This window comes from Colwellia psychrerythraea, from assembly GCF_000764225.1.
Taxonomy (GTDB): Bacteria; Pseudomonadota; Gammaproteobacteria; order Enterobacterales; family Alteromonadaceae; genus Colwellia; species Colwellia psychrerythraea_D.
The window spans coordinates 57,672-288,357 of sequence record NZ_JQED01000055.1 but is presented as its reverse complement, the minus strand read 5'-3'; the positions used below and the strand labels follow the sequence as shown (position 1 = coordinate 288,357).

General features: G+C 38.0%; 189 protein-coding genes and 1 pseudogene (2 of these 190 only partly in view). 89 read left to right on the top strand and 101 right to left on the bottom strand.

Annotation, left to right across the window (positions count from 1 at the left end):
- A protein-coding gene (locus tag ND2E_RS02530; protein ID WP_033095780.1) for a family 20 glycosylhydrolase crosses the window boundary here: on the bottom strand, window positions 1–101 show its 5' portion. The gene continues 2,542 nt to the left of window position 1, outside the view; only the first 101 of its 2,643 coding nucleotides appear in the window; it begins with the start codon at window positions 99–101; the stop codon falls past the left edge of the window.
- Between the two features lie 191 nt (window positions 102–292).
- On the opposite strand from ND2E_RS02530, the gene ND2E_RS02535 reads away from it, so the two are divergent.
- The 3 genes from ND2E_RS02535 to ND2E_RS02545 all read left to right on the top strand — a co-directional run bounded on the left by ND2E_RS02535 (window position 293) and on the right by ND2E_RS02545 (window position 3,389).
- Window positions 293–1,009 carry a DUF6445 family protein gene (locus ND2E_RS02535; protein WP_033095546.1) on the top strand — a complete coding sequence of 239 codons (717 nt, stop codon included), beginning with the start codon at window positions 293–295 and terminating at the stop codon, window positions 1,007–1,009.
- 94 nt (window positions 1,010–1,103) lie between these two features.
- Window positions 1,104–1,811 (top strand): SapC family protein, encoded by a 708-nt coding sequence (locus ND2E_RS02540; RefSeq protein WP_033095545.1) that lies wholly within the window; start codon window positions 1,104–1,106, stop codon window positions 1,809–1,811.
- Between the two features lie 12 nt (window positions 1,812–1,823).
- Complete coding sequence (locus tag ND2E_RS02545) at window positions 1,824–3,389, top strand: tryptophan halogenase family protein (protein WP_033095544.1); 1,566 nt, start codon at window positions 1,824–1,826, stop codon at window positions 3,387–3,389.
- Here ND2E_RS02545 and ND2E_RS02550 read toward each other — a convergent pair.
- The 3 genes from ND2E_RS02550 to pgi form a co-directional block, all read right to left on the bottom strand.
- The gene (locus tag ND2E_RS02550) at window positions 3,375–4,898 is read right to left on the bottom strand and encodes a tryptophan halogenase family protein (protein ID WP_033095543.1); all 1,524 of its coding nucleotides are present in this window, start codon (window positions 4,896–4,898) and stop codon (window positions 3,375–3,377) included. The genes ND2E_RS02545 and ND2E_RS02550 overlap by 15 nt on opposite strands.
- Before the next feature lie 126 nt (window positions 4,899–5,024).
- The gene (locus ND2E_RS02555; protein WP_033095542.1) at window positions 5,025–7,643 is read right to left on the bottom strand and encodes a TonB-dependent receptor; all 2,619 of its coding nucleotides are present in this window, start codon (window positions 7,641–7,643) and stop codon (window positions 5,025–5,027) included.
- 545 nt (window positions 7,644–8,188) lie between these two features.
- Window positions 8,189–9,829 carry a glucose-6-phosphate isomerase gene (gene pgi, locus ND2E_RS02560; RefSeq protein WP_033095541.1) on the bottom strand — a complete coding sequence of 547 codons (1,641 nt, stop codon included), beginning with the start codon at window positions 9,827–9,829 and terminating at the stop codon, window positions 8,189–8,191.
- A 255-nt stretch (window positions 9,830–10,084) separates the two neighbouring features.
- Here pgi and ND2E_RS02565 point away from each other — a divergent pair, with 255 nt between their 5' ends.
- Window positions 10,085–11,107: a LacI family DNA-binding transcriptional regulator gene (locus ND2E_RS02565; protein ID WP_033095540.1), complete on the top strand. Its 1,023-nt coding sequence runs from the start codon at window positions 10,085–10,087 to the stop codon at window positions 11,105–11,107.
- A gap of 69 nt (window positions 11,108–11,176) precedes the next feature.
- Here the strand turns inward: ND2E_RS02565 and ND2E_RS23215 are convergent, their stop codons facing one another.
- From ND2E_RS23215 to ND2E_RS02605, 9 genes are all read right to left on the bottom strand, one after another.
- Window positions 11,177–11,332 carry a hypothetical protein gene (locus ND2E_RS23215; RefSeq protein ID WP_190277869.1) on the bottom strand — a complete coding sequence of 52 codons (156 nt, stop codon included), beginning with the start codon at window positions 11,330–11,332 and terminating at the stop codon, window positions 11,177–11,179.
- 167 nt (window positions 11,333–11,499) lie between these two features.
- Entirely contained in the window at window positions 11,500–11,850 is a 351-nt protein-coding gene (gene rraB, locus ND2E_RS02570; protein ID WP_033095539.1) for a ribonuclease E inhibitor RraB, read from the bottom strand.
- Window positions 11,851–11,886: 36 nt separating this feature from the next.
- Window positions 11,887–12,615: a 1-acylglycerol-3-phosphate O-acyltransferase gene (locus ND2E_RS02575; RefSeq protein WP_033095538.1), complete on the bottom strand. Its 729-nt coding sequence runs from the start codon at window positions 12,613–12,615 to the stop codon at window positions 11,887–11,889.
- 180 nt (window positions 12,616–12,795) lie between these two features.
- Window positions 12,796–13,566, bottom strand: coding sequence for a response regulator transcription factor (locus tag ND2E_RS02580; protein ID WP_033095537.1), 771 nt, complete (start codon window positions 13,564–13,566; stop codon window positions 12,796–12,798).
- Window positions 13,567–13,687: 121 nt separating this feature from the next.
- Complete coding sequence (locus tag ND2E_RS02585; RefSeq protein WP_033095536.1) at window positions 13,688–14,764, bottom strand: ABC transporter ATP-binding protein; 1,077 nt, start codon at window positions 14,762–14,764, stop codon at window positions 13,688–13,690.
- Window positions 14,761–16,308: an ABC transporter permease gene (locus tag ND2E_RS02590; protein WP_223303698.1), complete on the bottom strand. Its 1,548-nt coding sequence runs from the start codon at window positions 16,306–16,308 to the stop codon at window positions 14,761–14,763. The genes ND2E_RS02585 and ND2E_RS02590 overlap by 4 nt, the downstream gene beginning before the upstream one ends.
- 77 nt (window positions 16,309–16,385) lie before the next feature.
- Complete coding sequence (locus ND2E_RS02595; RefSeq protein ID WP_150113802.1) at window positions 16,386–17,396, bottom strand: extracellular solute-binding protein; 1,011 nt, start codon at window positions 17,394–17,396, stop codon at window positions 16,386–16,388.
- 95 nt (window positions 17,397–17,491) lie between these two features.
- Window positions 17,492–18,370, bottom strand: a complete 879-nt coding sequence (locus tag ND2E_RS02600; RefSeq protein ID WP_033095534.1) for a sulfite exporter TauE/SafE family protein — start codon at window positions 18,368–18,370, stop codon at window positions 17,492–17,494.
- Between the two features lie 41 nt (window positions 18,371–18,411).
- The gene (locus ND2E_RS02605) at window positions 18,412–18,927 is read right to left on the bottom strand and encodes a YcxB family protein (protein WP_033095533.1); all 516 of its coding nucleotides are present in this window, start codon (window positions 18,925–18,927) and stop codon (window positions 18,412–18,414) included.
- A 442-nt stretch (window positions 18,928–19,369) separates the two neighbouring features.
- Between ND2E_RS02605 and nagB the strand changes: the two genes are divergently transcribed.
- Window positions 19,370–20,176, top strand: a complete 807-nt coding sequence (nagB, locus tag ND2E_RS02610) for a glucosamine-6-phosphate deaminase (protein WP_033095532.1) — start codon at window positions 19,370–19,372, stop codon at window positions 20,174–20,176.
- Window positions 20,177–20,404: 228 nt separating this feature from the next.
- On the opposite strand, the gene panP is transcribed toward nagB, so the two are convergent.
- The 6 genes from panP to ND2E_RS02640 all read right to left on the bottom strand — a co-directional run bounded on the left by panP (window position 20,405) and on the right by ND2E_RS02640 (window position 25,861).
- A complete protein-coding gene (gene panP / locus ND2E_RS02615) occupies window positions 20,405–22,036 on the bottom strand; it encodes a pyridoxal-dependent aspartate 1-decarboxylase PanP (protein ID WP_033095531.1) in 1,632 nt (543 codons plus the stop codon).
- A gap of 154 nt (window positions 22,037–22,190) precedes the next feature.
- The gene (trmB, locus tag ND2E_RS02620; protein WP_052056957.1) at window positions 22,191–22,934 is read right to left on the bottom strand and encodes a tRNA (guanine(46)-N(7))-methyltransferase TrmB; all 744 of its coding nucleotides are present in this window, start codon (window positions 22,932–22,934) and stop codon (window positions 22,191–22,193) included.
- 1 nt (window position 22,935) lies between these two features.
- Window positions 22,936–23,700 carry an ABC transporter permease gene (locus tag ND2E_RS02625; protein WP_033095530.1) on the bottom strand — a complete coding sequence of 255 codons (765 nt, stop codon included), beginning with the start codon at window positions 23,698–23,700 and terminating at the stop codon, window positions 22,936–22,938.
- On the bottom strand, window positions 23,701–24,681 hold the full coding sequence (locus ND2E_RS02630) for an ABC transporter ATP-binding protein (RefSeq protein ID WP_033095529.1): 981 nt from the start codon (window positions 24,679–24,681) through the stop codon (window positions 23,701–23,703).
- A 473-nt stretch (window positions 24,682–25,154) separates the two neighbouring features.
- Window positions 25,155–25,385 (bottom strand): hypothetical protein, encoded by a 231-nt coding sequence (locus tag ND2E_RS02635; RefSeq protein ID WP_033095528.1) that lies wholly within the window; start codon window positions 25,383–25,385, stop codon window positions 25,155–25,157.
- Window positions 25,386–25,462: 77 nt separating this feature from the next.
- Complete coding sequence (locus tag ND2E_RS02640; protein WP_033095527.1) at window positions 25,463–25,861, bottom strand: hypothetical protein; 399 nt, start codon at window positions 25,859–25,861, stop codon at window positions 25,463–25,465.
- Between the two features lie 452 nt (window positions 25,862–26,313).
- Between ND2E_RS02640 and ND2E_RS02645 the strand changes: the two genes are divergently transcribed.
- Window positions 26,314–26,685 carry a hypothetical protein gene (locus ND2E_RS02645; protein ID WP_033095526.1) on the top strand — a complete coding sequence of 124 codons (372 nt, stop codon included), beginning with the start codon at window positions 26,314–26,316 and terminating at the stop codon, window positions 26,683–26,685.
- Between the two features lie 2 nt (window positions 26,686–26,687).
- Here the strand turns inward: ND2E_RS02645 and ND2E_RS02650 are convergent, their stop codons facing one another.
- Together ND2E_RS02650 and ND2E_RS02655 are read right to left on the bottom strand one after the other, a co-directional pair.
- A complete protein-coding gene (locus tag ND2E_RS02650) occupies window positions 26,688–29,390 on the bottom strand; it encodes a serine/threonine-protein kinase (protein ID WP_033095525.1) in 2,703 nt (900 codons plus the stop codon).
- Complete coding sequence (locus ND2E_RS02655; protein ID WP_033095524.1) at window positions 29,383–30,396, bottom strand: FHA domain-containing protein; 1,014 nt, start codon at window positions 30,394–30,396, stop codon at window positions 29,383–29,385. The genes ND2E_RS02650 and ND2E_RS02655 overlap by 8 nt, the downstream gene beginning before the upstream one ends.
- A gap of 513 nt (window positions 30,397–30,909) precedes the next feature.
- Here ND2E_RS02655 and ND2E_RS02660 point away from each other — a divergent pair.
- Window positions 30,910–31,782 carry a lysophospholipid acyltransferase family protein gene (locus tag ND2E_RS02660; RefSeq protein ID WP_033095523.1) on the top strand — a complete coding sequence of 291 codons (873 nt, stop codon included), beginning with the start codon at window positions 30,910–30,912 and terminating at the stop codon, window positions 31,780–31,782.
- 154 nt (window positions 31,783–31,936) lie between these two features.
- Here ND2E_RS02660 and ND2E_RS02665 read toward each other — a convergent pair whose 3' ends face one another.
- The 3 genes from ND2E_RS02665 to ND2E_RS02675 form a co-directional block, all read right to left on the bottom strand.
- Window positions 31,937–33,058, bottom strand: coding sequence for an alpha/beta hydrolase (locus tag ND2E_RS02665; protein ID WP_033095522.1), 1,122 nt, complete (start codon window positions 33,056–33,058; stop codon window positions 31,937–31,939).
- 109 nt (window positions 33,059–33,167) lie between these two features.
- A complete protein-coding gene (gene pulA, locus ND2E_RS02670; protein ID WP_033095521.1) occupies window positions 33,168–36,104 on the bottom strand; it encodes a pullulanase-type alpha-1,6-glucosidase in 2,937 nt (978 codons plus the stop codon).
- Between the two features lie 111 nt (window positions 36,105–36,215).
- A complete protein-coding gene (locus ND2E_RS02675; RefSeq protein WP_033095520.1) occupies window positions 36,216–37,190 on the bottom strand; it encodes a LysR family transcriptional regulator in 975 nt (324 codons plus the stop codon).
- Between the two features lie 225 nt (window positions 37,191–37,415).
- On the opposite strand from ND2E_RS02675, the gene ND2E_RS02680 reads away from it, so the two are divergent.
- The 4 genes from ND2E_RS02680 to ND2E_RS02695 all read left to right on the top strand — a co-directional run bounded on the left by ND2E_RS02680 (window position 37,416) and on the right by ND2E_RS02695 (window position 44,951).
- Entirely contained in the window at window positions 37,416–38,351 is a 936-nt protein-coding gene (locus tag ND2E_RS02680) for a TlpA family protein disulfide reductase (protein ID WP_033095519.1), read from the top strand.
- A gap of 571 nt (window positions 38,352–38,922) precedes the next feature.
- Window positions 38,923–41,685: a TonB-dependent receptor gene (locus tag ND2E_RS02685; protein ID WP_033095518.1), complete on the top strand. Its 2,763-nt coding sequence runs from the start codon at window positions 38,923–38,925 to the stop codon at window positions 41,683–41,685.
- A 202-nt stretch (window positions 41,686–41,887) separates the two neighbouring features.
- Window positions 41,888–43,378 carry a tryptophan halogenase family protein gene (locus ND2E_RS02690; protein ID WP_033095517.1) on the top strand — a complete coding sequence of 497 codons (1,491 nt, stop codon included), beginning with the start codon at window positions 41,888–41,890 and terminating at the stop codon, window positions 43,376–43,378.
- 49 nt (window positions 43,379–43,427) lie between these two features.
- Entirely contained in the window at window positions 43,428–44,951 is a 1,524-nt protein-coding gene (locus ND2E_RS02695) for a tryptophan halogenase family protein (RefSeq protein ID WP_052056955.1), read from the top strand.
- 148 nt (window positions 44,952–45,099) lie between these two features.
- On the opposite strand, the gene ND2E_RS02700 is transcribed toward ND2E_RS02695, so the two are convergent.
- On the bottom strand, window positions 45,100–46,077 hold the full coding sequence (locus tag ND2E_RS02700) for a zinc-dependent alcohol dehydrogenase family protein (RefSeq protein WP_033095516.1): 978 nt from the start codon (window positions 46,075–46,077) through the stop codon (window positions 45,100–45,102).
- 179 nt (window positions 46,078–46,256) lie between these two features.
- On the opposite strand from ND2E_RS02700, the gene ND2E_RS02705 reads away from it, so the two are divergent.
- The 5 genes from ND2E_RS02705 to ND2E_RS02725 all read left to right on the top strand — a co-directional run bounded on the left by ND2E_RS02705 (window position 46,257) and on the right by ND2E_RS02725 (window position 52,844).
- A complete protein-coding gene (locus ND2E_RS02705) occupies window positions 46,257–47,156 on the top strand; it encodes a LysR family transcriptional regulator (RefSeq protein WP_033095515.1) in 900 nt (299 codons plus the stop codon).
- A gap of 205 nt (window positions 47,157–47,361) precedes the next feature.
- Complete coding sequence (locus tag ND2E_RS02710) at window positions 47,362–47,826, top strand: class I SAM-dependent methyltransferase (RefSeq protein ID WP_052057013.1); 465 nt, start codon at window positions 47,362–47,364, stop codon at window positions 47,824–47,826.
- A 301-nt stretch (window positions 47,827–48,127) separates the two neighbouring features.
- Complete coding sequence (locus ND2E_RS02715) at window positions 48,128–49,555, top strand: coniferyl aldehyde dehydrogenase (RefSeq protein WP_033095513.1); 1,428 nt, start codon at window positions 48,128–48,130, stop codon at window positions 49,553–49,555.
- A 150-nt stretch (window positions 49,556–49,705) separates the two neighbouring features.
- A complete protein-coding gene (locus ND2E_RS02720) occupies window positions 49,706–50,293 on the top strand; it encodes a TetR/AcrR family transcriptional regulator (RefSeq protein WP_033095512.1) in 588 nt (195 codons plus the stop codon).
- Between the two features lie 364 nt (window positions 50,294–50,657).
- A complete protein-coding gene (locus ND2E_RS02725; RefSeq protein ID WP_081962109.1) occupies window positions 50,658–52,844 on the top strand; it encodes an MFS transporter in 2,187 nt (728 codons plus the stop codon).
- A gap of 153 nt (window positions 52,845–52,997) precedes the next feature.
- On the opposite strand, the gene ND2E_RS02730 is transcribed toward ND2E_RS02725, so the two are convergent.
- A complete protein-coding gene (locus ND2E_RS02730) occupies window positions 52,998–54,806 on the bottom strand; it encodes an alpha-amylase family glycosyl hydrolase (RefSeq protein ID WP_033095511.1) in 1,809 nt (602 codons plus the stop codon).
- Between the two features lie 72 nt (window positions 54,807–54,878).
- Entirely contained in the window at window positions 54,879–56,507 is a 1,629-nt protein-coding gene (locus ND2E_RS02735; protein WP_033095510.1) for an alpha-glucosidase family protein, read from the bottom strand.
- Window positions 56,508–56,787: 280 nt separating this feature from the next.
- On the opposite strand from ND2E_RS02735, the gene ND2E_RS02740 reads away from it, so the two are divergent.
- Together ND2E_RS02740 and ND2E_RS02745 are read left to right on the top strand one after the other, a co-directional pair.
- Window positions 56,788–59,334, top strand: a complete 2,547-nt coding sequence (locus tag ND2E_RS02740; RefSeq protein ID WP_033095509.1) for a glycoside hydrolase family 31 protein — start codon at window positions 56,788–56,790, stop codon at window positions 59,332–59,334.
- A 3-nt stretch (window positions 59,335–59,337) separates the two neighbouring features.
- Window positions 59,338–60,363, top strand: a complete 1,026-nt coding sequence (locus ND2E_RS02745) for a glucokinase (RefSeq protein ID WP_033095508.1) — start codon at window positions 59,338–59,340, stop codon at window positions 60,361–60,363.
- 210 nt (window positions 60,364–60,573) lie between these two features.
- Here ND2E_RS02745 and ND2E_RS02750 read toward each other — a convergent pair whose 3' ends face one another.
- Window positions 60,574–61,821, bottom strand: a complete 1,248-nt coding sequence (locus tag ND2E_RS02750; protein ID WP_033095507.1) for an MFS transporter — start codon at window positions 61,819–61,821, stop codon at window positions 60,574–60,576.
- Window positions 61,822–62,028: 207 nt separating this feature from the next.
- On the opposite strand from ND2E_RS02750, the gene ND2E_RS02755 reads away from it, so the two are divergent.
- Complete coding sequence (locus ND2E_RS02755; RefSeq protein ID WP_033095506.1) at window positions 62,029–64,398, top strand: glycoside hydrolase family 65 protein; 2,370 nt, start codon at window positions 62,029–62,031, stop codon at window positions 64,396–64,398.
- 28 nt (window positions 64,399–64,426) lie between these two features.
- A complete protein-coding gene (gene pgmB, locus ND2E_RS02760) occupies window positions 64,427–65,095 on the top strand; it encodes a beta-phosphoglucomutase (RefSeq protein WP_223303697.1) in 669 nt (222 codons plus the stop codon).
- On the opposite strand, the gene ND2E_RS02765 is transcribed toward pgmB, so the two are convergent.
- Complete coding sequence (locus tag ND2E_RS02765) at window positions 65,081–66,100, bottom strand: LacI family DNA-binding transcriptional regulator (protein ID WP_033095505.1); 1,020 nt, start codon at window positions 66,098–66,100, stop codon at window positions 65,081–65,083. The two genes, pgmB and ND2E_RS02765, sit on opposite strands and share 15 nt — an antisense overlap.
- Before the next feature lie 193 nt (window positions 66,101–66,293).
- Between ND2E_RS02765 and ND2E_RS02770 the strand changes: the two genes are divergently transcribed.
- The 3 genes from ND2E_RS02770 (at window position 66,294) to ND2E_RS02780 (ending at window position 71,431) form a co-directional block, all read left to right on the top strand.
- Window positions 66,294–68,567: a TonB-dependent receptor gene (locus ND2E_RS02770; RefSeq protein ID WP_033095504.1), complete on the top strand. Its 2,274-nt coding sequence runs from the start codon at window positions 66,294–66,296 to the stop codon at window positions 68,565–68,567.
- Between the two features lie 113 nt (window positions 68,568–68,680).
- On the top strand, window positions 68,681–69,700 hold the full coding sequence (locus tag ND2E_RS02775; protein WP_033095503.1) for a glucokinase: 1,020 nt from the start codon (window positions 68,681–68,683) through the stop codon (window positions 69,698–69,700).
- A gap of 237 nt (window positions 69,701–69,937) precedes the next feature.
- Window positions 69,938–71,431 carry an MFS transporter gene (locus tag ND2E_RS02780; RefSeq protein WP_052056953.1) on the top strand — a complete coding sequence of 498 codons (1,494 nt, stop codon included), beginning with the start codon at window positions 69,938–69,940 and terminating at the stop codon, window positions 71,429–71,431.
- Window positions 71,432–71,522: 91 nt separating this feature from the next.
- Here the strand turns inward: ND2E_RS02780 and ND2E_RS02785 are convergent, their stop codons facing one another.
- The 3 genes from ND2E_RS02785 to efp all read right to left on the bottom strand — a co-directional run bounded on the left by ND2E_RS02785 (window position 71,523) and on the right by efp (window position 74,083).
- A complete protein-coding gene (locus ND2E_RS02785; RefSeq protein WP_033095502.1) occupies window positions 71,523–72,545 on the bottom strand; it encodes a LacI family DNA-binding transcriptional regulator in 1,023 nt (340 codons plus the stop codon).
- A 236-nt stretch (window positions 72,546–72,781) separates the two neighbouring features.
- Window positions 72,782–73,468 carry an outer membrane beta-barrel protein gene (locus ND2E_RS02790; protein ID WP_033095501.1) on the bottom strand — a complete coding sequence of 229 codons (687 nt, stop codon included), beginning with the start codon at window positions 73,466–73,468 and terminating at the stop codon, window positions 72,782–72,784.
- Window positions 73,469–73,507: 39 nt separating this feature from the next.
- Window positions 73,508–74,083, bottom strand: a complete 576-nt coding sequence (gene efp, locus ND2E_RS02795; RefSeq protein ID WP_033095500.1) for an elongation factor P — start codon at window positions 74,081–74,083, stop codon at window positions 73,508–73,510.
- A 98-nt stretch (window positions 74,084–74,181) separates the two neighbouring features.
- Here efp and epmB point away from each other — a divergent pair, with 98 nt between their 5' ends.
- On the top strand, window positions 74,182–75,222 hold the full coding sequence (epmB, locus tag ND2E_RS02800) for an EF-P beta-lysylation protein EpmB (protein WP_223303696.1): 1,041 nt from the start codon (window positions 74,182–74,184) through the stop codon (window positions 75,220–75,222).
- Window positions 75,223–75,261: 39 nt separating this feature from the next.
- The gene (locus ND2E_RS02805; protein ID WP_033095499.1) at window positions 75,262–75,564 is read left to right on the top strand and encodes a hypothetical protein; all 303 of its coding nucleotides are present in this window, start codon (window positions 75,262–75,264) and stop codon (window positions 75,562–75,564) included.
- 30 nt (window positions 75,565–75,594) lie between these two features.
- Here the strand turns inward: ND2E_RS02805 and ND2E_RS02810 are convergent, their stop codons facing one another.
- The 3 genes from ND2E_RS02810 to ND2E_RS02820 form a co-directional block, all read right to left on the bottom strand.
- Window positions 75,595–77,259 carry a mechanosensitive ion channel family protein gene (locus ND2E_RS02810; RefSeq protein ID WP_033095498.1) on the bottom strand — a complete coding sequence of 555 codons (1,665 nt, stop codon included), beginning with the start codon at window positions 77,257–77,259 and terminating at the stop codon, window positions 75,595–75,597.
- 132 nt (window positions 77,260–77,391) lie between these two features.
- On the bottom strand, window positions 77,392–77,895 hold the full coding sequence (locus ND2E_RS02815; protein WP_033095497.1) for a DUF3016 domain-containing protein: 504 nt from the start codon (window positions 77,893–77,895) through the stop codon (window positions 77,392–77,394).
- 83 nt (window positions 77,896–77,978) lie between these two features.
- Window positions 77,979–78,545: a DUF4136 domain-containing protein gene (locus tag ND2E_RS02820; protein ID WP_033095496.1), complete on the bottom strand. Its 567-nt coding sequence runs from the start codon at window positions 78,543–78,545 to the stop codon at window positions 77,979–77,981.
- A gap of 280 nt (window positions 78,546–78,825) precedes the next feature.
- Between ND2E_RS02820 and ND2E_RS0122015 the strand changes: the two genes are divergently transcribed.
- Together ND2E_RS0122015 and ND2E_RS02825 are read left to right on the top strand one after the other, a co-directional pair.
- Window positions 78,826–80,550 (top strand): substrate-binding domain-containing protein, encoded by a 1,725-nt coding sequence (locus ND2E_RS0122015; protein ID WP_223303695.1) that lies wholly within the window; start codon window positions 78,826–78,828, stop codon window positions 80,548–80,550.
- 92 nt (window positions 80,551–80,642) lie between these two features.
- Entirely contained in the window at window positions 80,643–81,230 is a 588-nt protein-coding gene (locus tag ND2E_RS02825; protein ID WP_150113801.1) for a hypothetical protein, read from the top strand.
- Between the two features lie 58 nt (window positions 81,231–81,288).
- On the opposite strand, the gene ND2E_RS23420 is transcribed toward ND2E_RS02825, so the two are convergent.
- The 4 genes from ND2E_RS23420 to ND2E_RS02840 all read right to left on the bottom strand — a co-directional run bounded on the left by ND2E_RS23420 (window position 81,289) and on the right by ND2E_RS02840 (window position 83,808).
- Window positions 81,289–81,882, bottom strand: a complete 594-nt coding sequence (locus ND2E_RS23420) for a PEP-CTERM sorting domain-containing protein (protein ID WP_052056951.1) — start codon at window positions 81,880–81,882, stop codon at window positions 81,289–81,291.
- 277 nt (window positions 81,883–82,159) lie between these two features.
- Window positions 82,160–82,693 (bottom strand): RNA polymerase sigma factor SigX, encoded by a 534-nt coding sequence (gene sigX, locus ND2E_RS02830; RefSeq protein ID WP_033095494.1) that lies wholly within the window; start codon window positions 82,691–82,693, stop codon window positions 82,160–82,162.
- Window positions 82,694–82,708: 15 nt separating this feature from the next.
- Window positions 82,709–83,533: a mechanosensitive ion channel family protein gene (locus ND2E_RS02835; protein ID WP_033095493.1), complete on the bottom strand. Its 825-nt coding sequence runs from the start codon at window positions 83,531–83,533 to the stop codon at window positions 82,709–82,711.
- Window positions 83,533–83,808: a hypothetical protein gene (locus ND2E_RS02840; RefSeq protein ID WP_033095492.1), complete on the bottom strand. Its 276-nt coding sequence runs from the start codon at window positions 83,806–83,808 to the stop codon at window positions 83,533–83,535. The genes ND2E_RS02835 and ND2E_RS02840 overlap by 1 nt, the downstream gene beginning before the upstream one ends.
- A gap of 268 nt (window positions 83,809–84,076) precedes the next feature.
- On the opposite strand from ND2E_RS02840, the gene ND2E_RS02845 reads away from it, so the two are divergent.
- On the top strand, window positions 84,077–85,135 hold the full coding sequence (locus ND2E_RS02845; RefSeq protein WP_033095491.1) for an OmpA family protein: 1,059 nt from the start codon (window positions 84,077–84,079) through the stop codon (window positions 85,133–85,135).
- Window positions 85,136–85,445: 310 nt separating this feature from the next.
- Here ND2E_RS02845 and ND2E_RS02850 read toward each other — a convergent pair whose 3' ends face one another.
- Window positions 85,446–86,333, bottom strand: a complete 888-nt coding sequence (locus ND2E_RS02850; RefSeq protein WP_033095490.1) for a LysR family transcriptional regulator — start codon at window positions 86,331–86,333, stop codon at window positions 85,446–85,448.
- A gap of 151 nt (window positions 86,334–86,484) precedes the next feature.
- Between ND2E_RS02850 and ND2E_RS02855 the strand changes: the two genes are divergently transcribed.
- The gene (locus tag ND2E_RS02855) at window positions 86,485–86,757 is read left to right on the top strand and encodes a hypothetical protein (RefSeq protein WP_033095489.1); all 273 of its coding nucleotides are present in this window, start codon (window positions 86,485–86,487) and stop codon (window positions 86,755–86,757) included.
- A 312-nt stretch (window positions 86,758–87,069) separates the two neighbouring features.
- Window positions 87,070–94,413 (top strand): M4 family metallopeptidase, encoded by a 7,344-nt coding sequence (locus tag ND2E_RS02860; protein ID WP_033095488.1) that lies wholly within the window; start codon window positions 87,070–87,072, stop codon window positions 94,411–94,413.
- A 583-nt stretch (window positions 94,414–94,996) separates the two neighbouring features.
- Here the strand turns inward: ND2E_RS02860 and groL are convergent.
- From groL to ND2E_RS02875, 3 genes are all read right to left on the bottom strand, one after another.
- Window positions 94,997–96,643 carry a chaperonin GroEL gene (groL, locus tag ND2E_RS02865; RefSeq protein WP_033095487.1) on the bottom strand — a complete coding sequence of 549 codons (1,647 nt, stop codon included), beginning with the start codon at window positions 96,641–96,643 and terminating at the stop codon, window positions 94,997–94,999.
- Window positions 96,644–96,831: 188 nt separating this feature from the next.
- The gene (locus ND2E_RS02870; protein WP_033095486.1) at window positions 96,832–97,122 is read right to left on the bottom strand and encodes a co-chaperone GroES; all 291 of its coding nucleotides are present in this window, start codon (window positions 97,120–97,122) and stop codon (window positions 96,832–96,834) included.
- A 129-nt stretch (window positions 97,123–97,251) separates the two neighbouring features.
- Window positions 97,252–97,758 carry an FxsA family protein gene (locus ND2E_RS02875; RefSeq protein WP_033095485.1) on the bottom strand — a complete coding sequence of 169 codons (507 nt, stop codon included), beginning with the start codon at window positions 97,756–97,758 and terminating at the stop codon, window positions 97,252–97,254.
- A 132-nt stretch (window positions 97,759–97,890) separates the two neighbouring features.
- Here ND2E_RS02875 and cutA point away from each other — a divergent pair, with 132 nt between their 5' ends.
- Together cutA and ND2E_RS02885 are read left to right on the top strand one after the other, a co-directional pair.
- On the top strand, window positions 97,891–98,202 hold the full coding sequence (gene cutA / locus ND2E_RS02880; RefSeq protein WP_033095484.1) for a divalent-cation tolerance protein CutA: 312 nt from the start codon (window positions 97,891–97,893) through the stop codon (window positions 98,200–98,202).
- A gap of 5 nt (window positions 98,203–98,207) precedes the next feature.
- Entirely contained in the window at window positions 98,208–100,052 is a 1,845-nt protein-coding gene (locus ND2E_RS02885) for a protein-disulfide reductase DsbD (protein ID WP_033095483.1), read from the top strand.
- Window positions 100,053–100,146: 94 nt separating this feature from the next.
- On the opposite strand, the gene ND2E_RS02890 is transcribed toward ND2E_RS02885, so the two are convergent.
- The 3 genes from ND2E_RS02890 to ND2E_RS23210 are packed head-to-tail and all read right to left on the bottom strand — an operon-like array spanning window position 100,147 to window position 104,501.
- A complete protein-coding gene (locus ND2E_RS02890; RefSeq protein WP_052056949.1) occupies window positions 100,147–102,618 on the bottom strand; it encodes a putative bifunctional diguanylate cyclase/phosphodiesterase in 2,472 nt (823 codons plus the stop codon).
- A 10-nt stretch (window positions 102,619–102,628) separates the two neighbouring features.
- Entirely contained in the window at window positions 102,629–103,918 is a 1,290-nt protein-coding gene (locus tag ND2E_RS02895; protein ID WP_033095482.1) for a TonB-dependent receptor, read from the bottom strand.
- Window positions 103,896–104,501: a type 2 periplasmic-binding domain-containing protein gene (locus tag ND2E_RS23210; RefSeq protein ID WP_190277868.1), complete on the bottom strand. Its 606-nt coding sequence runs from the start codon at window positions 104,499–104,501 to the stop codon at window positions 103,896–103,898. The genes ND2E_RS02895 and ND2E_RS23210 overlap by 23 nt, the downstream gene beginning before the upstream one ends.
- Before the next feature lie 173 nt (window positions 104,502–104,674).
- On the opposite strand from ND2E_RS23210, the gene aroQ reads away from it, so the two are divergent.
- The 7 genes from aroQ (at window position 104,675) to ND2E_RS02925 (ending at window position 111,071) form a co-directional block, all read left to right on the top strand.
- The gene (gene aroQ, locus ND2E_RS02900; protein WP_033095481.1) at window positions 104,675–105,127 is read left to right on the top strand and encodes a type II 3-dehydroquinate dehydratase; all 453 of its coding nucleotides are present in this window, start codon (window positions 104,675–104,677) and stop codon (window positions 105,125–105,127) included.
- A gap of 103 nt (window positions 105,128–105,230) precedes the next feature.
- The gene (accB, locus tag ND2E_RS02905) at window positions 105,231–105,680 is read left to right on the top strand and encodes an acetyl-CoA carboxylase biotin carboxyl carrier protein (RefSeq protein ID WP_033095480.1); all 450 of its coding nucleotides are present in this window, start codon (window positions 105,231–105,233) and stop codon (window positions 105,678–105,680) included.
- Between the two features lie 22 nt (window positions 105,681–105,702).
- Window positions 105,703–107,049 carry an acetyl-CoA carboxylase biotin carboxylase subunit gene (gene accC / locus ND2E_RS02910; protein WP_033095479.1) on the top strand — a complete coding sequence of 449 codons (1,347 nt, stop codon included), beginning with the start codon at window positions 105,703–105,705 and terminating at the stop codon, window positions 107,047–107,049.
- Between the two features lie 111 nt (window positions 107,050–107,160).
- Window positions 107,161–107,322 (top strand): oxidoreductase-like domain-containing protein, encoded by a 162-nt coding sequence (locus ND2E_RS22830; protein ID WP_081962107.1) that lies wholly within the window; start codon window positions 107,161–107,163, stop codon window positions 107,320–107,322.
- Window positions 107,323–107,501: 179 nt separating this feature from the next.
- A complete protein-coding gene (locus tag ND2E_RS02915; protein ID WP_033095478.1) occupies window positions 107,502–107,780 on the top strand; it encodes a hypothetical protein in 279 nt (92 codons plus the stop codon).
- A 576-nt stretch (window positions 107,781–108,356) separates the two neighbouring features.
- Window positions 108,357–109,169, top strand: coding sequence for a 3-hydroxybutyrate dehydrogenase (locus ND2E_RS02920; protein ID WP_033095477.1), 813 nt, complete (start codon window positions 108,357–108,359; stop codon window positions 109,167–109,169).
- A 369-nt stretch (window positions 109,170–109,538) separates the two neighbouring features.
- Complete coding sequence (locus tag ND2E_RS02925) at window positions 109,539–111,071, top strand: phospholipase D family protein (RefSeq protein ID WP_033095476.1); 1,533 nt, start codon at window positions 109,539–109,541, stop codon at window positions 111,069–111,071.
- A gap of 79 nt (window positions 111,072–111,150) precedes the next feature.
- On the opposite strand, the gene ND2E_RS02930 is transcribed toward ND2E_RS02925, so the two are convergent.
- A complete protein-coding gene (locus ND2E_RS02930; RefSeq protein ID WP_033095475.1) occupies window positions 111,151–112,131 on the bottom strand; it encodes an alpha/beta hydrolase in 981 nt (326 codons plus the stop codon).
- The gene (locus tag ND2E_RS02935; RefSeq protein ID WP_033095474.1) at window positions 112,119–113,315 is read right to left on the bottom strand and encodes an MFS transporter; all 1,197 of its coding nucleotides are present in this window, start codon (window positions 113,313–113,315) and stop codon (window positions 112,119–112,121) included. The genes ND2E_RS02930 and ND2E_RS02935 overlap by 13 nt, the downstream gene beginning before the upstream one ends.
- 210 nt (window positions 113,316–113,525) lie before the next feature.
- Here ND2E_RS02935 and ND2E_RS02940 point away from each other — a divergent pair, with 210 nt between their 5' ends.
- Window positions 113,526–117,062, top strand: coding sequence for a PAS domain-containing hybrid sensor histidine kinase/response regulator (locus ND2E_RS02940; RefSeq protein ID WP_033095473.1), 3,537 nt, complete (start codon window positions 113,526–113,528; stop codon window positions 117,060–117,062).
- Between the two features lie 7 nt (window positions 117,063–117,069).
- Here the strand turns inward: ND2E_RS02940 and ND2E_RS02945 are convergent, their stop codons facing one another.
- From ND2E_RS02945 to ND2E_RS02960, 4 genes are all read right to left on the bottom strand, one after another.
- Window positions 117,070–117,741 (bottom strand): response regulator transcription factor, encoded by a 672-nt coding sequence (locus ND2E_RS02945; protein WP_033095472.1) that lies wholly within the window; start codon window positions 117,739–117,741, stop codon window positions 117,070–117,072.
- Window positions 117,742–117,845: 104 nt separating this feature from the next.
- On the bottom strand, window positions 117,846–120,131 hold the full coding sequence (locus tag ND2E_RS02950; protein ID WP_033095471.1) for a TonB-dependent receptor: 2,286 nt from the start codon (window positions 120,129–120,131) through the stop codon (window positions 117,846–117,848).
- Window positions 120,132–120,267: 136 nt separating this feature from the next.
- Window positions 120,268–121,221, bottom strand: coding sequence for an extracellular catalytic domain type 1 short-chain-length polyhydroxyalkanoate depolymerase (locus tag ND2E_RS02955; RefSeq protein ID WP_033095470.1), 954 nt, complete (start codon window positions 121,219–121,221; stop codon window positions 120,268–120,270).
- Between the two features lie 237 nt (window positions 121,222–121,458).
- Entirely contained in the window at window positions 121,459–122,355 is an 897-nt protein-coding gene (locus ND2E_RS02960) for a LysR family transcriptional regulator (protein WP_033095469.1), read from the bottom strand.
- Window positions 122,356–122,504: 149 nt separating this feature from the next.
- Between ND2E_RS02960 and ND2E_RS02965 the strand changes: the two genes are divergently transcribed.
- Entirely contained in the window at window positions 122,505–123,194 is a 690-nt protein-coding gene (locus tag ND2E_RS02965; protein WP_033095468.1) for a type 1 glutamine amidotransferase domain-containing protein, read from the top strand.
- Between the two features lie 110 nt (window positions 123,195–123,304).
- Window positions 123,305–124,348: an NADP-dependent oxidoreductase gene (locus ND2E_RS02970; protein ID WP_033095467.1), complete on the top strand. Its 1,044-nt coding sequence runs from the start codon at window positions 123,305–123,307 to the stop codon at window positions 124,346–124,348.
- A gap of 334 nt (window positions 124,349–124,682) precedes the next feature.
- Here the strand turns inward: ND2E_RS02970 and ND2E_RS02975 are convergent, their stop codons facing one another.
- The 10 genes and pseudogenes from ND2E_RS02975 to ND2E_RS03000 form a co-directional block, all read right to left on the bottom strand.
- Window positions 124,683–125,336 carry a hypothetical protein gene (locus ND2E_RS02975; RefSeq protein ID WP_033095466.1) on the bottom strand — a complete coding sequence of 218 codons (654 nt, stop codon included), beginning with the start codon at window positions 125,334–125,336 and terminating at the stop codon, window positions 124,683–124,685.
- 159 nt (window positions 125,337–125,495) lie between these two features.
- The gene (locus tag ND2E_RS02980) at window positions 125,496–125,858 is read right to left on the bottom strand and encodes a hypothetical protein (RefSeq protein ID WP_033095465.1); all 363 of its coding nucleotides are present in this window, start codon (window positions 125,856–125,858) and stop codon (window positions 125,496–125,498) included.
- A gap of 135 nt (window positions 125,859–125,993) precedes the next feature.
- Entirely contained in the window at window positions 125,994–126,758 is a 765-nt protein-coding gene (locus ND2E_RS02985) for a hypothetical protein (RefSeq protein WP_033095464.1), read from the bottom strand.
- Between the two features lie 322 nt (window positions 126,759–127,080).
- Complete coding sequence (gene avs2, locus ND2E_RS22275) at window positions 127,081–130,074, bottom strand: AVAST type 2 anti-phage system protein Avs2 (RefSeq protein ID WP_317628138.1); 2,994 nt, start codon at window positions 130,072–130,074, stop codon at window positions 127,081–127,083.
- 3 nt (window positions 130,075–130,077) lie between these two features.
- Entirely contained in the window at window positions 130,078–131,565 is a 1,488-nt protein-coding gene (locus ND2E_RS23415) for an ATP-binding protein (RefSeq protein ID WP_223303693.1), read from the bottom strand.
- Window positions 131,566–131,624: 59 nt separating this feature from the next.
- The gene (locus ND2E_RS23675; RefSeq protein ID WP_223303710.1) at window positions 131,625–132,404 is read right to left on the bottom strand and encodes a type I restriction endonuclease subunit R, EcoR124 family; all 780 of its coding nucleotides are present in this window, start codon (window positions 132,402–132,404) and stop codon (window positions 131,625–131,627) included.
- A 72-nt stretch (window positions 132,405–132,476) separates the two neighbouring features.
- A pseudogene (locus ND2E_RS22270) lies at window positions 132,477–134,597 on the bottom strand (type I restriction endonuclease subunit R); the annotation flags it as partial.
- Between the two features lie 38 nt (window positions 134,598–134,635).
- Window positions 134,636–135,835, bottom strand: coding sequence for a restriction endonuclease subunit S (locus tag ND2E_RS22550; RefSeq protein WP_052056946.1), 1,200 nt, complete (start codon window positions 135,833–135,835; stop codon window positions 134,636–134,638).
- Window positions 135,825–137,411 (bottom strand): type I restriction-modification system subunit M, encoded by a 1,587-nt coding sequence (locus ND2E_RS02995; protein WP_033095463.1) that lies wholly within the window; start codon window positions 137,409–137,411, stop codon window positions 135,825–135,827. The genes ND2E_RS22550 and ND2E_RS02995 overlap by 11 nt, the downstream gene beginning before the upstream one ends.
- A 37-nt stretch (window positions 137,412–137,448) precedes the next feature.
- The gene (locus tag ND2E_RS03000) at window positions 137,449–138,318 is read right to left on the bottom strand and encodes a WYL domain-containing protein (protein WP_033095462.1); all 870 of its coding nucleotides are present in this window, start codon (window positions 138,316–138,318) and stop codon (window positions 137,449–137,451) included.
- A 129-nt stretch (window positions 138,319–138,447) separates the two neighbouring features.
- On the opposite strand from ND2E_RS03000, the gene ND2E_RS23405 reads away from it, so the two are divergent.
- Complete coding sequence (locus ND2E_RS23405; protein ID WP_033095461.1) at window positions 138,448–138,702, top strand: antitoxin Xre/MbcA/ParS toxin-binding domain-containing protein; 255 nt, start codon at window positions 138,448–138,450, stop codon at window positions 138,700–138,702.
- A 13-nt stretch (window positions 138,703–138,715) separates the two neighbouring features.
- A complete protein-coding gene (locus ND2E_RS22545; protein ID WP_052056945.1) occupies window positions 138,716–139,420 on the top strand; it encodes an arsenate reductase/protein-tyrosine-phosphatase family protein in 705 nt (234 codons plus the stop codon).
- A gap of 28 nt (window positions 139,421–139,448) precedes the next feature.
- Here ND2E_RS22545 and ND2E_RS03010 read toward each other — a convergent pair whose 3' ends face one another.
- The 8 genes from ND2E_RS03010 to ND2E_RS03045 form a co-directional block, all read right to left on the bottom strand.
- Window positions 139,449–141,617: an AAA family ATPase gene (locus ND2E_RS03010; RefSeq protein ID WP_033095460.1), complete on the bottom strand. Its 2,169-nt coding sequence runs from the start codon at window positions 141,615–141,617 to the stop codon at window positions 139,449–139,451.
- Complete coding sequence (locus tag ND2E_RS03015; RefSeq protein WP_223303692.1) at window positions 141,614–142,066, bottom strand: VPA1267 family protein; 453 nt, start codon at window positions 142,064–142,066, stop codon at window positions 141,614–141,616. The genes ND2E_RS03010 and ND2E_RS03015 overlap by 4 nt, the downstream gene beginning before the upstream one ends.
- The gene (locus ND2E_RS03020) at window positions 142,066–142,503 is read right to left on the bottom strand and encodes a coiled-coil domain-containing protein (RefSeq protein ID WP_033095459.1); all 438 of its coding nucleotides are present in this window, start codon (window positions 142,501–142,503) and stop codon (window positions 142,066–142,068) included. The genes ND2E_RS03015 and ND2E_RS03020 overlap by 1 nt, the downstream gene beginning before the upstream one ends.
- A 2-nt stretch (window positions 142,504–142,505) precedes the next feature.
- Window positions 142,506–144,551, bottom strand: a complete 2,046-nt coding sequence (locus ND2E_RS03025) for an integrase (protein ID WP_033095458.1) — start codon at window positions 144,549–144,551, stop codon at window positions 142,506–142,508.
- Window positions 144,544–146,112: a site-specific integrase gene (locus ND2E_RS03030; RefSeq protein ID WP_190277867.1), complete on the bottom strand. Its 1,569-nt coding sequence runs from the start codon at window positions 146,110–146,112 to the stop codon at window positions 144,544–144,546. Before ND2E_RS03030 ends, ND2E_RS03025 begins: the two co-directional genes overlap by 8 nt.
- A complete protein-coding gene (locus tag ND2E_RS03035; protein ID WP_223303691.1) occupies window positions 146,105–147,436 on the bottom strand; it encodes a site-specific integrase in 1,332 nt (443 codons plus the stop codon). The genes ND2E_RS03030 and ND2E_RS03035 overlap by 8 nt, the downstream gene beginning before the upstream one ends.
- A gap of 341 nt (window positions 147,437–147,777) precedes the next feature.
- Window positions 147,778–148,479 carry a single-stranded DNA-binding protein gene (gene ssb, locus ND2E_RS03040; protein ID WP_033095457.1) on the bottom strand — a complete coding sequence of 234 codons (702 nt, stop codon included), beginning with the start codon at window positions 148,477–148,479 and terminating at the stop codon, window positions 147,778–147,780.
- A gap of 362 nt (window positions 148,480–148,841) precedes the next feature.
- Window positions 148,842–149,237 carry an acyl-CoA thioesterase gene (locus ND2E_RS03045; RefSeq protein ID WP_033095456.1) on the bottom strand — a complete coding sequence of 132 codons (396 nt, stop codon included), beginning with the start codon at window positions 149,235–149,237 and terminating at the stop codon, window positions 148,842–148,844.
- 426 nt (window positions 149,238–149,663) lie between these two features.
- On the opposite strand from ND2E_RS03045, the gene ND2E_RS03050 reads away from it, so the two are divergent.
- Window positions 149,664–151,442, top strand: a complete 1,779-nt coding sequence (locus ND2E_RS03050; RefSeq protein ID WP_033095455.1) for a hypothetical protein — start codon at window positions 149,664–149,666, stop codon at window positions 151,440–151,442.
- Between the two features lie 71 nt (window positions 151,443–151,513).
- Here the strand turns inward: ND2E_RS03050 and pssA are convergent, their stop codons facing one another.
- Both pssA and ND2E_RS03060 read right to left on the bottom strand, forming a co-directional pair.
- The gene (pssA, locus tag ND2E_RS03055) at window positions 151,514–152,842 is read right to left on the bottom strand and encodes a CDP-diacylglycerol--serine O-phosphatidyltransferase (RefSeq protein ID WP_033095454.1); all 1,329 of its coding nucleotides are present in this window, start codon (window positions 152,840–152,842) and stop codon (window positions 151,514–151,516) included.
- A gap of 114 nt (window positions 152,843–152,956) precedes the next feature.
- Window positions 152,957–154,999: an oxidoreductase gene (locus tag ND2E_RS03060; RefSeq protein ID WP_033095453.1), complete on the bottom strand. Its 2,043-nt coding sequence runs from the start codon at window positions 154,997–154,999 to the stop codon at window positions 152,957–152,959.
- Window positions 155,000–155,177: 178 nt separating this feature from the next.
- Between ND2E_RS03060 and ND2E_RS03065 the strand changes: the two genes are divergently transcribed.
- Entirely contained in the window at window positions 155,178–155,663 is a 486-nt protein-coding gene (locus ND2E_RS03065; protein WP_033095452.1) for a GreA/GreB family elongation factor, read from the top strand.
- A 45-nt stretch (window positions 155,664–155,708) separates the two neighbouring features.
- Here the strand turns inward: ND2E_RS03065 and ND2E_RS03070 are convergent, their stop codons facing one another.
- Entirely contained in the window at window positions 155,709–155,924 is a 216-nt protein-coding gene (locus tag ND2E_RS03070; RefSeq protein ID WP_033095451.1) for a dodecin, read from the bottom strand.
- 133 nt (window positions 155,925–156,057) lie between these two features.
- On the bottom strand, window positions 156,058–157,422 hold the full coding sequence (locus ND2E_RS03075) for an MFS transporter (RefSeq protein ID WP_033095450.1): 1,365 nt from the start codon (window positions 157,420–157,422) through the stop codon (window positions 156,058–156,060).
- Between the two features lie 392 nt (window positions 157,423–157,814).
- On the opposite strand from ND2E_RS03075, the gene uvrA reads away from it, so the two are divergent.
- Window positions 157,815–160,646: an excinuclease ABC subunit UvrA gene (uvrA, locus tag ND2E_RS03080; RefSeq protein ID WP_033095449.1), complete on the top strand. Its 2,832-nt coding sequence runs from the start codon at window positions 157,815–157,817 to the stop codon at window positions 160,644–160,646.
- Window positions 160,647–160,743: 97 nt separating this feature from the next.
- A complete protein-coding gene (locus ND2E_RS03085) occupies window positions 160,744–161,289 on the top strand; it encodes a GNAT family N-acetyltransferase (RefSeq protein WP_033095448.1) in 546 nt (181 codons plus the stop codon).
- 57 nt (window positions 161,290–161,346) lie between these two features.
- Here ND2E_RS03085 and ND2E_RS03090 read toward each other — a convergent pair whose 3' ends face one another.
- Window positions 161,347–161,565: a helix-turn-helix domain-containing protein gene (locus ND2E_RS03090; protein ID WP_033095447.1), complete on the bottom strand. Its 219-nt coding sequence runs from the start codon at window positions 161,563–161,565 to the stop codon at window positions 161,347–161,349.
- A 517-nt stretch (window positions 161,566–162,082) separates the two neighbouring features.
- On the opposite strand from ND2E_RS03090, the gene ND2E_RS03095 reads away from it, so the two are divergent.
- The gene (locus ND2E_RS03095; protein ID WP_052056943.1) at window positions 162,083–163,978 is read left to right on the top strand and encodes a propionyl-CoA synthetase; all 1,896 of its coding nucleotides are present in this window, start codon (window positions 162,083–162,085) and stop codon (window positions 163,976–163,978) included.
- Between the two features lie 135 nt (window positions 163,979–164,113).
- Here the strand turns inward: ND2E_RS03095 and ND2E_RS03100 are convergent, their stop codons facing one another.
- The gene (locus ND2E_RS03100) at window positions 164,114–164,953 is read right to left on the bottom strand and encodes a pseudouridine synthase (RefSeq protein ID WP_395858454.1); all 840 of its coding nucleotides are present in this window, start codon (window positions 164,951–164,953) and stop codon (window positions 164,114–164,116) included.
- Window positions 164,954–165,519: 566 nt separating this feature from the next.
- Between ND2E_RS03100 and ND2E_RS03105 the strand changes: the two genes are divergently transcribed.
- Window positions 165,520–166,230, top strand: coding sequence for a glycerophosphodiester phosphodiesterase (locus ND2E_RS03105; protein ID WP_033095446.1), 711 nt, complete (start codon window positions 165,520–165,522; stop codon window positions 166,228–166,230).
- A 43-nt stretch (window positions 166,231–166,273) separates the two neighbouring features.
- Here ND2E_RS03105 and ND2E_RS03110 read toward each other — a convergent pair whose 3' ends face one another.
- From ND2E_RS03110 to hutI, 4 genes are all read right to left on the bottom strand, one after another.
- Window positions 166,274–167,560, bottom strand: a complete 1,287-nt coding sequence (locus ND2E_RS03110; RefSeq protein WP_223303690.1) for a hypothetical protein — start codon at window positions 167,558–167,560, stop codon at window positions 166,274–166,276.
- A complete protein-coding gene (locus tag ND2E_RS03115; RefSeq protein ID WP_033095445.1) occupies window positions 167,557–169,905 on the bottom strand; it encodes a bifunctional diguanylate cyclase/phosphodiesterase in 2,349 nt (782 codons plus the stop codon). The genes ND2E_RS03110 and ND2E_RS03115 overlap by 4 nt, the downstream gene beginning before the upstream one ends.
- A 24-nt stretch (window positions 169,906–169,929) precedes the next feature.
- Window positions 169,930–170,640 (bottom strand): cupredoxin domain-containing protein, encoded by a 711-nt coding sequence (locus ND2E_RS03120; protein WP_052056941.1) that lies wholly within the window; start codon window positions 170,638–170,640, stop codon window positions 169,930–169,932.
- A gap of 315 nt (window positions 170,641–170,955) precedes the next feature.
- Entirely contained in the window at window positions 170,956–172,212 is a 1,257-nt protein-coding gene (gene hutI, locus ND2E_RS03125; RefSeq protein ID WP_033095444.1) for an imidazolonepropionase, read from the bottom strand.
- 198 nt (window positions 172,213–172,410) lie between these two features.
- On the opposite strand from hutI, the gene hutC reads away from it, so the two are divergent.
- Window positions 172,411–173,157, top strand: a complete 747-nt coding sequence (hutC, locus tag ND2E_RS03130) for a histidine utilization repressor (protein WP_052056939.1) — start codon at window positions 172,411–172,413, stop codon at window positions 173,155–173,157.
- Window positions 173,158–173,251: 94 nt separating this feature from the next.
- On the opposite strand, the gene ND2E_RS03135 is transcribed toward hutC, so the two are convergent.
- Entirely contained in the window at window positions 173,252–175,282 is a 2,031-nt protein-coding gene (locus tag ND2E_RS03135; RefSeq protein ID WP_033095443.1) for a urocanate hydratase, read from the bottom strand.
- 13 nt (window positions 175,283–175,295) lie between these two features.
- Complete coding sequence (hutH, locus tag ND2E_RS03140) at window positions 175,296–176,804, bottom strand: histidine ammonia-lyase (RefSeq protein WP_033095442.1); 1,509 nt, start codon at window positions 176,802–176,804, stop codon at window positions 175,296–175,298.
- A 138-nt stretch (window positions 176,805–176,942) separates the two neighbouring features.
- On the opposite strand from hutH, the gene ND2E_RS03145 reads away from it, so the two are divergent.
- A complete protein-coding gene (locus tag ND2E_RS03145) occupies window positions 176,943–177,839 on the top strand; it encodes a LysR family transcriptional regulator (RefSeq protein ID WP_033095441.1) in 897 nt (298 codons plus the stop codon).
- Between the two features lie 54 nt (window positions 177,840–177,893).
- Here the strand turns inward: ND2E_RS03145 and dusC are convergent, their stop codons facing one another.
- The 4 genes from dusC to ND2E_RS03165 all read right to left on the bottom strand — a co-directional run bounded on the left by dusC (window position 177,894) and on the right by ND2E_RS03165 (window position 181,575).
- Entirely contained in the window at window positions 177,894–178,826 is a 933-nt protein-coding gene (dusC, locus tag ND2E_RS03150; RefSeq protein WP_033095440.1) for a tRNA dihydrouridine(16) synthase DusC, read from the bottom strand.
- Window positions 178,827–179,210: 384 nt separating this feature from the next.
- Complete coding sequence (locus ND2E_RS03155) at window positions 179,211–180,116, bottom strand: SDR family oxidoreductase (protein WP_033095439.1); 906 nt, start codon at window positions 180,114–180,116, stop codon at window positions 179,211–179,213.
- A 33-nt stretch (window positions 180,117–180,149) separates the two neighbouring features.
- Window positions 180,150–180,647 (bottom strand): nuclear transport factor 2 family protein, encoded by a 498-nt coding sequence (locus ND2E_RS03160; protein ID WP_033095438.1) that lies wholly within the window; start codon window positions 180,645–180,647, stop codon window positions 180,150–180,152.
- Window positions 180,648–180,678: 31 nt separating this feature from the next.
- Window positions 180,679–181,575, bottom strand: a complete 897-nt coding sequence (locus tag ND2E_RS03165) for a bifunctional GNAT family N-acetyltransferase/hotdog fold thioesterase (protein WP_033095437.1) — start codon at window positions 181,573–181,575, stop codon at window positions 180,679–180,681.
- A 316-nt stretch (window positions 181,576–181,891) separates the two neighbouring features.
- On the opposite strand from ND2E_RS03165, the gene ND2E_RS03170 reads away from it, so the two are divergent.
- Complete coding sequence (locus ND2E_RS03170) at window positions 181,892–182,653, top strand: class I SAM-dependent methyltransferase (RefSeq protein WP_033095436.1); 762 nt, start codon at window positions 181,892–181,894, stop codon at window positions 182,651–182,653.
- A gap of 348 nt (window positions 182,654–183,001) precedes the next feature.
- Here ND2E_RS03170 and fusA read toward each other — a convergent pair whose 3' ends face one another.
- Complete coding sequence (gene fusA / locus ND2E_RS03175; protein WP_033095435.1) at window positions 183,002–185,107, bottom strand: elongation factor G; 2,106 nt, start codon at window positions 185,105–185,107, stop codon at window positions 183,002–183,004.
- A gap of 764 nt (window positions 185,108–185,871) precedes the next feature.
- Between fusA and rpsJ the strand changes: the two genes are divergently transcribed.
- From rpsJ to ND2E_RS03270, 20 genes are all read left to right on the top strand, one after another.
- Window positions 185,872–186,183, top strand: coding sequence for a 30S ribosomal protein S10 (gene rpsJ / locus ND2E_RS03180; RefSeq protein ID WP_011041723.1), 312 nt, complete (start codon window positions 185,872–185,874; stop codon window positions 186,181–186,183).
- 14 nt (window positions 186,184–186,197) lie between these two features.
- The gene (gene rplC, locus ND2E_RS03185; RefSeq protein ID WP_033095434.1) at window positions 186,198–186,836 is read left to right on the top strand and encodes a 50S ribosomal protein L3; all 639 of its coding nucleotides are present in this window, start codon (window positions 186,198–186,200) and stop codon (window positions 186,834–186,836) included.
- A gap of 16 nt (window positions 186,837–186,852) precedes the next feature.
- Window positions 186,853–187,458, top strand: coding sequence for a 50S ribosomal protein L4 (rplD, locus tag ND2E_RS03190; RefSeq protein WP_033095433.1), 606 nt, complete (start codon window positions 186,853–186,855; stop codon window positions 187,456–187,458).
- On the top strand, window positions 187,455–187,757 hold the full coding sequence (gene rplW, locus ND2E_RS03195) for a 50S ribosomal protein L23 (protein WP_011041720.1): 303 nt from the start codon (window positions 187,455–187,457) through the stop codon (window positions 187,755–187,757). The genes rplD and rplW overlap by 4 nt, the downstream gene beginning before the upstream one ends.
- 12 nt (window positions 187,758–187,769) lie before the next feature.
- On the top strand, window positions 187,770–188,594 hold the full coding sequence (gene rplB / locus ND2E_RS03200) for a 50S ribosomal protein L2 (RefSeq protein ID WP_033095432.1): 825 nt from the start codon (window positions 187,770–187,772) through the stop codon (window positions 188,592–188,594).
- A 97-nt stretch (window positions 188,595–188,691) separates the two neighbouring features.
- Window positions 188,692–188,967, top strand: a complete 276-nt coding sequence (gene rpsS, locus ND2E_RS03205) for a 30S ribosomal protein S19 (protein WP_033095431.1) — start codon at window positions 188,692–188,694, stop codon at window positions 188,965–188,967.
- A gap of 11 nt (window positions 188,968–188,978) precedes the next feature.
- Window positions 188,979–189,311, top strand: a complete 333-nt coding sequence (rplV, locus tag ND2E_RS03210; RefSeq protein ID WP_033095430.1) for a 50S ribosomal protein L22 — start codon at window positions 188,979–188,981, stop codon at window positions 189,309–189,311.
- A 12-nt stretch (window positions 189,312–189,323) separates the two neighbouring features.
- The gene (gene rpsC / locus ND2E_RS03215) at window positions 189,324–190,019 is read left to right on the top strand and encodes a 30S ribosomal protein S3 (RefSeq protein ID WP_033095429.1); all 696 of its coding nucleotides are present in this window, start codon (window positions 189,324–189,326) and stop codon (window positions 190,017–190,019) included.
- 11 nt (window positions 190,020–190,030) lie between these two features.
- Window positions 190,031–190,444, top strand: a complete 414-nt coding sequence (gene rplP, locus ND2E_RS03220) for a 50S ribosomal protein L16 (RefSeq protein WP_033095428.1) — start codon at window positions 190,031–190,033, stop codon at window positions 190,442–190,444.
- Entirely contained in the window at window positions 190,444–190,635 is a 192-nt protein-coding gene (rpmC, locus tag ND2E_RS03225; protein WP_033095427.1) for a 50S ribosomal protein L29, read from the top strand. The genes rplP and rpmC overlap by 1 nt, the downstream gene beginning before the upstream one ends.
- Window positions 190,635–190,886 carry a 30S ribosomal protein S17 gene (gene rpsQ, locus ND2E_RS03230; protein WP_011041713.1) on the top strand — a complete coding sequence of 84 codons (252 nt, stop codon included), beginning with the start codon at window positions 190,635–190,637 and terminating at the stop codon, window positions 190,884–190,886. Before rpmC ends, rpsQ begins: the two co-directional genes overlap by 1 nt.
- Before the next feature lie 239 nt (window positions 190,887–191,125).
- Entirely contained in the window at window positions 191,126–192,073 is a 948-nt protein-coding gene (gene pip / locus ND2E_RS03235) for a prolyl aminopeptidase (RefSeq protein WP_052056937.1), read from the top strand.
- 118 nt (window positions 192,074–192,191) lie between these two features.
- Window positions 192,192–192,263: a pyrroloquinoline quinone precursor peptide PqqA gene (pqqA, locus tag ND2E_RS22820; protein ID WP_011041711.1), complete on the top strand. Its 72-nt coding sequence runs from the start codon at window positions 192,192–192,194 to the stop codon at window positions 192,261–192,263.
- Window positions 192,264–192,626: 363 nt separating this feature from the next.
- Complete coding sequence (gene pqqB, locus ND2E_RS03240) at window positions 192,627–193,544, top strand: pyrroloquinoline quinone biosynthesis protein PqqB (protein ID WP_033095425.1); 918 nt, start codon at window positions 192,627–192,629, stop codon at window positions 193,542–193,544.
- A 181-nt stretch (window positions 193,545–193,725) separates the two neighbouring features.
- Entirely contained in the window at window positions 193,726–194,481 is a 756-nt protein-coding gene (gene pqqC, locus ND2E_RS03245; protein WP_033095424.1) for a pyrroloquinoline-quinone synthase PqqC, read from the top strand.
- Window positions 194,478–194,750 (top strand): pyrroloquinoline quinone biosynthesis peptide chaperone PqqD, encoded by a 273-nt coding sequence (pqqD, locus tag ND2E_RS03250; RefSeq protein WP_033095423.1) that lies wholly within the window; start codon window positions 194,478–194,480, stop codon window positions 194,748–194,750. The genes pqqC and pqqD overlap by 4 nt, the downstream gene beginning before the upstream one ends.
- On the top strand, window positions 194,743–195,879 hold the full coding sequence (gene pqqE / locus ND2E_RS03255; protein ID WP_033095422.1) for a pyrroloquinoline quinone biosynthesis protein PqqE: 1,137 nt from the start codon (window positions 194,743–194,745) through the stop codon (window positions 195,877–195,879). The genes pqqD and pqqE overlap by 8 nt, the downstream gene beginning before the upstream one ends.
- Window positions 195,876–197,636 (top strand): peptidase M16 family protein, encoded by a 1,761-nt coding sequence (locus ND2E_RS03260; RefSeq protein ID WP_033095421.1) that lies wholly within the window; start codon window positions 195,876–195,878, stop codon window positions 197,634–197,636. Before pqqE ends, ND2E_RS03260 begins: the two co-directional genes overlap by 4 nt.
- A 99-nt stretch (window positions 197,637–197,735) precedes the next feature.
- Window positions 197,736–199,052 carry an amidohydrolase gene (locus tag ND2E_RS03265; RefSeq protein WP_033095420.1) on the top strand — a complete coding sequence of 439 codons (1,317 nt, stop codon included), beginning with the start codon at window positions 197,736–197,738 and terminating at the stop codon, window positions 199,050–199,052.
- Between the two features lie 254 nt (window positions 199,053–199,306).
- The gene (locus tag ND2E_RS03270; protein ID WP_033095419.1) at window positions 199,307–200,200 is read left to right on the top strand and encodes a LysR substrate-binding domain-containing protein; all 894 of its coding nucleotides are present in this window, start codon (window positions 199,307–199,309) and stop codon (window positions 200,198–200,200) included.
- 417 nt (window positions 200,201–200,617) lie between these two features.
- Here the strand turns inward: ND2E_RS03270 and norR are convergent, their stop codons facing one another.
- Window positions 200,618–202,201: a nitric oxide reductase transcriptional regulator NorR gene (gene norR, locus ND2E_RS03280; RefSeq protein ID WP_033095417.1), complete on the bottom strand. Its 1,584-nt coding sequence runs from the start codon at window positions 202,199–202,201 to the stop codon at window positions 200,618–200,620.
- 249 nt (window positions 202,202–202,450) lie between these two features.
- On the opposite strand from norR, the gene ND2E_RS03285 reads away from it, so the two are divergent.
- The 3 genes from ND2E_RS03285 to hmpA are packed head-to-tail and all read left to right on the top strand — an operon-like array spanning window position 202,451 to window position 205,309.
- The gene (locus tag ND2E_RS03285; protein WP_033095416.1) at window positions 202,451–202,723 is read left to right on the top strand and encodes a hypothetical protein; all 273 of its coding nucleotides are present in this window, start codon (window positions 202,451–202,453) and stop codon (window positions 202,721–202,723) included.
- A gap of 1 nt (window position 202,724) precedes the next feature.
- The gene (locus ND2E_RS03290) at window positions 202,725–204,011 is read left to right on the top strand and encodes an NnrS family protein (RefSeq protein WP_033095415.1); all 1,287 of its coding nucleotides are present in this window, start codon (window positions 202,725–202,727) and stop codon (window positions 204,009–204,011) included.
- Between the two features lie 50 nt (window positions 204,012–204,061).
- On the top strand, window positions 204,062–205,309 hold the full coding sequence (gene hmpA, locus ND2E_RS03295; RefSeq protein ID WP_223303689.1) for an NO-inducible flavohemoprotein: 1,248 nt from the start codon (window positions 204,062–204,064) through the stop codon (window positions 205,307–205,309).
- Window positions 205,310–205,425: 116 nt separating this feature from the next.
- Here the strand turns inward: hmpA and ND2E_RS03300 are convergent, their stop codons facing one another.
- From ND2E_RS03300 to ND2E_RS03315, 5 genes are all read right to left on the bottom strand, one after another.
- Window positions 205,426–206,205, bottom strand: coding sequence for an HvfC/BufC N-terminal domain-containing protein (locus tag ND2E_RS03300; RefSeq protein WP_033095413.1), 780 nt, complete (start codon window positions 206,203–206,205; stop codon window positions 205,426–205,428).
- Window positions 206,202–207,095 carry an MNIO family bufferin maturase gene (gene bufB / locus ND2E_RS03305; RefSeq protein WP_052056935.1) on the bottom strand — a complete coding sequence of 298 codons (894 nt, stop codon included), beginning with the start codon at window positions 207,093–207,095 and terminating at the stop codon, window positions 206,202–206,204. The genes ND2E_RS03300 and bufB overlap by 4 nt, the downstream gene beginning before the upstream one ends.
- Window positions 207,096–207,204: 109 nt before the next feature.
- A complete protein-coding gene (locus tag ND2E_RS03310; RefSeq protein WP_033095412.1) occupies window positions 207,205–207,492 on the bottom strand; it encodes a BufA1 family periplasmic bufferin-type metallophore in 288 nt (95 codons plus the stop codon).
- Window positions 207,493–207,787: 295 nt separating this feature from the next.
- Complete coding sequence (locus tag ND2E_RS23205; RefSeq protein ID WP_190277866.1) at window positions 207,788–207,925, bottom strand: hypothetical protein; 138 nt, start codon at window positions 207,923–207,925, stop codon at window positions 207,788–207,790.
- Between the two features lie 43 nt (window positions 207,926–207,968).
- The gene (locus tag ND2E_RS03315) at window positions 207,969–209,720 is read right to left on the bottom strand and encodes an arylsulfatase (protein ID WP_033095411.1); all 1,752 of its coding nucleotides are present in this window, start codon (window positions 209,718–209,720) and stop codon (window positions 207,969–207,971) included.
- Window positions 209,721–209,975: 255 nt separating this feature from the next.
- Between ND2E_RS03315 and ND2E_RS22540 the strand changes: the two genes are divergently transcribed.
- Window positions 209,976–210,965 (top strand): helix-turn-helix domain-containing protein, encoded by a 990-nt coding sequence (locus ND2E_RS22540; RefSeq protein ID WP_052056933.1) that lies wholly within the window; start codon window positions 209,976–209,978, stop codon window positions 210,963–210,965.
- Window positions 210,966–210,970: 5 nt separating this feature from the next.
- On the opposite strand, the gene ND2E_RS03320 is transcribed toward ND2E_RS22540, so the two are convergent.
- Window positions 210,971–211,834, bottom strand: a complete 864-nt coding sequence (locus tag ND2E_RS03320) for a bile acid:sodium symporter family protein (RefSeq protein WP_033095410.1) — start codon at window positions 211,832–211,834, stop codon at window positions 210,971–210,973.
- 371 nt (window positions 211,835–212,205) lie between these two features.
- On the opposite strand from ND2E_RS03320, the gene ND2E_RS03325 reads away from it, so the two are divergent.
- On the top strand, window positions 212,206–214,521 hold the full coding sequence (locus tag ND2E_RS03325; RefSeq protein ID WP_033095409.1) for an aminotransferase class V-fold PLP-dependent enzyme: 2,316 nt from the start codon (window positions 212,206–212,208) through the stop codon (window positions 214,519–214,521).
- A gap of 109 nt (window positions 214,522–214,630) precedes the next feature.
- On the opposite strand, the gene ND2E_RS03330 is transcribed toward ND2E_RS03325, so the two are convergent.
- Window positions 214,631–216,577: an alpha/beta hydrolase family protein gene (locus ND2E_RS03330; protein ID WP_052056930.1), complete on the bottom strand. Its 1,947-nt coding sequence runs from the start codon at window positions 216,575–216,577 to the stop codon at window positions 214,631–214,633.
- Between the two features lie 667 nt (window positions 216,578–217,244).
- Between ND2E_RS03330 and ND2E_RS03335 the strand changes: the two genes are divergently transcribed.
- The 3 genes from ND2E_RS03335 (at window position 217,245) to ND2E_RS03345 (ending at window position 219,658) form a co-directional block, all read left to right on the top strand.
- Complete coding sequence (locus ND2E_RS03335) at window positions 217,245–217,457, top strand: hypothetical protein (RefSeq protein WP_033095408.1); 213 nt, start codon at window positions 217,245–217,247, stop codon at window positions 217,455–217,457.
- 423 nt (window positions 217,458–217,880) lie between these two features.
- Entirely contained in the window at window positions 217,881–218,150 is a 270-nt protein-coding gene (locus tag ND2E_RS03340) for a glutathione S-transferase N-terminal domain-containing protein (protein WP_052056928.1), read from the top strand.
- 38 nt (window positions 218,151–218,188) lie between these two features.
- Complete coding sequence (locus ND2E_RS03345) at window positions 218,189–219,658, top strand: dihydrolipoyl dehydrogenase (protein ID WP_033095407.1); 1,470 nt, start codon at window positions 218,189–218,191, stop codon at window positions 219,656–219,658.
- A gap of 101 nt (window positions 219,659–219,759) precedes the next feature.
- On the opposite strand, the gene ND2E_RS03350 is transcribed toward ND2E_RS03345, so the two are convergent.
- Both ND2E_RS03350 and ND2E_RS03355 read right to left on the bottom strand, forming a co-directional pair.
- Window positions 219,760–220,527: an SDR family NAD(P)-dependent oxidoreductase gene (locus ND2E_RS03350; protein WP_033095406.1), complete on the bottom strand. Its 768-nt coding sequence runs from the start codon at window positions 220,525–220,527 to the stop codon at window positions 219,760–219,762.
- Window positions 220,528–220,690: 163 nt separating this feature from the next.
- Window positions 220,691–221,035 carry a winged helix-turn-helix transcriptional regulator gene (locus tag ND2E_RS03355; protein ID WP_033095405.1) on the bottom strand — a complete coding sequence of 115 codons (345 nt, stop codon included), beginning with the start codon at window positions 221,033–221,035 and terminating at the stop codon, window positions 220,691–220,693.
- A 207-nt stretch (window positions 221,036–221,242) separates the two neighbouring features.
- Here ND2E_RS03355 and ND2E_RS03360 point away from each other — a divergent pair, with 207 nt between their 5' ends.
- Window positions 221,243–221,887 (top strand): cupin domain-containing protein, encoded by a 645-nt coding sequence (locus tag ND2E_RS03360; RefSeq protein WP_033095404.1) that lies wholly within the window; start codon window positions 221,243–221,245, stop codon window positions 221,885–221,887.
- Window positions 221,888–221,966: 79 nt separating this feature from the next.
- Here ND2E_RS03360 and ND2E_RS03365 read toward each other — a convergent pair whose 3' ends face one another.
- The 3 genes from ND2E_RS03365 to ND2E_RS03375 all read right to left on the bottom strand — a co-directional run bounded on the left by ND2E_RS03365 (window position 221,967) and on the right by ND2E_RS03375 (window position 225,369).
- Complete coding sequence (locus tag ND2E_RS03365) at window positions 221,967–222,968, bottom strand: GGDEF domain-containing protein (RefSeq protein WP_033095403.1); 1,002 nt, start codon at window positions 222,966–222,968, stop codon at window positions 221,967–221,969.
- 333 nt (window positions 222,969–223,301) lie between these two features.
- On the bottom strand, window positions 223,302–224,153 hold the full coding sequence (gene fghA, locus ND2E_RS03370; protein ID WP_033095402.1) for an S-formylglutathione hydrolase: 852 nt from the start codon (window positions 224,151–224,153) through the stop codon (window positions 223,302–223,304).
- A gap of 85 nt (window positions 224,154–224,238) precedes the next feature.
- Complete coding sequence (locus ND2E_RS03375) at window positions 224,239–225,369, bottom strand: S-(hydroxymethyl)glutathione dehydrogenase/class III alcohol dehydrogenase (protein ID WP_033095401.1); 1,131 nt, start codon at window positions 225,367–225,369, stop codon at window positions 224,239–224,241.
- Between the two features lie 156 nt (window positions 225,370–225,525).
- Here ND2E_RS03375 and ND2E_RS03380 point away from each other — a divergent pair, with 156 nt between their 5' ends.
- Complete coding sequence (locus ND2E_RS03380) at window positions 225,526–226,392, top strand: LysR family transcriptional regulator (protein WP_033095400.1); 867 nt, start codon at window positions 225,526–225,528, stop codon at window positions 226,390–226,392.
- 93 nt (window positions 226,393–226,485) lie between these two features.
- On the opposite strand, the gene ND2E_RS03385 is transcribed toward ND2E_RS03380, so the two are convergent.
- Window positions 226,486–227,313: an AraC family transcriptional regulator gene (locus ND2E_RS03385; RefSeq protein WP_033095399.1), complete on the bottom strand. Its 828-nt coding sequence runs from the start codon at window positions 227,311–227,313 to the stop codon at window positions 226,486–226,488.
- Window positions 227,314–227,498: 185 nt separating this feature from the next.
- Here ND2E_RS03385 and ND2E_RS03390 point away from each other — a divergent pair, with 185 nt between their 5' ends.
- The 6 genes from ND2E_RS03390 to ND2E_RS03410 all read left to right on the top strand — a co-directional run.
- Window positions 227,499–227,978: a YHS domain-containing (seleno)protein gene (locus tag ND2E_RS03390; RefSeq protein WP_033095398.1), complete on the top strand. Its 480-nt coding sequence runs from the start codon at window positions 227,499–227,501 to the stop codon at window positions 227,976–227,978.
- Window positions 227,968–228,348, top strand: coding sequence for a thioredoxin family protein (locus tag ND2E_RS22815; protein ID WP_033095397.1), 381 nt, complete (start codon window positions 227,968–227,970; stop codon window positions 228,346–228,348). The genes ND2E_RS03390 and ND2E_RS22815 overlap by 11 nt, the downstream gene beginning before the upstream one ends.
- 10 nt (window positions 228,349–228,358) lie before the next feature.
- On the top strand, window positions 228,359–228,643 hold the full coding sequence (locus ND2E_RS03395) for a BufA1 family periplasmic bufferin-type metallophore (RefSeq protein ID WP_033095396.1): 285 nt from the start codon (window positions 228,359–228,361) through the stop codon (window positions 228,641–228,643).
- A 96-nt stretch (window positions 228,644–228,739) separates the two neighbouring features.
- Complete coding sequence (locus ND2E_RS03400) at window positions 228,740–229,681, top strand: DUF692 domain-containing protein (protein ID WP_033095395.1); 942 nt, start codon at window positions 228,740–228,742, stop codon at window positions 229,679–229,681.
- Window positions 229,674–230,516, top strand: a complete 843-nt coding sequence (locus ND2E_RS03405; protein ID WP_033095394.1) for an HvfC/BufC N-terminal domain-containing protein — start codon at window positions 229,674–229,676, stop codon at window positions 230,514–230,516. The genes ND2E_RS03400 and ND2E_RS03405 overlap by 8 nt, the downstream gene beginning before the upstream one ends.
- Window positions 230,517–230,640: 124 nt before the next feature.
- Window positions 230,641–230,686 carry the 5' end (the start) of a DoxX family protein gene (locus ND2E_RS03410; protein ID WP_033095393.1) on the top strand. 407 nt of this gene lie beyond the right edge of the window, so only the first 46 of its 453 coding nucleotides appear in the window; its start codon is at window positions 230,641–230,643; its stop codon lies off the right edge, out of view.

Below are 230,686 nucleotides of genomic sequence, written 5' to 3'. Positions count from 1 at the left end.
TTAATTTTTTCTCCCGTATCAACCGCTGGTTCTGGATATTTTTCACAACCGAGTAAAGATAAACTAGCGGCAATTGTAAATGCCCACTTAATTTTATTCATCTTGCTAATGTGCATGTTAAAGGACCTTTTACAGTTTCAAATACAAACTGTGTTGCTTAATATGTTATTGATGCCCTCACTATCCATAATTTTGACAGCGCTGTCAAATCTAAGTATATTGATTTTTGAACTGTTGATTTATTCAATATAAATTACTATTACTCACATTACTTTCATCAACTATGAGTCAAATGAAAAATATAAAAGTAAATCCAGACTATAGCCTGCAAAAACTTTCCATTCCCGGGACTTCTTTGCATGTGTTGGTCATAGATGAATTTCTATTTAATACAGACGCTGTCACTCATTTTGCTCATAACATTGCTTATTTTAAGCCAATGTTTGCTGATAACACTTTATTTCCTGGTATGCGGGATAAAATGCCGATGCCTTATACCCGGTTATTAAAGCATTTTTTTGAAACGTTTATTTTGCCAGATACTAGACCTGAGTCATGCTATCAAACGAGTTTTTATAGTAGTTTATTATCATTAGTGACTTGCGAACCATCACTACTTACCGTGAATCAAAAAATGCCACATGTCGACTCTTGTCATAATGACGATTATGCTTTTGTTCATTACTTATCTTCACAAGAGCTTGGTGGGACTAGTTTTTATTGTTACAAGCCAAAAAAACTAGTGCAGTTTCAGCAAGAGCACAAATCGGTATTACCTGAGATAGTAGCCAAAGTAACCGATAGCCAGGGAGACCATGATGGTTACATTACTGAGAGCACAAGCCTTTTTGAGAAAATCCTGACTATTGACGCTAAATTTAACCGTTTAGTTATTTACCCAGCAAATGTCCTACATAGTGCAAACTTGGCTTCATCAAATAATTACTGCGGTGATTTAAATCAAGGTAGATTATCTATTTCTTCATTTGCCAGTATCAACATAATGTAATCATCAATTCCGTTATAAATATGTTTTTATTTTATTTATTAAAAAATGATCCTTATAAACGATTATAAAAGACAACTCTGGAGTATAAATTTTCATGACACCTTTAAATAATAAGCAACATGCAAACCTAAGAATACAAAAATCTAATGACGTTTCTCGTTTTAAGAACCAGCATTTGATACCAATAACTGTCCAAGACTTCATTCCACTGTCCACTGAGTTCCCTATTGTTTTCGTAAAGAATGAAGAGACTGGGCAATTTATCAGTGTCGCAGTAATGGGGATTAGATCAGGTATTAACCTTTATTGCCAAGATGTGGAATGGACTTGCGCAGTAGCTCCCATAGGCTTTCACAACGCACCACTTAGTTTAGTAAAAACGAGTGACAATAGTGATGAAGTCACCGTTTGTTTTGATGAAAAAAGTTCATTTATAAGTACCGATAGCGGTGAAGCCTTATTCGACGAACAAGGCCGACAAACTGAATTCTTAAAGAGAAAAACACAAGCATTGTTAAGTGTTGCTGAATTTACAGAGCAAACTCAAGCGATCATCCATATTCTTGCCCAAAAGAAGCTTCTCACCTCTAAACAATTAAACGTGAAGTTAGCCCGTGAAGAAGAGCCTATGTTACTTAGCGGGATCTACCTCATTGATGAGAAGGTATTAAACGCTCTATCTGCACAAGAGTTTGAGGAACTTAGATTACAAGGCTTACTACCGTTAATTTACGCGCACTTAGCCTCATTACACCAGATTACTCGCTTGGCAATCAAACAAAATGAATTCGAAGTAAAATAGAGAGAAGTTAATATGTCAGTAATCAGCTCACAACCTAAAAAAATAATAATAATTGGTGGCGGTAGCGCTGGATGGATGGCTGCGAGTCTTATTCATAAAGCATGGGCTAAAAAAGGCACCAAGATATTACTGATAGAGTCTGATGTGATAAGTAAAATAGGCGTAGGCGAAGGTTCAACACCTTCATTACGATTATTTTTCAATCACTTAGGTATAAGTGAGCAAGAATGGATGCCACAATGCAATGCTACCTATAAATGCGGCATTAGTTTTCCTGGCTGGACTAATACTGATGATCCCGCTTTTGCTGACTATCCTGCTTATATACACCCTTTTTATTCTCAGGCTGATTGGAAAACAGGCAATGCCTTTATGCATAATGCTCGTTTAAGGCGTGAAGGTGTAGATGTACCGGCTCACCCTGATAATTATTGGCTTCAATCTTATTTAGCAAAAAGCTTTAAAGCACCAATCGCTCGCCAGCAATTAAGCGATGAAATGGATTATGGCTACCACTTTGATTCTGCTTTGGTTGGTGATTTTTTAAAAAAACGCCTGCTAAATATGGGGTTAAATCATTTAACTGATACTGTTGATGGTGTTGAATTAGATGATAGTGGCCAAATATCTAGTGTGATAACTAAGCGTAATGCTGCACAAAGTGCAGATCTTTTTATTGATTGCACAGGTTTTGCGGCACGTCTAATAAGACAAGCGCTTAACGTTGACTTTGTCGATTACAGTGACTGTTTATTTAATGATAGAGCTATTGCCATACAGTCACCTATCGATTGTTCAAGGGACATTCCTTCTCAAACAACATCTACTGCCCTTTCTGCTGGTTGGGCCTGGCAGATCCCCCTCAGTAATCGCTATGGAAACGGTTATGTTTATTCTTCTAAATATATTAGTGATGAAGAGGCAGAGAAAGAACTAAGAAAGCATATAGGCCCAAGTTGTCTAGGTGAAAAAGCTAGAATGATTAAAATGCGCTTAGGTCGCTTAAGCCAACATTGGCATAAAAATGTGCTTGCTGTGGGATTATCGCAGGGCTTTATCGAGCCATTAGAAGCAACCGCATTGATGTTAATTCAACATACAGTTGAGTCTTTCATTAGTAGTTACGAAGATATGCAGCTAAGTAAGAGGGACATTTTAGCCCAACAAGACATTTATAATAGCCAGTTAAATGAAGTCTTTGAAAGTATTAAAGATTACATTGTCGCTCACTATCGCCTAAATTCGCGTACTGATAGTAAATACTGGTGTGATAATAGAGAGAATAAGAATAATTCGGCACGCTTAAAGGCGTTACTTTCTGCCTGGAGTACACCAGGTGGAGACTTCGAAGCAGAGCTGCATCGACATAATGCCGAGTTAACTTACTTCGCACCGAGTTGGTATTGTTTGTTTTCTGGTAAAGGACACTTTCCAACCTCATTAAATAAGCCAAGTGCAAATACTAAAGTTGCCCCTACCACTGAAATAATCAAGTATTGCCACCAAGTAAGCAAACAGTTTTATAACCATAATGAGCAACTTGAAAAAGTATACGGTGAACGGTTAGACATCCTGTAGACCGTACTTCTTAATTTTATTAATTAACTCCCTATGATTAGGCAGTTGAAGGTTAAGTTGAGCCGCTATAGCTTTTATACGTTCAGCCTGCTCTTTTGCTTTATCATGATCAGAGCTCGGTAAATATGCTAACTGAGTCTTATAGCGCATTCCGTAAAGTACATATAAATAATTGTCATAATCAAATACTTCAAATTTACTAAAAAAATCTTCTTTTTGGGGGCTAAATTGCTGCCATAAGTCTAAACGTGCCTTTAATGAGCCAGGAATAGTCTCTTCTTTCTGATTATCCATCCAAAATTTTGAGTCTGTGCGATCAGAAATGCAGTAATGTAATTTAATAAAATCTACAACTCTATCCCATGCATAACCCATCACATGATTAAAACGCTGCTCCAACAGAATCATTTGTTCGTTTGATTCAGGAAAACGATCGGCTAAAAAGCTTGCGGCAAAATCAGTCAACAAAATAGAAGTGGCTTCTAGCGGCTCTAAGAAACCTTGAGCTAGGCCTAATGACACACAGTTTTTATGCCAAAACTTTTCTCTGTGCCCCACTTTCATTGGTAACTTACGATAAGTAAGCCCTGATGAGTTGCCTTTTAAATAGTGATCCAACTTAGCTTTAGCTTCATCATCAGACATGTGATTATCAGAATAAACAAAACCGACACCACGACGATTAGTTAAAGCAATATCCCAAATCCAGCCAGCCTGGTGCGCTGTGGCAACGGTATAAGGTGGTATTTCATCGGTTTCTTCAGTAGGTACTTGCACAACTAATGCAGAATTAACCAGTAATTCTTTAGACTTGTCCACAAAGGGGACGTTAAGCGCCTTACCTGACAGTAAAGACTCAAAACCAGTACAATCTAGATAGAAGTCAAATTCCAGTTTACCAAGCTCTTTCGTATTTAATGCAGCTATACTGCCAGTGTTACTTAATTCAACATTAGTAACATTTGCTTTTATATGCTCAATAGCAAACTTCTCTACCGCGTTTTTACATAATAAATGTGCAAATTTAGCCGCATTTAAATGATAAGCATAGCCGAGCATACCTTCATACTCTGGTGTAGTGATTGATTTTGGCGCTTTATTATGTTCACACGCACTATGCTGAGGGGAAAGCATATCGGCATACCTGTTAGCTTGCCCATGCTTTAGCCAGTAAGGAGTTAAATCCTCAGAAAACTTATCAGGTGCATCAAATAGATGGTGAAAAAAATTATCGTTGCCATGCTTTTGCTTATCCATCCAATTTACAAATTTAATGGATTGCTTGAACGTTACATCACACTCTCGAATAAACTCCGTTTCACTAATACCAAAGCTTGATAAGGTTTTCCTGATATTTGGCACAGTGCCTTCGCCAACACCAATGGGGGCAATATCAGGAGATTCAATCAAAGTAACTGTAACTTCACCATTGCCTTTAAATTTTTTGCCTAAATGATTAGCAGCTAACCAACCTGCCGTGCCCCCACCAACAACAACAATTTTTTTCATGGATAGAACTCCTAATATTTGAGCACTTCAAGGTAATTTTTATGCTACTAACAATACAGTAATTGGCTTATAAAAAAACCCAGCATAGGCTGGGTTTTTCTCATTATACAGCTTACAAATTACCGTTTAGAAACGTACAGCTACGCCCACTTTATAGCGAGCTTCACCTTCGAAACTCCATGCTGGGTAGCCATGTCTAAGCTCAGGTTTAACTTCTGCATCACCTGATGCAACACCTACTTGAACACTATCTTCTTCAAGAATGTTCGCTGCTTCAAAGGTGACGTCTAAGTAATCTGTCGCAGACCAAGTTGTACTTAAATCTAATGTACCGTAGTCTTGATGTTGACGTTGACCATAGAAACCAGACTCACGAATCATGTACTCTGAACGCCAGTTATAAGCTAAACGCGCTGAGAAGTTGTCATTTTCATAATAACCGACTGTATTTACAGTGTGTTTAGATGAATCTGAGAAAACACCAATTTGGTCAGGGTAGTTAGATGCTGGAGAGCCTGCATCAGCATAGGTATAGTTTACAGAGTAACCAAAACCATTCTCAAAAGCGTCTTGAAGTTGTATTTCAACACCCTTAATTTTACCACCAGTGGCATTTTCTTTATCAATAATAGTCCAACAGTCATAAACACCAACACCACATGTACTGCCGCCTGCTGCAATCAGATCATTATCTTCAATACCTACTTGTTGATTAAGCTTTTGCACTGTAGTGACAAACGTATTCACTTCTTTTAAGAAGTAAGTTGCACTGAACATACCCTCTTCGCTGAAGTACCATTCCGCACCTAAGTCCGATTGAAATGCTTTGAATGGGTTTAGTGTGACGTTACCACGCTGAACACGTTCGTTTCCAGCAGTACCGTCGTTGTAACCTGGTAAACCAGAGCTAGCAAACATATCAGAATAGTTAGGGCGAGACATAACTTGTGCTGCAGACATGCGTAAAATAACATCTTCTGCTAAATCAAAAGCAACATTAATACTTGGTAATACTTCACTGTACTCAACCTTATCAGTTGATAAGCTATCAGCATACTGACCTTGTGCATCTAATGCATAGTAGTCAGATGATGCATCTGTTGTTACGTAACGAAAACCGAAGTTACCACGGAAACCTTCACCATCAAAATCAGCCATAGCATATATAGCTAAGTTTTCTTCCTCTACAGTACCGTAACCATCTTTAGCCTCAGTATAACCGTCGATAAATGAGTATGAATCAGAAATCATGGCATCAAAGTTAGGCTTAGGTAAGGTAAAACCAGCACCTGAAGTCATAGTACCAGAGTAAAATGCTGAAGCATCTTGTCCAACAATATCTGAAGAGTTAGCATTCAATGTTTGTTGTGAAACAGAGTGGTCCGCGTAACGGAAACCTGTTTTAATTGAACTAATTGCGCCTAACTCTACAGGAACTTCAACATCAATATTTACATAAGTTTCTTCGTCTGAGTTAGGTTGTTTTTTTAGTGCCCAACCAGCTGATGCAATATCTGCATTGAAATCACTCGCATCAAATGATTTGTTTGCAATATCAATAGCGATTACATCGCCTGTGGCATCATATGTTCCAGCAAAGTCAGCTGGCGTACCAATGAAAAAACCGTAGTTCGAAGTAAGGTTGGTACCACCTTCAGATTTAGTATTACCTACTCGACCAGAAACGGTAAAGTTTTCAGCTTCATATTTCCAATCAAAATCGTAAGTATCCGACGTCATTCCTGTTGAACGAGCCCATGTTTGTGCCCAACCAGGATTAGCACCAGTACCTGGACGACGGTAGAATGTACAAGTATTATCGGCATTGGTTTGCTCACAGATAGCATCTTTATCATCTGGGAACATTGTAAATAAAGAGGTATTTAAATTATCCGCTTCAAGGTCTAAGCTTGTTACTGTAACACCAAACTCTAATTCTTCAGTAGGAGCATATTGCACTGCAAGGTTTAGTGAAGTACGTTTACGCATTTGTTGGAAAGTTGAAGGAACGATATCACCCCAACCGACTAAAGACTCAATACCATTACGTTGATATTCTTTATCAGCGACAGAGCCAGCAACTAAAATACCGAAGTTTTCATCATCATTTTTCCAGCTGTATAAAGCAGATACTTCTGGGTCAACTTCTTCTGAAACTGTACCGTAATCGCCTTTAACACTTGCGAAAAGTGTGTTTGCATCAAGATCAAATGGCTTACGAGTTTTAACGATAACAGTACCACCAACGCCGCCTTCAACTATGTCAGCTTGCGATGATTTGTATACTTCAATACCACCAACTAACTCTGAAGGTAACATTGAATAGTTAAAGCTGCGGTCAATATCTTGTTGGTCATACCAACCAGTAGAAGCAACACTATGCCCATTTAATAAAGTACGTGTTAATTGTGCAGAAGCACCACGAATTGAAACTTGTGAACCTTGACCAAACTGACGGTTAACTGCAACACCAGGAATACGTGCTAATGACTCACCAACATCACCGTCTGGAAATTTACCAATATCTTCTGATGATACAGCATCCATTACAGCGTTTGAAAAACGCTTAGCATTTAAGGATGCTTTTAATGAGCCACGAATTCCGGTTACTTGAATGACTTCAACTTCGTCTTTGTTTATTTCAGAAGCGGCTTCTTCGGCAGCCATAGCTTGTGATGATACACCAGCTAGGATCAGAGCTATTGAGCTCTCTAACACGCCTTTTTTAAATGTTATAGTTGACATCGACTTTCCCTTACACACGTTTTGTTTTTTAAAATGTTTTTTATATTTACTTATAATAATGAATCTGGTTTTACGACAGCGCTGTCAATATTTAATGACAACGCTGTCATAAGACGTAATAAACCATACCGTTTATTTTTACGTTTGACCAGAATAAATTAACTCAAAACTGCATAATGATTACATATAATTACTAAGCAACTGAATAAAAAGGAATTATTTATTTGTTGTTTTTGTCATTAAATCGTAACTATCGAAATAATTATCAGTTTTCGTATAATAAAAACACGTAAAATATAGCAAGATGAATTTATATACCTTTTTTAAGAATAAAAAATCACTAAAATAATATGAATAAACTAGCTGAATATTTTATGAGAAAATTTGAACGGCAGATAAAAAAAAGCTAATACCATTAGTTATGGTATTAGCTTTGGTCTTGGAATCAACTACCGCCAATTTCTAGCTTACAGAATAAACCTTAGATAAGTCTATGTCGTCACGACTTGTATGCTGTAAATTAATGCTACCTTTTAATCGGTTGACTACTTTGCCGACTGATAAAACTTCAGTAAGCTGGACGTTGAACAATCATGCTGAGTTGAAATATTGTCAGTTTGTAACTCATTCTGTATTTCTGCAGCTAGACCTTTACCCAGTTCAACCCCCCATTGATCGAAAGAGCATATCTGTAAAATGATGCCTTGAACAAATATTTTGTGTTCATAAGCTGCAATTAAGCTACCTAAATTTCTCGGGTTGATGCACTTCAATAAAATGGTGTTTGTCGGTCTGTTGCCTTTATGCACTTTATGTGGAGCAACTTTGTCGATGTAATCAGCATTACGACCTTTTGCTTTAAGATCGGCCCGAACTTGCTCTTCATTAACACCAGCCATCAAGGCTTGTGTCTGGGCAAAAAAATTGGCCATCAAGGTTTCATGATGTCCCTTGACAGGGGTAACACTTTTAACTGAACCAATGAAATCAGCTGGCACAACATTATTACTTTGATGTAAATACTGATAAAAAGCATGTTGGCCATTGATGCCTAACTCTCCCCAAATAGAGGGTACAGTTGCATATTTAATTTCCTCGCCATCCCAGCTAACCGATTTACCATTACTCTCCATTTCAGCTTGTTGCAAATACGCAGTTAACATATGCAAAGTTTGATCATAAGGCAGGATAGCTTGTGACTGAGAGCCAAGGAAAGTGGTATTCCAAACACTAATCAATGCCAGAATAGCAGGAAGGTTATCTTTTAACGGTGCCTCGATAAAGTGCTGATCCATATCATGAGCGCCTGCAAGTAATTCTTCGAATTTATCAAAGCCGAGATCCAGCGCAATCGCTAGACCTATCGCTGACCAAAGCGAAAATCGACCACCGACCCAATCCCACATATCAAAAATGTTCTGCTCTTCTATACCAAAGCTCATAGCATTCTCTTTGTTGGCAGTAACGGCAACAAAGTGTTTTGCAACTGAGGTCTCATCAAACGAAGCGCTTGTTAACCAATTAATGGCTGTACTAGCATTGGTCATAGTTTCAGTGGTAGTAAACGTTTTACTCGAAACAATGAACAGAACTTTTTCTGGCTCTAATGGACGCAACACTTCAGCAATTTGTGCCCCATCAACATTAGAGACGTAATGAACATTTACACTGCCGTCGCTATAATGCTTTAACGCTTCGGTTACCATTTGTGGGCCAAGATTTGAGCCGCCGACCCCAATATTAACAATGTCTGTAATACGTTTACCTGAGTAACCTAACCAATGCCCCTGACGTACCTTGTTTACAAAGACTTTCATCTCTGCTAATTGATTTTTCACATGCTCAGTTACATTTTCTCCTTCAATAATGAAGGCTTCATCGCTTTGACGACGCAACGCCGTGTGTAATACTGCACGGTCCTCAGTTTTATTTATCTTTTCACCAGCAAACATTTTTGCTCGCCAATCACAAACTTGTGTCTCTTCAGCAAGTGCTAATAATGCATCGAGTGTTTCTGTATCGATTAAGTTTTTAGAATAATCGAGCAACATATTTGGCAATTCGATAGAGAACTTATTAAAACGTTCGCTGTCCTGTGCAAACAAGGTATTCATGTGCTGTGATTTTTTATCTTGGGCAAGTAGCTGAAGCTTTTTCCAGCTAGCAAGAGTTTGACGAGACGACATACTAATTCCTATAAGATGTTTTTGAGACAATTATCGACGTTATCATTACAGTTAACATGAGTATTTGTATTGTTGAACCATGATGATTTGTAATCTTTTCATACTACATTATAAAAAAATGACAGCGCTGTCAATTACTGTTACTCTAAATAATACTGTAAAGTCTTATAGATTACTACGGACTGGCTATGCAATAATTACTGTATTCTGGCAAAGTCAGTATGTTTATAAAAATAAGAACAAGGTTATCTGTAGATGAAAGCAACAATCAATGACGTAGCAAAACAAGCGGGCGTATCAATAAAAACTGTTTCTCGTGTTATCAACAAAGAAGTTTCAGTGCGTCAATTAACCCGAGAAAAAGTACAAAAGGCTGTCGAAGAGTTAAATTACCAACCTAATTTAGCCGCGCGTAATTTAGCCGGTGCAAAATCATTTTCTGTTGCCTATATTTACGATAACCCAAACGCTTATTACATCATTGATATGCAAGAAGGCATCTTGTCTGCCTGCAAACAGCAAGGCTTTGAGCTATTAATTCACCCATGCGATGCTAAAGACAAAAATATTACCGAAGAGGTAGTAAGTATGGTTAAGCATGCGCGCATTGCAGGCTTAATTTTGACTCCCCCTTTATCCGAAATGCCTGAGTTCGTTCAGTCATTGGTAGCCCTTGATGTAAAAGTCGTCCGTATCATGTCTGGTGACGTGGCTCCAGATGAACTTAGCCCCTGCGTTATGGTGAATGATAGAGATGCTGCACAAACAATTACTCAACACCTCATTGATTTAGGGCATAAAGATATTGGCTTTATTGCTGGTGATGCAAAACACATGTCAACCGTTGAGCGTTACAAAGGATACAGAAGGGCCTTAAAAGAAAGTAACATTGACTTTGATAAAGAGCTAGTTATCGAAGGAGAATACTCTTTTGATTCAGGTGTTAGTGGTGCAAAACAGTTGATGTCTGTAGAAAAAAATAAGACGCGCCCAACCGCAATTTTTTCCTGTAACGATGAGATTGCGGCTGGTGCTTTATTTGCCGCAAGACTAATGAATATATCTATTCCAGAACAATTATCCATCGTAGGGTTTGAAAATAGCCCCTTCTCTCGACAAACGTGGCCAAAACTGACTACCGCTGATCAGCCAAATAACCAAATAGCAGAAGATGCGGCAAACTTACTAATCAGTCAAGTTCGTAAGCAAAAGAATCAAACAACTATCAGCCAGTACATTCCAAAACTCATCATCAGAGACTCAACAGCAAAATGTTAGCCCATAATTTTTATGCAGAAATAATACAAGCATTATGATTTAAATAACCTAAAGAATAATGGATTCAGTTTATTTAATGTTAAACGTATCGTCTATTTTTTTCATTCTTGCTAAGTGATTCAAGTGTGCTTTTCTTGCTGCAAAAATAAAAATCGCTATAACAACTGTTATCGAGAGAGCGAGTACAGTAGGTTCTTGTGATAGTGCACGACTAAGCCATTCCATGGTTTACTTTCCTTAGTGTATTAAAATCCTGTTAAATTTACCTATCAGCTGGTTCAAATTAGTAAGCGCCAGCTAGTCAGCTGGGAGAAACTGACTAGTTATTCGGCACATATTAAGATATTTAGTACAGGTGTTCAAGCCTTAACGTAATTAACTACGCTCTAAGATTATTCTTCAAAATATGTGCCCCAGCCATCATAGTCGACACCACATTTTTTTGCCAACTCAAACATAGCTTGTGTTTCTTTTTTAATTAAATCCACATCTAGCATTTGCTCTGTCGCAATATCAAATGCAAAGACTTTATCGCCATTTTCTAATTCAGCTTCTTCAGGCTCTTCAATTTCGTGCCCTAATTTAAACGCAGCGATAGCAGCCTTTTCTAATAAATCAAAATCACTACTGGCAAAGTGATGTTCAATGGTGTGATAGACTTCGTCATTTGTTCCATCTTCAAGAAGCTCAGAAATTAGCATTTCAGTATGGCTAAACCATTGTTGTAGTTCTTCATCAATCATTTTCATTACCTATTTAAGTTTTATTACCAACGAGGGTTATTTATTATGATAAGCCGCAGCTTCAATCGATAATTGCTCAATTTTAGTGGACATTAATTCATGAACGTCATTGACTTTTGATCGCAAACTATCTCGGCTGGTATCATCAAGGTGAATTGGATCTAAGAATTCGATAATAATTTTACCATTATCCCATCGATTTAAATTAATAGTTCCTTCTTGATTACTGGCACAAATGGGCACAACCGGAACATCTGCTTGAATAGCGGTACGAAAAGCCCCTGTTTTAAAAGGCAATAAACCTCTACCTCGGCTGCGTGTACCTTCAGGAAACATCCACACAGAAAGCTTATCTTTCTTTATTTTATCTGCGGTAAGTTCAATAGTATTAATTGCTTTATTCGTGTTTTTTCGGTCAATCAAAATATTACCGGTTAACCAATACATTTGTCCAAAAATAGGAATCCACTTTAAGCTTTTTTTACCTACGCTGACAGTACCTGGCAATACAGCATTAGCATGAGTAATAAGATCATAACTATTTTGATGATTTGCCATCCACACAACTGGACCAATATCTTTAATCGATGCAGGAACTCTCAACTCGACCTCAAGTCCAATAAGTTTGGTAATTTTCCCTATAAATGTTGCTGTATGATAAACATTATTACGATGAAAAGGGCGTAATAAACAATATAAAATAGAGATAATGCAAATGATAAATAACGCCAAGGTCATTAAAATAATACGGATTACAGCTAGCAAATAATACTCCAGCATTGTTAGCTAAAAAAATAATATGGGCGAGTATACAGAAAAAACAAATAATAAGGTAAAGCTATTATTTATTTATGCTAGGAATTGGCTATGGGGATCATAATAGTCCAATACTGCGCTATTTATTTTGCTAGCAATGCAATATTGAACACTTTGTAAATGGCTAAACTAAGACGCTATATTGTTAAACATGTAGCCTTGACCCCATACTGTTTCTATCTGGTTATTCTTCATACCTGCGATAGTTAGTTTTTCCCGTAATTGTGACATTCGCACATCCAAGGTCCGTTCTACTCCATTATATACTCGTCTAAGTAAAGTACTATAGAGTTGATCTCGAGATAAGATCTTTCCTTGATGTTCGACCAGAGACTTCAGTAAGTTAAATTCAAAGGTTGTTAACTTCACTACTTCACCATTAATAAAACACTTTTGTGATTTGGGCTGTAAACACACATCTCCCATTGTTAAGCTTGCTAATTTAACTTGATTGGCCTTACTATTTTGACGACGAAATAAAGCCTCAATTCGCATCATCAATATTCGACTATCAAGGGGTTTTAATAAATAGTCGTCCACACCTAACTTAAACGCGTCAACCTGCTCTTGTTCGCTATTCTTGTTCGTAACAATAACAAGTAGACCGTCAAATAAAGCGCGAAGATCTCGTATTATTAATAATTTTGTACAGTCAGAAAAGCCGACATCTAGCACTATCATGCTTGGTCTATGATTTACCAAGTAGTTTTCAAGCTCCTGATTTAAAACCTCACCTGCGCGAATTGCTGTGGTTTGGTAAGTCGACTGATGACCGTTATCTGAAAACGCTTTACTGAGGTAATGATCATTTTCAATCAATAGTAGCTTTTGTTGTAATTGATTATCACCTTTAGTTTCAAGTGCTTGTGTATTTTCAACAAGTTCAATACTTGATGCCATGACAGACTCCTTAAAATTAAATAATTTTTTGATGATTAAACTATAAAATAAATTTTCAAAGAGACTGTAATAGCTTGTTATAAAACTGTAACACCTTGCAATAAACAAAATTATGATGAAGTTAGTCAGGCCTGCTAAAAAATAAGTACTCATGTGGCCTGATACTTAATGTGACCTTTTGCTTTAAAGAAAGCTCAATATCACTGTATACGCTCAACTTATAAAACGATAACAACTCACTTTTAGTTGGATCATTTATGCTGCTCACATAATAATGGTAACCTTGTTCAGTAACACTAATATATTCAACTTCTGCATTAGGGTAGCTATTTTCATCAATGGAAACCTTGAGTCGTAAGTGAGAGGGTTTTACTAATAAATACAGCAAATCTTCTTGCTTTAAATCGTGAGTAACTAAAGTAACTTTACCTAACAAGCTTTGCGCGCTTTTATGCTTGACTTGGCAAGGTAGCCAACTGCCAAGTTGCAAAAAGTCAGCAACTTGATAACTATTCGGTTGCTGGCAAATAATGCTCGGTGCACCTATTTGTAATAACCTTCCCTGAACCATCACGGCCATTTTGTCAGCAAAAGTGAAGACTTCATCTTTGTTATGCGTTACAAAAATGGCTGTAGTGTTAAAGCGTTTTAACAATTGTCTTATTTCTAGCATCAATTCATTTCTAAGACGGGCATCAATGTTCGAAAAAGGCTCATCAAGTAGAAGTAATTTGGGCTCTGGCGCTAATGCCCTTGCAATTGCTACACGTTGCTGCTGTCCACCAGAGAGCTGTTGAATATAACTATCACGATAATCACTTAGCTTCAGTAGGCTGAGTAAACGATCAACTTGTTCAAGTTGCTCGGCTTTACTTAATTTACTTAGTCCAAAGGCAATATTCTCTTTTACTGTTAAATGGGGGAAAAGTGCATAATCTTGGAAAATCATACCCACCTGACGCTGCTCTGCTGATAAACAGTGCTCACCATCGCTGATTAGATGGTCATCAATGAAAACTCTACCGCCATTTGGTTTAATAAAACCCGCAATAACATTAAGTAAGGTTGTTTTTCCACAACCACTTGCACCTACTAGCCCCAGAATATCTCCTTCATTCAGGCTCAAGTTCAACATTGAGATAATATTTCTCTCTTTCAGAGTGATAGAAAGTTGCTCAATAGATAACAATGCACTCATACTCTTTCCTTATTCTTATTTAGTAACACTATAGGTAACAAGCCAAACAGAACGATGAGGATTGCCCCTAAAGCACCTTGCTCGAGCATTTCATTAGAAATAAGTTGGTAGATTTGACTACTCAAGGTTTCAAAATTAAAGGGCCGTAATAATAATACTGCTGGCAACTCCTTCATTGCTTCAACAAAAACTAACAACCACGCCATCAAAATTGTCGGGGTTAAAATAGGCAAATGTACTTTAGTTATACTGCCCAACAAATTAACGCCTAATGATGCGGGTGCATAATCGAGTGATTGAGGAATTTGCGTTATACCACTAGTGATAGTGCCATTAGCTATCGCTGAAAAACGAACAACCAGAGCAAATACAATCGCAAACAGTGAGCCTGATAAAATTAGCCCTGGAGCAGAAAAACCCAACAACTCACCAGCCCTATTCAACCAGTGATCGAGAGGGCCCAAAGTTGATAACATCGCCATAGCAAGCACGGTTCCCGGCACTGCATAACCAAAACCTGAAACCTGCAGAGGGATCTTGCGGTATTTATCAGTATGTAAACGCTGATATAGACCTAATAATAATGCGATAAAAACTGCAGTAGTTGCTGCAAAAAAAGAGATTTTTAGAGAGTTCATTCCTGTCAGTATAAGAGCAGATAATTGTGTAATGTCACTGTATTGCACCGCCATAATAATCAACAGGACTATTGGCAATAAGAAGCCTGAAACGACTAATGACCAGCAAAATAGACTTGCCAATAATTGTTGCCCAACAGATAACTGAATCAGCTCTCGCTTTAAGCTAGGTCTCGCGCTTTGGTGTGTTACCCCTGATCTACTTCGTTGCTCAGCGAGCACAACAAACAATATTATTAGCACCAAAATACTAGCTAACGTATTTGCCGCAGCAAGATCACCATAACCAAGCCAAGTATCATAAATAGCTGTTGTTAAAGTATTAACAGAAAAGTATTGGACCGTAGCAAAGTCAGCTAGGGTTTCCATTAAAACAAGGCTTGCCGAAACAGCAATAGCAGGTCTTGCCAACGGTAGTGCAACACTAAAGAAACTTTGTTTTGCAGTTAATCCCAGTAATCGACTCGCGCGAAATAAGTTTTGATCTTGATGCTCTAAAGCGCCTCGCGTTAGCATATAAACATAGGGAAATAACACTAACGCCAGCATTAATGCTGCACCAGGTAAGGTACGAATATCAAAAAACCAATAATCATTTGGTGTTTGCCAATCAAACCAAGATCTCAGGATGCGCTGTACAGGGCCAGCATAGTCAAATAAGTCAGTATATAGATAGGCAACCAAATAGGCTGGCATCGATAGGGGCAAGAGTAGTAACCAGCGTAAATATTGCTTAAAAACAATATTAGTTTGCGTAATGATGGACGCACTTAACACGCCAAAAAATAATGCTAATAATACTACCCAAAACGCTAGTAATAAGGTGTTTGCAAGATAGCTTGGTAGTACTGTTTGCCATAAATGTGAAAACAGCTTCGTTGAAGCACTAACACTTCCTACTAGCATAACCAGCATTGGTAAGATCAATACTAATGCAATTACATAGCTAGATAATTTCCATCTTTTATTATTATACAGCGCTATCACAGATCAAACTGTGCTTGATCTAATAACTTTAATGCTGTTTTGCGGTGCTTAGCTATTTCTTCTAGCGCTAAATCATCCACATTATAATTCCCCCAAGAGGCAACTAGCTTAGATACAGCTACATCTTCTCGAACAGGGTATTCCATATTTGTTTTTGCATATAGTTCTTGGGCAGGTTTAGAGACTAAAAACTCCATTAATGCTTGAGCATTTTTTGCGTTAGGGGCATATTTTGCCATGGCAACACCTGAAATATTTATATGGGCGCCACGATTATTTTGGTTAGGAAAATTGATATAGACTTCATCAGCCCAAACTTTTTGCTTTTTATCATTTAACATTTTGCCAAAATAATAGCTATTACCTAATGAAATATCACAGAGTTTTTGATGAATAGCTTGTACCTGCCCACGATCACTGCCCTGTGGTTTACGTGCTAAATTCTTCTTAACTTTTTTCAACCAATTTAATGTGTAAGCTTCGCCATGTTCACTGACCATAGAGGCAACCAAAGCAACATTATAAGGGTGTTTACCACTGCGTGTACAAACACGTCCCTTATATTTTTCATCGGCTAAATCTTCATAATTGAGATCAATTCTGCCTAACCGTTTTGCTGAATAGATATTACGAACACGAGTGGTTAAGGCAAACCACGTATTGTCTTGTGCTTGATATTGCGTAGGGATTGCGTGACTCAATATTGACGAGTTTACTGGTTGCACTAAGTCTTTATCACGTAATTCAATCAACCGACTAATATCTGTGGTCAGTAAAATATCTGCCGGACTATACTTTCCTTCACGTGCTAAACGTTCAGCCATCCCCTTCTTCGCAAAGACCACATTCACTTTAACACCCGATTGTTTAGTAAATTGCTCAAACAATGGCTCAACAAGAAATGGTTGTCGATAAGAGTAAACATTAACCATTTCACTAGCGCTGCTGCTAAAGGTAATTAAACAAAATAGTGATACGCACATGGTAATAAACGCTTTTCTCAACATAAGATGTATCTCAATGAAATATGATGAGCGAATTGTACAAGGACAACAACAACTGTCAAGGCTTTTGCGAATAATTCGCATTAAGATTTAAAGGATTAAATTATACCTACACCACCACTTAGCAGTAACCAACAGGCAAAAAATAATTTCAACTTAGTTGCCGATAAATGAGCAACTAAGGTTTTAGCAAATATTCCGCCTAGCACGGCACCAGGCCCTGCAAATAATACCACTTGCCAATAAACCTCATTGCTAACCTGTGCAATAGCGGTCCAAACAGTGATTGCAGAAACGATAACGGCAGCAGCTACAGCCATACTAATATCAAAGTGACGTAACAATAGGTAAATAACTAATAACTCACCGACACCAACACTTAACCAAGCGGTAATGGCACCTCCAAACAAACCTATGAGTACCAATGCAATGTAGTCGAGATAATATAACTGACTTCGTTCACGATGGGGTTGCAATAAATACACAGTCAATATAATGAAAAAGCCCAATAACAATGAAAACCAGCTAAAACTAGTATGTAACGCTGCAGGTGAATTTATTTGATAAAAATAAGTAATGCTCAAACCGATCATCGAAGCAATAGTCGTTACGCCTATAATACGTTTAAAACCTTGCCATAAACGCAGATCTGTTTTTTCTGTTTTATAATGATGCCACCAAGTTACTCCACCCGCGGTCATACCAAAACATTGAATTGCAAAACTTGTGGAAATTGACTGCTGCTCAGTGAAGTTAAGCTGAGTAAACATGGGGATAAACACTACACCACCACCTGCTCCCGTTGAGTTTGCAAAAATGGCGCCAAGCGTGCCTAAAAAAGTAAAGAGTATGTAATCAGCTAATTCGCTCAACGTGTGGTTAGAGCTCAATAACAAACCTAACCAAAATATTAAAAACAGCATTATAAATTTTGGGTTTGATAACCGCATAAATGCTTGTTTAGTTAGTTTAGCCATAGATACTTTTACTTATTAGTTGTTCTTAATCTCGCTTTAATTTATGCGACAGTAATCTTTATTTGCCTAATAAAACTGCTAGCTTCATCTGGCAAGCAACTTTTTGATATATAACTTTTACTAGCGATATCTTTACCCATTGCTGTTTTGCCTAAGCTAAAGTAAATCAAAAAACCTAACTCTGTTTCTGTGACACGAGTGACATCAATCCACAAGATGCGATTATTTATATGAAAAGACTCAGTCAAAATACCTTGTTCATCAATAGTGAGTTTTACTTCACTATTAGAGGCTTTACTAAGCATCTGCCTAATCACCCACCAAGGTTTATGATAATAAACACTCACGGTTTCAAGGAGCCCTAGAGCAATAACAAACCAAGCTGCATAGGGATTCACAGGCGTAGCTAATAATATTATCAAACCAAACACAGTTAGCACATTAGCTTTAAAATACGTTTTTTTATCATGGGTTAACGTACTCGATTGAGTGTAACATTCGCTATAGTGGGCTTTATCCAGAATAAAGCTGGCTGTATATGAAATAGATTGAGTCATTAGAAATTTTGGCGCTAAGATGCGTTAACAAATAAAATTATCGCTAGTCTATCAGAAGACCTGCTACAACGAGTAACTAATTGTATCTGTACGTACAAACTAATGAGCTCAAAATAAACTAATACCTAAGCACATTAAATGATAATCAACGCATATTATTGAAAAATAAAAGCCCCAGCCAACAAATAGAAACCCTAAATACCCAGATAAAATATAAACGCCCCATTGTCAACTCGACACACCCGACTCTCAATACCAACTCAAATCATGTCCAGAGCGTGCTTTTATCGAATATTAAATTAAAATAGATATAATGATGACTACCATTAACAATTGACAGCGCTGTCATTAGTTATTAAAGTAATACTATATCTAACATACTATAAAGTTTATCGCTCTAAATATAAGCATTTAGTGCTATTCATTTTCCTAAGGAAAAAACATGCAAGTTATTATTTTTGATAACGCACAACAGGTTGCCGAAAATGCAGCAGAATGGGTTGCAGAGTTAATCAACAAAAAATCAAACCCTGTTTTAGGTTTGGCAACAGGAAGTACGCCAATTAGTCTATATCAGGAATTGGTTAGTAAGCATAAAGCCGGAGAACTTAGTTTTAGTGACACCACAAGTTTTAACTTAGATGAATATTTAGGTATTGATGAAAAGAATGAACAAAGTTACCGTCATTTTATGAATGAAAACTTGTTTAATCATGTTGATATTAACAAATCTAAAACCTTCTTACCTATCTGCAACCAAGGTGAGAACCCTCGAGAACAAGGTTTAGATTATGAAGATAGAATTTCGCAGGCTGGCGGGATCGATTTACAAATATTAGGTATTGGTGCCAACGGCCATATTGGCTTTAATGAACCCACATCAAGTTTAGCTTCTCGCACTCGTATTAAAACATTAACACAGCAAACACTTGATGATAATAGTCGTTTATTTTCTGCAGGTGAATTTCAACCTACATTAGCGATGACGATGGGCATTGCAACTATTTTAGATGCTAGATACGTACTACTAATGGCAACAGGAAAAAACAAAGCAAACGCTGTAAAAGATATGGTAACTGGGCCATTATCAGCAGTTTGTCCTGCATCATCGTTACAGCTGCATGAAAATGCCATCGTACTGCTTGATAAAGAAGCAGCAAGTGAGTTAGAAGATCAAGACTATTACCTATGGGCTGATAAGCAAAATGTGACGATAAACAAGCAGTTTGGCTTATACCATAACTATTAAACTATTAGCTGGGTACAAACAAACGGTTATACAACAAGCAGTATAATAAATTGACCACTTAGTAATAAAGATAATGTGATTATTAAAAGCAAAAAGCTCAAGCTAATCTATAGAATTAAGATTACTTGAGCTTTTTCTGCACTGATTTAACTGCATTAATTTATCGAAACAAAGTTAACAATTTGATTTTCGAATGAATTATCTTATTTAAACTATAAATCTAGCCTTTTATTCCGCTGCCTGAAGCAACTCAGGTAAAAAGTTTTCACTTTCCTGCGCTAACTGACATTGCTGCTGTAAAATACCTTGTAAAATTTCTTCAGTAGTTAGCGGATTGGCTAATACCACCCTAAAGACGATAATTTTCTCGCCACCATATCGACTGACTTCAATGCGAGTTCGAGAAACGAAGGAGCGTCCATCTTCACGTTGACGTTTTTGTATAAACTTGGTCAATTTGCCAAGTAATATATTTACCGACTTATTCGCTGCATTATCATTTCTAGCTAATAAAGCTTGAACTGACTTAGGTGCATAGCGATATGTTAAAAGACACAATTCAGGACGAGTGATTAACTCAAAATCATCATGCTGATTAATCAACTCAGCAAAATACTCTGCTTTTTCAATGGCCTGATTAATAAGCATTTCATAACCTGGGCGACTAATAATATGCAAGCTCGCATAAACAAGCATCGCCATTCCCGGACGTGAACCCTCTAGGGTATGGCTACCTAAATCTTTTGAGCCTTTACGTAAAATGTATTCCGCATGATGCTCAATTGCACTTACCGAAGCAGGATCTTTAAAAATAACCAAACCTGCACCCATAGGAACATACATCTGCTTATGCGCATCAATAGTCACTGAGTCGGCATGCTCTATACCTTTAAGTAATGGGCGATATTTATTCGATAATAATGTAGCTCCGCCCCAAGCGGCATCAACATGAAAGTGACACTGATTTCGCTGCGCAATTTCAGCAATCTTATCAAGCGGATCAATATTTCCGGTTTCAGTTGTTCCAGCCACACCAACGATCGCAAATACTTTAATCTTGGCTTCAGCAAGTTGCTGGCATTTATCGGCCAGCTTTTGACAATCTATTTTATTATTCTCATCCGTAGGTATCGCTATAACATTATCTTGGCCAATACCTAAAATATCCGCTGACTTTTTCAACGAATAATGACCACGTTCTGACACCAAAATAGCTAAGTCTTGATAACCATAATGCCTCATCGCACGATGTAATCCTTCTCGTGCTACCCCCTTAAAATTACCGTCAGGTTTTAATAACTTATTACGAGCAACCCACAAGGCAGTGATATTAGCGACAGTACCACCTGAGCAGAAGGCACCAAGAGAGTGCTCGGCGCTGTGCATCCAATTTTGGTAAAAAATATCATCCTGTTGATACACCAAATTATGCATCATGCCTAACACTTGACGTTCTAATGGCGTAAAGGCTTTTGATGTTTCCACTTTAACTAAATTTTGATTTAAACCCACCATCAGCTTTGATAGGGGCAAAATAAACGAGGGTAACGCGGAGGTCATATGACCAATAAAGCTAGGACTTGAAGTGTGAACTGATTGTGCGACTAGTTTATCAAGTAAATGGTGCATGTGATCTGAAACGAATTCAGGCTGCTCAGGAATTTGGGCATTAATAAAGTCTTGCTCAATATCCGTTAAGGCATTTTTACTCGCTACAATATGATTATTTAAGAACCCCACCAAGTTTTGTGACATCTCTTGCTCAAGACGCCCTAAAGTCGAATCAGGGGCTTCAGCAATGGTAAAAATTCGATGTAAAGATTCTTGCGTTGCTTCTGCAATGCGCGTAGTTGCTCTCATAGTTATTCACTTTACTTACATGTTTGGCCAACTTGTGTTGTACCTGCATGTAAATTTTATAATTATTGTCTATTTGTAACCAAGACGAAAAACAAACTTTAATAAAAAATAACGCAAAAGTCTTGTGATTTCGTCGACAAAACCACAATCTTTGCTATCTATGCAGTACTAATTGCCAACAAACTTGGCCACTGGCCTGATATTTGGCTTCGAATGGCGTTAAAGCTAACGAAGAATCTGTATTTGGCAAAGAAGTAATTTTACCTTGCAAATTAACTAATTTAGCTGCTTGCTGAAACTCTTCTAAATAAATACGCCAATTACTACGTAAAATAAGTTGTTGGCCAATGCTGGTTATTTGTGGGAAAACCGCACTCCCATGCCAACGTCGTTGCAAATGTTTAGACTTAGGCCAAGGATTTGGATATAAAATGTAATGCTTTGATACCGGCCAATTAGCTGTTTTTACTAAACGGTAAAAGTCGTTTAAATCTGCTCGAACTAACTGGTAATTTTCAGCACTAAACCCATCATCAACATCAAAACCTTCTACATTACGATTGATTCTATGATCTGACTTATCCACACCAATCACTAATGCTTGTGGATTTTGCTTTGCTAAAAGACGTGTACTTTGACCAACACCACAACAAGCATCTAATATGACTTCACCTTCAGGATTTTCGGCTAAAAAAGCACTCACTAATGTATCCATTTTCGCAAAGGCTTCCTTAGTGTGTGCTTGATAGGGCTTTTGTGAAGCGTGGGTTAAATGTCTGTGCACCACTTCATCAAGCTTTTCATGTATCCCTTCTTGGTTACTAATAATTGCTTTAGAATCGCCTAGTGATGTTTGACTACTCATAGCCTTCATTCCCTCTGTTGAATTACTTGTCATATTAGCTTCTTAAGCCTATACCCTTAGAAATAAGTACCATTGCGATAGTAAATAAAGTGACTATAAAGAAACCAATTACTGCAAAGGCGGTGACTAAGCTCACATCAGATATACCTAAAAAACCATACCTAAATGCATTAACCATATATACAATAGGGTTAATTTGAGAAACCCCCTGCCAAAATTCAGGTAATAAACTAATCGAATAAAAGACACCACCAAGATAGGTCAGCGGCGTTAAGAGAAAGGTAGGAATAATTGAAATATCATCAAAACTACCCGCAAAAATGGCATTAATTAAACCACCTAGTGCGAAGGTTGCTGATGTTAACGAAACGGTAGCGATAATCACCCAGATATTATGTAATTGAATATCGACAAAGAATAATGAAACTATGGTGACAATCAGTCCCACTAAAATACCACGGCACATACCACCGCCAACATAACCAGCAACAATAACCCAGTTAGGCACGGGTGCAACTAACATTTCCTCCACATTTCGCTGCCACTTAGCACTAAAAAATGACGAAGCCACATTAGAATATGAGTTAGTAATAACACTCATCATAATCAAGCCGGGCACTATAAACGACATATAATCAAAACCGCCCATTTCGCCAATACGAGAGCCAATTAATGATCCAAATATAACAAAATACAAACTAATAGTGATAGCTGGAGGTACTAAGGTTTGCACCCATATTCGAGTAAAACGCTGGATTTCTTTTGTTAAAATACTTTTTAACGCGATAGAGTTATTCATTTAGTTCGCTCCCACAACTGCGCTTTCTGATTTGGCTTGCGTAATATTGGACTTTTTATTGATCAAACTAACAAACAAGGCTTCTAAGCGGTTACTTTTATTGCGCATACTAATAACATCAATATTAGCTGCACTTAATTGTTCAAATACCTGATTGAGGTTTTGTGACTTATTTAAATCAACTTCTAATGTATGATCGTCGACTACTCGGTAAGCAATGGCGTGTGATTTTGCTGAAAACTCAGTTAATACGGCAAGTGATAAGTTTGGCTTTAAATCGAAAACGAAAGTCTCAACATCCAATTGTGCTAATAACTTCTTCATACTGGTATCTTCTACTATTTCACCACCATCAATAATGGCAATATTTCGACAAAGCATTTCCGCTTCTTCTAAATAATGAGTAGTAAGAATGATAGTAATACCTTGTTCATTTAACTCTCGAAGGAAATCCCACATTGAACGACGTAGTTCAATATCAACCCCAGCTGTAGGTTCATCTAAAATCAGCATTTTTGGCTCGTGCATTAAAGCACGAGCAATCATTAAGCGACGTTTCATACCACCTGAAAGTGCTCGAGCTGGTTCATCACGTTTATCCCACAACTCTAATTGTTTTAAATATTTTTCTGCCCGTTGTAACGCTACAGTTTTACTTACACCATAATAGCCAGCTTGATTAACCAAAATATTTACTAAGGGTTCAAATTGACTAAAATTGAACTCTTGAGGCACTAGTCCGATATAACTTTTTGCTTTTTCTAAGTCAGTATCGATGTCATAACCAAATATTTTAACTTGACCTGCCGTTTTATTAACCAGCGAAGTTATTACGCCAATAGAAGTAGACTTACCAGCACCATTAGGGCCAAGCAAGGCAAAAAAGTCTCCTTGTTTAACGGTTAAATCAATGCCTTTTAACGCTTGAAAACCACCTTTGTACGTTTTCGCCAGTGCGCTAATTTCTAATGCGTATGTCATGTATGCTGCCAATCAAAATAAGGATGGAGTATAAATATGGAGTCGAACAAGTATTTTTCAATAGCAAGGCTGTGATATTTATAGCTTAAGCCTAAATCATTCAAATATTATTAATCTTCTCTTTTTATTTAGTTTTATAGTTACTGCTCAATCAATGGTGACTGCAGTTAGATACTAACGGCAATGTAAGAAAGCTCGAAAAAAGCTTAAGAGAAAAATATAACGTTCTTGAATGATAAAACGATGAAGACTACAAAGGTAGTAGTTGGGTAATTGCGGTTATAGCTTTTATTTTAAAATAAGCCTTGAGGATATATTTCCAATACAATGCATTTATTTAAGCAACAGTTGATTAGTGAGAATTAATGTAAAGTAAAAACGCAGCTAGCTTTAATTCCCTACTCTTTCTTTGATTGAATAATCAATTAATAGGAAAATTAAGCTTAGCTAAAATGGAAGGATAATTATCATTCTCACTCACCTTTGCAGATTGGATTTTCTTGTTCATGTTCCAAAAAGTTCAGGTGGCATAGCATATTAATAAAATTTTTCGCCTCTGATAAGCTACCAAAACGTCCGATAGCATCCTCATCGGGATCGACAACTTCATAAGAAACTCTTATCGCGTTATCGTGTCCATCGAGTAAATCAACTTGAACCAAATTGAAGCCAGATTTACTTAGGAGAGTTTTTCTATTATTCATACGCAACTCCAGTCGCAAAACTCGGTACAAAAAGCAGTCCGTTTCCTTCAGTATGAGCAACTATTTTGAAAATGTTATTAGCTTCTAATATAAGAATTAACGCCATCGGCGTACCCAAGCGCAAAAGCTTGATGAATACTCTTTTGAACACCATCATCACGTACTGGCGCATCGCCCAAACTATCAATATCCAAACTAATAAATTGTTGTAACAAAGAACCTTGTTCGTACCCTGAGTTATAAGCACATTGACAACACTTATTTGCTCCCTTAGCATGCAACTGGTGTTCAGCTAAATCTGTAAGTAAACTTTCGTCTATTTGCTTTACATGGACTTTCTCGCATGACACCGAATTATTCCTATTCACTATCTTTAATCCACGTGTAACTGCACTTTTTTTTTGTGCTGAAATAGTATCAACCTCTAGGTTTAATTTAGGCTTTGAATCTAAGTCTAGTGATAATATTGCATGCATTTTTTACCTTCCTAACCTAAAAAGTATCAGTTTTTTCAGAGAAATCTATCGTTTTTTAGCCTCAGATAACTATCCCACAAGTTATAGCTAAAGAACATTACACGCCATTACAAAACTTCTGACATCGTAAAAATATTGAGAAAAATAATTGAATTTTTTAAGTTCGTTGAACAAAAAAATGACACTGCATTACGAAAATAATTTTTTTAAATTTTAAATTTAAATTTTTGGTAAAAAAAAACAAATAAAATAAGCAATGATTTAACAATAACTTATTAGAAGGAAAAGCAATGAAAACCAGAATCTAGCGCCAATATAAACAGAGTGTAATTCGCTGTCATGGCTTACTACACACCCAGTCTATAAATTTGTAACCAGCTTTGAAGGGAATACCACCCTTTTTTACATGAACCATATACATAGTAAAAATAACTAAATACATAGGAACTGTCATGAACAAATACATTAAAGTTTTATCTGTGGTACTAGCATTAACGAGCAGTGTTTATTTACCTAGCGCTTTTGCAGCGAGTACGAATAGCTCAACCGAAATGTTAATCACGCTTGCAGAAACTGACCCAGTGTTAGTTGACCGATTAAATGACATCGCCTTGAATGATCCAAAACTACTCAAGAAAATATTAAAATTGGCTGGTTCAGATGCGACTCAATTAGAAAGGTTAATAAATTTAGCGGAGTCCGATCCACAGACATTTGAAAAACTAGTTAACATTAAGGATGTTGAAGCTACCGAAGAGTTAACAGTAGAACAACCTATGTATTCAACATTTGGAACGATTAAAGATGGCGATATAATGCAATAAGATTAATTTTCACAACGTTCCGAGTTTTGATATTGCTCCATTAAAAGTACAAAACCTTCGTTATCACATAGTTTATCAAACCAAGGAAGGTTAAACCAAACAACGCCAACATTATTTTTTAAGGCTGCCTTAACATGATGAACAGCCGAAGAGTTTTCATTCAATAAGCTATAAACAATGGCAGAGCTATACGATACTTCACCACTCTCAGGTGCTAAGTTTTGCGCTTTGCTTAATGTTGCTATCGCCAAGTTTGCTTGATTTAATTGCCCATAAGCCTGTGCTAAGTTTGTTAAATACTTGATTTCATTTTTACCAATCAATATTGATATTACTTGTTGGTAATGAAATTTAGCTGATTTTTCATGCCCCAGTATCATTTCAATATCAGCTAAGTTTAATAAGTTAACTGGGTGATTAGGGTTTTGCTTTAAAGCTTTCTGAGCTGATTTCAGTGACTTACTGTATTGTTTATTTAAACCATAAGCCAAACTTAAATTAGTTAAATCGGTGCCATTATTCAAACTCGTAACTATTTTTTCATAGGCAGAAATAGCTAATCCAAGTTTTCCTTGCAGTAACCAAATATTAGCTTGCAAGCGCTTTGCCCTATAATTATCAGGAACAATTTTCAACATTTGTTCTAATGCCGCTTCCGCTTTAACTAAATCTCCCATTCGCCAATAACTAAATGCTAAATTATAAAATAACACAGTACTGGGTCTAAGTGAGATAGCTTCTTCAAAAGTATCTGCCGCTTTTTGATATTGTCCCTTTGAAAAAAATAAAATTGCATTAAGTTCACTTAAAACAAAATTACTAGCGCCTTTGTTTTTTGCCTCTATTATTTGTTGTTGCGCTATATCATGTTCTTTAGCTTTATATGCAACATAAAAACTATCTATGGCATGATAAACACTATAACGATATTCAGGTGGAGAGTTTTGCAGTATTAATTTAACTCGTTTCAGTTGTGATTTATCGCGGGTATCTGTATATAAATTGGAAGCAGTCTCTCTAAATAGGCCATAAGCGGCATATAAATAAGGAGAGCGCACTAACAAGGCTTCTAATTGATCCAGTGTTTCAACACTGTAATTACCAGCTCCTTTAATTTGACTATAGAGTTCAATATAGTCTCGGTAATCATTTTCATTAATAGGGCGTTGCACTAAATCTGATTGATTGATTTCAGATTCTTCGGGAAAAAGTGAGACAAATTGTGTTTGGCTAGTACTAAAGATGACATTAAATTTATCTATTGGTATTAACCAGTTTTTTTCAGATTTAACTGATAAATTATCACTGGCCTTTTCATTCACAACTAAACGTGAAAAACTTACTTTACAGCGGCTATTATCACACTCTAGTGTGGTTGAAATAATATCTGATGCACCTACCGCTTGCCTTAACTTATTCAAATCATCTGGATATTCTTTGGTAATAGCTTTTACTTCTCGTTGCGAGATCAAATACATATTTTTGGTATTTATCACCGCTTGTCGCAGTGCATCTTCCACTGCTGAAAGAACTAAATTCTGCTGCATAGGTGCCATTAACGAGCTTTCAGCAAATGTGGGCTTTAGAATAACCACTTGTTTAGTTTCTACGTCTTTCGCTTTGCCAAACCAAAAAACAGCAATAACAAAAAGGCACAATAATCCTACGCTAGCAATTTTTTTAACGCTCAGCTGAAACCAATTAGCTACTGTATTTTTGGCTACTAGTAAGTTTTGGTCACTTGGCGTGCTAGGATGGCTCTGTTGAAGTGGGACAGTATTATCAGCTTGCGTATATTCATTACTGGCTACACTTGGTAAGGGAAAGCCTCCTAAAGGTATTGTTTCTTCTTCACTTATCTGTGCTTGTAATAATGCCGTTCTAATATGCTGTAAGCGATTTTCTATAGCTTGGGCAGTTAACGTACGTTCTTCAAGTGGTTTAACTAACATTTCCATTAACAAGTCAGTTAATGCGCTAGGTGCATTAAGCATTAAGTTTTTGGCATGCTCCGGTGTATGCTCACAAATTCTTTTAGCGACATCGGTTGCAGAGCCACCATTGTTACCATAAGCAAAGGGGTGGCTACCTACCATTAATTGATAAGCAATAATTCCAAATGAAAATATATCACTGCGATAATCCACTGCTTGTAGCTTTATTTGTTCTGGTGACATAAATAGTAAACTACCGAACTGCAGAGGACTATTACTTGCGGATGGCTCACTATTTTTATTTTCATTCGTTGCTAATAAAGCAATACCAAAATCAGTAATTTTGAGTTGGCCCTGATCATTTACTAAAATATTACTGGGTTTTAAATCACAATGAATCACATCGTTTTTATGTGCTGCCGCTAACCCTGCTGAAAGTTGTTGCAATAAATCTAGCTTCTGTACCAGGGTGGTATAAGCTTCTTGTTGAAATTGAGTCAGCGTTTTACTATTGAAATACTCCATAACTAAGGAGATATGATCCCCTTCATCATGAACATTGTAAATTTGAATAATATTTGCGTGATTCACACGTGCTAATAAACGTGCTTCTTGCAGGGCATGATTAACCTCTTCATCTTTCGGCTGATAGGTTAGTTCTTTAATGGCAACTTGTCGTTGTAATTGGTTATCTTGGGCTAGGTAAACTTTACCCATACCACCTTCACCCAATAATCTTTCACGGCTGTAATGGGGTAACTTATTATCCATGTAATACCGTAAGGGAAACTTTATCTTGTCCGCGATTAACGATCAATTCATTGCCTTTATAGATACGATAAAAAACGCCCGCGAAGCGTATTTTTTTACCTTTTCGCTCAATCAATTCATCACCATCACAAGCACCATCAAACATGTCTCTAAATTGCTGTTTAGCTCGACAAACATGTGTATTAAATAAAGTAATATCACATCCCAACTCTTTCGTTAGCGTTTCTGGTAACCGCCAGCCTTGATTATCGGCATCGATACCTTGTTTTGCATCTTCATCACGATGTCTGGCCAAACTTAGGGTTAAATAATGGTGTGCTTTATTAGCTAAACAAAATTTTTCATTATCCGTTGTTACGTTCAACTCAGTATTTTCTTCATCTAAGCTTAAGTTAAAACGATACTTTATCTCATCGACTGATAATTTAGCTTTGGCCATAAGCACGGTATTTTCAGTTAAAGGGATCAGTTTTAACTGCCACTTTTGATTATTGAAAAATAATAAATCTGAATTGGCTACAGGGTAGGCACTACCGTCGGTATCAACAAGGAATTCTTTATACCACTGATCTTTACTCGGCACATAAAACAACGCAATTTCAGGATTCTGCTCAGAAGGAAGTAGGTTACCATCAGCTAATATAATAGGTAATTCTGCTACTTGTTCTCCCGGTTGAGCAATAGGTAATAACATATTTTGTGGTGGCAAAAGATCTTTGATAACAAAGCCATGGCTTTCACCCGAAGCGAAGAATATATTATCTCCCACTTTAAGTTTGTGCGGGTTATCTTTAACTAATTTTTGGTTATTGACCCAAGTGCCATTATTGCTAAGATCTCGTATTAGCCATTGGTTATTACTCCATTCAACAACTGCGTGAATACGAGAAACTTCCTGAGCATTAATAACAGTATCAACATTAGTCGGTGAGCGGCCAAAACAATGACACGCATTCAAATAACTTAATGCTTCATTTTTATTATTTAGATTTAAAATAGCAGCCATATTATTATTGATACGTTAAGTAATTACGAAGATGCAAAAATGCATAGATAATATGATTGTATATAAATACAAGAGACTCTTCCAGTAGGCATGATAAGTTATATTTTTAGAATAAATACCTAGTGTAAAGCAGTTATTTTGTATTATTCACCTAAAATACAATAGATTAGAGTAAAAGAACCAAGTTCGAGCTAACATACGGAAACAAATTAACATATTAAAACGACTTAAAGTTACATAAGAGTTTATTGATAAACAGTTAAATCGATCCGTTTAAAACACTCAAGAAGCTAAAACCAATTTATTCATCTGACAATAGATATGTTAAACCCATGTTATTATTAACAATCTACTGATTAACAACATTAAAACACCAACACATTAAAACAGCCAAGTAAATTCAAGCAAGTGATTAAAGTTTCAGTGTACAAAATTACCACCTATATCAATATTTATTACTTCTTTCCTGTTACAATTGCTGCATCTCAGCAGTAACTTTGTATTAACTTTATCATGGCTAAAAAAGAACTCACCATACGAGACAAAACCATCTTCGACGGTATTTTTACAAAATACGTACTAAAATTTATTTTCAGTCTGTGGTTTAAAATCGCAGGATGGAAGTTATGTAAAACAGCGCCAGAGGGTGCTGGTGTTGCTATTGCCGCACCTCATACTTCTAACTGGGATTTCGTTTATGCGCTAGGTGCTGCAATTTTACAAGACGTGAAAATTTACTTTTCAGTAAAAGATAGTTTATGCAGAGTCCCCTTATTAGGTCCATGGATGATGTACCTTGGTGCCATTCCTATTGATCGCTCAGCAAAAGGCGTAGGTCAAGTTGAACAGATAAAACAGTTTATCAATAGCCAAAAATTAAACAGGGTCTTTTTCTTGTTTACTCCGGAAGGAACCCGAGGCCCTGTACCGAAATGGAAGTCAGGCTTTTATCATGTTGCAGAAGGCTGCGATTTACCTATATTCTTAGCCAAAGTTGATTACTTGAGTAAAGAAGCTGGCGTTTTTCACACGTTCCAGTTAACGGATGATAGAAGTAACGACATAAAAGCAATTCAAGCTTCTTATGAAAGCATCCAAGGAAAGTTTCCATTAGATCAATATCCGGCATACAAAGGCCGTATGCCAAAAATATCGGAAGCTGAAGCCAAAATAATCAAAGCAATGTATTCATTTAAAGGCGTAGCCACCAAGCTTGAAATTACCACTAAAGCTAAAATAGGTGAGCTATCAACGACAATGCTAGATTACCTAATTGATAAAGGCTTATTAGAAAAAAATGTTGATAGCGATAAAGGTGGTGAACCTAGTTATCAATTGACTTTTGCAGGTCGTGGCTGTTTTTTACATTTATCCCCAAGTATTTAATACATCCGTTAAGATAACCTCTGCATCAGACACTAAAGGTAAGTGTTTAAGTGGCCATAGCTATCCCATTAATAGACGATAGCTATGGCTTTTTCATTTAAATAAATAAGAAAAATGACTCTGTTTGCCTTAAAGCGATTGCTACAGGCGACGATTATTCTTTAAAGAGCCATCCCACCGCACTTGGAAATCGCTTAGACCAATCGAGTTCGCAATGCCTACCTAAGTCATCTTTCACTATCTTAAGATTTTTCTCAGCTACACCACTTTCAAGTAATAACTGTTGTAAAAATTCAACTTTTTCATAATTACCATACTCAACTTTTCCCATATCAGCATAGATTTTTACCCTGCCCATTTCTTTCTGATTTTTTAATGCTGCAAAAAGTACATTATTCCCAGCCATATTTTCAACCGCTAATGAGGGTGAAAACGCCGCAATAAAACCAAACACATCAGAATGTTCCATAGCTCCGTATAATGCCATTAAACCACCAAGAGAGCTGCCTGCTAACCCCGTCGAAGTATTTTCGGCTTTTGTTCGATAGTTTTTATCAATAAATGGTTTTAACGAGTCTCTGATGAAAGTAATTGTTTTATCTCCCTCACCTATTTCTTCAACCTGTGTATCCCAGCTTTTGTAATTCCATGGATTATATTCATTCCATCTACGTGGGCCATTAGCAATACCCACCACAATAAATTCATTTAATTTCCCTGTAGAGGCTAATCTTTCCATGCTTTCATCAACGAGCCATTCATCACTATATGCCGTTGAGTCGTCAAAAATATTCTGGCCATCTAGCATATACAGCACAGGATATTTCTGCTGGTTATTTTCCTTATAAGAAGGCGGGAGATATATGCTGATATTGGTCTGTCTACCCAATTGTGGCATAGCAAAATCTTTAAGAACCTTGACATTACCGACAATCGTTTGAGTTGCCACTTTTCCTGGTTTATCGTCTTTCCATGCAGGAATTTCAATTTTAATATGATGATTAGTCGAATTTTTTTGATGTAAAAACAGGCAAAGTGCATTGCCTGATTCCCGACTTGGTATACTTTTCCAGTCACTATTCCTGACAAACCCAAAGATAATGTCCTGTTGATTATTTGGTATATCTGCAACTAATTTGCCTTCAACATATCGGAGTTGATGGGACTTATTCCCAGATAAAGCCCAATTATTAAAATTACCGACAATATGAACAGTATCCTTTCTATTATAGTCAGCTGGCGGAGTGACAATGATAGATAATTTATCATCAGTCATTACAATACTTGAGTAAGCGGATGTGTTAACTAAAATCAATAGTAATATAAAAGATAAATTAACTTTCATTGTTATATTTCACTCACAGTTCCAGATCGACGTTAATTAATTAAATTTTAACAAAAACGACACTAGATAATGGCGGCACAATGAAACCTTCCGCCGTCACTTCGCTTTGTTTAACCACCTCATCACTACCTGCTTGTTGAATCGGATGTAATTGATATCCTTGGGTATTAAGAAAATCAGAAGTAAATGTCTGTGTTTTATCACTGGTATTGAAAATGACCAGTAAACTTTGATATTTATTGTCAACCACTTGCCCTTTGGTATCATCAAGCTTCATCACTAATAAACCTGTTTGATGCCCAGTGATTTCACTGTCTCCCTGCTTTGATGATGCAATATTAAGAAAGCTCACTTTATCAATAATGCTCTGCTCTGTGGTTAATCGAAATAATGGACTACTCATGCGTATTGCTAACAAATCGATAAAAGCGTTACTGCTACGCTGAATTTGTTCAGCGTTAATTTGGTCACGCCCTTGGTGTCCAATAAGTACTTCTTTTATTAAAGGCCAGTTAGCTTGATCTTTTTCGGCCGGCGGTAACCCTACATTATAGAAGTTATTTTGCTTGGAAAAATCAACGCGGTTAAACCAGTCGCCATAATCATAACTATCGCGAAGAAATGATTTAGAGCGCATAAATTCTGAGCCCATGTGAATAAAAGGGATACCTTGAGCGAATAAAGCGAAAGACAAACTTTGCACATGCATTCTCACTCTATCTTCGGTTGAAACGTCGAATGGTAATCGGTATTGGCTATTATCCCAAAGCGTTTGATTATCATGCTTGGAAACATAGTTGATGGTGTCCGCTGGATCTAAAGCATAACCAGTAGGTTGGTCACCATAAGGAATATCTTTACCTAAGGTTACCTCATCATTGATGCTTTTTAGCGGAAAGTTTATCAAATTGCCAGCTAAGCCAATGCGCAGTTGATCCATACGTAAAGCATAATCAGCTTGCATTAATGATTGATCTGTATTTGTATTAGATTGTTTATTATTGGGGAAAGTTAATAAACCATTGCCGATGCCCTGAGAATCCCGGGTATTATTACCGCCACCACGAACGGCGTCACGTAACCTATCTGAAAAGGTGCCTATTTCACTACCACCTAGTTCTAGCTGGCTGGCTTGTATAAATTGACTATTACTCGCTACTTCACCAAAATTCCAACCTTCACCATAAAAGTAAGTATCACTATCCACTAGTCGCACAGCTTCTCTTGCAGCCAACATCGCTTCTTTTGGTTGATGTCCCATCAGGTCAAAACGAAAACCATCAATTTTGTAATCACGAGCCCAGACAACTAACGAGTCTGTCATTAATTTTGCCATCATTACACGCTCTGTCGCGGTATTATCACAACAGGTCGATTGCTCAATGTCTCCTGTTAACGGATGCAAGCGATGATAGTATGTTGGCACGATTTTATCTAATACTGAGTTTGGCTCTAAACCTGCTTGGTGAGTATGGTTATAGACCACATCCATAATAACCCTAAAGCCTAACCCATGTAGGCTTTGAATCATTTCTCTAAATTCCACTAAACGCGCAACACCTTTGGCATCAACAGCATAACTCCCCTCAGGTACAGTATAATGGAAGGGATCATAACCCCAATTGTAGTTATCGACTTCACGTAACTCGCTCACTAATTGCTGTGCTTGCTCTCCTTCAACGGTATAGCTCTGTAATAATGACTTTATTGACTGTTTTTCATCGTAAGGTTGCTGACATATGCTGATATTCTTTGTAATAGCACAAACTTTAGCCAGATTATCATTTATATCCAGATGTTTACTGCCATCTTCATCTACCGTCGCGATATCGAAGGTAGGTAATAAATGAATGTTATTTAACCCTGCCACTTGTAGCGCTTTTAAATGTTGAATACCGTCGGATTTTTTCTCACTAAAGGCTTTATATTTACCTTTAAATTTAGGGTCACTAAGGCGCTGTTCGTTTGCACTAAAATCGCGAATATGTGTTTCATAAAAAACATTATCTTCAACATTTTGCACGGTAGGTATTTGCTGAGTAAGCCATTTTTCAGGTTGAGTTATCGCATCGTTTAAATCTACAACTTGTGAGTACTTACTATTAACAGATAAACTTAAAGAGTATGGATCAGTAACAGATAGAGATTCAATTCTTTTTGATGCGGGGTGATAAACATCAACTTGATATTGATAATATGCGTAATTTGCTCGACTGTCTGCTTGGACTTGCCAAACTCCCGTATTTGTATCTTCAAGCATTTCAAGCGTGCCATTTGATAGTGCTTGTAAGTTATCATCAAAAAGTTTTACAGACACTGATTGCGCTGTGGGTGCCCATAATTTAAAACTAACAGCAGAATTAGTTTCCTCGCCTTGTTGAGTCGCTATAATGGTTGCACCTAAATCAGTTACTTCATCGGCATCATTTTCCCCCTGAGTATAAAGCGCATCAACTACGCCACCGATTTGCACATAAGCGACTTCTTGAGCTTTTTCATTTTTCTCCATAGCATCATCAACAGCTACAACCATGAGTTGTTGTTTTAACCAATGCTTAGCTTCCTCCGACGTTAATTGCACTTTAAATGCCTGAAAGCCAGCTAAATGCGGGAATTTAACAGCCAGTTTTTTAGGAAAAATAGTCGGAGATAAATCAATGGCATTAAAGCCTGCTGCTTTTCTGCTAAGTAATTGGTATTGATAATGATTAACAGATTTAGGTAATACCAATAAGTCAGTAGTTAGCCAATGCGCTGAGCTATCACTCGGTAAATTAGCTAAATCGTTGGCTGTAAACACGCCTTGCTTAATATCAACAGTCTTGACTGTTTCATCAACGCTTTGCTGCACTAACTCGGAAGATTGTGTAGTTTTATTTTCTTGGCCGCAAGCAGTCACTAGCAAAGTGGTAGAAAATGCGAGAAAAACGGCAGTACTAGGGCTTAAGGTAGAATGATTTACAAAAGGTATTTTCATAATAAACGCGTCGTTAAAATTGTAATGCTTAATAACTTACGCGTTCATAACTAAGATAAATACAAGTTTTACCGTTTTACATACGTATTCAATATTTTCACCTAGTACTAATCAAGAAACAGGATTTGATTTTGTAGGATCTCCCCCTGTATCAAGCCAAGTTTTTGTTGGCGACTCACCCATTTCGTTAAGATACTCCTTCACAAAGTCAATAAAGACCTGAGTCCGTTTGGGCAAATTTTTTCGCTTAGGATAAACAATAAACACCCCAGAATTGGGAAATTCATCAACTTTGGCCAACACCTTCATCTTATCTGCCATGACAAGAGCCTTAGCGTTAAAATGGGGCATAAGGCAAAGACCTAAACCTTCAGCACAAAGCTTTGCCATCGCTTCACCATCATCAATAATAGTCACCCGTTTCGGCTCAACATTAATATGTCGGCCCTGATAAGTGAAATTAATAGGCATGGTCTTTCCAGTCTGTTTAAAGCGGAATAATACCCATGGTAAAACAGCGAGTCCTTCATCAGAAATATCAACTTTTTGGGCTACTTCTGAATCACTACAGCCATCACGATTACTGACACAGAGCACAAACGGCATTGGTGAGAGTTTTTGTGCCACTAATCGACTATCGTTTAAGGTGCCACTTCGAATAGAGATATCAACAGCATCGCTGATCATATCGACATATTGATCATTAAAGCTGACCTCTAACTCAATATCAGGATAAGTCTTTTTAAATTGGCTCAACATTGGCAGCATATACACACGGCCATACGATACAGGTAAATTGATCTTAAGCGCACCTTTGAAACTATCATTGGCAGATTTTAATTCGTGTTCACATGATTCAAGTTGCTGGTAGAGAGAACCAACAGTCTCTGCATACTTCTGCCCAGCTGAAGTTAAACTTAATTGCCGAGTAGAACGATAAAGTAATTGTAAACCGAGTTGCTCTTCTAATCTTTTAATCGCTTTGCTGACTGTTGAGGGGTCTGTGGCATGCTTTTTAGCTGTTGCAGAAAAGCTCCCCGTTTCAATAGTCGACATAAATAAAGCAATAGCCTTGAATTTATCCATGGAGTTCTTATTAACAAATAGATTAATGAATTATATTCACCAATATAATTCATTATCCGCACTTCTGATAACAATAATTTGACGTAAACTAGCTTTAATTACAAAAGCTAGCTGTCAAAACTTATTAATAAATAAGCAAATGCCTTTAAAAAGGTAGCTTTAAACAGCTACTTGTAAATAAGTTAGTTTGACTATCTACCAAAACAAATTGCCAAGGGATCCCTTATGTTTATGCTCAGACAATTTTTAATGTCCATCACTCTCACATTACTTATCAGCGCCGCTTCTTTGGCGCACGCCAGTAATTTATCAAAACAATTATTGACTATTCCAATGACTCTAACGACAGGAGAAGTAGTCACCTTAGAACAATATCAAGGTAAAAAACCGGTATATTTAAAATTTTGGGCTACCTGGTGCAAACCATGTATCGAACAAATGCCTCACTTTGAAAAAATCAGCCAACAACATGGAGACGATTTAGCGGTCATCGCCATTAATTTAGGTATCAATGATAATTTAGCGGCAGTACACAGAGTACAAGAAGAGTTTAATCTAACAATGCCGATGGTTATAGACAGCAAGGGCGACTTAGCGCAAGCATTTAGATTGCTTGGCACTCCATATCACTTATTGTTTGATAAACACATGAACTTAGTTCACCTAGGCCACAAAGCCGATTCGGTGCTTGATAACAAAATTGCACTTATCAGTGCCACCAAGGAATTAGAATTACTGGCCGACGATGCGATTACTGAAACTGAAATGCCGCTGAATTTGGAACTGGATGACAGTAAAACACACGCTTTTTTATTTACTGCCACTTGGTGTGACTGGTATTTTAAAGACACTCGTCCTGCCGCTTCAAAGCAATGTATTGCAGCACAAAGTTCAGTCAATAATTTCACAGAACAATTTGACAAATTTGCATGGCAAGGGGTTATTTCAAGACTTTGGACTGGCCCTACTGAATTAGCAAATTACGTTAAGAAGTATCAGATTAAACACCCCATTACAATTGACGTTAGCAACAGCTTGTTTCATCAATATGAAATAAAAGAATTTCCGAGTTTAGTGATGGTAAAAGATGGTGTTGTTATATTGAAAACTTCTGACTTTTCTGACCACGACTCTTTAGCAAAACAATTATCCAAGCTTTAAACAGCATAAGTACTCGCAAAAATTAAAACGCATCTCCAATCAAACTATAGGTTTGTCAATTAACTTAACAAACCTATAGTAAACCTTCACATATCCAATCTTCAAAATAGTTCTGTGATAAAAACAGTTCTAAGATAAAAGTTACTTCTTCCGCAGACTTTTATTAACCTTGAAGCGCTCCTTCCTGCTACTGTTCCACCGCAATGAAATTATTGCTATGTATTGAGTTTGATTTATCCCTTCCATCGCTTTCTCCTCCACCCTCCAGCAAACATAATTGCTGAACGTCATGTAAGACGTAAAACATACCTTAAGCTGATGACTTGTTTATTTTTGAAACAATCATTGCATACGTATTCAATGAGTTTGAAGCACTAACCGACGCTTTGAATACGTATGCAACGACTATCCATCAGTAATTAGCCCCTTTATATTAAAGTTGTTCACAAATAATAACCAATTGATACATGTGACCGCATAACTACATACGTAAATCACAAACATATAATTATTAGGTTAAATGGAAGTTAGCTTATAAAATTAATCATGGATGGCTAGGGGAGAATATTCAATGCTACATTTTAAACCAAGCAAAATGACGTTAGCTTTACTTTCAAGTGGCTTAATGGCATTAAGCACAGCAAGTTTTGCTGCAGAAGAAGCTAACGCTGCAGACAAAAACGCAGAAGACGAAGTTGAAGTAATTCAAGTAACGGGTATTCGTGGAAGCTTACAAAGAGCACAAGCGATTAAAATGAGCTCAAACTCAATTGTTGAAGTTCTTTCTGCTGAAGATATCGGTAAATTACCTGATACTAGTGTTGCCGAATCACTAGCCCGCCTTCCTGGCGTAACAGGTGAGCGTCGTAACGGGCGAACCAGTGGTTTATCTGTACGTGGTTTCAATGAGAACTATGTTGGAACCTCTTTGAACGGTCGTGAGTTACTCGGTATGGGTGATAACCGCGGGGTTGAATTTGATTTATACCCAACGGAAATAGTCTCTAATATAGTGGTATATAAAACACCTGAAGCCGGCCTTATTTCTCAAGGTATTGGTGGTACAATCGATTTACAAACGGTAAGTCCATTAAACTCAGATGCTTCAATGACAGTGAATGCTGTCTATGAACAAAATGAAAAAGACTCAGCTAACCCAGATTATGATAACAACGGACACCGTTTATCGTTCAACTTTGTTGATCAGTTTATGGATGATACCTTAGGTCTTGCTTTAGTTGTTTCATCACAAGAAACCCCTCGCCAAGAAGAAAACTTTCGTGCTTGGGGTTATGCCGACACACCAGATGGCGACAAAGTTTTAGGTGGCCATGATTCTTTTGCTCGTTCTGCAATGATGGAACGTGATTCTGTTGCCGCTATTGTTGAATACCAGCCTAACGATCAACTTACCGTTAAGTTCGACGCTTTATATATTGATTTTGAAGAAAGTGATGTACGTCGAGGCCTTGAAGAAGGTGGCCCTGAATGGGGTGGCGCAAACTATTCTGCTACATCAATTGAAGATGGTTTAGTTACTTCGGGTTATTGGGATGGTTTCCATTCAGTTGTTCGTAATGATGCCAGAACACAAGAATCTGAGTTAACTACTTTTGGTTTAAATGTAGAATATGCTTTAGATGATAATTGGTCTACAGTATTAGACTTATCAATGGGTGATGTTGATAAATCAATCATCGATTTAGAAAGTTATTCTGGTACAGGTCGTGCTGGTGTTGATGGACGTCCCGCAGCGGCTCGTTCATGGGAAATGACTTCAACAGGTGTTATGTATAGCGCTCACCCAACACTTCCAGGTGTTGACTATACTGATGAAAGCCTTATACGCCTTGCCGGCCCTCAATCATGGGGTGCGCCAGTTATCGGTAGTGATGCACAAGATGGTTTTGTTAACCGTCCAGAATTTGAAGAAGAGCTAGACAGTGTTCGCTTTGAAGTTAATGGTGTCGTTGAGTACAGCATTATCAGTGGTATTAGCCTAGGTGTTAATTACTCTGAACGCACAAAATCTAAAATTAATGAAGGTGATTACTTAACCTCTCCAGAGTATCCAGGTGATGGTGCTATTCCTAACGTATTGGGTGTAGCTGATTTAAGCTTTGTTGGCATTGATGGTGTTCTTGCTTATGATAGCTTAGGTCTATACCAAAGTGGTTATTACACTGCAACAGAAGCTTCTTTAGTGCAAACTGACCGTTTAGGCGATACCTACACCGTTAGTGAAGATATGCTAACTTTGTACGCAAAAGTTGATTTCGAAGCTGATTTTGCTGGCATATACATGACAGGTAATTTTGGTATTCAGTACATTGACGTTGACCAGTCATCTACGGGCTTCTCTACCGTTGAAAATGCCGAAGCTTATGTTGTCGCAACTCCTGTCAGTAACGGCGCTTCTTATTCAGATGTTTTACCGACATTGAATTTGAACTTTGAAATTGCTGAAAATCAATTTATTCGTACCGGTTTATCCAAAGTGCAGAGTCGTCCTCGTATGGATGACATGCGTCCTAATGCCCGTGCGACCTTTGCCTATAATGATAATAATATTCAAAGCTCTGATCCAGAAAATGGTCCATGGACCGGTAGTGCTGGGAACCCAACATTAAAGCCGCTAGAAGCTAACCAGTTTGATATTTCTTATGAAAACTACTTTGCTGAAGATGGTTATTTTGCAGCAACATTCTTCTATAAAGATCTAACAAACTGGCACAGAGATACAAGCGCATTAACCGATTTTTCTGATGTATATATTCCTGAGATACATCAAGACTCAAATGGCGATGCACCAGCAACACTAATGGGCTTTGTTGATACCACAGAAGACGGACTAGAAGGTTTTGTCCGTGGTTACGAGTTACAAGCCAGTTTGCCATTACGCATAATGCATGACTCTTTAGAAGGTTTTGGTTTAGTCGTAAGCGGAACATTCTTGGATGGAGAACTTGATGATGGTGGTAAAGTTCCTGGTCTTTCAGAAGAAAGCTATTCATTAACAGCTTACTATGAAAGAAATGGTTTTGAATTCCGTATTGCTGGCACAAAACGTGATAATTTCTTAACTGAAACACGCGGAACTAGCCTTTCTTTAGTATCAACAGAAGATTTAGGTGCTGAAATTTGGGATGCACAAATCAGTTATGACTTCGATGAATCTGGCATAGAGTCATTAAAAGGGTTACGCGTTTCATTCCAAGCTCAGAACCTTACAGATGAAGACACTATTCAAGCTGAGTCTACTGATGCAAGACAAATTACCTCATACCAATCTTTTGGGGCTAACTACTCATTAGGTCTAAACTACAAGTTCTAGTGAAGAATTAGTTATAGTAAAACCTGTCAGTGTACTGACAGGTTTTTTTTTAAGTGACTTTTGCACTATAAAACGGTTAGGGTTTGTAAGTCTTACATTGTTGTCTCTATTAATGACTACCTTTCAAACGTCCAAGACAAAAGTATTGTAGTGCAAAATTCATTTGATTAAATCACACGTTATTTATAAGAGTGGCTCAAACATGAATAATCCAATTAAAAAAGTAGTGGTATTAGGTGGCGGTACATCAGGGTGGATTTCAGCCGCTTTACTGAAAAAAATACTGGGTTCATCAATTCAACTTGAATTGGTTGAGTCTGATGATATCGGCACTATTGGCGTTGGTGAGGCAACTATTCCCCCTATTCGCCATTTAAATAATGTGTTGGGTATTAACGAAGCTGAATTTTTACGGGAAACCAAAGCGACCATTAAACTAGGTATTAATTTTGAAGATTGGAAAAATAGGGGCCATAGCTATCTACATAGTTTTGGTGCCGCAGGGAAAAGCTTAGCTTTTTGTCATTTTCATCACTTATTAAAGCGCGCTAACCAATTAGAAGATGGTAGTCATTTGTGGCAATACGATTTAAATTATTTATGTGCTAAAGCCGGTAAATTTGCCCAAATAAAAAGTAAAGACCCCATTATTGAATTACCCTATGCTTATCATTTTGACGCTGGATTGTATGCAAAGTATCTACGCAAATTTAGTGAAAAACTGGGCGTAATTAGAACAGAAGGTTTAGTCGAACACGTTGAGCAATGCCCTACTTCTGGACATATAACGTCTCTTAAATTGAAGAATGGACAAACCGTTAACGGTGATTTATTTATCGACTGTTCAGGCTTTAGAGGGTTACTTATTCAAGAAAAACTTCGCACGGGTTATGAAGATTGGAGTCATTTACTACAATGCGATCGAGCGATTGCAGTCCCTTCAGAACGTTTAGACAAAACCTTACCTTATACCCGTTCTATTGCACATTCAGCAGGCTGGCAGTGGCGCATTCCACTGCAACACCGTAACGGTAATGGCCTAGTTTACAGTAGTAGCCATTGCAGCGATCAGCAAGCTATGGATACCTTAATGGGTAATTTAGACAGTAAAGCGATTGCTGACCCTAAAGTCATTAGGTTTCAAACAGGCCGACGTTACCAACAGTGGAACAAAAATGTCATCGCTATTGGCCTATCAAGTGGTTTTTTAGAGCCGCTTGAATCGACCAGTATTCACCTAGTGCAATCTGCTGTTGTTCGCTTAGTACACCTTTTTCCCCATCTAGGTATTAATAGCAGTTTAGTGGATGAATTCAACAAACAATCTGCTACTGAGTTTGAACAAATCAGAGACTTTTTAGTACTGCATTATCATGCCACTGAACGAACAGATAGTGATTTTTGGCAAGACATGTGTCAGATGAAAATACCGGATAGTCTCGCCCATAAAATTGAAATATTTAAACAAAGCGGGCGATTATTTAGAGAGCAAAATGATTTGTTCACCGACAGCTCATGGCTGCAAGTGATGTTAGGACAAGGCATTATACCACAAGATTACCATCCAATTGCTGACACTATGTCAGATGAAAAGCTCACTGAAATGCTGAGAAAGGTGAAAGAAATAAAACAAGCGCCAATAGATAAACTACCCAGTCATGATGAGTTTTTGACTATGTATTGTCGTCAGTAGATAGCCAAATATTTATGATAAATAATGTCCCTTATAAAGTGAGCTAAATATGATAATTTCTTCCAGCAACAATAGCAGCAAAAATCCTTCAATAAAGCTTGTCATTGTCGGTGGAGGAACCGCTGGTTGGATGGCGGCAAATTTATTTGCTAAAAAGTGGCCAAAGCAGAAGGTAGAGGTGACCTTAATACAATCTCCTGACGTGGGAATTATTGGTGTTGGGGAAGGATCAACACCGACATTGAAGCGTTTCTTTGAAATGTTAGATATTAAAGAGCATCAATGGATGCCTAGATGCAATGCCACATACAAAGTCAGTATTCGTTTTAACGGCTGGAGTCCTCAATCAGGGGTTGATAGTTATAGCCACCCTTTTCCTACTCAAGTTGATACGTTTACCTCACGTGCTTTTCAAGTTAATTGTGCAACACGCCGTTTAGGGTTAGAGGTAAATACGCAAGCAGAGGACTTTTTATTAAATGGTGAGCTTGCTAAGCAAAATAAAGGACCATTAACGCCCGATAATTTTCCCTTTAAAATGGAATATGGCTATCATTTTAATTCTCATTTACTTGGTGAGTTTTTAGCAGAACAGGCAGTCAATATGGGAGTAACGTTAAGACAAGAACATATCATTAATGTTGAGCGTCACCCTAATGGTGATATTGCTGCCGTGCAAACAAAATCAGGCGAGCGAATCGCCGGAGATTTTTTCATTGATTGCAGCGGGTTTTCTTCAGTAATGATGCAAAAAACACTTGGCGTTACATTTAATAGTTTTAAAGAAAACTTATTTAATGACTCTGCAGTAGTCATGACAACAGAGATGACAGATGTTGTACCTGTAGAAACGGTATCAACGGCGCTTTCTGCCGGTTGGTGTTGGAAAATTCCACTAGCTAACCGCTTTGGCAATGGTTATGTCTATAGTGCAGACTTTATTTCACAAAATGATGCAGAGCTTGAATTTAGACAACACTTAGGCACAGAAGAAGATAAACAAGAGTGCCGACATTTGAAAATGAAAGTGGGTCAGTTGAGCCAACATTGGTCTCATAATTGTTTAGGACTTGGCTTATCTCAAGGTTTTATCGAACCACTCGAAGCTACCGCTTTGCATTTAGTACAAATTGGTATCGAATACTTTATAAGTCAATTTGAAAAAGGTAACTTTAGTGCTCTTCATCGCGATCATTATAATCAATTTATGACCAGACGTTTTGATTGTGTCAGAGATTATATTGTTGCGCATTACAAACTTAATACCAGAGATGATAGTGAATACTGGCGTGCGAATAGAGAAAATTCAAATTTATCAGAATCACTGATTCAATTACTTAATGTTTGGTATAAAAGAGAAGATTTAGCAACCGAAATAGAACGTCAGAAATTAAGTGAGCATTTTGATAGTGTTTCTTGGCATTGCTTGCTTGCTGGATATGGCGCTTTTCCTGCGTTAGCTTTAAATCAACCAGGTACAGGCGATTTATATAAAGACAAAGGTATAAGCGCATTTCTCAAAGGCTGTAGCCTAAACTTCAATAACCATAGTGATTATTTAACAAAAGGTTAGCATTAGCACCTCATACCAATAAACGTTCTATCGGATCTATCAAAAGCTGCTAGCTAAATGCAAAATAGGTACTAGAAACAATAAGTACCTATCCATGATAGTTTAGCTCCCAAGAACCCAGTCATTGATGGTTCAATTCATGTGGAATTTAGACAGTTAAGGTTATTTTCCCTACGGCTTTCCCTGAAGAAAAACGATCGTGCGCTTTTGCAACCTGCCAAATTGAAAAGTTGCTTTCATCAATAATCGGTGTGATTTTACCTGCATCGACCAGGGTTGCAATTTCAGTCAGAATACGACCATGAGAAGCATGATTAATACCGTGGCACAATGGAATAAGCATCAAAACACTGTGAAATGACAAACTTTTCAACGCAATTTGTAGTGGGTCTGCAATGGGTAAAATAGTCGCTACATGACCATAGAATTTAGCTGCTTGGAAGGATTTTTCAATATTATCTCCAGCAACAGTATCAAATACTTTATCAAAACCAGTCCCCTCAGTATAAGCCTGCACGTAGTCGGAAACGGAGGTAGTCTTATAATCAACTAGGTTATCTGCACCCAGTGTTTTTGCGAGCACTTGATTCGCCGGTGAATAAGTTGCAGTCACACTAGCCCCCAATATTTTGGCTAATTGAATCGCAATATGACCAACGCCACCTGTGGCGCCATGAATAAGTACTTTATCACCTGATTGCACATGCATTTTATCAACAAGAGCTTCATAAGCAGTGATTGCCACTAATGGTAAAGCGGCCGCTTGTTTCATCGTCAGCGTTCTAGGTTTATGCGCCATTAATAACGCATCGACCAACATAAATTCAGCTAATGCGCCGTCAACGCCGTTAATACCACCAGCCATACCGTAAACTTCATCCCCGACGTTAAAGCTGGTAACACCTTCCCCTACTTCATGAACAATACCTGCCACATCACCGTGTAATATTTCAGGTAAATTTGTTGACCAAGGCAGCTCTACTGAACGCAACATAGTATCAATTGGGTTCACACTTGTTGCTTTCACCTCAACTACCATATGGCCAGGTTTAGCGGTGGGCTTTACTTTTTCTACCCGTTGAAACACGTCAGAGGGACCGATTTCTTTAATGATCATTGCTTTCATAAATTTCTCTCATAATTTGTTTATTTAGTTAACTACTTGTTAGCTATCTCTTGTAAGTATGGCTATTCTATCTATTGCAAATTGAGCAAACCATAATACAAAGAGCAAATCACATTTGCCTTTTTAGCAACACGAAGTTAGAGTAAAACAATAATAAACAGCTTTATGTTACAGCCACTATGAGTTCACTAAATCGGTTACTGTATTTCAATAGTGTTGTCGAAACCGGCAGTATTTCCCAAACCAGTAGAATTTTTGATGTGCAACCCTCTTCAATTTCTAGACAGCTCGCCGTATTAGAGCAAGAGCTTGGCGTACGGTTGCTAAATAAAACAACAAGGAATACTGGCTTAACTGAAGCTGGGCATAAATATTACGAATATTCACAACGTATTGTCTCAGAAATTGATGAAGCTAAAAGAGTTGTTAATGACTTGCAAGAAGTGCCCAAAGGTAAGCTGAATATCAGTATGACGGTGGGTTTTGGTGAAAGTGTGATACTGCCATTAATTTCGACATTTATTTCGTTGTATCCGAATATCGATATAGAGCTGGAGTTAACCGAACGAGTTGTTGATCTTGTCGAAGAAAATGTTGATGTAGCGATTCGTAGCGGTCGGTTACCTGACTCAAACATGATAGCAAGGCAGTTAACGTTAAATAACTTCCTCTTGTGTGCAAGTCCTCAATATTTACAAAAGCATAGCACCCCACACTCTCCTAAAGAGCTAACAAACCATCAATGCATCAGATACAATTATTCTCGATGGAAAGATTGGTTTTTAATGTCCGAGGAAAAAACAATACTCCCCCTGAACAAAGCCATTTCTGTTAATTCTGTTAATGGTCAAAAACAGCTTGTTCTTAATAATGCTGGTCTCGCATTGATTCCTCTGTGGGCGGTCAAAAAAGAATTAGAAGATGGCTCAATAGTTCAAGTGATGCCAGAGTATACCTTCAGCCCTTATGAAGAGTTGAGTGCCACTTATGCCATCTACTTAAAACGAGAGTTGATTCCTCCAAAGACGCGAGTTTTCTTAGATTTTTTAGCAGAAAATATCATAAACGTTGAGAGTTAATAGCTCTTGTTACGTGTTATTCTCTTTTATCAGCGCAAGTTTTAAAACCGCATAATAAACCTATTCTTCTTCATAACGGATTCAATCTATTGGAGAAATGTCTTTGATAATTTCTGAACTATTTTTACTAATAAGTTTCGTTTTGATAGCGTTACTTATCACCGGCTCAATTGTATATAGCACAGTAAAATTGGGCATATCTCCTATGCCGAGTTCAAATAAAGCTCATCTCGCTATGATTCAGTTAATCAACGAAACGGGCTCAGGTACTATCGTTGACTTGGGAAGTGGCTGGGGTAACTTTGTCATCAGAATCGCCAAAAAATATCCGCAAAGGCAAATAGTAGGATACGAATTATCTTTTCTTCCATGGCTAACATCAAGCTGTCTTAAAAAAATATTGAGGTTACAAAACCTAACCTTACATCGAACAAATTTTTATCACGCTGATTTGTCTATGGCTTGCGTACTAACATGCTATTTGTTTCCCAAAGCGATGGAAAAAATCAACCATAAATTGCAAGTAGAAAAATCTGACGTGCACTTCCTTATTAGTAATAATTTTGCGCTACCTTCTTGGCAACCTTATAAAACAATACAGTTGAGTGATTTTTATAAGTCGCCTATCTATTTATATAAAATTGGTCAGACAAAAACTGAAATAAAGTAGTTTAAAGGAAGCAACACCGAAGTAATTACCTATTTTACAACGCCAAATGACCTGATACCCCCTTCAAAAACGCATCAACAAGAGGTACGGAAAAATTACGCTTGGCTGCGATACCTTTTTAACCATTGAACTGTCACCCTTGTGAATAAAAAACAAACAATATATTGCAATTCTAGCAATAATGCGGTTTAATACCTAAACCGACTAACTAGTCAGTCTATATTTTATCTATTTACGTTTATAGCAATAATCAGGTCTTCACCTGCTTAAACACTACGCTATGTGATCAAGGGAGTTACCGATGAATATGTCAGAAAAAATGAATACAGAAATGCGTGATTTATCAAGCATACTTACTGGGCAGAAACAGGCATATCGCAGTGCTCCTGATCCGTCAGTTAACGAGCGCAAGGCACAGCTAACGGCGTTAAAAAGTGCCCTACTTTCTTTTCAAGATGACTTGGTCAATGCGCTAAATAAAGATTATGGGCAACGTCCCGCGCAAGATAGTTTAATAGCCGATATCATGCCTTGTATCGTCAATATTAATTACACCATTAAACGTCTTAACAAATGGATGAAACCACAACGTCGCCATGCAGGGCTATTATTAGCGCCAGCAAAAGTTGAAGTGCATTATCAACCATTAGGCGTGGTAGGTATTATGGTGCCATGGAATTTCCCTGTCATGTTATCAATTGGCCCATTAATCACGGCATTAGCTGCTGGCAATAGAGCAATGATAAAGTTGTCGGAATTTACCCCCAATACCAACCAAGTTATCAAAAAAATGTTAAACAGCATTTTTGAACAAAATACTGTTGCCTGTATTGAAGGTGAAGCCGACGTCGCAGCAGAGTTTTCTGCATTACCTTTTGATCACTTAATTTTTACTGGTTCGACGACGGTTGGACGCCATGTAATGCGAGCAGCGGCTGATAATCTTACACCAGTCACTTTAGAGTTAGGTGGAAAATCGCCGGTAATTATTGCGCCGGATATGCCAATAGACACCGCTGTTGAGCGCTTAATTTTTGGTAAGTGCTTAAATGCGGGACAAATATGTGTTGCGCCCGATTATATACTTTGCCCTAAAGAGCAAGTCGAAGAATTTATCCTCAGCTATCAAAAACAATTTCAAGCTATGTATAGCGATAAGCAACAAAACGCAGATTATGCCCATGTTATCAACTCAACACAGCATAGTAGATTACTGTCTTGGTTAGATGATGCTGTTAGCAAAGGTGCAAAGGTCGTTCCTGCTAATGGGCAAGAAATTGTGCGTGATTCTCGTGCACTTGCCACACAATTAGTCACTGAAACTACTGATGATATGCTGATCATGCAACAAGAGATATTTGGTCCTATTCTTCCAATCATTAGCTATGAAGATATTTCAGAAACTATTGATTATATTAATCAGCGATCTCGCCCTTTAGCACTCTATATTATGAGTTTTGATACCGAAACTCAGCAGCACTTATTAACTCAAACTCATTCTGGTGGTGTTTGTATTAATGAAACAATCTTTCATGTCGCAGCCGATGACGCGCCTTTTGGAGGAATTGGTGATTCTGGTATGGGGCAATATCATGGTAAGGAAGGTTTTTTAACTTTTTCAAAAGCAAAAACAGTATTGTCTCGAGGCAAGCTAAATATCGGGAAATTAGTACACCCGCCATACGGTGGGTTTATACAAAAACTAATGTTGAAGTTTTTCTTAAGATAATATCAAACGTTTAACATTCAATGATACGATAATGATGTTATTTTCCTGTGTTATATTGGCGCTATTCTATGGTGGAATAGTGCCAATACAAAATTAGTCCTCACTTCATTATTCAGCGCCTTAACCCTATAATAAAGAGTAAACGCATATATGTCTGCACCGACAAACCAGCCTAAAAATAAAAGACAGCAGCTATTAGATGCCGCCTTAGCCTTATTTGTTAATCAAGGTATTTATGCAACATCGACTGCGTCTATAGCTAAAACAGCAGGTGTTGCCACTGGCACGCTTTTTCATCATTTCCCCTCAAAAGATGCCTTAGTACTAGAACTTTATAAAAATATAAAACAAGAATTTGCCCTGCAAATAGCACCATTTAAACTCGATGCAAGTCAATTAGAACAACAAGCTAAAGTTATATGGCAACAAGCAATTGAGTGGGCCTTAGCTAACGCTGAGCAGCAACAGTTTTGCTTACTCGTTATGCAATACCAGCCGCTTTCAGCTGAAACTAAAGCTCAAATATTTGCTGATGAATTTGGTTTTTTAAAAGACATTATGCTTTTTGGACAGCAACAGCAACTTATCGCTGATTACCCTATAGAACTGATGTTAGAAAGTGCCCATGGTCAGTTCCTCACCAGTAGCCAGTTTTTCATTAACAATAGCGATCTTGCCCAAGATAATAAATATCGCGAGGCTGCATTTAATCTTTTCTGGCAGTCGCTCATTCGATAAACGTGTACCGCTTGTTATTGAACCAACGCAACTTGTGATTTATTATCATTTTTCGTTAATGGCTCAGTGCCCCTCTTTCAGCCAAACACACTATAAAATTGCAGTTATTCTGAGTTTCTTCGACTCCATTCCCATCTAATAACGACTAAAACGCAGTTAAAAACGACGACCAAGCTTGTATATCTGTATTTTCCATATTTTTACTATAATCAATAACATTCTGTTGTTATGCTGCGCAATTATCAACTACGTTTAAGTAGTATAAGTAATTTCTGCCTGCGCGATAAGTGACTCCATTTTTATGTAATGCGCTTACTTAAATTCCGTAAAGATTATCTATCAAATATAGCCAAGAGAACCGCGTGTGATTACAACCCTCAAACCTTTTGTCCTACTACTAACCAGTGGCTTTTTATTAATGCTAGGTTATGGATTAAGCAACATTTTGCTACCAGTGCGTATGCAGAGCGATGGGGTGAGCATAGATAATATGGGTTTAGTCTTATCTATGTTATCTGTGGGTTTTTTGCTAGGCGCATATTACAGCCGTATCTTATTACAACGTGCTGGTCACATAAGAATATTTGCCATGTGTGGTAGTTTAACTTCAGTGGCCATTTTACTTTCAGGCCTCTACCCTGAGCCTTTAATGCTTGCTGGTATGAGAATAGTGACCGGATTTTGTATTGCTTGCACCAACGCCACACTTGATAGCTGGTTAAGCAATAGCGCCACTGAAAAAAACAGAGGACGCATACTCTCCATAAATCAGATGATGATAATGACAGCGCTATTTTCTGGCCAGTTTTTATTAAACGTCGCGCCAATTGATGATATTACCCTGTTTGTTATTTGCGGCATTTTATTTAGTTTGTCCATAACGCCCATCGTTATTAGCAGGCAACAAGGCCCTCAAATTGAAGACAGTCAATCGATGTCTTTAATAACGGTTTTCAAACTATCTCCTTTGGGTGTGGTAAGTTGCTTTTATTGTGGGGTTCTGTATGCAGGTCTATTGAATATGTTGCCTATCTTTGCCAGTAAAAACGGCATTACAGATTTAGACTTGTCAATATTTATGGGAGCAGCTATCTCGGGTGCAATCATTCTACAGTTCCCTATAGCCTATTTATCGGATAAATTTGATCGCCGAAAAGTCATGTTATTTATGGTAGCGACGCTCATTTTATTGTGCTTATCGGTACCATTACTTATGTCAAAAGACATGTTCAAACTAACCTTATTAGTGATTGCACTAATCACTGGCTTGGTTGCTTGCCTTTACCCCATGAGCATGTCTGAAACGTTTGATAAAGTACTAAAAGAGCAAATTTTATCGGCAATGAGTTCACTATTATTGATCTATGCATTGGGTAGTATTTTAGGGCCTTACCTAGCTTCTGTTGTTATGGATTCCTTCGGTAGCAGTGCACTGTTTAGTTTTATGAATGTGGTCGCTTTAACGCTATTATTCTTTATAATTCTTCGAATGAAACTACGACAATCTTTACCCCTCGATGAGCAAGAAAGCTTTATCATGCAAACCCCCAGTGGCGTCGTATCAGAGCTGGATCCTCGTACACACTACGCAGAGGCACAATTTGAATCAACTCCAGAAGTGGAAGTTGCGATTAGCTTGGCCAATAAAAACCCATCAGCTGCCGTCAATATGGTTAAAGCACTAGTGCTAAGGGACCCTGATAATGCGTCAAATTTAGCCGCTGCATTAAGTACCATTGAAGCGATAGATATAGGTAAACTATATGCAGCTATAACGTCGGCAGCTCCACAAATGAGTATACATATAGCTGAAGCCCTAACCAATGCTTCCCCTGAGCAAGCAGATCAGTTAGTTGATTGGATCACCTCGGAATACCCGGATCAATTTACTAACATTGTGGTTGCGATTGCTAATGCAATGCCAGATAACGGTATTGATTTAATGGAGTTAGCCGCTGAAAATATGGCGGAAGAATACCCCAGCGAATTATTAGAAATGACTGAAGAGTACATGACAAGCCTATCTGATTCTTTAGAGGCAATGAGACCGGTTGATAGAGTTGCGGCGGCGTCAGAAAATACGGCAACCGAGCTCTATAATCGTTTAACAGATGTTTCTCCAGAGCAATCTGCGGAGCTCGCTCTTACCGTTTCAGAGTCTCTACCTGAATCGTCTAATGATGTTGCTGAAGCTTATGTTCAGAACTTGATTGACAGTGAAAGTGAAAATGAGACTGAAAACAACAGCGAACATGAAAATGAGCAAGTATTCTCAGAAGATGCCCTAGAAAATATTGAGTCTGCTGCAAGTAATTACATTAATCATATCGTTGAGAATATTCCTGAGCATGCTGTTGATATTGCGAGTACTTTCGTTGACTCTTTTCCTGAGGTGGCCTCAGATATGCTTGAAATATTACAAAATTCAGATGATATTGAAGATAGCGAATTAAGTATTTCTATCGATGATAAACCATTACAAAACATTGTAGAGCAGCAATTACAAGAAGCGGTGCAGACGCAATCTGATGATAATGAGCAAAACAGTTAAAGTTGGCTGGATATAAAGCTGGGGTCATATAAAGCTGGCATTTATTTCGACACCTGTCGAGTTTGAGTTATTGAACTCTCTAGATAATATATTCCTATTACTTGTACGCTAACAAATAATAGGAATAAGTAGACTTACATCACGACTACATAGCTAATTCAATTGATAAATGGCAAAACTCAGTGGCGCTATTTCACCAACCTTTCCAGATTCCATTGAACGATAAAGCAAGGTGGTTTCTTTAACGCCAGTTTTCTCTAATACCAGTTTCAAACTTTGCGCATTTTTTGCTGTATTAAAGACAACCAATAGATTTTGCGCCTTAGCTTTAGTTGTTGCTTTCAATTGACGTGTAATGGCAAAAATACCCGCTTCATTTTGGGAATATACCACGGCCTGCTCACCAAAACGTAACGCTGGATATTGCTGATATAACTGAGAGTATTTAGCAAAACTTTGATAAAAAAGGTGATTTGTATCAAAGTTATCATCGGCTGTAGTCTTACTTGTTGCCAATAAATCATCGTCATTATAGCTAGCAACGAATGAAGGCATCATATCTTGTCGTGAAGCTTGATCACCACCATCACCAACAAAGCCTTGTTCATCGCCATAGTAAATGACCGGTACACCACGACTAAAGAACATCATAGCGTGCGCCAATAAATTACGCTGAATTTGTGCTTGTTCACTATAGTTATGAGGACTTTGTTTCAGAGCATAAGCAAAGCGACCCATGTCATGATTACCGGTAAAGTTCACAAGTTGATTCGCATTAGTATTACTAATATATTTATGCTCAGTATTATAAAAATGATCTTTAGCGAAAAGTTGTGCCAATACATCAGTTCCCTGCTGTTCAACCAAGGCTTTAGTCATCACGCCTTGAAAAGCAAAATCTAATACTGAAGGGATTTTTGCCTCCGTGGTAAAGCGGCTTAATAATTCGGGTTCAAAACTATAAACTTCACCAAACATAAAAAAGTTATCAATGCCTTGTGATTTAGCATGGTGCAATAGGGCTGGAGAGAATTGCTGCCAAAACTCTATATTGACATGTTTAACAGTATCAATACGAAAACCATCAGGTTTGAACTCATCAATAATGTCCTGGTAAATAGCAATCATGCCATTCACAACACTCGATTTTTGGGTATATAAGTCATCCAGACCAGCAAAATCACCGCGCACCGAGCTCTCTCCTCGCCAAAATGAATCACCTTGGTTGTGATAAACATCGATATCATTAAGCCATGCAGGATACTTTAGGGCTTCTTCACCTGTAGGAATGAGTGGACTGTAATGCTTGCCTTGAGCGATTTGTGCCATTGAAATAAATGGACAACCATTGCCTTTTGTCACATCAACTATCCAACCCAAACCGTCTTCCCCATGACACTCTTTGGTCTTGATCACATCAGCGGTATGGTTAGTAATAATATCAAAAAATACTTTTATATTACGTTTATGAGCTTGGTTGATGAAGTTTTTCAGTTCAGCGTTACTGCCCAAATGCGGGTCGATTTCGGTAAAGTCTAATATCCAATAACCGTGATAACCCGAAGTTCCTGCTTGCATAGCACGATTACGTAATATCGGCGTTAACCAAATGGCACTGACGCCCATATTATCAAGGTACGGTAATTTTTCAGTTAAGCCAGCTAAATCACCGCCGTGATACATACCTTTATGTGTTTTATCTAAACCACCACGAGATACTGCACGCTTTTTATCCCCCTTGGCAGCGCCTAAATCATTGCTAGTATCGGCATTGTAAAAACGGTCAGGTAAAACAAAGTAAAAGACCTCATCTTGAAATTCTCGTTGCTGATAAGGTGCTAAACTTGCAGCCTTTGCCGTTAACTTTTCTGCTAACTTAACCTCAGAAGCTTGACTTAATTGAGAGGTAACACATGCCAAACCGATAGCGGCGAATACCGAACATTTCCTGATAAAATTCATAGAGATTCTCTTATTACGTTTACCGTATTGACTTACTGACATATCTAACTAAGTAACTGACTAAGCAAGCTATTAAAGCTTGCCATAAAAACAACCGAATGGTGGTAATTGTAATGTACCATCAGCAATTGTTGCGCTCACTAACTTATGACCTGATAACTCAGTGATGTTATCACTGTGCTGAGTAAGTGAAGATAAAGCCACAGTTTGCTTTTGATCACTAAAGTTAAAGCATACTAATAGCTGCTCACCTTCATATTGACGAACAAAAGTTAATAGTGGTTCAGCGGTATCAATAAAGTTAATGTCACCGTAGCGCAATGCTGGTTGCTCTTTGCGCCAACGGTTAAAGTGACGATAGCTATTTAGCACAGAATCAACCGTTTCATCTTGTACATCGACTGAGTCAGCAAAATGTTCATTAGATACCGGTAACCACGGTTTGCCTTTACTAAAGCCTGCATTGATTGCATTATGTTGCCAGGGATGCGGTGTTCTACAACCATCTCGACCTTTAAACTGCGGCCAAAAAGTGATGCCATAAGGGTCTTGAATATCTTCAAAGGCAATATCAGCTTCTGTTAAACCTAACTCTTCCCCTTGGTAACTACAAACACTGCCTCGTAATGATGAAATCATCGCGAAAAGCATTTTAGCAAAATCCTTACTATTAAAACCGCCCCATCTACTGACAACTCGCTCGACATCGTGATTTGAAATAGACCAACATGGCCAACCATCTAACACACGGGACTCAAGGTTTTGTACTACTTGCTTAATATAACTAGCGCTAAAATTATCCGTCAATAAATCAAAGCTGTACCCCATATGCAAACGATGTTCGCCTTGGGTATATTCAGCCATAGTTTTTAATGAATCTTCTGAAGATATTTCACCTAAAGCAACCGTACCTGGGTACTGATTGAGTAAACTTCTAATATCTTCCATAAAACCTAAATTTTCATCTTGGGTATTATTGAAATAATGATATTGGTACGCGTATGGGTTTTTCTCATCAAAGCCAATGCTTGTTCTTAATTCCTTAGCTTTTGCAGGGTTATCACGCAACTGGGCATCATGATAACAAAAGTTAATCGCATCAAGGCGGAAGCCATCAACGCCGCGTTTCAGCCAAAATTCAATATTGTCTAATACCGCTTGACGTACATCAGGGTTATGGAAATTTAAATCTGGCTGACTCGTTAAAAAGTTATGTAGGTAGTATTGTTGACGTCTTGGCTCCCAAGTCCAGCCTGTTCCACCAAAGATTGATAACCAATTGTTAGGTGCAGTGCCATCATCTTTGGCATCACTCCAGACATACCAATCCGCTTTGTCGTTAGTTTGGTCTTCACGTGAATCAATAAACCATTGATGTTGATCAGAGGTATGGCTAAGCACCTGATCAATCATAATTTTAATACCAAGCGCATGTGCTTTAATAACAAGTTCATCAAAGTCAGCCAGCGTACCAAAAATAGGATCTATTTCACGGTAGTCACTAATATCATAGCCAAAGTCTTTCATTGGGGACTTGAAAAAAGGAGAGATCCAAATAGCATCAACCCCTAGACTAGCAATATAATCTAACTTGCTAATGATTCCAGGTAAATCGCCAATACCATCCTGATTAGCATCATAGAAGCTACGTGGATAAATTTGATAAATTACCGCGCCACGCCACCACATTTGTTCATTCATTTGAAAACCCCAACACTGATACTTGTTCAACTGGTAATAGTTATTATCAACAGTCGTGATTCAAGCATTTAATAATTCTTTCAAATAAGAATACGCAAATAAAAAGTTAGCTGAAAGGCTTTGCATACGTATGTATAACAAATCCCTTAAATTGCATACGTATGTAATACTTATGGAATACTTATACCAGCTTGCATACGTATTCAAGATGCTGCCTGCGGTAGACTAGGGTTATTATCGTTAGCACTCTCGTATTCCCCTCAACCTTAAGGGTATTGTTTTGCGTTTATTCACATTGAAATACTTCACCATTCATTCATTAACTTGTTTAGTCATTGCCTTATTAACTTGCTTGGTTATATCTACGCCGACATTGGCAAGTTCGGGGAATTACCTCAATCATAAATTAGCGGATGATAGTGTCGTTATCACCACAGACTCAGTAACAGTCACCTTGAGTGCTTACGGTGAAAGTGCCATAGCGGTACATTACCAAAACCTTGAGGACAAGCTGCCGGCGAGTCACCTGCCCTCTTTCGCTATTAAAGAAAATGCCCATAATAGTAAGTTTGTTATAAAAGAAGATAAGGATCAGCTGACCTTAACCGTAAATAAGCTGAGCGCGGTGATCAAAAAAACGCCCTTTGCTATTAGTTATTACCAGAAAAATAAGCAGCAGGAAGACACATTACTTATCGCCGAACAACAAGGTTTCTTTCGCGATACCTTCGTTGAAGAAGCTGAAAAAATAGCCGTTCAAGGGTTTCGCTTTCACTTAAATGATACTGAAAAGCTGCTCGGCGGCGGTGAACGTGTATTGGGAATGGATAGACGCGGTCATAGTTTCCCTTTATATAACCGAGCGCATTACGGCTATACCACACAGTCAGAACAAATGAATTTCTCAATACCCGCAGTAATGTCGAGTAATAAATATATTGTGCTATTTGATAACTCAGCCAAGGGCTATATGGATTTAGCGAAAAAAGAAAAGAATACTCTTGAGTTTTCTGCCATTGCCGGTCGTATGGCTTATATTGTTTTTTCTGCTGACACTTACCCTAAGCTGCTCAACAACTATGTTGATGTTACCGGTAAACAACCGCTACCTCCACGTTGGTCTTTAGGTAACTATGCTTCACGTTTTGGCTATCGCTCAGAAGCCGAAGTACGAAATACGGTCAATAAATTTATCGATTTAGATTTCCCCCTTGATGCGTTAATTCTAGATTTATATTGGTTTGGTAAAGATATTAAAGGTCATATGGGCAATCTGGCTTGGGATAAAAATGCCTTCCCTGAGCCTGAAAAAATGATAAGTGATATTAAAGAGCAAGGCGTAAACACTATTTTGATCACTGAACCCTTTGTGCTAAGTACTTCTGGCAAGTGGCAAGATGCTGTTGAATCCCAGGCATTAGCTAAAGATGCACAAGGTAAAGCTAAGCAATTCGACTTTTACTTTGGTAATACCGGTTTAGTTGACGTCTTTAATAACAAAGGTCAGCAATGGTTTAACAATATTTACCGAAAACTTTATCAGCAAGGTGTAGCTGGTTGGTGGGGTGATTTAGGTGAGCCAGAAGTTCATCCTAGCGATACCTTACATACTCTTAGCGATGGCAGTGTCGTTAATGCTGACGCCATACATAATGTGTATGGTCATCAATGGGCAAAAATGGTTTTTGAGAATCAACTTACCATGAGCCCTGATCAGCGACCATTTATTCTAATGCGTTCAGGTTTTGCTGGTTCACAGCGTTATGGCATGATCCCGTGGACAGGTGACGTTAGTCGCTCTTGGGGTGGCTTAAAACCGCAAGTTGAGTTGAGCTTGCAAATGAGTGTATTAGGCATGGCTTATACTCACTCTGATTTAGGTGGTTTTGCCGGCGGCGAGAAGTTTGACCAAGAAATGTATATCCGTTGGTTGCAATATGGTGTTTTCCAACCTATTTACCGTCCACACGCCCAAGATAACATTGCGCCTGAAGTGGTATTTCATGACAAACGCACGCAAGATATTTTACGAGAGTACATAAAATTAAGATATAACCTGCTGCCATACAACTACACCCTAGCCTATCAAAATAGTACTACTGGCATGCCGTTAATGCGTCCGCTCTTTTTTGAGCAACAGTTTGAAGAGAGTTCTGCCCAAGCAGTTAAAGACAAGCTAGAAAATAAGGCTAACTTAACTGCATTTGATAACGCGAGCAGTTACTTGTGGGGTGATGCTTTTCTAGTAACACCTGTTGTTTCAGCTGATGTCAGCTCTGTCGCAATAGATTTACCTGTTGGCGTTTGGTTTGATTATTTTGCTAATAAGAATGAGCCAAGTAAAAAATATCAGGGCAATCAAACCATCAATTTACCAACCTCTTTAGAGAGACTGCCAGTACTAGTGCGCGCCGGTGCCTTTATTCCCATGAATGATGATATTCAATCAACACAGGATTATGACGCCAGTAAATTAACCTTACATTATTATGCAGATGATTCAGTCGCTACCGCTGACTATGAGATGTATGAAGATGATGGCAAAACTTATCAAGCGATTGAAAAAGGTTTATTTGAGTTACTACAATTTTCAGCTAATCAACAGCAGCAACAGTTGAGCATAAGCCTTATCCGCAAAGGAAAAGGTTATAGCGGCATGCCTAAAGAGCGTAACATGACTGTCGTTATTCATAATATCACGCAAGCCCCAAGCAAGATCAAATTGAACAATAAAGTAATAAAAACTGGTCTTTGGCAAGAGAAAAGCAATACCTTAACCGTCACTTTTGCTTGGCAGCATCAACCTATAACCTTAACGATACAATAAGTCATGAATACAAATTTATTTCACACCAAAGAACACGCCAATATCAATCTAATTGCCGATATTGGCGGTACCAATATTCGCTTAGCGCAAGCAACGGCAAAGTTCGGCACGAAAACTCGTGACATTGATATTCATGCTATTGAGACCTATCAGTGCAAAGAGTTTCCCAGCTTAGCGGATGTGGTTGCCCATTATATTGCTGCTAAAGAGCTCAATGGCTTGGTGATTAATGCGTGTTTTGCTATTGCCTGCCCAGTCGATAATGACTTGATTAGCATGACCAATTTACCTTGGCAGTTCTCGCAAAATGAACTTAAGCAAGCGTTAAATTTACACTCATTACGTTTTATCAATGACTACACCGCAATAGCCATGGCCATTCCGCTATTGTCCGAACAGCAAAAAGTTAAAGTAGGTGGCGGCGAAACTATTGCCGATAAACCTATTTCAGTCTGTGGCCCAGGTACAGGGTTAGGCGTTGCTAACTTAGTACCATTAACTATGTCAGGCAATGAGCAATGGCACTGTATCAGCGGTGAAGGTGGCCATATTGATTTTGCTCCGGTTAATGAAATAGAGCAACACGTGATGAACTTTATCCATGGGTTTAAAAAGCGTGTTTCATACGAGCAGTTATTATCAGGTTATGGCTTAGAGCAAATCTATCAGGCCTTATTATTTATTAATCATGGCAAAGAAATTACCACCATTGAAGATAAACTTACTGCGAAGGATATTACCACTAAAGCACTGAATGCCACTTGTGCTGTCTGTCAGCAAACCCTGACGCTCTTTTGTGATGTGCTGGGTAGCTTTGCCGGTAACCTTGCCTTAATAATGAATAGCCAAGGCGGTGTTTATATTGCGGGTGGTATAGTGCCGCGTTTTGTTGATTATTTAAAGGAGAGTGACTTTAGAGTGCGCTTTGAAACTAAAGGAAGACTATCATCTATTACAAAGCAAGCCCCTACCTATGTGATTACTGAACAGCAACCAGGATTGCTCGGCGCTGCAGCATGCTTGTTATAATAAGCTTAAATTTGATTAAGAGATAATAAAGTCAAGCCTGCCTTGTTTTTATTATTTCTTAATCTAGACCTATCAGTTTTTCCCTTATTTCCTTGCAATGAGCACAAGACATTATTCAGTACTATCCAGCAACACTTCAAAACGATTGAGTAGACCTTACAAACGAATAGCACTCATACCAATTCAAAACTTAGTATACCTTCCTCCTAATTATACTTTCACTGCATTCGTGAGTTCATTCGACTCCACATGAGACTTCAATAGCGCTAACATCAGTGCAATAACCACAATCGGTAATAAAGTAAAATAAAACGCTGTTTGCCCATCAAAAGCCGAAAAAACAACGCCTGTAATCATAGAGCCCGTCGTCCCTCCTAGTGCCGAGAATAGTACAATTAACCCTGTCATTGCGGCATGTCTTCTTTGTGGTAACGCACTTAAAATTACAGAATTTATTGCCGGGTAAATGGGCGCCATAAAAAGCCCAATAAAAGGAAATAACCAAGCCGCTAAAGGTAAATTATGCCAATCAACATTGGCATTCACCACAAGGTCTTTTGTCAACGGTAGTGTCAATAAGATTAAGATGGCCATGCCCAACAAACAAGCATTCAGTAATACATACCAATTAATACGCCTTAGTATTGCACCCGCTCCTAACCGACCGATAGCTAAACATGCAGCAAAAATACTGGTAACCTGCACACTAATATCCGTCGGTAAGTGAAGTACCTCATTATTAAATGTGGGTAACCAAGTACCAATACCTTGTTCAATAAGAACATATAAAAAAGCTGAGATGACAAATACGTATACCATGGGTATTTTTACTAGTTTTATCATAGCAACAAATTCGTCAAACGCTGTCCCTTTGTTTTCAGTTGCATCAACCTGTTCAAAAGGTGTTGATAATAACAATAAAATATTTATTGTGCATAATAATGCCAACCAATAATAGACCTCAAACCAATCAAGGGATTTGGGTTCATCTGGAGTGATAAAAAAGCCAAAGATCCAATAACCAGATAAGACTCCAACCATAAAGAATCCCTCAATAATGTTGAGAAATGAGGCATGTTCTTGACGATTATGAGTGATCAAACCCACGGTTGAATAAACAGACACTTTGACTAACGCAAAACCAATACCAACGGACAAAAATAATACTTTACTCATGGCAAAACTAGGCAGCTGCGGCATAATTAAACAAGCAATAGTCACAAGAGTCAGCCCGATCAAAATTGCTTTTCGATAGCCAAAACGAGGTAAATACGAAGCGACTAAAAAAGAAACCAAGGCAATGGGTAAGTCTTTAAAGCCTTCTAATATGCTGGCTGAAGGCTTACTAATATCAAAGTTATTAATAACTTGTAAAATCACAACACCCACACTGTTAAGCAAAATAGCAAAAACAAAATAAGTGAGTAACAAAGATAATTTAATACGCCAGTTTTTCATAACACTCCCCGAATATATACTTCATATAAACATAGTTAATAATAATTAACGAATTATTTACGCACTACAACAGTAAACACTATCGATTGCATAATGAGTAACATTGAATAATAGTAGCTTTAAAAATATTATTTTGCAAACGATTGCATAATTTTAATAACCTTGTATTATTAATAACAGAAGAGAACAATTAAATAAGGTTACCGTGTGAAAACTTTAAATAACTACCTAGCTACAGACGAAGAAAAACAGTGGATTTTATCGCAAGATCAGCTAACACACCTTTCAGAGGGTGTTATTGAAACATTATTTTCATTAGGTAATGGTACTTTAGGTACGCGAGGCACTAGTGGTTATGAAAGTGATCTCACTCAGCCAGAGTGTGAAGGTACTTATATCAATGGCTCTTATAGTAGAGAGACCATTGAATATGATGAATCGGCTTATGGTTTTGCACAATTCAATAATAAGATGATGCAAGCTTTTAACACTAAAACCATTAAAATATCGTCAGAAAATGAAATCTTCAAGCCTTATAACCTTGGTAAGAGGCATATCAACTTACACCAAGCCACTTACCATGAAGTAATTCAACTTCACACAGATTCAGGGAAAAAAATTGTACTGCATATCACTCGATTAGTCTGTCAACATCAGCAAAATACGATGATAAATCACTATCAAATAGAGGCGGTAAATTTTACGGGTAAATTACGTATAACCTCTTCGATTAAAGCAAGTGATTCGACGAATCAAAATGGCAATGACCCTAGAATAGGTAATTTATCAATACTAGATAAACTGAAGTGTGTAGAGTCACTATCAACACCAGAATATTCCTTCTTAATGCATCAACTATCTGCTCCTAAAAGCTTGATGATTGTTGCAACAAGTCACCAGTTTGAGCAGCACAGTAACTACATGAATACCAGTTCATACAGTAAAAATACATTGACTGAGCAATTTGAAGTAGCGCTGGCTGACAAAAGAGTTACCTTCACTAAATACAGCTTATATCTTTGCCCGCAAACATTAACAAGTGCTAATCCACAACAACACGCGCAAGTATGTGAGCAAGCATTAATCACGCAAGCACGTGAAGAGCTTTTATGTGTTAAAAACCTGGGTTACCAAGAAAACTTACAATTACACCAACAACTAATGAATAAGTTTTGGCAAGATAGTGATGTAACTATAGAAGGAAATGACCAGCATCAATTAGCTATTAGGCTGAATATGTTGCATTTAACCATGTCCGCAGGAAAAGATGGCCAAAGAAATATAGCTGCTAAAGGGTTAACTGGCCCAGGTTATGACGGTCATTACTTTTGGGATTCAGAGATCTACATTATCCCTTACTTCATCTACACTCAACCAAACGTAGCAAAGAGCCTGTTAAGCTATCGCTTTAATGGTTTAGCAAAAGCAAAGAGCCGGGCAACAGAAATGGGTCATCAACAAGGTGCCTTATTTCCTTGGCGTACGATTAGTGGTGAAGAATGTTCATCTTTTTTCCCTGCCGGAACAGCGCAATACCATATCAATGCAGCAATAGCCTATGCCGTGAGACAATATTTTAAAGCAAGTGATGATTGGCAATTCATTTGGGATGAGGGTGCTGAACTTGTTATTGAAACAGCACGATTATGGCCCTCATTAGGGCATTTTAACAAGAATAACGATAACCAATTTTGCATTGATACTGTTACTGGGCCAGATGAATATACCGCATTGGTCAATAACAATTATTACACTAACTCAATGGCAAAAATCCACTTATCTTTTGCAATTGAACTCATAGATAAGTTGAGGGCTAACGATGAGAGTCGATGCAAGCTGCTATTAACTAAACTAAAGCTTTCTGTTGAAGAGCTGAATGTTTGGCAAGAAATTGTAGACAAGATGTATCTTCCGCACCAAGCAGAGAAAAATATTAGCCCACAAGATGATAGTTTTTTGGATAAGAAACCTTGGGACTTTCACGGTACGCCAAAAGATAAATACCCGCTGTTATTAAACTTTCATCCACTCGTTATTTATCGTCATCAAGTATTGAAACAAGCGGATGTGATCCTTGCCAACTTTTTGCAAGATGATGAAGTCGATATCCATTTAAAGCGAAATAACTTGGCTTTTTACGAACCGATTACCACTCATGACTCAACCTTATCTGCGTGCACCCATAGCTTAGCTTACAGTGAAACAGGCAATCATCAGGCTGCCTTTGATTACTTTGATAATACCGTTTTAACGGATTTAAATAATTTACATAACAATAGCCATTATGGTGTGCATACAGCCGCTATGTCTGGTTCTTGGATGTGTATTACACAAGGTTTTGCCGGCTTACGCATCAGAGATAATTACGCAAGTTTTCAGCCTAATTTACCAAAGCAATGGCAAGGTTTACGCTTTAAATTAAAGCTATTGGGTTGCCAAGTTCAATTAACATTATCTCGTGGGCAAATAACTTACCAGCTATTGTCTGGTAAACAGTTTTCTTTAAAACATTACCAACAAGAATATTTACTCACTGAACTAGAGCCAACCTTGCAAATTGCAATTGATGAAGATTAATCGAAAAAGTAGACTGGTGGAGAACTAAATGATGACAACAGACGCAGTAATATTTGACTTAGACGGTGTGTTAACTGATACCGCTGAATTACACTTTATAGCATGGCAAGCTATCGCTAATAAACTCAACATTACCTTTGATAAAGAGGACAATGAAAAGCTTAAAGGTGTCGATCGTGAAAATTCTTTAAAATACATTTTAGCTAAGGGTAATTTAGCTGTTGGCACAGCAAAGTTTGAACAATTACTCAAAGAAAAAAATGATCAATATCTAACCCTAATCAACGAGGTTAACCCAAGTCATTTGTTTGATGGAGTACTAAGCTGCTTTGCTGCATTAAAAAAGTCTAACGTTAAAATTGGCTTAGCCTCTGCTAGTAAAAATGCGAGCTTAGTTATTAGTAAACTCGGCATTGAGCACTTATTTGATTTCATTGGGGATGCCGCCTCAGTCGCTAACAGTAAACCGGCACCTGATATTTTTCTTTCAGTAGCACATGGGCTGAACGTATTACCAAAAAACTGTATCGGAGTGGAAGATGCTGTTGCGGGTGTTCGCGCCATAAAATCAGCCAATATGTTTGCTGTAGGCATAGGTGATAATCAAATACTCACGCAAGCAGATCTAGTTTTCCCTAGCATGAGTGAGTTTGATTTTAACCAAGTCGAAACGGCATTCTTATTATCGGCGACTTGATTGCCTTTGCACGACTTCTACATCTAATAACTGCGACTTAACGGGCTGTTGGTTAATTTTATTTAAAAGGATCTTAACCAAGAGTCGACCACCCGCAGCAGTATTTTGCTTAATAGTTGATAAAGATGGCGAGCAAAACTCTGACATGGCTATATCATCAAAGCCAATAATAGCTATTTTTTGGGGCACCTCAATTTTTTGCTCAAACAGATACTTACTTGCCCCAAGCGCAATGGCATCACTCACCGCAAAAATACCATCAATACCTTGATCTTCTATTAGTAAGTGATCGCGAAGTTTTGAGTAACCATCATTAGAAGTGAAATCTGTTTTAATTTGCAGCCCATGTTCTATCGGCAGATTAGCTTCTTTTAGTGCGTCTTGATAACCTAACCAGCGCTGCTCTACTTCGTTATGATTAATATCACCAAGAAAGGCAATACGTTTGCAGCCCTGTTGAATCAAATGTTGTACCGCAAGAAAGCCACCTTTTCTATTATCGCTTCCTATAGTGGTATAGCTATTCTCATGAATTTCAGTACCCCAAACAACAAACGGTAACTTAGTACTTGCTAACGACTCAACCCGTTGGTCATGCTCGCCTTGACCAATAATAATTAATCCATCTGCACGTTTGGATTCATAGTAATAACTATACCAATCATGCGTAGCAGTTTTAGTTGTAGTAAGTAACATATCATAACCGAACTTGGTTAACTCATCGGCGATAGTGCCTAATATTTCCATTAAAAATGGATCAGAGATAACTTGTCCAGATTTACGCTCTAACATAACAACCACAGCAATCGTATTCGTCTTTTGCGTGCGCAGCTTACTCGCAGTGACATTAACTTTGAAGTTATGTTCTTTAGCCAGCCCTTGAACTAAGTCTCTAGTGGCCTGTTTAATAACAGGATTATTTCTTAGTGCTCGAGACGCCGTTGATGTAGATACATTAGCTAATTTAGCGATGTCCGCTAGTGTCATTAAATTTTTTTTATTCATGTCATTGATTATTACATAATTTACGTACGAAGTAATCTATTCAAATAGCAATAATACAATCGATTGCAAAAACAACTTGCAATCGATTGCATTAATATCTATATTAATTTCAGGGAAGAAAAAACATACAAAATATCATTATAATTAACAGCCGATATAGCATTTGCTAATATTGGCGATAGAGGAAGACAACATGCCAAATAAATTTAAATTATCATCATTAGCACTGTCTATAGCACTAAGTTGCCATGCGAGTAATAGCTGGGCTGAGGAACAACCTACTGCAAGCAGTGATGACGTTGAAAAAATAGTTGTAACAGGTACTTTCAGCGGTAAAAGTGTCGCTAAAGAAGAAGCAAGTTTTGCTGTTAGTTCATTTTCTGAAGACGACATAAAAAAATTAGCGCCTAAAAGTACTGCCGATTTATTTAAAGCTATTCCTGGTGTTTGGTCTGAAAGCTCTAGTGGTGTTGCAGGTGCTAATGTTTTCGTACGTGGTTTCCCTGGCGCTGGTGATGCACCCTTTTTAACAGTTCAGTTAGAAGGCGCACCAATCTTTCCGCCACCAACACTATCTTTCTTAGAAAACTCATCAATGTTCCGTTTAGATGAAACCGTTGAATTTATGGAAGCACTTCGCGGTGGTACTAACCCAGTAATATCTAACGGCCAACCAGGCCTTACCACCAACTTTTTATTAAAAGAAGGTTCAGAAGATACTGAAGGCTTGGTCAAATATTCGACCTCGGACTATGGTTTACAACGTGTAGATGCCGTGCTCAGTGGTGAAATAGCTGATGACTTATATTTTATGGTTGGAGGTTATATTAAAAGCTCACCAGGTGCTCGTGATGCAGGATTTAATGCCGAAGAAGGTAATCAAATTACTGTAAACATCACTAAAGAACTAGACAACGGTAAAATCAATTTCTATACCCGTCAAACGGATGATCACGGAACCTGGTATTTACCAACACCATTAGATGTTGCAGGGGTGGATAATGAATTTACTCAAATTGGTACGCTAAACCGTCAAGCCGAAATTGCCTATGGTCCGGATGGCACAACTGAGAGCATTGACTTTGGTAAAGGTCGTGGCTGGGATGGCTCGGTATCTGGCGGTAGCATTGATCTAGAGCTCACGAATGGTTGGGTATTGGTTGATCGTTTTAGTTATACTTCAGGTAATGCTGATACCTATGGCTTAGTGCCACAGGGCGGTTCAGTTAAATTATCAACTGTTGCTGACAACGGCAGCACTGCTTTTGGCGCCGTGACGGGCACTGAATACTCAGGTGATACTGATGTCCAACAAATTGGCCGTTGGGTAGTGAAAAAAGAAATTGAAGCATTCACCAATGACTTTGCCTTAACCAAAACCTTTGATAAAGGCAATGTCACCGCAGGATTTTATAACTCGACTTTTTCATCTAAAGATTGGTGGTCAATAGGTAATCAGTCTTATCATGTTGTAGCACAAGGCGGCGAAAACCTTACCGGCATAGATTGTAATGACAATGCAGACAGCTGTACTTGGAATTACGATATCAATAGTATTGGTGATGGTAGGACTACCGCACTTTACATAGCTTCATCTTATGAAATAACTGATTCAGTCACTATCGATGCAGGACTTCGCCGTGAAAATCATGAAATTGAATATACGATTGATGAAGGTTTAGACGGCATCATTAATAAAGTCGTCTCTTATGATGAGTCAAGTACGGCTTGGACTGCTGGTATCAACTGGATGTTTGCAGAAAAACAAGGCATATTTTTCCGTGCTAGTGAAGGTAGCAAAATGCCATTCTTTGATGATTTCAGAGAGAACTATAGTTCTTATCAAAATGGTGATGATTTAATTAAAGATGTTTCACAATTTGAATTAGGTTATAAACATTCAGGTGAGAACTTCGAGCTTTACGCTACCGGTTTTTTCAACGAAGTAAATTCCACTTTCGCCGTAAGTCCTGAGCAGGCAGCAGTAGCATTTACTAACGAAGCGTACGGCGTAGAAATTGATTTTAATTACTACACCGACACTGGCTTCTCCGTTAATTTAAATGCAACCTTGCAAGAAACAGAAGTCACTGCACATGATGATCCTGATGTGATTGGTAAAGAAGCCCAAAGATTACCAGGTTATCAAGTTCGTATTACCCCAAGTTATGACATAGAATTTGAAAATGGTATGTATGCAACCTTGTACGGTACACTTACCGCTGTAGATGATCGCTTCAGCGAACAATATAACCTAGAAGCACTAATACTAGAAAGTTATCAAAAGATTGATCTTGGTGTAATTTTCAATCTTAACGACGAAGTAAAAATGCAATTAGCGGTAAATAATCTGACAGATGAAGAAGGCTTAACCGAAGGTGACCCGCGCGGTGTCTCTGGTACGCTGGACAATGGTCGTTATATATTAGGTCGTTCAATAGATTTCAACATTAGTTATAGCTTCTAATCTGTAGACCAATGAATGAATAAGGCTACCTGTAGGTAGCCTTTTTTAATGAGAAAAATTAATTTTAATATCACATAAAGAGATATGTGATAGTAATCAGGCGAACTTTACTCATGAATATCGAACAAAAAAGCACTTTAGTCAGCCTAATTGCTGATATTGGCGGTACCAATATTCGCTTAGCGCAAGCAACGGCAAAGTTCGGCACGAAAACTCGTGACATTGATATTCATGCTATTGAGACCTATCAGTGCAAAGAATTTCCCAGCTTAGCAGATGTCATTGCCCACTATATTGCTGCTAAAGAGCTCAATGGCTTGGTGATTAATGCGTGTTTTGCTATTGCCTGCCCAGTCGATAATGACTTGATTAGCATGACCAATTTACCTTGGCAGTTCTCGCAAAATGAACTTAAGCAAGCGTTAAATTTACACTCATTACGTTTTATCAATGACTACACCGCAATAGCCATGGCCATTCCGCTATTGTCCGAACAGCAAAAAGTTAAAGTAGGTGGCGGCGAAACTATTGCCGATAAACCTATTTCAGTCTGTGGCCCAGGTACAGGGTTAGGCGTTGCTAACTTAGTACCATTAACTATGTCAGGCAATGAGCAATGGCACTGTATCAGCGGTGAAGGTGGCCATATTGATTTTGCTCCGGTTAATGAAATAGAGCAACACGTGATGAACTTTATCCATGGGTTTAAAAAGCGTGTTTCATACGAGCAGTTATTATCAGGTTATGGCTTAGAGCAAATCTATCAGGCCTTATTATTTATTAATCATGGCAAAGAAATTACCACCATTGAAGATAAACTTACTGCGAAGGATATTACCACTAAAGCACTGAATGCCACTTGTGCTGTCTGTCAGCAAACCCTGACGCTCTTTTGTGATGTGCTGGGTAGCTTTGCCGGTAACCTTGCCTTAATAATGAATAGCCAAGGCGGTGTTTATATTGCGGGTGGTATAGTGCCGCGTTTTGTTGATTATTTAAAGGAGAGTGACTTTAGAGTGCGCTTTGAAACTAAAGGAAGACTATCATCTATTACAAAGCAAGCCCCTACCTATGTGATTACTGAACAGCAACCAGGATTGCTTGGTGCTGCAGCTTTTGTTCTGCAAAAGTAGCGCTATAGTAACTATACAGTGCTGAATACGTATGTAACATCTAGTGGTGACTCGTTAAAATGCGTATATTAAAATTCTTGTTTTAGTTTTTTCGCTCTCTAGCGTTTAAAGGTAATTCAATACACGTTTGTTTAATGCCTTATTGGTATCGCACATTATTCTTGCTATTTTCCCACAAGAGTAATGTGCTTTTTTAAAGGCAAGTACCGCAACACCTAACAATAAGAGTGCCCCGAGATGAGTGATACGAGTAATCAAAATCAACAAAAGCAGCAGAAACCACGTTTGAGTTTTTGGCAAATTTGGAATGTAAGTTTTGGTTTTTTAGGTGTACAATTTGGCTTTGCCTTACAAAATGCCAATGCCAGTAGAATACTTTCCGATTTAGGCGCCGACTTACATTCTCTATCTCTATTTTGGTTAGTTGCCCCCATTATGGGTTTGATTATTCAACCCATTGTTGGCTCAGCTTCAGATAAAACCTGGAATCGTTTAGGCCGTCGTAATCCTTACATTTTAGCAGGCGGTTTTGCCGCCGCTGTTGGTATGTTATTAATGCCAAATTCAGCAACATTAACAAGTTTTATCACTCCACTCTTTTTTGGCGCTATGATGCTAGCGTTAATGGATGCCTCTTTTAATTTAGCTTTTCAACCATTTAGAGCGCTAGTCTCTGATATGGTACCTGCTGAGCAACGTAATATTGGTTACTCTATACAATCTTTTTTAATTAATATTGGTGCTGTTTTTGGTTCAATATTACCGTTTGTGTTAACCAACGTCATTGGCTTAGAAAATACCGCTAGCACTGGTCAAGTTGCCCCTTCTGTTATTTGGGCTTTCTATATTGGCGCAACAGTCATGCTAGGCTCTGTATTGTGGACAGTATTACGCACCAAAGAGTACCAACCCGGTACTAATGGCTTAGCTGAATTAGACGATAACAAAACTACTCAATCGCTAGGAAGTAAGTTAGCTGAATTTTTCTCTTTAGTAAAAACAATGCCTACAACCATGAAACAGCTTGCTGTAGTACAGTTCTTCTCTTGGTTCGCCCTTTTTATTATGTGGGTTTACACCATGCCAGCGATTGCTCAGCATATTTGGGGCATTGATGCAAAATGGTTTGACCCTACCTATTTAGAGACTGTAGGCACTATTCCAGAGCATATTGCTAAAGCTAAAGGTACTGCTGGTGATTGGGTAGGCATTATCTTTGCCGCTTATTCTTTATTTGCTGCCATTGCTTCAATTTTCATGGCAAAAGTAGCCAATAAAATTGGCCGCAAATTAACCTATTCACTTTCTTTACTGGCAGGTGGTATCGGTTATTTAAGTATCATGTTAGTGCATAACCCCGAGTTAACACTGGTTAATTTAGGCATCACGCAAATTTCAGTGCCGCAAGGTGCCGTATCACTATTTTTACCTATGGTAGGTGTTGGCATGGCTTGGGCTGCTATATTAGCTATGCCCTACGCTATTTTGGCAGGCTCATTACCGGTGAAACAAACTGGCGTATATATGGGGATATTTAATTTCACCATCGCAGCTCCACAGATAATCTCGGGCATTTTTGCTGGTTGGATTTTAACGGCTATATTCGATAACCAAGCTATTTACATCATCATGCTGGCCGGTATTTCTATGATGTTAGGCGCGATTGCGGTGTACTTTGTTAAAGAAGATACCGAACAAGCCATAGGTACAGAGAAAGCGATGTCGGTTTAATAGCCGTTCCAAAGAGATAACCTAGCACTTTTACAAGCGCCCTACCTAATACTGCTTTTCTCGCTAAACTGCCTGAGAAAAGCAGTATTTATTAACTACCACAAGATTTTCGAATAACTAATTCTGGCGGAATCAAGGTCGTTTTAGCTTCCTCACCACTAATCATGGCCAATAATGTACTGACTAATAGCTCACCCGCTAATTGTGTATCTTGCTTCACTGTTGTTAGTGCAGGGAAAGTAAAACTAGCAATAGCAATATCATCAAACCCTACCAAAGCAACCTGCTCAGGAATGTCGATACTGCATTCTTGTAATGCACGCATAGCGCCTATAGCTATTAGATCGCAAGCGGCACAAATACCATCAAAGGACTCACCACTTGATATCAATTGGCACGCAGCTTGGTAACCAGCTTCTTCGGTATAAAGCGCATTAAATTGCAATGCTGAATTTACAGAAATATCATGGTCAGCTAAAGATTGACAATGACCTTTATAACGTTCAAAAAATTCTGGTGCATGAGTCGAAGCACTGCCTAGAAAGGCAATGTTTTTACGCCCTTTATTAATGAGGTGCTCGGTCATTTCCTTGCCACCTTGATAGTTATCACAACCTACCGAAATAAGCGGTAAATTTTTAACTTCAGCGCCCCAACGAACAAAGTGAGTACCTTGCTCCAGCAATTTAACTAACTTTTCTTCGTAATCAACATAGTCACCATAACCCAGTAAAATTAAACCATCGGCTTTATTACTATCTTCAAAGTCAGCGTGCCAGTCATCACTTGCTTGCTGAAAAGAGACCAAAAGATCATAGCCTTTTTGCGAACATGCTCGAGTAATACTTCCTAACATTGACAAGAAAAAAGGATTTATTGCGGAATCATCATTAGTAGGGTCTTCAAATAACAGCAAAGCAATAGTATCACTTTGCTGTGAACGTAAATTACTGGCATTTTTATCCACTTTATAATTTAGCTCTTTTGCAATAGCTTGAATTTTTTCTCGTGTGGCTTCGTTCACTAACGGACTATTTCGCAACGCTCTTGAGACAGTAGATTGAGACACCCCAGCTCGGAATGCAATATCAAATGATGTGGACTTTTCTTTCACGTGACCTACTTAAAAAGTAAAATAACAAGATTAAAACTTAGTATGAATATACCTTAGCAACTGGCTTATGTATAGACAGCAGCAAGTTAAACTAAATTAGCTCAATAACAAATTTATTAAGCCCTTAAATGGCTAAGCAATCTTATTATTTACAAAGTAATAAAAAACCCAGTAAACAGTTAAGATGAATACTGGGTTCCTATTATCTACGACTAAATAATCATTGATAAAATCCGCTAAAAAATAGAGCCTATTTCCAAACTATAAGAGCCGATACTTGCATTTTCTGAATGGCTTAAATCAATCCAAGCTTGTTTGTAACTTGCACGGAAAAATAGGCTGTTATCTAGCTCATATCGAAAGCCGACCGCAACATTATATGAAAATCGCGTATCGTTATAAGTACTTTGATAACCATCACAGATGTAACCCCACCACGGATCCCACCAACAAATAGCACCTGGCGGTCCATCAGCGATATTGCTATCTAAATAACTCCAACCCGCTCCCGCTTGAAGAAATGGTGTGAACTGCGAAGCAAAGACACTATAAATCACATTAAACTGACTTTCTAATACATCCATTTTATGGTTTATTTGATAGCTGCCATCGCTTTCAGAATCAACTAAAGTTGCTTCATAACTTGGAGTCGACGACGAAAAGTCAAAATTTACTAAAATATGGGGGTTTACATTGTAACCCAAAGTAAAACCCCAGCCATAATCACTTTCCACATCGAGTTCAGAGCCATTTTGACCGTCGATAGAAGTAGATTGATTATTGAGTATTTTAAAACTAGCTTCCCACTTATCACTACGTTTAGTGTAGTTAGCATTGGCATCAGTACTTACTATACAGGCCAAAATAGCTATAACACTGCTGAAGATTACAGCCTTCGTCATTAATATTTTGCTTAAAAACATAACTATTCCCTTATTTTATGGTTTTATATGTTAACTCTCTTATTGTGCCTTTGTTGCACGCGATACATATTCACCAGAACGTGTATCAATACGAACTTTTTCACCTATTTGTACAAACAAAGGAACACGAACAACGGCGCCTGTGGCTAAAGTTGCTGGCTTACCACCAGTTCCCGCTGTATCACCTTTTAAACCTGGGTCTGTTTCAGTGATATCAATTTCAACAAAGTTTGGCGGTGTTACTGAAATAGGAGTGTTGTTCCATAAAGTAATAGTATGAATATCACCTTCAACTAACCATTTAACAGTATCAGCTACGGCTTTTTCATCAGCACCAATTTGCTCAAACGTTTCGTTATTCATAAAGTGCCAAAACTCACCATCTGCGTATAAATAAGCAAGTTCAACTTCCATTACATCAGCACCCTCAACAGTTTCACCTGATTTGAAAGTTTTTTCTAAGACCTTACCTGAAACTAATTTGCGAATTTTAACACGGTTAAAGGCTTGGCCTTTACCTGGTTTTACCAATTCATTTTCAAGAATATTACAAGGTTCGCCATCAAGCATGATTTTAAGTCCAGCTTTGAACTGGTTGGTACTGAAATTAGCCATAGTAAGAGTGCTCTTTTATTAATTACTGAGTTATTTATTTGATCTTCACCAACCTTTAACCGTTATAATAGTCAAAGTAGCTAGCAAGAGATGTTCAATTGAAATTAGAATTGCCGCAGATAATAACCCAAATTGATCATGATTTGCATCTTTGTGATGAAAAATCATGGCAAAAAGACTTACGTGAAGTAGTGACTGAGCCAGAAAAACTGTTATCACTACTAAATATCGCACCTAAAGACTATTTACAGCACTTTAAGGCTAGAAAATTATTTCCAGTTCGTGTGCCTTTATCTTTTATCAATCGAATGAAAAAAGGCGATTTTGACGATCCCTTACTTAAACAAGTGATGCCACTATCGAGCGAGTTTTTACTTTCTGATGGTTATACTGCAGATCCTCTGCACGAGCATGATACTGTTGCTGAAGGCTTATTACATAAATATACAAACCGCGTATTAATGATAGTTAAAACGGCCTGTGCGGTTAATTGTCGTTATTGCTTTCGACGACACTTTCCTTATCAAGATAACAGTCCAAATAAACAGCGTTGGCAAAGTGCCCTTAACTATATTTCAGCTCATAATGAAATTAGTGAGGTGATTTTTAGTGGCGGTGATCCTTTAATGGCTAATGACGCCCATTTAACATGGCTGATTGAGCAAATAGAGAAAATTCCGCATGTAACACGATTGCGTATTCATAGCCGTTTGCCTGTGGTAATACCCAGTAGAATCACAACAAAATTGGTCGTTCTATTAAAGCACTCACGCTTAAAAAGCACTATGGTTTTGCATATTAATCACCCGAATGAAATTAATCAAGAATTGATAGACGCACTGGAGCCACTGCGTGCTGCACGTATCCCGCTTTTTAACCAAAGTGTGCTTTTACGTGGCGTAAATGATGACGCTCAAGTACTGATAAACTTAAGCGAGGCATTATTTGATGCAGGTATTCAACCGTATTATTTACACCTTTTTGATGCTGTACAAGGTGCAGCCCACTTTGATACTCCTGAAGTAGAAGCGGTTGCTCTTGTTAAAGTTATGCTTGCGCGTTTACCTGGTTTTTTAATGCCTAAATTGGTGCGAGAAATTGCTGGACAAGCTAACAAAACACCAATCAATCTGGCATAATTGCCCAAAAGATCCACTCTCTATTAAGTAAGACTTATTATGACTAAAGCTATCGAACAACAACTCATTGAAAATATTTCAGTTATTTTAAAAAAATCATTAGCCGCTGATGCAAGCTTAGCTGATTTACGTGAAAATAAAAAAGCGAGCTTTAAAGCTATTTTCACAACGGATTCAGTATTTAATAGCTCAGCTGACACCTTTCAACCTTATGTCGAAGAAGTTGCTGATGATCTTTTGCAGTGGCAAGCAAACAAAGATCAAGGCGTATTAATTACCTTAGTAAAAAAAATTGAACAATTATTTACGGTTTTAGCTAACTTCGAGCAAAGCTATAATTAATACCATTGCTCAAGTTCTATAATCCCATAGTTACTCACCAACTCTTTCTGCAATAACTTGAACTTTACAATCATGTTCATTGAGTAATGATAAAATATTCAGATTGAGTTGGTTAATCTCATCTAAAAAGACATCAAAATCCGTTGTATTAACATAAGCAAAAACATCTAACTCTAAACCATAAATAGTATAAGCTTTGAAGTGGCTACGTAATGGTGTTGCTGCAAGTTTATCACTCCCACTGAGCATATCCCTGATAGCTACAAGTAATGCATCAATATTCTCTTTTGGTGTATCTGGCGTTAAATAAATCTTAGGTTTAAACGCCATTTTTTCACGCTCTGAAAAATTTTCTATATTCATATCAATAAACTTAGCGTTTGCGACATAAATAACACTTCGATCTATGGTACGAATACGCGTAGCACGTAAGCCAATTTCCTCTACCACGCCTAAACTATTACCAAATCGACAAAAATTACCGATCTTAATAGGGGCTGAAGTGTATAAAGTTATCGCACCTATAATATTTTCTACTGTTTTTTGCGCCGCTAACGCAATGGCCAAACCACCAATACCAAGACCGGCTAACAAAGTAGAAGCATTAAAGCCAAGGTTTTCTAACCAGTTCAATGCAGCAATACTAAAGAGTATGATCTTCAGTACTGTACCTGCAGGTCTTAGTAAATATACTGCTAAAGGTTTATCTTGAGCGATAAACTTCTCTGCCAGTATGGTTTTCATTAAATCAATAAAACGAAAAGAGACCCAACACCATGCAATGATCAGTAAAGTACCGCCCTCTGTTACCGCCCTAAGCGCAATAGTAACGTTAGCTTCATCATGAAAGTTTCTCGCAACGATAACTGCGATTAATAAGGCGAAAGGCTCTTTAATAAACCTTAAAACATCGTTTGAAACTTTGTCATAGACACGTTTTATGCCAAACGCTACCAACCAAGTAAATACTTTGGCAACAAGATAATACAAGACAAGCATTAAAATGAAATATAACCATTGCCAAAGCATGACACCAAATAAGTCTACCGCTGGTAGTTTCTTAGCGAGAAATTCACCTAAAGGGGAATATGAATAGCGTTTAAATAAACGAGGAATTTTCTCAACAGTAGCATTAGATATTTTCCATATTTTGACTTTATCTTGAGCACGAGGGACACGCTGCAATAATATATCAATGTTATTTCCTTGGTAATCAACCTTGCCAACTAACTCACGATAAGAAGGTAAGTTATCATTTTTTCGGCCTTCTTTTAGCGCGCTAATACTATTAAGGTCAACCCAAAGCGTACGGTTCAATACTACGCCTAATTGCCTTGCCAGCTCTTCTTTACCCACGGCAAGTGTCTTGTCAGAAAGGTTCCTAAAATCTAAGTAATTAGTTGCTAAGGTTAAATCCCCCGAGCGTAAAGCCGTTAAATATCCAGCAATAGCACTACGAGGTTGCCCGCGTTCAAATTCATCTTCAGGAACATTATACTCATCTGCATTATCAACTTGTTCTATGTTTTGCTGAGATTTGTCTTTGCTATCGAGCATTTTTTTAATTGAGACTTCTTCACCCGCTTTAGGAGCTTGAGCACTAAATACACTGTGACTATTAATAAGTGCAAAAAAGAGAATGGTAAAGGTAATAGCAGAACGGATAAAAAAAGTAGAGTGGTGGGCGAGCTTCATTGCGCCTTATCCTTGCGATGTCATAAAGTAACTTAGCAAGGATGATAGCGTAAATATATCAAGTTAAATACAATTTTTAGCAATAAAAAAAGCCACTAAAGTGACTTTTTATAAGGTCTTTACGATGAAATATTACTTGCTAACAATCATTTCTTTAAAAGTTTCTTGAAACCAGTCATCAAGCATTTTCTTTTCATAACCTAATGACTTATTACGATACTTCAAATTACTGCCCGACATGAAACTCATATCTTTTAACACCACTTCATCGGATTTAATCACCTTGCCATTTGCATCTAAAACTTGATATGAAAAATTCATTCGAGGTGAGTATATTTCTTTAATAATACGGGTACGGTTCACACCACCATGATGTGTATCACCTGCTAAATCAACATCTGTAACATCAATCTTTAAGGTTTGTTCTGCTGGTAATGCTGCTGCAAGTTTAGCAAAATGCTTTTCAAAATCTTTAAAAATACGTTCCCTGAACTGCTTGCGCCCGTCATTACCTGAATCGATATCACGGTAACTTTTATAATCAGTCCAAGTTACTTCACTCGTTGCCGCAAAGGCATTCGGCGCTAATAAAAAACTAGCTGTTAATAGTGTAACCATTAAAATAGATTGTTTCATATCTCGTTCCTCAAATTAATTATTCAACTTAAGTAAAACAGAAAACACCTGTTAGAACAGTGCTAATTTGATACTAACATGTGTCAATTTGTAGCGTAAAACTGCTTCATTACGCGGTTAACAACAGTTGCGGTACGGTACTCTCTATCTGTTTCACTCATCTCTTCATGAGCAAAACCTTGCACAGCTCCACGCCATACCTTTTTTCCCGTAAGCGCATCTTCAATATAAATCAAAAAACTGCCTTTTTTTAATTCATCATTACTTGGTAAACCCGGTGTAACTCCAAACTTGTCGTTGATAACGTTGTCTGATAAATCACTGGCTAAAGCAATACCAAATCCAACATGAAAAACAGAGTTACTGGCATCTTCAGTATTTTTGTAACCATGCTTTTTTAAATCAGCAATAATAGCATTGGCATAAAGTTTATATACTGCTTGAGTTTGCTCTGGCTTTAATGACGTTTCTTTTACATATTTAGGCGCTAAAGAAAACAAACTTCCTTGAGGGTAAGAAATAGGAATATCACGGACACTAGATATCGCCAATTGATTTTTATTCACTGTTTTTTCTTGCGGTACAGTCACACAAGCGCTAACAAAAAAACAGATAAATAGAATCACAGCTACATTAATATTTTTCTTCATTATTCAATCCTAGAAATATGTATGAACGTATCAATACTGACTTAATTCTATAATTAAGTATATAAATACATCCAATTAAATTCTGCGACAGAATGTAATATAAATGCACTAATTTGATCTATAAAAGTTTACCAAAATGTCGTTAAGCAGATATTAACTAAATATAATAAATCCACTTACTTTATATAAATATTTATTTAACAATGATAAAAACCGTCATTAAAATGTAACTTTTATTCATTAAGCTTGCCTGTAACATTTCCTCTATGAGATAGCTTCAATGTCGACTGTTTTTTCGGGCTCTTGGCAAACAGACAACCAACCATTGATGACGAAGCTTTATCGTTTAGCGAGTCTTGCACAAAGCGAATTTGATATAGAAATATCAATAGATAAAATGCTTCAAGAAGAAGATTATCGTCAGTTAGTTATCAGTGAGTTAACACAACTTGCCCAGCCAGATATTAATCTCATCACCTCATGGCTCAACACTACAGAGATGCTCGCTGAAAAAAATGAAGAAATTAAGACAAAAAAATACTCCCTAAGTTTGCTGCTAATTTTAAGTTTAATATTTACTGCTATGAGTACTTTATGGTACCTAAATTCAATACGACCAAATAGCATATCTATCAACTCAAAAGCACAATTCACTAAAGCAACAAGCCAGCCTCGCACAAATGATGAGTCAATAACATTAACCACTAGCAGCCAGACTAGTTCCTCAATTGCATTGCATTCCGATCAGCTACCTATCAGTGAAACCGTTTTTCGCTTACATGGCTCCAATACTATTGGAGAAAAATTAGCGCCATTATTACTAGAAGGTTTCTTGAAAAAACAAAGTATTGATAACTTTACCTGGACGCGTCATTCACCACTGGAACAAGTTTTACATTACAGTGTAGGCGAGCAACGTTATGCCATTGAGTTAAAAGCCCATGGTTCTACCACCGCATTTACCGCACTAAAAGACAAAACTGCAGATATTGGTATGTCTTCTCGTCGAATAAAAAGCAGCGAAATGGAGCAACTAGTTAACACTTCAGGTCATTTAAATAAACTAGGAAATGAGCATATTATTGGTTTAGATGGATTAGCCATCATTGTTAATCAGAATAATTCCGTTAAACGACTTTCAAGTGAAACGCTTGCTAAAATATTTTCAGGTGAAATAAATAATTGGTCTCAAATTGGCGGGGCTTCATTGCCCATCAAACTCTATGCACGAGACCAATTTTCAGGTACGTGGGATACTTTTAAAAATCTTGTACTTAAAAAAAATAACAAGACATTATCTCAACAGGCCACAAGGCTTGAATCGAGCTCAGAGTTATCATCTTTAGTCTCACAGAACGAAGCAGCTATAGGCTTTATTGGTTTGAACTATATACTGCATAATAAAGCAATCGCAATTTCTGAAAGTAAGGAGACCGGTGCTATATATCCCACTCGCTTTACCATAGGGACAGAAGATTATGCTCTTTCTAGGCGCTTATATTTTTACACTCCAACAACAGCTTCTAACCTAGTAAAAGACTTTGCTCAATATGCCTTATCAACCCAAGGTCAACAAGTCGTTGCTAATGCTGGCCTCATTTCACAGAATATAAAGTTAGAGCAGGTTTATCCTTTATCTCAAGCACCCAAAAAGTATCTACGATATGCTCGTGAAGCCAAACGCCTTTCACTTAATTTTAGGTTTGCGTATGCAACTAAAGAGCTTGATAACAAGGGGAAACGAGATTTATTACGCCTTGTTGAATTTATGGAGGGGCAACCAAATCGCAGAATTGTATTGATGGGGTTTTCTGACAGTGTTGGATCTCAACTAAAGAATAACAACTTATCGTATAAACGAGCTAAATCCGTTGAACTTGCCCTTACTTCTCGTGGGCTCCCCGTCTTTGCTGTTGAAGCTTTAGGGGAAGCTTTACCGATAGCAAATAATAACACCGAAGATGGTCGAAAACGTAATCGTCGCGTAGAAGTCTGGTTACTCTAAAGTAATTTAACTAAGTATAAGCATTACCAAAATAGAATTATTACCATTTAAGGAGAACAACAATATTTAATTTATTATCAAGTCAAACAAAATTGCTAACACTACTAAGTAATTTCTCTATTGAAGAGCTCGCAATAGTGTCTGTCAACTTCGAACTTACAGTAAAACTACTAAATCAAAGTGTTACGAAACTATTAGAAAACCGTCGACTTCATGGTGTTTTGTTGCCAAATGAAGGTGAGTCGATTAATAAAGCTGTTCACAAGTTATCTCAGAACTTAAGTTGCGAACAAGTTTTACTAGAAAAAGAGTACTTAGTGATAACCATAAATAAATTATGTTTAACTGAAGCGGTTCTCGTAAGAGATAATTTTAGTAATTGCTTAGAATTTATTACCGAAAGAAAATTACAAAAATCATCAAGTTCGCCAGTAAAACATAGTACTGCTTCTAATAGTAATGATGTAGCTATTGGAAAAGTGGCTCATATTGCAAGAAGTAATATTTCTCCTATTCGGTTAACCGAGATCAGACAAAAGTTAGCTCATGCTTTAGAGCCAGCTGAAACTAAAAAAGAGCGAGTAAAAAGTACACTTAATAAGCTTGCAGTGGCAAAAAAACCAGCGAAAAAAAGTATTCTGCCTAAAATAAAAACGGGTATTAAGACCAAACGAGCTTAATACCCTTATATTTATTAATCCGTGTTAAATGTGTTTTAGCAATGTTGGTTTTTCTTAATTATTTACTAAAGCGTCTAGCACCAAAAATAAATAGAGATAACCCCAAAATTGCTAAAGTAGAAGGCTCTGGCACGTCAACTGCGTTAATCGCAATAGTGAAATACCGCTCATCAAAGTTGGCAACACCCGCCGTCCAAATCCATTCAGCAGAGCTGTCGACACCTAATTGCATTCCCCATGGTGCAACGCCATTTGTGCCGTAAGAAGATGCTGCGCCATATGCACCCCAGCCAGAGCTGCTGACCGCCCAATCCGTTGTATTAGTAACAACATTATCAAGGCCATTAGCAAACAAATGTTCACTTCCATCTAAATTGAATGACCCCAAAAAACCTGCGGGGCCTGTAATATTACTAGCTTTCACATGTAAAAAATAATCTGTACCTGCAGTTAATGCACTTGAGAATGTATCAGTCACCGTCCAGTTGCTTAATGAAGATACGTTAACACCTTGAACAGTATTATCAGTACTGATATATACAGTATGGGAATTATCAACATTTAAACTCCCTTGAATCAAACCTGCATTTGCTGTCGAGATTAAAGTCAATAGTGATAAAACTAAAATTGATAGACTCTTTTTTAAATTCATTATTTTTACCCTTCTTTTTATTAGCAATAATTCAAACAAATAGTACATTTCATGGATATGTTATCTTAACAATGCACAAATTAAGCCTAAATAATTTAATCTAATAATTTCAAAAGGTTAATTAAAAAAATAAAAAATTTAAATAATATATGTAAACATATCTGACATAAGAAACGTCTTTAATAGTACATATTTAAGCAAAGGTCGAAAATTTTACCTATCATCTACCTTTATCTATTTGCTTTTTGAAGTGTCCCAAACAGAAAAATACAGTCATTTAGTCTTTTAGTTGTCCTTTCAAGAATTCTATCACCCTCTTATGGCGCATTTTAACCGCAGACAGTTTCATGTCACATATGTCTGCTATTTCTTGAAATTCCAACTCGGTACGATAGCGTAACAGCATAATATTTCGGTCGAAAAATGATAAATTTACCAATAACGAAGATAGCGCAGTGGCAATATCTTGGTGAAGACCTTCTTCAGCTATCATATTTTCTAAATATTCATCATTCTGCTCTAAACTATCCCAACGACGATCTCTAATTTTGTTAATACATTCGTTGTGAGCAATTTTGAATAACCACGCTTTAAAAGACACCGCCCACTTAAAGTTCTTCAAGTGAGTGAGTGCCTTGATAATGGTTTCCTGTACAACGTCTTCAGCATCAGATTGGTTATTTAGTAATTTTGCACAATACCCCTTCAATATAGGTAAGTACGGCGTAATTAATTGCTGAAATAGACGCGTATCATAAGGCAAGTTTGCTTGTACTAATGTTACAAGCTGCCTTTCATTAAGCGTAGTCAAACGTTAAAAGTCGATTTATTGTTTGGTAACTTTATTCGCCAGTAAAAAGGTATTAGGTACCGTAGTCATCGACTCACCTTCACCCATGACTTTACTCGCCACGCTACCAATTGACGCTAAAGTACCATTAATATCTTTCACTTCGATGCTATCACCGACTTGATACATCTCTCGTAGATAAACACCTGCAACAATTTCTTGTGCCATCGATTTGGTACCAATACCTAAAGAAATCGCAGCGGCTAAGCCAACACTCGCAATAATGACAGTCATAATGTTATTCAGTAAAGACACATCAATATCAAGTTGCGTTATTGATAGTGAAACCGTAATAATGATAATGATGCCTCGACATACTTCAGCAACAGAACGACCATAATCAAGACCGGTATTCTTAGCTGCTATTTTTACGCCATTGAAAACAATTTGGGCAACAAAGAAGCCAGACAAGAGCACAGCAAGTGAAGCAAGTAGTTTAGGTAAAAACAGGACTAAGGTATCTATTAACCCTGATAGCACCGTTAAACCGACAATATCTAATGCCGCTAATAAAAAGATTAAAAGGAAAAATGTTGAAACAATACTAGCAACCACTTGGCTCCCAGTAACGCTCACTTCCATTTTTTTCAATAAAGTGTCTAAACCAAGTTTATCTAAAAAAGTATTAAAGCCAATTTTAATTAAAAATTTATTTAGCAACCTTTTAATCATAGATGCAACTAACCAGCCTACTAACAAAAATATTGTAGCGACAATTAAGTCCGGCAGAAACGTTATCATTTTATGCCAAATAGCCATAACGCCAGAATAAGCTTTTTCTGTGATATTTTCAGTATCCATTAGGTGTTCCCATTAGTAGTTATACTTGCTTTAGTCTCTTTTCTTATCTTTGGTTTACGTGCCATTTGCTTAAATATGGGCTTTAAAATTTTCATAAAAATACTCATAAAAACAACCCACAGAGAAGCCATGCCAAGTGCCAGAAGATCTTTTGTTCCTTGCTGGTTATTGACCGTTTTAGTTGCACGTCTAAAAAGATCATCATCCGAAGTGGCAAAGGCTAATTCAGATCCACTTTTAAGCTCTGCTGCAATATCTTTTTCTATATCTTTCATTTCATCCCCTAGCAATAATTTTTATCGCTTAACTCTTTAACGACTGAGCGGTTAAAAAGTCACATAAAATTTGTCTAAATTTTATTCTTATTATTTATATGAACTTTGAGCTGTTTTCAATCGAGTGCATTCTACGCTATTCCCCTAACTTTTTATTGTTTAAACAGTCATTGTAAAAAAATTTAATTAATTGTGACTTTTGCACTCCTCACCCGTTATAGGGACAGAAATCACATAAAATTACATTAAACTCAATAAGGATTTATCCATGAAAACGTTCAACATTACCCTGTTAGCTGCATTAATCAGTTCTCCATTAGCTGCCCAGGGCATTGATAAAACATGGGAAGTAGGTGTCTTTGGTGACTATATTAAGTCGGCCACAGGTAAAGAAAATAAGATAGATTGGCAACAAATTGAAGCTGGTAAAGGTTTAGGTATTGATTTACAAAAAATCATTAATGAACAATGGAATGCTCGTATAGAGTTAGCAAAAACTCGTTACGACATTAATAATGGTAATGACACTGATTACGGAACACGTTTTGGCCTTGACGCCATTTATAAGATTGAAGATACCGGTATTTACGCTTTCGCAGGTGTAAAACGCTTTAATAACGTGAAAAGTTACAACGCGGTTAATGTAGGTCTTGGTTATAACGTTGATATTAATGATCGCTTCTCCTTATATAGTGAAGCGGTTATTTATCGTGACGTAGATTATGGTTTCACCGACCAAGGATTAAAGCTTGGTGTGAAGTACGCTTTTGGTGAGGTGAAAAAATCTCCTGTCATTAGAAAAGCAACTTATCAGGAAGTTGCTGCTGTTCCCGTAGTTGCTGAAATAATTGTTGTCGATACTGATAATGATGGGGTTAATGACAAGCAAGACACCTGTAAAAATACGCCAGCTAACGTAAAAGTTGATTCAAATGGTTGCCCACTATTTTTAGATAAGTCAGTAGCTGTCGATTTAAACGTATCGTTTGAAAATAATAGCGCACAGATAAAATCAGACACAATGACTGATATTCAACGTTTAGCTGATTTTATGAAAGAATACCAAAATACAAGTGTTGTCATTGAGGGGCACAGTTCAGCTGCAGGCAGTGCTAAATATAATTTAACCCTGTCACAAAAACGAGCAGATACAGTTAAAAGTGTATTGGTCAATACATATAAGATAGAGGCCAATCGTGTATCTGCGAAAGGTTTTGGTGAAACACAACTGATATCTCAGGGTAATACACCTGCTGATCATGAGCTAAATCGTAGAGTCGTAGCAAAGATTGAAGCTACAGTTAAAAAAATGATGATAAAAAGCTAAAACACATTAATAGTCGGGGGGAGGCTTCACTTCACTCCCCTTCTTTCATTAAAGGTTTTGAAAAATAATATTAACTGACTAATAATTAAAAAGTCATCTCAAACATTAATTTACAAGGGTCATTATAAAAAGGTTACCTTCAAGCCTATTTAATGGTACAGATTGGAAAAACTCAACCAGATAACTTTAGTAAGATAGCTAACAATTTATATCTAGCATAATCGCTTATATCAAGGTCAATTCGAGTTGTGGCCGTTTCTTTTTCTCCTTAGCATTGATGTAAAATCACTCCTTTAAAGAAAGTTTATTATCAAGCAACATTTGCTTTAATAAAGTCTAAAAACACTCGTATTTTAGCCGAAACAAGCTCCCTTTTAGAATAAATGGCATACGTTGAACTTAGGCTTTCATAAGGACTGAAAGTATGTTGCTTAAGTACCTGAACTAAAGAGCCATTTTCAAGTTCATCTTTCACCGCCCATTCCGGCATTAAAGCTAGTCCCGCATGATTTAAAATCAATTGTTTTTGACCATTTATCGAACGAATAGTTAAACTACTATTTATTGCTAACTTGGTTGGTTTTTCATCCATAATAAACCAATTTCTCCAACCAGAATATTCGTAACGAATACAATCATATTCCATCAATTTAAAAGGTGAATCAGGCGAACCATTATCTGCAATATACTGCGGGCTTGCGCATAGTAAAAAGTTATTATCGACTAATTTAAGTGCAATTAAATTTGAATCTCTTAAGCGACCAGTCCTGATTGCAATATCTACATTCTCTTCAACCAAATCGACGACACGACCAGTCATTTCCAGTGATAATTTTATGTCAGGATATTGCGCAATAAAAGAAGGAATTAATGGCAAGATACAACACTCAGCAAAACCAACAGTCATGCTAACTCTTAGATTTCCCGTTGGTTTTTGCTGCAAGTCATTCACTGCCCGGCTAGCTTGGTCGAGGTCTGAGGCTATGCTTTGTGAGTAATGGTAGTAGGTCTCACCAGCTTCCGTAAGCCCTATATTACGACTAGTCCTGTTGAGCAATAGCACGCCTAATTCTTTTTCAAGCGCAGATAATTGCCTTGATATCGAGGAAGGCTGAACATCAAAGATGCGACTTGCCTTAGAAATACTGCCAGTCTCTACCACACAGTTAAAATAGTGAAGCCTAGTTAGCATACTCATTTTATTGGGCCTTTTACTTATAAATAATGAATAAAGGATAAATCATAGATGCATAAAAAACAAAGAAGCTTTGCTTTCTACTGTATTGATTGCTTTTCTTGCAAGTCATAAAATATAAAAGTTCAAGTAAGCGTTTGAGGATACCCAGAGTATGTGTAAAAAACCCGACTGTGTCAGTGCAATGCAAAACCTCATTGCCGAAGTGCGAAAGGATTTTCCTTTCAATGTGCCAGAGGCAAATATTTGCGGTATTTCCTGTATCGGTTGCCCCAAGAAGTTATTAGAAATAGTCGATACTGAACTTTGTGAGTGGGAAGTGAAACTGAATGATGATGTTGTTCCAAAGCTAGGCGAAATATCAAGGTTAGGAAAACTTTGCAAAAATGTAAGACGAGGTTTAAAGCGAAATGGTTTGGTAGAGTAATCCAGTTTTATAGACGAATAGTATCTGTGACTTTATTAATACAATATAGAGACTAAATATTGTTTGTCTGATATTTATTTACCATAAGTAATCGCAGCTCTATACATGTGAAGATAAACGATAAGAAGCAGTAGGTTAGAAGTACTTAATAAATTAAATAGTCCTAAAATAATTATAATTAGCTACATAACTATTATAACAAATGCAAGGTGACTAAACTTTGAGCTTTGGTCATTTAAAAACATCATAATTTGCTATATGATGGCGTCCTCATTGATGTTTTTTTGCTTTTTATAATTAACAAGGATTGTTATGCGTTCATACATTCACCTTATTATTACCTGCCTTATTTTTTTTAATTTCAGTGTCTTAGCCGCTGAAAAACACAAAATATCTCGCAATTTCATTCCCTTAATTAATCAACAAATCAGTACGATAAATGTGATTAATAACCGTACTAAAACACCTAAGAAATCCAGCCCTGAAGTGCTAGTTGCACAAGGATTAAAAAGCATCATCGGCTTAGATTCAAACGACTCATTTAAAGTAAAAAAATCTTCACTTAATAGCGCTAAACATCAAAGTATACGTTATCAGCAATACTATAAAGATATGCCTGTTTGGGGTTATCAGGTTATCACTCAATTGAAATCAGCCAGCGCTATTAAAAAACTGCACGGAAAAGTTGTCGCTAAGATTGAGGACGATTTAAATATTTCAAACCAAACACCTTTACTGTTGGATACTGAAGTATTAAAAAAAATAAAGTTATTACACGCAGATAAGTCTACACAATTCAAAATAAAGTCAACTTTCAGTCAAGAAAACACTCAAAAAGTTATTTATATTGATGATAGTAATAACGCTCGCATTGCCTATTTAGTAAGTTTTTTTATTCAAAACAACGCAGGAGATGTAGCAAAACCTATTTATATTATTGATGCTAAATCAGCAGTTATTCTTAAACAATGGGATAGTTTAAATTTCTCAGACGCTACAGGCCCTGGAGGAAATGCCAAAGTAGGACAATATGAATATGGTACTGATTTTGACTATCTGGATGTAACAGAAACAGCCGACAACTGTGAAATGGAAAACACCAATGTAAAAACAGTTAATTTAAATCATGGCACATCGGGTAGTAACCCATTTACTTTTGCCTGTAACCGAAATACCCATAAAGAAATCAATGGTGCTTATTCCCCTTTAAATGATGCTCATTATTTCGGTAATGCCATTTTTAGCATGTTCAATGACTGGTATAGCACCTCTCCACTTTCTTCACAATTAGTACTTCGTGTTCATTACGGCACTAGCTACGAAAATGCTTTCTGGGATGGCTCTAGTATGACCTTCGGTGATGGTGGGTCAAGGTTTTATCCTCTTGTTTCATTGGATGTTACAGCCCATGAAGTTGCTCATGGTGTGACAGAACAAAACTCAGGCCTAATTTATCGTGCCCAGTCAGGTGGTATTAACGAAGCCTTCTCAGATATGGCAGGTGAAGCCGCTGAATATTATGTTAGAGGTAGTAATGATTGGTTAACCGGAGCTGACATTTTTAAGGGAGAAGGATCGCTACGCTATATGGAAGACCCTACGCGAGATGGTGTATCAATAGGTCATGCAGATAATTATTACAATGGCATTGATGTTCATCATAGTAGCGGTATTTTTAACCGCGCATTTTTTCTTTTAGCAAATAAAGAAAATTGGAATACAAGATTAGCTTTTGATGTAATGTATGAAGCCAATCGCTTTTATTGGACACCAAATACTACTTTTATTGAAGGTGCTTGTGGGGTGATCCATGCTACAGATGATTTAGGATATAACGTTTCAGATGTAATCGACTCATTTGAGCAAGTTGGTGTGATTTGTGATGACTTACCTGCTCGCGATGAAGATGCCGATGGTATGTCTGATTATTGGGAACAAAGCTTTGGATTAGATCCAACCGATGCCTCAGATGCTAATACTGATTTAGATAATGATACTTTATCAAACCTAGTAGAGTTTCAACTAAACACCCTTCCTAATAATGCAGATAGCGATACCGATACGTTACCTGATGGGGATGAAGTCAATATTCACTTCACAAACCCGGCTAAAATTGACAGTGATGATGATGAGCTTGCAGATAACCTTGAACTGAATACTCACCTAACAAACCCTAATTTAAGCGATACTGAAAGTGATGGTATGCCTGATGGCTGGGAAGTTATTTACAGTTTAAATCCATTGTTTGATGATAGCGCTCTTGATGCTGATAATGATGGTCGATCTAATCTAATCGAATTTCAACAAGGTACAAACCCTTTAATCAGTGATGTTATTGATACAGAATCAAATAACTCTATCGCTGAAGCCCAAAATATTGATACAGGGTTTAATTTAAACTATTCAGAAAATATAGGTGATCAAACAACAAATACGTCTCAAGTTATGCCCCACGTGTCAATTATTGGTTCAGGTGATGAAAGTTATGATTACTTTGAATTTTCAATTTTAACTGCTCCATCACAAGCGATCTTTGATGTAGACAATGGTAGTGGAGGTACTGGTTCTTTTGATTCCTATTTAAGGTTGTATGATGAGCAAGGTAACTTACTTAGTTCAAATGATGATGCTAATTTATCCTACGGAGAATCAGGAAGTACAAGTGGTTTAGATTCTTTCTTAATGCATACGTTCTCAGAGGTTGGTACCTATTACATTAAAGTATCAAGGTATAGTGACAGTATTATTCCAAATAATGCTACCTACACCCTACATGTATCTATTGAAAATCCGTTTCCAGATAGTGATGGTGACGGAATGCAAGATGCTTGGGAAGATTTATATGGTTTAGATAAAAATGATCCGACAGATGCACCTTTAGATAATGATAGTGATAATTTATCAAATTTAGCTGAGTTTGAAGCCGAAACAAACCCACTTATTGCTGATACTGACAGTGACGGATTAACCGATGGCGACGAAGTATTAATTCACTTAACGTCCCCAATTTTAGCTGATAGTGACTCTGATACACTGTCAGATAGTGCCGAGATTAATACACACTTATCAAATCCCCTTTCCTCTGATACTGATGCCGATGGCCTATCAGATGGAGACGAAGTAAATATTCATAACTCAAATGTGAACAATAATGACACTGATGGTGATGGTTTACACGATGGTTTTGAGGTTTTATATAACTTTAACGTGTTAATAGATGAGGGGGTAGCTAGCCTTGATCCTGACGACGACGGCTTAACCACACTAGAAGAGTTTACCCTGACAACGAATCCATTAATTCCTGATACTGATGGCGATGATATTAGTGATGGCGATGAAGTGAATATTTATACCACAAGCCCTTTGTTATCTGATACTGATACCGATGGCATGCAAGATGGTTGGGAAGTTACTTACAGTCTAAATGCCCTAATAGATGACAGTCAGGCAGATGCAGATGGTGATACATGGAGCAATTTAAAAGAGTTTCAATATCAAACTGACCCTACCAACGCTTTATCATTTCCAAATACTATTGAAGCTTATTCTATCAATGAAACCGGAGACTTGTATTTAATTGACTTGCTTACAGGCATAGAAACCTTAATAGGTAATACTGCTTTAACACAGGTTGCCGGTTTAACATTTGGTGAAGATCACATTTTATACGCCGTTGACTCAACAACTGATTCATTACATAGGGTCAATACAACAACAGCTGAAGTCACACTAATAGGTGATCTAGGTATTGATGTTTCACAAGTCGGTTTAGCTTTTGATAATAATAACATTCTCTATATGGTTCATACCAATGCACAGCGTTTGTACAAAATAGATGTGTTAACTGGTCTTGCAGAATTAATTGGTGCGTTTCAAGGTGAGAATATTGATGCTATTACTTGGGATGGCATTAAATTATGGGCATTAAGTTCGAATAGTACAGCTAACCTTTACCATTTAGATCGAAACCTCGCTCGAACAACCTTAATAGGCTCTCTTATAAACGTTACGTTAGACAAGCAATCGGGTTTAACAACGAGTCTTGATGGTGCAATTTTTGGTGTAGATGAAGATGGAGCACTTTTCTCAATAAATAAAACTACAGGGGTAGCAAGCGTAGAATATCAATTATCTGCTGGGCTCAAATCATTAGCTGTTGATTGGTTACTTGATAATGATGCTGATGAGTTACCTAATTTTTGGGAGGACTTCTATGGCCTTAATAAAAATGATAATACTGATAGTATTATTGATACAGATGGCGACGCTTTAAACAATTTAAGTGAATATCATAGTGGCTCCAATCCACTTCTCATAGATAGCGATTTAGATGGCTTAAAAGATGGAGAAGAAGTTCAAACATATCAGACAAGTCCTATCTTAGAAGATAGCGACTTTGATACTTTATCTGATTATATTGAAGTTATGACCACTTTAACTGATCCATTAAACTCCGACTCAGATGCTGATGGACTCAATGATGGTATTGAATTCAACATATATCTTACTAATCCACTATCAAACGACTCTGATAGTGACCAAATGCCTGATGGATGGGAAGTCTTATATCGGTTAAACCCACTTCTTGATGATGCATCACTGGATAGCGATGGTGATGGCGTAAATAATTTAGATGAATACCTAGCAGGTACAAACCCTTTCCCAAATTATATAAGTGAAAGTGAGCCAAACAACGACTTAATTTCGGCACAATCACTAGACGGTATGTTTAATTATCAATATTCTGACGATATAGGTGATCTATCAAATAACACGTCAGAAAGCATTCCTCATGTCAGCATTCAAGGAACAGGAGATGGCAGTTATGATTACTTTAAATTCACAGTAAATGCAGAAGATACTACGGCTATTTTTGATATTGATAGAGAAGGCAATAATGGTTTTTTTGATAGTTATTTAAGGTTATATGATGCTCAAGGAAATTTTCTTGCTTCAAACGATGATTCTAATCCATCGTCAGGGGAATCAGGAAGTACAGATAATTTAGATTCTTTTTTAATTCACAATTTCACCACTACTGGTGTTTATTACATAAAAGTATCCCAGTATAGCGATAGCGTTATCAACCTTGGTAGCTTATACATACTGCATGTTTCCTTGGAGGATGGATATACTTCTCTTGATACCGACAATGATGGCTTACCTGATTATTGGGAAATATCTCATGGTTTATCCATAGAAGATCCGTCAGATGCACTTGAAGACTTAGACAATGATAGTTTAAGTAATCTATTAGAGTTTCAGCTAGGTTCAAACCCTAATTCAAATGATAGTGATCAAGATGGCTTGCCAGATAGTTGGGAATACCATAACCACTTAAATCTACTTAACCCAAATGATGCAAACGATGATAATGATTCAGATGGGCTAATATCAATTCAAGAATATAATTTACAAACAGATCCATCCAATGCGGATAGCGACTCTGATGGTGTTGTTGATAGTGAAGATGAAGCACCTTTAAATAGTACTGTCGGTGAAAATGTTGCCCCAATATTTGATACAGTAACATCACAAACTTATGAAGCAACTAATGCCCTCAGTGAAATGGTACTTCCTTTACCTACTGTCACTGACAATAATATCATTGAACCTCTAGTGGAGCGTGTCAGTAATGAAGCATTAGTTCTAGGTGACAACGAAGTTCAATGGAGAGCAACAGATGTTGCTGGTAACATAACACTGGTAACACAAGTTTTTACTATCGTTGACACTATCCCACCTGAATTTACATCACAAAGCAAATTGACATATGCTCAGGGTATTTTGGCCAATATTTTACCTACTCTCCAAGGTGTTTTTTCTGAAGATATAGTTGATGGATTAATTCAAGTGCAACTTGCTGATCCTGAAAAACAATTTTTACCTGCAGGTATACATGATGTAGCCGTGACTTTTGCTGATAACAGTGGTAATACTGGAGAAGGTATCGTGACAGTAAATATTCTGCCTATGCTATCCATTGTAGATTCAAAGAATGCAATTTCAGGCGCTACAGTCCGTATTGATATTGAATCTACAGCTCCATTAGCAGCTGAACTTTATCCTTTCTATGTTCTTTACGAAGTGCAGGACTTTATTTTACAAAAATATATTTTATCTTCTGAGCAGATGTTTATAGATGTCCCTATTGATAACAATGCACAAGTTGGCGATCTTTATACTTTATCGGTCTTGTCTTCAGGTATGGGTTTATTAGATCAGAAAACTACATCAATTCATGTAATTGATACAAACTTAGCACCAAGCATTAATATATCTGTACATCAGAATAATAATGTTGTCGCCGCTGTTGATAAATCAGCTGGAATTGTTGAGATCATCGCTAATATTGAAGATCTCAATAACGATGAAATAAGTCTAACGTGGCAACTGCCTGATGCTATTACGCCTATTGAAGTGAACACGCACTCCATTACATTAGATCCAGAATTAATTACTGCCAATAATGTCATCATCACAGTAATGGCTGAAGAGCTTTTAACGACTGAACAGTATTCAGTTACTCGGTCAGTTAATATTGCTATATTGGCAAACCTACCTGACTTATCAATGACTGAAGATAGTGATAACGATGGTATTAATGATTTGCAAGAAGGTATTGTAGATTCAGATAATGATGGTATTGCTGATTACTTAGATAGTGATAGCAACACTCAGTATTTACCACTAACAGATGCTAATAAACCTATCCAAACAATAATTGGCGCTTCTTTATCTCTAGGTTCCGTAATTAAAAGCTCAACTTCTCCTTTAGTTGCAAGCAGTGTTATTGACGATTCAGATTTAGCTACTTTTACCCAAGACTCGGGGTTAAATAATCATATTGATAGTCATACTAATAAACTATTCCCTATGGTGAACTTTATTGTAACGGGTGATCATATTCGTGATAATGGCGCAATTGTTGTCATTCCTTTACCAGATAATGTCACGATACCTGCACAGGCTAGTTTTAGAAAGTATATCAGTAATAAAGGTTGGTTTACTTTTATAGAGGACGGAAAAAACGTTATCTCTAGTGCTTACTTAGACACTAACAATAATTGCCCGCCACCTATTTCAGTAGAGTACACTTCTGGCCTTGATACGGGGCACCAATGTATTCAGTTAGTTATCGAAGATGGTGGTCCAAATGATGCTGATGGTCAAATCAATGGACAGGTAGAAGATCCAGGAGTATTAGTCAGCTTTAAAAATGCGGCTCCAACCATTGATCTAATAACTTCGGTTACCGTAGATGAAAATACTCTTGTTACTATTGATGCTTCTGGCTCATCTGATGCTGATGGCGACGATTTAACTTATACTTGGACTCAACTCGAAGGGATTAATGTAGAAACCAATTCATCAAGCGCTTCTTCATTAAGCTTTACGGCTCCAGAAGTTGAATCGCAAATGACTCTTAGCTTTTTATTAACAATTAGCGATAGTTATACGGAAGTTGAACAACAAGTAAATGTCATAGTAGATAATGTGCAAGTAACTAATGAATTGCCTGAGCAGGATCCATCGTCATCATCTGTGCCGGATTCTTCTTCATCCGGCGGTACAACAAGTGTGAACTTCTTGGTATGGATATTTTGTTTATTAATATACCGGAGTTTTTTAGTACGTAAAAAACAATCTGACTAACTAATGATTTTCTATATGCTTTAGCTAATTATTGAAATAATTTATCATTGGTTATTACCCTTCCAAAGCCCAAACATTTATATTTGGGCTTTTTTAATGTGCTTTGTTTTAACTGAACAAAAGAAAGTGTAAAAAAGTGTTAGTATCCAGCAAGACCTCATCATAGTTAACATCAACCGGCCTCCTTTGGGATAAGTATCATAAGCGAGCTAAAGCACCTTTATGATCAGTAAAAATGTAAAAAACTTAATTAAGCTTGTGAAGTTAACAAAAACTTACCGCATGGAATAATTAGTTGTTTCAGACAAATCAATACTTTATGCACAGAGTAAGTTCTTTTAGTATCTGACGCTTTATAGTGACGTTTAGTGTTTATTAAACGACCTATAAAAATGAAGAAATATCAAAACTAATGAACTAAGTTTTACCGCAGAAAGTAAAAAACTCACCGAAGTGAGTTTTTTAGCTGCTACAAGCACGTTAATGCTTTATGCGTAAGATAAATTGTTTACTACAAGGCGTTATAGTCTTTCCTATGCAAGTAGACCAGAACGATGTAATTAACAATTTAGAAAAGCATAAATTACATCATACCGCCCATGCCACCCATACCGCCCATACCGCCCATATCAGGCATTGCAGGAGCTGCTTCTTGTGCAACATCGGTAATCATTGCTTCAGTCGTTAGCATTAAACCTGCAACAGAAGCAGCAAATTGAAGTGCTGAACGCGTTACTTTAGTTGGATCTAAGATACCCATAGTAATCATATCACCGTAAGTACTGTTACCAGCATTATAACCGTAGTTATCTTTACCATTGCGTACCTCGTTTAGTACTACAGAAGACTCGTCACCACAGTTTGTAACGATTTGACGAAGCGGAGCTTCCATCGCACGAATAGCTACGTTAATACCGTGTGTTTGATCTTCATTAATGCCTTCAAGATCTTTAATTGCTTCGGCAACGCGAACTAATGCAACACCACCACCAGCAACAACACCTTCCTCAACGGCTGCACGCGTTGCATGTAATGCATCTTCAACACGCGCTTTCTTTTCTTTCATTTCAATTTCAGTTGCCGCACCAATTTTAATAACGGCAACACCGCCAGCAAGTTTCGCTAGGCGCTCTTGTAATTTCTCTTTATCGTAATCAGAAGAAGACTCTTCGATTTGGCCACGAATTTGAGAGACACGTGCCTTAATGTCAGCATCATCACCAATACCGTCAATGATAATTGTTGTGTCTTTAGAAATAACAACACGTTTAGCTTGACCTAAGTCTTCTAAAGTCGCTTTCTCTAACTCCATGCCAATCTCTTCAGAAATAACGGTACCAGCAGTTAATGTAGCAACGTCTTGTAACATTGCTTTACGACGGTCACCAAAACCTGGTGCTTTAACAGCAGCAACTTTAACAATGCCACGCATGTTGTTAACAACTAACGTTGCTAAGGCTTCACCTTCAACATCTTCTGCAATAATTAATAATGGCTTACCTGATTTAGCGACAGCTTCAAGGGTCGTTAGCAGTTCGCGGATGTTTGATACTTTTTTATCAACTAATAAGATAAATGGATTTTCAAGTTCAACAGTACCGTTTTCTTGTTTGTTTATGAAGTATGGAGATAAGTAACCACGGTCAAATTGCATGCCTTCAACAACATCTAATTCGTCAGTTAATGCTTGACCTTCTTCAACTGTAATTACGCCTTCAGCACCTACTTTATCCATTGCAGTTGCAATGATTTGTCCAACCGTTTCATCAGAGTTTGCAGAGATTGTACCTACTTGCTCAATGGCTTTGTTGTCTGTTACTGGGGTTGATGCATCTTTTAATGCCGCAACAGCAGCTACAACAGCTTTGTCGATACCACGTTTAAGATCCATTGGGTTCATACCCGCAGCGATAGATTTCAAACCTTCGTTAACAATAGCTTGCGCTAAAACGGTAGCAGTAGTAGTACCATCACCGGCTTCATCATTGGCTTTAGAAGCAACTTCTTTTACCATTTGTGCGCCCATGTTTTCGAATTTATCTTCTAATTCGATTTCTTTAGCTACAGTAACACCATCTTTAGTGATTGTTGGACCACCAAAAGATTTATCTATGACTACGTTACGACCTTTTGGTCCTAATGTTACTTTTACTGAGTCAGCTAATACATTTACACCACGTAACATTTTAGCTCGTGCGTCGTTTCCAAATAATACGTCTTTTGCAGCCATGAAATTTATTCCTATAATTTTGTTTTTTTACACTGTTTTTAAAAACAATGTTAAGACTATTTATCAAATAAGGCTTTGCTTTAAGCTAATTCGCTCAATAGCAAAGAAAAAGCAGAGAACTTACATTAGTAAGTTAGCACTTTTATATGCCGCTAATGTGATACATTAACGACACGTTAAGCTCTTAATTATTCAACAATTGCTAAGATATCGCTTTCTGAAAGAATCAAGACTGTTTCACCATCAATCTTTTCAGACTTAACACCATACCCTTCACTGAAGATCACTTGATCGCCAACTTTTACGTCTAATGGTCGAACTTCACCATTTTCTAAGATACGACCATTACCTACGGCAGTAACTTCACCACGTGTTGATTTTTCTGCTGCGCTGCCTGTCAAGACAATACCGCCAGCTGATTTTGATTCAATTTCTTTACGTTTAACAATTACACGATCATGTAGTGGACGAATGCTCATTAATTTTCTCCTGAATTACTTAATTATTTTGTAAGGTTACTAGTCATAATTAACAACTATATTGTTGATAATAGAAATGGGGATAAAATAAACCTTCACAAGTCCTAAACAAAAAAAACTTAAATACGACTAATCTTTGCGTTTGAATTCGCCTTCCAAGGTATCGCCCTGATGATGTGAAATAGGCTCATTTGATGAAGTAAAAGGTTCTGTAGTTTTTTCATGCTGATAAACATTTCCTGATGCGCCACTATGAAAAGAGGCACCGGCACCAAATTGATTAACCTTAATATGTTTTTGCACTTGATTGGCAATTGCCGTTCGAACACTAGGCACCAATAACGACAAACCAAATATATCTGTTACAAAACCTGGAGTAACCAATAAAACACCTGCCACTAATAACATTAACCCCGTTACTATTTCGCTCGATGGCATTTCACCTTGTGCCATTTTTGTCTGTACTGATTGTAATGTAGCCAAGCCTTGTTGACGTACATATTTGGCACCTAACCACGCACTTAAAATAACGATAGCGATTGTTGGCCATACACCTAATAATGCGCCCACTTGCATAATCACCGTTATTTCGATGATAGGAATAATGATAAAAAGTACAAATAATAGTTGAAACATAATGATTCCTTATTTTCTATGAAACTTATATTGGGCCTAACAGGTCTATTTCAAGGCCAGTTGATACAAGCCTAAGTTTTCCTTAATACTCTAGGTATAATATCAATAGGATAACAACCATAGGTAACAATTTTGTATCAATTAGTTCTAACAACTTGTCCAGATGAAATAGTAGCTACAAATATTGCTCAGCATTTGGTTACAGAAAAACTTGCTGCCTGCGTTAATATGGTGCCAAATATTACCTCTATTTATTGTTGGCAAGATGAATTGCATTGCGATAATGAAGTACAATTGTTGATAAAAACAGAGGAAAGTAAATTCGCCGCTTTAAGTGATCGAATTAACCAATTGCACCCATATGATGTGGTGGAAGTTATTGCTTTGAATATCCAGCAAGGTGATAAACATTATTTGAACTGGATCACTAACTCTTTGAAGTAAACTTAATGAAAAACTTACTATCACTATGCTTTCTAATGTTAGCAGCGCTTACTCTTAACCCCGCTGTAGCACAAGAAAAGCAATCAATTTTTGATATATCTAATACCAGTTTATTTAGTAATGATGATGAATTTTTGAAAGTCGATGAGGCATTTTCTTTTAATTTTTATCAGAAAAACAACTTGCTAGAAGTGAGTTTTGACATTGCGCCTGAGTATTATCTGTACCGTCATCAGTTTAAATTTAAAGGCGATAAGACTCAGTTTACGCCTGTTTTGTTACCTGATGGTATTGACCACGAAGATGAGTTTTTTGGTGTTCAAAAGATATTCACCGATAACTTAACATTCACAGTAAACCTTGAGCACGTTTCAAGTGACGCAAGTATCAAAATTAGCTATCAAGGTTGTGCCGAAAAAGGCTTATGTTACCCGCCAACGAGTAAGGTAATTAAATTAAGTAAATTCATTACAGATGAAGGAAGTGCTAACACATCAACTTTAGCAACACCAAGTTCTGGTGCTAACCAACAGAAAAACGTAAGTGAGGCTCAAAAAAGCGAGCAGCATCAGTTATCTGATATGCTCAAGCAAGATAGCTTGTTATTAACGCTCATAGCCTTTTTCGTAGGCGGTTTATTGTTATCATTTACGCCCTGCGTTTTCCCTATGTATCCTATCCTAACGGGCATTATTGTTGGGCAGGGTGAAGGTTTAACAACGAAAAAAGCTTTTACATTATCTTTTTTCTATGTGCAAGGGATGGCGATAACCTACACCCTCTTAGGCGTGGTTGTTGCAATGGCAGGCGCAAAATTTCAAGCAGTGTTTCAACACCCAATAGTACTCATTGGTCTCAGTGTTTTATTCATATTCTTAGCGCTTTCAATGTTTGGCGTTTTTAACTTAGCCTTGCCTGCAAGCTGGCAAAATAAATTAAATAACCTAAGTAATAAACAAAAAGGAGGCTCCATTACTGGCGTCCTAATGATGGGCGTTATTTCTGGCTTAGTCGCTTCTCCATGTACTACAGCACCTCTAACGGGAGCATTACTTTATATTTCTCAAACAGGCGATGTGATTTTAGGGGCTTCTGCGCTATATGCCTTAAGTCTAGGTATGGGACTACCTTTACTTATTTTAGGTAGCTCTGGTGGTAAATTACTGCCGAAAGCTGGCGCTTGGATGAATATCATCAAAAATATCTTTGGTCTTCTATTACTCGCTGTACCCGTATTTTTATTAGAGCGTTTAATTCCTGAAGTTGCCAGCCAAGCATTATGGGCGTTATTGATATTAGTCAGTGCTAGTTATTTCTATGTTGCTAATCAAAACCATGCAGCAGGGCAAAACGATCAACAAGGAAAAGGTTTTTGGTATGGCTTTCGCTCTCTAGTCATATTTTTAATGCTATTTTTTGGTGCAAATCTTACTTACCAGTTAGTATTTCCGAGTAAGACTGTTGTCAGCAATGATGCTCAACACGCAAGTTTTAAACAAGTAACCTCATTAGCACAACTGAACAATGAAGTTATCAGTGCCAACAGACAAGGGAAAACCGTGATGGTAGATTTATACGCTGATTGGTGTATTGCTTGTAAAGAATTTGAAAAATATACTTTTGTCGACAATGAGGTGCAAAAGGCATTAAGTAATACTGTTTGGTTGCAAATTGACATGACAGACTTCGACTCAACAAATAATGCAGAACTTGTGCAGCATTATACTATTTTGGGTTTACCTTCGATTTTGTTTTTTGATTTGCAAGGAAATGAATTAACCAAGCAACGTACTACTGGTTTTATGAAAGCCACAGAGTTTAGTGCACACGTGAAATCAATATTTAACTAGCTAGGTTAGTTGCTAAATCCATTTTACCCTAAGTTAAGAACGATCAAGTAAAGCTACTCTACTCTTAGATTAGCTTTACTTGAAAACACTTAACTTAGGCTGACTTATCTGTGGAAGGGCCATGATTTATTGTACTAGCTATTTTCCAATAACCAGATGTTGTTTGTTTATCTAGCATAGTAAACAAATCTTTTTCAGGGATCGGTTTGGAATAGTAATAACCTTGAATTATATCGCAATCATTTTCTGTTAAGCTGCGTAATTGTGCTCGAGTCTCAACGCCTTCCGCTACAACTGTTAAACCTAAGTTCTTAACCATTGCAATCGTTGAAGTGATAATTTGAAAGTCAGAATGATTTTCTAGCATACCAAAAATAAAACTTTTATCTATTTTTATCACATCAACCGGCATTTTCTTTAAGTACGCTAGTGATGAGTAACCCGTACCAAAATCATCGATAGCAAAACTAAAGCCAATAACTTTCAAGGCCTCCATCATAGCGATGGTATGCTCCATGTCCTTCACTAAGGTTTGCTCTGTTAGTTCAAGTTCAAAATTTTGCGCTGTTAATGAAAATTCTATTAATAAATCTTTTAGGAAATGCGGTAAATTTGCATCCATGAATTGGCCTGCAGATAAATTAATCGCTATCCGAATATTTTCGAGCCCGTATTTTTTGATACTTATAGCTAGTTCAAAACATCGACGAATTATCCAATAACCCAATTCAATCATGTGTTGAGAGTTTTCTAAAATTGGAATGAAGTCTTCTGGTGAAATCATACCGCGCTCTGGATGTTGCCAGCGTAATAAAGCCTCAAAACCATACAGTTTTTTAGTTTTAGCACAAATTTGCGGTTGTAAACTTAAACTAAACTGCTGTTTGGCTAACGCTTGTCTCACCTCACCTTCAAGCATTACCCTGTGAGCAACACGTTGGAACATTTCTTGATGATAAATATGGTATTGTCCACCACCATTATCTTTTGCTTCATACATAGCAATATCGGCATGGCTAATCAAATCATCCGACTTCTCTGTTGCTGATTCTGTATAAGCGATACCTATACTGGTAGAAACATAAAATATATTAGAACCTAGTTTTATGGACTCTTTAAACTGTAATAAAACTTTTTCTGCGACTTCTATCGCCTCATCAAGGCTACTGAGGTGACTAAGTACAATAACAAACTCATCACCACCAAATCGACTTGCTAAGTCCAATTCACCAACACTGACTCTCACTCGTTCTGCAGCCTGAATCAGTAGATTATCCCCAATATTGTGGCCATTACTATCGTTTACTTTTTTAAAGTCATCTAAGTCGAGAAAAAGCACAGCAACACCACTTTTATCACGCGCAATATTAGCTAACGACTTTCGTAATTGATAATTGAGCATATTACGATTAGGCAACCCTGTGAGTAAGTCGTACATCGCGATGCTCTCTAACTCTTTAGTTTTCTGCTCTACCACCAAGTTAAGCTGTTCTAATTCAAAACTGAGCTCTTCAGTTGAGTGAGCTAATACATCCAACTCATCGGCAAACATTCGAGGTCTTTTTAGGTCAACTTGTCGAAACTGATCAAACTTTTTTTGTGCTAATAAAGGCAGCGCATTAGACAGCAGCAATAAACGTTTAGTAAAAGGACTAGAGATAAAATATACAAAAGCAGCGAGTAAACTAAATATAAGACTCAAAGATAATATAAAGCGCTGGTGATATGCATCATTCTTTGCCTTATATGTTGTCACATCATCAATCAAAGCAAGATAAAAATCTTGTTCGGCTTGTTCTGATAAAGCCAGTAGATTAATTAAATAACTATTACTGCCTAAATCAAGATGGAGACCTTTCTCTAATACGCTATTGAGAGCCAAGTAAGGTTTCTCCAACGTTAACAATGACTCTGTTAACCTCATATTAGATGCTGAGATTACTTTAACCGAGGAGGGCTTTATTTCATTATTATCTTCAGTGGGTATACGAATGACAGCAACATCTCTATCTAACGTGGTCTTCAACGCAAATAACATATCAACCAGAGAAGTACTCATGGTTACCACAACCATATCTCCTTGCTTATTGAGTAAAGGCAAACTCAATAACAATTGACAACTTTGCGGGCAATAAATTCGATGCTCTGGTTCTTGCAATCTAAATACTTGCGCAATGTTATCTTGTACTACTGCGGGGAAATCATTGGTAGCAAATAAGATATTTTGTTTCTCATCGACCAACCAGATATCTTCTACATTGAGATGCAACTGTAGAGCGTCATATTGTTTCTCTAGTTGTAGCGCAAGATTTGAAAAGTCATTTTGCTGAGATAGTTGAATCAAATCAGTAAAAGACTCTAACCATACGGTTAATTTTGTGCGTAATATGCCATTATGCAGATTAACTTGCACCTGCCCTTGCACGATATTATTTTGCTGGAACTCTTGATAATCAGCTTGTAAACGCCAATAGGATAGCGAAGAAAACCCTACGGCTAACAGCAGTAAGGTTGAGACGATTAGTACCAAAAGCTTGGTTGGTACACCAACAAATTTTATATTCATAACACTACTTTTAAAACCAATACATCAATTGGATAGCCCACATTTGCCAATCTTCACTGTCATTTATCTGGGTGTTGGGCACTACTACTGGTGTGAGTCTACCTGCGCCATTCACCCAGTGATACTCCATGCGAGCACTAAAATTACTGGTAATATCGTAGTTCAGTCCTAACGTAATATCTTTATGAAAGCCGAAGTAATAAGGAACTGCACCACCGGTAGCTTGTTCCAACTGCTTACCATCTTTATCATCTTTATTCAGGTAAAAGTCTTCATAACGGGCTAATAGCGTTAATTGCTGTGTTAACTTATAGCGTGACTGTACATAAAAGCCTTGCCCGATATTATCAAGTTGAAAGCCTGGGTAATAAAAGCCATCAATAGTGAAGCGCTGCTGATAAATTTCACCACTAAACTCCCAATTTTCACCTTCATACAGAGCATTCATTGTATAAAACTGAAAATTAAATTCGCTATCAAAAAATATATCACCACTACCCGCATCTCCTTGGTCATAACCAAACCCTGCATCGAGTAATGAAATACCAAAACGCCAAGGTGAATACGAGGGTTGCCAATATAAGCTTGTTTGAGCATCATAATTTTGCTTGGCACTTCCTTGAGCAAATTCACTTAAAATATTTTTTGTCTGCTCATCTGAAATAGGTGATTTACCATAACTAAATTGCCAATCAAAGTTGCCATAGTCATCGGTACTATAACTAATTTTAGTGGCAATACCATCACTACCAACAGCAATATCTCTAAACCCATCAAAATAAACAGATTGAGGTAAAATAATGCTAGGCCTAGCAAAAGGAATATCTCTAGAACTAGAATAGAGCCAATGGTTATTTTTAAATCTGCCCAAATATACATTGGCTTGCCAATTTTCACTAGTGAAGGCTGACCAATCGACCAAGGCATAATCAATTCTTGCTCCCTGCGAGTAACGATTTCCACCATCTAAGTAAACCACTTGACCTGCAAGACGAAACTTGTCAGATAACTGATAGGAGGCATTAAGGCCAATTTCAGTTAACTCTGCAGACACATCTCCATCATCATTGACAAAATCACTACCATTAACATCAATTAACCCCTGTGAGATAAAACCATGTAATTGAAACTCTTGCGAATTCGAATAAGCTTCATCTTCGGCTTGTGCAAAACTTGCACTGTAACCGATAAGAGTTGCTGCAAGCATTATTAACCGGCACGTAAACCGCTTAAAACAATTCAAGTCATGCACCCTATTAGGTATTTCAACTGCAGCATTAGTCTTTAATTTTGACAACATTTACTACTCCTTTACTCCGTGTCTGATGACTTGCTTCCATACTAGGGTTTTCTATCCTTTTAATTCTTTCATTCTGTTCTATCTTTTTTAAGGTTTCATCATTTATATAGCCAATAGCTCCAGGTGTTTTGGTTACCGCTTGAATAAGTTCTTTTTCAGATGAAACTATTGTTGGCGCAACTCCCAAGCCTGAGTATGTGAGTTTGTGCCAGATTCGATTAAGCTGATAAGGAAAAATCTGTAGCCGTTCTTTGGCAAATCGCTGATGGAGTTCATGTTGACTAGGTAATACAAAAACATTAATGGCGCTATCATCACTCCAACGCAATTGACGCATTGTATAAATACGTCGTAATTGTGACTTTGTTAAGCTAATTTCAGTAACTTGCGGGTGAGTCACTATCTCTATAGCTGCAGCGCTTGAAGACACAAGACCTGCAAAGATGAGAATAAGAACGAGAGAGTAATATTTAATAAGGGATCCCTTACAATGAAACTGAGCAAATGTAAAAAACTTTTTAAAATCAATGTAATAATAAAAATAGCTTGATAATAATAGCTCAAATAAACAAAAAATCAACATTTACATGCACTCAAAAGAGGTTTGACCAGTACTTTGCTGCTATATTCTTCGAAAACATGAGTATTATCGCCAATAACAAAATAAATTTAGAAATGATGCTTTTTTTTATTCACAGCGACGAGGTTTTGTGTAATTATTAGAGAAATTTATTTTTAATGGTGTTTTAGCAGAAGATGAACGCAAAGTTTACAGTTTTAGTGTTAAATGGCCCAAATTTAAATATGCTTGGTAAGCGAGAGCCTACTATTTATGGTAAACAAGGCCTAACAGAGATTATTGCTGAGCTAGGTTTAAAAGCGGAAAAAATGCATATTGAATTAAAGCACCTGCAATCAAATGCCGAACATGAATTAATCGATGCTATTCACAATGGTTACCAGCAAGTAGACTTTATAATCATTAACCCCGCCGCGTTCACTCATACAAGTGTTGCGATAAGAGATGCTTTGCTTTCGGTAGACATACCATTTATCGAAGTACATTTATCCAATGTGCATGCTCGCGAAGATTTCAGAAAACATTCTTATTTATCTGATGTTGCCACAGGTGTTATTTGCGGTTTTGGTGCGCAAGGTTATACCTTTGCTCTTGAAGCTGCTCACAGATACCTAAATAAAGGCAAATAGAGAAATAAAAAAAATAACAAAAATAACAAACCGTAACAGTTAATGACCAATCATTAACTTATATTTAAAGCAAATTTTTAGTCACTCAAATTAAGGTGTCCCAATGGATATTCGTAAAATCAAAAAACTTATCGAACTAGTAGAAGAGTCTGGTATCAACGAATTAGAGATCTCAGAAGGTGAAGAATCAGTACGAATCAGCCGTGGTGCTGCAGCAGTACAAGCGGCACCTGTAATACAAGCCGCACCTATAGCAGCACCAGTAGCTGCACCTGTTTCAGCAGTTGCTCCTGCTGAAGCCGCTGCGCCAGTTATTTCTGGTCATGTTGTTCGCTCTCCAATGGTTGGAACATACTATGCTTCGGCTTCACCTGATGCTCCAGCATTTGCAGAAGTTGGTATGCATGTCAATGCTGGCGATACATTATGTATTGTTGAAGCAATGAAAATGATGAACCAAATTGAAGCAGATAAATCTGGTGTTATTGTAGAGATTTTAGCGAAAAATGAAGACGCCATTGAATTTGACCAACCGCTATTCATCATTGAATAAGCCCAACCAGAAGGGTTATTCCATGTTAGATAAAGTTGTTATCGCCAATCGTGGCGAAATTGCCTTAAGAATATTACGTGCTTGTAAAGAGCTAGGAATTAAAACAGTAGCGGTTCATTCAACTGCTGATAAAAACCTAAAACACGTATTATTAGCCGATGAAACCATTTGTATAGGTAAAGCATCAGCACCTGAAAGTTACCTTAATATTCCTGCCATAATTACTGCGGCTGAAGTGACCAATGCTGTGGCAATTCACCCTGGGTATGGTTTTCTTGCTGAAAATGCTGATTTTGCCGAGCAAGTTGAAAAATCTGGCTTTGCCTTTATCGGTCCAAAAGCAGAAAGTATACGCATCATGGGTGATAAAGTTGCTGCAATCAAAGCGATGAAAGTAGCAGGTGTTCCTTGTGTTCCTGGTTCTGATGGTCCTTTAAATGACGATGAAGAAGTAAACAAAGCCCATGCTAAGCGCATTGGCTACCCTGTTATCGTTAAAGCTGCTGGTGGTGGTGGTGGACGTGGTATGCGTGTCGTTCGCAATGAAGAAGAGTTAATAGAATCAATTGCACTGACGAAAAAAGAAGCCGGTACAATTTTCAAAAATGACATGGTTTACATGGAAAAATTCCTTGAAAACCCACGTCATGTTGAGATTCAAATTATTGCTGATGGCAAAGGAACTGCAGTTCATTTAGGTGAACGTGATTGTTCGATGCAACGACGCCATCAAAAAGTAGTTGAAGAAGCTCCTGCACCGGGTATTACCCCTGAAATGCGCGCCAAAATTGGTGAACGTTGTTGTAATGCTTGTGTAGAAATAAACTACCGAGGCGCTGGTACCTTTGAGTTCCTATATGAAAATGGTGAATTTTACTTCATTGAAATGAATACGCGTATTCAGGTTGAGCACCCAGTAACTGAGATGATCACTGGTGTTGATTTGATCAAAGAGCAACTACGTGTTGCTGCTGGCCAACCGTTATCTTGCACTCAAGAAGATATCAAGATTGCAGGTCACGCTATTGAGTGTCGTATTAATGCTGAAGATCCTCGTACTTTTATTCCTTCACCGGGTAAAATTACACGTTTCCATCCACCGGGTGGTTTAGGTGTTCGTTGGGATTCTCATATTTATGCAGATTACTCTGTGCCTCCACATTATGACTCTATGATAGGTAAATTAATCACGTGGGGTGATAACCGTGACGTAGCTATTGCACGTATGCGTAATGCCCTATCAGAGTTAGTGATTGACGGCATCAAAACAAATATTACTTTGCATCAAGACATTCTAAATGATCAAGGTTTTGTTAATGGTGGTGCTAATATTCATTATTTAGAGCACAAGTTAGCTGAGCTTGGCTAGCTAATATCCGCTTATGATTAAATAAAAGCTCTGCAATTGCAGAGCTTTTTTGTTACTCTAGTGTCATAAATCTAAATAAATACTTCACTTATTTTTGAGTTCACAAAACCTATGTCAAATAGCCACGAAAAACCTATAGCCCCTGCAGATGATGATTGTTGTGGTGGTGGTGCTTGTAACCCTTGTGTGTGGGATCACTATTATGCTGAATTGCAAAAGTGGCGTATTAAAGAAGCCAAAATCAGAGAACAAGCAGAAGAAAATTCAAAATAACATTAACAAGGAAGCTTGCAATACGAGAGTGTTCACACTGTCATAAATTTGTTGAGCATTTTTATAGTTGCTTAAATAACAACCATACAAATTATAACATCAAGCTAACAATTGCCTACAACATTCCAATCAAGACTTAGCTAATATCTTATCACTAACTAAATAGTGAGGCAGATATTATGTTAACGACTTTACAGCAACACCGTAACTTTCCCTCTGTTACTACTTTCATGACTGATAGCAGACAACAAGATCATGATAAAGACACTTTGTGGGACAAACTTAACTTCAGCCAACAATATTCAGTATGTACTCTAGGTCAATTTGGTTACCAACTTGCTTATGTACGCTCAATTGGTGATTCTACGTTAGCCATACTAAAGCAAGATGATAAAATAGCCACAATTAACCAAGCGGGTTCTATTAATATTAACCCTGAAATTAACTGCCGTCAGTAATCCTCAGCTAGAGTCTGTTGCTCTTTCGCGGTTAAATTTTGTTCGCCTTTTTAAAAGAGAGTAAAGTGTTTTAATCGCGGCGAGTAGTGTGTAGCCTAGTCACTCTAAGCAAATACTACTCAACAATGAGTAAGACGCTTTTAACCCACACAATACAGCTTCGGCTGACTAGCTCTAATACCTATTAAACTACTCTCTGATTGCAATATCCTTTCACTTTTGGGATGTAACGTATAACGAATCTCACCACACTAACATTCACCTCTAAAAAATATCATTTCAACGTTGCTTCATCACAAGTTATTTAACAAATATAGTTAACATTTTTACAAGCTCATTGAGTCCATAAAAAATTATTCCACCAATACCCCCCTGAAATGAAGAAAAGCATCTTATTTAGCGGCAAACGTCCTATGAACTAATGGCACTAAGGTAGTAATTCAACTCCAACACAATTCAGCTAAGGTAATTATCCTAACTTTCGAGTGCAGCATTTGCGTTTCTTTCCATAGCATCAGGGCTTTAAAGCATGAGAGATATGCTGCTCTTGTTTACAATTAATAATAAGGAAACAGTATGCAAGAAAGTACTCCCCCAGAAAAGACAACATTGAAAGGTAAAACTGCACTTATCACCGGCTCAACAAGTGGTATTGGATTGGCAAGTGCTCACATTTTGGCTGAACAAGGTATCAATTTAGTATTGCACGGGTTAATGAGTGATGAAGAAGGCGCTAGCCTAGCGCAAGAGTTTTCTAAACAATATCGGATAAATGCCATCTTTGATAATGCTAACTTAATGGACTCAGATGCCATTAGTCATTTTATGGAAAATGCCATAAAAGCAATGGGCTCAATTGATATACTGATCAACAATGCAGGTATTCAACATACTGAAAGCGTAGATACTTTTCCAGAAAGTAAATGGAATGCCATCATTGCCATCAATTTAACCGCTGCCTTTCATACTATTCAGCTTGCTTTAGGTGGCATGAAACAAAATTCATGGGGCAGGATCATTAATATTGCTTCTGTTCATGGCCTTGTCGCTTCTAAAAATAAAGTCGCCTATTGTGCCGCTAAGCACGGCATAATTGGTCTAACCAAGGTTGTTGCTCTTGAATGTGCAGAGCATGGCATCACTGCCAATGCCATTTGCCCTGGATGGGTAGATACACCACTTATCAATGATCAAATCACTGACATTGCCAGAGAAGAAAAGCGTAGCTTCGAACAAGCAAAATACCAACTTATTACAGCCAAACAGCCACTACCTGAAATGATGGCACCTCGTCAAATTGGTGAGTTCATCCTCTTTCTTTGCAGTGATAGTGCCCGCAGCATTACAGGTTCATCATTGCCTATGGATGGTGCTTGGACCGCTCAATAACAAGCTTATATTAAGCTCCAGCTCTATTACCTCTGATTTTATTTAATAGTAAATTTCCCACCTCAAGTTAAATATTTTCTTTAATTGAAATGATTATCGATCAGTTACTATTTGGTTCAACTGATCGTTAAATATTTACTTTTTTTCCGCACTAATAATAATGTAGTAGTGAATAAAACTAGAGGCAGCCTAACAAGGTGGTTGCTAAAATAGCAAAGTGTCTTTATTCTTCTATTACACTTCAGAAGTTTATGTTTTAGATATAACCTCCCTAATTTTATAGAGTTTCCAAGCTGTAATTAAGTTAAATAATAGCGTGAGGAGATAGGATGTGAATTGCTAGATCAAAGTTAAAAGGAAATATAACCAATGTTATTGTTTCAGCGTATTAGTGTCACAATGCTATTAGTAGCCACTCTAATTGGATGTGCATCACTCCCAGAAGAAATTGAGCATACCATTGAGCCAATATCCATCCATTCAACAAGTACATTATCCGAATTAACTAATACTTACCGACTTAGCCAAGTTACCCCAAAAACGAGTGCCGTTTTGTTACAAGACACTGGCTGGGACGCTTTAGCTCAACGGTTAGCATTAATTGAAACAGCTGAAAATAGCATCGATATTCAGTATTACATTTGGAATTCTGATACCTCCGGTCACTATTTAGCAAATCGTTTAATAGCAGCAGCTGATCGCGGTGTTAAAGTCCGCGTAATGCTTGATGATATCAACCTTAATGAACGAGAGAACTTACTGACAACTATTGATTCTCATCCTCAAATAGAAATTCGAATATTCAATCCAATTCCAAGTCGCAGTGGCGCAGCAAAGTGGCTAAATGTATTAGGTGATTTCTCACGACTAAATCGTCGAATGCACAATAAGTCATTTACCGTCGACGGAGCCCTGTCCATTGTTGGAGGGCGCAATATAGGCAATGAATATTTTGATCTGTCTGATGAAATTAATTTCCGTGATCGTGATGCTCTAGTCATGGGCTCAGTAGTTACTGATATCCAAATTAGTTTTGCAGAGTATTGGAACAGCCGTTGGTCATATCCTGTTAACTTATTAGGAGGTAAAGCTTCATCTGAAACGCCTGTTTTAGATGAAGTGACAACTCCTAGCTACAAAAATTACCCTGCCTTACCCGAAGGTAAAAAAGTAGCACAGCGCTTCATAGAAGAAGTGTTGAATGAAATGAGCTGGGTTCAGGCACGTTTTATTTCCGACAGACCAGTACCCATCGATGAAGATAATACAACTACCCCAAAAACTACCGCCAAATTTTTGAGCGAATTGGCTCGTCAATCTAACCAAGAAATTGTATTAGAGTCCGCCTATTTAATATTCGATGATCGCCAATTAGATGAGTTGCAAATACTGACCAGCAATGGAATTCAACTAAAGGCATTGACTAATTCAATGGCCTCTAATGATCTCATCACTAACCATTCAGGCTACGCTGGTCGACGAAAGGACATGTTAAAGCAAGGTATTCAGTTATTTGAATTGAAACCAGACACAAGGTTATGCAAAGAATCAACAAGAGATTTATCAAAATGTGCTCCGACAACTGCCTATGGTCTTCATGCAAAATCGATTGTTTTTGACAAAAAAATCGCTGTTGTCGGATCGTTTAATTTTAACTTACGTTCAACCTACCTTAATACTGAATCTCTGTTAGTAATTGAAAGTCACAGTATTGCAGAAAGCCTTGCCGATGATATGGAGCTTGCTATGAGCGAAGAAAATAGTTGGCGGTTAAATTTACGTGAAGGAAAAATCCGTTGGCATTCAGGTAAAGATGAGTGGGACAAGGAGCCAGAGACCGAATTATCACAAAGAGTTAAATCGAATTTTTTACAATTATTACCGATTGAGAAGTACCTATAAAAATCCTTAAAATTCGCTATCTATAGAACATGATCAATGTACCGAGCTTACCAAGCTCGATACAAGCGAGAGAGTGAATTTAATCAGGAGAGGTACCTTTAACGAACTGTCCAATGAGTTGATAAGTGGCTGAACATTCTTCTTCTACCAGATCATTTAGCAGCATATAAGCATGTGTCATACCATCGAATGAATGATGCTCAATATCCACACCGACTTCGGCCAGTGATTTAGCATAAGCGACTCCTTCATCTCTTAGCGGATCACAACCCGCAGTAATAACCAAAGTTGCCGGCATATTCGAGGAGAACTCCCCCAGTAATGGTGATGCTTTCACGATTTTAGCTTGTGCAATCTCGTCTCGTTCTAAACTACTCACTTGAAAGTACTGCTCAAAATACCACTGAACTTTATCTTTTTCTAATAAAAAACCTTGGCCATTTTCATCAATAGAAGCACTCATCATAGTGTAATCCACACTCGGGTAAACTAAAACTTGCTTATCAATTTTCACCGAGTCGTTAGTTTTTTCGTTGCTTGAGTTATTCATTACTAAGCTAGTGCAAATGGCACCACCAGCACTATCTCCAGCAATATAAAGTTCATCACTATGTTTCATATCTGTCAGAAGAGTTTTATAGCGCTCTAGTAGCTGCTGGCAATCATCCAAACCTGCTGGATAAGGGTATTCAGGTGCTAATCGATAATCAGCACAAATGACAATAGCATGAGTTGCTAGCGCGAGTTTACGACTTATAGGATCATATAAATCGACACTACCACACATATGACCACCACCATGAAAGTGAAGTAATACTGGCAGTGTATCATTAGGCGCAGGGTTATAAATACGAACAGGAATATTATGGCTGGTGGTTGCTAAAAAATCATCTTTTACCATGCTCATATTCGGCCCCGTACCAATAAGTGCAGATAAATTATCTAATCCTTGTCTAACTAACTCGGCACTAAAGCCCTGCCCTGTATCCTTGAATGCTGCAATGGCTGTATTTGCTTGATCAAGAAACGGTACTAATTTGGGAGATATTATTCCTCGCATAATTTTTCCTTAATGTTTAATTCGTTAACTTTCCCTGTTTCAGGCAAGAAAAAGCTGCCAATAAAAAAGGTACTACTTATTAGTGAAATGAGAATAAATGAAGCGGTGAAATCACCCTGATTAATATCGACCAACTTACCAAACAACCATAAGATCACAGTAGAAAATAAGTAACTAATTGAATAGAATAAACTAAAAACCACGGTAATTCGTTGTCCTGTCATTTTAGGTAATTCATGAGGAATTGATACCAATGCAGTGATCGGGAAGAAAATAAAAAAGCCTAGCACAATTGCAGATAAGGTTTGCAACCACTCACTATTACTAAAAGAGACACCGATAATTGTCACTATCATCATAGCACCAGACCATCGAATAACAGGTAAACGTAATGGCATTTTTTTACTATAAAGAATACCCGCTAATGTACCGACAATGCCAAAGCCTATCACCCATTTACTTTGACTAATACCGGCTTTAGGGTAAAAGGTAAACAGGCAAATATAAAACGCTAATAACCCTGAATAAGTCAAGCCATAAGCCCAATTGAATTTATCTTTTAAACCGTCGATATAACTGTAATTTTCTAAGGGTGTGCCTTCCTGGCTTTGTCCCTGTGTATCAGGTTCAAACTTCACCAATAACCAAGCAAAGCTTAATAACAAACTAGCAATTGAAAAGCTGATCAAACTAACTTTCCAATCGCCAGTAAACTCATTTATTGCTGTCATTTTCCATAACACTACACCCGTACCAATGTTAAAAGCAACTGCATTGAGACCATTAATAGCAGGACGCTCATTGACTGGAAACCAGTGCATCACAATAGGGTTAAAGTATACGATCATAAACGCGCCACCTAACCCCATCAGAAAGCGGCTTAACAACAGCAATTCATAATTCGGCGCAAAAGGTGTTAATAATCCAATGGCAATAAATAAACTAGCAATAAAGAACGCGTATTTAATACCAAACTTTAACGCAATCCAGGCAGCAGCAAACGTTCCTACAATCTTTGCTAAGGTTACCGCACCACTGATAAAGCTCGCAGAAGCTAAGCTATCGATGTGCATCGCCGACATTATTTGTCCCATACTAGCGGTACCGCCGACCCAAGCCATAGCAAAGAGTACATAGCTAATAAAAACAATGGCTTCAACCAAGTATTTGTTACTGATTTTCATATATGATAGTTTCTAATCAAGGGGAATATTTACCTTTAGATTAGCGTATGGCTGCGAGCAAATAACTACTACCTTAGTTCACTACCTTGTTTGATAGAGCATGTTATGCTGGCCATAGTGTTATATATATTCATACTAATCGCTAACTTAAGTGAGTTAATCGCTTTGTACATTATTTTTTGAGACAGCTCACACCATAAAGGACAGTACTTGTTAGTTTGGCTTTCACTTGATACTTGGCTCATTACAATACTGTCCATTACTTATTTGGCAGTACTTTTTATTGTTGCCCACTGGGGACAAAATCAAGCCTCTGAAAACTGGAGCTGTAAGCCCTGGGTTTATAGTTTATCGTTAGGGGTTAGCTGTAGCTCATGGGCTTTTTACGGCACCGTAGGACAAGCAGCAACAACAGGTGCATGGCTTGCGCCAATTTATATCGGCTCTATCCTTTGTTTAGTACTAGCATGGCCAATGCTTCATAAAATTCTATTGATCGTCAAACAGCAAAATTTGACTTCTATCGCCGACTTTATTGCCTTTCGCTACGACCGCTCACCCAAAGTTGCCGCCTTGGTAACCCTTGTTGCGCTAACAGGTATCATTCCTTATATCGCACTTCAGCTGCGCGCCATCAGTACAAGTTTTGACCTGTTAACCGGTACTTACCAATCAGGTATTAGCACCGCTTTTGTGGTGACTATTGTGCTTATCATATTCAGTATTTTATTTGGCACTCGCCAAATAGCCGCTAATAAACAAAATCAAGGTTTAGTATTGGCAATTGCTTTTAGCTCTGTCATCAAATTATTTGCCTTAACTGCGGTCGGTATTTTTGCCACTTTCTATATCTTTGATGGTTTTTCCGACTTAATCAACCAAGGTCAAAATAGCAATTCAATTACCGGCACTAATTCTGTTTACCTTGCTGTAGCACAAGCAGTTTTAGGAGCGATTACCATATTTATCTTGCCTCAACAGTTCCACATGATGATGATTGAAAATCATCATCAACAAGAGTTAAAAACTGCCCGTTGGCTTTTTCCTTTATATTTATTACTCATTAATGTTTTTATTTTACCTATCGCTATTGCAGGACAGTTGACCTTCCCTGGTGGCAGTGTCGATGCTGATACTTATGTGTTAACTCTGCCGCTTTTTTACCAGCAAGCTTGGCTTGGTATTACGGTGTATATTGGTGGCTTAGCGGCCGCAACCAGCATGGTTATCGTGGCAGCAATTGTTTTGAGCACTATGGTCTCTACTGAAGTATTAACGCCACTAGTATTAAAGTTTAGACTCTTTAACACCAAGCAAAAACAACAAATGTCAGGACTATTGCTAAATCTACGCCGTGGTTCTATCGCGATAATTTTGCTGCTCGCCTTTATTTTCGAGCGCATCATTGCTCAGCAAAATCACCTTGCCACTATTGGCTTATTGTCCTTTGTTTTACTCTCACAATTTGCCCCAGCTACCATTGGTGCTTTATATTGGCGTAAGGCTAATGCAAAGGCTGCACTGACGGGCTTAGTTGTCGGCAGTACCCTTTGGCTCTATACCCTATTATTACCAGCATTAACTCCTACAAGCCAATGGGTTGAAACAGGCTTGTGGCAAATACCTTGGTTAAAGCCTACGGCACTCTTTGGCGTTGATTTCTTAGATAGCACTAGCCATGGGGTTTTTTACAGTTTGCTATTCAACATTCTCTGTTATGTTGTTGTTTCATTAATTAGCCAACGCAGTGTCGGTGAAAAATTACAAGCCGAGTATTTTGTCAATAAAAGTCAAAATCAATTTGAACGGCACTTATCTCTCGATGATTTATATAGTCTATTAGTACGCTTTATTGATAAACCTGCCGCTGACGCACTACTTAACTTTGCTAAGAGTAGTGGAAAAAGTGAAAAAAATGTCGAATATACGCGGTTACAGCTTTCTGGCGTACTAGGATCCGCTTCAACGCGCATGGTAATGAAAGCAGCCTCAACGTCTCAAGATATGCCGCTAGAAGATGTTGTAAGCATTGTCGATGAAGCAAATCAAATGTTTCGATTTAACCGAGAATTATTGCAATCAGGGGTGGAGAATATCGAACAAGGTATCAGTGTCATTGACGCTGATATGCGCTTGGTTGCTTGGAATCAGCGTTATATTCAGTTACTTGATTACCCAGAAGGCTTTGTTTGCGCAGGTAAACCTATTGAAGAGTTATTACGTTATAACATTGCCAAAGGCATAATTACCGGTGCAGGTAGCAGTGAGATTACTAATAGCCATGTTGAAGGCGAAGAGTTAATTACTCGACGTATTGAACATATGCGCATGGGGCATAACCATTACTTTCAGCGCTCTATGCCTAATGGCATAGTGCTAGAAATTAGGGGACAATCAATGCCTGGTGGCGGCTTTGTCAGTACTTTTTCTGACATTACCGCTCATATTGAAGCAGAAAAAGCTTTACAAAAAGCCAATGAAAGTTTGGAAAAGCGTGTTGAAGAAAGAACGCAAGAACTAAGATATGCCAAGGCAGAGGCTGAAGCAGCCAATAGCAGTAAAACTCGTTTTTTAGCTGCCGCTAGTCATGATTTAATGCAACCTTTCAATGCATTATCACTATTTACTTCTATGTTAAAAAAGAAAGTCGAAAATGACGAGTTAGCGCAGTTGGCTAATAATATTGACGATTCACTGAATGTTGTTGAAGCGCTACTGTCTGATCTAGTCGAAATATCACGACTCGATAATAATCTAGATGTTATTGAAAAAAATCACTTTGCTTTAGATGAGTTATTAATACCGTTAAAGAATGAATTTACCGTTTTAGCCCAACAAGAAGATATTAGTTTTAGTTACCAGCCTAGTTCAGCATGGGTAAATTCTGATAAACGTATGTTACGTAGAATTCTACAAAATTTTTTATCAAACGCAGTACATTATTGCCGCGATAAAACAGGTGGTAAAGCAGGCATGGCGAATAAAATAGTATTGGGTGTTCGTCACAAAAAAGACACCATTCGCATCGAAGTATGGGATAACGGACCTGGAATAGCACCAGAGAAACAGCTGAGTATTTTTCAAGAATTTGAACGATTAGAGCAAAACCGCGAAATACCAGGCCTTGGTTTAGGCTTGGCCATTGCAGAACGCATGGCTTCACTGCTCGATTTAAAAATATCACTTAAATCGACGGTAGGAAAAGGCACTTGTTTTATGCTTGAGTTGCCTAGAATTGAGCAAAACACGGTCAATCTCCCAAACAACTTATCTAACGAAATGCCGAATAGAACATCATCTACGGCATCGGACAAAGTATCGACAATAACGGCAAACCATAACACTCAGAGTAACACTAGTGTCAATGAAGGGTTTACCAATATGTCCGTATTAGTTATTGATAATGATGCCTTAATGTTGACGGCGATATCTTCGCAATTACTTGAATGGGGTTGTCTGGTGTATACCGCGAAAGACCAAGCATCACTCGCTAAGGTTGTCAGTAAAATGCAGCAACCCGCGCATTTTATCATTGCTGATTATCATCTCGATAATGATAACAATGGCGTTGATTTAGTAACGCATTTGTTACGCAATGAGCATTGGCAAAGCCCTTGTGTTATTTGCTCAGCAGATCCATCAGAGCAGGTAAGGCAACATACCAGTGATGCAAACTTCCTATTTTTACGAAAGCCGGTAAAAGCATTAGCATTGAAGCGTTTGATCAGGCAAATGATTACCCAATAAACAAGCGCTACACTGTACTACTTTCATTCTCAGTTGGTGCTAACATTAGCTGCTGGTAGGCTAGCCCAGCTAACGTTCTATTATTCACTTCTAGTTTTTCCAAAATTGCGGAGACATGTTTTTTCACTGTGGTTTCTTTAATGTTGAGATCGTAAGCAATCTGCTTGTTAAGTTGACCATCAGCAATTTGAGTAAGCACAATATATTGTTGTGGCGTTAATTGACCAAGTTGTTTAGCGAGTTTTTGATGAGCTAGTGCTGTTTGTTGACCATCATGTTTTTCTATCAACTCAGGTAACCAAACATCACCTGTTAATACTGTATCAATGGCACGTGCAATAGTAGTTAAGTCAGCAGATTTAGGAATAAATGCCGCCGCACCAAAGTTAATTGCTTTTTGCATAGTCTCTTCATTATCATCAGAAGATACCATAATGACCACTAAATCAGGGTAGTGGTTCTGCAACTGAGTCAATCCGGTAAAACCATCATTTCCTGGCATATGCAAATCGAGAAAAACGATTTCTAAACTTGGCGTAGCTTCAATAGCAATTAATAACTCACTAAAATTGTCAGCTTCTAACGTGCCAGCATCATCAATACATTCGATGATTGCCTGCTTAAGTGCCGTACGAAATAATGGATGATCATCGGCAATAATTACTTTTGCTTGTGACATTTAACACTCCTACATAATTCTTAATCCAGTATGAAAAAAAGAGCTGACAAGTGCCAGCTCTTTTTTAAGATAACTTTTCTAAAAAACTCTTTTTAAAGGTTAAATTAGAACTGGTAACCTATGGTGAATGATACCGTTGCTGGGTCGCCATAGTAACCAATTAGCGTAGTATCTCCACCTAAACCTGGTTGATAGCTGCCATCTGGATTTTGCTCACCTAAGAAAGCGTAGTTACCGACAAGATATTCTTCATCGGTAATATTCTTAAAGTGCAGCGCCGCAGTCCAGTCGCCTTCATTACTGTACCAGTTAACCCCAACATTGAGTAAACCATAACCGTCTTGGCTTAATAAATTATCCGTTACGTTTAAATCATACTCGCTGCGGTAATAGTAGTTACCATTAACAACAAAACCACCTATTGAGCTTTCAATATCATAGCTAAAGCCTACATTAGCTGTTGTTTCTGGGGTATTAGTAATAGTAAAGCTATCAGTAATATCAATTGGATTACCATCACTATCAAAGGAGTTCACTTCTTCAAAAGAAGAATCAATTAATCCTAATGTTGCAAACAAGTTAAGGTTATCCGTTGCGGCATAATTGACTTCGAGTTCAAGGCCGGAGGCAGTTGATTGACCAATATTGCCTAAACGCTGGCTTAATTCACTGCCATCACCACCTTCAACAGGTAAAACAGTCACAAATTGTCTGTCTTGATGGTCAAGATAAAATATGGTGGCATTCACACGTAGGTTATCATTCCATTCACTTTTTACTCCCACTTCATAAGAGTCAACAATTTCAGGGTCAACCGCTGGCTCAGGGCCACTCGCTCTTGGGTTAAAGGTGCCTGATTTAAAACCTTGTGAATAACTAGCAAAAAACATCATGTCATCGCTGTACTGATATTCAACACCTGCACGCGGTGAAAAACGTGACCAATCTTCACTGTCGTTTAATACTTCTGGGAATGCAACATCACCACGTTCATAACCTGGTACCCAACCGCTCTCAGGGTAGACGGTTTCAAAAACAACACCATTATTAACTACCGCATCTTTTTCCTCTTGGGTATAACGTGCTCCTAAAGTAAAAGAGAGTTTTTCGGTGACGTTATAAGAGCCTTGCGCGTAAACAGCATAACTCTCACTATTATTACAACCAGTCACTTCACGCGTTAATCCAGCAGCACCTAACACCGTACCTAAGTGTTCTAATATGGCGTCAAAATGGCCGCAAGACTCACCATCAAAATAATACAAACCAGACACCACACTTAAATTGTCAGAATCATAATTTAATTGGAACTCTTGTGAAAACTGCTCATCATCATAAATGGCGGGGACATCAAAAATACGTTCTGCTGTATTGTCAAAATCTATATTAGTTTTTGAATAATTACTTCTGCTAGCCGTGACTGATTTTAAAGACCAAAAATCATTAATGTAATACTCAGCGGTTAAACTCATGCCTTCGGATTCTACGCTATTCCACGTTGGCATACTGGTATAAGAGTCATAGACACTGTCGGGTACTGGCGCTTCAGTTACTATACTTGGCAATAAACGGTAGCCCCCTTTGGCATTAGAATCATCTTGAGTATTATCGTAATTAAAACGGAAGAACCAATCATCCGTCGGGGTAAACTCAATAGTGGCTCGGCCAGCAAAAACATCTTTGTTATAGTTTTCTAAATCTTGTCCAGGCAAATCAGATTGTAAAAACTCACCGTAACCATCACGAGTTAAACTCGCTAACGCAAAACCAAAATATAATTTATCTTCAACAACAGGAATCTTAGCCGCTACTTTATAATCTTGACGAGCGTAATTACCAAAGGTCGCTTCTAGGTCAAACTCAGTATCTCCTGACATCTTTTTGGTAACATATTTAATTGCGCCGCCAATCGTATTTTTACCGTACAGGCTACCTTGCGGGCCACGCAGTACTTCAATACGTTCAACATCAAGAATATCAAGCACGGCTCCTTGTGGACGGGCAATATAAACATCATCAACATAAATACCAACGCCCGGCTCGTAGCCCCATAAAGGGTCATCTTGTCCTACACCGCGAATAAAGGCAGTCAATGTTGAATTAGTACCACGGCTACTTTGCAAAGTAGTGTTTGGCGAGAATTGCTGCACTTCAATCATGACACTTATGCCATTTTGGTCAAGCTGTTCTGCCCCTATGGAGGTTACTGCCACCGGAACATTTTGTAAGCTTTCAGCAGTTTTACGTGCGGTAACTTCAATGCGTTCAAGACCAGAGTTATCTTGTGCGTTTGCTACTTCATTTGCTTCTTCTGCAAGAGCAATGTTAGTGGTTAACGCGCTGGCAATAGCTAAAGCGAGGTAACTTAGTTTTTTGTTATAGCGTTTCATAGTAGTGCCTTATTATAATTTATTGATCAGTTGTTTTAAGGTTGTTTTTGATGTTTTTTACTGATATTTAAACTCTATAACAAAATTAGACAAAGTTAATTTGTACTATAGTACCATAGAGCTTAGCTACTGAATATTATCGACTTTCTTGGATTTCCATCCAGAAATCAACAATATTCATCACGCTATCTAGCGAAGATTCGTAGATAAAATCTGCGCTGGCATCTCTATTCTTGTAACTAGAATTAACACTTAAACCGTGCCCAATTTCATTAATTTCAACAAGCTTAACTTGCACTGGATCCGCTTTATTTTGCCAAAGCGTTTGTTGATAATCTGCTGTTGAGGTTTTACTTTGTTTCAATGACGTTTCTGACAGCGCTGACCACTGTGAAGCCAATTTTTGCGAATTCTTGGGGTTAACTACTGTATCTTTACTACCCGTAATGACAATAAGCCTCGGCCATTTTTTAACAGTTTCATTACCCTGTCTCGCTAAGCTAGCAAGTTCTTTTGATGACTGTGAAGGTCCGTTTCTCATACAGGAGATTGCTTTAGCTAAATTATTCGCACAAGGGTAAGGGAGACCCGCAATAACGGCACCAGCAGTGAATAATTCAGGATAATGAACTAACATTGCACTGGTCATCGCACCGCCAGCAGAAAGACCGGCAATATATACCTGCTCGAATTTTGATTGTGCCTTAAGTGCTAAGATCATATTTTTGATCGATAGCACTTCCCCTTGATCCTTTTCACTATCTTGCTCTGAGAACCAGTTAAAACAGGAAGTAACATTATTTTTTTTACTTTGCTGTGGCACTAACAGAGTAAAGTTATGTTGCTTGGCAAGCTCAACAAAGCCACTTTGTTGAGCTAGGGTTTCGCCTTGCTGAACACATCCATGTAGAAAGACGACAAGAGAATTAGTTTGCTTTGTCGGTTGAAAGTAACTTGCGGTTAAATCACCGGGGTTATCACCGAAATGCGTGAAAGGTTGAAATGTTGCTAACGGTTGTGAGGTAGCAAGGGCTGAGCAGCTAAATCCATATAGAAGCGCCCACAACAGCGGTTTTATTTTATCTAACATTGTATTAATCTTCAGGTTTTGTCGTATGACAATAATGGCGTAATGCCTTGTAGCTCTGTATGGTACTTTAGTGCCAAGCAAGGTTTAACTGAAGAGTTCTATAGATGATAAAGCGGTATCTAACTAACAGGATAACACACAAAATTCAAAATCAAGTGGGGGGCTTAGCCTTTAGCGTCGTGGGTTAAGTCAGTTTGATACCTTAGTAAATTGCTAATGAAGAAAACCCTATCCTACTCATTGATTTTTAATAAAATAGGCTTTTAAAAAGTCAATTAACAGGCGTAATTTCTTCGACTCAGCATTACCGGGAGGAAAGACACCGTAGACATGAATATCTCTCATATTGTAATCATCGAGTACTGAGAGCAATTGTCCTGCTTTAATTCTAGGTTTTGCATCATAAACCGGTATACGCCCTAGACCATGACCACCTTCAACAAAAGCAGTTCTTGCAGCCGCATTATTTGTGCTGATTGTGCCCTTCATTTCAATACTAAAAGAGCGACTACCTTTTGTCAGCTCAAGAGATCCGGCAGTTAACTTATATAACACCCATTGATGTTTATTCAGCTCCGTTGGATGTTGAGGAAAACCGAACTTTTCAAAGTATGCGGGAGAGCCACAAAGGCAGGTACTAAGCGTTGATAATTTTGCTGCTTGTAGTCCGGAATCAGCTAAAGGCGCACCACGAATAGCTAAATCTATACCCTCTTTAATTATGTTTACTACTTCATCGGTGAGCATGACATCAAGTTCAATCTTGGGATAAATGGTACGAAACTCATTAAGCGCTGGAACGATAGTTTGCAAACCAACATTAACAGGGCAGGTTATTTTTAATAACCCTTCAGGCTCATGCTTAAGATTTTCAATCTGACGGTTAGCCGCTGATGCTTGCTCGGCGATAACACGGCAATATTGATAATAGTCCAGCCCTGCTTCGGTAGCTGAAATCGTGCGAGTGGAGCGGTTCAGTAGTTTAATGCCTAATTGATCCTCTAGCTTTTTTATATGGTAACTCACCACAGCACGAGATAGCCCAATTTGCTTGGCAGCACCGCTGAGCGTGCCCTGCTCAATCACTTGTGCAAAAACAACCATACTTTTTAATTGTTCAAATGAAATATTCATGGTTAACCTATCAAGATAATCACATTTTTATTGTATCATTTATTGATACAAAGAAGTCTATTTAATCTGCATTGTTAGCTTAACTTTACTAAACTACACTTATCACCAATGAAACACCCTTGGCAATAATTAAAATATTGAGGCTTAAAATGCAAACTAAAAACATCTTAATGGTATTAACGTCACACACAGAATTAGGTAACACAGGCAAGAAAACAGGCTTTTGGGTAGAAGAGTTTGCAGCGCCTTATTACGCTTTTAAAGACGCAGGCATAAACGTTACCTTAGCTTCTCCAGCCGGAGGACAAGCGCCAATCGATCCAACCAGTGAACTAGATGATTTTCAAACAACAGCAACCAAGCGTTATTTCGACGATGCTGAAAGTCAAAATCTTATCGCCAATACCCAGGTATTAGCACAAATTAATAGTGACGATTTTGATGCGGTATTTTACCCTGGCGGACATGGCCCGCTATGGGACTTAACAGACAATGCTAATTCTATTGAACTCATTGAACAGTTTATTGGTGCCAATAAACCTGTAGCAGCGGTTTGTCATGCCAGTGCCGCGTTTTTAAACGTTAAAGATAACAATGGCCAATATGCGGTAAAAGGTAAGGCGATTTCAGGTTTTACCAATACTGAAGAAGAAGCAGTCCAGTTAACCGACGTTGTGCCTTTTTTACTCGAAGATGAACTAATTAAACGTGGTGCTGATTACCAAAAAGTTGAAGATTGGCATGCCTTTGCTGTGCAAGACGGATTATTTATTTCAGGACAAAACCCAGCTAGCTCAATCTTAGTCGCTGAAAAATTAATGAGACAAATGAACAATTAATGACGCCTGCTCAGCACTGAATTTATTGAAAGAAATTTCACTTATTAAATGTTAGTGCTTGCTTATTGATAACATAACTTTTATTTACCTCTTAAAAAAGAGAATTATTGATGAATCAAAACAGCCAAGTAAATCGACAAGTATTATTAGCTTCACGCCCTTTTGGCGCGCCAAACCAAGACAATTTTAAACTAACACAAACAACCAAACCCAGCCCGCAACAAGGTGAAGTATTATTACGTACTGTTTACCTTTCATTAGATCCCTATATGAGGGGTCGCATGAATGATGCAAAATCTTACGCTGAACCCATGGCATTAAATGAAGTAATGGTAGGTGGCAGCGTTTGTCGAGTGGAAGAGTCAAAGCACGCTGATTACCAAGTAGGGGATTGGGTTGTTGCTTTTGGCGGTTGGCAAGATTACAGCATATCAAATGGTATTGACTTGCTTAAGCTGGGTAAAAATATTGCAAAGCCATCTTATGCACTCGGCGTTCTCGGTATGCCAGGGTTAACTGCTTATATGGGGTTGTTAGATATTGGCCAACCAAAAGCTGGAGAGACCGTTGTCGTCGCAGCTGCAACAGGTGCCGTGGGTAGCTTAGTCGGACAAATTGCTAAAATACAAGGTTGCAAGGTCATTGGTATAGCTGGTGGGGCAGAAAAGTGCCAATATGCCGTTGATACCCTTGGTTTTGATGCTTGTTTAGATCACCACAGTGATCAGTTAGCTGCCCTACTGGCAAAAACTTGTACTGATGGTATCGATGTTTATTTTGAAAATGTTGGCGGCAAAGTCTTTGATGCCGTATTACCGCTACTTAATCCTAAGTCACGTATTCCTGTATGCGGTCTTATTTCACAATATAATGCCACTGAATTACCTGACGGGCCTGATCGTTTGTCTTTATTAATGGGCACACTATTAGTTAAGCGAGCGAAAATGCAAGGTTTCATCGTATTTGATGACTATGGCCACCGTTATGGTGAATTTAACCAAGCAATGATGACATGGCTTGGTGAAGGAAAGATCCAATACAAAGAGCACAGGATAGAAGGCTTAGAAAATAGTGTATCGTCATTTATTGGCTTACTAGAAGGTAAGAACTTTGGCAAGCTAGTGGTACGCGTTGGTCCTGATGAGCTAACATAACTAAGTAATAATCGCGTATAAAAACAAAAACCCAGCAAAAGTGCTGGGTTTTTAATTTAATAACTGTAATTTACCATTTAAATTAACAGTTCTAAGTTATACCTTTCTTAAAATGGAAGTATACGTAACTTTTCCATGAAAAAGCGAGTGAGTGAGTGACTGCGTGAGTCATAACCTTTAAATTATCTGACTTTTTAATAAAAAATAGTTTTTTCATTGCCATCTTAATTTTACACTTTATAAATTTCCGTAAATTAAAGGATGAAAAATAAGTATTAATGCCAAAAATCATCTTTTATTTTTACAGTTTTTATAGAAGATCTATGCACTAATTTTACCAAGTAGCCCCTGCTGACTGACAAACATCATAGTGATAAAACAATACTCGTTTTTCCCTATAGTCACTTCCTAAATCAGAATTCTGCATCTTATTAGTCAATATATAAAAAATATCATCTCTAGGTAATTCATCAAGTAATTCCATATCAATTTTAAAATACTTATCCATCAAAAAATGAAATTGTTCAATACTAATATCAGTATCCGATATTAGCTCTTCCACGGTACTGCAATTGTTAAAATCATAAGCTTCTAATAATGCATTGGCTCTTAGATTATCTAAATTACTTTTAATATTTAAGTACGGCAAAGGAAAGTGGTGAATAGGAACCGTTTCGAACTTATGATAAGACATGATCTTACGTCTACATTGCTCAGGCGAGTCCTCCAAAGAAGCTATTGCATCGATAACACAAGAGCAACAAATCCCAGTATCAATAGATATGTCTTTAATCGACTCGTTTCTATAAGAAAAGTAAAACTTATTCAGGCAAAATACGACACCATATAGTTTTGAATCTAAACTTGGGTCACTTTCCGCTTCTTGAAAATTTTGTAAGAAATATGAGTCCACACTTTCAAAGACATATTTGAATTTTTCTTTGATGATGTTGGGCGCATTAGTGAAATTACAGACAGGGCAATTCATAATAATCCTCAATAAATAAGGCCTACTAAACGCTTACTCATTTTAAATATTATAAATTGTTCGGGTGCATCGACTTTGCCGCTTTTTAAAGTAGGCGCAGGCTGCCCGACAGCCTTGCTTTAATTCTATACCGTTTTTTAAGAAAATGCTTTTGATAATTTAATTTTGATTAATGGCACTTTCAAATTCGTCTTTAGGCATATTTAAGATACAAGCTATGACCTCTATGCGATCAAAGTTTGCAAGGTACTCAACTTCATCAAAGGCAGCATTAATTTTTTCCCAATTACGCTGAAGGCTAATTAAACACCCAGGTGATGCTGAGAATTCTAATAGGTTTATTGTATCTCGTTGAGCTGCGCCATTTTCCAAGCTCAGTTTTAAGTCCTTTAAGGACTTATACCCATAAAAATCAATCGCAATGGTTCTTTGTGCCTGATTCAATTTGCATTCAGTAAAATTAGCTAAACGGCGAGCTTGTCGTTTAAGTATTTTTTCATATTGTGATTTTTCTTCAGGCACTAAAAGTCTCCATAAGTACCGAAGCATCCACAGCATATTCGTTACTTAAGAAGTCTTTTTAAATTTTAATAATGGGCTTTCGCTTAGTTTTTGTGGTCACAGGCTGCCATTACAGCCTCGTCTTAATCGATATGATTAAGGAGTGTAATTTTCTACTAAGTTAATAGCCGTTCCCATCTTAGTTAAATCGCTAAAAATATAGCAATTACTGATAAGAATAAGTAAAGATAATCCCAAAAATGCCTCGTATGCATATGGTCCTGAGGATGAAATTCCTGGAGCAGCATATTCTAAACTAGCCAAAATGAGAGTCGAACCAAGTAAAAATAAGATAGCAATAAAAAACAAAAAGCCTGCCCAGAATCTATGCTTAAATGCCCATCCTTTCAAACATATCCAATTGTTATCATTGCATTCCACGTCTAAGTGACACTTTTTAAACAAGTCCATAACCCCCATTTTGTTCGTTGGGTGATCTAAAACTCTCTTAGATACGTCCGTATCAGCATTACGTATTTTGTAAACTTTCCATAACTCATGTTGTAATCTTACTGGAGACAAGAGATGGTAGCCTTCCAGGAGTTTTATTTTTTGTTCAGCTAAATCATCAGCTCTAGATACAAAAAATGAAATAATACTTTTAGTTACAGACATCGCTATACCTAACACCAACAATGCTAGCCCTAACCACTCTGACCAACCCATATCTTCACCTGGTGGGGCGACATCTCTATTAAGAACTTTTGTTTCCCAACCAAAAACAATTACATCCCAAAACCCAAACGTTAGGAAGCCCAATCCCGTAACGATTAACCTGCTTGATAACGTCCCAAACATTACATTGATAATTTTATCTAAATATTTATCTACGGGTATTGTCCCTTCAAATTTAACAGCCAACTTAAACCCTTAATTTTTATTATATTCTAAGTTATTTATACAGGAGAAAAAGCATGGAGCATGCCTACTCTCGAAAGTATTTGGGGATTAGCAAAGGAAAATTCAAGCTTTCCGGTGTTTCAAATCCTAAGCGAATTGCTGGACTAAGTGCTTCACAATATCTAAAGATAACCCCTGTTAAAAGTCTCCATAAGTACCGAAGCATCCACAGCATATTCGTTACTTAAAAAGTCTCTTTAAATTTTAAAGGGGCTTTCGCTTCGTGTTTGTGGTCACTGGCTGCCATATCTGCCAAACTAATTACTAATAGATTGACAAGATTTTATTTAGTAGAGAAAACCTTATGCTTTCCTTCTATTTTACCTTCATCAATGTGAAAAGAGCCACTAAACTCCACGCGGCCATAGCGATGATTCGAAGTAAGAGCGCCACCAATCACGCCTTTTTCACCTAATAAGGTCCAAACAACCTCCAAATCATTATCCTTTAGCATCTTTAAAAATGGTTCTTTTTTAACTAATAAATGTGCTTTTGTATCGTTTAAAGCTTCAGCTGCGAAACAAACAATATTATTAGCCTCATCGATATAACTACCTTCTTGAGAACCATGTTTTAATTTCATATTGTCAAAAATTAGAGAACTTGGCTTAAGAAAACTTAAAGTTTCGGCCTTTGATTGATCGAACTCTTCTTCCCAACGATAACCGATAGTAGTAACACCAACATCAGCAATCTCAGTCCTTGTCTTTTTGTCTGTAACTGTTACCCAGTCCGAGCCACTATAGTAATCAGATTTAAAGAATTTAAAAGCCTCTGACCAGTAATACTCCCTATTAAATAACTGATATCTATCAGTGCTTTCAGGCATCCATCGCCCCATATAATGTTGGCTTTCAGCCCAGTTTTTAAAATGTTCATATTCAGATGACTTAACTAAGTAACTTCTAAGATGACACCAAACTTCTTTCCGTGGATGTCCCCAGTCTTCCTTACCTACTTCTTTAGGCTCTTTCCAAGACGGGTAACTTTCCAGAACAAGCCAAACACCACCATTATTATCTTTTACTTCAATCAACCCCTGCGGGTTATCCAACGTAGAAGTATCTTTTACCCAATTTTCAAAAGTACAATCCCACTCAAAAGCTTCTTTACTAACCCACCATTTTTCTTCAATAGGTATGCATTTACCCCCTGTATTTTTAAGCAAAATTGTTGGATCTATATCCCTTTCATAGGGCTCCCAAGGACCTAGATAAGGAGACTCTTCTCGTTCATCACCGTATCCCTCATAGCGGATGTAATTATCAGAAAGCCTTGCTATAAATTCATGAAATGCGATCCATTGATATTTTTTACCTATTCGTTCTTGGTGGGATTCATGCCGCCCTCTACCTGTGCCTATACTTCTATCAAAATCCCCATGCTTATCTGGAGACCAGCCTAACTCTATTACACGATTAAAAATAAAACATTCAGCGAGCCTAAGATCAAAATGAGCATCTGTATCTAATAGGTTGTTATTGTGATCAAGGTATGGCTCTATATCTCTTTCATAAAGAGCTAGCCATTCTGATGATAAAGATTCTTTAAAAGCTAATTTATTCGCAGATAGTACTTCTTCTGTTTTTCTGCCAATAGCACTCCCCATACGGATTATAGTTTCACCTATAACCAAATCATCAGAGTCTTCAGCATAAATAATAGGGTCTAATGAATTAAATAATTCAAGCTGCTTTTCAGGTAAATCGCTCTTAAAATTGTTAAAGATTTCTTCTCTATTTACAGGGGATTGGCCAAATCTACACCCGGACCAATCTGAATGATTAAAGTTAGTGCCTATGGTGTACCTAGAAAAGTCACCGCCCCCCATAACTGAACCCCACAAGTCCCAGTAGTCTTTCTTATCATAAAGACTTTTCAGCTCATCTTTAGTTGGTATGTCATCAGGCCATTCACTTTTGTATGGGGGCTTAGTTTTGGACACTTCAATATTTTCTGTTATCAACCCAAGGTGTGAAACATACTCTATAATCTCTCTTGCGTAGTCTCTTAAGAGGATATTTGGATATACATCCTCTGTATCAAAGACCTTTGTATAAACTATTTCAGCTACAGCACCTAGCTCATGATGTTCCTTTGTTCGCATGACACAACCTAAGGCAACAGCTAACACTCTCTCCCAAACATAAGGATCATCTACGGCATCAAATTTATTGATTATCCTAACCAATACTGGAATTCTATTTTCTAGCAAGTTAACTAATGCTTTAGTTGAACAATCCCTCAACTCTCGATTGCTTGAAGTTAAAAACCAACACAGCGCAGTAGCGACTAACTCGATTGAATCATCAGATATGTAACTCTTATCAAAGTCATCCCAAGCCCAATCTATTAGATGTCTGAATGTAGAGTCTTCACTGTACTTATATTTTAATTGAGTAGTCCAAAATGCATCTCTGTTTGGTAAGGGGTGCTTAGATAACCAATCATGTAAGAAATTCGCATTAAATGGGTGCCCTTCAATACCTGAAATTGAAATCAGTATTTCTAAAAAGTCGCTAAATGTCCCCCTAAACTGAAGTACCTTGTCATTTATAAACGGTTTAAGTTTTTCGAAATCTATCGCAGAAATTTCTCTCCAAACTAAACTATCAATAAAAGAATTTATTAAGTAATCATGCTCACTGAACTCTGGCAATAACTCGTAGAGTTCTTTTCTATATTTTTCAGGTAATTGAATCGAAAGGGCCTCAACAATTCCTTGGTTGTAGTAAAAGTCATACTCTTCTTTAAAATAACTTCTAAGACGGCCTCCCGTCTTAAACTCATCTTCAATATTTTCAATGCCGTCAAGTAAGTAGTTTACTGTTAAATGGTCATCAAACCTTTCAAAAGATATATATACTACCTCTTCAACAACGTTTTCGTCGTTTCGAGTAATTCCTTTTGTTAACAACCCTTCATCTATTAATGCGCTAAGAAAAGTTTTATCGTTAACATAGTCTTGAACAACGGACTGGACGGCAACATGCGCATCTTTAAGAGGTATACTCTTAGCCCCTGAGCCCACCTTAAGCTTGATTAGTTCATTTAATGCATCATTAACCAATGGAAAGCTGGAATCGAAACTATACTTTTTAGGAGAGGCAAGCGACTTGTTGACACCAGTAATGAAGAAACTGAGAATTTTAGAAATCCCATGAAAACCCACAGGAACTTTACTTAATCCACTTTTCTTAACCCCTTCGCATAGTAATTTCAAAAATAACGGATTTTTGAATTCTGGGTTTAAGTTAGGTGAAGATGGCCTCTCTATATTTTAATTGTCATAGAATAAATTAACAGCTTTCAGTTCAATGTTCTTGAAACCAATATGCTCATGAGTTTCAAAATCAATGCGTGATACATTCTCATCAGAAATAGTAATATTTTTATACGTTGACCTGACTGACATTATTAAACCAAGCCAATCAAATCGTTTAATTTCTTCAACGAAACTATTTATATTGTCATCCCAAAACTTGTTGCCGTTCCCTTCATTGATCGCATCAATAAATATTAAAATCCTTTTATTATTTTTTTGAGCATACAAATTAAGCTTTTCTAGAAAATCATCGGATGTAGTATCGACCTGTAACCTTTTAAAAATTTGTACCCAAGGAGATTCATCAGAAGTGAGCTGTTGCCCTAATAAGAAAAGAGATGGAGAACCAGTTTTAATCCTTGTTTCAACGACATCGGCAAGTAAGTGGGACTTACCAATGCCAGCTTCCCCTTCAAGAAGCAAAAATGGGTTGTTCGACAATTTTACTGTTATGGAGTTTAAGAAAGTACTTAACTTGTTACACTCATAATCAAAATCCCTAAGTTCCCTTAAAATTGATGAGTATTTGTCACTGTAATCATTAGATTCTCCGGCTGCTTTTGCTTCTTCACGCAGTTTCCACAGCACCGATTCAGATTCTGCTACTGCATTGTTGCAGGAGGCAATACTCTTACAAAACTCATCTGTTGGTATTTTAGTTAATTTAGAAAAATCAATTGCTTGATATAAAGTTATAATTTCCGTTAAAGATTTAGATATTACAGATAGCTGTGAGGATATTTCATCGCACGTACAGAGCTTGTTTCCTTTAATCAGAAAGCCATCTATATGTGAATAAAAGAGTTCTGAAAAGTTCTGAGTCCTACCAAGACCCTCAAATATCTTTGCTATTTCTAGCTTTAAATTTAGTTCAGGTGTGTAGCGCCCACCCAAGTCAGCTATTGCCTGCCTATTTTTCTCATTTAACCAATCATCGTTTAGGTGAAACGTGAGCTTCTCGTCTATAGAACGTAATATAAGTTTTATTTGAATCAGCTCTTCATTGATATCGAATATCTTTTCCTTATAAGTCTCTTCGATATGGAGTTTTTTTAATGTTTCACACTCGTTTATCTTTAGCGCAAGGATCGCATAAAAACGTTCAAGTTGTTTTTGAGTTGGGGGAAGTACACTAGGATAATCACTAAACTTATTCACTACCTCAGCTTTATCTGGAAACTCTTTAAACAAAATATATTCGTTTAGCACGTCAAATAATGGCTGAGATTGATAGAACGGAACCTTGCCTGAATCCGTTGGATATTCAACTTCAAACTCTGAAGCCGTTTCTTCAATAAGCTGATAGAGCCTATCTACATATCTTTGTTTTGGAAAAAGCTGCTTTCTAAACCAGCCATACCCCTCCTGAGATATAAATTGGTCTACAAATTTGGTGGCAACATAATAAGACGCTCCACCAATTGCCAATGTGACTGGTTCCATTCTTTACATTTTCCTTATTGTTTCGATTATCAAATTAGTTACATATTCTTTATTAAGCACTACATCCCTCCATAAAACGTATTAACAAAGCCTTTGAGCTTTTCAGCTAACCTTGGTATTACTTTCTTGCGCTGTAATACACTAGGTGGTTTTTCCATTGTGGCTACTATGTCTTCACGCAGTGGCTCTTGATTGCTGAATATCATACGTTCGACAAGCTCTTTTACGTTTTCAGGTATTAAGTGCTCTTCTTCAGCCATTGCTTGGGTGGCTTTTTCTTTTTCAACTTCCCAGTAGGCAGCAAAGGCATCATCAACTTCTTCGGCTGACTGCACATCAGGCAGGTTTTCTTGAATGAATTTATCTATCAGTTCTTGCTTACTACGCAGTTCAGGATCACCACCAATGGTTTGCATTAGTGATTTATACTGCTGTTGGTATTCTTCGTCAGAGTCAGATTGTTTAAGCTTGCTAAGTAGCTTTAAGATGTAAGCAACATTCACTTCATCCATCGCTAGCAGCTCAAGTTCAAAGTCAATCTCTTCTAATATCGACTCTTTTTCAGGGGCTGTATTGGTTTTAACCTTGTCGTGTAAATCGAGGTACTTACTTTTGTAATCTTCGTATTCTTGTTCTTGAATACAAACATCATCAAATTTAAAGTCAGCAAAGGTAGAAAGCACATTGCGTAAACGCATTAACTCCCGAAATGCTTTAATAAACTCAAGTTCAGCGTTTTCATCTTCAAGGCTATCAACACTCGCCGTATCAGGTGCGATGGTTTGCATTTGGCCTAATGCTTGATTAAACATCTTAATGAATTCTTCATACGGCGGCATGATCACCGTATCTTTCGCATCCTTATTTGAAAACAGCGCTAAAGCATCATCTGTACGCTTTTTCAGGTTACGGAAGCTAATGATGTTACCTTGTGATTTTTGTTCGTTTAAAATGCGATTGGTGCGTGAATACGCTTGAATTAACCCGTGATACTTGAGGTTCTTATCAACATACAGGGTATTTAAGGTTTTACTATCAAACCCTGTTAAAAACATATTAACCACAAGCAAAATATCAACTTTCCGCTCACGCACTTTTTTAGAAATATCGTTGTAGTAGTTGTAATAAGACTCGCTATCTTTAGTGGTATAGCTACTGCCAAACATTTTGTTGTAGTCACCAATAAACTCTTCAAGTCTATCTCGGCTATGGCTGGCTATACCTTCGTACTGTACTTGAGGCTCTGCAACTTTATCTAATACCACTTCGTCTAAGCCATCAGCATCTGGGTCTTCTTCGTTAGCGGCATACGAGAAAATAGTGGCAATCTTAAGGTTATGTTTACCTTCTGCCTTTTTCCGTGCAAATAACTCGTAATATTTAATTAGTGCAGGCACGCTTGAAACACAAAACATGCCGGTAAAGGCTTTACTATGGGTTTTACGATTATGCTGAGCGATAATGTAATCGGTTATTTTTTCTAACCGAACGTCAGACTCCATTAACTCTTTGGTGTCGATACCTTCAACGTCTATATCAACTTCATTGGCACTGTCTTTTTTCTTGTAACGGCCAACATACTCAACGTTAAATTTAAGTACGTTTTCGTCTTTAATCGCATCAACAATGGTGTATTTGTGTAACGGCTTGTGGAATAAGTCACTGGTGGTGTATTTGCGAGAGAACTTAGTCACCGCATTTTCAGCAAAAATAGGCGTACCAGTAAAACCAAACATTTGGTGGTTAGTAAAAAACTGACTAATTCGTTGATGCGTATCACCAAACTGACTGCGATGACATTCATCAAATATAAATACCACGTTTTTATCTTTTACCGGCTCCATACGGCTTGAATAACGTTTATTGCTAATGGCGTTATTAAGCTTTTGAATGGTAGTTACAATCAGCTTTTCGTTACGGCGAGTATTAACCTTACCGCCTTTCGCTTTAGTCGATGACTGCTGTTCACCGTCTTTCTCAAGGTAATACACATCTTTACCGGTGAACTGGTCAACTAACACTTTGGTTTTGTCTGTACCGTCTACACAGCCTTTGATAAAGCTATTAAATTCTTTGGCTGTTTGATAATCCAAGTCTTTACGGTCAACTACAAACACTACTTTGTGAATGGCACTATCACCCGTAAGTAACTGGGCGGTTTTAAATGAGGTAAGTGTTTTACCAGAGCCAGTGGTATGCCAAATATAACCATTTTGCTTTTCAATTGATTCGTTATTAGCTTTTAACTTTTCACGCTCAGCTACACGGTCAATAATCGCTTCGGTGGCATATATTTGATAAGGACGCATTACCATTAATATACGGTCTGTTTCGTTCAGTACCACGTATTTAGTGATCATATCCGTTAGGTGTTCAGGGGTTAAAAATACCTTAGCGAATTGGTCTAACTCGGTATAACGGTCGTTATTTTCTTTTGCCCAAAAGAAGGTTTGTTTAAAGCTTTGTTTGCGGTTGTTAGCGTAATACTTAGTATTCACACCATTAGAGATAACAAACACCTGTACATACTGGAACAAGCCATCTTCAGCCCAGTAAGAATGACGCTGATAACGATTAATTTGATTAAACGCTTCTTTAAGCTATAAGCCACGGCGCTTTAATTCTATTTGAACAAGCGGTAAGCCATTTACCAGTATGGTTACGTCATAGCGGTTTTTATAGCGGCCTTCTACGGTAACTTGTTGCGTTACCTGAAAATGGTTTTTATCAACATCGCTATCAATAAAGCGAATATAACCTGCGGTGCCATCATCCTTATTAATTTGTAGCCTATCACGCAATATTTTCGCTTTATCAAACACATTGCCTTTAGCTAAAGCATTACGAATTTGTTTAAGCTCATTATCACTTATTTCAAAGCCATTCAGTTTTGAAAGCTGCTGCTTTAAGTTAGCTCTAAGCGATTCAACATCAGTGATGTTAACCTTTTCAAACAGCTGCTTACCATCAACCTTTTTAGCAAGCTGAGCAACTAAGTTATCTTCTAATTCTTGTTCTGACTGATAGGCCACATTAGCTTCCTTTTCTTTTAGGCATAATCAATTTATTCCTACACAAACATCTGCTGTAACAAGCCTTTTTTGAAGGTTTGAGTTAGTTCGATTTGTTTTTTAACTTGAGACAGTTTGTCATCCAAGGTTTCTAAAAATGAAGCTATTTTTCTTTGTTCTTCAATACAAGGAATGGAAATAGAATCAATCAAGACACGCTGATTATTAATCTTCATATCATTCTTAGCGCCTTTATGTACCAATGGTCGTAAATACCTATTCACATTATCATCAAGTGCGAAGTAGTAATCTAAGTATTTGTGATATGCAGTATTTTTGCAGCTATAAACTGCATAAAGGGTTGATACAATCCCTGCCTTTCCTTGATTCGATTTAATAATCCCGTATGGGTTAGCCTTTAAAGGACTTTTTGTGTAAACAATATCGCCTTCATGAACTACGTGATAATTAGCTACTGATTCACCTGCATATGAGCGTCCTAAATGTTTTATTTGATTTACAATTCCTAAATCACCTGAAACAGATAGAACATCATTTTTATTGAAGGTTAAACCGCTATTACGTACTTTATGTTCTATTAGAAGTTCATTTAATTTTAGTACTTTCCAATTAGGAAAGTCATTACCCTCTTTATCTTTAAATCGAATCCTTTGCTTGAATATTTGTTGAAGCATTCCTTTTTTGTATAGCTGTAATATATTTACTCTTTCTTTTAAGATGTTTATTTTTCCATCAATCGCTATAAAAACACTTGATACTTTTTCTTGCTCTGACTGACTTGATGGGTAATTAAATGGGTAGGCATTTATGAATTCCATATCTGCTCGGGGCATTTTAGACCCTGAGCTAATAGTTGATACTCTATGGAATTTCTCTGTACTTAGTAAACTTTTAAGGAATTCATTTGTTAGATAATTAGTTTCTAAAGGAAGTATCTCTGAGGAACAAACCCCATCAAAAGGAGCTATACAGTATTTTCTAAGATTCGGCCTTAGCTTTCCAAAGAGAACCTGACCTTTAGAAAAACTATTTTTAGTACTTTTTTGTAGCTTAGAATCAATAAACCCAATTAATCTACCAGTTCCTTTCTCAATATGCTCTAACTCAATGCATGAAACATTATCTCCCATCTCAGGATTAAATTTCCCTTTAGATATAGAAACAAGTTCGCCAAAAGGCTTTATATCCCAACTTTCAGAGAATTCTTTAAATCGTATATGAGGAGTCTTACTTTCCATTACTGCCTCCAAAAGGGAATCTAACCCCTAGTTCCAAAGAAAACTCTTTTAATCTTTTATCTATAGATTTTTCTTTTTCATCCAGTTTAATAGCTAAGTCGGTTACGTTTTTTAAATCAACCATCTCTTCTTCAATAAATGTATCTACATACCTAGGAATATTAAGGTTAAATTCATTTTTATTAGCTACTTCTTCCTTTTTTGCTACATAAGAAAATTTATCTATAAACTCTCTTTTTAACAAAGCATCTAGAACTCTATTTATATCTTCCTTTTCAATATGGTTTTGACTCATACCTCTTGTGTAGTAACGGCTTGCATCAATGAAAAAGATATCATCACGTGTTCTATTTTTTTTAAGTAACAAAATACAAGTTGGAATAGGTGTTCCATAAAATACATTTGCAGGTAACCCAATAACTGCATCAATACAATTTTTATCTTTTATTAAATGTTTACGAATATGCCCTTCTGCTGCCCCACGAAACAATATGCCATGTGGTAATACCACCGCCATAGTGCCATTTTCATCGAGTTGATGAATCATGTGCTGAACAAAAGCAAAATCTGCTTTGCCTTTTGGCGCTAACTTACCATAATCTTGAAAACGCTCATCTGTTAAAAAGCCTGCTGAGGCACTCCAGTCTGCCGAGAATGGAGGATTTGCTACTACGGCTTCAAAGCGTTTTTCAACATGATGTGGTTGCTCAAGTGTATCGTCTTGTTGAATATCAAAATTACGGTAATGCACACCATGTAAAATCATATTCATACGGGCTAAGTTGTAAGTACTTGGGTTAGATTCTTGACCAAAGTAACCGCCAACTTCACCGCCTTTACGTTTGATCTCTTTTGATACTTTTAATAGAAGCGAGCCTGAGCCACAAGTAGGGTCGTACACGCTTTTAAGTTTGTCTTTACCTTGTGTTACTAACTTGGCCAGTAATGTTGAAACCATAGGTGGCGTATAAAACTCACCGGCTTTTTTACCTGCGCCTGAAGCAAACTGACCAATAAGATATTCGTAGGCATCACCTAATACATCAATGTCAGTTTCATGGTGAAGAAAATCAATATCATCAAGGTGAGTAAGCACTTTAGAAATAAGCTCATTTTTAGCGTTTTCTGTTTTACCTAGTTTGTTTGAAGTTAAGTCTAAGTCATCAAACAAACCGTTGAAGTCATCTTCTGCGGCTGTGCCCATAGTGCTTTGTTCAATATGGTTAAGTACTTCAGATAAATCTTCTAAAATAAATTCGCCGTTTTCACCTTTTTGAGCCAATACATGAAATAGCTCGTTAGGTTTTAAGAAGTAACCTAAATGGTCGATTGTCTCTTCTTTAATGGCTTCTAAGTATTCTTTGCCTTCGTCTGTGTTTTCATCAATAGCGTCAAACTTGATGCCGTCTTCTTTTAATAAATCATCTGCATATAAATCCATACGCTCAGACAAATACTTGTAGAAGATAAACCCTAAAATATAATCACGAAATTCATCGGCACTCATGTTGCCACGTAAGGTATTGGCAATGTTCCAGAGTTGTTTTTCTAATGCTTTTTTGTGTTGTTCAACCATGTTGGTTAACTTCCTTTTTAAATTCTTTAATGAGTGTTTAGCTATGCTGATAGCCGGGTGCAATTGCGAGATTTTCTGCACCGTATAATGTTTGTATATTCTGTAAATAAAGCTGATATTCTGGGCCTGAAAGTGAAGCACTTTCAGAACAATCCACGTTCCAACGCCTTAGTAAATAACCTGCCATTGCCGCACGCACGTTAACTTCTAACATCCCTTTTTCCATACCAAAATCAAGCTTTATGGCGGTTGGATGCTTAACGTTATTTGGGTGCGGAATAATTTGTAACGGCACCATACGCATCCACTGATGATCTTCTAACTTATCTTCTTCAGGGGGTGATGTCTGTGCGAGAATTGTAACTTTGGTAATGCGAGTTAAAACGAAGTCTCTAAATGACTTTGATTTGCGATCATACGCTCTTAAATGCCAACGTAAGCCATTATCTACGATTGAATGAGGCACTAACCCTCTAGCACCCGAACCACTGCTTAAAGACGTATATATAACGCTAATAGGCTTATGGTTGATGATAGCTTGAGATAGCTTAGCGATAATATCGATATCAGGAACGTTTAACGGGCTTGGTGATTCAATAGGGAATGAAGTATCACCAATAGAATCAAAGCCATCACTGATGTTATTCGCTAACTTAATAAGCGTGCGGCGAGCATCATGTTTAAATATGGGCTTGAATTGCGTGGTGATGAAATATTTTTTCTCTACATTGTCATACGCCATATTTTCAGGCGCATTGTCTTTGTAAAATTTTAAATCTCTGGTTGCTGCGGCAAGGCCTAATTCGAAATGACTGACTATTTCACTACGAGTTACCATCCCAGTGAAATAGAGCTTAAAGTCGATATAAGCTAAGCGCTGCTTCTGTGCAAAACTGAATTCGTCCATTCGATAAATCTGATTCTATTGACATTTTCTAATTTGATTGAAATAGTATGTATCATTATGAGTTAGACAGCAAATAGATTTTGTGCTTTAGTGTTGATATAGATCATCACTATTTAAAAGCTCAAATTTATGTCTAATCAAAACGCCAAACCCTCCCTAGAAAAACATACTAATTTAACTGAACTAGAGTATTTAAAAGCCGAGCATTTCGATATTCATCAAGAACTGATGCAGCAATTTAAATGTGATGTTCGGGTGTGCCAAGAATGGCTAACTAATCCCAAGCGCCCCTTGCAAGGTAAGTCACCGTTTGAACAGCTAACAATTAATGCTGATGAAGTGATGGGTATGTTAGTTCGCATGAGAACGGGTGACTTCTCATGAAGGGTAAGTGCTAGTGAATATTCTATTTTTGTGTACCGCGAATATACAACGCAGTAAAACAGCTGAAGAAATATTTCGAGCTGCTAATAAAAATCATCAATACAAATCCGCTGGCATCAGTGCCAAGTATGTGCAGAAAGCTAACTCAACACTTTGTACCGAAGAATTGCTGAAATGGGCTGATCAAATTTATGTGTTTGAACAGCAACATATTGACCGCATTCAAAAGCATACTGACGATGCATTCTTGCCGAAGATAATCAATCTACACATTCCTGATGATTATCAATATTTTCAGCGAGAGCTTGTTTTGCTTTTACTAGAACGTGTTAAATTAGTAAATTATGAGCACACTCCAATTATAAACCACAGCGTAGCTTTCGATTTAGGGAGCAGCCTTCTTGAAAAGTGGGGTTGCACCACTATTCAGAAGCTAGCTATTTTAGGAGTAAATAAAACTGATTATCATCGCTTTCAAACAGATCCAAGTGCAGTATCTTTAAATACAGAACAACTTGAACGCCTCAGTTATGTTGCAAGAATTCATCAGAGTCTTAAGGTGACTTTTTCTAATCCTAAGAATGTGTATGGCTTCATGAGCATGAAAAACAATAATTCATTTTTTAATGGTAGAACTCCGCTATCGATCATAGCTACAGGTAACTTTGACGATTTTTATGATGTATTTAAGTGTATTGACAGCACGGTAATTAGATAACAAAAGAGAGCCCATCAAGAAATATTTCTTATATTTTTAAAAGCTCAGGTAAATAGCTGTTACGTTTTTTGGAATTGCTTTCGTTTCGTATTATTTGTGCAAAGTCATCAGCATTCCCTACAATATGTACTTCACTCTCAGCTCTCGTTATTGCTGTATACAACCAGGCACGGTCTAAAATCCGTCCTTTCTGAAAAGCGATAATTATACGAGGGAACTGTGAACCCTGAGCTTTATGAAGGGTAATTGCGTAACCTAGTTCCATGCAATCTAGTACCGATTGATCAATTTCTATCGTTTCCCCTGCATCAAGCGTTACTTTTCCAAAATTATTAGCCGCTGGCTCAATACTACTTAAAATACCAAGAGAGCCATTTTGAACACCCTTGTCGTAATTGTTTTGAGTAAAAAGGATTACATCATTGACTCGTAAATTTTGATGGTAACTTTCTCCGTGCATTTCAAATTTAAGTAAGCTGCCTTTGGGATTAGTTGTATGCTGAGTCAGTTTATTTATATCAGAAACTAACTGTTTTGTTGGAGCGATAATACGGCTATTTTCTGGTGAGCGCTGATATAATTCACAACAAACCTGAGCAATATTCTTCTTGTCTGTTTCATGAAAAAAAATATTACCCGTTGAAAGATGAGCAGGCACTTCTCCTTGATTAACCATGCAGGAATACTCTGGAATTGCCGAACTACCTTCTTGACGTTTCACAATTTCAAGTTTTGTATTGGTAATTTTCTTGGCTAGAACAATATCAGCTAACAACTTTCCGCATCCTATAGGTGGAAGCTGATCTGGGTCGCCTGAAAAAACAATCCTTACCGATGGGTGAATATGATTTACTATTCGATACATTGTCGGTAGATCTATCATGCTTGCTTCGTCTATTACCAACAAATGACCTTTGTGCGATAAATTTGGAGCAATACTTTCTCGTCTCAATAACGCTGCAATTGTAGAAGTTTTAAAGCCCACGGATTCATGTAAACGCATTGCAGCCCTTCCACTAAGTGCAACAGCATGAATTTCAAAACCCATTTGATGATAAGCGCCTAGTACAGCTCTAAGCACTGTAGTTTTACCTGTACCAGCACCACCTGTAATACAACTTACGGCATTATCTAGACAACTAATAACGGCTTTTTCTTGTCCTTTCGTCAATTCATAAGGTAATTCTGCAATCGCATTAATATAAGCTAGCTCTGCTTGCTTATCATAAAAAGATGGTTGTATTGCTAGTGACTTTAGCCGCTTAGCTACAACATTTTCCATTAACAGCTGGGCTGTTGGATGATAACTTCCCGTATCAGGGTTGAGAATATACTGCGCTCGGTCATAACCCGCCTTAAAAGCTGCATTAACAAGCTCATTACTTTTCAAAAACTTGGTTAATCTAGGCCGTAAATTATCCTGCGAAGTATATGTGTGACCTTTTTCAATTTCTTTTCGAATAGCCATTTCTATAGCTGCACTTAAACGTCTGTGATCACTTAACTCAACCTGAAAGCTCAACGCTGGATTTGTGGCTATTTGATCGATATCGTCAAATGACATACCAAACCCAACTAGTGCATACGGATTAGTCTTTATAGACTCAATAGATTTTTCACCATGATGCCTTATTAAACGCTGTTGAACACTTGTAGGTATACTATGCTCAGACATCCAGTTACAAAACGCTAAATTTTTATATTTTGAATAGCCATTAAACAGAGTGTCAATAGACTCTTCGCTCAGGATACTTTTAAGCTCTTTTCTTGCATGGGCTGTATCACCTTTCAATACTGAATGAAGGTTTTTGCCCAATAAGTTCCATATCGCTCTAGCTTTAGATTCTCCGATACCTTTAAAGTCAGCGTTATTAGCCATAAATCGAATTAATTGCTCTCCATTGCTTGGCAAGGTGCATTTAGTTTGAACTGGTGACTTATAGGTATGCTGTTGCATTATGTATTCGCCGATATCCATGTCTTCAACCAGCTTATTGCCTTTAACATACCAATGCTGACCTATTTCTGGTTGTATAGGGATATAATCGGGGTTTACTTTGATAGTAACGTAATATTTACCACTATTTTTTTTATATGAGCCTTTATTAAGAGGAACACCACTAAAAATAACGATATTTTTCGATGAAAATGGAATACTAGTTACTCTAAAAAAATCTTCATACTCTACATGATTCATCTAGGCATAAAACCCATTTCAGAGATTGTTTTAGTGAGCTCACCATACCTTTCAAGTTGATTTTTTAAGCCTTTTATTACTGATTTTAATTCAATATTTTCAGCTTCTAGTAAAGAAAGTCGCTTGGAATTTAATCTTTTTGGACTATCAGAGCTGTCATATTCTTTTGCTTTATTATCTATTTTTTTATCGCTATCTTTCAGTTGAGGAAGTATGTTTCTTTTTCTTAGATCATCTTCTAATGCCTTAAGCTCTCTTTTCAAGTTAGGGTTTTGAGTAAGAGCCGACTTACCACACCCAACTTCCATTGCTAATTGACTTCGATTTAAATTACCATCACGTGTTATTTGCTTGAAATCTTCATCACTTTGCGTGGCTACCCATACCCGAAATTTATCTAGGTTTTGTTGCGCCGCTTGCTGCCCATTTATTCCTTTTGCAGTAGCCACTACGCCCCCCCAGTTTTACGCTTAATTTCGATTAATGGCAGCTCTAACATATCAATCGCATCATCGAGTGTATCCATACGAATTCCATTTATATATGCATTATGTTGCCAAAGAATAAATCGCTGTTCATAAGCTTCTATTTTCATCTCAGCTCTGTTCAATTCAGCTTCTAGACTTGAAATTTGGTTATGTAAATACTCAACATCACTATTCTGTTCAGAATCATCTTGAACCTCTTCACGCAAGGCTCTTTGTCGTGCAGTAAATGCTTTTTGGATAATTTCATAACTTGATAATGCTTGTCGCGTAACACTATCAAGCTCAAGAATTTTTATAACTTCCTTACACAATAAGGGCCAAGTAAGTTTGCCTTTCCATGTATCAATTAGGTGGACGATATCAATTATATTCTCCGCTGTTATTACGATTTTAGGCATAATTACAGCTCCATTATTTTGAAAATATCATCAGGAACATCTAGATCAGCAGGCTGCTTAATATCATTAGCTAGCCCTTTATCTCGGAGCATTTCTTTAACAGGAGAAGGATCGTATTCTTCAGGCATTCTGATGACCGCACCCTCAGGAATATTTTCATTCTCAAGTAAGCTGATTTTTGTGCGGATATGAGTTATTCGCCAAATATGACTACTAACCCAACGATCAGCTCCAAATACACCAGCACCTTCATCTTTTATCGCTTTACTTAACTGAGCTTTAACTTCAGTCTCTCTTTTTTTAAGTATCTTCAAGGAGTCACTAAACCCCTTGATACACACTAATTCTTTACATGTTTCGCAGTCACCATTGCTCTGGCAGGGTAATATTGCATAATCATGCTCACAGATACCAAGCTCTGTAACAATTGCAGAACCTGGCAAGTCTTTCCCAACATCAACAAATGAGATAGGAATTCGATGTTTGATTTTTTCCAATACATTTGCGTCTTCCGGTATCATTAGTTCTGCGGTTTGTTCAGCTTTCTGTGCTTCTGGTCGATTATCATATTTTCTGTTATCGCTTACTTGGGCTCGTCCCGCCCAGTTTGCTAAGTGAAGCTCTCCCATACCTCCATCTTCACTCATTGTACTTAACCAATGTCGTGCACAATGTGTGTTCAATTCTATAGACTCTCCACTTTTTAAACTAAATCCATGTTTTGCCCATAAAGTACGATCACCTTTTGCATCTTTCTCAACAAAACGATCGTTTACATGATTAACCGTAGGTAAAGAAAATGAGAAACCACGTGTATTGAAATCTGCATGGAACTCGTTTTCACGATGAAGCAATAATGCCTCAGAAGCTTTTACATTTTTATTCTTATCAACATAAGGCCAGTTTGGAAACTTACGTGTGTATTTCTGATATTCATGCGCACCCAAAGATCGGTAAGATATATTTCCGTTATTTTCATCACGCAGCTTAGTTAACCATATGACATTATTATCAAGGCTGGCATAGTCTGTTGATATAGCTGCATTAAATTGTTCGATTGATAATGCATCATCAAGAGAAAAGCCTGCTGGTGTGATACACCCTGAATGTATGTTAAATTGCCCTGGGTTTTCTTCTGCAAATTTTGCAGCTTCGCGAGCTGGTTTTCCAATTCGTTTTAATCGTTCAACTGCTTCGACTACCACATCCTCCATTTCAGTTGGCACCCATTTAATCTTCGCTTTGCCTTTTTTAGCAGCCACCCAGCGAATTCCTAGTTTTTCTACTCCGGCCCGGTTTTCTTCCCACTCCAGGCAGTTAACAGGTAGTTCAAACTCTTCAGAACATCTACTCGGTGCGCACATCAAAAGTGCAAATACTGCTGTAAAATATTCAGCTTCTATTCCTAATACTGGAGCTTTACTAAAGATATCAGCAACAAGCATCATTTCTTCATTGGTTGGCATTTTATCTTTTCGGCATTCATTTCCTTCTTCATCAACTGCGATTGTTAGATCTTTTTCCTTAGGATATGGATTAGACCATTCAGGCAACCCTGGAGCGATCAATTGTTTTCGACAAAAGTTTAATATTAACTCCATTTGATAGCCTGCTTTATTTCGTGCAGTAGCATCAGATAGTTGCCTGTGGAACACATCATTTAGACGAGCTAAAACAGTTCCATCAATGCGTAATATATCAGCCTCTCCTGCACCTAAAATTAGTGCTTCTTCGAGTATGCGAATTGCTTCCATATGTCTTTGTAAATTGGATACGGGATTGTCTGTGTATACATTTTTTATGTATGCTTTAGCAAATTCGATAAATGGTGATGAAAGAGGTTCAAAATGATATGAATTTGACGGTTTTAAGTTAGTTGAAAACCGTGCAATAACCTTGCGAGTATGCTTATATGTTGACCAATTGTTTTCTAGCCAATTATCAGATCCAAATGCAATCAAATGCTTTCGACAGTTTTCAATAAAGGTCTGTAAGTTTTGTTCTGCTGTCCACTCAGATTTTGCCTTAAACCTTACAACGTTAGTCATTATTTGTTTCCCCTGTGTGATTCTGATTCATCTCAGCACAAGCTTGCACAACCCATTCAACGGCAAGAATCAATGTGTCTTTAGTGGATGCATATTCTTCGCTTTTCGTTGCTTTTAACCTAGCTTCTTTTTCTTTGTATAGACTTTCCAGAAACTTCTCATGAGGTGCATCCAGCAAAGGTCTAAATTTTTCACATACATAGCAAGATTCATAGCCTTTAACGCAAAAATCATTCGTTCCACATGCACCAACTACGTCATTATCTTTATTTGGTATTTTGGCGGTAGGATCGTCACCGCGTTCACCATCGGCACTACTGCAAATAATCTCCCCTTTAAAAGCTCTCGCAAATGGCGCTAACTGTTTACCGACAGCCTGATCAATATAGGTCACTGTATCCGCTGTGTTCTCCGTATAAACCATAACGTTTTGTGTATCTGAATGGTCTAATGCCTCAGCTATTACCGCAGCACTAATCCCCTTACGCCCGAGGTTGGTGCCACGAGTGCGACGAAAGCGCCTTGCTGAAAGAAGAATCCGTTCACCTGTTCGCTCACTAATCGCTTCGTGACGAATATTTACTGTTCTCATAAAATTATCACGAAGCTGAATAGTCGAACTATGGAGTAGATCTGTGTTTAACAAGTCACCTAATTTAATTGGTTCTTTTGAATTAGAGAAAATTTGTTGAGTAGTGCTCCAGTCAACGAATAATGGAGTTAAGGCTTTTTGAAGCGGACTTAATTTTAAGCCATACACTTTACTTAACTTCTTTTGTTGAGTTTTACTTAGATTCAATAGAGTAAGATACAACTCTTCCGTTATTGCTACACGCTTAAAAGCCTGCCTAAAGCCCACACCCTGCTGCTTCGCTCTTGGCACATTAAGGAAATAATTTGATGTTTTTTTACCCTCTGATTGTTCTTTGATAATATCTTGAGCTTTAAGTTGGCGAAGTTGGATTGATCTTCTTGCTGTTGCTTGCAGAGTTGAAAGATAAGAATAACAATCGAAAGAAATGAGATCTTCAGTAAATAACCGGATTAACTCATTAGCAATAGTCAGTTGTTCATTTTGACTAAATGCACCATAAATAGGGCAACGATTAGCTATAGCAACTCCTTTAACAGAACCTTTTAAACGCATTCCTTCCAATACATCTACAACCGCTTTAGAAATGCCAGAGTAACCATAATCATACCAACTTAACAAAAACCCTCGTAGCGAGCCCAAATACCATTCATTTTCATCATTGAGCATTCCGCGCCAGTTACGTATAACATTTTCATTTACTTCTTCACATCCAATATCACGGATCATTCGTTGGAATCGCAGGTACATATTAGAAGTATGGCCAACAGAATACTCTTCGGCATATCTTGCTAAGGTCTTTTTTAACCCTTTTAATGTTTTTGGCTCAATAGCTAGAACATCAGGTTGAAAGCTAATTTTAGTTTCTTTGTTTAAGATCCATACATTACTGTTTATATTAAATGTATATCCATCTCTTGATATTCTATTGGAAGAATTAAGGTTTGATATTGCTCTTACATCACTCATGACAACCACCAGTTTTTCGCATTTGATCCACTTTTTCTTTTAATTCTTCTTGTTCAGTCAGAGATACCTCATTTGCTTTTTTCGCTATGTGGCGCTGGTTGTAGATGTCCCCTGATGTTTCACTAGAATGCCCCATATGATGCATTCTCATTTTTGCTTCACTACCACTATCTATATGTGTATAGCCTTCAATATTCGAAGCTGCTAATTCGTTATTAGCATCGATTTTCTCTGAAAACTCTTTATTCCAATAATGTCTAAGGTAGTGAGGATGAATTAAGCTAAATTTATCATCTACTTTTTTCATCATTGGTACGATAGTGTTATCAAAAGTCGAAGTAGAAATAGGATCTCCTTGTGTTTCACCTTTTCTATGCACCACAAGTAAATAAGGATGTTTATTTGCATTAGGCACTTTGCTGCGATACTTATCGATATAAGTATTTAGTACCTTAGCAGTCTCATCATCTATCCGTAGCATTCGCTCTTTCGTTTTTGCAACCGGTTGTTTATTTCTTGTGTCACTTTTGTCATCGTGTGTTCTTTTCACCCAGACGCACTTTTTACTTCCGTGTAACACCATGTGAGTTATTTTCAGTGACAGCAATTCTCCGCGTCTAATGGCCAGTTTCTTGAGTAAACGAAACATTAAGTGGTTTCTATAACGTACGCTTTCTACCTTAAATGGATTTTTAGGATTATCGTAATGTGCAACTTCCATAAATTCTTGGATTAATTCTTTTGGTATGTTTTTACCATTGACTTCATCTTTGACTTTTTTCCCTTTTCCTTTTGGTCTAGATTTTTTGAAGCGTTTCTCCATTTTTTCAACTTTGTTGGTGATGCTGGAGCTATTAACATGCTGTGATGCAAGCTTCGCTAAAAAATCTAAATATTCGATAACAGATGTCATTCGGTTGTAATGATGGTTACGACCAACAGATGGCGTAACATCAATCAACTTAGGCGCTAGATTTAATGATATGACTTTATTTTTCTTATCAACTTTTTTGGAATGTTTTTTTAAGGGGATATGTACTGCGAGGTAATTTTTGAGTTCTTTAATATCTAAATCGGTGAGAAATCGGCCTCTTTGAAATTCGGTATAAAGATCTCTTTGCTTTTCCTGCTGCCACTCTAAGAAATGCTTAATATGATTAAGCTTATTCGTAATCGTTTGCGCAGTAAGAGTTTCTGACCTTAGTTTAGAAGTAACCCAAAGAGTGGTGTGAGGGTGGGGGAAACCATCATTACCCAAAAGTACTGGATATCGTTCACCATTTTGAAATTGTATTGTCTTTACGATCATTCTTAACATTCCCATGCAGCTAGACCTAAAAGCTAACATAAGAAAATTTGAAGTTAAAGACTTATACTTTTTGTAAGTATATGATATAATTAGACTTATTATACTGATTTAGCCTAAAATGTCAATAGAGTTCGATTTTCGACTAATATGTATTGACCAAAACTCTGATTGCTAATCGAAATTCACTCACTCATTTTTTGTTTTATTTTTACAGTTTTGTTTACGTTGATCCTACTAATAGTTCGATATTTCATTATTTAAAAGTGTAAAAATAAAAAACCCAGCAAAAATGCTGGGTTCGTCATAATAACTTGTAAAATATGTGCTTAATTTAACACTTTTACATTTAACGTGATCTAGAACGGAATATCATCATCGAAATCAATTGATGGTTCTTGTGGGTTCACTTTAGGTGCTTGCTGTTGCTGATATCCACCTTGTTGTGCTGGTGCTTGTTGTTGCTGAGCAAAGCCACCTTGTTGTGCTGGCGCTTGTTGTTGCGGAGCAAAGCCACCTTGTTGTTGCTGAGCAAAGCCACCCTGTTGAGCTGGTGCTTTTTGCTGCTGTCCTTGGTTAGAAAAGCCACCTTGTTGAGCTGGCTGATTAGAAAAACCGCCTGACTGCTGTGGAGCTTGTTGCTGCCCTTGATTAGCGAATCCACCGCCCTGCTGTTGACCTTGATTAGCAAAGCCACCGCCCTGCCCTTGAGACGATTTCCCATCTAACATTTGCATTACGCCATTAAAGCCCTGTAATACAATTTCAGTCGTGTATTGATCTTGACCTTGCTGGTTAGTCCACTTACGCGTTTGTAGAGATCCTTCAAGGTATACTTTTGAACCCTTTTTCAAGTATTCGCCAGCTATTTCAGCCAGTTTTCCAAACATAACAACACGATGCCATTCTGTTTTTTCTTTTTGTTCGCCAGTTTGCTTGTCTTTCCATGAGTCTGACGTTGCAACAGTAATATTTGCTACTGCACCACCATTTGGCATAAAACGTACCTCAGGATCTTTGCCTAAGTTACCTACTATGATTACTTTATTTACACCCGCCATGAAAATATCCTATTAATTGAGCTATTAAGACATACGCCGTTTCTTTTTCTATTTAATATTGAAAGAAAGTGTGTCTTTGAAATTTAGTTTAAGGGGGTAATTCTATAGTGAGCGGCGATCAAATTCGAGTGATTTTTTGTGAAAAATGCATTTATTTTATTTTACTCTCTTTTAAAAATAACGAAGTAAATGTCATATGAAAAACGGCCTCTAAATACAACACTAGTGTTACCCTACTAATTAATTGTTATCACTGAGAATTAGTAAGTTAATACTAGTATTTAATAAACCTGTTTAGTCAAAATTGATGTTCCATCATCAGCTATATAGCAAAAAGTTCAAAAGCTAATCAATTGAGTTCACTATAACTCAATAAAATGTTCCATTAATTGGGCACGGATCCCATCCGATATCTTTTTAGAGTTTTGTGTTTCATAATCAAAATTTACCATAGCTGCCGTTCCCGACACGCATTTCTCACCATGCTGCCAAAGCTCTTGATAAACATCAAACGAAGCACCACCAATGCGGCTAATAAACGTTCTGATCTCAATTTCTTGACCATAAAAAAGTTGCCCATGATAAGAAACTTCTATCTTAGCGATAATTAGTTGCCAATTTTTCGGGTCTAAATCTGGCGTGAAAAATCTAAATATAGGGGCTCTTCCACCCTCAAACCAAACAGGTGGTTTAGTATTGTTAATATGCCCTAAAGCATCAGTATCACTAAAGTGGGGCATCATTTTTTCACTGAACATAATTAACCTTTTTATAATTATTCGCTTTACAGCATGAAAATATTAATTTTAGATAGTCGATATACTATCTTAACTCTAGAGAAGATTCATAAATATTAGAATGATATCAGTTAAAAAACCTTTTTCACTTATTAGCTGTGTATTTCCTATATACCCCAGCCTTTTGAGTTGTTAATGTAATCACTATACTCACGAAAATTTCTCTGAATCTGTGATTACAATTAATTTTTCATTGTGAAAAGATTATTTACCATACCAAGCTGATGTAACAAAAAATAAAAATAAACATTAAGCAAACTAAGGCTAAAAGCCCTTGAGAACAGAGCACAACACTAAATAAATAATGTTGAAGTTGCCTGTTAACGCTATAGTTAAATAAGTGATATATAAACATATTACTCATCACTTCTTTATTTTAGGTACGCGATGCTGTTTTTATTAAAAGTTATAAAAAAAATAAAACAATGTAATGCCATATCGCCAAAATCTAACAATAAAATCTCACTTACTTGGCGAGATGATGTATTCACTAGTCGACTTTCATTGCTAGTCGCTGGCTTACTATTAACTATTGTTTGTCCAACAATATTTGCAAGCGAGCACCTAGTTGAGCGAAGTGCTATTAACCCAGACCCAGCTGAGATTGAGACTGTAGACACTGAAGTTTTGTGTGATACCAGCCAACCAAAGATAATTTTCAAACCACAAACAATCTTCGATAAAAATGAACAAGGCTTTACTTTTTTGCACCGTTGGGCCAATGCCATTCATATTGATACAAAAATTATAACGCTAGAAAACGAAGCGAGTTTTTTTATAAAAAAATGCACAAAAACATTCGCAGATATGGCTGAACTCGAACGCCATTTACGTAGCCAAAAATACCTTAGAGATGCAGAAGTTAGCAGTGATGAAAACGTAGAAAACATTACTATTACCACCTGGGATAATTGGTCACTTATGCCGACCATTAGCTTTGGTCGTAAGGGAGGAATAAACACGTATAGCTTTGGAATAAAAGAACGTAATTTACTCGGCTTAGGCATAGATACTGAAATTGAATCATATCGAAATACCCAGCGCTCAGGTTACAAACTAGTGGCCACTATCCCACTTTTTCAAAAACAAAACACCTCGGTTAAGTTAGGTTTTTCCGATAATGATGATGGTCAACAACATAGCTTATTTCTACACAAGATATTTGCTGGCTTTCATACCAAGACAGCCTATCGTATAGGCTTTAACGAAGAGGCACGTAACGATACTATTTTTCAAAATGATCAAGACCAAAGTGTATTTGGCCATGATATTAGTTTTAAAGAAGCCAGCTTTGCATGGCTAAATTTTAACAGTGCTAACCGCTTACTGAGATATCGCTTCGGCATAACACAAGATAAAGATATTTTCACAGATCTTTCTGAAGAAGAAAAAATTGACTTATCTAGCCCTGTGTTAACTGATATAAAACCTGAAGATAGAGATTTACTCTACCCCTGGTTAGCGTTTGAATACATTGAAAAGGACTTTAGAAAATTAACCAATGTTCACTTAATCACCCAAATAGAGGATTTTAATCATGGCTGGCAATTTAATTCAAGCCTTGGTATAGGTAATGGTAACAAAGAAAACTCAGCATGGTCTATATGGAAACTACGAGTAAAAAAAGGCTTCAATTTACATGATAATTCATTGTTACTACTTGATTTCTCATTAGCTAATGATATGTATCAGGAAAGAGATAGTCGTTTATTAGTAAGCCTTAGCGGCGAGTATTTTTATCAATTAAATAAAAACTGGGGCTTTTATTTAAGTAATACCAATGTTGTCAGTAAAAACCAATACCTGGACCAGCCAGTGACTATGGGGGGCAATACTGGTTTACGCGGCTTTCCACTACAATATCAGCACGGACAAGATAGTATTAAGGTGACTTCTGAACTCAGGTACTACCCAGCAATTAACCTTTTTAAGCTCTTTGATTTAGCCGGAGTAGCTTTTGTCGATGCAGGTCGAACCTATGGTGAGTCAACAGTAAAAAATATAGAAGAAGGTTGGTTAGGCTCTACGGGCATTGGGTTAAGGTTACATTCCCCACATTCAGGCGGTAACCATCCTGTTATTCATATCGACTTTGCCTTTCCCCAAAGTGATAATCCCGACATTAATAGCTTCGAAATAAAAGTGCAGGCGAAAAAGTCATTCTAGTAATATTTCAACTATACCTTAGCTAACCGTCTATTTAATGAATAGAGAAATTTTATATCAAAAAATGGAAACTATAAAAATCGCTTCAATACCCTGTCTATTTGAGCAACACGTATCTTTTTCAATAACTTTTGAGGTCTTTCAGGATAGTCTTCTACCGACTCAATATCAGAGAAATGTGAAATTTTAGTTGTATTAACTAAAATGCCGACCAATTCATCATTCGTTTTTTGCAAAAGTTGTTTATTGGCATCGTCAACCAGTAAACCATTTTCTAAGTCTAGTGCCCAAGCACGAGGGTTTAAATTACTGCCCGTAATTAAATGGTAACGATCATCAACGCGTAATCCTTTAAGGTGGAAACTATTGTCTTTATCTTTCCATAAATGGATATTTAATAAACCTTGATCAATAAAGTTTTGATAGCGTTTAACAAAACGCTTAAGCAACATTTCATAAACGTAGGGAATGATACCTATAGTACTAAAATCTTCATCGTTGCCAATGAAAAAATCATTCGCCGTTTTATCCCCTACCACCACGGTTGTTTTAACTCCCCGTTTTAGTGCTCTAATCACATCTTTAGCAAGAGAATGAGGCAAGTTAAAATACGGCGTGAAAAGCACCATATTATTATCAGCTTGTTGTACTAATTGACGAGTAGCTCGGTTAAGTTCATTTTTTCGACGACCAAAGCCTACTAGTGGCTTGATAGAGGCTTTATCACTCAGTAGTTTCGACTGACTAAGCCCATGTGGCTGAGCGATGCTATAATGGGATTTTTTTAACTTAAGTTTTAGTGCGACTAGATTTTTCTTTTGCGCTACAGCATCGGGTAGCCATTCTTGATTCAAAAGTGGGGCTAGGCCTGATTTAATAAAAGTATCAGATAAGTAATGGCAGAAACTATCGGCTAATATCGCACTATTAATGGTGCAGTAGCGATCTAAACGATATCGCTCACCTTGGTGCAAATAAATATCATTGATACTTGCGCCAGTATAGAAAAGCTTCTCATCAAACACCATGCCTTTTAAATGCAAAACACCAAAAACTTCTTTACGCTTAACAGCAACACCATAGACATTAACGGCGTGAGGGTACTCATGTGCTAATTTCAAGTAAAGCGCACGATTACCTAAACTTGCCTTTTCACCAATTAAGCCACGTTGACCGCGGTTAAAATCAACAAAAATATTAATTTCTATTGTTGGGAAGTTAGCTTTCGCTTGGTATAAGGCCTGAAGGATCTCTCTACCCGCCTCATCATCTTGTAGGTATAAGGCAGTTATGAAAATACGCTGGCGTGCACTCTCAATTAGGGACAACAACTGCTGCTTATATTCTTTAGGCGTGGTTAAGAATTCAATATCACCACTATCGACAATTATATCTTGCACTTTGCTCTATCTAAAAAAAATTAATTCACAACAGTATATCAATAGTTAACCGAAAAAATATAGCGTTTTTCTTCGGTTAACGGCTGCTAAAATGCTGATAACAGCCAAATAAGCTTAAATTTTGACCGCTAGTTCTGCCGCTTGGCGTATTGCACGTTTAGCATCAAGTTCAGCGGCCACATTTGCACCACCAATAAGATGCACAGGCAAACCACCATCTAGTAGTTTTTGCTGTAAATCTCGGTTCGACTCTTGACCGGCACAGATAACAATATTGTCTACTTCAAGCAGTTGCTCTTTACCATCAACTTCGACCAGCAATCCTTTATCTGTAATGGCTTTATAACTTGCGCCAGCAATCATAGCAACGCCTTGTTTAACAAGATTAGCTCTATGCACCCAACCAGATGTTTTACCCAAACCTTTACCGACTTTAGTTGTTTTACGCTGTATTAGGGTAATTTGTCTTGCCGGATTATGCTTAGGAATATCTTGTTTATTGAGTAGCGCCCCATTTTCTTGGTATTGCTTATCTACCCCCCAGTTTTTAAGCCAAGCATCGGGTTCATTCGTTAAGGATTTCTCTGAAAGATACGTGGCAACATCAAAGCCGATACCGCCAGCACCAATAATAGCGACTTTATTACCTACCTCAACTTTATCTCTGAGTACTTGTAAATAAGTCAGTACTTTATTACGATTAAAACCTTCTTCTAAGCCTTTAATCTCAAGCTTTCTTGGTTTAATACCTGTCGCTAATACTACTTCGTCAAAGCCTGCTGCAAGTAATTTCTCTGCACTTTGCTCAGTACTAAGGTGCACTTTGATGTCATGTAAACTCAGCTGTTTGTTAAAGTAGCGTAATGTCTCATAAAACTCTTCTTTACCTGGTATTTGTTTAGCAACATTAAACTGACCACCTATCTCACTAATTTTATCAAACAGTTCAACATGATGTCCTCGCTTCGCAGCGTAAACACTAAAGGCTAATCCCGCAGGCCCAGCGCCTATCACAGCTAATTTTTTAACTTGCTTAGCTTTTTCAATAACCAGCTCTGTTTCATAACATGCCATCGGGTTGACTAAACAAGAAGCACGCTTTTGTTTAAATACGTGATCTAAGCATGCTTGGTTACAACCAATGCAGGTATTAATTTCATCGGCTTTATTGTCTGCGGCTTTATTCACAAAGTCAGCGTCCGCAAGGAAAGGCCTTGCCATTGACACCATATCAGCTTGCCCTGTTGCTAATACTTCTTCAGCTACATCTGGCGTATTAATTCTATTCGTAGTGATCAGTGGGATAGAGACTTCTTTTTTCATTTTTTCAGTAACCCAAGTAAATGCAGCTCTGGGCACCGAAGTCACTATGGTAGGTACACGCGCTTCGTGCCAACCAATACCGGTATTAATCAGTGTAGCGCCAGCTCGCTCTACTGCTTTTGCCATAGTGACAACATCTTGCCAACTATTGCCACCTTCAACCAAATCCAACATAGATAGACGAAAGATAATAATGAATTTTTCGCCTACTTTGCTGCGTACTGCTTTAATCGTTTCAATTGCTAGGCGCATTCGATTTTCAATACTACCGCCCCACTCATCACTACGTTTATTAGTCCTTACACAGGCAAACTGGTTAATTAAATAGCCTTCTGAGCCCATAATTTCAACACCATCATAGCCAGCTTTAGCAGCTAAATTAGCAGAATAAGCATAATCTTTAATGGTCGACTTAATTTGACGTACCGACATTGCTTTTGGAGTAAAAGGAGAAATAGGTGATTTGATTTTACTTGGAGCCACACCAAAAGGATGATAGGCGTACCTGCCCGTGTGTAATAGTTGCAAGCAGATTTTAGTCGGGTACTGATGAACAGCATCTGTTACTTGTTTGTGCTTATTGGCTTGCCAGAAATGACTTAATTCACTGCCAAATGGTGCAATTCTGCCACGTAAATTAGGACTTACACCACCAGTAACGATTAAACCGACTCCACCTTTTGCTCTTGCTTGGTAAAATGCGGCTAATTTAGCAAAGCCACCCCGTTCCTCTTCTAAGCCAGTGTGCATGGATCCCATCAGGACACGGTTACTTAATTGGGTAAAGCCAAGATCTAAAGGTGCTAATAAGTGTGGATAGGCAGTGGTTGTCATAATTATACTCTGCTATTGGTCGTACCAGTTGTTGTAGTGTCATTAATTTACTGGCATTTAGACAAAAATACAAGCTATGATAAAATCGCCTCGTTAACTCAGCATTAAACAGTCCATCCTACTAAATAACTACCCCGACATACTGACAAGCGATACCACAACGATAGAGTAAAACTTTATGCCTAATAAAAAACATTTAGCTGACCTTATTGTCACAGCACTCTCTAAACAACTTCAACAAGCTATTGATGCTGCAAAGGAAGCACATGCCGCAGCGGTGGATGATCAAAGTATTGCCGAGACACAATATGATACGCTAGCGATAGAGGCTAGCTATTTAGCTGAAGGACAGTCTAAGCGAGTAATGGAGTTTCAGCATGCTATCAAAGCTTATAAAGCACTTGAATTAATTGAGTTTAATAGCGATAGTGCCATCGTTTTAGGCTCCCTTGTACAACTATCTACTGATTCAGAAACTAATCATTGGTTCTTTATAGGACCTGCTGCCGGAGGATTTCGCTGCCAAGTTGAGCAGCAAAATATCACGGTAATAACACCAAAATCACCGATGGGAATAGCATTAATAGGCAAGCAACAAGATGATGATATAGAAGTCATGCTAGGTAATAATAAGCTAGAAGATTATATCGCAAGATGCAAATAAACGATAAAATCACAAGTTACTCACACAGGGTGTAGTTCCGCCAAGTTAACTTGCTTCTATTTTAAAGCCTATTTTCAAAGTGACTTGGTAGTGGCCAACAGCGCCATTAACGATATGGCCACGGGTCTCTACGACTTCAAACCAATCCATATTTTTAATTGACTTTTTACACTCTGCTAAGGCATTTTCAATAGCATCTTCGATACTGTGTTTAGATGAACCAACCATTTCTATTTTTTTATACGTGTGGTGTTCAGACATAATAGCCACCGCTAAATTAGTTATAGGATAAACTTTAGTTTAGCGTGCTTTTAATATATTGCTGAGAGGTGTTCAACGATTACCGTCTAAAACATGAATCATGAACACCTTAGCAGAGGATTATTTCTGTGTTCTAACCTTTTAGCAATGCCTTAATCGCAAGTAAATCAACCCTGTTCACATCAACTTTTAAATAAGCGACTGCCTCAGTGTGTACTAGGGTTGCTTCTATAACCCCTGGCATATTGATTAATTTATCGGCCATTTCCTCTGCTTGCTCTTCACAGGTTATATTCGTGGCAAAACTGAAACTTTTTGACTTTTTCAATGATTCCATACCAAAGCTTAAGCCTAACCAAATAACGGTTACAATAGTCATCACTAAGAAGATTGCTTGCTCGCCATATTGACTCGCTATAAAACCACCAAGAATCCCGCCAACAAAAGCCCCTAAAAATTGACTGCTTGAGTATATTCCCATAGCACTGCCTTTCACGCCAGCAGGTGCTATACGTGATAAAATTGACGGCATGGTTGCCTCTAAATAATTAAAAGCAGTGAAAAATAAAACCACCGACAGCACTAAACTCCAAAAGCCACTGGGTAATAACCAAAGTAATAATAGAGCGAAAGCCAGTAGTGTAATCGCAGCACTAAACATGGTTTTTTCTTTCTGTTTTTTAATGGCAAAAATCATAAATGGCACCATTAACAAGAAAGATCCTAATAACGTAGGTAAATAAATTTGCCAATGATCTTCAAGGGATAACCCACTCGCAACAAATTGTTTTGGCAAGGTAATAAAACAAGCTGTGAGCGCCATATGCAGGATAAAAACGCCCCAATTTAGACGAGATAACTGAGGATGGCGAATCAAACGAGTGATTTGCTCAGGCAAGGCAACGTTATCGCCACGGGGGGCTTTGTTGACTGAGTTAGGCACCATAAATTGAATCATAGCCATAGCAAAAATAGTCAATATGCCGGTAAACCAAAATAAGCCGCTTAAGCCAAAAGCATCAGCAACTATTGGCCCTAAAATCATCGCAAAAGTAAATGATAAACCAATAAACATACCAATGGTTGCCATCACTTTTGGTCGTTGTTCTTCTCGACTTAAATCAGCAGCTAGGGCAAGAATCGCACTCGCAATAGCCCCCATTCCTTGAATTGCTCGACCGAGCACAACCCCATATATAGAGTCGGACATTGCAGCAACGATACTACCAATAAGAAAGACAATTAATCCGGCAAGAATGACCGGCTTTCGACCATATTTGTCAGAAAGCATTCCCATAGGAATTTGTAATAAAGCTTGTGTTAAGCCGTATGCACCAATAGCTAAGCCTAACCAAATTGGACTATAACCCGTTAGCTGTTCACCATAAATGGCGAATACGGGCAGTATCATGAACAAGCCTAACATGCGTACGCCAAAGACACTGGCTAAGGAAAAGGCGGCTTTTTTCTCAATACGGTTTAAACCTGAAACACTCATAACGTTGAAAAACCTAAAAATAAATGAAGAAGTCGGAAAAAATTGCGGGTAGTTTACCATGCTAAGAAGCACAACAAAATCCCTGCAATGAAAACATGGCATTAAGCCCTACATAGTTAAGCACCATGTTAAATATTGTTTGATCTGCATAACAACAGGTTAAACCAATTACACTAATAAATTGATAAACTTAGACCTGTATTAACGAGCTTATAACAAGCAGAATTACTTAACTATATATCTTTAACTTTGCATCTTATTGGCTCGCCCAACAAACACTGTAAAAATAAACAGTTTTTTTTGCATATTCTACTCTAGACTAGTTTTTATACTGCAAATTATATGACATAATCATCGGTTCTATTTTATCGCCATTTGAGTTGAAAACACGCATGAAAAGTATTGAAGTCAGAGGTGCTCGCACCCACAACCTCAAAGACATTAGTTTAACAATACCTCGAGATAAGCTCGTGGTCATTACCGGTCTTTCTGGTTCAGGAAAATCTTCTCTTGCTTTTGATACCCTTTATGCAGAGGGACAGCGTCGTTATGTAGAATCACTTTCGGCTTACGCTCGACAATTTTTATCCTTGATGGAAAAACCAGATGTAGACCATATTGAAGGTTTATCGCCCGCCATCTCTATCGAGCAAAAATCAACATCGCATAACCCCCGCTCAACCGTAGGTACCATTACCGAAATATATGATTATTTACGTTTGCTTTATGCCAGAGTAGGTGAGCCACGTTGTCCAGAACATGGTCAAGCATTAGCAGCGCAAACAGTCTCACAAATGGTTGATAAGGTATTAGAGCTTGAAGAAGGCACTAAAGTGATGTTGCTTGCACCTATTATCCAAGGTCGTAAAGGGGAGCATATTAAGCTACTCGATAACTTAGCGGCCCAAGGTTTTATTCGCGCACGTATTGATGGTGACGTTTGTGACTTATCTGATCCACCGCCACTAGAATTACATAAAAAACACACCATAGAAGTTGTTGTTGACCGCATAAAAGTACGTGAGGATATTCAGTTACGCCTTTCAGAGTCTTTTGAAACCACCTTAAGCTTAACGGCTGGTACCGCTAAAGTTGCCTTTATGGATGAACCAAAAAGAGAAGAATTACTCTTTTCAGCTAACTTTGCTTGTCCTCATTGTGGTTACAGCATGCAAGAGTTAGAGCCGCGTTTATTTTCTTTTAATAATCCTGCTGGCGCTTGTCAAACCTGTGATGGTTTAGGAATTGAACAATACTTTGATAGCACTCGTGTTATTGCTAATAAGGAATTAAGCCTTGCCGGCGGTGCAGTTCGTGGTTGGGATAAACGTAATTTTTATTACTTTCAAATGCTTCAAGCCCTTGCTGATCATTATAAATTCCAGGTAGATACTCCTTTTAAAGAACTATCGGCAAAAGCCCAAAAAGTTGTGCTTTACGGCAGTAAAGAGCAAGAAATTGAATTTAAATACATGAACGACCGTGGTGATGTTGTAGTACGTAAGCATCCCTTTGAAGGCATCATCAATAATATGCAACGTCGTTATAAAGAAACCGAATCAAATGCTGTACGTGAAGAACTCGGAAAATACCTAAACTCGCAACATTGTCCAGATTGTAATGGTAGTCGTTTACGCTTAGAAGCGCGCAATGTATTCATCGATAATACACCGCTACCCGTAGTGGCTGAATTTTCCATTAGTGATGCTTTGGACTTTTTCCAAGGTTTAACACTCACAGGGCAAAAAGCGCAAGTTGCTGAAAAAGTTTTAAAAGAGGTTAACGAGCGGTTAGGCTTTTTAGTTAACGTTGGCTTAAATTACCTCAACTTATCACGAGGGGCAAATACTCTGTCCGGCGGTGAGGCTCAAAGAATCCGTCTTGCCAGCCAAATTGGCGCAGGTTTAGTTGGTGTCATGTATGTCTTAGATGAGCCTTCAATTGGTCTTCATCAACGTGATAATGAACGCTTACTCAGTACCTTAGTCCATCTTCGTGACTTAGGTAATACTGTGATTGTGGTTGAGCATGATGAAGATGCGATTCGCGCTGCAGATTTTGTCGTTGATATTGGCCCTGGCGCAGGTGTACATGGCGGTAACATTATCGCACAAGGCACGGTAGATGACATATTAGCTTGTAAAGACTCGCTAACAGGCAAGTACCTTGCCGGCGTTGAGAGCATTGAAATTCCTAAAAAGCGTCATGCTTTTGATAAGAAAAAAGTTGTCAAACTTACTGGAGCTACCGGTAATAACTTGAAAAATGTCGACTTAGTTATTCCTAATGGTTTAATGACTTGTATAACGGGCGTTTCAGGCTCTGGTAAATCAACACTCATTAACGATACTTTATATAAATTAGCGCATATCGAACTCAATGGTGCGACGGTTGATGAACCCGCCCCGTACAAAAACATTCGAGGCCTAGAACACTTAGACAAAGTCATTGATATTGATCAAAGCCCAATAGGAAGAACACCGCGCTCAAACCCTGCAACTTATACCGGAATATTTACGGCGGTGCGTGATATATTCTCTGCCACGCAGGAGTCCCGTTCAAGAGGTTATAAAGCCGGTCGCTTTAGCTTTAATGTTAAAGGCGGACGTTGTGAAGCCTGCCAAGGTGACGGCATGATCAAGGTAGAAATGCACTTTTTACCTGACGTTTATGTGCCTTGTGATGTGTGTAAAAGCAAACGTTATAATCGTGAGACATTAGAGGTGTTATACAAGGGTAAAAATATTCATGAAGTATTAGACTTAACTATTGAAGATGCTTTTGATTTTTTCAAAGCTATTCCTGCAGTTAATCGAAAGTTACAAACCTTGCTCGATGTCGGTTTGGGCTATATCAAACTGGGGCAGTCAGCAATCACCCTATCAGGCGGTGAAGCGCAACGAGTTAAACTGTCAAAAGAGTTATCAAAACGTGATACCGGTAAAACCTTATATATTTTAGATGAACCAACCACAGGTTTGCATTTTCACGATATCAAACAATTACTCCATGTTATTCATCGATTACGTGATCATGGTAATACCATAGTGGTGATTGAGCACAATTTAGATGTTGTTAAAACAGCCGATTGGGTAATCGATTTAGGTTCTGAAGGAGGCGCCGGTGGTGGTGAAATTTTGGTAACAGGTACGCCTGAACAAGTTGCCGAGCATAAAACTTCGCACACAGCACGATTTTTAAAACCTTTGTTAGCGTCAAAATAAAATCCTACATTAATAACAGAAACAGCACTAAGCATAACGGATAAGAAAATACGTTATGCTTCTCTTCTTTTATAGCAATTAAACTAACAGGTACTTTATGGACATTAAGAATAGTGAACGTCTTAAGTTTAGGCTAATGGACTCTGCAGATGCCCAAGCATTGTGGGAAATAGATCAAGATCCAGCGGTGATGAAATTTCTTAATGGCGGAACTCCCACCAGTATTGAACAGGTTAACAAGGTGTTTATTCCACGAATGAATGCATACCGAAATAACGAATTAGGTTGGGGAATTTGGCAAGTATCAGACAAAGTAAGCAATGAGTATTTAGGCTGGGTATTAATTCGTCCAATGTCGTTTTTTACTGAATCACCCAATACTAAGGATTTAGAGTTGGGTTGGCGTTTTTTCCAAGCCACTTGGGGAAAAGGTTACGCAACAGAAGCCGCTATAGCAATAAGAGATGCTGTTATTGCCAATACCGATGTTACTCATGTTTCTGCCCTTGCCGTCGCTGATAATTTAGCTTCGATAGGCGTGATGAAAAAAATGGGCATGAACTTTGTCAGAGCTTATTTACATGAAGATCCAATCGGCGATTTTGATGCGGTACATTATCAAATGGCTGTGAATAATAAATAATAGTACTCAACTTAAGTGAGTGTATTAAAAAAATTCAACTGTGGAAGAGTAATAAAACTACTCTTCAATCTCATCTTCCTCATACACTAAAATATCTCCCGGCTGACAGTCCAGTACTTTACACAACCTATTTAGCGTATCAAAACGAATAGCACGTGCTTTATCATTTTTTAAAATTGATAAATTCTGCGCCGTAATCCCCACACGTTCTGCCAAGGTATTTAATTTCATTTTACGCTTTGCTAGCATGATATCTAGCGTGATAATTATAGCCATAATGACACCAACAACTTCTGTTACGGATAACTTTCAACATGATATCCGACCTCATAAATAACAAATTAATATGACTAAAATGCTCTAGTTTTTGTTCTGCTATCAACATACTACTACTAGCAAATGCAAAAAACTGTCGTTAATATGACCAGTAACATAATGAAAAAATACAAGATATAGCATAAAACAGTCGTAGTCTTAACGCTATGTATTCTTCAATCTAAGGTGTATCAAGATCACAAATTGTCGACACACGGTTCTAAACTAAGACAATAAGTCATTGGTTATAATTTATTTCCAAAGTATTTTAAACATTTCATCTAAAAATAAAGGAAAAGAAAAACAAACGAATTACAACTTATTTTTATTGATAAACATTAAATAACAAGCTAATAACAATAAACATTGAGTAGGGTAAAACATAATATCTAGCTGGGTATTAGCCTAAGGTCTAATAGGCTAATTTTGTCGACAGTTTTAATGTATGTATATCCGAGTAATCTACAAGGCCACTATAATGAAACACATTGAACAACAAGAATTAGCAATCAATTCACCTGAGAGTTACTGGCAAGAGCAATCAGAGCTTGTTGCCTGGTACAAAAAACCTCAAACAATATTGTCAAAAAACACTGACTCTTGGCATGATTGGTTTGCCGATGGTGAACTAAACTCTTGTTATCTTGCGTTGGATTACCATATTGAACAAGGCCGAGGTGCAGATACGGCTTTAATATATGACTCGCCTGTTACAGGACAAAAACAAAAATTTACTTACCTTGAATTGACTAGTTTGGTGGCAAAGTTTGCTGACGTACTTAGATCACAACATGTGACGAAAGGTGATCGTGTATTAATTTATATGCCAATGATTCCACAAGCAGCTATAGCAATGCTGGCATGTGCTCGATTAGGTGCCATTCACTCTGTCGTTTTTGGTGGTTTTGCTGCCAACGAGCTTGCTGTACGTATCAATGATGCGGAGCCAAAAGTCATTGTCGGTGCAAGTTGTGGTGTTGAAATAGCAAAAGTTATTCCTTACAAACCATTAATCGATGACGCTATCGAGATTGCGACGCATAAGCCAAACAATTGCATTATTTTTCAAAGAGAAGAAGTAGAAGCACAACTTGTACCGGGTAGAGACCTTGATTGGCAAGAACAAATGGACATCGCTATCGAAATTCCTCCAGTACCAGTGAAAAGTACTGATCCGCTCTATATTTTGTATACTTCTGGTACCACAGGTAAACCTAAAGGTGTTGTAAGAGATAATGGCGGTCATGCTGTCGCTATGCAGTACAGCATGAAAAATATTTACGGCATGAAAAAGGGAGACACCTTCTGGGCTGCTTCTGACGTTGGCTGGGTGGTTGGTCACTCTTACATTATTTATGGCACGTTAATGGCTGGTTGCACCACAATTGTCTACGAAGGAAAGCCGATTAGAACACCTGACGCAGGTGCTTTCTGGCGTGTATGTGCTGAGTACAAAGTAAATGCATTATTTTCAGCACCAACTGCATTTCGTGCTATAGGTAAAGAAGATCCTGAGGGCGACTTACTTAAAGAATATGATCTTTCATCCCTAAAACGCCTTTTCTTAGCAGGCGAACGTTTAGATCCAGCCACTTACCATTGGCTTAAAGAAAAAACACAATTACCAGTAATTGATCATTGGTGGCAAACAGAAACAGGCTGGGCTATTGCGAGTACGCCATTAGATGATGGCAATGGCAATATCGTAGCAACCAAAGCAGGCTCTGCAGGTTTTCCAATTGCAGGCTTTGATGTACAAATTCTTGATGGCGATGGCCAACAAGTTCCTGCAGGACAACAAGGTAGTGTCGCCATAAAATTACCACTTCCCCCTGGCTGTTTAGCGACTATTTATCAAGATCCAGAGCGTTTAGTATCAGGGTATTTATCAAATCACCCTGGCTATTATACCTCAGGGGACGGTGGTTATATTGATGAAGATGGTTACCTCTTTATCATGGGCCGCATTGATGATGTTATCAATGTTGCCGGACATCGTTTATCTACAGGTGAAATGGAAGAAGTTTTATCTGGGCACCCCGCAGTAGCAGAATGTGCTGTGGTCGGCATCAATGATGCGTTGAAAGGGCAAGTTCCACTTGGCCTAGTGGTAATAAAAAATGGTATTACTGCCAGCGATGAAGAACTCATTAGCGAATTAAAACAAAGCATTCGTGATGACATTGGTGCAATAGCATCGTTAAAGAAATTACTTATCATTGATAGATTGCCAAAAACACGTTCGGGCAAAATATTACGTAAAACTCTTAGGCAAATGATTGATGGTCAAGAAATTGAAATACCTTCAACCATAGAAGATACCCAAGTCATAACCGAGCTTTCAGGAGCTCTAGTCGGAATCAATAAGGGTTAATGTAGAGTCATACCATCTCGTGTAAACAAGTACTCACGCAGTGAAAATTTCTTTATGCGGGATGGTCTTAATAGCTGTGCAATACTTACATAGTCACGCTATGTAAGTATTGCAATAATCATAAGAAGTGTTGACTTAGCCTTTCGTTTTATGACTGTTGTAAGGCCATCCTTCTCTCTGTTTACTAGAAGATTTTTTTGCCGCTGTACTTCGCTTAGTTTTCGATTTACTTTTATCATCAGCATTGTTTATCGAGGCAGATAGTTCTTCAAGCTCAGTCATGTTTGAAGTGGTCTGTTTAGGCTGTGCGGTATTAATGGCTGTTTTACTCGATCCTTGAACAGCTTGGTTAATGTCGGCCATTTCACTTGCTGTTAATTCTCGCCATTGTCCTGGTTTCAGACTGCCTAAACCTACATTCATGATCCGAGAGCGTTTTAATGTTTTCACTTCATAATCTAGATATTCACACATGCGACGGATCTGACGATTAAGCCCCTGAGTAAGAATAATTGTAAACTCAAAGCGGCTTTTAACTCTTACAATACACGGTTTGGTAATGGTTCCTAAGATAGGTACACCACGAGACATTCTTTCGATAAAGCGTTCACTAATAGGTTTGTCAACGGTGACAATATATTCTTTGTCGTGAGCATTTTCCGCACGTAAAATTTTATTAACAATATCGCCATCACTGGTAAGAAATATCAAACCTTCTGATGGTTTATCTAAGCGACCGATGGGAAATATACGTTTCTTATGTCCAATGGCATCAATGATATTGCCACGTACATGCTTTTCAGTAGTGCAGGTAATGCCAATAGGTTTGTTATAGGCAATGTAGATACGATCTGATTTATCAGCACTAATTGGTGCAATATCAAAGCCATCGACTTTAACTACATCACCCGCCAATACTTTAGTACCAAGCTCTGGTACTTTATCATTGATGGTTACCCGATTGGCTTCTATCATTTTATCGGCACTACGGCGCGAACAAAAACCTGAATCACTAATGTATTTATTTAAACGTTTTGGGGGAGTTGAGTTAGTCAATTTAGTCACTGCTCATTTGGTTTTAGTATATCCCCAAGCCACCTGAAGATGCTCATACGTCCCCGAAGGGCTGGTTTAAAAACGCTTTAAGCTGCGTTATTGATTGAAGACGTTTCTATTTCCAGCTGCAATTGGCATCTTCTGATAGCTTGGGTATAATTTCATTACTGAGTATTATACTTAAAACCAACACTAATGTATTAATCATATTTAATTCATACCAAGTCCATTAAGTTATTTCTCACTCAGCGGTAATTAAAAGGCTTAGAGGCAAGGCATTGATTGAAGAGAATGGTTATTCCCTTCTCAAAATCAATAACGATGTATATAAACCTGTTAAACTCGCCCTTGGGAGCTTGTCAAAAAAGCAATAACTTCACAAATTTGTTAGTTATAGAATGACTATACCAGCACAAATTTTATTTGTTCTGGCTTCTCTGACATAGCTCTGAGTTGGGAATAAATTTAATGGAATTGGTATAACTATGTTAATTTTTGCACACCGCGGCGCTAGCGGAGTTGAACCGGAGAATACGCTACGATCCATTCGTACAGCATTAGCTGCTGAAGTAGATGGTATTGAAATAGATATTCATGAAGTTGACGGTCAATTATTTGTTATTCATGATCGATGGTTACATAGAACCACATCAGGCCATGGACAAATTTTTAACTACGATTATCAGTACTTACGCAGTTTAGATGCTGGTGCTGGTGAGGTTATTCCAACCTTAGATGAAGTATTGAAGCTCATTGCTGGCAAATGCACGATCAATATAGAATTAAAAGCGATAAAAAACTTAATGCTTTTATTTTCTTGCATAGATGAAGCAATAAAAACAACGGAGCTATTACGTAGTGATGTTTTATTTTCTTCTTTTAACCATAGGTTATTACATGCTATTCACCAACAGCGCTGTGATTTTGCCATTGGCGCACTGACCGCATGTTACCCATTAGAGTATGCAAAATTTGCTCAGCAGTTAAATGCTTATTCAGTTCACCTCGATGTCGATTTTATTAGTGAGCACTTTGTTGCTGATGCACACAAACGCGGTTTAAAAGTGTTTGTCTATACAGTAGATGAATTAGAAGATATCAATGCCATGAAACAATTGGGTGTTGATGGTATATTTTCAAATTACCCAACCAAAGCCAAAAGCCACATTGCTCATTTAAACGGTAATACTGATTAAGCAAATTAATGAGTATTTAACTATGCATGATAGTCATCGCAAATTAAAAAAAGTAACGAGCGGCCAATTGCCACTGCTTTTCGATTAAGTCTACCGGCTGAGCAGTATAATATCGAGCAGGTCTGTGGCTATCAATCAAGGTAAATTCTGCCGATAAAAACCATGGTTTACTCAAACGGTAACTGTGATTCAAAGTCAGCGCTTGTCCCTGTTCATTATTATTATCACCCCAAGTATTATCATTATCTGTCACTGAAAAATCTTCCACTCGCACCGTACTTTTATGCTTTTTATTCGCCGAAATGGCTTGCCAATTATAGTGTAGTGCGACAAAACCGCTGGCGTAGTCATTGTTAACTACATCCACTTTGTTCTGGCTTTGCATTAAGGTATCACCTGATAAATACTGCGCAGTTAACGATAAGTTTTGACTAAAGCGCCAGCGTGCTCCTAGATGATAAAAGCGTGTTCGCCAACCGTATTGGCCATCAATAACTTTATAAGGTGTGGCTCTGTTATCATAATACCCCGCAGATAACTCTCCTTTCCCTCTTAGTTTCCATTCCCCTCGTACGTGGTAACCGACACGGTGGTCCAATTCTAAAAATGGATCAGATTTATCTGCTTGTCCGGCTAATGCTTGTCCATCAGCTCGAGCAGGAAACCACGGAAAAGGCCGTTTTTCTGTCCAAAGCGTTTGCCGATTACTGATTGTCCAGCCATGCCAAGACAATAACGCGCCTGCGGGGTCATTATTCATAAAGGCGGTAGCTGACACTGATAAATCATACTTATCATTATTTAACCGACCTAAACGAGTTACTTTAAGCTCGGATCCTAATACTCGAATTTCTTCACCAATCCAAGTATTTACAGTAGATGAATCTAAGGTATCTTTACTTGCCCAAGCATAGGCATTATTTTCAAGAGAGATTTCAGGATAGAATATACCTATTTTAGTTTGCAGGCGATAACCTGAACTCGTCGGTAAGGAGCGATATTTTAGGTACGCTTCAGTAATGCCTAGAACAGTGCTCTCTCCACCACCACTCGCTTTAGGGTAGGCATTAACTATGCCATGAGCACTAAAACCATTTTCCCAAGATACCGATATATCTGCACCAAGTTGCGCTAATGAAAAATGCAATCCATCACCTAAGCCAAGTTTACCTTGACCACTATTGAGATAACCTTTGTCGACAGAGTCAATATAACTAACCCTAAGGTCTGCAATGCCATGCACAGTATATTCAGCCGCTTGAGTATTATGTAATGTAACAAAAGTCATTAAAACCAAAAACTGACAAAGCCTTATGCCTGTTTCAATCAAACCATTTCCTTAACATTTTTTTTATTTAACTGTGCTAACAGCCATGGGGTTAGTTCAACGGCCGGTTTTGGTTTACTGATGTAATAACCTTGCGCAAGTTCGCAGTCATGATTTGCTAACCAATTTAGCGCAAATTCATCCTCTATACCCTCGGCAACTACATGCAGTCCCATATTATGAGCAAGCTCGATAGTTGAACGGACTATAATTTGATCATCCTCATCATGTTCTAAATGCTGAATAAATGATTTATCAATTTTTAATTCATGTACCGGTAACTGTTTTAATTGTGCTAACGAAGAATACCCCGTGCCATAATCATCAATAGATATCTTCATACCGTGATTTTTAAACTCAGCCAATATTTTAATTGCTGCTTCAGGGTCTTCTACAACAGAGCTTTCTGTCACCTCAAGGGTAATTTTCTCTGCCGGTACCTTAGCCGCCATAATTGACTGACAGATAAAGTGATGAAAATCGTTCTCTTTTAAGTTTTCTGCAGAAACATTTATCGCTATATTCAAATCAATGCCTTGTTTTTGCCAAGCGTTATATTGAGTCAATGCGGTAACAAAAACCCAGCGTGTTAACGCCTTAATTTGACCGGTTTGCTCTGCAATGTGTATGAAATTATCCGGAGGAACCATACCTAAAGTAGGATGCTGCCAACGAACTAATGCTTCGGCATGCGTTATGGTATTAGTTTTCAAACACATTTTAGGTTGAAAGTGTAACTCTAACTCTCCTGCTGGGATCGCTTGTTTTAAATCATTAATGAGACTTAACCGCTCTACAGTATTCACATCAAGATCTGGGTGGTAAACTTGAACTAACTTGCCCTTTTCTCTGGTACTATTGAGTGCGGTATCGGCCATTTGTAATAATGACTTATCGTCAATTGCATGCTCTGGATAAGCTGAAACACCAACCCGAACTTGCAGCTGCAAACTAATCCCCTGGTAATCAACTGTTGGTTCGAGTTCAGCTCTTAGCTGATAAATAGCTTCTTCAACCTTTAAGTGTTCAACCAACAAGATAAATTCATCTGCTCCTAGATGTGCTAAGGCCTTAAAACTATTCATTTGACACAAGTTATGTAAACGACTCGCCAGCGCTTTAATAACTTCATCACCTACATCATGACCGAGCGTATCATTAACATCTTTCAAGCGGCTAAGATTTAGATGTAAAACCAAAAAGTTTTGCTGTTGTTCGATGAGCTTATTTAATGTTTTATTGAGTTTATTTCGATTAGGCAAATCTGTTAAGGGATCATGATCAGCACGGTGAGTAATCGCTTCTTCTCGCTGTAAAACGGCCGCTTGCATTTGATTAAATTCATCAGCAAGTTGCCCTATTTCATTTTTATCTTTTAGAGTAACTTTTTGTTGATAATCTCCGCTGGCAATAACTTTAGCTTGAGCCACCAAACGTTTTATCGGCTTACTAATAGAGCCAGCAATAAAGTAGGCGCTAGTAAGCGACAACAACAGCGTTAATGCTGCAAGAAATAAAAGCTTCCACCATTGCTCTTGCAATAAGGCGACAAAGTTAGCGCGTAAACCATGCATGGCGACACCAAATTCTTGCTCATCAAACTCCGTAATTAAGGTATGAGTAGCGATATATTGATCAGGGGTCTTATTTTCAATAACCTGTACGGCCAACTTAAGTAATTTATTATAACTTTCATCACTGTTATGACTCTGGGCAATTGAAATGAGCTGCCATGAATCGTCATTTTTAATAACAAAGTCAGTATTTAACCCGGTAATATTTTTAAATTCATCTGCTAATCGCTCATCTATTTCAAAGCCAAAAGCAATCCATCCCAATGTTTTAGCGCCAACAGTAACTGGCGATAAACTCAATTGGTAAAGTGCATCATCAATCATGTACAAATGCGCTGCTTGGCCTGTTTCAAGCCATTCATTGAAACGAAAAGCGCTGTTTCGTTCAGCGCCTTGTCTAATTTTACCTTTGCCATTAACGAAATGGCGTTGTAATTGGCCATTGATGATCCCCTCTGATGAGATTGTCATCGCTAAGTCTGCATCAATACGCTTTCTGTGGTTATTTAAGGCAAATAATAAGCTACGAGTATCTTCATTAAAGACTTCTTTTAAGCCATAGTCTTTCGCTACCGTTTCTGCAAAAGTAGATAAATAAGTCAACCTGCGATCAAATATCTCGGTAAAAATGGTTTTTGCGGTCATTAAACGATTATTAATTTCTGCCGCTTCTAAATTTTTCTTTTCGCTATACAGGGTCCAAAAAGCAATGGCCTGAACCATTATTAATAATATGACAAACAATAAAAATATTTTATTTTGTAAACTCTTCATTCATTAACTTCTTATTTTTTATATCTAATAATCTGAAAGAAAATCAAAATCTTCATCACTTTTTTGCGCAGGAATTTCATCCATACCTTGCTTTAAGGTAACAATAACAGCGTCATTAGTTAACACATCCTTTTCAAGAAACATACGATTATTCTCTGTCCGCATTTGAGGATGCCAAACGACAACGCGATATTTCCCTAACTCTTTCAGCGAAAAACTCGCTAGCCCTTGTGCATCCGTTTTAGCAAAATATGGGGTATCCACGATCAACAGGTAACCACTCATCCAATCATGAATATTACAACCCATAGCAATTTCCGCGGCATGATTGAATTGTGTCTTTGAGTCAGTTTTACCTGCTCGTATTTTAAAAGAGAATTTGTTTTCACTATCAGCTGAATAAATATGATGAGTAATATCATCTTTATTTTCAAAGCTGACCGGTGCGGTACTTTGGCTAACACTTATATAGGGAATGAAGGATTTACTGTGCTGACTAATAGTTACTTTCTCATTCTGTTGAGGTAAAACTTGCCCAGCTAAGGGCTCAAGATACACCACCATATTTTCCAATGGAATGTTTTTTATATTATTAACTTTTACTTGCACACAATTGCTATTTTCGGTTGAACAAGCCTCTGCCGTCCAAGACGTTAAAGAAATAAGCAGAAAGGAAGCAAGAACAACATAATAAGGTATAAGCGCAGAGCGCAAAAGAAAAGGATGGCTCACCATCTACTCCTAGCAAAATTTACTTGAGCGAGCAGTGTATACCAGTTTTGTCTTGGTGGACAATAGTTGTCAGAATGTCTGCTACTTTAACCTAGAAAAGTCATATATCCTGATGTAAATCAAATACGTGAACTTTTCTTATCTCTTTACAGGTTATTCAGCAGACAAGAAACATTACAACAAAGTGGTTAGCTTCCCTAGTTAGTCATCTTTGCTTCAGCAGAAAAAGTGATTCATTCAACTCGCGAAAAATAATCTGATAAGCATAGTTTCAAAATAGTCATGGCTACTACAGTACACTCCCCATGACTGCGCACTTTATTTCTTATTATGCATCAATACTTGCAGCCCATCTTTTATTAAACAACTCAATGGATTCACACCGAATTGATAACAAAGCTCTGCCGGTTGATCAATATTCCATACAGCAATATCAGCATCATAACCAACTGCCAACTGCCCTTTGCTCTCAGACATCCCTAGTGCCTTAGCACCATGACAGGTAATACCTGCTAATGCTTCGGATGGTGTTAATTTGAACAAAGTACAGGCCATATTAAGCATCAGGTGAATATTATGAATAGGTGAAGTGCCGGGGTTGGCATCCGTTGCCACAGCCATAGGTACTTGGTGTTTGCGCAGCAATGCTATTGGTGGTAACTGAGTTTCACGCAGGAAATAAAAAGCACCTGGCAATAATACTGCTGTCATGCCGGCTTTTTTCATCGCTCTAATACCCGTTTCATCTAGAAACTCAATATGATCAGATGACAAAGCATCATAATTTGCCGCCAATTCAGAGGCGCCTAAATTTGATAATTGCTCGGCATGAACTTTTATGGGTAAGTTATGTGATTGTGCAGCATCAAAAACCCGCTTAGTTTGTTCAAGGCTAAACCCTATGCCTTCACAAAATACATCAACAGCATCGGCTAAGTTTTCATTAACAACTTGTGGCAACATTTCTTCGCATACAACATCAAGGTAACCTTCAGCATTGTCCTTGTATTCTGTCGGCAGAGCATGGGCCCCTAAAAAAGTACGTTTAATTGTAACAGGCAGTTCATCTGCCAATAAACCCGCTACTTTAAGCATTTTGATTTCGTTTGATGTATCTAACCCGTAACCCGATTTGATTTCAACCGTAGTAACACCTTGTTGATGTAAAGCCGCTAAACGAGGTAAAGCACTAGCAAGAAGCTCTTCTTCACTTGCCTTGCGCGTTGCAGTGACCGTAGAAACTATACCACCACCGGCATTGGCTATCTCTTGATAACTACGACCTTGTAAACGCATTTCAAATTCATTGGCTCGATTTCCGCCGTACACTAAGTGCGTATGGCAATCAATCAACCCAGGAGTTAGCCATTGCCCTTTACCGTCAATAACAACCACTTCACTATCAGTTGCAGAGAAATCTGCGGGTAAATCACTTTCTTTACCTAACCAAGCAATTTTACCATCACGAACAGCTAAAGCGGCTTGGGTAACTTCCCCATAACTATTACCACCATCGCTCATGGTTGCCAGGTTTACATTGATATAGAGGGTTTGCCAATGTTTTGAATATGTCATACTACTACCTAAGATAAAAAGTATGCTGTAAAATAGACGTCAAGTTTTTCGTTATAAACAACTAACGTATCAGCTTACCAGGATAGAAAAATTTTACCTTGAAAACCCTTAACAATCAACTTGTATATACAAGCATTGCCTTTTCATTAAAGATATGAGATCTTATAAATAAGTTAAACAAACTCGAAATGAATCATAATGGCCTCCGCTAATAATAACTCGAATAACAGCTCAACAAAAAAAGATAAACCAGCAAAATATACTGTTATCAAGCAGTACATTTGTGAAAATATAGAGTCGGGAGAATGGCCACAAAATGCTAAGGTACCTTCTGAGAATGAACTGACACAACAATTTGATGTAAGCCGTATGACCGCCAGACGTGCATTACAAGAACTCACTGCCCAAGGAATTTTAGTACGCTCTCAAGGTGCAGGCACTTTTGTTGCCACATTTAAATCACAATCGTCTTTACTAAAAATTAGGAATATCAGTGATGAAATTAGCGAGCGGGGTCATGAACACAAAGCAGAACAACTGTTACTTCAAGCTATTGCGGTCACTGACGAATTAGCCATTTTACTGAATTTAAAAAATAATGAGCATGTCTATTATTCGGAAATTTTACATTTGGAAAATGGTGAGCCTATTCAGTTAGAGCAACGTTATGTTAATGCTTCGCTAGTGCCCGAATATCTATTACAGAACTTTACCAAAATAACATCCCATGAATACCTTTCTTCAGTTGCGCCTTTAACTGAAGCAACTCATGAAGTCGAAGCTGTACTAGCTGAGCAGCATATTTGCCAACTGCTTAACATTGAAGAAATTGCTCCTTGTTTGCAGGTACGACGTAGAACATGGTCAAAACAGGGCATTGTTAGTTTAGCCATACTCACATCACCAGGAAGCAAGTATCGTCTGGGCAGCCATCTCGTTTTTTAACTACGGCCCAAAATGGGGGACGATTAATAACTACGTTCAGAGGTACGCTACTTTTCATAACGTAACTCTGAATTTTATTCATCTAATTAGTAATTTAAAACGATAGTTTATTTAAAACATCGTCCTCAACTAAATTTGCTAACGTAACTTTAAGCTTGGGTGTACGAGCCATTTCACGTTTAATAGCAAAGTTAGCTTCTTCATTACGCGCCCAACTGCGACGGGCAATACCGTTGTTTACATCAAACAGCAACATGGATTTAAGTCGACGTTCAGCTGCTGCTGAGCCATCAAGTAACATACCAAAACCACCATTGACTACTTCACCCCAGCCGACACCGCCACCGTTGTGGATTGAAACCCAAGTTGCACCACGGAAGCTATCACCAATAACATTGTGAATAGCCATATCCGCAGTAAAACGACTGCCATCATATATGTTGGATGTTTCACGAAACGGTGAATCGGTTCCGCTGACATCATGATGATCTCGGCCTAATACCACAGGACCAATATCACCATTATTGATTGCATCATTAAAGGCTTTAGCTATTTCCATACGACCTTGAGCATCCGCATACAAAATACGTGCTTGCGAACCCACTACTAATTTATTTTGCTTAGCGTCTTCTATCCAAGTGATGTTGTCTTGCATTTGTTGCTGAATTTCTTCAGGCGATTCTTGCATAATATTTTTCAGCACACTCGCAGCAATCGCATCAGTTTTATCTAAATCTTCAGGTTTACCAGAAGCGCAAACCCAGCGGAATGGTCCAAAGCCATAATCAAAACACATCGGGCCTAAGATATCTTGTACGTATGACGGGTATTTAAAATCAATACCGTTTTCAGCCATGACATCGCCACCTGCGCGTGATGCTTCAAGTAAGAAAGCATTACCGTAGTCGAAGAAGTAAGTACCGCGTGCGGTGTGCTTGTTAACCGCATCAGCATGGCGCTTTAAGGTTGACTGTACTTTTGCTTTAAAGCTTTCAGGCTCTTCACGAATCAAGCGATTCGATTCTTCATAGCTAATATCTACTGGGTAGTAACCGCCTGACCAAGGGTTGTGCAATGACGTTTGGTCTGAACCTAAATGAATATAAATTTCTTTTTCATAAAAATTTTCCCACACATCGACAATATTACCAATATAAGCAATCGAAACGACTTCTTTGTTTGCTTGTGCAACTTTCACCCGAGCAACAAGTTCATCCATATTATCGATTAATTCATCAACCCAACCTTGCTGATGACGTTTCGTTGCCGCATTAGCGTTAATCTCGGCACAAACGGTAACACAGTTAGCAATATTACCTGCTTTGGGTTGAGCTCCACTCATACCACCTAAACCAGCAGTAAGGAAAATTTTACCTTGTGGGCTTTCACCTGTTGCTAACACTTTACGAAAAGCATTCATTACCGTAATAGTAGTGCCGTGCACAATGCCTTGAGGTCCAATATACATAAAGGAGCCGGCTGTCATTTGTCCGTATTGAGTAACACCGAGTGCATTAAACTTTTCCCAGTCATCGGGCTGAGAGTAGTTAGGGATCATCATACCGTTGGTCACAACCACACGTGGTGCATCTTCCGATGACGGAAATAACCCCATAGGGTGACCTGAGTATAAATGCAAGGTTTGGTCACTTTCCATCTCACTTAAATACTTCATCGCTAATAGATATTGCGCCCAGTTTTGGAACACAGCACCATTGCCGCCATAAGTGATTAATTCTTCTGGATGTTGCGCAACCGCAGGATCTAAGTTATTTTCCACCATTAACATAATTGCTGCAGCTTGCTCACATTTTGCTGGATAGTCAGCAATAGAACGGGCCTTCATGTGGTAGCTAGGCTTAAAGCGGTACATGTAAATACGGCCAAAGTCTTTCAACTCTTGCGCAAATTCAATGGCTAATTCTTGGTGCCATTCTTTTGGAAAATAACGTAAAGCGTTTCTTACTGCTAACTGTTTTTCATCAACAGACAGAATATCTTTACGTTTGGGCGCACGGTTAGCATCAGCAGGATAAGGCTTTGCTTTTGGCAATACACTTGGGATACCTTGCTTTATGCTTTCTTTAAAAAACGTTAGGTCTTGAAAATTCATCGATGTCTCCATGGTAAGGCCTTCCCTATCTAACTGTAAATGCTTGTGATTTGACTAATGTAACCATGGCATCAATGTCAGGCTTTAATAGTCTATCTTCTTCAAGCTTAGCTACTTTTTCTCTTATCACTTGATGGTTTACCTCAATAAGATCAGAGCATTTATTAGGGCGTCTAAAGTCAATCGCTTGCGCGGCGTACATTAACTCGATGCCGAATATTTTTTCTACATTACCTAAGATTTGGTTTAGTTTTCGACCAGAAATACTGCCCATAGAAACATGATCTTCTTGGCCCATAGACGTCGGTACACTATCAGCTGATGGTGGGAAACAAAGCGATTTGTTTTCTGTCACTAGTGCTGCAGTTGCGTATTGCGGGATCATCATGCCTGAGTTTAAACCGCCAGCAGAAGTCAATAGTCTCGGCAAGCCATGTAAACCTTCTAATAATAGGTAACAACGTCTGTCTGAAATATTACCTAACTCAGCAGCAGCTATTGAGGCATAATCAAGTACCATGGCAAGGGGTTGTCCATGAAAACTTCCCCCTGAAATAGCTTCTTCGCTACTGATAACTATTGGGTTATCCGTGACAGAGTTCATTTCAATTTCAGCGAGCTCTTTTAAGTGATAATACGCATTACGTGACGCGCCATGCACTTGTGGAATACATCTTAATGAATAAGGGTCTTGGACTCGTTCACAGCCTTCATGAGCAGCCATGTTTTGAGAATCTTTAAAGAAATGTCTCATGCGCGCAGCAACTTCTAAGTTACCTTTAAATGCACGTGTTTGATGTAGCTCTTCTCTAAATGGTGATTCGCTACCTTGCATACCCTCGATACTCATAGCACCGGTCAAGTCAGCAAGTTCTAATAGATAACGCATCTTTGTCAACGCAGTGATAGCGTGTGATAAAATAAACTGAGTCCCGTTAATTAACGCTAAACCTTCTTTTGCTTGCAGGTCCATAATGTCTAAACCGTTTTCACAAAGTAGCGGTGCTGCAGCAACTATTTTGTCATCTTGTCCCGCTTCACTTTGCCAAAATTCACCTTCACCTAGGAGTGGTAAAAATAAATGAGAAAGTGGTGCTAAATCTCCCGACGCTCCTACTGAGCCCTGCTCTGGTACAACAGGGATCAAATCAAGATTGATAAACGCTAACATACGTTCTACAACCTCTAGGCGAATACCGGAAAACCCCTGACTTAAGGCATGTACTTTAGTGATCAGCATCAGCTTTGAAATTGCTTTTGCAATTGGCTCACCAACACCTACGGCATGGGTTATAAGCAAATTCTTTTGTAATAAATTTGTATCTTCAGGCGAGATTTGTGTATCACATAAAGGACCAAAACCCGTATTGATGCCATAAACAGCCTTATCTGACGCGGCCATTTTCTCAACTCTTTGACGGCTTTTGTTAATTTTATCTATCGCTTCTTGGCAAAGCTCTGCTTGGATACTGCCGTCAGCAATACCATTAACAATATCAAGATTTAAACGGTCAATACCATATTTAAATGTCATCTGAATGTTCCTAACTATTTATATGTTATATGCACAAAGTGCTTTTAATGTGTTTATTTTATCTTGCTCTCTATGTTTTATAAATAGATAATAATCGTAATTCATTCCGAGTTTACCGAACAAAGAAAAATAAATATTATGCAAGTTCATGACGTAGATTTACGTTTACTGAGAGTATTCGTCGCTATTGTTGAATGTGGCGGTTTATCTGCGGCAGAATCTCGCCTCAATATAGGTCGCTCTACGATTAGTGCGCATTTATCAGACTTAGAAGTTCGTCTAGGCATCAAATTATGTAAACGCGGCAGAAGTGGCTTCGAGTTAACAGAAACGGGGCGAGTAACTTATCAAGCTTCACTAGAATTACTGCAACAATGTGAAGCTTTTACCAGCACGGTTGCGAGTTCAAAACATGAGTTATCAGGGCGAGTCACTATTTCGACTATTGATACTTTTGTCAGCGATCCTCGCTGTGGTGTTGCTCGGGTAATTTCGGCATTAAAAGCAAAGGGAGATAATATTCAGTTTGATATTAATGTTTGTGAAGCACGTGAAGTAGAAACTTCGGTTGCTAATGGCCGCTCACTAGTTGGTCTAGGGGTGAGCCGTCATCACCTACGTGGCTTGGATTATTATCCATTGCACAATGAAACTAACTATTTATATTGCGGCAAAGGACACCAATTATTCGACTGTACTCCGTCAGAAATAACTAAATTACTTGAAACAGCGGAAGTGATCACCAGTAACTATATGCGTGATAAAGAAGTAAGAAATGATGGTTTAAACTACCAAAATAGTGCTACTGCCTACCATGATGAAGGCATAGCACACCTCATTTTATCAGGTGAGTTTATTGGCTATTTACCAGAGCACTATGCGAGTTATTGGGTTGATAAAGGTTTGTTTAAGCCAATCCTTCCTGAAAAATATTCTTATCAAATTCCGGTGATGCTGATCTCTTCAAAAAACAGCAGTGTATCGCCACTGGCAAATGCACTGATAGAAGAAATTAAGCGCTGCCATTCGTTTTAAAAACGAACAAAAAAGGCCAACAAATGCTGGCCTTGTTAACACTATCAATCTGCTTTATAGCGCTGCTCTAATATCTTCTGCTGTATTTAATGTTCTAACTTCACCAAATAAGGCATCTGCTTCCTGATAATGATTCTTTAAATATTTAAGCCACTGTTTAATGCGATTAGGGAAATATTTACTTTTATCACCACGGGTTTCACATTCAGTATAAGCCAACAGCAAAGCTTGCACGTCAAACCAAGGCATTACATCATCTTCTTGTTTAATAACTTTACCTAAATTAGGCATGGTTAATGCGCCGCGACCAACCATCACATCAGTACAACCTGAAATTTCTCGACACTTTATCGCATCTTTAAGGTTCCAAATATCACCATTAGCGATGACGGGAATTGAAATCTCATTTTTTATTTTCGCAATCCAATGCCAATGCGCAGGTGGTTTATACCCTTCTATTTTAGTCCGGGCATGAACAGTCAATTCATTAGCACCGGCAGCTTCAACCGCTTGTCCATTTTCAATGGCTAGGCTTTTGTCCTCATAACCTAAACGAATTTTAGCACTCACCATAGTATCGCTAGGTACAGCTTCCTTAACGGCTTTAACTATTTGATAAAGGTTTTCCGGATCTTTTAATAAAACAGCCCCACCTTGGTTTTTATTGACCATTTTAGATGGGCAACCAAAGTTAATATCAATGCCATTAGAGCCAAGTTCTACTACTTTAGCAGCATTTTCAGCCATATATTGAGGATGCTGTCCAAGTAACTGCACCCGAACAGGTGTTCCCGCTTTGGTCGTGCAGCCATAGGCACCCGCTTCTTTTAATTCAGGACAAAAGCGATAAAAAGCGTTGTCTGAGATGACTTGATCAACAATACGAATAAATTCGGTAACACAGAGGTCATAACTGCCAACTTGAGTTAATAAGTCTCGCATTAAATGATCTAATACGCCTTCCATCGGCGCAAGTACAACACGCATCAGTATGAAGACTCCTTAGTTGAGTTTAGTGCCTTTGTGGTTTTATTTACTCGAAGACGAGCATAGAGTTTTTTAAGAAAAAAATAGAAAAATAAGGTTAAACAAGCGATCATTAGGTGAACAAATAATGTGTATGGCTGTAAACTTTTTTGCCAAAAAAACACTGGCCCTGAATAAGTCACAGCGCATAAATCCAGAATAGTGACATGGGCCCATATGGCAATAAACACTAGTTTAGCTTGATGTCGAATTAAGAATTTTGTCGGGAATAACTGCAAAAGTTGGCTCTTCAATAAATATCGGCGCTAGTATATCAAAAGTACCGACACCCTGTGCAATAATCACTTTGATAAAAAGAATTGTCATTTGAATTGAAAAATAAAATTAGTCTGCTTGCTCAAGCCATGTGAGTAAATCATCATAGACAAATGAATAAGCTAAAGCAGACTGAGTTTTTTTGCCCGAGACGATTTTAGGAGCATTTCCTCCTGATATATCATTATCATCAAAGATAGGTCTAGGTAATTGCAAAGATTTCGCTGCTGCTTGATAGTATTGTTTTTTAGTAATATGTGTTGAACTGACACCATTAAAAATGCCACCACAAAGTTCACTTTGTAATAATGCATCAATAAGACCAACAGCATCTTGCTGGTGAATTAAGTTAACAATGGCTTGAGGGCTTTTTAGCATTCGGCCATTTAATAAAAACTTTCCAGGGTGGCGTTTTGGCCCAACTAAACCAGATAACCTGAGTACATACGCTTTTTTATTGTTTAAGTCATCAGGTAAGCTAGATGCCTCTTGAGCATGACTATTAAAACCGAGTACTGCTTGCTCCGCTTGATTTAAGAGAGAAACTTTATCAGCCGACATATCTAACATGCTGTCTTCTGCTACTTTCCCTGATAAACCATTATATACCGCACTGCTACTCAGTAAGATAATCTTCTCAACACAGTTACTCGCTTTAGCTGACTCAACTAGCTGTTGGATTTTATCCGCATAATCAACACGCCCTTGTCTAAATTGTGGCGTAATGGCGACCACTAGACATTGTTGTTTGAAAATGGCGTGGCTATTTAACAGAGCTTGTTCTGCAGGTAAGGATAAAACTTTCGCGTGTATACCTTGGTTATTTAATTGTTCGGTATTTTCAGCATTGCTGCGCGTAGCAAGCACTGCTACGCGCCGTGCCTTAAAGTGATAAGCTAGTGAACTCCCTAGCCATCCGCAGCCAATGATACCTACCGAGGATAGACCATTATTCTTCAATACGTTGTCAGTCATTGCATTGCTCATTATATTTATTTTAAGGGGATGCTACTTACTCTGCTCAAAGGCTTTTATCTGCTTAACCAACGCTTTGGCTAACCCATTAGGCATAGGGATTGATAGGTTGTACTGGGATATCTTCCAGCCTTGCTCCGTTTTAACCAATAGTCCAGAGCCGCGACAGGTGCCATAACTTTCGCTAAAAAGTATTTCATCAAAAAAGGCTACTTGCCCTTGTTTAACCACACTGATATTGCGCTCTACAGGCGTATACAGCCAGCCCTTACCCTGTGAAAAATATGGCACGACAAAAGCCTTAAATTCTTCTTTGCTCCAGCGCTCAGTTGCATCCGTTCCAAGAAAAATGGCATCTTGACTAAGTAGATTAAAGTAAGGCTTTGCCTGGGCATCAGCGGCTGCTTGATGAAAGCGATTTAAAACATTATCAATAGTTTGTTTATCATTAGCAGCTAAAGTAGTAACACTCAACAAACCAGCCATCAGTGCACATATGGCCACAAAGACTGGTAAACTATATTTTCTCATCTCTTTTTCTCTTGTAGTGTCAGGATTTTCTTCAAATTTTAGGGGCTATTACCGCATAATTTCCGGTAAATGTCGCCGCAATATTTTCACCATTATAAAGATGAACCGTTAAATGAATACGGGCATTTTTTCCTAGGGCTAATCGAGTAAAGTCACCTGAAACTGATTCAGTAACAACCTTTGCATAACCAATACCAGCTATCGGCGCGTGGTATTTGATATCCGCCTTAGCCAAGACGATATCGCCTGTCAATTGCTGCTGCTGTAACTGCAAATACACCCAACCCCAACCTGATAAAGTGGCCAAAGTATAAATACTTCCCGCAAACATAGTATTATGCAAGTTTTTATTAAAGACACCATCACAATGCGTAATGAGCTCTTCACCATCAAAATAACTAATTTCAATATTCATCGCTTTACTGAGCGGAATAGTCTCATGCCAAACATCTTGTAGGACTGTCGAGGCTTGCAGTTGATGATTATCAGCATGAGTTAACACTTTACTCATGGTAAAATGTTTAATTTCATCAAATAATAAGTGTGAAAAACCTTGTAGGCTATAACCCAATTTTTGGTAAAAGCCCACCGCATCTTCTCGCGCATTCAAGGTAACCACAGTTATACCTAACTTTTGTGCTTGGTATTCAAGTGAAGCTATAATTTGTTGCCCCAGCCCCTGCCCTTGTGTGTTGCTACTTACCGCCATAAAACGAATTTGACCAGAGAACTGGCTAGTCTTTTCTAATCGCCCCACAGCAAGCACATTATCATTAGCATCAATAATCATGCGATGTATGCTTTCTTGCTCTAAACCATCACGTTCGCTACCTAAAGGCTGATCCCATGGCTTACGCAGAATTTGCCAACGTAGTTGGTAATATCGTTCAAACTCTGGAACAGTTTTTGGTGACCTGCAGACATTCATTGACTATCCTTACACTTATTCATATATATACCCATGTTACCTCAAAATTCAGGATTCAGCTGGAATTAGAAACGCTTTTAGGCAAGACATTGATTGAAGATAATAGTTTTTCTATTGTCGAAATCAATAACGTAGCATAAAGTGTTTATAAACCAGCCCTGCGGGGATGCCAGATAAAATAATGTTTATCATTTCATCTATTTTTAAGGGAACAACCCTTAATAAAAAGATGCGTCTTGATCATTAATCTATCTGGTATCCTGAAACTCGAATTTTGAAGTATCATGGGTATAACATTTAATTTAGGAATTGGCTTATGCAGTTAGCGAAACACTTAACCCAAGGCAGGTTAGTGTATTTAAGCCAACAACAAGATGCAATAACGGTGAGTGAAAATGATTCTTATCGTTGGATGGCATTTAGTGACGTAGTGCAAAGTGTAATGCACCAACGTAATCCTTGGCAATTAACCCTGCCACATCAGATAGCCTTACTTTTACCATTATTATTTTCCAAGCCTGTGCGTATTATTGAACTGGGATTAGGTGGAGGAAACCTCACTCGATTTTTACAGCATTTATCGCCAGAAATAATGTTAACCACCGTTGAACACAGTCAAGAGGTTATCAACAGCTTTACTCAGTACTTCAACCCTGAACACGTTGCTCTTGATATAATATGTGCTGATGGCATGACTTGGTTAGCTAAGCAGGATGCTAACGATATTGACTGGATAATTTGTGATGTTTACCAGTCTCAAGAATTTGGTTTTAGTTGCATCGTCAGTCAGCTTGAAATGTTAACTAGTAAATTAGATTCACAAGCCTGCCTATCAATTAACTTGCCTGATATCAGTGATAGTGATATTAACTTATGCTTAACGATCTTACAGCAGCTGCAACCAAATCATCATATAACCTATTTCAATATTCCTAATTATCTCAATATTGTTATTCATTTAACGCCTAAGCACTGGCAACTTCACAGGTTAATAAAGCGTAATAAACAGAGTTACCTTACTCCAATTACCATTCAGCGTTGGCGACGATTTTGGCCTCATGGCCTACAACTCAATTAGGAACCGTTAGCAGCTTTAATCCAGCAAGCACATATTCAACTATCGAATATGTGCTTGCTAGGACAAGGCACTTGCATTGTTAGTTAAGAGAATTCCGTTGGAATTTTCTCATACCCTACCATTTTCGCCCTTGGGAGCTTGTCAGAAAAGCAATAACTGCACAAATTTGTGAGATATAGAATGACTATACTAGCACAAATTTTATTTGTTATAGCGCTTCTGACATAGCTCTGAGGTGGGAATAAATTCAATGGAATTGGTATTATTACCTTTATCCTTAACTATCAACTTTCAGGCAATAAAAAAGGATGCCGAAGCATCCTTTTATCAAAAATAATTAAGTGTTAATTATTTTCTAGCAGCGTCTTTAGCAGCTTTTTCTGCTTTAACTTCTGCGATAACTTCTTCAGCTACGTTGTTAGGACAAGGCATGTAGTGAGAGAATTCCATAGAGAATTGACCACGACCTGATGTCATTGTACGTAGAGATCCGATGTAACCGAACATTTCTGAAAGAGGTACGTCAGCTTTAATACGAACACCAGAAACACCCGCTTCTTGGCCACCGATCATACCACGACGACGGTTTAAATCACCGATAACATCACCAACGTGATCATCAGGAGTAAACACATCAACTTTCATGATAGGTTCGATTAACTGAGCACCAGCTTTAGGAATTGATTGACGGAAAGCACCACGCGCAGCAAGTTCAAATGCAACAGCAGATGAATCAACCGCATGGAAGCCACCATCGTATAATTCAATTTCAACGTCAAGTACAGGGAAACCAGCAAGAACACCAGTATCCATCATGCCTTTAAAGCCTTTCTCGATTGCTGGGAAGAATTCTTTTGGAACGTTACCACCAACAACAACTGAGCTAAATACGAAACCAGAACCAGGTTCGCCAGGCTTGATACGGTAATCAATTTTACCGAACTGACCAGAACCACCAGATTGTTTCTTATGTGTGTAAGAATCTTCAATTGCTTGCGTGATAGTTTCACGGTAGGCAACTTGTGGCTTACCAACTTCTAATTCAACACCGTAGGTACGTTTTAGAATATCTACTTTGATATCTAAGTGAAGCTCACCCATACCAGATAAAATCGTTTCACCTGAATCTTCATCAGTTTCAACTTTAAAGGTAGGATCTTCTGCAACCATTTTACCGATAGCTAGACCCATTTTCTCTGTAGAACCTTTATCTTTAGGTTTAACTGAGATAGAGATTACCGGCTTAGGGAATACCATCGCTTCTAAAACAATTGGGTCTTTAGGATCACATAACGTATGACCTGTTTGAACGCCACTCTTCATACCAACAATCGCGATGATATCACCAGCTTGTGCTGAAGTAAGCTCGTTACGGTCATCAGCCTGCATTTCACACATACGGCCAACACGCTCAGTTTTACCTGTTGCCGCATTAAGAATAGTATCGCCTTTCTTCAATGTACCAGAATAGATACGTACGAAAGTTAATGTACCAAAACGGTCATCGGTGATTTTAAATGCTAACGCTTTAAATGTTTCATCTGCAGAAACAGTCGCTACTGCACCAGTAGGTTCACCTGCTTCATCAGTAAGTGGTTGAGCATCAACTTCTGTTGGTGAAGGTAAGTAATCAACAACAGCGTCAAGAATGTTTTGAACACCTTTGTTTTTAAATGCAGAGCCACAGTAAGTAGGGAAGAAGTCCATAGTACGTGTACCTTTACGGATACAACGCTTGATCTCTTCCATTGAAGGCTCAGTGCCTTCTTCTAGGTATGCTTCGAAAAGATCATCGTCTTGCTCAAGTGCAGTTTCAAGAAGCATTTCGCGGTATTCTTCAACTTTGTCAACCATGTCCGCAGGAACATCTTGAATTTCAAAGTTTTCAGGAAGACCTGTGTCATCCCATACCCATGCTTTACGGGTAAGAAGATCAACAACACCAGTAAACTCATCTTCAGTACCGATTGGTAATACCATAACAAGTGGGTTAGCACCTAATACGTCTTGAGTTTGTTTAACAACACGGTAAAAATCAGCACCTAAACGGTCTAACTTGTTTACAAAGATAATACGGGCAACTTCTGAGTCATTCGCATAACGCCAGTTAGTTTCTGATTGTGGCTCAACACCGCCAGAACCACAGAATACACCTACGCCACCATCAAGTACTTTAAGTGAACGATATACTTCAACTGTGAAGTCAACGTGACCAGGAGTATCGATAACATTGAAACGGTGATCGTTCCAAAAACAACTTACCGCAGCAGACTGGATAGTAATACCGCGCTCAGCTTCCTGTTCCATGAAATCAGTTGTTGACTCACCGTCATGTACTTCACCAGTTTTATGGATCTGACCGGTTAATTTTAGGATACGTTCAGTTGTTGTGGTTTTACCAGCATCAACGTGAGCGAAGATACCAATGTTTCTGTATTTGGATAAATCTGCCATTACATTACTCTACTTAGTTTAAGGTCTATCCCACTTTTACTTCTTATACTTATATATAAGTTAAGTAAGTTAAAAGCAGAACTTGTTGAAAATTTGCGCGCGAGTATACCATTAACAAAAGCAAATCCATAGAAAATTGATAAATAAATTAATAAAACAAGTAGGGGCTTAACCTGATCACTAACTTCTGCTTATATAGAGCAACGTAATAGTTGAGTTAATATTTTATCAGTAAACTGAAATGACAAAGAAAATTAAAAGCCACCACCTATATACAGAATATTTCACTTGTTCAAATAAACGATAAGTTAAAAGCAACAAGTAATGCTTATTATTGGCTGTAACATCTTCAATCATTGCATCCCGTATCTTATCTTTGCTTTATTATTGTTTATCTATTTGGCATATGCATAACCCGCTCGTTATACATACTTATTCTCTTAACACAGTACAACATTTTGCGCTAGTCAGCTAATATCAGCAGGTGCAAGTCTGGTTTTTCATAATAAGCAATAAATAACTTGCACAGGAGAAGCTTTCTTGTATAATACGCGCTCGCATTCAGCCAAATTGAGTGTGTTAAGCTAAAAACTGTTACTAAAAAGTAAAGTTTTGAGGCACTAAATAAATAAGATTTAATTTCTATTTATTTCACAGCAACTCTAATTTTGAGTTGAATGTTTTTTAGTTAATACACCCCCTTCCGGCACATAAGGAAGCAGAGGGATGTATTTTTTTGTTCTTTTAAAAGGGGATTTGTCTTCATGTCAAATCAAAGAATTCGCATTCGTTTGAAAGCGTTCGATCATCGTTTGATTGATCAATCTACAGCAGAAATCGTTGATACTGCAAAACGTACTGGCGCACAGGTTCGTGGTCCAATTCCACTTCCTACACGCAAAGAACGTTACACTATCTTGACTTCTCCACACGTTAACAAAGATGCGCGAGATCAGTACGAAATCCGTACTCACAAACGCATGATTGATATCGTTGAGCCAACTGAAAAGACTGTAGACGCATTAATGCGTTTAGATCTTGCAGCTGGTGTTGATGTTCAAATCAGCTTGGGCTAAGGGGAGTTTTAACAATGACTATAGGTCTAGTTGGACGTAAAGTGGGTATGACTCGTGTCTTCACAGAAGACGGTGTTTCTACCCCTGTTACTGTTATCGAAGTTGAAGCAAACCGTGTTGCTCAAGTTAAAACAGTAGACAACGATGGTTATTCAGCACTACAAGTTACAACGGGCAAGCGTAAAGCAAGCCGTGTAACTAAACCAGCTGCTGGACATTTCGCGAAAGCAGGAATAGAAGCAGGCCGCGGCTTGTGGGAATTCCGTTTAAACGAAAATGAAGGTAGTGATATTGAAGCTGGCAGTGAAATCACTGTTGAAGTATTCAATGACACTAAATTAGTAGACGTTACTGGTACATCGAAAGGTAAAGGTTTCCAAGGCGGTATTAAACGCTGGAACTTTACTATGCAACATGCAACGCATGGTGTTTCGTTATCACATAGATCTAACGGTTCGTTAGGTCAGTGTCAAACACCAGGTCGTGTATTTAAAGGCAAAAAAATGTCTGGTCACATGGGTGCTGTGCGTTGTACTACACAAAACCTTGAATTGGTTCGCGTTGACGCAGAACGTAACTTGTTGCTTGTTAAAGGCGCAGTTCCGGGTGCTATCAATGGCAACGTAATCATCAAACCAGCTGTTAAAGCTTAGTCCAGGAGATTTTGTGATGGAATTATCATTAAAAGACGCATCAGGTGCTCTTGAAGTATCTGAAGCAACTTTTGGACGTGAGTTTAACGAAGCGTTAGTACACCAAGTAGTAGTTGCATACGCAGCTGGTGCTCGTCAAGGTACTCGTGCTCAGAAAACTCGCTCAGAAGTTAGCGGCGGTGGTGCAAAACCATGGCGTCAAAAAGGTACTGGCCGTGCACGTGCTGGTACTACCCGTGGTCCAATCTGGCGTACAGGTGGCGTAACATTCGCTGCTAAACCTCAGGATCACAGCCAAAAAGTTAACCGTAAAATGTATCGTGGTGCTATTGCTAGCATCCTATCTGAACTAGTTCGTCAAGAACGTCTAGTTGTGGTAGAGAACTTTTCGGTAGAAACGCCTAAAACTAAAGATTTAGTTGCTAAGCTAAAAGGCTTAGAGCTTAAAGACGTATTGATTGTAACGAAAGAAGTTGACGAGAACTTGTTCTTATCAGCACGTAACTTATATAAAGTTGACGTTCGTGACGTTGCAGCAATTGACCCTGTAAGCTTAGTTGGTTTCGAAAAAGTTTTAATCACTGCTGATGCAGTTAAAGAAATTGAGGGGATTTTAGCATGATAAACGAAGAACGTTTGTTGAAAGTGCTTTTAGCACCAAATATCTCTGAAAAAGCAACTACCGCTGCAGAAGCAAACAACACTGTTGTTTTCAAAGTAGCTACAGATGCAACTAAAGCTGAAATTAAAGCAGCAGTTGAGAAACTTTTTGAAGTTACAGTTGAAGGTGTTAATACACTTAATGTTAAGGGTAAAGTAAAACGTACCGGTGCTCGTTTTGGTCGTCGTAACGACTGGAAAAAAGCCTACGTTACTCTTGCAGAAGGTAGTGACATCGACTTCGTTGGCGCGGAATCATAAGGAGCAGTTAAAATGGCTATAGTAAAATGTAAACCTACTTCTCCGGGTCGTCGTCACCTAGTTAAAGTGGTAAACAAAGAGCTTCATAAAGGTAAGCCTTATGCACCATTATTAGACACTAAGTCTAAGTCTGGTGGTCGTAACAATAATGGTCGCATTACGGTTCGTCACATTGGTGGTGGTCATAAGCAACATTATCGTATCGTTGATTTTAAACGTAATAAAGATGGCATTCCAGCCAAAGTAGAACGTTTAGAATACGATCCAAACCGAAGCGCTAACATTGCATTAGTTTTATATGCAGATGGTGAACGTCGTTACATCTTAGCCCCTAAAGGCTTAACAGCTGGTGATACTATCCAGTCTGGTGTAGATGCTCCTATTAAAGCAGGTAACACAATGCCGTTGCGCAACACACCACTAGGTAGTGTTGTTCACGCAATCGAACTTAAACCAGGTAAAGGTGCTCAAATCGCACGTGCTGCTGGTACTTACGCACAATTAGTTGCGAAAGATGGTGCTTACGTTACTTTACGTCTTCGCTCTGGCGAAATGCGTAAAATCGAAGCAGATTGTCGTGCTACTTTAGGTGAAATCGGCAATTCTGAACACATGCTTCGCTCTTTGGGTAAAGCTGGTGCTTCAAGATGGCGCGGTGTTCGCCCAACTGTTCGTGGTGTTGCCATGAACCCAGTTGACCATCCACACGGTGGTGGTGAAGGTAAAACATCTGGCGGTCGTCACCCGGTATCACCTTGGGGTGTACCAACTAAGGGTTACAAGACTCGTTCGAACAAGCGTACTGATAAATTTATCGTACGTCGTCGCACTAAGTAATTAGTGCATTAAACTAATATTCTGATTGCTTGAGCTTAGTTAACTTCGGTTATCACTAAGTTCAACATGAAGAATTTGAATTATATAAGGATTCACCATGCCACGTTCCCTCAAGAAAGGTCCATTTATTGACCTACACTTGTTGACGAAGGTAGAGAAAGCGGTGGAAAGCGGGAATAAAAAGCCAATTAAAACTTGGTCCCGTCGTTCAATGATCATTCCTACAATGATCGGATTGACCATCGCTGTCCATAATGGCCGTCAACACGTTCCTGTATTTGTAACCGAAGAAATGATCGGTCACAAATTAGGAGAATTTGCACCAACTCGTACTTATCGCGGTCATATCGCTGATAAGAAAGCTAAGAAGTAAGGGGAAGTTAAATGGAAGCTATTGCTATACATAAATTTGCCCGCGGTTCTGCTCAGAAAGCGCGTTTAGTTGCGGATCAAATCCGTGGCACAAATGTAGAGAAAGCACTTGAAATTCTAACTTTCAGCAACAAAAAAGCTGCTGAATTAGTTAAAAAAGTACTTAACTCTGCAATCGCAAATGCCGAGCATAACGAAGGTGCAGATATTGATGAATTATTCGTTAAAACAATTTTGATTGACGATGGTCCAACAATGAAACGTATTATGCCACGTGCGAAAGGCCGAGCCGATCGCATCATCAAGCGCACTAGTCACATCACTGTGATTGTGTCTGATTCTTAGGAGTATATTAGTATGGGTCAAAAAGTTAATCCTACCGGTATTCGCTTAGGTATCACGAAACCTTTCGCGTCTACTTGGTTTGCAAGCAACAAAGATTTTGCTAGCAACTTAGACGGCGACCATAAGGTTCGCGAATTTTTAAAAGAAAAGCTTAAGCGTGCATCACTTTCTAAAGTGGTAATCGAACGTCCAGCTAAATCTATCCGCGTAACAATTCACACGGCTCGTCCAGGTGTTGTTATCGGTAAGAAAGGCGAAGATGTTGAGAAACTACGTTTAGCCGTTTCTAAAATTGCTGGTGTTCCTGCTCAAATCAACATCGCTGAAGTACGTAAGCCAGAAATGGATGCGCAGCTTGTTGCAGACAGCATCGCTAGTCAATTAGAACGTCGTGTTATGTTCCGTCGCGCTATGAAGCGTGCAGTTCAAAATGCAATGCGTTTAGGCGCGAAAGGCATCAAAGTACAAGTTAGTGGTCGTTTAGGCGGCGCTGATATTGCACGTGCTGAATGGTATCGTGAAGGTCGTGTACCTTTACATACTCTACGTGCTGATATTGACTACGCAATTGCGCGTGGTGACACTACTTATGGTGTTATTGGTATTAAAGTTTGGATCTTTAAAGGCGAAATTATTGGCAACATGCCATTACAAGCAGAGCAACCAGCTGCTAAGCCTAAAAGAAAGAACAACCGTAAAGCGAAGTAGAGGAATAAGTAATGTTACAACCAAAACGTACTAAATTCCGCAAGCAAATGAAACTACGTAACCGTGGCTTATCGCACACGGGTAGTTCAGTTAGCTTCGGTACTTTCGGCTTGAAATCGGTTGAGCGTGGTCGTATGACTGCACGCCAAATTGAAGCCGCTCGTCGTGCCATGACTCGTCATGTTAAACGTCAAGGTAAAATCTGGATACGCGTATTCCCTGATAAGCCAATTACTAAAAAACCTCTTGAGGTTCGTATGGGTAAAGGTAAGGGTTCAGTAGAATATTGGGTTTGCCAAATTCTTCCTGGTCGTGTTCTTTATGAAATGGAAGGTGTTTCTGAAGAAATCGCGCGTGAAGCATTTGCTTTAGCTGCTGCTAAACTTCCATTCAAAACTACCTTCGTAACTAGGACGGCATTGTAATGAAAGTTAGTGAACTTAAAGCAAAAAGCATTGAAGAGCTAAATGCTGAATTACTAGAACTTCTTCGCGAGCAGTTTAACTACCGCATGCAAGCAAGCACTGGTCAATTAGCACAAACTCATTTGCTAAGAACTGTACGTCGCAATATCGCGCGCGTTAAGACTATCATCACTGAAAAGGCAGGTAAGTAATGAGCGAAACTAAAATCCGCACACTACAAGGCGTTGTTGTCAGTAACAAAATGGATAAGTCTATCGTTGTTTTGATTGAACGTCGTGTTAAGCACCCTATGTACGGTAAATACATGACGCGTTCAACTAAGTTGAAAGCGCATGATGAAACTAACGTATGTAACGAAGGTGACTTAGTAACTATTACTGAAGTTGCGCCAATTTCTAAGTCTAAGAACTGGAAATTAGTTGACGTAATTACTAAAGCTTAATTTTATAATTAAACTTAAATAGTTATCAAAAAGACCTTAACATGTATTTGTTAAGGTCTTTTTTTATGCTCAAAATTTATCGACGACATCACTGAATTAGCTAATAAACAGGAATGCAAAAATATAAAGGGTATTATTTAATTAACGCCACTTCGTTGCTCTTTCATTAACCTAGTGTAAACTGTTCGCGTTATTAGTTTTTAGCCTTTTTTCTCCCAGTACTTGTTACGAGGCCTACTTTGTTGCATTCACTTTACCCTGACATCAAACCATTTTCTCAACAGTACCTAGAGGTTAGCCCTCTTCATCAACTCTATATTGAGCAGTGCGGTAATGAGCAAGGTATTCCAGTTGTTTTTTTACATGGGGGGCCAGGTTCAGGCTGTCGTGAACAGCATCGCTGTTATTTTGATCCTGCAATTTATCATATTATTTTATTTGATCAACGAGGTTGCGGGCGATCAAAACCTCAAGGTGAACTAAAAGAAAACAACACTATCGCACTAGTTGAAGATATTAATGTTATTCGAAAACACCTTGGTATTAGTCAATGGCTGGTCTTTGGTGGCTCTTGGGGAGCTACATTAGCTTTGCTTTACGCGAAGCAATATCCTACGCAGGTATTAGGCATGATATTACGGGGAGTTTTTCTCGGCCGTCCGCAAGACATCAACTGGGTATATAGTAATAATGGTGCAGCGAAAATCTATCCCGAAGCATGGCAAGCTTTCGTTGAAGAACTACCTCTTCATCAGCAACAAACCCCACTAAAAGCCATTTACCAACAGTTAATTAGTAGCGACGAGCAAATAAGTCGAAATGCTTATAATCGCTTACAGCAATGGGAGTCGGCAATACTAAATATTCAACCAAGTCCCCCTGCTAGTAAAGGCGATGCAATCAATAAATATCCCTCAATCATTCAACTACATTATTCAATAAATCATTGCTTTATTGAACAAAGCCCTATTTTGGAGCAAATATACCGAATTGGTGATATTCCGATTAACATAATACAGGGTCGTTTTGACTTTGTTTGTCCCGTTGAGCAAGCCTGGCAATTGGCTTATCACTGCCCACAATCGACATTGACGGTAATTGATGAGGCAGGTCACCTTGCTAATGAGCCTTTAATGATTAACGCCTTAGTTGAGGCAACGCGTAGTTTTGCAAAACAGTTATCGTGACATTCCTAACTGATCCCCTCCTATTTATTAATAATGTTCCTTCTAAAGTATGATTTCTTTCCCATAGTTCCCGATCTATATTGATCTAGCAACTAACTTACAATAACGAGGATTGACTATGTGGACTAAACCAAAGTTTGAAGAAATGCGTTTAGGTTTTGAAGTAACACTTTATATCAGCAACAGATAATGCTTTTTAAAAATAATACCAGCTTCAATTGATTGGTATGCGATAACCCTCGGTAACTTCTCCCTCTGAGGGTCTTTTTCATAGTTATTATACCAAGTGAAATAATGAATGAGTCAATTCAGAGCTGTGTTGGGGAAGTTAGAACAAGCAAAATTTGTGCGTATATAGTCACTCTATATCAAACAAATTTGTGAGGTTATCACTTTCCTGACAAGCTCCCAAGGGCGAGTTTAAAAGGTATATATGCGGCGTTATTGATTTTGACAAGGGAATAAGCATTCTCTTCAATCAATGCCTTACATCTACACCTTTTAATTCTCGCAGAATGATCTATTCATTACTTCAATTGGTATTAAGGAATTTATGCAAATTTTAATTCTTGGTTCGGCTGCTGGTGGTGGTTTCCCACAGTGGAACTGTCATTGTGCTAATTGCAAAGGATTACGAGCAGGAAGCATAAAAGCGACACCGCGTACCCAGTCATCTATCGCTGTCAGCCCTGATGGTAAAAACTGGGCATTAATTAATGCATCCCCCGATATTCGCCAACAAATAAATCAATCTCCACAATTATGGCCTGAGCAAGGTGCACGAGGTACTAATATACGTGGCGCTATTCTCACCGATAGCCAGATAGATCATACCACGGGATTGATCACCCTACGTGAAGGTTTACCCCTAGATGTTTATTGTTCTCATGTTGTCTATGAAGATTTAACTTCAGCTTACCCGTTATTTAACATGCTAGAACACTGGCATGGCGGCCTGAACTTTAAGCCTATTGGTTATCAACAAAGTGATGCATTTACTGTTTCCGGTGTTGCTGATATTGAATTCATTCCCGTGACTATTGAGTCGAATGCGCCTCCTTATTCTAAGTATCGTGACAAAGTCGTAGCAGGTAACAATATCGGCCTTAAAATTGTTGATAAAACGACTGGAAAGTACCTTTTTTATTTACCAGGTATAGTAGAAAGCACCCCTGAAGTTGAAGAGATATTGGCAGCAGCGAGCTGTGTATTAATAGATGGCACGCTATGGCTTGACGATGAAATGATCGCACAAGGCGTTGGAACCAAACTAGGATCTCAAATGGGTCATATGCCCGTTAATGGAGACTTTGGTACTGTGGCTTTACTCAATAAATTTAATATTGAACGAAAGATTCTCATCCACATTAATAATACCAATCCGATCCTCAATGAAGAATCCTCACAGCATCAATTTGTTTTAGACAATGGAGTTGAAATAGCCGTTGATGGCATGGAAATAACAATCTAGTTTTATTTAATACCGTCAGAGACGTTAATTCTCATGCAGTGACGAAAGTCATATAGTAAATACCCTAATAATTTGATATTAAAGAGAAAAAAACTAACTCATTACCGACTATTCCGCAGCTAAAATAATCTGATAATTACGGTAATTAATACCCACATATAAACTCAGAGGTGCTTTATTTATGCAACAACCATGGACAAAAGAGCAATTTGAAGAAATGCTCCGCGCTAAAGGGCAGCTTTATCATATTCATCATCCATTTCATATTGCCATGCATCAAGGCGAATGCACTGTTGAGCAAATTCAAGGCTGGGTGGCAAACCGCTTTTACTACCAAGTTAATATTCCTATTAAGGATGCCGCCATATTAGCTAATTGCCACGATATGGAAACCCGACGTTTATGGATACAACGCATACTGGATCACGATGGCAGTGTAGAAGACAAAACTTTAGGTGGTATTGAGGCATGGTTACAATTAGGCCAAGCTGTAGGGCTGGATAGACAAGATTTACTTGATGAAAAGTTTGTATTACCCGGCGTTCGATTTGCCGTAGATGCCTATGTAAACTTCGCACGCCGAGCTAACTGGCAGCAAGCTGCCTGTTCATCACTTACAGAAATGTTTGCTCCCCAAATACATCAAAGTCGGCTAGACAGTTGGCCAAAGAACTATCCTTGGATTGAAACACAAGGCTTGCAGTACTTTCAAATGCGCTTATCTCAAGCAAGACGCGATGTTAATCATGGTCTGAAAATCACCTTAGATCATTTTACGACTCGTCAAGCACAAGAAGAAGCCTTGAATATTCTCCAATTTAAATTAGATATTTTGTGGAGTATGCTAGATGCTATGACCTTAGCATATCAACAAGATCGTGCTCCTTATCAAGAGTTGATCGCTGAGCCAAATTACCATAAGAGAATATTTAAATGATAAACCAATCCGTGCCACCAAGTTTAAACGCTATGTTCCGCCTGCAATGGGAACAAGCGCAAGAATGCTATGTATTATTATTTCCAGAAGGTATGGTTAAACTCAATGGTAGCGCTGGAGAAATTATGCAATTGGTTGATGGTAAAAATCAGGTTATTGATATCATTAGTATATTACATAAGAAATTTCCTGATGCTGGTGATTTAACTGACGATGTTCACGAATTTTTAATCGCTGCTTATGAAAAAAAATGGCTTTATTATGAATAATGAAACCCAAGCGAAAGTTGGCCCTCCCCTGTGGCTACTAGCTGAACTTACTTACGATTGCCCTTTGCATTGTCCATATTGCTCTAACCCGACAGAGCTTGGTGATACAAAAGACGAACTCAATACTGAGCAATGGTTTGATGTATTATCACAAGCACGTGCTATGGGCGCGGTACAATTGGGTTTTTCAGGAGGAGAGCCTTTATTACGTAAAGATTTAGAAGAGATGGTCAAACACGCAAGAGGCTTGGGTTTTTACACCAACCTGATCACTTCCGGCATAGGTTTAACTGAAAAACGAATTGCCAAGTTAAAGGTAGCAGGCTTAGATCATATCCAAATTAGTTTTCAAGGCGCAGACCCAGAAATGAACGATATTATCGCGGGACGCGGAAATGCCTTTGAACAAAAATTTAAAATGGCACAGTCGGTCAAAGCACAGGGTTATCCAATGGTGCTAAACTTTGTTATCTCTAAACAAAACATTAGCCAAGTGGCAGATATCATGCGTTTAAGCTGCCAATTAAATGCTGATTATGTTGAGCTGGCTACGGCACAGTATTATGGCTGGGCGTATGATAATCGAGATCATCTATTACCTTCTCAACAGCAACTAATGGACGCAGAAAAGCTAGTCAATGAGTTCCGAGATAAACAACAGGGGAAAGGTCCTCAGTTCATTTTTGTGACGCCTGATTATTTTGAAGATCGTCCCAAAGCTTGTATGAATGGCTGGGGTAGTACCTTTCTAACCATCGCACCTGATGGGAGTGCACTACCTTGTCATAGCGCAAAAATGTTACCGCTGAAATTTCCCAATGTAAAAGACAAATCTATCAGCGATATTTGGCAGCAAGATTTTTCTTTTAATCGCTTTCGTGGTGATAGCTGGATGCCACAACCATGCCAAAGTTGTGATGAAAAAGAGAAGGATTTTGGCGGTTGTCGGTGTCAAGCCTTCATGATGACAGGAGATATGGACAAAACGGATCCCGTGTGCAGTAAATCGCCCGATCACCATTTGATTGAAGAAGCGATTGAACGCGCTAAACAGCCGAAAAATCCACTAGTGGAAAGGGTGAATAAACGTAGTATAAAAGACGCGGACATTATTCAAATAAAGTTATGATCCCTGCCAGCCAAATTAAGCGTCACTTTAATGGTTTACTGCATCATAATATCAATGACGAGCAAGGCTTTAGCGCACTCATTGTGGTTAACACACCCGCACTCGACGATAGTGGTGTTAGCCACGCGGTCGAACATTTGGTCTTCCGTCGAAGTGCGGCATTTAATCTTCCCGAGTCATTATTTCAGCTGACATCACTCACCGATTTATCTATTAATGCCTCCACCCATTCTAATATCACGTATTATCACTGCCATAGTCAGAATCGGCATACCTGTTTACTGGGCTTAAATTATTTACTCAATGGTTTATTAGCACCTGAATTTGTAAAACAAGACTTAGCACACGAAATTTACCACGACGACTGTTACGGTGTTATTAACCGAGAGTTAAGCCCGCAACAACTTGATCAACAAGCCGTCATTGCCCGTAGTGATACTTCTGCACAACGTTGTTATCAATACGGTGGAGATATTGAACTGATCACACAATTAACCCTATCAGATATCACCCGTTACCATGCACAATATTATCAAGCCCCAAAAATGCACCTGCTCACCGGAAATATTGAGCCAAGTCTAATCGCTTCAGTGCTTGAGTCCATTAATAACAAAGCCAAGGAGGAGCCTTCCTATTGTCCTAAAGCCTTACCTAAAAGTTGCTTTTTAAACAATAAGCATAATGAAAACAACCACATTGGGCACAGTAACTTTGAAGCTAAGAAGCAACTAGTTCGTTGGTATATTGCTGAAGAGTTTTACACTTTTTTCTCAAAAAATTTTAAACGCTTAAGTCACTTAATTGCGAGCTTAGAAGCTAAACTCATTTCACCACAATACAATCTAAATATTAACCAACAGTTTACCCTAGATATAATCGCGCCGATAACTTGCTCCGAAACGACTTTATCTGAAGTTTTGAGTAACTTTATTTTAAGTCAGCATGAAGATAAACGCAGTGAACCAAATAGACAAGCACATAAATTTTCACCTGAAATTTTTCGCTTATTTAATTATTATCAAACCTTCACTGAGGAATTAACACCTGACTTGAGCTCAAACGTCACTAAACAATTAGCACGGAAGTTAAAAAAACAAAGTACATTCACATTAGGCAGCGGCACAGTTTATCCGCTGCAAAAAAAACCAAGAGCCAAGCGTTTACAAAAAACGACGCCAAAGCGGTTATTACCAGTTAAAAATATTTTATTAAAGCAGTTGTCGCAACATGTAAGTGGAGAGATGACCCAACAAAGTGAGTATAAACACCGCCCTTTACCAGCGATATTTTCACCTTTATTCGTACAAGCTCAACAGCAATTAATCCAAAAGCAAGCTCAGAAACAACGACAAAAAAACAGAGTAGAGCTATTTGATGAAGAGCACAGCCTCACGCTGATTAATATTGAAGAGGAAGAGCAAAATGTAGCGATATTAACTAGCTTTATTGTCAACGCATATCCAAGCTTTCTTGCTTCACGAACTCAAGGCCACTGCTATGCTATCGTTTGTCAATTTGTCATTGAGAGTCCTCAACTTGCCTTTTATAGCGCCTATGATGTCGCTCCGTATCTCAGGTTCACAGCTATAAGAGAATCCTTAAAAATCTTATGTAAAGACCTAACATTTATTAACGCAACGTTACCCTTAGCAAAATCTAAACTTAAAGGAGTTGGGATTATCGATATCGCCACTGGTTCCGTGGCTGAATTTATTTCACAAAAGCTCATTAATAACGATGATTCATTTGCTGCTTAGATCTGTATAAAATCAATCGATTCACTCCGAAGTAACTCTATTTGAACACCTTACCCCATTGAGCTAAGATAGTTTGTCAATCGTCAACCGAGTAATACAATGAAAATTATAGCATTTTTAACCACTGTTTTATGCCTTGCTAGCAGCACAATAAGCTATGCCGTGCAGGACAATACAAAATTAGTCAAAGCAGCTATGCCTGAATTAATGGCGATATATAAAGATTTGCACCAAAGTCCTGAGCTCTCCAGTGTAGAATTTAACACAGCGAAAAAATTGGCTAAAACGGCCCGAGATTTAGGTTTTGAAGTCACTGAAAAAGTAGGTGGTACAGGTGTTGTGGCCATATTAAAAAACGGTAAAGGTCCAACCGTATTAATTCGCGCTGATATGGATGCCTTACCGGTAAAAGAGCAAACAGGTTTAGCATTTGCTTCCAAAGTTACCACCACAACTGAAGAAGGCCAACAAGCTCATGTCATGCATGCTTGCGCACATGATACCCACATGAGTAGCTGGGTTGGTACCGCAAAGCTACTCAGTGAAAATAAAACAAACTGGTCAGGAACCTTAGTGATGATCTTACAGCCTGCTGAAGAACGTGGTCGAGGAGCAAAGGATATGATAGCTGATGGCTTATATAAGCGCTTTCCAAAGCCTGATTATGCTTTAGCTTTTCATAATTCTGCCAGTTTAAAAGCGGGTGTTATTGGTTATACCCCAGGATTTACTTTTGCTAATGTTGATAGCGTCAATATCCTTGTTAAAGGGATTGGTGGTCACGGTGCATACCCGCACGCAACTAAGGACCCTATTGTTTTAGGCTCACGCATTGTTGGTGCCTTACAAACCTTAGTGAGTCGAGAGCTAGATCCTCAAGATCCTGCTGTTGTTACCGTCGGCAGTTTTCAATCAGGCACTAAACACAATATCATTTCTGATCAGGCATTATTGCTGTTGACTGTACGTAGTTACTCAGACGAAACACGCCAAAAATTAATCGATGGCATAAGCAGAATAGCCAAAGGTGAAGGTATTGCCATGGGTTTACCTGAAAATTTGCTACCGGTCGTTACCGTTAAAGATGAATATACGCCAGCAACTTATAATCAGCCTGACTTTACGAAGAAAATGGCAAGCTTATTCACTACAGAGCTAGGGAAAGATCGCGTTATTGAAGTCCCCGCGGTAATGGCTGGAGAAGATTTCGGTCGTTATTATAGAGCAGATACTAGTATTAAAAGCATGATATTTTGGGTAGGTGGAGTGCCTCACGATAAATGGCATTCAGCCCAAAATACAGATGAAAGCTTACCATCATTGCATAGCCCATTTTGGGCACCTGATGCAGAGAAAGTCATCGCTACGGCAACTCAGGCGATGAATAGTGCTGTGTTAACCATTTTAGCAAAGTAAGTTCGTCCCCCCCATAAAAAGCGAGTAACAGTGGTCAGTAGCAACAAATTTGCTACTGACTAAGTAACAAGGTTTGGGAATACCTTTCAGGATAAATACCAAACTCTATCACTTTGATTAATCAAGCCCTGTCACATAGCAGGAATAATTACCATAAAACACAAAGGTAATGATTAATTTTATTCATCTATTAATTATTCAAACGATCACATATCATTGTAGTTATCATTACCTTACTGCTAGTGTTTACCATCATGTCAAACAAGCTACCTGCGTTACATCTTTTTGGAATTTTTGAAGCTGCCGCTCGCCATGAAAACTTTAAACAGGCGGCAGCTGAATTATTTATAACTCCCTCGGCAGTTAGTCATCAAATTAAGGCATTAGAAGCTTTTTTAGGTTTTGAGTTATTCCAGAGAAAAAGCCGTGGTGTCGCACTAAATGCTGCTGGTAAAGTCTATTTACACTATGTACAACAGGGCATACATAAGCTTGAACAAGGTACAAAAATTGTCAGTAATAAATTTTCATCACCTTCACTTAAAATATCGACTTTTACCACTATGGCTAGTAATGTCATTATCCCTAAATTAAGTGACTTTCAGCAACAGCATCCAACTATTGATATTCGTATTGAAACGGGGATGAATATCACTGACTTACGTTACGATGACTGTGATTTGGCCATACGCATGGGAAAAGGAGATTGGCCGGGAGTTGTAGTTAAAAAATTACTTAACCTGACAGCCCATGCAGTATGCTCTGCAGACTTTGCCAAAAAACATAAACTGACTTCACCCGAACAAATTAGCCAAGTTCCCCTTATCGACCTTGCCAATATGAATAATATTTGGCGCACCTGGTCGGCAGCTATGCAGCTACCTAAAATGCAATATAAGCATCAATTAACCTTTAGTGATTACGATGCTTCATTACAAGCCGCAGAACAGGGCTTGGGTTTAGCTCTAGCAATCATGCCGATTGAGCATGCATTAATTGAACGCAATTTGTTAGTGTTACCGTTTGAAAAATCAGTAAATTTCGATCAGTCACTCTATGCTGTATACAGTGAAGAAGATCAAAATCGCCATGATATTCACTGCTTTCTTGACTGGTTAACCAAGTTATCCGAGCTTAACTCCATTTAATACTCACCACTCTATAGGTTATTTTAATTCACCTATACGGTGAATATTTTCCTTTTGTAACTATTGCCCTATAACACTAACATTATCCAAACGGTCAAAGCGAGGATAACCTAATGCTTAGTTCTATAATCATGGTGATTTATCGAATCATTGCTCTCTTAATACTAACTATACCTACCGGACTAAATATGTATAACAACGGAGGCATTGTCAGTTCAATTATATATGTGCCACTAATAACGCTGGTACTTTCAGCGATTGCTATCTTTTTCGATGGCAAATTAGAGAACTTCTTAAATCGAAGCCTAATATTAACGAAATTTGCAAAACCTATAACCAATTTGTACCTAAAAAATACCAACGATATAGGAATATCAAAATCAGTAATATAGAAATCTGCTCAGTAGAATGAGTGACTTAAAGAACAGATTTCACCACTTTAATATTCAACCGCTTGGCGATACGATTTAAATTAGCACGATCTGTCGATAGTCGCCTTGCCGCAGCAGCCCAATTGCCATCTTCTTCTTTAAGAATACGGCTAATTAAGTCTTTTTGAAAAGTTTCTGTTTCTGTTTTCAAATTCAAATGAACTTGCTGCTCATTATTTGCTGATGATCCTGTTTCAGCGGTAAACTCCTTCGGCAATTCTTCGCCCAACGTGTTAAGTGAACCGCAATCAACCTTATCTATTGAAATTATCGCTTTATCTCGCTGGCGTGCCCTTGCTTTTAAGGTTGCCCTACTCACAACATGCTCTAGTTCACGGACATTACCAGGCCAGTTATATTGTGTTAAATGAACAACAGCTTGCTCAGTGATTTTAAGTTGAGGTATACCAAGCTTTCGTCTAGTTTGTTCGACAAAGTAACCGGCTAATAACTGTACATCACCCACTCTTTCATAAAGTCTCGGCACTCTGATGGGGTATACGCTTAATCTATGATACAAATCGGCACGAAAACGCCCCTCTCCCACTTCTTCCTTTAAGTCTCTATTGGTAGCAGCGACAATACGAACATCTACTTCCTCAACATTATCTTGACCAACGGGCTGAATTTCATTGCTCTGTATTGCTCTTAATATTTTACTCTGAGCACCTATAGGCAACTCTCCTATTTCATCTAAAAATAATGTCCCGCCATTCGCGAGAGAAAATTTGCCGGCACGGTTTCTATCAGCTCCCGTAAAAGCACCTTTTACATGACCAAAGAGTTCACTTTCAATTAAGTTTTCCGGTAAAGCGGCACAATTGACATAAACCATAGGCCCATGCTGGCGCAGTGACTTTTGATGTAGAGTTCGCGCAACTAATTCTTTACCGACCCCTGTTTCACCGTAAATTAAAATATTAAAATCAGAAGAAGCAACAATATCTAGTTCTTGTTTGAGTTGCGACATAATGAGGCTCTCACCAATGAGCTCTCCACCATCTCGTTTCCACGCTTCTTCTGTTAATTCTGCCACCACCCGCTGCGAATGATCTGCCCTACTTTCAAGTTGCTCTAACAAAAAGGCCGTATTGAGTGTTGCAGCTGCAATGGCTGAAATCACCTCTAACATACGCACTTCAATGTCTTCAAAATCATGGGGGGTGAGACTATCAATCGTTAATAAACCCAAAAGCTTATCAGCATAATACAGTGGCAACCCCATGCATGAATGCACAGGTAAATCACCCTCACGGTCAATCAATAAACCGTCATAGGGATCAGGTAATGGTGAGTCTGCCGCAAAACGAATGGGCGATTTTGACTGACAAAGTGCTAAAAACCTAGGATGTTCTTCAACATAAAAACGACGACCTAAGGTGTCTCTACTTAACCCTTGCAACGCAATAGGTTTAAGCACATCACCATGAAAAGAAAGTAACGCGACAGCATCACAAGCAATTGTTTTTCTAACAGTATCTAATAACCGATCGAACCTATCTTCGCTATTTAAACTCGTCGCAAGGTCAAGAGCTAACTCAATAATGGCTGTTGATGATATTTTTTTCATAACTTTCCTATTGAAAAGATTGCCCTGATTAACGCCCATGCAGTGTTAAAACACTTTTATGATACGGACAAAGAGACAAAGTAACACATAAGAGTCATTATGACTACACACCAAGTGAGTCATAATGACTTCCTATATATATAGAAAATACCTAAACCATTGTATAAAAAGGAAAAACAAACTTGGCATTTGCTTTGCAATTACTAACCGTAATCAAAGTAAATCAACAACAATCAAGAAGGGCTTATTATGTATTCGCAATTTTTCATCGCTGCTCAACTGCCTAAGATAGAGAATGCACTCGCTTTTCAAAAGTGCTTGGTTATAGGTAACTATTTAATGTTGTTGTCTTTTTTTATCGTGATCACTTCTGTTTTTATGACTTTCGTTATTGATGAGCATTTCACTATATCAGCGCAAGTATCCGCACATATAGCCACGATTGTTTTCGCGGGTTTACTCAAAATTGGCTATGTATTGCGCTGTATTGCTTTACATGGCTTTGGTCAAAGGAACTTTTAATATGTTACAAATTCAAGACTCAGAAAGCGCTCAATTAAACTATGATCAACCAAGCTCAGATCATCAAGATAGCAATGCACTAAATTATGTAGCACAACACCCGATATTAGATTTGCCCTTTAGAAGCTACTTTTTACTGGCCGTTGCTTGTTCTATGGTCGCACTAGGAATATGGGCTGCTTATTTTAACGGCTACTTCACCTTTAATGACAATGGCATTACTCCGCTGGCTTGGCATATTCATGAAATGATTTTTGGTTTTGGTGCCACCGTTGCCGTCGGTTTTATTCTTACTGCCGCACAAACTTGGACAGGCCAACCAAGCATTAAGGGCTTATCGGTACTTGCTTTCGTCGGGCTGTGGTTACTCGTTAGAGTTGCATTATTAGTTAACTCACCTAGTACTATTATTGTGGCTATCGTCTTACAAAGTTTCTGGTGGTTAGGCTCAATTATTGTCTTTACTCGTTTAGTGCTCAAAGGTAACAACCGACGAAATTACTTATTTATTCCATTGTTAACAGTATTAATGTCACTCAATATTGCTTTACTGCTGCTTGATTTTAACGGCTACCATGAAGTGACCCGACACATTGCTAGAACCAGTGTATTAATGTTTTGTTTATTGATGGGTATTTTAGGTGGTCGTGTCATTCCCTTTTTCACCGTTTCAGGTGCTAAGCTTGACCCAATCAAAACGCCCAACTGTTTAACACCTTTATTAACAATCACGTCTATTTTGGGAGTATTAGCCTTCTTGAGTTCTGCTTTTATTGAATTGCCCTTTAGTCCGGCAATTTTAATGATAGCAGCTGGTTTACTGCACCTTATCAGACAAGGCTTTTGGCGTAGTTTTGCTACCCGTAATATCGCTCTATTATGGTCACTGCATATCGCCTATTTTGCCTTAGGTTTCGGGCTTATATTACTAGGCTTAAGTTATTTTCAAGCGCAAAGCATTGAATACTTTAGCGTATCAATAACTTTTACTGATGCCTTACACTTAATCACCATCGCAGCAATGGGCTTGATGATTTTTGCCATGATGGCTCGAGTATCTTTAGGGCATACAGGGCGAGCATTAATACCGAGTAAATTAGTTTCCTGGGTGTTCTTCCTGATTATCTTTTCAGCATTTACCCGAGCCGTACTGCCAACGATAACATCACAAGCATTGCTTGCTTGGAATATTAGCGCGCTAGCTTGGTTAATCGCCGGCTTGTTTTTCATAAAGGTTTACTTGCCTATTTTAACCGCTAAAAAGGTTGAAAAATTCTTTAGTCGTTAAAACAAAAGTAAAAAATATTCATCAAAACAATAATTTAAAAGAGAACCTAGGTGACTTTATCTAGGGCGAATTTTTCACTTCAGTTTACCTTAGGAGTAATCATGTTAACTGATAAACATATCGACATTATTAAGAGTACTATTCCCCTGTTAGAAAACGCAGGGCCAGCATTAACGGGGCATTTTTATCAACGCTTATTCAGCCACAACCCTGAACTGCAAGACATCTTCAATATGGCCAATCAACATTCAGGGAGACAACAAGTTGCTTTATTTGAAGCCATTGCTGCCTATGCTAAAAATATTGAAAACCTTGCGGCATTAACCACGGCTGTGGAGCGCATTGCGCAAAAACATACCAGCTTTAATATCAAAGCCGATCATTATGCCATTGTTGGTCATCACCTTATTGAAACCCTGCGTGAATTAGCCAGCGATGTGTTTACAGCTGATGTTGAAGAAGCGTGGACTGCTGCTTATCAATTTTTAGCACAAATATTTATTGACCGTGAAGCACAGTTATATCAAGAGCGCGCAGAAACCTTGGGTGGTTGGCGTGATGCCAGAGCTTTTACTGTAGTCGATAAAGTGATGGAGTCAAAACTCGTCACCAGTTTTGTCTTTATGCCCGTTGATGACCAAGCCGTTATTAGCTTTCAACCAGGTCAATATCTAGGTATTGAAGTAGCAGATCCAAGCAGAGAATTTAAAGAAATTCGTCAATATTCATTATCAACTAAAGCCAATGAACAAACCTATAGAATTTCCGTCAAACGAGAAGTAAATAGCCTAGATGGCATCACAGCTAAAGGCATAGTATCTAACTATTTGCATGATGAGGTAAATATTGGTGATAGCATCAATTTATACGCGCCAGCAGGTGATTTTTTCTTTCATGATCGCCAAGCACCTGTAGTACTGCTTTCTGCGGGTGTCGGTATAACGCCGATGCAAGCCATTTTAGAAACACTAGCACAACAAGGTTATAACCATCCTGTTCTGTATCTGCATGCTTGTGAAAACAGTGAACAACATTCATTTGCTCAACGAACGACAGAGCTTATTGAGCAACATAATTGGCAACAACATATTTGGTACCGAACGGGCGAGGTATCACAGCAACATATACGGCAAGGAATGATGGATTTTACTCAAATAGATTTACCTATTGAACAAGGTGATTTCTATCTTTGTGGCCCAATTCCCTTTATGCAGTTTGCTAAACAGCAATTACTGGCATTAGGCGTAGCTGCAAGTAACATTCATTATGAAGTATTCGGTCCTCACGCTGACTTATAAATAGTTTATAACTTTTTTATAAGTAAACGACTTAAAAACCAGTACTAACACCACATGGATTAGTACTGGTTTTTCTTACTCATCACTCCTGTTAATTAGTTTTACTAACAAAAAAACTAAATTGAAAACCCGCTGATAATGCCTAATTCAATATATTTCTTGAGGCAATCGTCTATAGCAATGTCGGCATTGACAGCCTTAGCACTTTCAATCGTTACTTCAAAATTCAGACCCATTTCAATTGACTGTAAAAAGGTAAATTCACTCTCAGCTACCGTCATCATTTCAGTTTTTAATCCTTGACGAAATAGCACGATAAAAGTATCACTCGTACCATCAAGAGAGAGCTCATTATTTTCAGGCGCATTCTCTTGATTCATCTGCCAAATTTTGTCAACTGGCGTAGCCGAACGCATTATTGAAACTGATGGACTCAATAGAAACGTAATATTCTCTGATGTAGTAACTTTTGCCAAGCGAGTCCAATCAAAATAACTATTATCATTCGCTAATGAGCTTTGATGAAAAAGCCACTCAAGCTGTGCAACATCTTCAAGATATGATAAATGTTTAACTTGCTCAAATGCAGCCAAGAATGATGAAAAACTTTCGCCGTAGTCATCCATATTGCCTGTGGTTGGCCAATGCTTAACAATATAGGATTTACACATTAGTTGAAAAAAGTCCTTACCCACTAACTTTTCAATCACAGGATAACTAAGGCGTAAAGAATTAGTGATATTGGCGATGGCACTATGCTGATAAATTCCCATCAGACCTCGGGCCGATATGAATTGCGTATCAAGATCTTTAGCCATTAACGTATTATCAGCCGTTAGCGTGCCCGATAAACAATCATGGATAAAGTTTGTTTGCAGCTGCGCGAGTGTAGTCATAATCTGCCCTGCCCATTAACTGCATCAGCTATATGCCTTGAATTTTCGATACATTCAACCTTGTTAATAATCGCTTCCGCTTTGCTTTTTTCATCCAACAAAACAGCAAGTTCAGGAATATTAGTATCCCATTCAATCAGAGTGGGTATGGCGCCAAAACGTTTAATTGCTTGCTCATATAACTGCCAAACATCATCACATACCCTATGACCATGGGTATCTATATAAAGCTCTTTTCCTTCAATAACCTCAGTACTAAAACCAGCTAAATGTATTTCCTTTACCGCAGATAGCGGCATATTCTTTAGATAAGTTAAGCTGTCAAAGTGATGATTATGGGCACTGACATAAATATTATTTACATCAAGTAATAAGCCACAACCCGTGTCCTCTGCCAACGCAGATAAAAACTGCCACTCTGTCATCGGGGAGTCTACATACGTTAAATAACTTGAGGGGTTTTCGACTAATATCTGCCTTTGAAGAATATCTTGCGCGCGCCTAATATTGTTAGCGACAATAGTAAAAGCTTCTTCAGTAAGCGGGATAGGTAACAAGTCAGGTAAGAAATGTCCAGCCGGTGATGCGCTCCACGAAAGGTGATCAGAAACCAACCCTGGCTGTAACCATTCAACAGTATTTTTAATCTTGTGTAAGTGTTGCTCACGAATAGGACAATTAATCGCAGCAGAGCCCAATGACATGCCGACACAATGGGCAGAGATGGCATAATGTTGGCGGATTTGAGCCAAATATTTTGACGCAGTACTTGCTGGACTGAAGAAGTTTTCAGTATGAATCTCTAGCCAAGGAACGTCTGGCTTATTGTTAAGAAACTCTCGGAAGTGCTGATGTTTCAGTGATATTCCAACGCCTTGAATACTTTGCATGATGAAGCCATATCAAATCGATTAAAAGTAAAATTGGTGAGGCGCATAGAACATTAGTTCAGCGCCTTTACCATAAATCAAACAAAACGACTAACCTCTATTTTCTCAGCTATTTTTTTGCTGGTTTTAACGCTTTGACCACACCACCGGTAATTTTGTCACAAGTGCCTTTAGGGACATAAACCCACTCATGAGGAGAGTTATCCGTTGTTGCTTGTCCGGCGCAATTATGACTACCATTTAACGCGCCACAGTCATTTTTACCTGCTTTGGCTATACCTGCACACTTTTCCCATGAGGTAGGTTGATTTGGGACGGCATTAACAGAAGTCGCAGTTAACACGCCTAATGCTAAAATACTTGAGATAGCTGCAGTGGCAATTTTTTTGTTGTCCATAGTGATATCCTTTAAGTGTAATTAATTGTTGTGTACAAAAATAAGACAGAGAATAAGAATAATAAATTTCATAAATATTCATAATTTGTGAAGTATTGAAGGCATCATAAAACTAAAAAACCAGCGAGTTATTTTCTAACTTACTGGCTTTTATGAATAAGGTGTTTTTTATTTTTTTAAAGCTTCGAATATAGCCAGACCACTCAGTAGTAAACTATTTTTTCGCTTTCACCGCCGATAATAAACGATAGCCATCTTTGCTCATTTTATCGAATGGCATGTAATGGCGTCCCCCTTAGTTATTAGAGGTTGCAGTACTTGAACTCGCAATCGATATTGCTGACCTATGATCATTAAAGGTAATGATAAAAACAACTAACAAAGATGCACGAAATGCATAACCAATCATCAATAAAAAAGATGATGTACTCATTTAGCACATCACCTTTTATTATCATCACAATTAACGGTGTGACTTATTGGCTTGCCCCTTGGAATGCACTCCAAGCGGAATCTACTGGTAAGATATTATTTTTTGCAATATAGCTCTCATAAAGGGAAATCATTGCTTTTAGTTTCTCTGGGTGCTTAGCTTCTAACGGCTTAGACTCTGATGGATCGGAGACCACGTTATATAAGTGCCATTTGCCATCTCCGAACATACCGGTTCTAACTTTCATCGCTTTAAATTCACCTTGCATCACATAACCATTACCAAAGAGTTCAAATGCCCACCAGTCACTCTCGGTTCTAACCACATCAGATTGTCCATCTAAAAAAGGTTTGATGCTGATGCCACTTGGCGGTATTACCTTTTTACTTTTATACTCAGTCATCGGGTGTTCAACATTGGCGTATTCCAAAATAGTCATAGGAACATCTTTCACATAAACAACCGCGTTTGACTTTTGACCCGCTCTAGCATAATCAGTGCTGAAACCACCTGGCGGTACTATCATTAGAGGAACACGTATACCACCCTCACCAACAAACCACTTCCACCATTGTAATCCGCCAGTAGCAGCATTTGCCCAAGAAGTGCCAATAACATTTTCCGAGTTTGCAGTTCCAATGGCTTCAAAAGATGAATCAAATTGATTCTCAAGCCATTTTGCCATTTCGGGATTACCAGTTTTTGGATTGGTCGGTTCAAAACCTTCAGGGCCGTTATCTGTCATATAAACAACTAAGGTATTATCTAACTGACCTGATTCTCTCAGGTAAGCTAAAATTTGACCGATACGATTATCTTGATCTTCAATCATGGCCGCGTACGTTGCCATGATTTTAGCTTGTTTCTCTTTATTTTCTTGAGAGAGATCTTGCCATTTTTTCGTTAAACTATTAAACGGTGCTTCTGTAGCTTCGTGTGAAATCAAACCTTGCGCTTTTAAACTTTCATAACGGGATTTCTTCAATCCTGCATAACCTAACTCTAGGTACTTAGGATAATATTTCATGATCAACTCTTGAGGAGCTTGAATAGGAAAGTGCGCAGTTGTGAACGCCATATAAGCAAACCAAGGTGTATCCTTTTTAGCACCTTTAATAAACGCTAACATCTGATTAGTGTATATCTCACCAGAATATACCCCGTCAGGGCGATCATATTCTTCGCCGTTTAACGTCCAGTCTTCTTTTCTTTTAACATTAAGACCATTAGGATCTTTAAAATCAGGCGTCATGGCTAAATCATTCCAATGGTTAGAGCCTCCAGATAAAATACCAAATTCTTTAGTGAAGCCCCACTCGAGTGGTCCTTTGCCGCCGGACTCTTCACCACCTAAATGCCATTTACCTGATTTATATACTTCATAACCATCATCATTTAATAACTCCGAAATTGTTACGGCATCTTTAGTGAGATAACCTTCATAACCTTTTTTACCTCTGGTCGGCGGGTAAATAGAGTAATCAAAAGATCCTAAACCCACTTCAATATTATCGTTACCGGTAAAAAGCATTGAACGTGTTACTGAACAAACAGGAGACACGTGGAAGTTAGTAAAGCGAATGCCCGCATCAGCAATTTTATTCATATTCGGTGTGTGAACCTCTGAGCCATAGGCTCCGATATCACCAAAGGCAGTATCATCTGCCACCAAGAGCAAAATATTGGGTTTCTTAGCCTCGGGCCCCGCAGCCACATTGGCTGAGACTGATTCGGTTTTTTCTGCACAACTGGTTAGTAATATAACCGTTGAAAGAATACTTATTATTTTTTTCATAAAAGTTTCCAAAGTGCCTTTATAGTGATTAAATTCATTTTCCCCGTGGACTTCGTCGGCTTACATCCAAAATGACGGCCACTCAAATACAGTAGAAATAACGCTGTATTGAGCTTTAAAATCCATTTATAGTATCTGAGAAAGTATATTAACGTTGAATAGGCATGAGTATGCAGTTTCCGAAAACGTGCTATTTATGTCACGATTAATTTAACGAGACAAAAAATGCTTATAAATAAAGGACGTTAATAAGCGATGGAAATTCACCAAGCAGTTCCCTATACCACTACTGACAGTATTGTCAGAGAAATATCAACATCAGATGTTGACGAACTATCACAATTTCAGCTTCATAAAAATCGACGATATACTCAATTGCAACCAGGCAAACTAAATGGTGAATATCTAGAAGCCAACTTAGGTGACGTACAAATTTTTCGAGAAAACCTCAATGCGGGGGCATTAATTGAAGCAGCCCCTGCAAGCACGTTTCTTCCATTTGCAGCAGTAATTTCAAATGCCGACAACTTTAACTATTGTGGAAAACAAAGAGGAAAAAATACCATATTGCAAGCTACGGGTGGTTTTTGGGATGCCAGTTTTAAACAACATTTAAAATTTATCGTTGCCGCATTTGATAGAGAGACTTTTTGCCGTAATATTGAATTACTCACCGGTGAAGAAATTCCAAATATCTGGTTAATCAGTAAAGCTTCTTTAACTGAGCCTTCGTCATTAAAAAACTATGCTGATGGTCTAGAGAGTATTCTTACGACAGTACAAAATAGTCCCGAAATATTAAAAAAAGAAAATGCTCAACGCATGCTAGCAGATAGTATTTTAAGACTGACTTTGGCTGTACTCACTAAAACAACTCCCATTAATGAGCAACAAGTAAATCAATCTAACAGAGTCAAAGGTGTACGTTTAGTGATTGATTACCTTCACCACTATGCCGCTCAAGTCCCGACGATTCCTGAACTTTGTAATATTGCACAGTTAAGTGAAAGGAATCTTCAGTACGCATTTAAAGAGTACCTAGGCATTACACCAATACGCTATTTACGCTTGGTTCGCCTTAATGGTGTAAAACGTGATTTAGTCCTCGCTCACCCCAAAAAAGATCGTATTGTCGATATAGCATTAAATTGGGGCTTTATAGAGTTGGGCCGGTTTGCTGGAGAATACCGTCAACTATTTCAAGAGTTACCTTCTGTGACACTCAATAACAATACCATGGTTTAATGAGCTTAGAGCCTACTTCTTGATAACGCGGAACGATACAGGCTGATGATGCATAGCATAATAGGTGTTTGAATCACAAAAAAGACAGCAGCAAATAGTAAATAGTCAGAATTATTAAAGATACTAACTGCAATCAAGGCTGCCAAAGCAAGATTTCGCACAGGAAACTCGATCACCACGGCAGCCTCATCCTTATTATTGAGTTGTAAAAAATAACTTAAACAATATGCAATGACCAATGAAGCAAAAGTGAACATCAATGCCAATAAGAGTAATGAAGATAATTGCTCAACAATTTTTTGATGAAATTTAGAGAAAATCGCTAACAAAAGTAATAGTAATCCTACTGCACCTATTTTCTCCAAGGGTGGCATAAGTTTGACCATCAATTCAGGCTTAACAGACCTAACTATCATACCAAGCACAACGGGACAAAGTAGCAATAAGACGAGCTGAAGCGCTTGCTTCACAATAATATTTTCTAAAGGGAAATCAACACCTAATAAAGAAGGGAATACAGTTAACATCACCAGCGGCAAAACAAGTACTGAGACCACACCATTAAAAGCGGTTAAGGTAACTGATAGCGCCACATTAGCTTTTGCTAAAAAACTATAAATATTTGAAACAGCCCCACCTGGACAAAGGGAGACTAATAACATGCCTCCAGCCACTAAACTAGGAGGTTGCATCACCTTAATGATTAACCAAGCGCTAAGGGGTAACAACAACATTTGTCCAAGAGTCACAGCGATAACTTGTTTCTTTTGCGCCCTAAGGTTTTCTATCTCTGTTTTCTCTATGCTTGCACCTATGATAAACATTAAAAAAAACACCAGCACAGGAACTGCTAATTCAATCATTTCCATATTAATTGATACCCAACACCCAGTTGATTTTGTTGATAAAAGCGCATTATAACTTATTCAACTGCCTAGGCAGAGTGAATATAGCCGTTGTAACAAACATTTATTAACTCTTTTATAAAATTCACATCAACTATAAAACAAAAAGAACCGAAACCAGCATAAAACCAACATAAATGGTTTTAATTTCCCCAATTCAGCAAAATATTAGAATATAAACCTAACAATAACTGCTTTTAAAAAAAATAAGCAAAACAATACTTTCTGCTACATGGAACAATAACTTCACGTAAAAACTTGTTAAATTTAGCCTTTTGACTTCCCCTTAAAGCGATAGATTAACAAGATAACTTAATACTATTTAAGAGAGTCTCATGAATAAACGACTTAGCGATACTCACCAGCCACTCAATTTAATTTATCTCGATGCCAATGCGACCACGCAAGTATTACCGCAAGCGGCCTCTGCAGCATTATCAACAATGGAAACTTTCTTTGGCAACCCTAGCAGTAGTCATGTTACTGGCTTGCAAGCGAAACAGATAGTCGACAAAACCCGTCAACAAGCAAAACGCATTGTTGGCACCGATGAAGGCAAAATAATCTTCACCAGCGGTGCAACTGAAGGTATTCAAACAGCAATACTGTCTGCATTAGTCAATGCTAAAAAAACACTTAATTGCAACGAAAACTATAGCCTTTTATACGGCGCAACAGAACATAAAGCGGTACCAGAATCACTAAAACATTGGAATGAAGTACTTGAGTTAAACGCTGAGATAGTTGCGATCCCTGTGAATGAAAAAGGGCAACTTGATATGGAATTCATCGCTAAAGAAGTACCTAACGCTTTGATGATTTGTACCATGGCGGTAAACAATGAAACCGGTGTTTATCAAGATATAAGTTTACTAGATCAAACCATACGAGCCAATAATCCCAAGGTAGCGTGGATGGTAGACTGCGTTCAAGCTTTAGGTAAAACAGACTTATCCTTAGGGCAAACAACTATCGATTATGCACCTTTTAGCGGTCACAAACTTTATGCGCCCAAAGGCATTGGTTTTATGTATGTTAAAGAAAATGCGCCGTTCACTCCTTTTATCGCTGGCGGCGGTCAAGAAAGCGGTTTACGCTCCGGCACCGAGAACTTACCGGGTTTAGCGGCTCTAAGCGTTATATTTACTATGCTTCTTGATGAGAATGAATCAAATTTTACTTCGGTTGAAAACCTACACTCATTTCGCCAGCAAATTGTCTTAGCATTAACTCAAGCATTTCCTGAAGTTGTTTTTAATCATAGTTTTGAAAACTCTGTGCCGACCACCATTAATTTTGCCATCCCAGGATTAAGCTCAAAAGAAATAATGGACTTATTTGATTCAGCTAATATCCGCGTAAGCTCTGGTTCAGCTTGCAGCTCTAAGATAACACGTAGTTTTGTGTTAGATGCCATGGGACTCCCAGCATGGCAAAGTGAATCGGCAATTAGAATGTCATTTGGACCTGCAATGACACAAAGCGAAATTGACAGTGCCTGCAGTCGAATAGTTTTCGCCGCGCAAGCATTAGAGCGAAGCTGTTTGATTATTGATAAAAATACTATCGACACAACGACTATAGAAAACAAGGCTAAAGCTGAGCTAAATGGCCTTGTGCAATTTAAAGTCGGCGCAAGTTGTAGCTGGTTATACATAGATCAAAAAACTAAATCAGCAGTTTTTATTGATCCTTTGCCAGAGCTAACCGATCGTTTACACACATTACTCACTTGTCGAGGCCTTGAGTTAATCGCTGTCATTGATACTCACAGCCATGCAGACCATATTTCATGTCGTCAAAATATCGCTCAATCACAACTAGCCGAACAGCAAACAAACTCACTCGGTTGGCCCGCAGATGCAAAACTAACGACAATTAATGGTCATGAATACCCTTACATTACACTGGGCGACAAGTGGTTAATTAACATAGCGACACCGGGTCATACCAACGACAGTATTAGCTTAGTACTATGTGAACCTATCAAAGACTCAAGCGATAAATTGAGGGTTCATTATACCTTCTGTGGCGATTTAATTTTAATGAACAGCCTTGGCAGAACAAACTTTTCAAACAGTAGTGCAGCTGCTATGTACTCAAGCTTACAGTTGCTAACAGCGCTTATCGGCACCAAGAGCCTGCTTTGTCCAAGTCACGACTATAACAACGAATTTACTAGCCGTATTGAAACGGAAATGGCACGTAACTCACTACTAACTCAGGTAATTAATGATGAAATAAATGCTGAAGAATTTTCTCGACAAAAAATAGCCATGGATAAAAAAATTATGAATAAACCAGACAGAGAAATTATGTGTGGCGCCTTAATAGCTGCTTGCCAAGAATTTATGGTACGAGAATATACCAGCGCCAGCTTAGCCAAGGCAGTAAAGGCATCGACGAACATGAAGCTAATTGATATTCGTGAACCACACGAATACGCACTGCAACACGATAAAAAATTCACATTCAATGTACCTTTAACTCGGCTGGTGCACTTTGTTAAGAACCAGCAACAAAAGGAACAGGAGCTGGTATTCGTTTGTCGCAGTGGTAGTCGCTCGCAATTGGCTGCGCAAGCATTAGCACGGTTAGGTTTTAACAATGTTGGCCATTTGAAAGGTGGTTATGCTTTGCATCAATACTAATAAGCTTTATTGTTTTCGTTTAATTAAAAAGCCAGCATAGTTGCTGGCTTTCTCTCTATTTTGATAAGTTAAGTAATAGAGTGGCATCTACATGAAATGTAAATAAGACTTACAAAAGGTGTTTATCTAAAAAGCCAACAACCTGTTTCATATATGCTCTTTGATTTTCAGGGTTAAAAAAACCATGGCTTTCATCACCAATGACAAACCATTCGTATGCCTTTTTTTCCTTATCAAGTGCTGCTCTTAATCGCTCTGCATGCTCAAAGGGGGCTCGTTTATCTTTCTCGCCATGAGCCAAAAAAATAGGTATTTGTATTTTTTCCACATAGTTAACGGGCGACATACTTTTTAGCAGTTGCTCATCTGTGCCTAAAACGCGTTTTAGATAGCTCATACCTGAACGCCTTTGCTGGATATCCCCTTCTTCAAACATTAACTCTAAATCATAAATGCCGGCATTGGCTATGGCACATTTATAAACATCAGGGTATAAGGTTGCACTTTGTATCGCCGAATAGGCACCAAAACTCCCCCCCATAATACAGACTTTATTATCCGCCGCTTTGTTATTTTTAACTAACCATTGGTAACCATCCAATATGTCTTGTTGTACTCGACTTCCCCATGATCTATAGCCTGATTTTTCATAATTAGCGCCAAATCCCCCTGAGCCACGGTAATTTACCTGTAAAACAGAATAACCTTTAGAAACCAAATATTGGACTTGAGTAGAAAACTCCCAATAATCTCTCACGCCATGAGGTCCGCCATGAACTAAGACAACGGTGGGAGCTAACTCACCTTTTTGTTTTGCTTTTGCTTGGGTAAAAAAACCATTGAGCATTGAACCATCGGATGCTTCAAATTTAATAGGTTCAACTTGAGCGAAGTCAGCGCTTTGAAATTCGGGTTTAAATTGAAAGAGTCTCTTAAGTTTATTCGATTCTCTATCAAGCAAATATAAACTGCCAGGATCAATATCAGATGAAACAAAGACCACATAACGTTGTCCATCCTTAGTTTTGCTGGTTACATTAACTGAGCTATAAGGAAACAGCTTTAACAACTCTTTAAAAGCTTTGGCTTCTTCATGCTTTTTATTGAGAATTAAGTAAGCGGGGTAACCATCATCCACTCGAACGGCATACGCTGAACGCTTATCCGTGGTCATTTCGACATTGGTTATGTTGACTTTTTTATCTGTGTAAACCGATTTATATTGAAAGTTCTCTAAATTTAACTTAAATATCCCTTTAATGTCTTGTTGGTAATCATCAATGGTATAGAGCGACTTACCTGATGCGTCAATAAACAGTGGCTGTACCCGTGACCCGACAATATCTTGAGGGATATGTTGCCATTTACCCTCTTTCCTAAAATAAAGTTTAGTATCATTATTGCCATCTATTCCTACAACAAACTTAACCTGACCTTGACTATCCGTTATAAACCGAGAAAATGGCACAGGAGATTTAACTACTTTCCTTTTGATTACTCCGGTATAAACATTCAGTTTTAACACAGTGGCGGTTCTTTCCCCTGTTGTACTCATCGGGGTAGAACTAATCAAAATATGCTTTTTATCTTCTGGCAGGATATCAATGATTTTCCCCCAACCAAATGTAGATTGTTTCTTTTTGATAAAACTGCCTGTTTGTGTCTCACCAGCTCGATAGCCAAAAATCATCTTACCTCTTGAGCCATCCATATTTATCGCGAATAACTCGCCATAAGGTTGAGGTTCTTCAATCCAAGGATCGCGCTTGGCAAGGCTGATCACGACGCGTTCATTATTCACCCAATAGTACTGATAAATTTCTAATCGGCTAGGAAGCTTAGAGCCTGAAACCGCTTTTAGTGTCTTACTATCAACAAAAACAAGACTCGCCTCCCCTTTATTAAATACTGAGACGGCTAGGTGTTTGCCATCCGGAGATATTTTTGCATTTTGATACTGCGCTCGCTCAAATATACCATCCCAATTTTTAGCGTAGCTAGTTGCTGAGATGAAAATAAAGCCAAGCAAAATTGCCTTTCTTAAAAATATAAACACACTGTTCTCCTTTATTTAAAACAGATAAAACAATCAATTACTCAAGTAAACGTTGAATTAACCTAAACTTCCGATGTAAAAATCGATGAAAAAACTGAAATAAAATATACCACAAATGCAAATTATAGCGCGGTTGATTAAGCCATTATTGCTTTTTATTATGCTGATTCGAAATACTTAATAAAGCTATTGAATCCAATAATACTCATCACGTTGACAACCACTCGGTATTTTTTATAAAAGCGAGGCAAATCTGCTGAGCTGATTTTCAGTTGTTACTTTCGGCATTACTACTGACTTAGTTTCTAACGGTTTTTCTGAGTGAGGTACAATTTCTGTCATAGAAGATTACCCTTAAATTGCCACAACAATATTTGTTAAAATAATGTAACAGAAATACAAGAAAAACTGTATTAATTATTACAAAAACAAAAAACACTGTAGCTGCTTGTTTAGACGATCTGTTTCAATATTTAGTCTAATGGGTGCTTTGCCCATGTTAGCCCTTGATACTATTTAACTCAGGATGAAAAGTTGATAGATAATCATTGTAATCAATTACTTTCAGGGTCAATACGTATGAGTTAGCAAAATGTATTTCAACAAACATCCTAAATTATTGAATTTTTTAATTCATAACTTTTATAAATAACTTTGGATGCTTGTTATGCAAAAGATACTTTTTGATTTTCATTCACTTGATACATTCATCAATGTTGCCGTTATTTGCATGGCAATAATTATGGCAAGTATCGTTGTTGCAAAAGAATACAATACGGGCAGTATCAGCCTAAGTATTGAAAGCAATAGTTTTCTTGGTTCTGATAGAGGCTCTAGCAAAGGCTCTCCCTTACTATCTTTCAATAAAGGCGAGGTCTAGTTTTCAGGATATTCACAAGAGTCATCAAAACTAGCCATTAGCGTTATCATCAGCTCTCCTGTATTTAAGGAAGACTTACGCCAGTACAATGCTACCGCATCACTTGGCGTAATCTAGCGTCCTTAACAGTAGCGATTTTTCCACTAACTTGGCTATGATTAATAACATTAGTAACACAATCATATTTCCTTTTCGCTGCAATAATTTTGTTTATTTTGCAGCGTTTTTTTTATAAATAGGCGTAATTAGACAGATAGTGGCAATTTCTAGACAGCTAGTTGCCTTTATCAGCAAATGAGCACGTACATTATGGTTTCAGCTTTTAAATGTTTTACGAAAGACAACCAATTACTTAAGGGCATTCACGCACACTAAAGGCATGCTCAAAATAGTTAAATTTAGCTTTTATCACTAAGGAAAATTATGACTTTATCTGCAGTACAAACAAACGATATGGCACTTTATCATTACGACAGCTGTCCTTTTTGCGCCAAAACCCGCCATGCAATACATGAACTTGATCTCAGCATTGAACTACGAAATATTCAGAAAAACCATCAGCACCGAATTGAACTGCAACAAGGAGGTAATAAAACACAAGTACCTTGTTTGCGTATCGAGCAAGCAAACGGTAAAGCCCATTGGTTATATGAATCTGATGACATTATTAACTTTTTGCGCAGTCGAAAATAATATTTGCTTTACCCCATAATTTACATAGGACTATTCTCATGAAAGTAATCAATGTCGATGTTGCCATTATTGGCACAGGCACTGCAGGAATGGGCGCTTATCGCGCCGCAAAAAAACACACTGACAAAGTGGCTTTAATTGAAGGCGGAACCTATGGTACAACCTGTGCCCGCGTTGGTTGCATGCCGAGTAAATTATTAATTGCAGCGGCAGATGCGTCTTACCACGCAAATCAAACTGATCAGTTTGGTATTCAAGTTGACCGTATTAGCGTTAATGGTAAAGCCGTTATGAAGCGCATACAAACTGAGCGAGATCGATTTGTTGGTTTTGTCGTTGAATCAGTAGAAAGCTTCGATGAACAAGATAAAATTCGCGGCTTTGCCAAGTTTCTAGATGAGCACACCTTACAAGTAGATGAGCATAGCCAAGTAATCGCAAAACGTATTGTTATCGCCACGGGCTCTCGTCCTAACTACCCTGAGTTTTTGGCCGCTGCCGGCAGCCGCTTATTAACCAATGATAATTTATTTGAGCTTAACGATTTACCCAAATCTGTCGCCGTCTTTGGCCCTGGGGTTATAGGACTAGAATTAGGACAAGCGTTAAGCCGATTAGGCGTAAAAGTCAAAGTATTTGGCCGCAGTGGCTCGGTTGCTAATTTGCAAGACGAAGAAATGAAGCGCTACGCAGAGAGAACCTTTAACGAAGAGTTTTATTTTGATGCGAAAGCAGACGTCATTAGTACCCTAGAGAAAAATGAGGCTGTTGAAGTAATATACTTCGATAAATCTGGGCAAAAAACCACTGAGTCATTCCAATATATTTTAGCGGCAACCGGTCGTAGAGCGAATGTAGATAAACTAGGGCTAGAAAATACCAGCATTAAACTTGACGAGAAGAACAACCCACTATTTGATGAGTTGACCTTGCAAACCTCAGTTGATCATATTTTTGTCGCAGGAGATGCCAACAACAGCTTAACGCTATTACATGAAGCCGCCGATGATGGAAAAGTTGCTGGCACCAATGCTGGTGCCTACCCAGTTATCGCTCAAGGACAAAGACGTGCGCCATTATCTGTTGTGTTTACAGAACCACAGGTTGCCAGTGTCGGCTTATCGTTGAGACAAATAGCAGATTTATACGCCGATCAAAGTACGACGAACTATGTCGTTGGCCAAGTCAGCTTTGAAGGTCAAGGTCGTAGTCGCGTTATGGGTAAAAATAAAGGTTTATTAAAGGTCTACGCGGATCAATCTTCAGGTAAGTTTTTAGGGGCTGAAATGTTTGGCCCTGCTGCTGAGCATATTGGTCATTTGCTTGCTTGGGCAAGACAACAACAAATGACAATTCAAACAATGCTTACCATGCCCTTTTATCATCCGGTAATAGAAGAAGGTTTGCGTACTGCCCTTAGAGATGCACAGCATAAGTTATTGGTGGATAAACAGACTATGAATGAATTTATCATGACCCATGACAATGCAATTAAGTTGGTAATATAAATAAACTATTACGATAAAAGCTACTGAATTATATAGAGATAACTCAGTAGCTATCACTCATTGAGCTACCTCTGCCCAACAAAGCTAAATTATCTTTCTACTTAATTACGACCTGCCATAACCCCACCATCAATATCCCAAATAGCCCCAGTTACCCAAGATGTCTCCGATGATAATAAAAAGCCGATAGTATTCGCCACATCATCCACAGTGCCTATTCTTCCAACAGGGTGAAAATGATTAAATTCAGCCAAAGCTTCATCTAATGCACTAGGCTCAATAAAAGAATTGTAGATAGATGTTTTTACTACCGCTGGAGAGACTGCATTAACACGAATATTATCTTCTGCTAGTTCCATTGCCATATGCTGAGTTAACGCATGCAAACCCGCTTTTGCCATAGAGTAAGCTGAAGAAGGCGTCGCTTTAATCGCTTGTTGCCCCCACATTGAACCAATATTTACAATATTACCGCCGCCTTGTTTTTTCATTTTTTCAGCAACAGCTTGAGCAATGAAAAATGTTGCTCTGTTGAGATCCATGTAAGTTTGATAGTCTTCAACATCATGTGCTAAAAAGGCTTTAGGGCTAAAATATCCAGCAGCATTCACCAAGTAACTTAAATGAACATCCTCTTGGTTAATGCATGCCAGTAGTTTTTCTAAGTCCGCGCTTTGATAAAGATCAGCTTGAATCGCTGATGCATTTCCAGTCTCTTTAAGTTGCCTTAATGCTAGTTCAAGTTTTTCCGAATTTCGACCGACAATGATTACCTCGACATCATGTTTAACCAATAGTTTCGCCGTTGCTAGTCCCATACCACTTGAGCCACCAATAATTATTGCTTTTCCTTTATGAGTAAAGTTCATCATTTTTCTCCCGTTAATTATTTAAAAAGTAAATAGATACCGCTAAATAATAAGAAGATAAAATAGGTAAAAAAAGTAGGTACAATCTAGTAAGCTAGGCACTTACTGGTATAGTTTACTGAATAATAAGAAAATATTTTAATACTAAAATTCATCCTTGAACTTATAAACTACTATCATCTATTTCTGCTTGCAGTTTTTCTAACTCAGTTAATATGTTAATAAATTTCAGGCCAAAGGAAGTGACTTTATATTCAACTCTAGGTGGAATTTCATTAAACATTTCTCGTTCGAGAATACCAAACTCTATATTGCGCTTTAAACAGGCATTTAATACTTTTGTCGTTAAACCTTCAACACTTCTCACCATCTCCCCTGGTCTATTTATGTCATTATTGAGCAAGTAGTAAACGGTGAGTGACCATTTACAACCAACAATCGTTTCAACCATACGAGCAGATTTTTCAGGGGCTGATTTTCTAGAAAATGTTATAAGCTTACTATTCATAAAGATGTACCTTAAAGTGCCTACCAAACCATTTTGTGCATACTTGGTGTAAAAGTTGATAAGCGATAGTATATACCTATTACCTTTCAAGATGCAGGTTTCAGAGTACTTGAAAACGTTCAATTCAAGGTGTTTTGCTTAGCAAGGTATCTATAGCTACGGTTATGAAGTATTGCTCTTAAAATAACAGGCTTTAAAGGAAAAATAATGCTCAATATGAATTTCAATGAACGAATTGTTATTAATACAAAAAAACAGCCGTGGGTAGCCAGCCCTAAAGCTGGTGTTTGGCGTAAACCTTTAGCCAGAGAGGATGCAGAAAGAGGTCATGCAACCAGCATTGTAAAATTTGATGCAGGTGCTAGCTTTACTGAACATGATCATCCTCTTGGTGAAGAGATCCTTGTGCTATCAGGTACTTTTTCTGATCATAGTGGTGACTATCATGAAGGCTGCTATTTTCGCAATCCAGAGGGCTTTCTTCATGCACCTTTTAGTAAAGAAGGCTGCATATTATTAGTCAAACTCCATCAATTTCAACTAGGTGATAATGAACATGTAGTCATTGATACTAACAATCAAAGCTGGTCAGCGGGTATGGGTAACTTAATGGTTATGCCATTGCATAGCTTTGCAGGAGAATCAACCGCGCTAGTTAAATGGCCTAAAGGTGAGTGCTTTCAAGCGCACAAACACTTTGGCGGTGAAGAAATCTTTGTTCTTAGTGGCGAGTTTATAGATGAGCATGGTCGCTACCCTGAAGGAACTTGGCTTCGAAGTCCTCATATGAGTGAGCATTTTCCCTATGTAGAGCAAGAAACCATCATCTTAGTTAAAATAGGTCACCTATAAAGCTATGTTCTGAATAGGATGCGCTCGCTTTACTGTATAACTTTATAAACTAAAGTCAAAACGAGCACATTAATTTTTTTTAAGCACAAATACAGCAATTTCGCCCAGCGTTTTTAGCTTGGTAAAGCGCAGTGTCTGCTTGTTCAAATAGTGTGGTCCACTCTGAAATATTATCATTTTGAGCAATACCAATAGACACCGAAATTGGCGGTAAAAAGGTGTTAGTATCTCTTTGTTTTAATCTCAATTTAGAGATAGCAATACGAATTTTATCTGCACTGTTTTTTGCCTCAGCAATGGAAGTATTCGCCATTACTACTACAAATTCTTCCCCACCAAAACGTACTGCAAGATCTTGCTCACCAATATGGCTTTGAATGGTTTTTGCTATACGCTGAATAACCTTATCACCGATAAAATGGCCAAAGGTGTCATTAACCTTCTTAAAGTGATCAATATCTATGGCTAAAGAGCAATGAGTATCAGCATGAGATAAATTTTGTAGCTTTTCATCACAGCCTCGACGATTCAATAAACCGGTTAAAGAATCAACTAATGTTTCTTGTCTTGATGAGGCGAGCTTGTCTTTTAATTGATTAATCTCTTGTTGGGTTGTTGACAACTTTTGAGACAATTCTTCATGTTGCGCTTTAGTATTGTTTATCGTATTAAATAGATAGCTAACAATACTATCCATTGAGGTATTCGTTTTAGTCTTAGCTAAGATTTTATCTAACTTATCTAAGTTAATTGCCGCTTTATCTTCATTACTTACCTGTTTAGTAATTTGTTTTAATGTTTTACTTAAGGTTTGTTCAAAGGGGGCTAAAACTGTATTTTCAATTTGCTCAGTCAGAGATACATAACGTTTAAATAAATCAGCCATAAAATCTGCAGTGATTAATACATCTTGCTGCAGCTTTTTATTTATAGCGGCAGATAACAGCTCATTTTCATTGCTGATATAGAGATAAATTACTGAATAATTAACAGGTGTTGGGGGGATTAAATGACTAGAGAGGAAGTCATGGGTACGCTCGCTGAATTCAGACGTGACTTGATACTCATCTTCAAAGGACATACTACATTCCTATACTCTTGATTTGTTATGATAATGTTAACTATTTTAACGTCATCATTTCAGAGTAACAAGAAAAATAGTAATAATCCTGTTGTTTTTATAGACAAAAAAAGAAAGAAGTAGAAGAAGTTAGACTAAAGTCTAAAGCACTGAATAAAATAAATTACGCATTTTAAAGCATCAATTTGACATTTTGGCTTACGTTTACATCTATAAGTAAATGCATATTACTTAGAGATGTAAACAAACGTACCTTCAATGATTAAGCAATGAAGGTACTTATGCCTGTCAAACTAATTTATTTATTCTTTGTTTCCACCATCCAAACAGTTGTTACTTATTTAGGTGTTCTGCATGAAAACGCAGATGATCTTCAATAAATGATGAAATAAAATAGTAACTGTGGTCATAACCATCACGAATAAACAAAGACAAAGGATAACCACTGGCTACCGCTGCAGCTTCTAGCGTTTCAGGTTGTAATTGCTCAGTAAGGAAATCATCCTCGCCTCCCTGATCAACTTTAGCTGGAATAAATTGTTTCGCTCGGCGCATTAATTCACTGGCATCGTGATTAAGCCAATTAGCTTTATCTTTACCAAGATAAGCAGTGAAAGCTTTCTTGCCCCAAGGCGCATTTATTGGATTACAGATAGGACTAAATGCCGACATTGAGCTATAACGCTCTGGATTTAACATGCCAATAGTCAATGCTCCATGCCCCCCCATAGAGTGTCCGGAAATTGCCCGTTGCTCTGATACAGGAAAGGTTGCTTCAATTAACTGAGGAAGTTCATTCACCACATAATCGTACATCTGATAGTGGCGATTCCAAGGGGCTTGAGTTGCATTCACATAAAAGCCTGCGCCCTGCCCTAAATCATAGCCATCGTCATTAGCAACCTGCTCTCCACGCGGGCTGGTATCAGGCGCAACAATAGCAATGCCAAGTTCTGCAGCAATACGCTGAGCACCTGATTTTTGCATAAAATTTTCATCTGTACATGTCAGGCCAGAAAGCCAATACAGTACAGGTACTTTTTCACCACTAGATATTTTAGGGGGTAAGTAAATGGCAAATTTCATCGTACAATTTAACGTTGCAGACTGATGGCTATATTGCTTATGCCAGCCACCAAAACTTTTGTTTACACTTACGTTTTCAATTACATGGTTAATTGTCATGATAGAACCTCAAGACGTTACCCCTTTCTACAGTTAGTTAGAAAAGGGCTAACGTAAAACTATAACTTAGCTATTTGGTTAGCTATTACTTATCAAAGTGAATCACTGAGCGAATACTTTCGCCTTTATGCATCAAGTCGAATGATTCATTAATGTCTTCAAGTGCCATAGTGTGGGTAATAAAGTCACTTAATTTGAATTCGCCTGCTAGATAACGTTCTACATAATCAGGCAATTCGGTACGACCTTTAACACCACCAAATGCAGTTCCTCGCCATACTCGACCTGTTACTAATTGGAACGGACGCGTTGAGATTTCTTGTCCTGCACCAGCAACCCCAATGATCACTGACTCTCCCCAGCCTTTATGACAACACTCAAGCGCTGAACGCATAAGGTTTACGTTACCAATACATTCAAATGAGTAATCAACACCACCATCAGTAAGCTCTACAATTACATCTTGAATTGGTTTGTCATAATCCTTTGGATTAATAAAATCTGTAGCGCCTAATTTCTTGGCTAGCTCAAACTTACTTTCGTTGATATCAATGGCAATAATGCGACTCGCTTTAGCCATAGTGGCACCAATAACAGCTGATAAACCAATGCCGCCAAGGCCGAAGATAGCAACTGTTGCGCCTTCTTCAACTTTTGCCGTGTTCATTACTGCACCCATACCAGTAGTAACACCACACCCAAGTAAACAAACTTCTTCTAGCGGTGCATCTTTATTAACCTTTGCTAAAGAAATCTCTGGTAAAACAGTATATTCAGAAAAGGTTGAACATCCCATATAATGAAAGATAGGCTCACCGTCTTTATAAAAACGTGTCGTACCATCGGGCATTAAACCTTTACCTTGAGTTTCACGAATTTTTTGACAAAGATTTGTTTTGCCTGACAAACAGAATTTACATTTACCACATTCAGGTGTGTAAAGGGGAATAACGTGATCGCCGACGCTAACGCTAGTAACACCTTCACCGACTTGCTCAACAATACCGCCACCTTCGTGTCCTAATATCGCGGGAAAAATTCCCTCAGGATCTTCGCCTGATAAAGTAAAAGCATCAGTATGACAAACACCTGAGGCAACAATCTTTACTAGCACTTCACCTTTGCGCGGTAACATGACATCCACTTCTTCGATGGATAATGGTTGTTTCGGCCCCCAAGCAATTGCGGCTTTTGATTTAATAAATTTATCTGTCATAGGTATTCTCACTTTTATTTGTAGGGCCAAGGTAATGCTCAATTATAGCGCTACTTTGGCAAATCGTAATTGTCTCTTTAGGCAATATTATATCTATTTCTAAATCAATGATAATATAACGCTCTAGTAAATTACTTTTACACATAGGTAACAATGATGCAGTGGGAAGGAATTAGTGAGTTTGTTTACGTTGCTGAAAATGAGAGTTTTACTCTGGCATCAAAAAAAATGGCCATCTCTACAGCCCAAGTAAGCAGGCAAATAAGTGCACTTGAAAAGCGATTAAATATAAAATTATTTTATCGTACTACACGCAAGGTTTCCTTAACTGAAGAAGGTAGGATTTTTTATCAACACTGTCGCAGTGTACTTGATGGGCTAGACGCTGCTGAACGGGCGATCACCAATTTACAATCAAAACCTCAAGGTAAAATTAAGCTAACAGCTCCCGTTACTTATGGCGAAAAGCAGATATTACCGCTAGTAAATGATTTCCTAAAACATTATAGCGATGTTGAAGTATCGGCTTACTTAAGTAACCAGAGAGTTGATTTAGTTGAAGAGGGTTATGATCTAGCTATACGTTTGGGCAGTTTAAGTGACTCTTCTATGATGGCAAAAAAATTAGGAGAACGCGCAAACTTTGTTTGTGCTTCTCCGCTTTATTTACAAAAACATGGCATACCTCACTCTATTTCAGAGCTTAATAAGCACAGCTGTTTATTGGGCACAAATAATTACTGGCACTTTAGAGAGTCTGATAAAGAAAAGAGTATTCGCATCACAGGACGTTTACGATACAACAGCGGTTACAGCTTAACTGATGCCGCATTAAAAGGGTTAGGCATAGTACAGCTACCCGATTATTATGTTAAGCAACACATACAAAATGGTGAACTGGTCACCTTATTAGATAATTATCGCGCACCAGATGAAGGTATTTGGGCCATGTATCCGCAAAACCGTCACTTATCGCCCAAAATAAGATTACTAGTAGACTACTTGGTAGAGCATTTGTCCTAGTCTTGTATGATAACAACAAGGCTATTTGATGCTGTTATACCCAAACCACTTGAAAATACATGTTTCAGATAGCTTAGGTATATACCATTGTGATTACTTTCTAAATTTCATTAACCACTCTTTGGGTGATAGTCCCGTTTTTTTCCTGAATACTCTAGCTAATGCAGAGCCATGCTCGTAACCCACTTCATTAGCAACAAAGCTGACGGGTTTATCTTTTTTCAATAAGCCTTGTGCGATAGCTATTCGTAAGTCTGTTAAGTAGTCACTGGGGGCTTGGCCGATTGTCTCTTTAAATAACGCAGCAAACTTTGCCCGCGACATTAACGCTGTTTCAGCCATCATTTCAACAGTCCACTGCTGTTGCGGTTGCTTATGCAGCGCTGACATTAATGTTGATAATTGCGGGTGTGCCATTCCCGCTAACATCCCCTGAATAACAATGCCTTCCTTAATGACATGTCGCAATATTTGTATCAAGAAAATGTCACCTAGCTTATTGACAATCATTTGTTGTCCAGCTTGTTTGTTAAACGCTTCCTCAAATAACCAGTGTGCTGTTTTTCCAACAGGATCATGCTGGTCAATACTCAAACAGATAAATTTTGGTAAGGCATTGACTAATGCAGCGCCACTGCCTGAATGAAAGTCAACATCAGCACACACTAACTCCGCATCATCTGATTCACTAGCAATGACTTGGTGTTTACTCGGACCCGGCATAAAAATAACCGATGGTTTATCTAGAGTTACTTTATGACCTTCTTCACAAACAATGGTTAATACGCCTGATTTTAATAAATGCAAATGCCCTTTTTTACTATCAGCGCCACCCAAACTTTGAATGCCACATAAGTTACCACTAAAAAAAACATCAGCATTGAAAGAAAGGTTTTCTAAAATTTGACTTAATTGATCCATAAATAACTCTTTTAGACGATTGGTTTCAAGTTAGAGACTGCTAGCAGCATTCACTCACTAACAGCTTGTTAAAGTAACCACATGACAAAGCGCTGTGAATATTACACCACTTATGTCTGCACACAATAATTTATATACAACAAAACGTTGTACTCATTTACTACTTAGCCCCCAAGGAGCTTTTAATGAAAATTGCAACCCTAATAAAATCTGTCGCCATCGTCACAACCTTAGCTATTAGCAGTGTAAGTTTTGCTGCCGATATCGATGTTAATAGCAATGAGAATGACCTTGCGATTCATGGTTATGATGCTGTTTCATATTTTACTGACAGCAAAGCAACTAAAGGTAATCAAAAATACACAGCAACTTATAAAAGCGCTATCTACCAATTTAGCAGTGAAGAAAACCGTGATCAATTCAAACAGAACCCAGAACGATTCGCGCCCCAATTTGGCGGTTTTTGTGCAATGGGCGTGGCGCTAAACAAAAAGTTAGATACGGATCCAACAGCATGGAAAATTGTTGATGGTAAATTGTATTTGAACCTGAATAAAGCAGTACAGAAAAAATGGTCAACTGATATTCCGGGTTACATAGCTACTGCAGATAGAACTTGGTCTGGAATACAGGGTGTATCAATAGCGCAGTTAGATGCTGAATAATTTGCTATCAAAGTTTGTCCAGGTTAAGTCCTTACCGAAAAAATCAACAGTAAACCCGCGAGGTCTTAACTGGTGCGAACATGATAAACCTTGGGTACTTATTTATTTTAGTACTACTTGGTGCGCCCCCTGTAAAAGAATGGTGCCAATCATGGTCGATGTGTCGAAACAATATGTCAATCAGCTAAACGTGATCAAAATTGATGTCGATGAACAAACACAATTAGCACAACAACTTGAAGTGACAGGCGTTCCCTCCTTAGTGTTATTAGGCCGGTCAGGTACTAAATCTTGCTTAATAGGCGGCGCAGACGCTGATGAAATAAACCATTGGTTAAGCAACCAGCTTAACCACAATACAACTAAATAGAGGTTTTATTATGAATAACAAAAAATTACTTGCGAGTGCAGCACTTGCTGTCGCTCTTTCTACTGCCGTTACTGCACCAGCACATGCGGGGAGTAAAGAGAAATGTTATGGCGTAGCAATGGCTGGTCAAAATGATTGCGCTAACTTAGCAGGCACACATTCTTGTGCAGGGCAATCAGCAATAGATAATGATCCCGGTGAGTGGAAACTCGTTGCTAAAGGCACTTGTGAAGATATTGGCGGCCTTCTAAAAGCAGCAGCCAAGAAAAAGTTTAACGAAGATAAAGCAAAGTAATAGTCGATAGTGACGATTAATACCCAACGGATTAAGTTGATTGATCCGATTGGAGTATTGAGTCGTTATTAAACATGATATTTAGGAGTTGAATTAATGTCATTACAGAAGCCAGATCAAGATGCTAACTCTGCCATACTTATTGGTGTTGGGTTAAGACATCAACACTTTACCGAGGCGTTAACAACTCCATCAAATATCGATTTTGTTGAAGTACATTCAGAAAACTTTTTTGCAAAGGGCGGCGCAGCACTCAGTGTTTTAGCTCAAGCCAGTAAAAAATACGCCATTAGTTTGCATTCAACGGCAATGGGCTTAGGCTCAGCACAAGGGGTACCTAGCCACTACTTACAAAAGCTTAATCAGTTAGCAAGTACTTGCAACCCTATATTAATGTCGGACCATGCTTGCTTTAGTTGGGGTCAGTTAAATGGTCAACAAGTTCATGCAGGTGATTTATTACCGCTTGCCTACAGCGAACAAACCTTGATGGTGCTAGCGCACAATATTGACCGTGTTCAACAATCATTAGGTCGCTCATTATTAGTAGAAAATCTATCAGCTTATATTCAATACTCACATGCTTGCATGCCTGAAACCGAATTTTTAACCCGCCTTACCGAATTAACTGGCTGCAAATTATTAGTCGATTTAAATAACATCATTGTGACAGCAAACAATATTAATGCGGCACAACCGTTGAGTTATGCACAACAATGGTTAGCTGAAATTCCAACAGATCTGGTCGGTGAAATTCACCTTGCAGGTTATACCGAGGTAAATGAAGGTGAACTCATTATTGACGATCACAGCCAAGCTATCTCGAACCAAGGATGGCAACTATATCGCTACGCATTAGAGCGCTTTGGCAAGGTGCCTACGTTAGTGGAATGGGATAATAATTTGCCTAGCTGGCAAACATTAGTCGCAGAAGCAGACAAAGCAAGAGCGATAGCAGGGCAAGTTTTTGACGATGATGCCCTATCAAAAATCAACATGACGACAAAAGAACTTGAAGGTGAATTTACTCATGAGTAATAGCGTCTTAAAAAATACCTCACTTCAAGCGGCATTTGAGATAGTCGCTCAACAACAGCAAACATTCATTTGTGACATATTCCCCTCTGAAGATAATGAGGTAAAGAATGAGTTCGACCCAAGGGGCATGGCGATATATCGCAACAATTTATTAGCAACAGCTCAACAAGCACTCGCGATAAGTTTTCCAACTGTTTTAGTGTTAATCGGTGAGAACTTATTTCACTATGCAAGTCGTCAGTTATTAATATCATCTCCCCCTAAACATGGCGACTGGGCACTTTGGGGAGACGATTTTCCGACATTACTAGCCGATTTAGCGCAACTCGTTGACTACCCTTTTGTTGCTGATATTGCACAAGTAGATCTACATAGACAAAAATCTATGCGAGCAAGAGACACTGTAGTAGACCGAGCAAGCCTACAGTTATTAGCAACACATGACATAGATGACATTTATATAGAACTATCACCGAGCCAATTTGTTATGGGCTCTACTTATCCAGTGATTGAATTTTGGTTATCCCATCAACAAGCTGTGATTTCTGATACCACCGAAGCGCTCAACCAAAGCTTTATTCAACCATCGCTAGATAAATTAGCACAAGAAGATTTCTTCCAGAAAGTGCTGATATATCGACCGTATTTCAATGCTGAAATACGCGAATTGCCAGCAAGTGAATTCGCGTGGTTAACGCTAATAAAACAAGGGACTAGTATAGGAAAAGCAGTAGATATTATAAGCAATAATGACAAACTTGAGCATGGTTTTGACTTCGCACCATGGCTTGGGTTAGCACTGGAACAAAACCTGATTAGCCGATTAAAGACTTAATAAATAGATAATTTATAGCCATAGCAACAAAGCCTGACTGAACCCTAATTACGTTCAGATTAACCTCTAAAGTAAATCTTAGAATACAAATTAATTCAACATTTACCCGTAAAGGAAAAACAAGATGACAACTATTACACAACGATTAACTCAACCTTACGCCCAAGTTA

Coding starts and splice junctions, on each gene's coding strand:
- ND2E_RS03155 (WP_033095439.1), bottom strand. CDS start 180,116: ATGACTGACAACGTATTGAAGAATAATGGTCTATCCTCGGTAGGTATC.
- ND2E_RS02680 (WP_033095519.1), top strand. CDS start 37,416: ATGTTTATGCTCAGACAATTTTTAATGTCCATCACTCTCACATTACTT.
- ND2E_RS03100 (WP_395858454.1), bottom strand. CDS start 164,953: ATGATAGAAGCCAATCGGGTAACCATCAATGATAAAGTACCAGAGCTT.
- fusA (WP_033095435.1), bottom strand. CDS start 185,107: ATGGCAGATTTATCCAAATACAGAAACATTGGTATCTTCGCTCACGTT.
- ND2E_RS03145 (WP_033095441.1), top strand. CDS start 176,943: ATGCAAGTTCATGACGTAGATTTACGTTTACTGAGAGTATTCGTCGCT.
- rplC (WP_033095434.1), top strand. CDS start 186,198: ATGACTATAGGTCTAGTTGGACGTAAAGTGGGTATGACTCGTGTCTTC.
- efp (WP_033095500.1), bottom strand. CDS start 74,083: ATGGCTAATTTCAGTACCAACCAGTTCAAAGCTGGACTTAAAATCATG.
- dusC (WP_033095440.1), bottom strand. CDS start 178,826: ATGCGTGTTGTACTTGCGCCGATGGAAGGCGTATTAGATCATTTAATG.
- pqqB (WP_033095425.1), top strand. CDS start 192,627: ATGCAAATTTTAATTCTTGGTTCGGCTGCTGGTGGTGGTTTCCCACAG.
- ND2E_RS02890 (WP_052056949.1), bottom strand. CDS start 102,618: ATGAATATAAAATTTGTTGGTGTACCAACCAAGCTTTTGGTACTAATC.
- ND2E_RS02640 (WP_033095527.1), bottom strand. CDS start 25,861: ATGCATGCAATATTATCACTAGACTTAGATTCAAAGCCTAAATTAAAC.
- ND2E_RS02750 (WP_033095507.1), bottom strand. CDS start 61,821: ATGAAAAACTGGCGTATTAAATTATCTTTGTTACTCACTTATTTTGTT.
- ND2E_RS02845 (WP_033095491.1), top strand. CDS start 84,077: ATGAAAACGTTCAACATTACCCTGTTAGCTGCATTAATCAGTTCTCCA.
- ND2E_RS02820 (WP_033095496.1), bottom strand. CDS start 78,545: ATGAAGAAAAATATTAATGTAGCTGTGATTCTATTTATCTGTTTTTTT.
- norR (WP_033095417.1), bottom strand. CDS start 202,201: ATGAAAAAAATATCATCAACAGCCATTATTGAGTTAGCTCTTGACCTT.
- pulA (WP_033095521.1), bottom strand. CDS start 36,104: ATGAAAATACCTTTTGTAAATCATTCTACCTTAAGCCCTAGTACTGCC.
- ND2E_RS02775 (WP_033095503.1), top strand. CDS start 68,681: ATGAATATCGAACAAAAAAGCACTTTAGTCAGCCTAATTGCTGATATT.
- rpsJ (WP_011041723.1), top strand. CDS start 185,872: ATGTCAAATCAAAGAATTCGCATTCGTTTGAAAGCGTTCGATCATCGT.
- ND2E_RS02545 (WP_033095544.1), top strand. CDS start 1,824: ATGTCAGTAATCAGCTCACAACCTAAAAAAATAATAATAATTGGTGGC.
- ND2E_RS02635 (WP_033095528.1), bottom strand. CDS start 25,385: ATGAATAATAGAAAAACTCTCCTAAGTAAATCTGGCTTCAATTTGGTT.
- ND2E_RS03345 (WP_033095407.1), top strand. CDS start 218,189: ATGAAAGTAATCAATGTCGATGTTGCCATTATTGGCACAGGCACTGCA.
- ND2E_RS03135 (WP_033095443.1), bottom strand. CDS start 175,282: ATGGAGACATCGATGAATTTTCAAGACCTAACGTTTTTTAAAGAAAGC.
- ND2E_RS02780 (WP_052056953.1), top strand. CDS start 69,938: ATGAGTGATACGAGTAATCAAAATCAACAAAAGCAGCAGAAACCACGT.
- ND2E_RS02925 (WP_033095476.1), top strand. CDS start 109,539: ATGTTATTGTTTCAGCGTATTAGTGTCACAATGCTATTAGTAGCCACT.
- ND2E_RS0122015 (WP_223303695.1), top strand. CDS start 78,826: ATGTCGACTGTTTTTTCGGGCTCTTGGCAAACAGACAACCAACCATTG.
- ND2E_RS03260 (WP_033095421.1), top strand. CDS start 195,876: ATGATCCCTGCCAGCCAAATTAAGCGTCACTTTAATGGTTTACTGCAT.
- ND2E_RS03310 (WP_033095412.1), bottom strand. CDS start 207,492: ATGGACAACAAAAAAATTGCCACTGCAGCTATCTCAAGTATTTTAGCA.
- ND2E_RS02765 (WP_033095505.1), bottom strand. CDS start 66,100: ATGAATAAAAAAAATTTAATGACACTAGCGGACATCGCTAAATTAGCT.
- ND2E_RS02660 (WP_033095523.1), top strand. CDS start 30,910: ATGGCTAAAAAAGAACTCACCATACGAGACAAAACCATCTTCGACGGT.
- ND2E_RS03050 (WP_033095455.1), top strand. CDS start 149,664: ATGCTGTTTTTATTAAAAGTTATAAAAAAAATAAAACAATGTAATGCC.
- rplB (WP_033095432.1), top strand. CDS start 187,770: ATGGCTATAGTAAAATGTAAACCTACTTCTCCGGGTCGTCGTCACCTA.
- hutH (WP_033095442.1), bottom strand. CDS start 176,804: ATGACATTTAAATATGGTATTGACCGTTTAAATCTTGATATTGTTAAT.
- ND2E_RS02690 (WP_033095517.1), top strand. CDS start 41,888: ATGAATAATCCAATTAAAAAAGTAGTGGTATTAGGTGGCGGTACATCA.
- ND2E_RS02650 (WP_033095525.1), bottom strand. CDS start 29,390: ATGGATAATAAGTTACCCCATTACAGCCGTGAAAGATTATTGGGTGAA.
- ND2E_RS02735 (WP_033095510.1), bottom strand. CDS start 56,507: ATGAATGAACAAATGTGGTGGCGTGGCGCGGTAATTTATCAAATTTAT.
- ND2E_RS02540 (WP_033095545.1), top strand. CDS start 1,104: ATGACACCTTTAAATAATAAGCAACATGCAAACCTAAGAATACAAAAA.
- ND2E_RS03380 (WP_033095400.1), top strand. CDS start 225,526: ATGCAGTGGGAAGGAATTAGTGAGTTTGTTTACGTTGCTGAAAATGAG.
- ND2E_RS02960 (WP_033095469.1), bottom strand. CDS start 122,355: ATGAATATTTCATTTGAACAATTAAAAAGTATGGTTGTTTTTGCACAA.
- ND2E_RS03010 (WP_033095460.1), bottom strand. CDS start 141,617: ATGAATCATGTAGAGTATGAAGATTTTTTTAGAGTAACTAGTATTCCA.
- ND2E_RS02975 (WP_033095466.1), bottom strand. CDS start 125,336: ATGAATTGCCCTGTCTGTAATTTCACTAATGCGCCCAACATCATCAAA.
- ND2E_RS02695 (WP_052056955.1), top strand. CDS start 43,428: ATGATAATTTCTTCCAGCAACAATAGCAGCAAAAATCCTTCAATAAAG.
- rpsQ (WP_011041713.1), top strand. CDS start 190,635: ATGAGCGAAACTAAAATCCGCACACTACAAGGCGTTGTTGTCAGTAAC.
- ND2E_RS03000 (WP_033095462.1), bottom strand. CDS start 138,318: ATGGACGAATTCAGTTTTGCACAGAAGCAGCGCTTAGCTTATATCGAC.
- ND2E_RS02745 (WP_033095508.1), top strand. CDS start 59,338: ATGAATACAAATTTATTTCACACCAAAGAACACGCCAATATCAATCTA.
- ND2E_RS03375 (WP_033095401.1), bottom strand. CDS start 225,369: ATGACAGATAAATTTATTAAATCAAAAGCCGCAATTGCTTGGGGGCCG.
- ND2E_RS02625 (WP_033095530.1), bottom strand. CDS start 23,700: ATGAATAACTCTATCGCGTTAAAAAGTATTTTAACAAAAGAAATCCAG.
- ND2E_RS22830 (WP_081962107.1), top strand. CDS start 107,161: ATGTCAAATAGCCACGAAAAACCTATAGCCCCTGCAGATGATGATTGT.
- ND2E_RS03400 (WP_033095395.1), top strand. CDS start 228,740: ATGTCATTACAGAAGCCAGATCAAGATGCTAACTCTGCCATACTTATT.
- ND2E_RS03340 (WP_052056928.1), top strand. CDS start 217,881: ATGACTTTATCTGCAGTACAAACAAACGATATGGCACTTTATCATTAC.
- trmB (WP_052056957.1), bottom strand. CDS start 22,934: ATGACAAGTAATTCAACAGAGGGAATGAAGGCTATGAGTAGTCAAACA.
- ND2E_RS02630 (WP_033095529.1), bottom strand. CDS start 24,681: ATGACATACGCATTAGAAATTAGCGCACTGGCGAAAACGTACAAAGGT.
- rpsS (WP_033095431.1), top strand. CDS start 188,692: ATGCCACGTTCCCTCAAGAAAGGTCCATTTATTGACCTACACTTGTTG.
- ND2E_RS02885 (WP_033095483.1), top strand. CDS start 98,208: ATGAAAAACTTACTATCACTATGCTTTCTAATGTTAGCAGCGCTTACT.
- groL (WP_033095487.1), bottom strand. CDS start 96,643: ATGGCTGCAAAAGACGTATTATTTGGAAACGACGCACGAGCTAAAATG.
- ND2E_RS03070 (WP_033095451.1), bottom strand. CDS start 155,924: ATGTCTGAACACCACACGTATAAAAAAATAGAAATGGTTGGTTCATCT.
- pqqC (WP_033095424.1), top strand. CDS start 193,726: ATGCAACAACCATGGACAAAAGAGCAATTTGAAGAAATGCTCCGCGCT.
- ND2E_RS02855 (WP_033095489.1), top strand. CDS start 86,485: ATGTGTAAAAAACCCGACTGTGTCAGTGCAATGCAAAACCTCATTGCC.
- ND2E_RS03120 (WP_052056941.1), bottom strand. CDS start 170,640: ATGGTGAGCCATCCTTTTCTTTTGCGCTCTGCGCTTATACCTTATTAT.
- ND2E_RS02970 (WP_033095467.1), top strand. CDS start 123,305: ATGAATCAAAACAGCCAAGTAAATCGACAAGTATTATTAGCTTCACGC.
- ND2E_RS02685 (WP_033095518.1), top strand. CDS start 38,923: ATGCTACATTTTAAACCAAGCAAAATGACGTTAGCTTTACTTTCAAGT.
- accB (WP_033095480.1), top strand. CDS start 105,231: ATGGATATTCGTAAAATCAAAAAACTTATCGAACTAGTAGAAGAGTCT.
- hutC (WP_052056939.1), top strand. CDS start 172,411: ATGGCCTCCGCTAATAATAACTCGAATAACAGCTCAACAAAAAAAGAT.
- ND2E_RS03045 (WP_033095456.1), bottom strand. CDS start 149,237: ATGTTCAGTGAAAAAATGATGCCCCACTTTAGTGATACTGATGCTTTA.
- ND2E_RS02805 (WP_033095499.1), top strand. CDS start 75,262: ATGACTAAAGCTATCGAACAACAACTCATTGAAAATATTTCAGTTATT.
- ND2E_RS03060 (WP_033095453.1), bottom strand. CDS start 154,999: ATGACAACCACTGCCTATCCACACTTATTAGCACCTTTAGATCTTGGC.
- ND2E_RS02550 (WP_033095543.1), bottom strand. CDS start 4,898: ATGAAAAAAATTGTTGTTGTTGGTGGGGGCACGGCAGGTTGGTTAGCT.
- ND2E_RS02580 (WP_033095537.1), bottom strand. CDS start 13,566: ATGGCATCAAGTATTGAACTTGTTGAAAATACACAAGCACTTGAAACT.
- ND2E_RS02700 (WP_033095516.1), bottom strand. CDS start 46,077: ATGAAAGCAATGATCATTAAAGAAATCGGTCCCTCTGACGTGTTTCAA.
- ND2E_RS23210 (WP_190277868.1), bottom strand. CDS start 104,501: ATGTTGATTTTTTGTTTATTTGAGCTATTATTATCAAGCTATTTTTAT.
- ND2E_RS02955 (WP_033095470.1), bottom strand. CDS start 121,221: ATGTTAGATAAAATAAAACCGCTGTTGTGGGCGCTTCTATATGGATTT.
- pqqD (WP_033095423.1), top strand. CDS start 194,478: ATGATAAACCAATCCGTGCCACCAAGTTTAAACGCTATGTTCCGCCTG.
- ND2E_RS02995 (WP_033095463.1), bottom strand. CDS start 137,411: ATGGTTGAACAACACAAAAAAGCATTAGAAAAACAACTCTGGAACATT.
- ND2E_RS03405 (WP_033095394.1), top strand. CDS start 229,674: ATGAGTAATAGCGTCTTAAAAAATACCTCACTTCAAGCGGCATTTGAG.
- ND2E_RS03315 (WP_033095411.1), bottom strand. CDS start 209,720: ATGAAAAAAATAATAAGTATTCTTTCAACGGTTATATTACTAACCAGT.
- ND2E_RS02965 (WP_033095468.1), top strand. CDS start 122,505: ATGCAAACTAAAAACATCTTAATGGTATTAACGTCACACACAGAATTA.
- ND2E_RS02605 (WP_033095533.1), bottom strand. CDS start 18,927: ATGACTCAATCTATTTCATATACAGCCAGCTTTATTCTGGATAAAGCC.
- ND2E_RS03065 (WP_033095452.1), top strand. CDS start 155,178: ATGCCTAATAAAAAACATTTAGCTGACCTTATTGTCACAGCACTCTCT.
- ND2E_RS02945 (WP_033095472.1), bottom strand. CDS start 117,741: ATGTCACAAGCAAAAGTAATTATTGCCGATGATCATCCATTATTTCGT.
- ND2E_RS22550 (WP_052056946.1), bottom strand. CDS start 135,835: ATGGAAAGTAAGACTCCTCATATACGATTTAAAGAATTCTCTGAAAGT.
- rpmC (WP_033095427.1), top strand. CDS start 190,444: ATGAAAGTTAGTGAACTTAAAGCAAAAAGCATTGAAGAGCTAAATGCT.
- ND2E_RS02790 (WP_033095501.1), bottom strand. CDS start 73,468: ATGTTTTTAAGCAAAATATTAATGACGAAGGCTGTAATCTTCAGCAGT.
- ND2E_RS02915 (WP_033095478.1), top strand. CDS start 107,502: ATGTTAACGACTTTACAGCAACACCGTAACTTTCCCTCTGTTACTACT.
- ND2E_RS22540 (WP_052056933.1), top strand. CDS start 209,976: ATGGAAATTCACCAAGCAGTTCCCTATACCACTACTGACAGTATTGTC.
- ND2E_RS03165 (WP_033095437.1), bottom strand. CDS start 181,575: ATGAATGTCTGCAGGTCACCAAAAACTGTTCCAGAGTTTGAACGATAT.
- ND2E_RS03290 (WP_033095415.1), top strand. CDS start 202,725: ATGTTACAAATTCAAGACTCAGAAAGCGCTCAATTAAACTATGATCAA.
- rplP (WP_033095428.1), top strand. CDS start 190,031: ATGTTACAACCAAAACGTACTAAATTCCGCAAGCAAATGAAACTACGT.
- ND2E_RS03270 (WP_033095419.1), top strand. CDS start 199,307: ATGTCAAACAAGCTACCTGCGTTACATCTTTTTGGAATTTTTGAAGCT.
- ND2E_RS02770 (WP_033095504.1), top strand. CDS start 66,294: ATGCCAAATAAATTTAAATTATCATCATTAGCACTGTCTATAGCACTA.
- ND2E_RS22815 (WP_033095397.1), top strand. CDS start 227,968: ATGCTGAATAATTTGCTATCAAAGTTTGTCCAGGTTAAGTCCTTACCG.
- ND2E_RS02920 (WP_033095477.1), top strand. CDS start 108,357: ATGCAAGAAAGTACTCCCCCAGAAAAGACAACATTGAAAGGTAAAACT.
- rplW (WP_011041720.1), top strand. CDS start 187,455: ATGATAAACGAAGAACGTTTGTTGAAAGTGCTTTTAGCACCAAATATC.
- ND2E_RS03095 (WP_052056943.1), top strand. CDS start 162,083: ATGAAACACATTGAACAACAAGAATTAGCAATCAATTCACCTGAGAGT.
- ND2E_RS02655 (WP_033095524.1), bottom strand. CDS start 30,396: ATGGCTGCTATTTTAAATCTAAATAATAAAAATGAAGCATTAAGTTAT.
- ND2E_RS03335 (WP_033095408.1), top strand. CDS start 217,245: ATGCAAAAGATACTTTTTGATTTTCATTCACTTGATACATTCATCAAT.
- ND2E_RS02730 (WP_033095511.1), bottom strand. CDS start 54,806: ATGAATTTTATCAGGAAATGTTCGGTATTCGCCGCTATCGGTTTGGCA.
- ND2E_RS23675 (WP_223303710.1), bottom strand. CDS start 132,404: ATGCCGCCGTATGAAGAATTCATTAAGATGTTTAATCAAGCATTAGGC.
- ssb (WP_033095457.1), bottom strand. CDS start 148,479: ATGGCGGGTGTAAATAAAGTAATCATAGTAGGTAACTTAGGCAAAGAT.
- ND2E_RS03035 (WP_223303691.1), bottom strand. CDS start 147,436: ATGGGAATGTTAAGAATGATCGTAAAGACAATACAATTTCAAAATGGT.
- ND2E_RS02835 (WP_033095493.1), bottom strand. CDS start 83,533: ATGGATACTGAAAATATCACAGAAAAAGCTTATTCTGGCGTTATGGCT.
- ND2E_RS03090 (WP_033095447.1), bottom strand. CDS start 161,565: ATGGCTATAATTATCACGCTAGATATCATGCTAGCAAAGCGTAAAATG.
- ND2E_RS02930 (WP_033095475.1), bottom strand. CDS start 112,131: ATGCGAGGAATAATATCTCCCAAATTAGTACCGTTTCTTGATCAAGCA.
- ND2E_RS03170 (WP_033095436.1), top strand. CDS start 181,892: ATGCAGTTAGCGAAACACTTAACCCAAGGCAGGTTAGTGTATTTAAGC.
- bufB (WP_052056935.1), bottom strand. CDS start 207,095: ATGCAAAGTATTCAAGGCGTTGGAATATCACTGAAACATCAGCACTTC.
- accC (WP_033095479.1), top strand. CDS start 105,703: ATGTTAGATAAAGTTGTTATCGCCAATCGTGGCGAAATTGCCTTAAGA.
- ND2E_RS02870 (WP_033095486.1), bottom strand. CDS start 97,122: ATGAGCATTCGTCCACTACATGATCGTGTAATTGTTAAACGTAAAGAA.
- ND2E_RS02535 (WP_033095546.1), top strand. CDS start 293: ATGAAAAATATAAAAGTAAATCCAGACTATAGCCTGCAAAAACTTTCC.
- ND2E_RS03355 (WP_033095405.1), bottom strand. CDS start 221,035: ATGAATAGTAAGCTTATAACATTTTCTAGAAAATCAGCCCCTGAAAAA.
- uvrA (WP_033095449.1), top strand. CDS start 157,815: ATGAAAAGTATTGAAGTCAGAGGTGCTCGCACCCACAACCTCAAAGAC.
- ND2E_RS03160 (WP_033095438.1), bottom strand. CDS start 180,647: ATGAGAAAATATAGTTTACCAGTCTTTGTGGCCATATGTGCACTGATG.
- ND2E_RS02860 (WP_033095488.1), top strand. CDS start 87,070: ATGCGTTCATACATTCACCTTATTATTACCTGCCTTATTTTTTTTAAT.
- ND2E_RS02565 (WP_033095540.1), top strand. CDS start 10,085: ATGAAAGCAACAATCAATGACGTAGCAAAACAAGCGGGCGTATCAATA.
- ND2E_RS02815 (WP_033095497.1), bottom strand. CDS start 77,895: ATGAAACAATCTATTTTAATGGTTACACTATTAACAGCTAGTTTTTTA.
- ND2E_RS03265 (WP_033095420.1), top strand. CDS start 197,736: ATGAAAATTATAGCATTTTTAACCACTGTTTTATGCCTTGCTAGCAGC.
- ND2E_RS02710 (WP_052057013.1), top strand. CDS start 47,362: ATGCCGAGTTCAAATAAAGCTCATCTCGCTATGATTCAGTTAATCAAC.
- fghA (WP_033095402.1), bottom strand. CDS start 224,153: ATGACAATTAACCATGTAATTGAAAACGTAAGTGTAAACAAAAGTTTT.
- ND2E_RS03115 (WP_033095445.1), bottom strand. CDS start 169,905: ATGAAGAGTTTACAAAATAAAATATTTTTATTGTTTGTCATATTATTA.
- ND2E_RS03020 (WP_033095459.1), bottom strand. CDS start 142,503: ATGCCTAAAATCGTAATAACAGCGGAGAATATAATTGATATCGTCCAC.
- ND2E_RS02720 (WP_033095512.1), top strand. CDS start 49,706: ATGTCTGCACCGACAAACCAGCCTAAAAATAAAAGACAGCAGCTATTA.
- ND2E_RS02850 (WP_033095490.1), bottom strand. CDS start 86,333: ATGAGTATGCTAACTAGGCTTCACTATTTTAACTGTGTGGTAGAGACT.
- ND2E_RS02555 (WP_033095542.1), bottom strand. CDS start 7,643: ATGTCAACTATAACATTTAAAAAAGGCGTGTTAGAGAGCTCAATAGCT.
- ND2E_RS03320 (WP_033095410.1), bottom strand. CDS start 211,834: ATGGAAATGATTGAATTAGCAGTTCCTGTGCTGGTGTTTTTTTTAATG.
- ND2E_RS23205 (WP_190277866.1), bottom strand. CDS start 207,925: ATGAGTACATCATCTTTTTTATTGATGATTGGTTATGCATTTCGTGCA.
- ND2E_RS02665 (WP_033095522.1), bottom strand. CDS start 33,058: ATGACTGATGATAAATTATCTATCATTGTCACTCCGCCAGCTGACTAT.
- ND2E_RS03030 (WP_190277867.1), bottom strand. CDS start 146,112: ATGAGTGATGTAAGAGCAATATCAAACCTTAATTCTTCCAATAGAATA.
- ND2E_RS03025 (WP_033095458.1), bottom strand. CDS start 144,551: ATGACTAACGTTGTAAGGTTTAAGGCAAAATCTGAGTGGACAGCAGAA.
- ND2E_RS02895 (WP_033095482.1), bottom strand. CDS start 103,918: ATGTTGTCAAAATTAAAGACTAATGCTGCAGTTGAAATACCTAATAGG.
- ND2E_RS03390 (WP_033095398.1), top strand. CDS start 227,499: ATGAAAATTGCAACCCTAATAAAATCTGTCGCCATCGTCACAACCTTA.
- pgmB (WP_223303697.1), top strand. CDS start 64,427: ATGATGACAACAGACGCAGTAATATTTGACTTAGACGGTGTGTTAACT.
- ND2E_RS03360 (WP_033095404.1), top strand. CDS start 221,243: ATGCTCAATATGAATTTCAATGAACGAATTGTTATTAATACAAAAAAA.
- ND2E_RS02675 (WP_033095520.1), bottom strand. CDS start 37,190: ATGGATAAATTCAAGGCTATTGCTTTATTTATGTCGACTATTGAAACG.
- pqqE (WP_033095422.1), top strand. CDS start 194,743: ATGAATAATGAAACCCAAGCGAAAGTTGGCCCTCCCCTGTGGCTACTA.
- hutI (WP_033095444.1), bottom strand. CDS start 172,212: ATGACATATTCAAAACATTGGCAAACCCTCTATATCAATGTAAACCTG.
- ND2E_RS03365 (WP_033095403.1), bottom strand. CDS start 222,968: ATGTCCTTTGAAGATGAGTATCAAGTCACGTCTGAATTCAGCGAGCGT.
- ND2E_RS03075 (WP_033095450.1), bottom strand. CDS start 157,422: ATGAGTGTTTCAGGTTTAAACCGTATTGAGAAAAAAGCCGCCTTTTCC.
- ND2E_RS03350 (WP_033095406.1), bottom strand. CDS start 220,527: ATGAACTTTACTCATAAAGGAAAAGCAATAATTATTGGTGGCTCAAGT.
- rplV (WP_033095430.1), top strand. CDS start 188,979: ATGGAAGCTATTGCTATACATAAATTTGCCCGCGGTTCTGCTCAGAAA.
- ND2E_RS03285 (WP_033095416.1), top strand. CDS start 202,451: ATGTATTCGCAATTTTTCATCGCTGCTCAACTGCCTAAGATAGAGAAT.
- ND2E_RS02875 (WP_033095485.1), bottom strand. CDS start 97,758: ATGTTTCAACTATTATTTGTACTTTTTATCATTATTCCTATCATCGAA.
- ND2E_RS03325 (WP_033095409.1), top strand. CDS start 212,206: ATGAATAAACGACTTAGCGATACTCACCAGCCACTCAATTTAATTTAT.
- ND2E_RS02840 (WP_033095492.1), bottom strand. CDS start 83,808: ATGAAAGATATAGAAAAAGATATTGCAGCAGAGCTTAAAAGTGGATCT.
- ND2E_RS23405 (WP_033095461.1), top strand. CDS start 138,448: ATGTCTAATCAAAACGCCAAACCCTCCCTAGAAAAACATACTAATTTA.
- ND2E_RS03395 (WP_033095396.1), top strand. CDS start 228,359: ATGAATAACAAAAAATTACTTGCGAGTGCAGCACTTGCTGTCGCTCTT.
- rraB (WP_033095539.1), bottom strand. CDS start 11,850: ATGATTGATGAAGAACTACAACAATGGTTTAGCCATACTGAAATGCTA.
- ND2E_RS03300 (WP_033095413.1), bottom strand. CDS start 206,205: ATGACTACACTCGCGCAGCTGCAAACAAACTTTATCCATGATTGTTTA.
- ND2E_RS02600 (WP_033095534.1), bottom strand. CDS start 18,370: ATGGCTAAACTAACTAAACAAGCATTTATGCGGTTATCAAACCCAAAA.
- ND2E_RS23420 (WP_052056951.1), bottom strand. CDS start 81,882: ATGAATTTAAAAAAGAGTCTATCAATTTTAGTTTTATCACTATTGACT.
- ND2E_RS02645 (WP_033095526.1), top strand. CDS start 26,314: ATGAACAAATACATTAAAGTTTTATCTGTGGTACTAGCATTAACGAGC.
- pgi (WP_033095541.1), bottom strand. CDS start 9,829: ATGTCGTCTCGTCAAACTCTTGCTAGCTGGAAAAAGCTTCAGCTACTT.
- ND2E_RS02590 (WP_223303698.1), bottom strand. CDS start 16,308: ATGCTAGTAGGAAGTGTTAGTGCTTCAACGAAGCTGTTTTCACATTTA.
- ND2E_RS02810 (WP_033095498.1), bottom strand. CDS start 77,259: ATGAAGCTCGCCCACCACTCTACTTTTTTTATCCGTTCTGCTATTACC.
- nagB (WP_033095532.1), top strand. CDS start 19,370: ATGCAAGTTATTATTTTTGATAACGCACAACAGGTTGCCGAAAATGCA.
- ND2E_RS23415 (WP_223303693.1), bottom strand. CDS start 131,565: ATGGAACCAGTCACATTGGCAATTGGTGGAGCGTCTTATTATGTTGCC.
- ND2E_RS02705 (WP_033095515.1), top strand. CDS start 46,257: ATGAGTTCACTAAATCGGTTACTGTATTTCAATAGTGTTGTCGAAACC.
- ND2E_RS03385 (WP_033095399.1), bottom strand. CDS start 227,313: ATGGATCAATTAAGTCAAATTTTAGAAAACCTTTCTTTCAATGCTGAT.
- ND2E_RS02950 (WP_033095471.1), bottom strand. CDS start 120,131: ATGAAACGCTATAACAAAAAACTAAGTTACCTCGCTTTAGCTATTGCC.
- ND2E_RS03105 (WP_033095446.1), top strand. CDS start 165,520: ATGTTAATTTTTGCACACCGCGGCGCTAGCGGAGTTGAACCGGAGAAT.
- ND2E_RS02715 (WP_033095513.1), top strand. CDS start 48,128: ATGAATATGTCAGAAAAAATGAATACAGAAATGCGTGATTTATCAAGC.
- ND2E_RS03085 (WP_033095448.1), top strand. CDS start 160,744: ATGGACATTAAGAATAGTGAACGTCTTAAGTTTAGGCTAATGGACTCT.
- panP (WP_033095531.1), bottom strand. CDS start 22,036: ATGAGAGCAACTACGCGCATTGCAGAAGCAACGCAAGAATCTTTACAT.
- rpsC (WP_033095429.1), top strand. CDS start 189,324: ATGGGTCAAAAAGTTAATCCTACCGGTATTCGCTTAGGTATCACGAAA.
- ND2E_RS02935 (WP_033095474.1), bottom strand. CDS start 113,315: ATGAAAATCAGTAACAAATACTTGGTTGAAGCCATTGTTTTTATTAGC.
- rplD (WP_033095433.1), top strand. CDS start 186,853: ATGGAATTATCATTAAAAGACGCATCAGGTGCTCTTGAAGTATCTGAA.
- aroQ (WP_033095481.1), top strand. CDS start 104,675: ATGAACGCAAAGTTTACAGTTTTAGTGTTAAATGGCCCAAATTTAAAT.
- ND2E_RS23215 (WP_190277869.1), bottom strand. CDS start 11,332: ATGGAATGGCTTAGTCGTGCACTATCACAAGAACCTACTGTACTCGCT.
- ND2E_RS02585 (WP_033095536.1), bottom strand. CDS start 14,764: ATGAGTGCATTGTTATCTATTGAGCAACTTTCTATCACTCTGAAAGAG.
- ND2E_RS02595 (WP_150113802.1), bottom strand. CDS start 17,396: ATGTTGAGAAAAGCGTTTATTACCATGTGCGTATCACTATTTTGTTTA.